212 protein-coding genes, 1 tRNA gene and 1 pseudogene (1 of these 214 cut by a window edge) are annotated in these 230,686 nt (G+C 61.9%); 88 read left to right on the forward strand and 126 right to left on the reverse strand.

Annotated elements, in window-relative coordinates; genetic code table 11:
* Window positions 1-375 precede the first annotated feature (375 nt).
* From AC3YMN_RS09395 to AC3YMN_RS09410, 4 genes are all read left to right on the forward strand, one after another.
* Window positions 376-1,443 (forward strand): HlyD family secretion protein, encoded by a 1,068-nt coding sequence (locus AC3YMN_RS09395; protein ID WP_489889817.1) that lies wholly within the window; start codon window positions 376-378, stop codon window positions 1,441-1,443.
* Window positions 1,440-4,199, forward strand: a complete 2,760-nt coding sequence (gene rbbA / locus AC3YMN_RS09400; protein ID WP_489889818.1) for a ribosome-associated ATPase/putative transporter RbbA — start codon at window positions 1,440-1,442, stop codon at window positions 4,197-4,199. The genes AC3YMN_RS09395 and rbbA overlap by 4 nt, the downstream gene beginning before the upstream one ends.
* Complete coding sequence (locus AC3YMN_RS09405; RefSeq protein ID WP_489889819.1) at window positions 4,196-5,305, forward strand: ABC transporter permease; 1,110 nt, start codon at window positions 4,196-4,198, stop codon at window positions 5,303-5,305. Before rbbA ends, AC3YMN_RS09405 begins: the two co-directional genes overlap by 4 nt.
* 270 nt (window positions 5,306-5,575) lie before the next feature.
* A complete protein-coding gene (locus tag AC3YMN_RS09410) occupies window positions 5,576-6,136 on the forward strand; it encodes a hypothetical protein (RefSeq protein WP_489889820.1) in 561 nt (186 codons plus the stop codon).
* A gap of 160 nt (window positions 6,137-6,296) precedes the next feature.
* Here AC3YMN_RS09410 and argE read toward each other — a convergent pair whose 3' ends face one another.
* The 18 genes from argE to AC3YMN_RS09500 all read right to left on the reverse strand — a co-directional run bounded on the left by argE (window position 6,297) and on the right by AC3YMN_RS09500 (window position 23,413).
* Window positions 6,297-7,460 carry an acetylornithine deacetylase gene (argE, locus tag AC3YMN_RS09415; protein ID WP_489889821.1) on the reverse strand — a complete coding sequence of 388 codons (1,164 nt, stop codon included), beginning with the start codon at window positions 7,458-7,460 and terminating at the stop codon, window positions 6,297-6,299.
* Entirely contained in the window at window positions 7,457-8,401 is a 945-nt protein-coding gene (locus AC3YMN_RS09420; protein ID WP_489889822.1) for a LysR family transcriptional regulator, read from the reverse strand. The genes argE and AC3YMN_RS09420 overlap by 4 nt, the downstream gene beginning before the upstream one ends.
* Before the next feature lie 38 nt (window positions 8,402-8,439).
* Window positions 8,440-9,114, reverse strand: a complete 675-nt coding sequence (locus AC3YMN_RS09425) for a DUF1028 domain-containing protein (RefSeq protein ID WP_489889823.1) — start codon at window positions 9,112-9,114, stop codon at window positions 8,440-8,442.
* 23 nt (window positions 9,115-9,137) lie between these two features.
* Window positions 9,138-9,554, reverse strand: a complete 417-nt coding sequence (locus AC3YMN_RS09430; RefSeq protein ID WP_489889824.1) for a RidA family protein — start codon at window positions 9,552-9,554, stop codon at window positions 9,138-9,140.
* Between the two features lie 49 nt (window positions 9,555-9,603).
* Window positions 9,604-10,206, reverse strand: coding sequence for a glutathione S-transferase family protein (locus AC3YMN_RS09435; RefSeq protein ID WP_489890184.1), 603 nt, complete (start codon window positions 10,204-10,206; stop codon window positions 9,604-9,606).
* Window positions 10,207-10,208: 2 nt separating this feature from the next.
* Window positions 10,209-11,210, reverse strand: coding sequence for an NAD(P)H-quinone oxidoreductase (locus AC3YMN_RS09440; RefSeq protein WP_489889825.1), 1,002 nt, complete (start codon window positions 11,208-11,210; stop codon window positions 10,209-10,211).
* Window positions 11,207-12,334: an ABC transporter ATP-binding protein gene (locus AC3YMN_RS09445; RefSeq protein ID WP_489889826.1), complete on the reverse strand. Its 1,128-nt coding sequence runs from the start codon at window positions 12,332-12,334 to the stop codon at window positions 11,207-11,209. Before AC3YMN_RS09445 ends, AC3YMN_RS09440 begins: the two co-directional genes overlap by 4 nt.
* Window positions 12,324-13,133 (reverse strand): ABC transporter permease, encoded by an 810-nt coding sequence (locus AC3YMN_RS09450; protein WP_489889827.1) that lies wholly within the window; start codon window positions 13,131-13,133, stop codon window positions 12,324-12,326. Before AC3YMN_RS09450 ends, AC3YMN_RS09445 begins: the two co-directional genes overlap by 11 nt.
* Window positions 13,133-13,984, reverse strand: a complete 852-nt coding sequence (locus AC3YMN_RS09455; RefSeq protein ID WP_489889828.1) for an ABC transporter permease — start codon at window positions 13,982-13,984, stop codon at window positions 13,133-13,135. The genes AC3YMN_RS09450 and AC3YMN_RS09455 overlap by 1 nt, the downstream gene beginning before the upstream one ends.
* A 61-nt stretch (window positions 13,985-14,045) precedes the next feature.
* Window positions 14,046-15,071, reverse strand: a complete 1,026-nt coding sequence (locus tag AC3YMN_RS09460) for an ABC transporter substrate-binding protein (protein ID WP_489889829.1) — start codon at window positions 15,069-15,071, stop codon at window positions 14,046-14,048.
* 286 nt (window positions 15,072-15,357) lie between these two features.
* Window positions 15,358-16,293 (reverse strand): 2-hydroxyacid dehydrogenase, encoded by a 936-nt coding sequence (locus tag AC3YMN_RS09465; protein ID WP_489889830.1) that lies wholly within the window; start codon window positions 16,291-16,293, stop codon window positions 15,358-15,360.
* Entirely contained in the window at window positions 16,290-16,736 is a 447-nt protein-coding gene (locus tag AC3YMN_RS09470) for a type II 3-dehydroquinate dehydratase (RefSeq protein WP_489889831.1), read from the reverse strand. The genes AC3YMN_RS09465 and AC3YMN_RS09470 overlap by 4 nt, the downstream gene beginning before the upstream one ends.
* A gap of 86 nt (window positions 16,737-16,822) precedes the next feature.
* Window positions 16,823-18,088 carry a flavin-containing monooxygenase gene (locus tag AC3YMN_RS09475; RefSeq protein ID WP_489889832.1) on the reverse strand — a complete coding sequence of 422 codons (1,266 nt, stop codon included), beginning with the start codon at window positions 18,086-18,088 and terminating at the stop codon, window positions 16,823-16,825.
* Window positions 18,089-18,248: 160 nt separating this feature from the next.
* A complete protein-coding gene (locus AC3YMN_RS09480; protein ID WP_489889833.1) occupies window positions 18,249-19,379 on the reverse strand; it encodes an alpha-hydroxy acid oxidase in 1,131 nt (376 codons plus the stop codon).
* 494 nt (window positions 19,380-19,873) lie between these two features.
* Complete coding sequence (locus AC3YMN_RS09485; protein WP_489889834.1) at window positions 19,874-21,154, reverse strand: TRAP transporter large permease; 1,281 nt, start codon at window positions 21,152-21,154, stop codon at window positions 19,874-19,876.
* A gap of 2 nt (window positions 21,155-21,156) precedes the next feature.
* Window positions 21,157-21,678, reverse strand: a complete 522-nt coding sequence (locus AC3YMN_RS09490; protein WP_489889835.1) for a TRAP transporter small permease — start codon at window positions 21,676-21,678, stop codon at window positions 21,157-21,159.
* Window positions 21,666-22,484 (reverse strand): maleate cis-trans isomerase family protein, encoded by an 819-nt coding sequence (locus AC3YMN_RS09495; RefSeq protein WP_489889836.1) that lies wholly within the window; start codon window positions 22,482-22,484, stop codon window positions 21,666-21,668. The genes AC3YMN_RS09490 and AC3YMN_RS09495 overlap by 13 nt, the downstream gene beginning before the upstream one ends.
* Window positions 22,481-23,413, reverse strand: coding sequence for a TRAP transporter substrate-binding protein (locus AC3YMN_RS09500; protein ID WP_489889837.1), 933 nt, complete (start codon window positions 23,411-23,413; stop codon window positions 22,481-22,483). The genes AC3YMN_RS09495 and AC3YMN_RS09500 overlap by 4 nt, the downstream gene beginning before the upstream one ends.
* Before the next feature lie 250 nt (window positions 23,414-23,663).
* On the opposite strand from AC3YMN_RS09500, the gene AC3YMN_RS09505 reads away from it, so the two are divergent.
* A complete protein-coding gene (locus AC3YMN_RS09505; protein WP_489889838.1) occupies window positions 23,664-24,572 on the forward strand; it encodes a LysR family transcriptional regulator in 909 nt (302 codons plus the stop codon).
* Window positions 24,573-25,103: 531 nt separating this feature from the next.
* On the opposite strand, the gene AC3YMN_RS09510 is transcribed toward AC3YMN_RS09505, so the two are convergent.
* The 9 genes and pseudogenes from AC3YMN_RS09510 to AC3YMN_RS09550 form a co-directional block, all read right to left on the reverse strand.
* Entirely contained in the window at window positions 25,104-26,741 is a 1,638-nt protein-coding gene (locus tag AC3YMN_RS09510; RefSeq protein ID WP_489889839.1) for a hypothetical protein, read from the reverse strand.
* A 38-nt stretch (window positions 26,742-26,779) separates the two neighbouring features.
* Window positions 26,780-28,633: a YobI family P-loop NTPase gene (locus AC3YMN_RS09515; RefSeq protein WP_489889840.1), complete on the reverse strand. Its 1,854-nt coding sequence runs from the start codon at window positions 28,631-28,633 to the stop codon at window positions 26,780-26,782.
* A 187-nt stretch (window positions 28,634-28,820) separates the two neighbouring features.
* Window positions 28,821-30,017 (reverse strand): annotated as a pseudogene (locus AC3YMN_RS09520) (aminotransferase class V-fold PLP-dependent enzyme).
* Window positions 30,018-30,051: 34 nt separating this feature from the next.
* Complete coding sequence (locus AC3YMN_RS09525) at window positions 30,052-31,254, reverse strand: aminotransferase class V-fold PLP-dependent enzyme (RefSeq protein WP_489889841.1); 1,203 nt, start codon at window positions 31,252-31,254, stop codon at window positions 30,052-30,054.
* Window positions 31,255-31,268: 14 nt separating this feature from the next.
* The gene (locus AC3YMN_RS09530; protein WP_489889842.1) at window positions 31,269-31,730 is read right to left on the reverse strand and encodes a RidA family protein; all 462 of its coding nucleotides are present in this window, start codon (window positions 31,728-31,730) and stop codon (window positions 31,269-31,271) included.
* A gap of 20 nt (window positions 31,731-31,750) precedes the next feature.
* On the reverse strand, window positions 31,751-32,530 hold the full coding sequence (locus AC3YMN_RS09535) for an amino acid ABC transporter ATP-binding protein (RefSeq protein WP_489889843.1): 780 nt from the start codon (window positions 32,528-32,530) through the stop codon (window positions 31,751-31,753).
* 4 nt (window positions 32,531-32,534) lie between these two features.
* Entirely contained in the window at window positions 32,535-33,182 is a 648-nt protein-coding gene (locus AC3YMN_RS09540) for an amino acid ABC transporter permease (protein WP_489889844.1), read from the reverse strand.
* A 1-nt stretch (window position 33,183) separates the two neighbouring features.
* The gene (locus AC3YMN_RS09545) at window positions 33,184-33,849 is read right to left on the reverse strand and encodes an amino acid ABC transporter permease (protein ID WP_489889845.1); all 666 of its coding nucleotides are present in this window, start codon (window positions 33,847-33,849) and stop codon (window positions 33,184-33,186) included.
* 80 nt (window positions 33,850-33,929) lie between these two features.
* Complete coding sequence (locus AC3YMN_RS09550) at window positions 33,930-34,808, reverse strand: transporter substrate-binding domain-containing protein (RefSeq protein ID WP_489889846.1); 879 nt, start codon at window positions 34,806-34,808, stop codon at window positions 33,930-33,932.
* A gap of 135 nt (window positions 34,809-34,943) precedes the next feature.
* On the opposite strand from AC3YMN_RS09550, the gene AC3YMN_RS09555 reads away from it, so the two are divergent.
* The gene (locus tag AC3YMN_RS09555; RefSeq protein WP_489889847.1) at window positions 34,944-35,720 is read left to right on the forward strand and encodes an IclR family transcriptional regulator; all 777 of its coding nucleotides are present in this window, start codon (window positions 34,944-34,946) and stop codon (window positions 35,718-35,720) included.
* A gap of 547 nt (window positions 35,721-36,267) precedes the next feature.
* Here the strand turns inward: AC3YMN_RS09555 and AC3YMN_RS09560 are convergent.
* Complete coding sequence (locus AC3YMN_RS09560) at window positions 36,268-36,405, reverse strand: hypothetical protein (protein ID WP_489889848.1); 138 nt, start codon at window positions 36,403-36,405, stop codon at window positions 36,268-36,270.
* 200 nt (window positions 36,406-36,605) lie between these two features.
* Here AC3YMN_RS09560 and AC3YMN_RS09565 point away from each other — a divergent pair, with 200 nt between their 5' ends.
* Window positions 36,606-37,163 (forward strand): hypothetical protein, encoded by a 558-nt coding sequence (locus AC3YMN_RS09565; RefSeq protein ID WP_489889849.1) that lies wholly within the window; start codon window positions 36,606-36,608, stop codon window positions 37,161-37,163.
* Between the two features lie 501 nt (window positions 37,164-37,664).
* Window positions 37,665-38,243, forward strand: a complete 579-nt coding sequence (locus AC3YMN_RS09570; protein WP_489889850.1) for a carboxymuconolactone decarboxylase family protein — start codon at window positions 37,665-37,667, stop codon at window positions 38,241-38,243.
* Between the two features lie 161 nt (window positions 38,244-38,404).
* On the opposite strand, the gene AC3YMN_RS09575 is transcribed toward AC3YMN_RS09570, so the two are convergent.
* Window positions 38,405-38,593 carry a hypothetical protein gene (locus tag AC3YMN_RS09575; RefSeq protein WP_489889851.1) on the reverse strand — a complete coding sequence of 63 codons (189 nt, stop codon included), beginning with the start codon at window positions 38,591-38,593 and terminating at the stop codon, window positions 38,405-38,407.
* Between the two features lie 714 nt (window positions 38,594-39,307).
* On the opposite strand from AC3YMN_RS09575, the gene AC3YMN_RS09580 reads away from it, so the two are divergent.
* From AC3YMN_RS09580 to AC3YMN_RS09620, 9 genes are all read left to right on the forward strand, one after another.
* Window positions 39,308-40,387: an ABC transporter ATP-binding protein gene (locus AC3YMN_RS09580; RefSeq protein ID WP_489889852.1), complete on the forward strand. Its 1,080-nt coding sequence runs from the start codon at window positions 39,308-39,310 to the stop codon at window positions 40,385-40,387.
* Window positions 40,388-40,397: 10 nt separating this feature from the next.
* A complete protein-coding gene (locus AC3YMN_RS09585) occupies window positions 40,398-41,468 on the forward strand; it encodes an ABC transporter ATP-binding protein (RefSeq protein ID WP_127751904.1) in 1,071 nt (356 codons plus the stop codon).
* Window positions 41,469-42,341, forward strand: coding sequence for a carbohydrate ABC transporter permease (locus AC3YMN_RS09590; protein WP_489889853.1), 873 nt, complete (start codon window positions 41,469-41,471; stop codon window positions 42,339-42,341).
* A complete protein-coding gene (locus AC3YMN_RS09595; protein WP_248305219.1) occupies window positions 42,338-43,225 on the forward strand; it encodes a carbohydrate ABC transporter permease in 888 nt (295 codons plus the stop codon). Before AC3YMN_RS09590 ends, AC3YMN_RS09595 begins: the two co-directional genes overlap by 4 nt.
* Before the next feature lie 10 nt (window positions 43,226-43,235).
* A complete protein-coding gene (locus tag AC3YMN_RS09600; RefSeq protein ID WP_127751903.1) occupies window positions 43,236-43,517 on the forward strand; it encodes a DUF2160 domain-containing protein in 282 nt (93 codons plus the stop codon).
* A 76-nt stretch (window positions 43,518-43,593) separates the two neighbouring features.
* Window positions 43,594-45,339: an ABC transporter substrate-binding protein gene (locus AC3YMN_RS09605; protein ID WP_489889854.1), complete on the forward strand. Its 1,746-nt coding sequence runs from the start codon at window positions 43,594-43,596 to the stop codon at window positions 45,337-45,339.
* A gap of 659 nt (window positions 45,340-45,998) precedes the next feature.
* A complete protein-coding gene (locus tag AC3YMN_RS09610; RefSeq protein ID WP_489890185.1) occupies window positions 45,999-48,377 on the forward strand; it encodes a penicillin acylase family protein in 2,379 nt (792 codons plus the stop codon).
* A gap of 224 nt (window positions 48,378-48,601) precedes the next feature.
* Window positions 48,602-50,452 carry a sensor histidine kinase gene (locus tag AC3YMN_RS09615; protein WP_489889855.1) on the forward strand — a complete coding sequence of 617 codons (1,851 nt, stop codon included), beginning with the start codon at window positions 48,602-48,604 and terminating at the stop codon, window positions 50,450-50,452.
* Window positions 50,449-51,798, forward strand: a complete 1,350-nt coding sequence (locus tag AC3YMN_RS09620) for a sigma-54-dependent transcriptional regulator (RefSeq protein ID WP_489889856.1) — start codon at window positions 50,449-50,451, stop codon at window positions 51,796-51,798. The genes AC3YMN_RS09615 and AC3YMN_RS09620 overlap by 4 nt, the downstream gene beginning before the upstream one ends.
* Before the next feature lie 725 nt (window positions 51,799-52,523).
* Here AC3YMN_RS09620 and AC3YMN_RS09625 read toward each other — a convergent pair.
* A complete protein-coding gene (locus tag AC3YMN_RS09625; protein ID WP_489889857.1) occupies window positions 52,524-53,267 on the reverse strand; it encodes a sulfite exporter TauE/SafE family protein in 744 nt (247 codons plus the stop codon).
* Between the two features lie 391 nt (window positions 53,268-53,658).
* On the opposite strand from AC3YMN_RS09625, the gene AC3YMN_RS09630 reads away from it, so the two are divergent.
* The 7 genes from AC3YMN_RS09630 (at window position 53,659) to AC3YMN_RS09660 (ending at window position 58,888) form a co-directional block, all read left to right on the forward strand.
* Complete coding sequence (locus AC3YMN_RS09630; protein ID WP_489889858.1) at window positions 53,659-53,823, forward strand: hypothetical protein; 165 nt, start codon at window positions 53,659-53,661, stop codon at window positions 53,821-53,823.
* A 13-nt stretch (window positions 53,824-53,836) separates the two neighbouring features.
* On the forward strand, window positions 53,837-54,013 hold the full coding sequence (locus AC3YMN_RS09635; protein WP_489889859.1) for a hypothetical protein: 177 nt from the start codon (window positions 53,837-53,839) through the stop codon (window positions 54,011-54,013).
* Complete coding sequence (locus AC3YMN_RS09640) at window positions 53,998-54,225, forward strand: hypothetical protein (protein ID WP_489889860.1); 228 nt, start codon at window positions 53,998-54,000, stop codon at window positions 54,223-54,225. Before AC3YMN_RS09635 ends, AC3YMN_RS09640 begins: the two co-directional genes overlap by 16 nt.
* 81 nt (window positions 54,226-54,306) lie before the next feature.
* Window positions 54,307-55,992, forward strand: coding sequence for an ABC transporter ATP-binding protein (locus tag AC3YMN_RS09645; RefSeq protein WP_489889861.1), 1,686 nt, complete (start codon window positions 54,307-54,309; stop codon window positions 55,990-55,992).
* Window positions 55,993-56,323: 331 nt separating this feature from the next.
* Window positions 56,324-57,307 (forward strand): ABC transporter ATP-binding protein, encoded by a 984-nt coding sequence (locus AC3YMN_RS09650; protein ID WP_489889862.1) that lies wholly within the window; start codon window positions 56,324-56,326, stop codon window positions 57,305-57,307.
* Window positions 57,307-58,095 (forward strand): ABC transporter permease, encoded by a 789-nt coding sequence (locus tag AC3YMN_RS09655; protein WP_489889863.1) that lies wholly within the window; start codon window positions 57,307-57,309, stop codon window positions 58,093-58,095. Before AC3YMN_RS09650 ends, AC3YMN_RS09655 begins: the two co-directional genes overlap by 1 nt.
* Window positions 58,096-58,132: 37 nt before the next feature.
* Entirely contained in the window at window positions 58,133-58,888 is a 756-nt protein-coding gene (locus AC3YMN_RS09660; protein ID WP_489889864.1) for an ABC transporter permease, read from the forward strand.
* Between the two features lie 437 nt (window positions 58,889-59,325).
* Here AC3YMN_RS09660 and AC3YMN_RS09665 read toward each other — a convergent pair whose 3' ends face one another.
* Together AC3YMN_RS09665 and AC3YMN_RS09670 are read right to left on the reverse strand one after the other, a co-directional pair.
* A complete protein-coding gene (locus AC3YMN_RS09665; RefSeq protein ID WP_489889865.1) occupies window positions 59,326-59,646 on the reverse strand; it encodes a hypothetical protein in 321 nt (106 codons plus the stop codon).
* Window positions 59,647-60,065: 419 nt separating this feature from the next.
* Window positions 60,066-60,878: an SDR family NAD(P)-dependent oxidoreductase gene (locus tag AC3YMN_RS09670; protein WP_489889866.1), complete on the reverse strand. Its 813-nt coding sequence runs from the start codon at window positions 60,876-60,878 to the stop codon at window positions 60,066-60,068.
* Between the two features lie 108 nt (window positions 60,879-60,986).
* Between AC3YMN_RS09670 and AC3YMN_RS09675 the strand changes: the two genes are divergently transcribed.
* Window positions 60,987-61,382, forward strand: a complete 396-nt coding sequence (locus AC3YMN_RS09675; RefSeq protein WP_489889867.1) for a winged helix-turn-helix transcriptional regulator — start codon at window positions 60,987-60,989, stop codon at window positions 61,380-61,382.
* A gap of 275 nt (window positions 61,383-61,657) precedes the next feature.
* Here the strand turns inward: AC3YMN_RS09675 and AC3YMN_RS09680 are convergent, their stop codons facing one another.
* Window positions 61,658-62,116 carry an NAD-dependent epimerase/dehydratase family protein gene (locus tag AC3YMN_RS09680; protein ID WP_489889868.1) on the reverse strand — a complete coding sequence of 153 codons (459 nt, stop codon included), beginning with the start codon at window positions 62,114-62,116 and terminating at the stop codon, window positions 61,658-61,660.
* A 329-nt stretch (window positions 62,117-62,445) separates the two neighbouring features.
* Between AC3YMN_RS09680 and AC3YMN_RS09685 the strand changes: the two genes are divergently transcribed.
* The 3 genes from AC3YMN_RS09685 to AC3YMN_RS09695 are packed head-to-tail and all read left to right on the forward strand — an operon-like array spanning window position 62,446 to window position 65,809.
* Complete coding sequence (locus AC3YMN_RS09685; protein WP_489889869.1) at window positions 62,446-63,444, forward strand: ABC-three component system protein; 999 nt, start codon at window positions 62,446-62,448, stop codon at window positions 63,442-63,444.
* Window positions 63,432-63,944, forward strand: a complete 513-nt coding sequence (locus AC3YMN_RS09690; protein ID WP_489889870.1) for an ABC-three component system middle component 2 — start codon at window positions 63,432-63,434, stop codon at window positions 63,942-63,944. The genes AC3YMN_RS09685 and AC3YMN_RS09690 overlap by 13 nt, the downstream gene beginning before the upstream one ends.
* Complete coding sequence (locus AC3YMN_RS09695; protein WP_489889871.1) at window positions 63,941-65,809, forward strand: hypothetical protein; 1,869 nt, start codon at window positions 63,941-63,943, stop codon at window positions 65,807-65,809. The genes AC3YMN_RS09690 and AC3YMN_RS09695 overlap by 4 nt, the downstream gene beginning before the upstream one ends.
* 140 nt (window positions 65,810-65,949) lie before the next feature.
* Here AC3YMN_RS09695 and AC3YMN_RS09700 read toward each other — a convergent pair whose 3' ends face one another.
* From AC3YMN_RS09700 to AC3YMN_RS09765, 14 genes are all read right to left on the reverse strand, one after another.
* The gene (locus tag AC3YMN_RS09700) at window positions 65,950-66,273 is read right to left on the reverse strand and encodes a DUF6634 family protein (protein WP_489889872.1); all 324 of its coding nucleotides are present in this window, start codon (window positions 66,271-66,273) and stop codon (window positions 65,950-65,952) included.
* A gap of 211 nt (window positions 66,274-66,484) precedes the next feature.
* Window positions 66,485-67,396 (reverse strand): AAA family ATPase, encoded by a 912-nt coding sequence (locus AC3YMN_RS09705; protein WP_489890186.1) that lies wholly within the window; start codon window positions 67,394-67,396, stop codon window positions 66,485-66,487.
* 811 nt (window positions 67,397-68,207) lie between these two features.
* A complete protein-coding gene (locus AC3YMN_RS09710) occupies window positions 68,208-69,062 on the reverse strand; it encodes a protein-L-isoaspartate O-methyltransferase family protein (protein WP_489889873.1) in 855 nt (284 codons plus the stop codon).
* Window positions 69,063-69,330: 268 nt separating this feature from the next.
* The gene (locus tag AC3YMN_RS09715) at window positions 69,331-70,182 is read right to left on the reverse strand and encodes a MipA/OmpV family protein (RefSeq protein ID WP_489889874.1); all 852 of its coding nucleotides are present in this window, start codon (window positions 70,180-70,182) and stop codon (window positions 69,331-69,333) included.
* A 114-nt stretch (window positions 70,183-70,296) separates the two neighbouring features.
* The gene (locus AC3YMN_RS09720; RefSeq protein WP_489889875.1) at window positions 70,297-71,697 is read right to left on the reverse strand and encodes an amidase; all 1,401 of its coding nucleotides are present in this window, start codon (window positions 71,695-71,697) and stop codon (window positions 70,297-70,299) included.
* Window positions 71,697-72,272: a nucleoside 2-deoxyribosyltransferase gene (locus AC3YMN_RS09725; protein WP_489889876.1), complete on the reverse strand. Its 576-nt coding sequence runs from the start codon at window positions 72,270-72,272 to the stop codon at window positions 71,697-71,699. The genes AC3YMN_RS09720 and AC3YMN_RS09725 overlap by 1 nt, the downstream gene beginning before the upstream one ends.
* Before the next feature lie 9 nt (window positions 72,273-72,281).
* Window positions 72,282-72,863 (reverse strand): AAA family ATPase, encoded by a 582-nt coding sequence (locus AC3YMN_RS09730; RefSeq protein ID WP_489889877.1) that lies wholly within the window; start codon window positions 72,861-72,863, stop codon window positions 72,282-72,284.
* 11 nt (window positions 72,864-72,874) lie between these two features.
* Entirely contained in the window at window positions 72,875-73,177 is a 303-nt protein-coding gene (locus AC3YMN_RS09735; protein WP_489889878.1) for a cupin domain-containing protein, read from the reverse strand.
* Window positions 73,178-73,182: 5 nt separating this feature from the next.
* On the reverse strand, window positions 73,183-73,956 hold the full coding sequence (locus AC3YMN_RS09740) for an ABC transporter permease (RefSeq protein WP_172123365.1): 774 nt from the start codon (window positions 73,954-73,956) through the stop codon (window positions 73,183-73,185).
* Window positions 73,953-74,711 (reverse strand): ABC transporter permease, encoded by a 759-nt coding sequence (locus tag AC3YMN_RS09745; protein ID WP_489889879.1) that lies wholly within the window; start codon window positions 74,709-74,711, stop codon window positions 73,953-73,955. Before AC3YMN_RS09745 ends, AC3YMN_RS09740 begins: the two co-directional genes overlap by 4 nt.
* Entirely contained in the window at window positions 74,711-75,502 is a 792-nt protein-coding gene (locus AC3YMN_RS09750) for an ABC transporter ATP-binding protein (RefSeq protein WP_489889880.1), read from the reverse strand. Before AC3YMN_RS09750 ends, AC3YMN_RS09745 begins: the two co-directional genes overlap by 1 nt.
* Window positions 75,502-76,911, reverse strand: coding sequence for an amidohydrolase family protein (locus AC3YMN_RS09755; protein WP_489889881.1), 1,410 nt, complete (start codon window positions 76,909-76,911; stop codon window positions 75,502-75,504). Before AC3YMN_RS09755 ends, AC3YMN_RS09750 begins: the two co-directional genes overlap by 1 nt.
* Before the next feature lie 26 nt (window positions 76,912-76,937).
* Window positions 76,938-77,957, reverse strand: coding sequence for an ABC transporter substrate-binding protein (locus AC3YMN_RS09760; RefSeq protein ID WP_489889882.1), 1,020 nt, complete (start codon window positions 77,955-77,957; stop codon window positions 76,938-76,940).
* A gap of 96 nt (window positions 77,958-78,053) precedes the next feature.
* A complete protein-coding gene (locus AC3YMN_RS09765) occupies window positions 78,054-79,088 on the reverse strand; it encodes an ABC transporter substrate-binding protein (RefSeq protein WP_172123360.1) in 1,035 nt (344 codons plus the stop codon).
* Between the two features lie 133 nt (window positions 79,089-79,221).
* Here AC3YMN_RS09765 and AC3YMN_RS09770 point away from each other — a divergent pair, with 133 nt between their 5' ends.
* Window positions 79,222-80,127 carry a MurR/RpiR family transcriptional regulator gene (locus AC3YMN_RS09770; RefSeq protein ID WP_489889883.1) on the forward strand — a complete coding sequence of 302 codons (906 nt, stop codon included), beginning with the start codon at window positions 79,222-79,224 and terminating at the stop codon, window positions 80,125-80,127.
* Here AC3YMN_RS09770 and AC3YMN_RS09775 read toward each other — a convergent pair.
* Complete coding sequence (locus AC3YMN_RS09775) at window positions 80,124-81,080, reverse strand: nucleoside hydrolase (RefSeq protein WP_489889884.1); 957 nt, start codon at window positions 81,078-81,080, stop codon at window positions 80,124-80,126. The two genes, AC3YMN_RS09770 and AC3YMN_RS09775, sit on opposite strands and share 4 nt — an antisense overlap.
* 267 nt (window positions 81,081-81,347) lie before the next feature.
* Between AC3YMN_RS09775 and AC3YMN_RS09780 the strand changes: the two genes are divergently transcribed.
* From AC3YMN_RS09780 to AC3YMN_RS09800, 5 genes are all read left to right on the forward strand, one after another.
* Window positions 81,348-83,333, forward strand: coding sequence for a N,N-dimethylformamidase beta subunit family domain-containing protein (locus AC3YMN_RS09780; protein WP_489889885.1), 1,986 nt, complete (start codon window positions 81,348-81,350; stop codon window positions 83,331-83,333).
* 60 nt (window positions 83,334-83,393) lie between these two features.
* Window positions 83,394-84,359 carry an ABC transporter substrate-binding protein gene (locus AC3YMN_RS09785; protein ID WP_489889886.1) on the forward strand — a complete coding sequence of 322 codons (966 nt, stop codon included), beginning with the start codon at window positions 83,394-83,396 and terminating at the stop codon, window positions 84,357-84,359.
* 54 nt (window positions 84,360-84,413) lie between these two features.
* Window positions 84,414-85,271, forward strand: a complete 858-nt coding sequence (locus tag AC3YMN_RS09790) for an ABC transporter permease (RefSeq protein ID WP_489889887.1) — start codon at window positions 84,414-84,416, stop codon at window positions 85,269-85,271.
* Entirely contained in the window at window positions 85,268-86,068 is an 801-nt protein-coding gene (locus tag AC3YMN_RS09795; RefSeq protein ID WP_489889888.1) for an ABC transporter ATP-binding protein, read from the forward strand. The genes AC3YMN_RS09790 and AC3YMN_RS09795 overlap by 4 nt, the downstream gene beginning before the upstream one ends.
* 75 nt (window positions 86,069-86,143) lie before the next feature.
* Window positions 86,144-86,821 (forward strand): HAD family hydrolase, encoded by a 678-nt coding sequence (locus AC3YMN_RS09800; RefSeq protein ID WP_489889889.1) that lies wholly within the window; start codon window positions 86,144-86,146, stop codon window positions 86,819-86,821.
* Here AC3YMN_RS09800 and AC3YMN_RS09805 read toward each other — a convergent pair.
* From AC3YMN_RS09805 to AC3YMN_RS09825, 5 genes are all read right to left on the reverse strand, one after another.
* On the reverse strand, window positions 86,818-87,867 hold the full coding sequence (locus AC3YMN_RS09805) for an L-idonate 5-dehydrogenase (RefSeq protein WP_489889890.1): 1,050 nt from the start codon (window positions 87,865-87,867) through the stop codon (window positions 86,818-86,820). The genes AC3YMN_RS09800 and AC3YMN_RS09805 overlap by 4 nt on opposite strands.
* On the reverse strand, window positions 87,864-89,270 hold the full coding sequence (locus tag AC3YMN_RS09810) for a TRAP transporter large permease (RefSeq protein WP_127753114.1): 1,407 nt from the start codon (window positions 89,268-89,270) through the stop codon (window positions 87,864-87,866). The genes AC3YMN_RS09805 and AC3YMN_RS09810 overlap by 4 nt, the downstream gene beginning before the upstream one ends.
* A 3-nt stretch (window positions 89,271-89,273) precedes the next feature.
* Complete coding sequence (locus tag AC3YMN_RS09815) at window positions 89,274-89,846, reverse strand: TRAP transporter small permease (protein WP_489889891.1); 573 nt, start codon at window positions 89,844-89,846, stop codon at window positions 89,274-89,276.
* 75 nt (window positions 89,847-89,921) lie between these two features.
* Window positions 89,922-90,896, reverse strand: a complete 975-nt coding sequence (locus tag AC3YMN_RS09820; protein WP_489889892.1) for a sialic acid TRAP transporter substrate-binding protein SiaP — start codon at window positions 90,894-90,896, stop codon at window positions 89,922-89,924.
* Between the two features lie 675 nt (window positions 90,897-91,571).
* Window positions 91,572-93,725, reverse strand: coding sequence for a TonB-dependent siderophore receptor (locus AC3YMN_RS09825; RefSeq protein WP_489889893.1), 2,154 nt, complete (start codon window positions 93,723-93,725; stop codon window positions 91,572-91,574).
* Window positions 93,726-93,954: 229 nt separating this feature from the next.
* Between AC3YMN_RS09825 and AC3YMN_RS09830 the strand changes: the two genes are divergently transcribed.
* Genes AC3YMN_RS09830 through AC3YMN_RS09850 form a run of 5 tightly spaced genes read left to right on the forward strand, consistent with a single transcriptional unit; the run spans window position 93,955 to window position 98,951 of the window.
* The gene (locus AC3YMN_RS09830) at window positions 93,955-94,950 is read left to right on the forward strand and encodes an iron-siderophore ABC transporter substrate-binding protein (protein WP_489890187.1); all 996 of its coding nucleotides are present in this window, start codon (window positions 93,955-93,957) and stop codon (window positions 94,948-94,950) included.
* Window positions 94,947-95,990, forward strand: a complete 1,044-nt coding sequence (locus AC3YMN_RS09835; RefSeq protein WP_489889894.1) for a FecCD family ABC transporter permease — start codon at window positions 94,947-94,949, stop codon at window positions 95,988-95,990. The genes AC3YMN_RS09830 and AC3YMN_RS09835 overlap by 4 nt, the downstream gene beginning before the upstream one ends.
* A gap of 50 nt (window positions 95,991-96,040) precedes the next feature.
* Window positions 96,041-97,027 carry a FecCD family ABC transporter permease gene (locus AC3YMN_RS09840; protein WP_489890188.1) on the forward strand — a complete coding sequence of 329 codons (987 nt, stop codon included), beginning with the start codon at window positions 96,041-96,043 and terminating at the stop codon, window positions 97,025-97,027.
* A complete protein-coding gene (locus AC3YMN_RS09845; RefSeq protein WP_489889895.1) occupies window positions 97,024-97,872 on the forward strand; it encodes an ABC transporter ATP-binding protein in 849 nt (282 codons plus the stop codon). Before AC3YMN_RS09840 ends, AC3YMN_RS09845 begins: the two co-directional genes overlap by 4 nt.
* On the forward strand, window positions 97,869-98,951 hold the full coding sequence (locus AC3YMN_RS09850; RefSeq protein WP_489889896.1) for a DUF2218 domain-containing protein: 1,083 nt from the start codon (window positions 97,869-97,871) through the stop codon (window positions 98,949-98,951). The genes AC3YMN_RS09845 and AC3YMN_RS09850 overlap by 4 nt, the downstream gene beginning before the upstream one ends.
* Here AC3YMN_RS09850 and AC3YMN_RS09855 read toward each other — a convergent pair.
* The 7 genes from AC3YMN_RS09855 to AC3YMN_RS09885 are packed head-to-tail and all read right to left on the reverse strand — an operon-like array spanning window position 98,941 to window position 106,084.
* Entirely contained in the window at window positions 98,941-99,777 is an 837-nt protein-coding gene (locus AC3YMN_RS09855) for an MBL fold metallo-hydrolase (RefSeq protein WP_489889897.1), read from the reverse strand. The two genes, AC3YMN_RS09850 and AC3YMN_RS09855, sit on opposite strands and share 11 nt — an antisense overlap.
* A gap of 3 nt (window positions 99,778-99,780) precedes the next feature.
* On the reverse strand, window positions 99,781-100,560 hold the full coding sequence (locus AC3YMN_RS09860) for a TatD family hydrolase (protein ID WP_489889898.1): 780 nt from the start codon (window positions 100,558-100,560) through the stop codon (window positions 99,781-99,783).
* Between the two features lies 1 nt (window position 100,561).
* Window positions 100,562-102,109, reverse strand: coding sequence for a methionine--tRNA ligase (gene metG / locus AC3YMN_RS09865; RefSeq protein WP_489889899.1), 1,548 nt, complete (start codon window positions 102,107-102,109; stop codon window positions 100,562-100,564).
* Window positions 102,106-103,134 carry an AAA family ATPase gene (locus tag AC3YMN_RS09870; protein ID WP_489889900.1) on the reverse strand — a complete coding sequence of 343 codons (1,029 nt, stop codon included), beginning with the start codon at window positions 103,132-103,134 and terminating at the stop codon, window positions 102,106-102,108. The genes metG and AC3YMN_RS09870 overlap by 4 nt, the downstream gene beginning before the upstream one ends.
* Window positions 103,131-103,817 carry a dTMP kinase gene (gene tmk / locus AC3YMN_RS09875; RefSeq protein WP_489889901.1) on the reverse strand — a complete coding sequence of 229 codons (687 nt, stop codon included), beginning with the start codon at window positions 103,815-103,817 and terminating at the stop codon, window positions 103,131-103,133. The genes AC3YMN_RS09870 and tmk overlap by 4 nt, the downstream gene beginning before the upstream one ends.
* Before the next feature lie 21 nt (window positions 103,818-103,838).
* Window positions 103,839-104,999: a D-alanyl-D-alanine carboxypeptidase family protein gene (locus AC3YMN_RS09880; protein ID WP_489889902.1), complete on the reverse strand. Its 1,161-nt coding sequence runs from the start codon at window positions 104,997-104,999 to the stop codon at window positions 103,839-103,841.
* Between the two features lie 47 nt (window positions 105,000-105,046).
* Window positions 105,047-106,084 (reverse strand): septal ring lytic transglycosylase RlpA family protein, encoded by a 1,038-nt coding sequence (locus AC3YMN_RS09885; protein ID WP_172123341.1) that lies wholly within the window; start codon window positions 106,082-106,084, stop codon window positions 105,047-105,049.
* A 234-nt stretch (window positions 106,085-106,318) separates the two neighbouring features.
* Between AC3YMN_RS09885 and metH the strand changes: the two genes are divergently transcribed.
* Together metH and AC3YMN_RS09895 are read left to right on the forward strand one after the other, a co-directional pair.
* Window positions 106,319-110,089, forward strand: a complete 3,771-nt coding sequence (metH, locus tag AC3YMN_RS09890) for a methionine synthase (protein ID WP_489889903.1) — start codon at window positions 106,319-106,321, stop codon at window positions 110,087-110,089.
* An 89-nt stretch (window positions 110,090-110,178) separates the two neighbouring features.
* The gene (locus tag AC3YMN_RS09895; protein ID WP_172123339.1) at window positions 110,179-110,526 is read left to right on the forward strand and encodes a hypothetical protein; all 348 of its coding nucleotides are present in this window, start codon (window positions 110,179-110,181) and stop codon (window positions 110,524-110,526) included.
* Window positions 110,527-110,742: 216 nt separating this feature from the next.
* Here AC3YMN_RS09895 and AC3YMN_RS09900 read toward each other — a convergent pair whose 3' ends face one another.
* Together AC3YMN_RS09900 and folD are read right to left on the reverse strand one after the other, a co-directional pair.
* A complete protein-coding gene (locus AC3YMN_RS09900; RefSeq protein WP_489889904.1) occupies window positions 110,743-111,285 on the reverse strand; it encodes a DUF1643 domain-containing protein in 543 nt (180 codons plus the stop codon).
* Window positions 111,282-112,184 carry a bifunctional methylenetetrahydrofolate dehydrogenase/methenyltetrahydrofolate cyclohydrolase FolD gene (gene folD / locus AC3YMN_RS09905; RefSeq protein WP_489889905.1) on the reverse strand — a complete coding sequence of 301 codons (903 nt, stop codon included), beginning with the start codon at window positions 112,182-112,184 and terminating at the stop codon, window positions 111,282-111,284. The genes AC3YMN_RS09900 and folD overlap by 4 nt, the downstream gene beginning before the upstream one ends.
* Window positions 112,185-112,563: 379 nt before the next feature.
* On the opposite strand from folD, the gene AC3YMN_RS09910 reads away from it, so the two are divergent.
* Window positions 112,564-114,039 (forward strand): AMP nucleosidase, encoded by a 1,476-nt coding sequence (locus tag AC3YMN_RS09910; protein WP_489889906.1) that lies wholly within the window; start codon window positions 112,564-112,566, stop codon window positions 114,037-114,039.
* A gap of 314 nt (window positions 114,040-114,353) precedes the next feature.
* Here AC3YMN_RS09910 and AC3YMN_RS09915 read toward each other — a convergent pair whose 3' ends face one another.
* From AC3YMN_RS09915 to AC3YMN_RS09925, 3 genes are all read right to left on the reverse strand, one after another.
* Window positions 114,354-115,145 (reverse strand): SDR family NAD(P)-dependent oxidoreductase, encoded by a 792-nt coding sequence (locus AC3YMN_RS09915; protein ID WP_489889907.1) that lies wholly within the window; start codon window positions 115,143-115,145, stop codon window positions 114,354-114,356.
* 107 nt (window positions 115,146-115,252) lie between these two features.
* Complete coding sequence (gene eno / locus AC3YMN_RS09920) at window positions 115,253-116,530, reverse strand: phosphopyruvate hydratase (protein WP_489889908.1); 1,278 nt, start codon at window positions 116,528-116,530, stop codon at window positions 115,253-115,255.
* A gap of 103 nt (window positions 116,531-116,633) precedes the next feature.
* Window positions 116,634-117,695 (reverse strand): Gfo/Idh/MocA family protein, encoded by a 1,062-nt coding sequence (locus tag AC3YMN_RS09925; protein ID WP_489889909.1) that lies wholly within the window; start codon window positions 117,693-117,695, stop codon window positions 116,634-116,636.
* Between the two features lie 201 nt (window positions 117,696-117,896).
* Here AC3YMN_RS09925 and AC3YMN_RS09930 point away from each other — a divergent pair, with 201 nt between their 5' ends.
* On the forward strand, window positions 117,897-118,901 hold the full coding sequence (locus AC3YMN_RS09930; RefSeq protein ID WP_489889910.1) for a serine hydrolase domain-containing protein: 1,005 nt from the start codon (window positions 117,897-117,899) through the stop codon (window positions 118,899-118,901).
* Here AC3YMN_RS09930 and AC3YMN_RS09935 read toward each other — a convergent pair.
* From AC3YMN_RS09935 to tpiA, 4 genes are all read right to left on the reverse strand, one after another.
* Window positions 118,898-119,074, reverse strand: coding sequence for a DUF4169 family protein (locus AC3YMN_RS09935; RefSeq protein WP_489889911.1), 177 nt, complete (start codon window positions 119,072-119,074; stop codon window positions 118,898-118,900). The genes AC3YMN_RS09930 and AC3YMN_RS09935 overlap by 4 nt on opposite strands.
* 11 nt (window positions 119,075-119,085) lie before the next feature.
* Window positions 119,086-120,714, reverse strand: a complete 1,629-nt coding sequence (gene pyrG, locus AC3YMN_RS09940; RefSeq protein ID WP_172123332.1) for a CTP synthase — start codon at window positions 120,712-120,714, stop codon at window positions 119,086-119,088.
* A 108-nt stretch (window positions 120,715-120,822) separates the two neighbouring features.
* Complete coding sequence (gene secG, locus AC3YMN_RS09945) at window positions 120,823-121,329, reverse strand: preprotein translocase subunit SecG (RefSeq protein ID WP_489889912.1); 507 nt, start codon at window positions 121,327-121,329, stop codon at window positions 120,823-120,825.
* Between the two features lie 101 nt (window positions 121,330-121,430).
* Window positions 121,431-122,186, reverse strand: a complete 756-nt coding sequence (gene tpiA / locus AC3YMN_RS09950; RefSeq protein ID WP_489889913.1) for a triose-phosphate isomerase — start codon at window positions 122,184-122,186, stop codon at window positions 121,431-121,433.
* A gap of 124 nt (window positions 122,187-122,310) precedes the next feature.
* Between tpiA and AC3YMN_RS09955 the strand changes: the two genes are divergently transcribed.
* The 9 genes from AC3YMN_RS09955 (at window position 122,311) to AC3YMN_RS09995 (ending at window position 131,160) form a co-directional block, all read left to right on the forward strand.
* Window positions 122,311-124,185: a peptidylprolyl isomerase gene (locus AC3YMN_RS09955; protein WP_489889914.1), complete on the forward strand. Its 1,875-nt coding sequence runs from the start codon at window positions 122,311-122,313 to the stop codon at window positions 124,183-124,185.
* 18 nt (window positions 124,186-124,203) lie between these two features.
* Window positions 124,204-125,715 (forward strand): anthranilate synthase component I, encoded by a 1,512-nt coding sequence (gene trpE / locus AC3YMN_RS09960; protein ID WP_489890189.1) that lies wholly within the window; start codon window positions 124,204-124,206, stop codon window positions 125,713-125,715.
* A 110-nt stretch (window positions 125,716-125,825) separates the two neighbouring features.
* Entirely contained in the window at window positions 125,826-126,422 is a 597-nt protein-coding gene (locus AC3YMN_RS09965; protein ID WP_127753084.1) for an anthranilate synthase component II, read from the forward strand.
* Window positions 126,419-127,441, forward strand: a complete 1,023-nt coding sequence (gene trpD / locus AC3YMN_RS09970; protein ID WP_489890190.1) for an anthranilate phosphoribosyltransferase — start codon at window positions 126,419-126,421, stop codon at window positions 127,439-127,441. Before AC3YMN_RS09965 ends, trpD begins: the two co-directional genes overlap by 4 nt.
* Entirely contained in the window at window positions 127,438-128,253 is an 816-nt protein-coding gene (gene trpC / locus AC3YMN_RS09975; RefSeq protein ID WP_489889915.1) for an indole-3-glycerol phosphate synthase TrpC, read from the forward strand. Before trpD ends, trpC begins: the two co-directional genes overlap by 4 nt.
* Complete coding sequence (gene moaC / locus AC3YMN_RS09980; protein WP_489889916.1) at window positions 128,250-128,732, forward strand: cyclic pyranopterin monophosphate synthase MoaC; 483 nt, start codon at window positions 128,250-128,252, stop codon at window positions 128,730-128,732. The genes trpC and moaC overlap by 4 nt, the downstream gene beginning before the upstream one ends.
* Complete coding sequence (locus AC3YMN_RS09985; RefSeq protein WP_489889917.1) at window positions 128,729-129,931, forward strand: molybdopterin molybdotransferase MoeA; 1,203 nt, start codon at window positions 128,729-128,731, stop codon at window positions 129,929-129,931. The genes moaC and AC3YMN_RS09985 overlap by 4 nt, the downstream gene beginning before the upstream one ends.
* 108 nt (window positions 129,932-130,039) lie before the next feature.
* Window positions 130,040-130,753, forward strand: coding sequence for a transcriptional repressor LexA (gene lexA / locus AC3YMN_RS09990; RefSeq protein WP_127753079.1), 714 nt, complete (start codon window positions 130,040-130,042; stop codon window positions 130,751-130,753).
* A 98-nt stretch (window positions 130,754-130,851) separates the two neighbouring features.
* Window positions 130,852-131,160, forward strand: coding sequence for an NUDIX hydrolase (locus AC3YMN_RS09995; protein WP_489890191.1), 309 nt, complete (start codon window positions 130,852-130,854; stop codon window positions 131,158-131,160).
* A 684-nt stretch (window positions 131,161-131,844) separates the two neighbouring features.
* On the opposite strand, the gene AC3YMN_RS10000 is transcribed toward AC3YMN_RS09995, so the two are convergent.
* Entirely contained in the window at window positions 131,845-133,674 is a 1,830-nt protein-coding gene (locus AC3YMN_RS10000; protein ID WP_489889918.1) for an IlvD/Edd family dehydratase, read from the reverse strand.
* 214 nt (window positions 133,675-133,888) lie between these two features.
* Between AC3YMN_RS10000 and AC3YMN_RS10005 the strand changes: the two genes are divergently transcribed.
* Genes AC3YMN_RS10005 through AC3YMN_RS10015 form a run of 3 tightly spaced genes read left to right on the forward strand, consistent with a single transcriptional unit; the run spans window position 133,889 to window position 136,304 of the window.
* Entirely contained in the window at window positions 133,889-134,809 is a 921-nt protein-coding gene (locus AC3YMN_RS10005; RefSeq protein ID WP_489889919.1) for a 2-dehydro-3-deoxygalactonokinase, read from the forward strand.
* Between the two features lie 11 nt (window positions 134,810-134,820).
* Window positions 134,821-135,432: a 2-dehydro-3-deoxy-6-phosphogalactonate aldolase gene (locus AC3YMN_RS10010; protein WP_489889920.1), complete on the forward strand. Its 612-nt coding sequence runs from the start codon at window positions 134,821-134,823 to the stop codon at window positions 135,430-135,432.
* Window positions 135,429-136,304, forward strand: coding sequence for an SMP-30/gluconolactonase/LRE family protein (locus AC3YMN_RS10015; protein WP_210258540.1), 876 nt, complete (start codon window positions 135,429-135,431; stop codon window positions 136,302-136,304). Before AC3YMN_RS10010 ends, AC3YMN_RS10015 begins: the two co-directional genes overlap by 4 nt.
* Window positions 136,305-136,312: 8 nt before the next feature.
* Here the strand turns inward: AC3YMN_RS10015 and AC3YMN_RS10020 are convergent, their stop codons facing one another.
* Window positions 136,313-138,460: a ComEC/Rec2 family competence protein gene (locus tag AC3YMN_RS10020; RefSeq protein WP_489889921.1), complete on the reverse strand. Its 2,148-nt coding sequence runs from the start codon at window positions 138,458-138,460 to the stop codon at window positions 136,313-136,315.
* 79 nt (window positions 138,461-138,539) lie between these two features.
* On the opposite strand from AC3YMN_RS10020, the gene gltX reads away from it, so the two are divergent.
* Together gltX and gltA are read left to right on the forward strand one after the other, a co-directional pair.
* Complete coding sequence (gene gltX, locus AC3YMN_RS10025) at window positions 138,540-139,958, forward strand: glutamate--tRNA ligase (RefSeq protein WP_489889922.1); 1,419 nt, start codon at window positions 138,540-138,542, stop codon at window positions 139,956-139,958.
* Between the two features lie 144 nt (window positions 139,959-140,102).
* Window positions 140,103-141,392 carry a citrate synthase gene (gltA, locus tag AC3YMN_RS10030; protein ID WP_489889923.1) on the forward strand — a complete coding sequence of 430 codons (1,290 nt, stop codon included), beginning with the start codon at window positions 140,103-140,105 and terminating at the stop codon, window positions 141,390-141,392.
* Here the strand turns inward: gltA and AC3YMN_RS10035 are convergent.
* From AC3YMN_RS10035 to AC3YMN_RS10225, 39 genes are all read right to left on the reverse strand, one after another.
* Window positions 141,389-142,519: a lipid-A-disaccharide synthase gene (locus AC3YMN_RS10035; RefSeq protein WP_489889924.1), complete on the reverse strand. Its 1,131-nt coding sequence runs from the start codon at window positions 142,517-142,519 to the stop codon at window positions 141,389-141,391. The genes gltA and AC3YMN_RS10035 overlap by 4 nt on opposite strands.
* A complete protein-coding gene (lpxI, locus tag AC3YMN_RS10040) occupies window positions 142,512-143,312 on the reverse strand; it encodes a UDP-2,3-diacylglucosamine diphosphatase LpxI domain-containing protein (RefSeq protein WP_489889925.1) in 801 nt (266 codons plus the stop codon). Before lpxI ends, AC3YMN_RS10035 begins: the two co-directional genes overlap by 8 nt.
* 50 nt (window positions 143,313-143,362) lie before the next feature.
* A complete protein-coding gene (gene lpxA / locus AC3YMN_RS10045; RefSeq protein WP_489889926.1) occupies window positions 143,363-144,172 on the reverse strand; it encodes an acyl-ACP--UDP-N-acetylglucosamine O-acyltransferase in 810 nt (269 codons plus the stop codon).
* Window positions 144,169-144,645: a 3-hydroxyacyl-ACP dehydratase FabZ gene (gene fabZ / locus AC3YMN_RS10050; protein ID WP_172123317.1), complete on the reverse strand. Its 477-nt coding sequence runs from the start codon at window positions 144,643-144,645 to the stop codon at window positions 144,169-144,171. Before fabZ ends, lpxA begins: the two co-directional genes overlap by 4 nt.
* Window positions 144,638-145,675, reverse strand: a complete 1,038-nt coding sequence (lpxD, locus tag AC3YMN_RS10055) for a UDP-3-O-(3-hydroxymyristoyl)glucosamine N-acyltransferase (protein ID WP_489889927.1) — start codon at window positions 145,673-145,675, stop codon at window positions 144,638-144,640. Before lpxD ends, fabZ begins: the two co-directional genes overlap by 8 nt.
* Window positions 145,676-145,749: 74 nt before the next feature.
* Window positions 145,750-147,858, reverse strand: coding sequence for an outer membrane protein assembly factor BamA (gene bamA / locus AC3YMN_RS10060; protein ID WP_489889928.1), 2,109 nt, complete (start codon window positions 147,856-147,858; stop codon window positions 145,750-145,752).
* A 181-nt stretch (window positions 147,859-148,039) separates the two neighbouring features.
* A complete protein-coding gene (gene rseP, locus AC3YMN_RS10065; RefSeq protein WP_489889929.1) occupies window positions 148,040-149,176 on the reverse strand; it encodes an RIP metalloprotease RseP in 1,137 nt (378 codons plus the stop codon).
* Between the two features lie 36 nt (window positions 149,177-149,212).
* On the reverse strand, window positions 149,213-150,073 hold the full coding sequence (locus tag AC3YMN_RS10070) for a phosphatidate cytidylyltransferase (protein ID WP_127753063.1): 861 nt from the start codon (window positions 150,071-150,073) through the stop codon (window positions 149,213-149,215).
* Entirely contained in the window at window positions 150,070-150,831 is a 762-nt protein-coding gene (gene uppS / locus AC3YMN_RS10075; RefSeq protein WP_489889930.1) for an undecaprenyl pyrophosphate synthase, read from the reverse strand. The genes AC3YMN_RS10070 and uppS overlap by 4 nt, the downstream gene beginning before the upstream one ends.
* A gap of 29 nt (window positions 150,832-150,860) precedes the next feature.
* Entirely contained in the window at window positions 150,861-151,418 is a 558-nt protein-coding gene (gene frr, locus AC3YMN_RS10080) for a ribosome recycling factor (protein ID WP_127753061.1), read from the reverse strand.
* 18 nt (window positions 151,419-151,436) lie between these two features.
* Window positions 151,437-152,153: a UMP kinase gene (gene pyrH, locus AC3YMN_RS10085; RefSeq protein ID WP_127753060.1), complete on the reverse strand. Its 717-nt coding sequence runs from the start codon at window positions 152,151-152,153 to the stop codon at window positions 151,437-151,439.
* A gap of 160 nt (window positions 152,154-152,313) precedes the next feature.
* Window positions 152,314-153,258, reverse strand: coding sequence for a translation elongation factor Ts (tsf, locus tag AC3YMN_RS10090; RefSeq protein ID WP_127753059.1), 945 nt, complete (start codon window positions 153,256-153,258; stop codon window positions 152,314-152,316).
* Window positions 153,259-153,329: 71 nt separating this feature from the next.
* Window positions 153,330-154,100, reverse strand: coding sequence for a 30S ribosomal protein S2 (gene rpsB / locus AC3YMN_RS10095; RefSeq protein WP_127753058.1), 771 nt, complete (start codon window positions 154,098-154,100; stop codon window positions 153,330-153,332).
* Window positions 154,101-154,308: 208 nt separating this feature from the next.
* The gene (gene dnaE / locus AC3YMN_RS10100) at window positions 154,309-157,764 is read right to left on the reverse strand and encodes a DNA polymerase III subunit alpha (protein WP_489889931.1); all 3,456 of its coding nucleotides are present in this window, start codon (window positions 157,762-157,764) and stop codon (window positions 154,309-154,311) included.
* 445 nt (window positions 157,765-158,209) lie between these two features.
* A complete protein-coding gene (locus AC3YMN_RS10105; protein WP_172123312.1) occupies window positions 158,210-158,896 on the reverse strand; it encodes an ABC transporter ATP-binding protein in 687 nt (228 codons plus the stop codon).
* Entirely contained in the window at window positions 158,889-160,193 is a 1,305-nt protein-coding gene (locus AC3YMN_RS10110) for an ABC transporter permease (protein ID WP_489890192.1), read from the reverse strand. Before AC3YMN_RS10110 ends, AC3YMN_RS10105 begins: the two co-directional genes overlap by 8 nt.
* 59 nt (window positions 160,194-160,252) lie before the next feature.
* Window positions 160,253-161,602, reverse strand: coding sequence for a proline--tRNA ligase (gene proS, locus AC3YMN_RS10115; protein ID WP_172123311.1), 1,350 nt, complete (start codon window positions 161,600-161,602; stop codon window positions 160,253-160,255).
* A gap of 397 nt (window positions 161,603-161,999) precedes the next feature.
* Window positions 162,000-162,248 (reverse strand): DUF1467 family protein, encoded by a 249-nt coding sequence (locus AC3YMN_RS10120; RefSeq protein WP_172123310.1) that lies wholly within the window; start codon window positions 162,246-162,248, stop codon window positions 162,000-162,002.
* 96 nt (window positions 162,249-162,344) lie between these two features.
* Window positions 162,345-164,018 (reverse strand): ribonuclease J, encoded by a 1,674-nt coding sequence (locus AC3YMN_RS10125; RefSeq protein ID WP_127753053.1) that lies wholly within the window; start codon window positions 164,016-164,018, stop codon window positions 162,345-162,347.
* A 73-nt stretch (window positions 164,019-164,091) separates the two neighbouring features.
* Window positions 164,092-164,928 carry a biotin--[acetyl-CoA-carboxylase] ligase gene (locus AC3YMN_RS10130; RefSeq protein WP_127753052.1) on the reverse strand — a complete coding sequence of 279 codons (837 nt, stop codon included), beginning with the start codon at window positions 164,926-164,928 and terminating at the stop codon, window positions 164,092-164,094.
* Window positions 164,929-166,374, reverse strand: a complete 1,446-nt coding sequence (gene nuoN / locus AC3YMN_RS10135) for an NADH-quinone oxidoreductase subunit NuoN (RefSeq protein ID WP_127753051.1) — start codon at window positions 166,372-166,374, stop codon at window positions 164,929-164,931. It abuts the gene before it with no gap.
* Between the two features lie 12 nt (window positions 166,375-166,386).
* Window positions 166,387-167,895: an NADH-quinone oxidoreductase subunit M gene (locus tag AC3YMN_RS10140; RefSeq protein WP_127753050.1), complete on the reverse strand. Its 1,509-nt coding sequence runs from the start codon at window positions 167,893-167,895 to the stop codon at window positions 166,387-166,389.
* The gene (gene nuoL / locus AC3YMN_RS10145) at window positions 167,895-170,006 is read right to left on the reverse strand and encodes an NADH-quinone oxidoreductase subunit L (RefSeq protein WP_489889932.1); all 2,112 of its coding nucleotides are present in this window, start codon (window positions 170,004-170,006) and stop codon (window positions 167,895-167,897) included. Before nuoL ends, AC3YMN_RS10140 begins: the two co-directional genes overlap by 1 nt.
* Before the next feature lie 11 nt (window positions 170,007-170,017).
* A complete protein-coding gene (nuoK, locus tag AC3YMN_RS10150; RefSeq protein ID WP_127755220.1) occupies window positions 170,018-170,326 on the reverse strand; it encodes an NADH-quinone oxidoreductase subunit NuoK in 309 nt (102 codons plus the stop codon).
* A 14-nt stretch (window positions 170,327-170,340) separates the two neighbouring features.
* Window positions 170,341-170,949, reverse strand: coding sequence for an NADH-quinone oxidoreductase subunit J (locus tag AC3YMN_RS10155; protein ID WP_127753048.1), 609 nt, complete (start codon window positions 170,947-170,949; stop codon window positions 170,341-170,343).
* Between the two features lie 11 nt (window positions 170,950-170,960).
* Complete coding sequence (gene nuoI / locus AC3YMN_RS10160; RefSeq protein WP_127753047.1) at window positions 170,961-171,449, reverse strand: NADH-quinone oxidoreductase subunit NuoI; 489 nt, start codon at window positions 171,447-171,449, stop codon at window positions 170,961-170,963.
* Window positions 171,449-172,531 carry an NADH-quinone oxidoreductase subunit NuoH gene (gene nuoH, locus AC3YMN_RS10165; protein ID WP_248305287.1) on the reverse strand — a complete coding sequence of 361 codons (1,083 nt, stop codon included), beginning with the start codon at window positions 172,529-172,531 and terminating at the stop codon, window positions 171,449-171,451. Before nuoH ends, nuoI begins: the two co-directional genes overlap by 1 nt.
* A gap of 21 nt (window positions 172,532-172,552) precedes the next feature.
* On the reverse strand, window positions 172,553-174,619 hold the full coding sequence (gene nuoG, locus AC3YMN_RS10170) for an NADH-quinone oxidoreductase subunit NuoG (RefSeq protein ID WP_489889933.1): 2,067 nt from the start codon (window positions 174,617-174,619) through the stop codon (window positions 172,553-172,555).
* Window positions 174,620-174,625: 6 nt separating this feature from the next.
* A complete protein-coding gene (nuoF, locus tag AC3YMN_RS10175; protein ID WP_127753044.1) occupies window positions 174,626-175,933 on the reverse strand; it encodes an NADH-quinone oxidoreductase subunit NuoF in 1,308 nt (435 codons plus the stop codon).
* A gap of 2 nt (window positions 175,934-175,935) precedes the next feature.
* The gene (gene nuoE, locus AC3YMN_RS10180; protein ID WP_489889934.1) at window positions 175,936-177,117 is read right to left on the reverse strand and encodes an NADH-quinone oxidoreductase subunit NuoE; all 1,182 of its coding nucleotides are present in this window, start codon (window positions 177,115-177,117) and stop codon (window positions 175,936-175,938) included.
* A complete protein-coding gene (locus AC3YMN_RS10185) occupies window positions 177,117-178,313 on the reverse strand; it encodes an NADH-quinone oxidoreductase subunit D (RefSeq protein WP_127753042.1) in 1,197 nt (398 codons plus the stop codon). Before AC3YMN_RS10185 ends, nuoE begins: the two co-directional genes overlap by 1 nt.
* A complete protein-coding gene (locus AC3YMN_RS10190) occupies window positions 178,310-178,927 on the reverse strand; it encodes an NADH-quinone oxidoreductase subunit C (RefSeq protein ID WP_127753041.1) in 618 nt (205 codons plus the stop codon). The genes AC3YMN_RS10185 and AC3YMN_RS10190 overlap by 4 nt, the downstream gene beginning before the upstream one ends.
* Window positions 178,928-178,939: 12 nt before the next feature.
* Window positions 178,940-179,524 (reverse strand): NuoB/complex I 20 kDa subunit family protein, encoded by a 585-nt coding sequence (locus AC3YMN_RS10195; protein WP_127753040.1) that lies wholly within the window; start codon window positions 179,522-179,524, stop codon window positions 178,940-178,942.
* A complete protein-coding gene (locus tag AC3YMN_RS10200; RefSeq protein ID WP_127753039.1) occupies window positions 179,515-179,880 on the reverse strand; it encodes an NADH-quinone oxidoreductase subunit A in 366 nt (121 codons plus the stop codon). Before AC3YMN_RS10200 ends, AC3YMN_RS10195 begins: the two co-directional genes overlap by 10 nt.
* Before the next feature lie 273 nt (window positions 179,881-180,153).
* Complete coding sequence (locus AC3YMN_RS10205; RefSeq protein WP_164854804.1) at window positions 180,154-180,720, reverse strand: outer membrane protein; 567 nt, start codon at window positions 180,718-180,720, stop codon at window positions 180,154-180,156.
* 245 nt (window positions 180,721-180,965) lie between these two features.
* Entirely contained in the window at window positions 180,966-181,523 is a 558-nt protein-coding gene (locus AC3YMN_RS10210; protein ID WP_127753037.1) for an outer membrane protein, read from the reverse strand.
* 281 nt (window positions 181,524-181,804) lie between these two features.
* Window positions 181,805-182,347 (reverse strand): outer membrane protein, encoded by a 543-nt coding sequence (locus tag AC3YMN_RS10215; protein ID WP_489889935.1) that lies wholly within the window; start codon window positions 182,345-182,347, stop codon window positions 181,805-181,807.
* A 71-nt stretch (window positions 182,348-182,418) separates the two neighbouring features.
* Window positions 182,419-183,021, reverse strand: a complete 603-nt coding sequence (gene msrA, locus AC3YMN_RS10220; RefSeq protein WP_489889936.1) for a peptide-methionine (S)-S-oxide reductase MsrA — start codon at window positions 183,019-183,021, stop codon at window positions 182,419-182,421.
* Between the two features lie 229 nt (window positions 183,022-183,250).
* On the reverse strand, window positions 183,251-184,063 hold the full coding sequence (locus tag AC3YMN_RS10225; protein WP_489889937.1) for a DUF1206 domain-containing protein: 813 nt from the start codon (window positions 184,061-184,063) through the stop codon (window positions 183,251-183,253).
* 315 nt (window positions 184,064-184,378) lie between these two features.
* Between AC3YMN_RS10225 and AC3YMN_RS10230 the strand changes: the two genes are divergently transcribed.
* Window positions 184,379-184,840 carry a MucR family transcriptional regulator gene (locus AC3YMN_RS10230; RefSeq protein WP_127753034.1) on the forward strand — a complete coding sequence of 154 codons (462 nt, stop codon included), beginning with the start codon at window positions 184,379-184,381 and terminating at the stop codon, window positions 184,838-184,840.
* A 133-nt stretch (window positions 184,841-184,973) separates the two neighbouring features.
* On the opposite strand, the gene AC3YMN_RS10235 is transcribed toward AC3YMN_RS10230, so the two are convergent.
* A tRNA-Asp gene (locus tag AC3YMN_RS10235) sits at window positions 184,974-185,050 on the reverse strand.
* Between the two features lie 591 nt (window positions 185,051-185,641).
* Window positions 185,642-186,229 (reverse strand): hypothetical protein, encoded by a 588-nt coding sequence (locus AC3YMN_RS10240; protein ID WP_489889938.1) that lies wholly within the window; start codon window positions 186,227-186,229, stop codon window positions 185,642-185,644.
* Between the two features lie 456 nt (window positions 186,230-186,685).
* Between AC3YMN_RS10240 and AC3YMN_RS10245 the strand changes: the two genes are divergently transcribed.
* The 11 genes from AC3YMN_RS10245 (at window position 186,686) to AC3YMN_RS10295 (ending at window position 197,143) form a co-directional block, all read left to right on the forward strand.
* Window positions 186,686-189,631, forward strand: coding sequence for a monovalent cation/H+ antiporter subunit A (locus tag AC3YMN_RS10245; RefSeq protein ID WP_489889939.1), 2,946 nt, complete (start codon window positions 186,686-186,688; stop codon window positions 189,629-189,631).
* Window positions 189,631-189,972: a Na+/H+ antiporter subunit C gene (locus tag AC3YMN_RS10250; protein WP_172123298.1), complete on the forward strand. Its 342-nt coding sequence runs from the start codon at window positions 189,631-189,633 to the stop codon at window positions 189,970-189,972. The genes AC3YMN_RS10245 and AC3YMN_RS10250 overlap by 1 nt, the downstream gene beginning before the upstream one ends.
* A complete protein-coding gene (locus AC3YMN_RS10255) occupies window positions 189,969-191,597 on the forward strand; it encodes a monovalent cation/H+ antiporter subunit D (protein ID WP_489889940.1) in 1,629 nt (542 codons plus the stop codon). Before AC3YMN_RS10250 ends, AC3YMN_RS10255 begins: the two co-directional genes overlap by 4 nt.
* On the forward strand, window positions 191,594-192,082 hold the full coding sequence (locus tag AC3YMN_RS10260) for a Na+/H+ antiporter subunit E (protein WP_489889941.1): 489 nt from the start codon (window positions 191,594-191,596) through the stop codon (window positions 192,080-192,082). Before AC3YMN_RS10255 ends, AC3YMN_RS10260 begins: the two co-directional genes overlap by 4 nt.
* Window positions 192,079-192,360 (forward strand): K+/H+ antiporter subunit F, encoded by a 282-nt coding sequence (locus tag AC3YMN_RS10265; protein WP_127753029.1) that lies wholly within the window; start codon window positions 192,079-192,081, stop codon window positions 192,358-192,360. The genes AC3YMN_RS10260 and AC3YMN_RS10265 overlap by 4 nt, the downstream gene beginning before the upstream one ends.
* Window positions 192,357-192,737, forward strand: coding sequence for a monovalent cation/H(+) antiporter subunit G (gene mnhG / locus AC3YMN_RS10270; protein ID WP_172123295.1), 381 nt, complete (start codon window positions 192,357-192,359; stop codon window positions 192,735-192,737). The genes AC3YMN_RS10265 and mnhG overlap by 4 nt, the downstream gene beginning before the upstream one ends.
* A gap of 281 nt (window positions 192,738-193,018) precedes the next feature.
* Window positions 193,019-193,432: a nucleoside diphosphate kinase regulator gene (rnk, locus tag AC3YMN_RS10275; RefSeq protein WP_172123294.1), complete on the forward strand. Its 414-nt coding sequence runs from the start codon at window positions 193,019-193,021 to the stop codon at window positions 193,430-193,432.
* A gap of 124 nt (window positions 193,433-193,556) precedes the next feature.
* Entirely contained in the window at window positions 193,557-194,087 is a 531-nt protein-coding gene (locus tag AC3YMN_RS10280) for a GreA/GreB family elongation factor (protein WP_489889942.1), read from the forward strand.
* A gap of 44 nt (window positions 194,088-194,131) precedes the next feature.
* On the forward strand, window positions 194,132-194,524 hold the full coding sequence (locus AC3YMN_RS10285) for a GreA/GreB family elongation factor (RefSeq protein WP_489889943.1): 393 nt from the start codon (window positions 194,132-194,134) through the stop codon (window positions 194,522-194,524).
* A gap of 1,075 nt (window positions 194,525-195,599) precedes the next feature.
* Complete coding sequence (locus AC3YMN_RS10290; RefSeq protein ID WP_489889944.1) at window positions 195,600-195,986, forward strand: response regulator transcription factor; 387 nt, start codon at window positions 195,600-195,602, stop codon at window positions 195,984-195,986.
* An 86-nt stretch (window positions 195,987-196,072) separates the two neighbouring features.
* Window positions 196,073-197,143 carry a M42 family metallopeptidase gene (locus tag AC3YMN_RS10295; protein ID WP_489889945.1) on the forward strand — a complete coding sequence of 357 codons (1,071 nt, stop codon included), beginning with the start codon at window positions 196,073-196,075 and terminating at the stop codon, window positions 197,141-197,143.
* Window positions 197,144-197,158: 15 nt separating this feature from the next.
* Here the strand turns inward: AC3YMN_RS10295 and AC3YMN_RS10300 are convergent, their stop codons facing one another.
* Window positions 197,159-197,542 carry a rhodanese-like domain-containing protein gene (locus AC3YMN_RS10300; protein ID WP_489889946.1) on the reverse strand — a complete coding sequence of 128 codons (384 nt, stop codon included), beginning with the start codon at window positions 197,540-197,542 and terminating at the stop codon, window positions 197,159-197,161.
* 158 nt (window positions 197,543-197,700) lie between these two features.
* Between AC3YMN_RS10300 and AC3YMN_RS10305 the strand changes: the two genes are divergently transcribed.
* The 7 genes from AC3YMN_RS10305 (at window position 197,701) to AC3YMN_RS10335 (ending at window position 203,252) form a co-directional block, all read left to right on the forward strand.
* Window positions 197,701-198,171, forward strand: a complete 471-nt coding sequence (locus AC3YMN_RS10305; protein WP_489889947.1) for a GNAT family N-acetyltransferase — start codon at window positions 197,701-197,703, stop codon at window positions 198,169-198,171.
* A 77-nt stretch (window positions 198,172-198,248) separates the two neighbouring features.
* Window positions 198,249-198,755, forward strand: a complete 507-nt coding sequence (locus tag AC3YMN_RS10310) for an SH3 domain-containing protein (protein ID WP_489889948.1) — start codon at window positions 198,249-198,251, stop codon at window positions 198,753-198,755.
* Window positions 198,756-198,907: 152 nt separating this feature from the next.
* Window positions 198,908-199,381 (forward strand): BA14K family protein, encoded by a 474-nt coding sequence (locus tag AC3YMN_RS10315; protein WP_172123276.1) that lies wholly within the window; start codon window positions 198,908-198,910, stop codon window positions 199,379-199,381.
* A gap of 229 nt (window positions 199,382-199,610) precedes the next feature.
* On the forward strand, window positions 199,611-199,847 hold the full coding sequence (locus AC3YMN_RS10320; RefSeq protein WP_489889949.1) for a hypothetical protein: 237 nt from the start codon (window positions 199,611-199,613) through the stop codon (window positions 199,845-199,847).
* Window positions 199,848-199,948: 101 nt separating this feature from the next.
* The gene (locus AC3YMN_RS10325; RefSeq protein ID WP_489889950.1) at window positions 199,949-200,245 is read left to right on the forward strand and encodes a DUF2934 domain-containing protein; all 297 of its coding nucleotides are present in this window, start codon (window positions 199,949-199,951) and stop codon (window positions 200,243-200,245) included.
* Between the two features lie 269 nt (window positions 200,246-200,514).
* Window positions 200,515-202,527 carry an ATP-dependent zinc metalloprotease FtsH gene (gene ftsH, locus AC3YMN_RS10330; protein WP_489889951.1) on the forward strand — a complete coding sequence of 671 codons (2,013 nt, stop codon included), beginning with the start codon at window positions 200,515-200,517 and terminating at the stop codon, window positions 202,525-202,527.
* A 32-nt stretch (window positions 202,528-202,559) separates the two neighbouring features.
* Entirely contained in the window at window positions 202,560-203,252 is a 693-nt protein-coding gene (locus AC3YMN_RS10335; protein ID WP_127753001.1) for a VIT1/CCC1 transporter family protein, read from the forward strand.
* 100 nt (window positions 203,253-203,352) lie between these two features.
* On the opposite strand, the gene clcA is transcribed toward AC3YMN_RS10335, so the two are convergent.
* Window positions 203,353-204,693 (reverse strand): H(+)/Cl(-) exchange transporter ClcA, encoded by a 1,341-nt coding sequence (gene clcA, locus AC3YMN_RS10340; protein ID WP_489889952.1) that lies wholly within the window; start codon window positions 204,691-204,693, stop codon window positions 203,353-203,355.
* A gap of 891 nt (window positions 204,694-205,584) precedes the next feature.
* On the opposite strand from clcA, the gene AC3YMN_RS10345 reads away from it, so the two are divergent.
* The 7 genes from AC3YMN_RS10345 (at window position 205,585) to AC3YMN_RS10375 (ending at window position 213,604) form a co-directional block, all read left to right on the forward strand.
* The gene (locus tag AC3YMN_RS10345; protein WP_489889953.1) at window positions 205,585-206,748 is read left to right on the forward strand and encodes a transporter substrate-binding protein; all 1,164 of its coding nucleotides are present in this window, start codon (window positions 205,585-205,587) and stop codon (window positions 206,746-206,748) included.
* Entirely contained in the window at window positions 206,745-207,353 is a 609-nt protein-coding gene (locus tag AC3YMN_RS10350; protein WP_489889954.1) for an ANTAR domain-containing response regulator, read from the forward strand. Before AC3YMN_RS10345 ends, AC3YMN_RS10350 begins: the two co-directional genes overlap by 4 nt.
* Before the next feature lies 1 nt (window position 207,354).
* Entirely contained in the window at window positions 207,355-208,245 is an 891-nt protein-coding gene (locus AC3YMN_RS10355) for an ABC transporter permease (protein WP_489890193.1), read from the forward strand.
* Complete coding sequence (locus tag AC3YMN_RS10360) at window positions 208,242-209,162, forward strand: ABC transporter permease (protein WP_489889955.1); 921 nt, start codon at window positions 208,242-208,244, stop codon at window positions 209,160-209,162. The genes AC3YMN_RS10355 and AC3YMN_RS10360 overlap by 4 nt, the downstream gene beginning before the upstream one ends.
* A gap of 54 nt (window positions 209,163-209,216) precedes the next feature.
* Window positions 209,217-210,833, forward strand: coding sequence for an ABC transporter substrate-binding protein (locus tag AC3YMN_RS10365; protein ID WP_489889956.1), 1,617 nt, complete (start codon window positions 209,217-209,219; stop codon window positions 210,831-210,833).
* On the forward strand, window positions 210,823-211,767 hold the full coding sequence (locus AC3YMN_RS10370; protein WP_489889957.1) for an acetamidase/formamidase family protein: 945 nt from the start codon (window positions 210,823-210,825) through the stop codon (window positions 211,765-211,767). Before AC3YMN_RS10365 ends, AC3YMN_RS10370 begins: the two co-directional genes overlap by 11 nt.
* 64 nt (window positions 211,768-211,831) lie before the next feature.
* Window positions 211,832-213,604: an ABC transporter ATP-binding protein gene (locus tag AC3YMN_RS10375; RefSeq protein ID WP_489889958.1), complete on the forward strand. Its 1,773-nt coding sequence runs from the start codon at window positions 211,832-211,834 to the stop codon at window positions 213,602-213,604.
* 9 nt (window positions 213,605-213,613) lie between these two features.
* Here AC3YMN_RS10375 and AC3YMN_RS10380 read toward each other — a convergent pair whose 3' ends face one another.
* From AC3YMN_RS10380 to AC3YMN_RS10395, 4 genes are all read right to left on the reverse strand, one after another.
* Window positions 213,614-213,994, reverse strand: coding sequence for a PLDc N-terminal domain-containing protein (locus AC3YMN_RS10380; protein WP_489889959.1), 381 nt, complete (start codon window positions 213,992-213,994; stop codon window positions 213,614-213,616).
* Between the two features lie 130 nt (window positions 213,995-214,124).
* Complete coding sequence (locus tag AC3YMN_RS10385; RefSeq protein WP_489889960.1) at window positions 214,125-215,165, reverse strand: CobW family GTP-binding protein; 1,041 nt, start codon at window positions 215,163-215,165, stop codon at window positions 214,125-214,127.
* Window positions 215,162-215,470: a hypothetical protein gene (locus tag AC3YMN_RS10390; RefSeq protein ID WP_127752992.1), complete on the reverse strand. Its 309-nt coding sequence runs from the start codon at window positions 215,468-215,470 to the stop codon at window positions 215,162-215,164. The genes AC3YMN_RS10385 and AC3YMN_RS10390 overlap by 4 nt, the downstream gene beginning before the upstream one ends.
* 24 nt (window positions 215,471-215,494) lie before the next feature.
* A complete protein-coding gene (locus AC3YMN_RS10395) occupies window positions 215,495-216,394 on the reverse strand; it encodes a polysaccharide deacetylase family protein (RefSeq protein ID WP_127752991.1) in 900 nt (299 codons plus the stop codon).
* A gap of 230 nt (window positions 216,395-216,624) precedes the next feature.
* On the opposite strand from AC3YMN_RS10395, the gene AC3YMN_RS10400 reads away from it, so the two are divergent.
* From AC3YMN_RS10400 to AC3YMN_RS10420, 5 genes are all read left to right on the forward strand, one after another.
* The gene (locus tag AC3YMN_RS10400) at window positions 216,625-217,587 is read left to right on the forward strand and encodes an asparaginase (RefSeq protein WP_489889961.1); all 963 of its coding nucleotides are present in this window, start codon (window positions 216,625-216,627) and stop codon (window positions 217,585-217,587) included.
* A 251-nt stretch (window positions 217,588-217,838) separates the two neighbouring features.
* Window positions 217,839-218,927, forward strand: a complete 1,089-nt coding sequence (locus AC3YMN_RS10405) for an efflux RND transporter periplasmic adaptor subunit (RefSeq protein ID WP_489889962.1) — start codon at window positions 217,839-217,841, stop codon at window positions 218,925-218,927.
* A gap of 4 nt (window positions 218,928-218,931) precedes the next feature.
* The gene (locus AC3YMN_RS10410; RefSeq protein WP_489889963.1) at window positions 218,932-220,137 is read left to right on the forward strand and encodes an ABC transporter permease; all 1,206 of its coding nucleotides are present in this window, start codon (window positions 218,932-218,934) and stop codon (window positions 220,135-220,137) included.
* A complete protein-coding gene (locus AC3YMN_RS10415; RefSeq protein WP_489889964.1) occupies window positions 220,134-220,808 on the forward strand; it encodes an ABC transporter ATP-binding protein in 675 nt (224 codons plus the stop codon). Before AC3YMN_RS10410 ends, AC3YMN_RS10415 begins: the two co-directional genes overlap by 4 nt.
* 206 nt (window positions 220,809-221,014) lie before the next feature.
* Window positions 221,015-223,000: an FUSC family protein gene (locus AC3YMN_RS10420; RefSeq protein ID WP_489889965.1), complete on the forward strand. Its 1,986-nt coding sequence runs from the start codon at window positions 221,015-221,017 to the stop codon at window positions 222,998-223,000.
* A gap of 9 nt (window positions 223,001-223,009) precedes the next feature.
* Here the strand turns inward: AC3YMN_RS10420 and AC3YMN_RS10425 are convergent, their stop codons facing one another.
* The 8 genes from AC3YMN_RS10425 to AC3YMN_RS10460 all read right to left on the reverse strand — a co-directional run.
* Window positions 223,010-224,242 (reverse strand): SLC13 family permease, encoded by a 1,233-nt coding sequence (locus tag AC3YMN_RS10425; protein WP_489889967.1) that lies wholly within the window; start codon window positions 224,240-224,242, stop codon window positions 223,010-223,012.
* 71 nt (window positions 224,243-224,313) lie between these two features.
* The gene (locus AC3YMN_RS10430; RefSeq protein WP_489889968.1) at window positions 224,314-225,549 is read right to left on the reverse strand and encodes an ammonium transporter; all 1,236 of its coding nucleotides are present in this window, start codon (window positions 225,547-225,549) and stop codon (window positions 224,314-224,316) included.
* Window positions 225,550-225,600: 51 nt separating this feature from the next.
* Window positions 225,601-226,587 (reverse strand): urea transporter, encoded by a 987-nt coding sequence (yut, locus tag AC3YMN_RS10435; protein ID WP_172123257.1) that lies wholly within the window; start codon window positions 226,585-226,587, stop codon window positions 225,601-225,603.
* An 18-nt stretch (window positions 226,588-226,605) separates the two neighbouring features.
* Window positions 226,606-227,541, reverse strand: a complete 936-nt coding sequence (locus AC3YMN_RS10440; RefSeq protein ID WP_489889969.1) for an urease accessory protein UreD — start codon at window positions 227,539-227,541, stop codon at window positions 226,606-226,608.
* A 4-nt stretch (window positions 227,542-227,545) separates the two neighbouring features.
* Window positions 227,546-228,190 (reverse strand): urease accessory protein UreG, encoded by a 645-nt coding sequence (ureG, locus tag AC3YMN_RS10445; protein ID WP_173087772.1) that lies wholly within the window; start codon window positions 228,188-228,190, stop codon window positions 227,546-227,548.
* A 23-nt stretch (window positions 228,191-228,213) separates the two neighbouring features.
* The gene (locus tag AC3YMN_RS10450; RefSeq protein WP_489889970.1) at window positions 228,214-228,927 is read right to left on the reverse strand and encodes an urease accessory protein UreF; all 714 of its coding nucleotides are present in this window, start codon (window positions 228,925-228,927) and stop codon (window positions 228,214-228,216) included.
* Window positions 228,924-229,568, reverse strand: coding sequence for an urease accessory protein UreE (locus AC3YMN_RS10455; RefSeq protein ID WP_489889971.1), 645 nt, complete (start codon window positions 229,566-229,568; stop codon window positions 228,924-228,926). Before AC3YMN_RS10455 ends, AC3YMN_RS10450 begins: the two co-directional genes overlap by 4 nt.
* Window positions 229,569-229,607: 39 nt before the next feature.
* A protein-coding gene (locus tag AC3YMN_RS10460; protein WP_489889972.1) for an urease subunit alpha crosses the window boundary here: on the reverse strand, window positions 229,608-230,686 show its 3' portion. Its footprint extends 640 nt past the window's final position; the window shows 1,079 of its 1,719 coding nt (coding positions 641-1,719); its start codon lies off the right edge, out of view; the stop codon is at window positions 229,608-229,610.

Below are 230,686 nucleotides of genomic sequence, written 5' to 3' on the forward strand. Positions count from 1 at the left end.
GGAAATCTAACATTCACCGCCTTCGCCGGCCCCTATGAGAGCAGTCGGCGAAGCGCCCCATTTCGGCCGTTCAACCTATCCCGTCAAGATCCTAAGAGCCGCCATTCCTGGCTCCGCGGATTGTTGCTCTTGCAGCCCGCTTTGGCTGAAGAAGAAACGAAGTGCGTAGCTCACAGAAGATTCTGCAGCCGCAGGAAGGCCCGCTTTCTAAGCCGGCACGTCGCTCGCATGTGCGATCGAAACACCCTCAATAGCTCGATAAATCGTTAAATCGGGCTGCACCCCTATTGGATATCTCTCCCGGGGAAAAGCCGAACTTGAAGAACTTAGAGTTGCGCAAGAACTCGGTCACTCCGTGATTTTAAGGGGGCGCGATTGGCCAAGATCCGATCTTGGTGGGCACTGGCCTTGGTGGTCGTCGTCCTGGGTGCCGTGGGGTTTCTGGCCTGGCATCGACTATCGGCCAAGGACGAGCTCCAGGGCATCGCCTCGGGCAACGGTCGTATCGAGGCGACCGAGATCGATATCTCGGCGCTGTCGGCAGGCAGGATAGACCGCATCGAGGCCGAGGAAGGTCAGTTCGTGCACCAGGGCGATGTTCTGGTGCAGATGGACCTGATGCAGCTCGAGGCCCGCAAGCACCAGGCCGAGGCAGAGCTGCGCCGTGCAACGATTGGCGTGGAAACCGCGAATAACCTCGTCTCGCAGGCCGAGGCCGAGCAACGGGCGGCGGCTGCTGCCGTCGAACAGGCCGAGGCAGCGCGGGCAGCAGCGGCAGCGCGGCTAGCACGTACGGAGGCGCTGGCCGGAAGGGACGTCGCAACGCAACAGTCGCTGGACGATGCGACTGCCCAAAACCAGCAAGCCGAGGCCGCAGTGGCCTCGGCCGAGGCGGCGCTGGCGGCCAGCGCGGCCAAGATCAACACCGCCCGCGCCCAGGTTGTCGACGCAGAAGCGGCGGTCGAGGCGGCGCAGGCTGCGCTTGAAGCTGTGCAGGTCTCCATCGATGACGCCACCCTGAAGTCCCCGCGTGACGGCCGGGTTCAATATCGCATCGCGCAAGATGGAGAGGTGGTTGGAGCGGGCAGCCGCATCCTCAATCTCGTCGATCTCGAGGATGTCTACATGACCTTCTTCCTTCCAACCGCCGTAGTAGGGCAGCTGGATGTCGGGGCTGAAGCCCGGCTGGTTCTGGATGCTGCACCCGAATATGTCATTCCTGCCCGCATCTCCTATGTCGCCGATGTCGCGCAGTTCACCCCCAAGACCATCGAGACAGCCGATGAGCGCGAAAAGCTGATGTTCCGCGTGCGCGCCCAGGTTGATCCGGCGTTGCTTGAAAAATACAGCAACTTTGTCAAGACCGGCATGCCCGGCACGGCCTATGTCCGCATTGATCCCAATGTCGAGTGGCCACAGTCCTTGGACAACCTGCTCCAATGAGCGCCCCGCAACGACACGCAGAGCCGGTCGTTGCCGTCGCCGACGTGTCGCACAGTTTTGGCAAGACCATTGCCCTCGAACAGGTGACGCTGGACATACCTCGGGGCCGAATGGTCGGCCTGATCGGTCCCGACGGCGTCGGCAAGTCCACATTGCTCTCCCTGATCGGCGGTGCACGAACCATCCAGCAAGGAAAGGTGATTTGTTTTGGCGGCGACATGGCGGATGCCCGGCACCGTCGGCGCACCTGCCCGCAGATCGCCTACATGCCTCAGGGACTGGGCAAGAACCTTTATCCGGCGCTGTCGGTTGGCGAGAACCTGGATTTCTTCGGCCGGCTTTTCGGCCATGAACCGGCCGAGCGTGAGCGGCGCATCACCTCATTGCTGGCGGCGACAGACATGTCCCCCTTCCGCGACCGTCCGGCGGGCAAGCTTTCAGGGGGAATGAAGCAGAAGCTGGGTCTCTGCTGCGCGCTGATCCACGACCCCGATCTTCTGATCCTGGACGAGCCCACGACGGGGGTCGACCCGCTGTCGCGCCGGCAGTTCTGGGAGTTGATCAACCGCATCCGCCGCGAGCGCCCGAGCATGAGCGTTATCGTGGCGACCGCCTACCTCGAGGAAGCCGAGAGCTTTGACTGGCTTGTGGCGATGGACGCGGGGCGCATTCTGGCCAGGGGAACTCCTGCCGAACTGCTGGCAAGCACCGGGACCGACAACCTGGACGCTGCTTTCGTCGCCCTGCTGCCCCCAAGCAAGAGCGCGGGCCACGAACCGGTGACAATCGCGCCGCGCCCGCCCAGCCCGGAAGTCGCCATCGAGGCGCAGCACCTGACCAAGCGCTTCGGGGACTTCACCGCCGTGGACGATGTCAGCTTCCGCATCGGCAAAGGCGAGATCTTCGGCTTTTTGGGATCCAACGGCTGCGGCAAGACCACGACCATGAAGCTGCTGACCGGGCTTCTCGAACCTTCGGAGGGCAGTGCCGAGCTTTTCGGAGAGAAGCTGGACTCCGGGGACATGGCTGTCCGCCGCCGGGTCGGCTATATGAGCCAATCCTTTTCGCTATACTCGGAACTGACGGTTCGGCAGAACCTTACCTTGCACGCACGCCTGTTCGACCTTGCGGCGGATACAATTCCCCAAAGGGTGCAGGCAGTCCTCGACCGGTTCGGCCTCAGAGAGGAGGCTGAAGATCTTCCCGGCGATCTTCCCCTGGGAATCCGGCAGCGGCTGTCGCTGGCTGTGGCGATGATGCATGGACCGGAACTGCTGATCCTCGATGAACCGACCTCTGGCGTCGATCCGATCGCCCGAGACGGCTTTTGGCGCATGTTGGGCAGGCTCTCGCGTGAAGATGGGGTCACGATCTTCGTGTCTACCCACTTCATGAACGAAGCGGAGCTTTGCGACCGCATCTCACTGATGCATGCCGGGCGCGTGTTGGTCAGCGATACGGCGGACGCGATCAAGCAAAGCAAAGGGGCCGGCACGCTGGACGAGGCTTACATAGCCTATCTGCAGGAGGCCATGGGTCCACAACTGGATGAAGGAGCCAAGGCGGAAGATGCCGCCCTGCCCTTGCCAGCCGGCGCCGCCCCCCCTGCCCCCGGTTCGAAGTCGCCCGGCTTCAGCCTGCGGCGGCTGTTCAGCTATTCATGGATCGAGGCGTTGCAACTGCGACGCGATCCCATTCGCCTGACCATGGCGGCCATCGGGAGCGTGATCCTGATGTTCGTGATCGGCTATGGCATCAACATGGATGTCAAGGACCTGAACTTTGCCGTCCTCGACCGCGACCAGACTAGCGCCAGCCGCGACTATATCCTCGACATCGCCGGGTCGCCCTATTTCAACGAGACCGAGCCGCTGACGAGTTATGAGGACCTTGATGCCCGGATGAAGACCGGCACCCTAAGCCTTGCTATCGAAATCCCCCCGGGCTTTGCGCGCGACCTGGCTCGTGGCCGTCCGGTCGAGATCGGGGCCTGGATCGACGGGGCCAATCCAAGCCGCGCCCAAACGGTGCAGGGCTATGCGCAGGGGATTCACGCAGACTGGCTGACGCGACAGGCCCGCGCTTTGTACGGGGATGCGGCCGTGCAGGGCGATTTCGCTATCGAGGCACGCTTCCGCTACAATCCCAATGTTGCAAGTATCGTCGCCATCGTCCCGGCCGTCATTCCGCTGCTGCTGCTGGTCATCCCGGCCATCCTGACCACCCTCAGTGTCGTGCGGGAAAAGGAACTTGGCTCCATCATCAATTTCTATGTCACTCCCGTAACCAGGGTCGAGTTCCTGCTGGGCAAGCAGCTTCCCTATGTGATCCTGGCCATGCTGAACTTCCTCACCTTGACGGCTTTGGCCATGCTGGCGATGGGCGTGCCCTTTACCGGCAGCTTCGTTGCCTTTTCGCTGGCTGCCTTGCTGTACGTCATTGCCGCAACAGGGATCGGACTGCTGACCTCGACCTTCCTGCGCAGCCAGGTGGCGGCGCTGTTTGCGACCGCGCTGATCACGATCATCCCGGCCGCCCAGTATTCGGGCATGATCAACCCGGTATCGTCCCTGCAGGGTGCGGGCCGGATCATCGGCGAAGTCTTTCCGACGACCTGGTTCATCATCGCTTCGCGCGGCGTCTTTGCCAAGGGGCTGGGGCTGGACGATCTCGGAATGTCGCTTGTCGCCCTGGCGGCCGCAGTGCCGGTGATCCTGGGATTGAGCGTCCTTTTGCTGCGGAAACAGGACAGATGAGGCTGAGCAACGTTTGGAACCTGGGTGTCAAGGAGTTGCAGGGGCTGTGGCGCGATCCCGCGCTGCTGCTGCTGATCGGTTATGCCTTCTCGCTCTCGATCTATACAGCCGGCCGCGCCTCCCCGGACAATCTGTCGAATGCCACTATCGGCATTGTTGACGAGGACCGCTCGACACTTTCCGATCGCATCGCCACCGCATTCATGCCCCCCCACTTCGTGCCGGAGCAGATCACCACGTCCGAGATGGACAGCCGCATGGACCAGGGCCTCGACACTTTTACGCTCGACATCCCTCCCGATTTCCAACGCGATCTGCTGGCGGGCCATAGACCCGCGATCCAGTTGAACATCGACGCGACCCGGATGAGCCAGGCCTTTACCGGCAGCGGCTATATCCAGCAGATCCTCAATGCGGAAATCGCTGAATTCCTGGCCGGCTACCGCGCGCCGAGCTCCGTGCCGGTGGCACTGGAACTGCGCTCGCGCTACAACCCCGAGCTTGATCCAGGCTGGTTCGGCGCCATTTCCAGCGTGATCAACTCGATCACTATGCTGTCCCTCATCCTGACGGGAGCCGCCCTGATCCGCGAAAAGGAGCATGGCACCGTCGAGCATCTGCTCGTCATGCCCGTAACGGCGGCCGAGATCATGCTGTCCAAGATCTGGTCGATGGGACTGGTTGTGCTTGTGGCATCGGCCTTTGCGATCATCGTCGTGGTGCAGATGCTGCTGCAGGTGCCGGTGGCTGGCTCGTTGCCCCTGTTTATCCTTGCCTCGGTGCTGATGCTCTTTGCCATGACCTCGATGGGCATCTTTCTTGCCACCCTCGCCGGCTCGATGCCGCAGTTCGGCCTGCTGATCATGCTGGTGCTGCTGCCGCTGCAAATCCTGTCGGGCGCCATGACCCCGCGCGAAAGCATGCCCCGGATCATCCAGGACATCATGCTCCTGGCCCCGAACACGCATTTCGTTATTCTGTCGCAAGGCATCCTGTTTCGGGGCGCAGGCCTGAGCGTGGTCTGGCCCAATCTGTTGGGGCTTGCGCTCATTGGAGCCGGACTATTCGCCCTTGCATTGCGTCAGTTCCGCCGCTTCTTGACGTGACCCGCGCCCAGCCGCTTTCAGACAAACTTGACAGTGCGCTATATCTGAAATGCGCTCGTTTGCCGTCGGGCTGAAAGGCGCCCCATTTCAGCCGTTTGAAGCTATTCCGGGAAATCCTGAAAGCTGCCGCTCCGCACGTCATTGAGGTCGGCACCGAAGCAGCGGCTTTGCCTTCCTGCTGGAGTCTTGCGGGAGCTCACCTATGATGCCTTCAGGAGGACAAAGTGGATAGTCATCAAGTAAAGACGGACATCGCCAGGGCGCAGCTCGGTGCCGACCGACATGTTTCTCCGAGACAGGGATCCGATATCCGTTCACGCTCTGGCATGCGGAGCCTGCGAGCTTCTGGAAGGTGTCGGCCAAGTTAAGAATGTCGAGGTGCTCTCTGCACTCGTGTTGAGACTCAATCCAGAGATGAAGCTTGGGAAAGTCGTTCGCCTGCGTAACCAGTACTGGAACGCGATGAAGCACTTTTACGAGCAGGACAAAAAAACTGTTCGCGAGGATGCGGAGCTCCTCGCTGACTTTAGTGATGTACAAAACGACACGGTCATTTGGGAAGGGTGGCATGACTACCAGGCCTTGACCGGTACGCTGCCGGTGGAGGCGCAAGTTCTGCAGGTCTGGTACTTCGCGATCTACGAGGACAAGCTTGCGCCTGAAGTGGACAAAGGTCCCTATCGACAGATCTTCCCAAACATTCAGTCGGATCACAGAACGGAGCAAAAGCGGCGGCTAAAGCGGGCCTGCGAGAAGTTCGGCAAAGATCGGCAAATCATGGCAGATCCGAAAACGGAACACAGGTCTCTGCTAAATCGGCGACCTGGGTAACTCGTGCTCCCGCATCTCCTGTCCAGGCAGTCGCGTTAGCGCCCCATTGCGGTCATTTGGCCGCGGCTGACGACTTCCTCAAAGCTGCCATTCGATCAGAGCTGCCTAGCGAGCAATTCAGGTGATCCGTACAGCATATTGGCGCTTACCAACAGAGAATTCAGTCTTCAGGTAACATCGAGTCCAACACCCTCATCAGAAATTCTCTGCAGCGTTGAAGCTGAGCAATATCGACGAACTCGTTCTTCTTATGCCCCTGGTCCATGTGGCCGGGGCCGCAGATCACGGTGGGGACGGCGAGGCGGTCGTGGAAGAGTCCACCTTCGGTGCCGAATGCCACCTTGATGGGCCGCTCGCCGGACCCTAGCGCAGTGCGTAAAAGATCGACGACCGGGGCGCCCTCGGGCGTATCGAGGCCGGGATAGGCAGAGACTTCCTCGACATCAATACGCGCTTCAGGAAACCGGTCGCGGTACGGCGCCGCAACGGCCTCAGCATCCTCGGCGATATCGGCAAGAATTTCACCGGCGTCGTCTTGGGCGATGTTGCGGATCTCGATATCGAGGTCGCATCGCGCCGGAACGATGTTAAGCGCTGTCCCGCCGGACATCAGGCCGACATGGATCGTCGAATAGGGAATATCGTATGCCGCGTCCCTGGCGCCAGAGAGACGCAAGACCTCCTGGCGATCGGCGAGCCGGCTGACGAGCGCGGCGCCCAGATGAAGGGCGTTGAGCGCCGTGGGCGCAAGAGCGGAGTGTGCTGCCGTGCCGTGGCAACAAGCATGGAGTGCGCGCTTGCCCTTGTGACCGGTAGCGATCCGCATGCCGGTCGGCTCGCCGACAATGCAGAAAGCGGGACGTTGCGGGCGATGTTCGAGGACGTCGAGCATGCCGCGGACGCCTAGGCACCCGATTTCCTCGTCGTAGGAGATGGCCAGTTGCAGCGGTCGCTGAAGCTCGCAGTTGGAGGCATCGAGCAGCGTCTGGATGGCGACGGCCAAGAAGCCTTTCATATCGGCCGTACCGCGGCCATAGAGCCTGCCTCCGCTCTCGCGCAGCTCGAACGGATCGGAGGACCAGTTCTGTTCCGCTACCGGGACGACATCGCAATGACCCGACAGCAGGACCCCGCCTGATACGTCGGGGCCGGTCGTGGCGAGCAGGTTTGCGCGGGTCCCGTCGGCACTGTAAAAGCGCTCAACGCGAATGCCCCGATGATCGAAAAGGCCTTCGACATAGTCCAGCAAGACCAGATTGGACTGGAGAGACAGGGTAGGAAAAGCCACGAGCCGCGCCAGTATCGGGGTGATGTCCTCGGTCATGTGGTACTCTCGGGCCAAGCAGCAAAACCCGGCAGCTTGCCGGCATCGGCAGCCTCGTGACAGTGATCGATGAAGGCCTGGATGGTGCGCGAAACGTGTGCCGCCCGTGACATGGCCAGCCCGAGTTGGAGAGGCGGCACGTCGGTCTTGAGCGGTATGTACTTAACCGGCTTGCCGTCCATCGACAGCTCGGAAATCGTCCGCATGTTCTGGATGCCGAAGCCATACCCGTTGGCGACGAGGCTGCGCTGGATGGAGACGTCGGAAGTGCGCTCGGCGATACGGGGGCGCTGTCCGAAAGGCCGGAACAGCGATAGGAAATAGTCGGAACTATGCGGCAGGTCGAGCATGACCATGTCATGGCCGATGAGGTCCCTCGCGGTGACCGCGTGCCGCCGCGCGAGGGGGTGCGCCGTGTCCACGATCACGTAGGGTGGCAGGGAACGAAGCGGCCTGAAGTCGATCTCGCTGGGCAGTGAAAGGTCGTACGTGAGGGCCAGATCGATGCGGGCCGAACCAAGCGCGTCGAAGATCTGCGCCTGGTCCAGCTCCACCTGCGTGAAATCGACATTCTCGTATTTGTCTTCGAAACTGCGGCGCAGCTGGGGCACCAGCAACTGGACAAAGGTGCGCATGCACCCCACGCGCAGCGAGCCACGCACGCTGCCTGTATAGACATTGGCCATTTCGTTGAGCTTGTCGGAGGCTTCGAGAATGGCACGCGCCTGTTCGATGAACCGTTCGCCGGTCGGGGTCAGGACCGAGCCCTGGGAGTGGCGTCGGGTGAACAATTGCACGCCGAAGCCAGCTTCGAGCTGTGCAATGGCAGAGGACATGGAGGGCGCCGTGACGTTTACCTTCTCGGCAGCAAGCACGATGCTTCCGGCTTCGCCGACGGCAACAAAGTATTCGAGCTGTCGCAAGGTGAACCGAAGTGGCATCGCTGATCTTGATCCTCTGCTCTTTATTGATTGTGGTGCTATTCGTCGCCGGGGACACCGTAGGAGGGCGCCGCCCGCGGATCGAGGGCGCGCTTGACGTAGTCGGCCATCTGCGGCGCGTATACGGCATACGCGGCTTCGAGCGCCGTGACAGGGCAGTCCTCGGTCCAATCGATGCGCAGTTCGGCCAGCGGCCAGCTCTGCGCATCGACGAGGAGGAGACCGGCTGAATGCACCGGGCCGGCTTCTCCGCCTGCATTGAGCCCCGCCCGAAGGGCACAAAGGAGCCTGGCGCCGAGATGCCCTTCCGTGGCGGCAAAGGCCTGGACCATGACCTCGGGCACCCCGGCATCGGCGAGCAGATTGCCGGCAGCCGCGGCATCATGGCGTTCAGCCTCGGACCACATGCCAAGCACCTCGGAGCCCGAATAGATCGCGGTCTCCCCGGTGTGGCCGACTGCGAGCACCTGCCGATACGCCATGTGCGATCCGCTGCGCTCCAGGATGGAAAGAGCTTCGGACGGGGTCGCGCCCCGCGCCATCAGGTCCAGCGCATGCGGTCCTAAACGCGGATCGGTGACGTTCTGCGTGGCGACGGCACCGACCCCCGCCCGTGCGAAACTGCAGCGCGCGGCCACGGCAGGCGAGGACGACGAGATCGCGACACCGAACATGCCGCTCTGCGGACAGTGACCGACAATGGAAAAGGTCATGTGTTCTTCCTTGTACGCGGAGGTCAGTCTGGGATCACGGCCGTGGCGTCGATCTCGACCAGCCATTCTGGCCGGGCGAGTGCCACGACGACGAGCCCAGTGCAGACCGGAAAGACGCCTTTGATGTATTCGCCCATTGTGCGGTAGACCGCCTCCCGGTGGCGAACGTCGGTCAGGTAGACCACGAGCTTGGTGACGTGCTGCATTTCACCGCCGCATTCCTCGATCAGCTGACGGATATTGCTCATGACCTTGTGGGTCTGCTCGACCGGATCGTGGCTGTCAATATTGCGCGCGGTGTCGAGGTCCTGGGGACACTGGCCACGCAGGAAGATGGTAGTGCCGCCCTTGGCCACCACGGCCTGAGCCAGGTCGTTGTCGAGGCTCTGCTCGGGATAAGTGTCCTTGGTGTTGAACTTGCGGTGGCGGAGATGGGCCATGTCGGTGGCTTTCTTTGCTTGGACGATTCGGGACGACGAATGCCTGCCCTTAGGCGGGGCGTGTCGCCATCATGGAGGGGCGAGTTTCAAAGGCGGCGAACCAGGCGGCAAGGGAGGGCCGTTGCTGGCGCCAGTCGAGGTCGGGAAAGCGAAAGCCAAGCCAGCCCAGCGCGCAGGCATAGCCGATGGCGCCGATGTCATGGCAGCCGGGCGCCGGCAGGTCGGCCGCCATGGCATCGAGCGCGTCCGCGACCTTTTCGTACTGCTTGTCGATCCAGTCGGCCCAGCGCAGGGGTCCGGGCCGGACCAAGGTTTCGTAGCGGACAAGAAGTGCGGCATCGAGCGAACCATCGGCGAGCGCTTGCCGCCTTAGCGCCGTCCATCGCTCCGGGCCCGCAGGGGGAAAGAGCATGCCTCCTGCCTGCGCATCGAGATATTCGCAGATCACCCGGCTGTCATAGAGCAGCACGCCGTCCGCCGAACTAGCAGCAGGCACCTTGGCCAGCGGATTGAATTCCTGGATGCGCCTGTCGCGCTCGACCGGGTGGGCCGCGCTGGCCCTGACTTCGATCTGATCGGCCAGACCAAGTTCGTGTGCGACGACCATGACCTTGCGCACGAAGGGCGAGGCCGAGCCCCAGAAGAGTGTCAGCATCATAATAGAAGACTCGAGCAGTCGAGGACGATCTTGCCGAAATTGCCGCCGCTCTCGAGGCGGCGATGCGCCTCAGCCGCCGCACTGAGCGGCAAGACCTCGGAAACGACCGGGCGGACCCTGTCGGCTCCCAGGAGTGGCAGTAGGTGCGAGGTAACGGCAGCGGCGATGGCCGACTTTTCGGCATCGCTTTTGGGTCGCAGCGTCGATGAGCTCAGCCAGAGCCCCTTGCGCATAACAAGGCCGAGATCGAGGGGCGCAATCGCACCGGTCATGAAGGATAGGCCGATATGGCGCCCCTCCGGCGCCATGCAAGCGAGATGCTTGTTGACGGCGTCACCGCCCAGGATGTCGAGCACCACATCGACGCCGCGACCGTCGGTAAGACGCAACACCTCGGCGGTGACATCGGCGTCCCGATAGTCGATGGCGTGGGCACCCATGGCTTGGAGCCGGGCGCACTTCTCCGGGCCGCCTGCGGTTACGATCACGTGGGCGCCGCAGGCCGTAGCCAGCTGTAGAGCCAGGGTGCCAATTCCACTAGCACCGCCCTGGATCAAGAGGCGGTCCCCCGATGCGAGACGGCCCCGGTCGAACAGATTGTGCCAGACGGTGAAGAGGCCTTCCGGGAGAGCCGCCGCATCGGAGAGGCCAAGGCCTGGCGGGATCGGCAGGGTCTGTGCGACCTTGGCGACGGCATATTGGGCATAGCCGCCGCCCTTGAGCAGCGCCATCACCGCTGCGCCGATAAGGGCTGCATCTCCGCCCGGGCCGACCTCGGCGATTTCACCGGCAACTTCGAGGCCCAGAATGTCTGGGGCGTCGGCCGGTACCGGCGAGGCGCCGCTGCGCTGCATGATGTCGGGACGGTTGACGCCTGCCGCAGCAACACGGATCAGCACGTCCTCCGGACCGGGCACCGGGATAGGTCGCTCGACCAGTGCGAGCACGTCGGGGCCGCCCTGTGCCGTTGCGATAACCGCGCCCATCGTCCGGGTCACGCCGCAACACCTTCGAGCGGATAAAGGGCAGCGCCTTCTTTTGGAAGCGCAATGCCGACCCGCGTCCCGACTTTCATTCGTTCCCCCGCAGGCACGCGCAGCATAACGCGCCCGCCGTCGACCGCGTCGGCGCAATCGAGATGCAGCTCCATATGACTACCTTGATAAACCGAGATCGCGACGGTTGCCGGCACGGCATCGGGCTGGTCCGCATCCGTCAGCGCGCACCGTTCGGGCCGGACGACAAGGGTCACGGGGCCCGGCGCGGGCAGTTCCTCCTGATAGGTCACGAGCGGCAGTTGCGCAGATCCGACTTGGAGACTGGCTGTCGTGCCGTCATGGGCGACGAGGGTGGCGGAGAAACGGTTGGCGTCGCCGACGAAGGTGGAAACAAAATGGTTCTGTGGGCGGTCGTAGATTTCGCTGGGTGCGCCGATCTGACGGATGCGCCCGCGCGACATGACCGCTATGCGGTCCGACATGCTCAGGGCCTCGCTTTGGTCATGCGTCACAAAAACGGTGGTAAGCCCAAGTCGAGACTGGATCTCTTTGAGCTCGACCTGCATGGCCGTGCGCAGATTGCGGTCGAGCGCCGAAAAGGGTTCGTCAAGCAGCAGGACCCGCGGCTGAATGACGAGAGCGCGCGCAAGCGCAACGCGCTGCTGCTGTCCGCCTGAAAGCTGGCGGGGGCGACGGCTGTCGAAGTCCTCGAGCTTGACCAGCGCCAGGGCTTCTCGCACTCGTCGGTCGATCTCATCCTTGGGCAGCCGCCGTGTGCGCAGACCATAGGCGACGTTCTGGGCCACGCTCATATGGGGGAAGAGGGCATAGTTCTGAAAGACGATGCCGATCTCGCGCTGGTGCGGCGGGACTTGGGTCACGAGATCGCGCTCGATGAAGAGCTCCCCATTATCGGCTTCGACGAAACCGGCGATGAGGCTGAGGAGCGTGGTCTTGCCACAACCCGATGGGCCAAGCAGCGTCAGGAATTCGCCGCGCCGAATCTTTAGCCAGACCGGCTCGAGCGCGACGGCGCCGTTGAAGGATTTACTGACGCCATCGATCTGAACCGCATGTTCGCTGCGATTGCCGGGCAATGGGGTGGACGTAATCTCACTCGACATTGAGGACCTTTTCGAGGCGGAAGATTTTGTGGACGACCAGCAGCACAAGCGCCACCGTGACGACGTAGATCACCGAGACGGCGGCCAGCGTTGGGTCGGCGTATTCACGGACGTAGTTGTACATGGCTACCGGCAGGGTCTGGGTGCGCTGGTTGACCACGAAGAGCGACGCGGTGAATTCGTTAAATGAAAGGATGGCGGCAAACAGTCCGCCGGAAACGAGCCCAGGCACCAGAAGCGGCAGGGTGATGGTCAGCAGTGTCCGGCGCGGCGACGCACCGAGGCTTTCCGCGGCGGTTTCGTAGGCGCGATTGAAGTTGCGCAGCGAGACATAGACTGAGCGCACCACGAAGGGCAGGACGATGATGACATGCACCGCCACTACCAGCCACATGGTCCGGGGGAGACTGGCGGCGGCGGAAAGGATCAGCAGGCCTAGACCAATGGTGAAGTTAGGGATGATGAGCGGCGACATCAGCACGCCGTTGAGAAAAGGCTTGCTCGGAAATTCGTAGCGATCGAGCACATAGGCGAAGCCGGCGCCCGCGATCATTGCGATCGTAGCACCAAAGGCCGCGATGCGTAGCGAATTGAGCAGGCCGTCACCGAAATCGGAATAGTCGAGGGCATTGGCGTACCAGCGCAGCGACCAGTTTTCCGGCGGGAATGCCAGGATGGCACTGTCGTTGAACGAGGCCAAGGCCACCACAATGAACGGCAGCATGACGAAGCCGACGATGGCCGTGACGAGCAGCCGTCCGCTCCAGTCGAGCAAGTGGTCGAGAAGGGTCCTTTTCATCAGTGCGCTCCGAACCGTTCGAGGCGGCCGATGCCCGCATTGAAGAGGGCGATGACGAGGATGGAGAAGGCCAGACCCGAAAGCGACAGCGAAGCGGCAAGCGGGAAATTGAAGGATGCAAAACCCACTTGGTAAACCAGCGTCGAGATTGTCTGCACCTGTCCGCCGCCAATCATCTGGGGCGTCGCGAAGGCCGAAAAGGTCCAGGCGAAGGCTGTCGAAGCCGCAGCGGAAATCCCTGGCATGGAAAGGGGCAAAGTGACGGTAAAGAAGACGCGAATCCGGCCGGCGCCGAGCGAAACGGCGGCGCGTTCGAGGTTGCGGTCGATATGGGCGAGTGCCGCCGCCAGCATCACCACAACGATAGGCAGGGTGAAATGCACGAGCGCGATGACCACGCCCGTAACGGTGAACATGAGGCTCAAGGGTTCGTCGATGATCCCCGATTGCAGCAGCATGCTGTTGAGGAAGCCCTGGTTGCCCAGTACGATGATCCAAGAGTAGGTGCGGACGATCTCGCCCAGGAAGAGCGGCGTCAGCGAGACGAGGAGAATGGCGCTGCGCAGGCGCGTCGACCTGGCTCGCACCAGCGCGTAGGCGAGTGGATATCCGACAAGAAGGGTGAACAAAGCCGTCCAGACGCAGAGCATGGCCGTGTCGAAGAAAGCTTGGCCATAAACGGTTTTCCAGAGCGTCGTGAAGTTATCAAGTGTGAAGCCCCCGGGGTCGAGCGACCCGGGAATGTAGGCGCGCAGACTATATTGCACGATGGCGAGGAAGGACGCCGAGATCCCGAAGGCGATCAGGACGGAGGGCGAGACAAACCAAGCCAGGAACGGCCGCTTCGACATCGGCTATTATCCGCTATTCTAGAAGGGGGGTGCCCGGCGGCGTGCCTCCGGGCGTTGCGGCTTAGTTGCCGGCGATCATGTTTTCCGAGAACCACTGACGCCATTCGGCAGTCTTTTCAGCGCGCAGTTCGTGCGGGATGATCAGGGCCTCGGCATCCCACTGCTCGGCCGAGGTAAAGATGCCCGGCAGGGAGGCGAGCTCTTCCGGCAGATCGACGTTGGAGACCACCGGAATGCCCTTCTTGATTTCGGCGATCTGGGCCTGAACTTCGGGGTCGAGAGCGGCATTGATGAACTGGTAGGCGAGGTCGACCTTGTCGGTGCCGGCGGTGATGCCCATGGTGTCGACGCCGAGCACGGCACCTTCCTTGGGAATAGCGAGCTGGACGTCGATCCCCTGCGACCGCATGTGATAGGCATTCATCGACAGCAGGATCTGCACGGGCGTCTCCCCCGTCGTCATCAGCTGTTGGGAATTGGCATCGTTGGTGTAGAAGGCGCGGAAATTCGGACGCAGAGCACGGAGCTTGTCGCCCGCCTCTTCCCAGTTTTCAATGTCGACACCTTCAAGCGTGGCCGCAACGGCGATGATGTGCGACGGATCGAAATCGGGTGCAGCAACCATGCCGGCCAGTTCGGGGGACCACAGGTCTTCCCAGCTGTCGAAGACGAACCCTTCGGGCAAGGCATCGGGCAGGTAGCCGATGGTATAGACATAGGCCCAGGCGCCGATATGGGAGGGGCTGATCTTGGCCTGCTCCACGAGGTTGGCCGCGTTTGGAATACGCGACATGTCGAGTTCTTCGAACAGTCCGTCATTGTGGTAGAGCCAGCCGATATGCGAGGTGGTGAAGGTCACATCGCTCTCAGGCGCATCGCGCATCAGCGTGGCCTGGTTCAGGCGGTCGATGGTGCCGCCGGTGATAAATTCTACCTCGACACCGGTTTCCTCGGTGAATTTGGCAGCGATCGTCTGGTCGATCAGATCGCGGAAGCTGCCGCCCCAGCTGCTGACGACAAGGGTTTCGGCATAAGCCGCAGACGACAAAAGCGTCAATCCGGCGGCAGTGATCAAGAAGCGTTTCATCGTTCGTACCCTAGCTCCGATGTAATTTTGGCGTCGCACTGCCTATAGTTTTTTGATCAGCACGAGCGTCCCGGTCTGCCTTGTTGCTGCGCTTCATCCACTCGACTGGCTTGCATTGCACCTCCCGAAGTTGCCCCAACGCTACGCCGACGCATATTTGCAATTTCCATTCCACTAGATAGGTTTCGGTCGGATTTCATACCTAACCTATTGAGACAAAATGAAAAAGGCAGGCTAAACACAGGGACGAATTTCTGCTGCAACGAGAGGCATCCCAAATTTGTGCCTAATAACCGCGCAGCCTCGACACTACATTGGTGAGTTGTCCCCCGCTCTGAACAGCATGGAGGTTGGCGGCAATCTGCGGTGCCGAACTTTTGGGCAGTGCGACCGAAGCCAAATGCGGGGTAATGAGAACGCCCGGAGTGGACCATAGAGGGTGCTCGGGCGGCAGCGGCTCAGACGCGAACACATCGAGCGTTGCGCCCGAAAGCCGACCACATTGCAGCGCCTCAACTAAAGCCGCCTCCTCAAGGACCGCGCCCCGCGAAACGTTGACGAAGGCGGCGCCCGGCTTCATTGCTGCGAAGGCCGCGCTGTCGAGCATGCGTGTCGTTGTCGGGGTGAGCGGCAGCATGCACACCACGATATCAGCACGGGCGAGGAGCGGAGACAGCGCTTCGGCTCCGCAATGGACCGTAACGCCGGGGAGATCGCGCATGCGCGTGGCCCAACCATGCGTCTCAAAACCTTGCCGAGCGACCTCGGTGGCTGCTAATGCCCCAAGTTCTCCCAGGCCGAGAATGGCAACGGTGACATCCTGGGCAGCGCGCGGATGACGGTACGACCATTGCCGCTCCCGTTGCGCCTGTTCGAAGTGAGGAATATCGCGGGCGTGGCGTAACACTGAAAAGAGCACGAAGCCTGCCATCATCCGCGCCATTTCGGGGTCCGACAATCTGGTAATCGGAATATTGGGAAGATCTGGACGAGCGACGAGGCGGTCCACGCCGGCACCGAGGTTGATCACCAGTTCAAGATTGGGAAACCGGTCAAAGAAGCCGATAGGCGGCATCCAGACCAAGGCGAAGCGGACACTTGCGGGATCGGTCACCGCATCAGCGGCCTCGATGCGCACCCCCTCGCCTATCAAAGGCACCAGCGCATCGCGCCAAAGCTCGAACGGATCGAGCGTGCTGTAGAACACGAGCGTGTCGGTCACGATGCATCCTTTGCGAGCAGGGTTTTCATTGCAGCAAGGCCGAGAAGATATCCATCGAGGCCCAGTCCGGCGATGACGCCGGTTGCCGCCTTCGAAATGAAGGAGTGATGCCGGAAGGACTCGCGCTTCCAGATATTGCTCATGTGGCACTCGATGATCGGCCCGGGAAAAGCCAGCAGCGCATCGAGAATAGCAATCGAGGTGTAAGTCAGCCCGGCAGCGTTGATGAGCACGCCGTCATGGTTCTGGCGCGCCTCCTGGATCCAGTCGACGAGGACGCCTTCATGGTTTGATTGGCGGAAGTCGAGCTGAAAGCCCAGCTCGCGCCCCCGCGCCACACAGGCGCTCTGGATCTGCGGGAAGCTTTGCGAGCCATAGGCACCGGATGGGTCGAGGCCGTAGAGATTGGCGTTTGGTCCATTGAGGAAGAGGACGGATTTCATGGGCACTCCCCGTGAGCGGCGTTGAACAGGCGATCGCCCCGTCTGCCGGAGCGAACGAGGCTATAAGGTGTCGGTGTTGGCGGCACCTACCCGACTATTGGGCTGGCAGGACGATAGGCGGCGTAGTTGCGTTGCACGCCAATATGAGTGGCAATGTATTTGGCGTCGTACCAGCAGCCATAGATGAAGGACGAGGCGCGGTTGGTCAGTTCGGGCAGGCCGAGGAAGTAAATGCCCGGCTGGCCGGAAATGCCCCGCTTGTGGAACGGCATGCCGTTCTCGCGGAAGGCATCGACCTGAAGCCAGCTGAAATCGAACTTGAAGCCGGTGGCCCAGATGATGGTCTGGATGCCGGTCTTCTCGAGGTCCAGTTCGAGGATGGGATTGGTCACGCAGTCTGGGTCGGTCTCGATAGCCCAGGCCTCGGGTTCGGGCGGAAGATTGATGCCGTTGCGTGCGAGATAGGCATCGGCCTCCCGCAGTACATCGAGATAGGCTCGGTCGCCCTCAAGCAGGTTGGGACCCAGGTCGTCGGCAATCCGGAGCACGCCGTTTTCATAAGCCGTGGTCATGCCAAGGATCGTCACGCCCATATGGCCCAGGCGCCGGAAGTCCACGGTGCGTCCGCCGTCATAGCCACTGACCGCAAAGGCGACGTGCTTCTTCTTGGCCTCGATGGTGATTTCGTCCCACTTGCCCAAGACGCCGAGCCACCACACATAGTCGCGGCCCCTATACGATCTGGGCGGGCGATAGTGCTCGCCGATCGAGAGATAAACCTTGCGGCCCGAGCGCCGCAATTCCTCGGCAATCTGACAACCCGACGCGCCCCCGCCAACGACCAGCACCGCGCCCGAGGGCAGAACCTCGGGGTTCTTGTAGTCGGAGGAGTGCAGCTGCCTTATGCCTGCATCGTCGGCCACGATCCGCGGGTAGGAAGGCACCTGAAACGGTCCCGTCGCAGCCACGACGCGCTGCGCTTCAATCTCGCCGGACGCGGTCGTAACGATGAAGCCGGGACGACCCTCGCATTTGACCACGCGCTCAACCTTGGTGTTGGTGCGGATCGGCGCCTTGATCAGGTGAGCGTAATCCTCGAAGTAGCGCGCCATGCGCTCCTTGGGCGGAAAGGCGTCCGGCGACACGTCATCGAATTCAAGTCCCGGAAAACGATCGTGCCAGGCGGGACCATTGGCCACCAGCGAGTCCCAGCGTTGCGAGCGCCAGGCCTCGGCAATACGGTTTCGCTCCAGCACAAGATGCGGGATATCCATGTTGGTCAGATGTTCGCTCATGGCGATGCCGGCCTGGCCCGCGCCAACGACAACGGTGTCGGTTCTTTCTACGGTCATTCTCTTCCCCGATGTGGTGGGCCGTCGCCTCCGCCAGCTTGCCCATGAGCGGCGCGGAGGTTCGACGAAGCTGAACAAAAACTGCGTTCGACCGCGTCCGGAAGAAAGAAGTAAATTCCTTGGGTCAGGACAGGATTAGGTAGCGGTCGGCGGTGCCGACCTATCGTGCAGTGATGATTTCCGCGACGCTGCGGCGCCCGGTCAGGGCCAAGGCCGCTTCGAGCTCATTGGCCAGCATATCGAGTACTGCAATCGGGCCGTCCGCCCCCAAGGCCCCCAGTCCATAAAGGAAAGGTCGCCCGACAAAGACGAAATCCGCCCCGGCCTCAAGCGCCTTAAGGATGTCCTCGCCCGAGCGCACGCCACCATCGAACGCTACGGGAAAACCGGCGGGCAGCGCGGCGCGTATCCTGGCAAGCGCGTCCAGCGGCGCGGGGGCGCTGTCGAGCTGGCGGCCACCATGACTGGAAACCTGTATGGCGTCAGCGCCCGCGGCCACCGCTCGCACTGCATCTTCGGGGTCGAGTACGCCCTTAAGCACAAGCTTGCCGCGCCAGCGGTCGCGAATCGCTGCAAAGACGTCCCAGTCCAGGCGTCCCGAACTTTGTGCGGCCATTACCTCAGCCAGCGTGCGCGCACCTGCGCCGGGCGCAGCATAGGGCGCCAGGTTCGCCAAACGCGGTGCTCCATGCCTCAGTGTTGCCAATGACCAGCGTGGATGGCGGGCGAGGTCCCATATTGTCCGGGCGCCGAATCTCAGCGGCAGACTGAATCCATTGCGAAGGTCACGAAGGCGCTTGCCCGGCCGCGGCACATCGGCCGTTACCACGAGCGTCGTGTATTCCGCCCGCTCGGCCCGCATTATCAGGTCCTCGGTGATCTCCAGTGAACTTCCTACATAAAGCTGGAACATGGCAGTGGCCGATCCAATCGCCCCCACTTCTTCCAGCGTCGCGGTGGCCGGTGTCGGGCAGGTGTAGGGTATGCCCCTTGCCTTTGCCGCCCGCGCCAGAGCAAGGTCGGCTCCAGGCCAGACGAGACCCGGCAGGCCGAGCGGTGCAATGCCGAAGGGCAAAGCCCAGGTCTCGTCAAGAAAAGTGGTTGCCAGCTTTGCCGGCGCTGCGGAGTTGACCAGTACAAGCGGCGTGAGACAGGCCTGACGGAACGCCTCGATGCTGCGGGAGAGTGCAGCCTCGCTTCCGGCGCCTCCATCCATGTAGTCGAAGGCGAAACCGGGCAAGCGCCGTCTGGCGCGTTTCCGAAGATCGGATGACGATATAAGGTTCTTCATGGCGCGGCACACCTGAACAGGTTTTTGGATAAACAAGCGCCTAGTCGGCCACGCTAATTGGTTTGCCGATTGGCCTCGCGGCAAATAGTTTGTTCCTTACAAGACCCAAGGATCAGCACCGTACCGCCCCATTTCAGGACTGCTTAGAGGTCGGAAGCCGTCAATCGACAATGCGCCCCGTCTCCGTCGTAGAGCCCCTCCTGCCGTATCAATAAAGCGGACAATCGCAAGGTCAGACAAAGCAGCATATTACCGCGTTGTAGCGGGCACACGAATTCTCGACAGGAGGCGGTGGTACAGAGCCTACCGCCTGCAGCAGCGTAGGACTTGAGGTTGCTGCGAAGCTTGACGAGCCCTACGGTTTCGATCACCCGCATGCCGGCGTCGGGGACGCTAAGGGCACGAAGGCTCGCTTCAGGCGCGGCGATGCGGCCTGGCGTCTAGGAATAGCGCCTGCCGGGGTCAGCTGGCAGGCAATAAGTTTGAAGAGGTCGCTACATCACCAGGTTCGGCAGCCAGGTCACGATCGACGGCACGAAGATCAACAACATCAGGAACAGGAACATCGAGATCAGGAAGGGCGTATTGGCCTTGAAGGTATCGATGACGTCCACCTTGCCTATTCGCGCCGCCACGATCAGGGCGAGCGCCACCGGCGGGGTCACCTGACCGATCACTACGGTCACCACCATCAGGATACCGAAATGCACCAGGTCGATGTCGAGAGCCAGCAGCGACGGCAGCAATACCGGCATGATCATCGGGATCAGTGGATCCAAAATCATGCCGGCGACCAGCGCCAGCAGCAGCATGAGCATGATCTGCGGAATAGTCGATTCGAACGGGAAGATGGTCTGCAGCAGATCGGCGAGCGCCACCGGCACGCGCGCCTCGGACAACGCCCAGCCAAGGGCAACCGAGAAACCCACCACCAGCATCACTTCGCCAGTCAGCACCGTTGCTTCCACCAGAACCTTGCGCAGTTCCTTAAAGCTCAGCGTGCGGTAAACCAACATCGACAGCAGCAGCGCATAGCCCACCGCGAAGGCACCGGCTTCTGATGGCGTGAAGATACCGAACACCAGACCACCCAGGATCAACGTCGGCAGACCCATTGGCAGAATGGCGCGCTTGGCGGTCCGCAATACTTCAGACCAGGCAAAGCCCTGCATAGCCTTCCAGCCATTCTTGCGAGCCAGGAAAGCGACCGTGGCCATCAGCGTTGCCGCCAGCAACAGGCCCGGCACCACACCCGCGAGGAACAGCGCGCCAAGCGAGGTACCAGTCACCGCGGAATAGAGAATCATCGGCGAGCTGGGTGGGATCAGGATGCCGATACCCGACGAAGTGGCCGAGAGAGCCGCCGCGAACGGACCGGGATAGCCGTTCTGCTTCATCTTGGGTATAATGATGGAGGCGCTACCGGCCAGGTCGGCCACCGAAGTGCCGATCATGCCGCCGAACATCACGCTGACGGCGATGTCGACATGGGCCAGGCCTCCTCGCATCCAGCCGAAGATCGAGGCGGCCAGATCGAACAGCCGGTCGGCGATACCGCTGGCATTCATGATGCCACCTGCCAGGATGAACAGCGGCAACGTGATCAGGATGTAATCGCTGATGCCGGTCAGCACCTGCTGGGGTAGCGACAATTCCCAACCGCCACTGAATACCAGAAAGATGACGATCGAAGACGCTAGGGCGACGATTATGGGCATGCCCAGCACCGCTAGGACGCAGAGGGTCAGGATGACTCCAAGTGCGAGAAATAGCATGGCTAGGACTTCCGTTTGAACAGCGGGACCAAAAAGGTGCAGGCCAATCCAAGGAGCGCGGCGAACAGCGCGGCAATGACCATGCCCTTGGGCATGCGCAGCACCGGCGACTTATCCGCGCCAAACACCATCAGGTATTCCCAGGCGAGCCAGGCGCAGTAAAACATCACGGCCGAACCGAGAATGGCGCAGACGCCAGCAACAACGCGCTTGGGGCCCGGAGTCAGCCGGTCGGTGACGATATCGCAGCAGATCAGCGTCTGCCGCATGCCGGCCATCAAGATGCCGATCGCTGTGAGCCAGACCATCAAATTGATTACCACCTCTTCGGTCCAGGGCAGCGGTGCCGAGAAGGCATAGCGACTGGCGGCGTTGAGAAAGACCAGGAAGGCCAAGATTGCCATTACCACCATGGCCAACGATTCCAGCACCCGGTTGAGCGCCGCAACGAATCTGTTCGGGGGGGGGATTTCGTGGTCATGCAGGAGCAGTTCGGCCCTGGTAGTTTCGCTCATCTCGCCCATCCCGAGGTAGGTTCGGCCAGGCGCCGCTTGAACAGCGAGCCATAGCCAGGCTTGGCGCCATTAACGTCGAGGACGTCCAGCGCGTGCCAGAACGAGGCTTGCACCGCCGAAATCACCGGCTTGCCCAGTTCCTTTTCCAGCGCCTCGATCACCGCCACCGACCAGAAATTAGTGCAGGAAATGAAGATGGCACTGGCCTCGGGCGTATCGACGGAGCGCACCAGCTCGTAAACCCGCTCCGGCGGCACTTCGGCCAGCGCCTTGTCGGTATCGATCGACAGATTGCGAGAATTGACCACTTCGTGGCCATTCTCTTCGAGGAAGCGGATGGCTCGGTGATGGATTTCGCCGACATAGGGGGTGGCGAGCGCAACCTGGGCGGCGCCCACTTCCTTGAGCGCGGCCAGCGTCGCGGTAGACGCTGTGTTGATCTTGGGGCCCGGCGCCCAGCGCCTAAGTTTTTCAATAAGCGCATGGTCATAGGAGGTGCCGTGTAGGAAAGAGGCACTAGTGCCCCCGAAGCACAGCAGATCGATCGGAGCCGAGCCCAACAGCTGGGCCGCGCGCTCCAGTTCGGGCGCATTCATCATTTCCTCGATGCCCTCGACGGTCACCTTGGGCAGCTTGATGCGTGTGGTGTGAATGGCGACGCCCTGCGCGGCCATGGCCCACATTTCCGATTCCATGACGATGCTGGAGGCCATGAAGATCAGCCCGATCCGAGCCTTGGTCCCATTGCCGTCATAAGCGAAGCCTGGATAGGCAGAGCGCTGTGCGCTCTGTCTGGTCTGGAGTGTCGATGTCATCTGGCTAGTTCTTCCACTTGGGCCATGAACTCAGGCGTGACGAGTTTGGCAATTTCAGCGCGGATGGGAGCCGACGCTTCCTGAAAGGCGACAAGATCCGGCGTGTTTACCGCAACACCTGCGGCCTCGAACACGGCGACTAGTTCGGCGTCCTTTGCGTCGGAGAGTTCGTGCGTCTTGATAGCCGCCGCCTCGGCGGCGTCGATCACTTTTGCCTTCAACTCGTCCGAAAGCGCGTCGAAAGCCGTACCATTCATCGCCAGCGTGATCGGCGTGTATACGTGGTTGGTCAGCGAAATGTACTTCTGTACTTCGTGCAGCGAGAATTCCTTAATGACCGACATTGGGTTTTCCTGACCATCGATGGCCCCCTGCCGCATGGCGACATAGGCATCGCCGAGCGGCATCGGCGTTGGGGCGGCCCCCAGCATCGTGAAGGCCATGATGCGGGCCGAACTGGATGGCGTGCGCAACTTCAGCCCAACCAGGTCAGCTGGAACCTTAATTGGACGCACATTGTTGGAGATTACCCGAAACCCAAGTTCACCAAATGCAAGCACCTCGAGATTAGAGGCTTCGCGGAACGAGGTTTTCAGCAGATCGCCCAGTTTGCCGTCCAAGGCTTCACGAGCTTTCTGTTTGGTTGCAAACAGGAACGGCGCGTCGAAGATTGCGTACCGCTGATCCAACGCCTCAATGGCGTCTGACCCCAGCGGCACGACCTGCGCCTGGTTGACGCGCAGCATTTCCGGAAGAGCGTTCTCGTCACCGAGCGAACCACCGTCGAAGAATTCAATTGCGAAGGCATCGCCCGTGGTCGCCACGAGTTTATCGCGAAAGGCCGCGAGCATGACATTGGTTGGATCGCCTGACGTGGTCTCCACGGCCAGCCGCAGCTTAATTTGTGCCGCTGCGCTGCCGGTCAGCATGCAGAGTCCGACGATTGCGGCGCATGCGATCTTAAGTGAGTTGGGCCTGCCCATGGAAATGTCCCTAATTTCTAGTGGTGGTTGGTTCCGAAGCCAACGCGCGACTACACGACGTCTGAAGCGAACAGATCAGATTTGGCGCTTTTTTGTGCACTATTAAATGTCGGTGTTTTTTTTGCCAAAGTCATATTGATGACATTCCAAACATCAGTAAAATAATATTCTCCTCTCTTTAGGATCGGATTTTCTGATGCTGTTTTCTCTCCGATCGCTACGCTACATCGTGACTGCTGCCGAGGCGCAAAGCGTCACTGAAGCGGCCCGCCAGCTGGGCATTTCCCAGCCCGCGATCTCGGGCGCCATTGCCGCGGCCGAGGTCGAGCTCGGCACGGAAATCTTTATTCGCCACCACGCTAAGGGCATTTCTCTCACGGCGGCGGGGCAACGCTTCGTGCGTGAGGCACGGCTGCTGCTGAAGCATTCGACGGATTTCGAGCGCTCGGTGGCCTCGCTCGGCTCCTCGATCGGCGGCGAGATCACCGTGGGCTGTTTCGGCACCCTGGCGACGCGTTACATGCCGGCGCTGCTGTCGGAGTTTTCCCGACGCGCGCCCGGCATTACCGTGCGGCTCGAAGAGGGCAACCAGCAGGAAATCGTTGATGGACTGCTCTTGGGCCGCATGGAGATCGCCATCGCCTACGCCTATGCGCTGCCAAGTGAAATCACTGGCGAAGCCTTGGTCGAACTGCCGCCTTATCTGCTGCTCGCCGCCGACCATCCACTGGCGGCCAAGCGCAAGATCAGTCTCAAAGAAATCGCCAGCGAGCCGTTCATCCTGCTCGACTTGCCCCATTCGCGCGAATATTTCCTCAACCTTTTTTCGGCCTGCTCCATAATGCCGCTCATCGTCTATCGGTCGAAATCCTATGAGTTGATCCGGGGCCTGGTCGGGCATGGGCGCGGCTACACCATCCACAATGCGGTGACGGGCACCTCGATCACCTATGACGGCAGCCGGGTGGCGGCGCGCGCCATCGTCGAGCCCCTGACGCCGGTTCATGTGATGAGCCTGCGGCTGCGCCGGCAGACCATGCGCCCGGCGGTCAAGGCCTTCGCCGATTTCCTGCCTGAGGCCTTCGCTCCCGGCGGTCTATTCTGACCGGGCGAGTGCTTAAGCCTCCGCCTTGGAAGTGCCGCCGGCGTATAGATATCGATCAGAACTCCCCCGTTGCGGCTGCGCACCTGCGCCAGCGCTGATCGCCCCACCGTGCCCTGCAATAGCAGCAGCGCCGGAAAATGTTGGCGCCCGAACAGCACGGGATTCCCCACCGCGCCTTGAATAATTGCGCCGCGATGAATTTGTCCGGCACCTCGTTCAGCGCCGACGCTAGCGCCCGAAACTCACGCGGCCGCATGAAAGGTATGCCGACCAGCGCCAAGAAGGCATGGCTGACGCCGGTTGGGCGAAGACCTGGCTATGGGGCGTTGATAAGCGGGCATCAATTCGCGAAGCCTGCGAGCGCGATCAGGGGAGCCGAGCATTCAAAGAGTTCCGATGCGCGTCGAACGACGCCGAGCCGGTGTGGCCGCGGAATTCCGTCCTGACGCCCCGACCAGGCCAGCAGCCCCGGCACCTGACAAGAGCCTCCAGGAAATAGCCTTCTGTAGCGGGACCTCGCGTCCCGCCAGATCACTCCGGCTCCTTCCTGAACGTGTTGATCCGAATCTCTCCGCCAAGAAAAGTTTCCGTGACCGACGAGATCACCTCGCGCTCCTTGAGCCAGCCGGCCAACTGGCGATTGAGCTCGTTGTCTTCAAGCTTCGGCGCCTTGCCGAACGTGGCGATATCTTGATACGGCATCGGCATAGCCCTGAGGACGTCGCGGATCTCGGGCACAGACAGCGCGGGGTGCATCCTGTTGAGAAGGGTCAGCTTGGTCAGGGTGTTCTCGGACCGAAGTACGACTGCCTTGATGAACTCGGCGCCAAAGTCGACGGGTGCCGCAAGCGTCCTGGCGAGCAGTGGTCCGACGACCGCAGCCAAGGATGGCGTACCCGCAACATATGCCTCATCGACATCGGCAAGGACATTGAGCTTCTGCGCATCCGTGGTTGAGGCGTGAAGGAGCTTGCTCCTGAAGTGGTCGTCGATCGCGTATTCCGACTTGGCAGCGGCATAAGCGTCGAAGTTCAGCGCAAGGAACTGGACTCGTAGCTCCACATCTTCGAGGTGCTGGAAATTAGCGGGCGTGAACGCGACCTTTCGTTCCTCGATCAAGATCTTGGTCTTGCTAGCTTCTACCTCCTGGAAAGCGCAGAAGTGCCTTGGAAGCAGGCGAACGTACGTCCGATAGAATTCGTGTCCGAGCGCGTTGTTCCCAACCACAAACTGCCGCAGAACCAGTGCTGGATCGCCGCTGGGAATTGGCTGCCGCGATAGCGTTGCCGCCGCCTTATTGGTCTGAATATACGCCGTGAGGACGCCCGCATCGTAGAATTCCGAGGACATGAACTGCAGGCAATTACCCCAAGTCGCTTCGACATGATGCCCCGTCAGTGCCATCCGTTGAAACTCAGGGGGAACATCGTTCAGACTCGAGAAGGTGACTGTCTGCCTGCTAAGGAAATCTGCACGCACATCGTGCTCGACGTCCTCACGCTCTAGCACCTGCACTATAGCCGAAACCCCCTCCTCGGTGTTCGTCGCCGAGCCTAAGAGGACGTCGCTCACATAGGTAGAGAAATCCGAATCGATGCGCTTTAGCAGCGCCGTGTCGTTCACTTCGTTCAACGTGGAGAGGTGCCGCTTCTCTAGCGCCTCCATCATATCTTCGCCAGAGAGGTGGCGAACTATGCATGCGAGGTTGTCGATTGAGATGCGGTAGAGACCTTCCTGCGCGACGAACGACAGCGCGTCCGGGAACTCCACTAGCTTCTCGACTTGATCAATCTCGACTTCCAAGGAGCGAAGGAGGCTAAGGCTAAAATCCACCCGTTCCGCTAGCACGCGATCTGCATTGGCGGCGAGGAACTTGCTCAGTGCCTCTTTGCTTGTCGGGCGCCGCAACACCTCATCGGATGCGTGGGCAAGAATACGGACGACGTGCGACGGTCCATCACTCTCATCGATAACTGCAGAGGCGAAATTCTGCCACTTGGTCAGAACCGTCCTGACAAGCCTGTCTACGTGGGTGCCTGATACGTAGTAGGTGCGGAAGAAGTCACCGCACGCCTGGAACTTGGTGGAGATGAACCCTACGGCGGCGGCTATGCGTGGCGCATTGGCCGACTCGTCAGAGAACAGATGATCAACGATCGAGCGATTCAACACATACGCTTGACCGAAGTCTCCTGGCCGCATCGAGGCTACGACTCGGCAACGTTGTCCAACGGAAAGTCTGGAGGTGGAGTGTTATAGGCGCGGATCTTGATTAGGAAGCTGTTGTCTTTCGGAGACAAGCGCCCGCTGTGGAACAGTGATATGTACTGGTAGTAGGTATCGTCGATGTAGCCCTCAAGTACCAGGTACTTGAGGAGATCTACGTTCTCAGCAATCTCGGCGAACACCTGATCGATCAGCCTTGGGCTCTCGCGAACGACCTCGTTGAATCTTCGGGTACGTAGAGAGGACACCTTGGTCTCGAGCTCGCTTATCAGCTTCTCGGACTCTCTGCGGAACTTGGCTGACTTGTTCCCAATGTCGGCCTTTCGGTCTTCGAAAAATCGAGTCGGATCCACGGAGGACTCGAGGTCCGCTAGATCCAGAGGTACGCGGCTTGGGTAATAACCTTGCCTCTGGGTGTTCACCGATAGCTTCTTCTTCTGGAGGAGCTCCTCCAGCACGCCGTCTTCCGTGAGCTGGCCCATCCTTACGGCAACATCTTGGATGAAAAGCTGCTGCGCGTTCTCAGGGAGACGCTCGATCACGGCCATCGCGTAGACCTTGCGCAGGTCGGCTTCGTCTCTAAGCTCTTGCTCGTCCCCGGTCGCGATACGCGCTTTGATCTGCGCGATTTCACCACGGATTTTCTGCTCGGCCTTCGCAAGGAACTCATCATGCCGCCTTAGAACCGTGGCCAGCACGCCCTCCTGCCGGTGCAGCGCAGCGAAATCCTTGGGCATGACATTCTTGTAAATGAGGATCGCCAGGAGCTTGTTCGCGTCCAGGCGCCCATCTTCGTCGGCCGTGAGTTTGGCGTCATAGACCACGTACTCATTGACGATGTTCTGAATCAGGCGGAGATCGCTCAGATAGCGGGAAACCTCGCGGAGGAACTGAAGATCCAGGCCTTCCAGGCCGATACGCTGGCTATGTTCGAGGAATTTATCGATCGAGTTCGAATGGTTGATGACCGGAACGATCGGCACGATGAATTCGAAAAACTTGGTCCGATCCGTGTTGACGAATATGTCGTCGCGCAACGCGTACAGGAACCTCACCCGGCGCTTGATACCCTCATTCGCGTTGATGAGCCCGTTGATCTCCCTGAGGGAAACGAAGATATCGGGGTTCTCGAAGCGGTCCAGGTCCTCGATGACGACTAGGTCGTATTTCGTGGACTGGAAGAAGTACAGGATCTCGTCCAGGTGTCTGTTGAGGATGGATTCGTGGTCCGCCGCAGCCGGGGCGATCTGCACGTCCTTCAGGGATATACTCTTCAGAGAGAGTCCGAGACTGTTCGTGTATGCTCCGTGGATCGCCTTCCAGGCAAGAGCGCCGACGGCCAACGCGCTGCAATAATTGAACCATTTGAACGGCTCGAAGAACGTCCCTGCCAGGATCTCGCTCTGTTTGCTGAATAGGTACCAGCCACAGATCAGCCCGACAGTGATGATAAGCGACGTCCCGATCGAGATCCGTTTTGGAACCTTGATCCTCTTGAAGCGGGAGAACGGGAGCTTGTCCGCGTCGACCCCATAGAGGATCTGCTGGAGGATGCTGCGTTCGATCTCCTGCTTCGTCACACCGTCAGCCTCCCCTCCATCCTTCTTCGCACCGTCCGGCACGAACGACGCCAAGGAAAGCTGCAGATACGGAGTCTTGTACTGCGCGAGAAAGGTCTTGATGACGCTGCTCTTGCCGGAACCGTAAGGACCGGTAAGCGCGATGTTGAGCACGTCGTCCTTTAGGATCGCGGCATTGAGCGCATCCAGGTAGATCTCTGCTCCGTCAGAGAGTTCTTTCGGCGCGAGATCGACGAACCTCGCATCCGGCGCCACTGCCGGTCTTGCCTTGCGGAGCTTTGCGCCGGCTCCGGACTTGCCCCCGCGTCAAAGCGGCGGCAAGTCAGTCATTCTGCCGTGGCAAGTAGGCATTGTGAGCTGGCGGCGAGTTTTATTTAGGGGAACGAGCAGACGGCCAAGGCGCAGATTGGCGACAATGCAGCCTTTCTGAACACCTTGATGCTCAATCGGGCCAGGTCAAGATGCCAGCTTCGCGCGCCAGCCAGACCTCTTCAATCGGAGTTTCGGTGATCTCGTTGGACATGGCAGCTTTCCCCAGCTCCTCGATTAAGCGTTCCGCCACCGTGAATTCCTGTCCGGGATGCAAGTTGCAGGGATCGAGGAAGAAGTGGCCATGCTCGATTTCATGACCGCGCACGATGACCGGGCGGTCGCCGCCAGCGAGGCGACTAGCTAGGTCCTACGCGGAGATATGGGCTTCCTGCGGATTAACCTTGACCTTCATTCGGTCAAGAGGATTGTTGGTCGGATCAGGAACGATTGTGGCAGTAATCCCCGGTTTTCCCGTAAGAGCCTGGTTCCACACCTCGAGCGCGGCGCGTTCGCGGGCTCGGATACCTTCGTGATCGCGGGTCTTCCAGGCGGTCATTGCTGACATGACGCCTACAATGCTCTCCTTGCCCACCTTCATGCCACGGCCGATGCCCCGGTTCTGCAGATAAGTCGCACGGACTAGGTCCTTGCGGCCGGCGACAATGCCGGAGGTGGGGCCGCCCAGAAATTTGTGGCCTGACCAGATCACAACATCAGCGCCCATGGCCAGCACCGTAGTTAGGTCATATTCGGATGCCGCATCGACAATCACCGGAATACCCCTGTCGTGGCACACATCGATGAAGGTCTTCAGAGGCACTTGGGCGTAATCGACTACATGATGGGAAATCACGAAAACCGCCGCCGCAGTGTTCGCGGTGATAGAGGCATTCAGCTGGTATGCTGATGCGGAGGTGGCTTGCCCCACCGGCACGACCTTGGCACCCGACAAGCGGATCATCTGCTCAACGGGGGCACCAAAGCTGATCATGTGGCCGGACAGTATGACCACTTCGTTCTTGAGCTCACCGGTGTCCGGTAGGCGCTCGATGGCCAGCAGGTCTGGACCGGTGATGGCAGCTGCCACGGCAAGCGTGATCCCTGAAGCGCAGGACGCCGTAACGAAACCAGCGTCGGCGCCGGTCATCTCGGCGATGACTTTGCTTGCCTGTTTGTGCAAGGCGGTCATTTCAAAGAACTGGCTTAGACTGCGAGACATAGCATCGATAGCTTCGGGCGTTACGATTGAGGCTCCCAGCGCTGTCATGGTGCCCGACACATTGATGACCTGGCACAGCCCCAAATCCTGACGAATATCATTAGGCACGACGGAACCTCCAAATGTGAGGGAGAATAGCGGGCTAGTCGGGCCACTTCAGGATGCCGACAGAGGATTTGACCGGGACCGCCATCGCGTCTGAAGGGCGCGGGGCGTCTAGAAGCTCGCCGAGGCGGATGGCGACGATTTCCGCCTCGCCGGGATGGAGATTGCAGGGATCGAGCCAGAAAATTCCCCGTTCCGCCTGATGGCCCCGAACCATGATCGGGGGCGAACCACTTGCCAGCGCCGACGCCAGCCCGTAGGCGCTAAAGCCGCTGGTGGGCAGGACACGGATTTCCAGCCGGTCCAGCGGATTGCTGGTGGGGTCGGGCGTGAGGCGGGCTTCGATACCGCGCTTACCGGCAAGTGCGGTTAGCCAGCGCTGGAGCGCGGCTTGCTCTGCCGCCCGGATACCGGCGTGGTCCCGCTCTTCCCAAGCTTCAAGCGCGGCCATGACGCCGGCAATGGTTTCCTTGCCCACCTTCATGCCACGTCCAACACCGCGGTTCTGCAGATAACCCGATCGCACCAGGCTCTTGCGTCCAGCAACGATGCCGGATGTCGGCCCGCCTAGAAACTTGTGGCCGCTATAAATGGCGAGGTCAGCCCCTTGAGCGATGAAGCCGCGGAAGTCATATTCGGAGGCGGCATCGACGATCACCGGCACGCCTTTAGCATGGCAGATCGACACAAATTCGGGTAGCGAAAGCATGCCATAAGCAATGGTGGAATGGGCAACTACGTAGATGGCTGCGGCGGTAGAGTCGGTGATGGCGTCCGCCACCTGATACGGCTGGGTTGAACTGACCGTTCCAGCAAAAACCGGTGTGCCTCCGGCGAGGCGGATCGCCTGGTCGATGCTGTTGCCATAGCCCACATCATGACCGAGCTGCAGGATGACTTCGTGCTTGAGCCCGGTTGTGTCGAGCGGCAGGCGCTCGATGCCCAGGAGGTTTTCTCCGGTTATGGCTGCGGCGACGGCCATAACGATGCCGCCAGCAGCCGACGCGGTGATGAAGCCGGCTTCTGCGCCGGTTACACGGGCTACAGTCGCGCTGGCGAGCCGCTGCAGGTCATCGATTTCCACGAACTGGGGCGCAATTTCGACCATCGCGTGGATAGCCTGCGGCACCATGATGGAGGCGCCCAGCGCTGTCATGGTGCCCGAAACATTGATGATAGGGCGCAGGCCAAGCCGCTCACGGATCGGAGTATTGCTGCGGTCGTTGATGATCGACGCCATAGTGGTGACCTTCTCTAGGCGCGCAGCTCGAAAATGGCTTCGATCTCGACCGTGATATTGTTGGGGAGGGAGGCTACTCCGATGGCCGAGCGGGCATGCTGGCCGATATCGCCAAAAACGGCGGTTAGAAGGTCCGAGCAACCGTTGATGACATCAGGGTGGCCGGTGAAGCTGTCGGTCGCGTTGACCAGGCCTAACAGCTTGACTACCTGGCTCACCTCGCTGAGGTCGCCGACGGCATCAGCCAGCACGGAAAGCAGGTTCAGGCCGGTCAGCCTAGCATGCTGGTAAGCCGCCGCCACGGTGACGTCCGCGCCGACCTTGCCGGTATGAAGAGTACCGTCGCGCTCGCGCGGACCTTGACCGGAAATAAAAATCAGCGATCCGGTATGAATGTAGTTCCGGAAGTTGCCGATAGGGGTGGGCACAGGTAGCAATTGCAAGCCAAGCGTTTCAAGGCGCGCCGAGGGGGGCATTGCGTTTCTCTTTCGATCTTTTAGTGGGCAGTGCTGCTGAAGCGCGACAGAAAGTTGCGCAGACGCTCATTGGTCGCGACCTCGGCCATTAGGGCGTCGGGGGCCCCCTCAGCGGAGACAAGTCCATCGGCCATGAAAACGATGCGATGGCTGGCGTCCCGGGCAAAGGCGATCTCGTGGGTCACCATCAGCATAGTCATGCCGTCCTTGGCGAGTTGGCGAACGACATCGAGCACTTCGTTGACCAGTTCCGGATCGAGCGCGGAGGTGATTTCATCAAGCAGCAGGATCTTGGGATCCATAGCCACGGCGCGTGCAATGCCGACGCGTTGTTGCTGGCCGCCGGACAGCTCGGATGGCAATGCCTGCGCCTTGTGCGCTAGCCCGACGCGGGACAACCAGTGGCGCGCTATTTCCTGGGCCTCCCTGAGGGGTTTCTTGCGCACCCGCCTCAGGCCAAGCATGACGTTTTGTTCGGCGGTCAGGTGTGGGAACAAGTTGAAGCTTTGAAACACCATGCCGGTTTCCGCGCGCATGCCAGCGAGGTCTATTTCGCCCCGACGTTTGAGGCCGGCGCTATCGACATATCCCACTTCGCGGCCGTCGATCTGGATTGAGCCGCCATCATAAGCTTCAAGAAAATTGACGCAGCGCAAGAGGGTGGTCTTGCCGCTGCCCGACGGGCCGATGATGCTGACAACCTCGCCGGCAGCGACGTTGAGATCGATGGATTTGAGCACTTGGTTGCTGGCGAAGGACTTGCTTAGCTTACCGATCTGCAAAAGGCTGGTCGCGCTCATGCGGTCACTCCCGAATATATGAATAGCGCCGTTCCAGCACCTTGCTCAGGGTGGACAGGCTGTAGTTGATCGCGAAATACATAAGGGCGCCCAAGATATAGAGCGGTAGCGGCTCATAAGTGCGTCCGATGACCTGGTTGATGGCCTGCATCAGGTCGACCACGCCAAGGAGTGAGACTAGGGCACTGCCCTTGACCGCATCCGTGACGCCATTGAGCCATGGGGGTAGAAAGCGGCGCATAGCCTGAGGGAAGATCACATAGCGCAGGCGCTGCGGAAAAATTAGTCCTATGGCCATGCCGGCTTCCATCTGGCCGCGGGGAATGGACCCTACGGCGCCGCGGACATACTCGATGACATGTGCTGATTTGAACACCGTGAGGGCCAGTACGGCCGCCCAGAATGAGCTCAGATTGAGCCCCAAAGGAGGTAGGCCGTAGTAGACAACGAAGATCAGTACCAGGATCGGGATGCCACGAATGCAGTCGCTGAGCAGCCGGATCAGCCAGCGCAGCGGCCTTGGACCATAGATCAGCCCTATGCCGAGCAGCACGCCGACCACCAACGACAGGGCCACGACGATCCCTGAAACCAGCAAGGTTATGCCCAGGCCGTTCATTAGGTAGGGCAGGGAATAAACGACTGCGTCCATGTCAGCGCTCCACTCTGAAGCGCCGCTCAAGCTGTCTTAGCCCGAACAGTATGAGATAGCCGGTGACGACATACAGCACAGTGGTGACCGCATAGACTTCGACGATTCTGAAGGTCTTGTTGTTGATCCATTGTGCTCCATAGGTGAGTTCGGGCACGGCGATCACCGAAGCGATGGATGTGTCCTTAAACAGTGAGATGAAGGTATTAGACAGCGCCGGCAGCGTGATGCGCGTCATGGTGGGCAGACGCACATACAGCAGGCGCTGCCAAGGCGTCAGGCCAATTGCCTTGCCGGCATCCAGCAGCCCCTTGGGCACGGCTTCCAACCCGGAGCGGAACACTTCCACGAGGTAAGCACCGGAATAAAGCGACAGGGTGGCGACAAACGAGACTGGGGGGCTGTAAGAGATATTGACCGCGGTCGGGAGGCCATAAAAGACGAGATAAACGAGCAGCAACAACGGCACGTTGCGGATAAACTCCACATACCCGGAAATAACGGTGCGCGCGATACGACCGGCCGAGACATACCAGATAGCTAGCACCAGACCGATGACTGCACCGATCAGGATAGAAATGAAGGCGAGCCACAGACTCAGCAGCAGGCCTTCAGCCAGTTTGTCGAAATTGGTCCAGATCTGGTTGAAGCTTAGTTGATATCCCATGCCGCCTGCCATTCACCTATGTGTCCGCAACTCCCGGAAATCGGCAGCCAGCGAGCAAGCCGCTGGCTGGTTGTTGCGGGCTAAATTGTCGGGAAACCGGGAGTGCGTACGGGGGCGTCGAGGCCAAAATACTCCTTGAAGGCGGCATCGTAGAGGGCCGTTTCATGACCGAACATCGCGATTGTGAAAGCAGTGTTGACGAAATTAAGCCAGTCAAGGTCGCCCTGCCGTAGGGCAGCCCCGTAGAGCATAGCGCGCCAAGACTTGCCGCTGTCCACGTACCGGTCGGGATTACGCGCTACTAGCCATTTCACAGTGGACAGATCAACGGCCGCCGCGTCGACTCGGCCCGCTTCGAGCGCTTGAATGACGTTGGCTTGGGTGTCAATTTGCATCACCTGGGCCTCAGGCAGAACCTCGTGCACGCCTTCTTCCGCATCAACATTCTGCAGGATCGAAACGCGGGTGTTGGCACCGCCGGCGAGCAATTCATCAAAGCTCTTCATCGTGCCACGGGGGCTGGTCAGCAGCGAAACACCCTCGACGTAGTAGGGGCGGGCAAAGGCAATGATCTGAGCGCGAGCGCCAGACATGGTCATAAACTGAATCGAGATATCGACCTTGCCGGTGACTACGTTAGGGACGCGTTGCGCCGCATCCTGCAGCACAAACTCAACCTTGGTTTCGTCGTCGAACAACGCCTTGGCGAGTATTTTACCCATGGTGATGTCCATGCCGACCAGTTCGCCAGCTTCGTTCTCGAAGTGCCAGGGCGCATTGGTGCTGCCGGTGCCGACAATAAGGCGGCCACGCTCAATGATGGTGCGCAGCAGGCTGTCACTGGCGGACTGAGCGGCGGCTTGTTGGGCGCTGAGAGCCACCAGCCCCATGCCGCCTGCGAGTGCGGCGCCAGTCATTCCGATCTTCAGAAATTCCCTGCGTCTAGAAACGTCCGTCATCTTCGCCTCCATTGCGATACCATCTCGTCGGAACTTGCCTACACGAGTTTGTCTTGTATATCGGACAGTATTCCGATATTTGAGACGCTAATTACAATATCTGCGGTTTGCAATAGGGATGCTGCAGCACGAGCAATGGGCGAACCGGGGATGATGGATGGCAAGCCGTTGGGAAGCCGCGAGCGCGGCGTCGACCGGGTGCTCAAATTGCTCGCTTTTCTGCATGAATGCGGGCGGCCGTTGCGCTTGGCCGAGCTGCCTAAAGCCCTCGGCGCTCCGCGTTCGACTATTTACGAGCTCGTCCGGGTGCTGACAGAATCCGGAATTCTCGAACTCTCCGGCGAGGATAACAAGGTTTATTTCGGCAAGCTTATGTATCTCTACGGCATCAATTACATGCGGGAAAACGAACTGATCCAGCGCGGCTCTGCCGAGGTTGACGCCTTATCTCGATTAACAGGTGAGACTAGTGAACTTTGCGTGCTGAACCGGAATCGGCAGGCGATCGTTCATACACATCCGGGATCCCGGCCAATGCGCATCAGTTCTCAGGCCGGTGGGCAGATACCGCTCCCTTGGACTGCTTCCGGCCGTCTGTTGCTAGCCCATATGACGCCTGCTGAGATCGAAGCTCTGGTGCTGCCCGAAGATCTGGTCCTTCCTGACAAGCGCATCGTCAGCATGGAGGATTTCGTTGAGGATTGTATCCGTGCCCGCGGCAGCACAATCGTAGCAACGAGCGGGCTGATCAACAGCTTCACCCAATGCCTGGCGTCGCCAATTTTCGGCGTGAACGGGGAGGTGCAAGCCACGATCTGCCTGGTGCTGCCCATGGATATCTCCAATGAACATCGGGCTGAGGTGCAGCGAATGCTAATTTCCAGCAGTCGCAACTTATCCATTGATACTTAGGCCCGTCTGCAAACAAGTAGCGGAGTAAGTTGAGGCCGTTGTGCTTTGCGCTGAAAGCCCTCAGGTTGTGCCTCTGGCAAACTGAACAGATCACTGAGTGATTTTCGCGAACATACTTGGATTCGGGATTACAATGGGGGTCAGCCCATCTTGCAGCCTCAACATCGAACGGCCGCTTTTGATCCCTTGTACCTAGAAGCTGACGGTCTTCTATCGGCCCCTACCCTGCCCTTCGATATAGCCACCTGTAGTCAGTTTCGGAGCCATCACAGCGACCTTGGATCGTTGGTTCTGGATTGCCCCTCCAGTCCAAGCGGCAGCGGGCACTGCGATCTGGGCGTGAATGGCAAAATCATCATCCTCGCCCTAGACAAGCGGCTTCAACACAGCCGCGCCGTCCTCACCAGTTGGATGATCTTGGGAAAAGCCTCTGTGACGACCGGCCAACCGTTCAACGCCGATCACAACCCCGCGTGGACGGCCTGGAGATAGCACCGAGCCCGCAACATTTGGAGGATGCCGCCTTTGAGAATGGAGGCGATTGGGCTCATCCCGGCACGGTGCCTTTGTTGTGCAATCCTGGCCAGCGATCCGCCATGTCATGGGCGATCAACAGATGAAGCCCCTTGTAGATGCCGAGCATTGCGGAGACCCGGGTGACTTGATCCTGGCTGAGGGCTTGCACTTACCCTCCTGCTTCATGCGCTCCCAGGTGCCCCTTTGACACGTCGAGAAGCGCCGCGGCCTGCAGAGCCGTAGGCTTCCATTGTTAAATCAGCCGCTTGAAGGCTTTCAAGCAACCCTCGGCAGCCTCGCGCGATTAAACTCGCTCGAAATTTCTGCCGGTCCATTGCCGCAGGTATTGGAAAAGATCGATCTCGAGCGTTGCACGCCTCGCTCAGTGGCGACCTCTCCACCAAACAACCTCAGGCGCTTCGCAGATATCATTACGGGAATGCTGTTGCCCTCAATCCCCCGCAGGCTTCTGATAAGGTGCCCATGCTCGTGGAACACCCGGCGCTTAGTAGGCAGCTCAGAGTGTCAATAAGGCACATTAATCTTGTTACTTTCTTTTTTCCGAGCGATGCTTCTGCACTAGTATTTTCAGTGAGTGAAGCGATGCCGAAGGACAAACAACTGCCAATCTCCAGATTCGCGCGTCCGAACAAGGCGGTTTGGCTTGATGGCTGCCTGCCGGGCGTCATCCTCAAAGTGGATGGCGAGTTTTGCTTGGTAAGGTCAAAGACAATGAACGAAGAGGGTTTGGAGTCGTGGGGCGAGCCATTTTGGGTGGAAGCCTACACCGGCCCCCTCTTGGGCACTCCACCCCGAGGTGAAGCCGAGATATGGCTGTCCGAAGTCGCTGCCCTCGCGCCAGCGCCTCATCCACCACGGCCGGCCAGCAAAAGAGCTAAAGAAGCGCAGGCCGACATGTTCTGGTAGTCTTTCTTGAGCGCCACGGTATGACGAGAGGTGCTCTTGATTGACATTCCGAGGCCGCGGACTGATCCCGATAGATGCTGCATCGAGTGGGCCACGAACCTGCAGAAGGAAAGAGGAAACCACGGCTACTCTGCCTCCCGGGCGCCGCGGCGTCAGCCTTGCCGCCCTTTGTGCCTCGCGCACCATCATCACGCCCCCGGGGGTAGAGGACATCGGTGCGCAGGGCTGGAGGTGGAGATTCCGCAAGAGGACGCCTTTAACGATGGGCTCGTACTCGACGCTCTGCGTGACAGCTTTATCAAGCGCACCGCATGCTGATCGCGACTACGGCCCTTCTGCTCACCTCTTTGCCCGCCTGCGCTCAGCCGAAACCGGGCCGTCAGCAGCCGGCATCCTACAACGAACAGCTGAGGCAACTTTCGACAACCCCTATGCCACATCGTACCAGGAGAACTCATCCACGAGAGAATGCAGCAGCATACACTAGCCAAGGAGGAGACGATGTTTATACGGACTGTGGGGCCGGACGAGGCCCAGGGCGAAGTGGCATCGATCTATGCGAACGAAGTCGCGTCAACTGGACGTGTCATGCAGGCCACCCAATGTTTGTCAGCCAGACCTGACATTCTGCCGCCGGTTGAGCATTTGCTGCACCAGATCCGGGACGGGTTCTCTCTGGGGCTGATCAACTTCCGCCTTATCACCTTGATAACGGCCAAGCACGTGCCTTCGAGCTATTGCTCTCACGTCTATTTCAAAGCGCTCTCGGCGATGATCGGGCGCGAGCAGACGCTGGCGGTGCATCGCGACTACCGAAACGCCGGGCTGACAGAACAACAAGTAGCCATGCTGGCCTATGCCGAGCAGATCACGATCAATGCTTCGCACATAACCCAAAGCAATATTGACGCGCTGCGCGCCGTCGGTCTGAGCGACCTCAACATCGCCGACATCGCCCTGGCCGCCTCGTTCCGGAACTTCGTAAGCCGCTACTTCGACGCTGTTGGGGCCAAAGCCGAGCCAGAGTTTCTGGACGGGGACTCCAACGTTCGCAACGAGTTGTCGGTCGGCGGTCGCTGACGGAGACGCCTAACCGGCCCGTTGCCGCCGTTCAGCCAGTCCGATCAAGCTCCTGAAAGCGGCTGTTCTGGTTCGGCGCCCCGGAACGGCTTCTTGCTGGGAAAGCGGACTGGCTGCTGGCGGTGCGCAGTCGCGGAAACCGGACACCGCTTTTCTCGCCATTATCTCAGCTGTTCGGCCACCTTTGTCGCAAGCAGTTCAATACCCTTTGTGACCATGCCAAAGGGCTGGCGCCCAATTTCGATCTGGCCGACATAGCGTGAAGCGCCGGTGACTTCAGCGAGCGCCGACCACTTGTCGAGCACCTTTTGAACCGAGCCACCAACGTGAGTGCCTTCGGGCGTGAGCATCTAGGATAGGTGGGGTGGTATCTGCCCCCTCAACATCGGATCCGAGGGCAGAACTTTGCGCGACTCCGGACCAGAACTTTGTGCGACAGATGTCTGCGGTGCAGAAAGCGATCAAAATTCAAAGGGATGCCAGGACCCTAGGGCAGAACTTTGCGACATTCACCAACAATTTTTTTGATCATTGTGGTTTCCTGGACAGTTTCCACATTAGGCCCGCCTGTTTCCGCATCCCGGGTGCACACTTTCAAATCATGAGATGCGCCCAAAGGTTATGAAACGTCCGTTAGTGTTGAACGAAAGGACGCAACAGTTCCGCTCTCAACGTTGAGCGCAAAGTAAAACCCCGGAGAACCGGGGTTTTTTCATTTTGTAAGTTCAGGCATATGGCTGGGGTGAAGCCGACACGGTTTGGCGTGGCGTTGAGCAGGAACGACTACCATGGGGTGGCAAGCGGTCTGTCCGTTTTAAATCGTCGACACCGGAAAACGGACAGCTCGGATCTACCGCTTCCCCAAACTCCAGGTACTTCGCTGACCGTGCTGTTAAGGTGGACGGGTACATCAAATGGATCAGCGCCACTGACTCTGCCTCGGGTATGATTGTCCCTGAAGACCGGAAAACCGGCGTAGGGTACTGGAGGGGTTTGTGGAGATACTCAGCATCAACGAGGCTGATGTTGTGCAGACTTGCCTTATGAAGGCCGGGTGAAGCTTCATGCTAGAGCTGCGCAACATAGGCAAGCTGGCCGGCGCCGAGCAGCATTTGAGCGACATCTCGCTTAAGCTGGAGCGGGGCACACTGAACGTCCTGCTGGGTCCCACCCTTTCGGGCAAGACCAGCCTGATGCGCATAATGGCAGGTCTTGACCGGCCATTATGCGGCACCATTCATTTCGACGGACAAGACGTGACTGGCGTGACGCCGCAGAAGCGCGATGTAGCGATGGTGTTCCAGCAGTTCATCAACTATCCGACGATGACCGTTTACGAGAACATTGCTTCGCCCATGCGGGTGGCAGGCGCCGATCGCAAAGCTATCGACGAGGCAGTGCAGCGCGCTGCGGGCCTGATGAAGCTTACGCCTTATCTCAGCCGCATGCCGCTGAACCTCTCGGGCGGCCAACAGCAGCGCACGGCCCTAGCGCGGGCGATAGTCAAGAATGCCGCCCTTGTGCTGCTGGACGAGCCATTGGCCAATCTCGACTACAAGCTGCGTGAGGAATTGCGCGCCGAGTTGCCGCGCATCTTTGCTGAAAGCGGCACCATTTTTGTTTATGCGACCACCGAGCCGTCCGAGGCCCTGCTGCTGGGGGGCAATACGGCCACGCTTTCGGAAGGCCGGGTCACGCAGTTCGGCCGGACCATCGATGTGTTCCGGCGCCCCAATGACCTCGTGACGGCACGCACTTTTTCCGATCCACCGCTCAATTCCATCCTCGCGCGCAAGATGGATGGGCAGTTCATATTGGGCGAGCAATTAACCCTGCCTGTGCCGGCGGAGCTTGGGCTTGCGGATGGCGAGTACACCATCGCGTTCCAGCCGCACCATCTTTCGCTTGGCCAATCCAGCCCGAACGCTGCGGCGTTGCGCGCCGAGGTTTCAGCGATCGAGATCACCGGATCGGAAAGCTTTGTGCACCTGCGCTTTGGGGATGCACGCTGGATCATGTTGACGCCCGGGGTGCAGAGCTTTGCCGTGGGGCAACCCATCGAGGCCTTTCTCGATCCGCGCCTGCTGATGGTGTTCGACGAGCAGGGCCGGCGGGCCGGCAATATTCAGGCTGAAGCGGCATAGGGGAAGAGACATGGCACGCATCGATCTCGATCATATCCGCCATTCCTATCTCCCCGATCCCCAGACCGATGATGATTTTGCGCTGAAGGAAGTGCACCATGGCTTTGCCGATGGCGGGGCCTATGCCCTGCTGGGTCCATCGGGGTGTGGCAAGACAAGCCTTCTCAATATCATCTCGGGCCTGGTGGCGCCCTCGCGCGGGCGGGTGCTGTTTGGCGGCAAGGACGTGACGGATTTGCCGACCGAGCGGCGCAACATTGCCCAGGTGTTTCAGTTTCCGGTGATCTACGACACCATGACGGTGTTCGAGAACCTAGCCTTTCCCCTGCGCAATCGTGGCGTAGATGAGGCCGATATCAAGCGGCGCGTGTCGGAGACGCTTGAGATCATCGGGCTGGCGGATCGGGCTCACAAGCGCGCCCGCAGGTTGACTGCAGACCAGAAGCAGAAGATTTCGCTTGGCCGCGGGCTCGTGCGCCAGGACGTCAATGCGATCCTCTTCGACGAGCCGTTGACGGTGATCGATCCCCATATGAAATGGATGCTGCGCAGCCAGCTCAAGGAACTGCACCAGCGCTTTGGCTACACTATGGTCTACGTCACCCATGACCAGACCGAAGCCCTGACCTTTGCGGACAGTGTCGTGGTGATGTTCGAGGGCCAGATCGTGCAGATCGGAACGCCGGCGGAATTGTTCGAGCGGCCCAGCCATACTTTCGTCGGCTATTTCATCGGGTCGCCGGGAATGAATGTCCTGCCCATCAAGCTCGAGGGGCAGACAGCGCATCTGGGTTCGCAGCAGATCAGCCTGCCCCGATCAGCACACCCGCAGGGTGGCGCACGCATGGAGCTTGGGATCCGGCCCGAATATGTGCGCGTGGGGGATCAGGGCATTCCGATCCAGGTGCGAACGGTGGAAGACATTGGGCGGCACCGGATCGTGCGCGGCGTGGTGGAAGGGAGCGACATAGCGGCGATCGTGCCGGAACATGACGAGATCCCGGCCGAGCCGCGCGTCATGTTCGATCCCAAGGGGATAAACATCTATGCCGATTCCTGGCGCCAGGCGCTGGAGGGGTAAATGGAAAAAACCTGGAACAACAAGGCCTGGTTTCTGGTGCTCCCCGTTCTGGTGCTGGTGGCGTTCTCGGCCATCATTCCGCTGATGACCGTGGTGAATTACTCGGTCCAGGACACCTTCGGGAACAACGAGTTCTTCTGGGCAGGGCTGGACTGGTTCGACGAGACGCTGCACTCGGACCGTTTCTGGGAAGCCTTGCAGCGCAATCTGCTGTTCTCGGCCATTATCCTGGCCGTTGAAATTCCGCTTGGCATCTTCATAGCCCTCAACATGCCCAAGCGCGGCTGGGGCGTGCCGGTGTGCCTGGTGCTGATGGCATTGCCGCTGCTGATCCCGTGGAACGTGGTGGGCACGATCTGGCAGGTGTTCGGGCGCGTGGATATCGGCCTGCTGGGGCGTGGTCTTTCAGGCCTGGGCGTGGACTACAATTATGTGCAGGACCCATTCGACGCCTGGGCGACAATCATTCTCATGGATGTGTGGCACTGGACCAGCCTTGTGGTGCTGCTGTGCTATGCGGGACTGGTGTCCATTCCCGATGCCTATTACCAGGCCGCGCGCATCGATGGGGCCTCGCACTGGAGTGTTTTTCGCTTCATCCAACTGCCCAAGATGCAGCGGGTGCTGCTGATCGCAGTCCTGCTGCGGTTCATGGACAGCTTCATGATCTACACCGAGCCGTTCGTAGTGACCGGCGGCGGACCGGGCAATGAAACAACGTTCCTGTCGATCGACCTGGTCAAGATGGCGATCGGGCAATTCGACGTGGGCCCGGCGGCGGCCATGTCGTTGATCTACTTCCTGATCGTGCTGCTGCTGAGCTGGGTGTTCTACACCGTGATGACCAATTACGGCCAAGGGAGCGATGCATGACGGACCGCCCGATCACAGCGGAATCCATGACGGTCCAGGCGCGCTCTACCGCCCCAAGTGCCGCGGTCAACCGGCTGCGGCGACCGCTGCGGCTCGGCTGGCTCGTGCCCACGTTTTATATCATCTTCCTCTTGCTGCCGATCTATTGGCTCCTGAACATGAGCTTCAAGACCAACCAGGAGATCACCGGCGCCTTTACCCTCTGGCCGCGCAACTTCACCCTGCGCAATTACAGCGTCATCTTCACGGACCCCAGCTGGTACTCGGGCTACATCAACTCGATCATCTATGTGGTGCTTAACACCATCATCTCGCTCGCGGTGGCGTTGCCGGCCGCCTATGCCTTTTCGCGCTATCGGTTCCTGGGCGACAAGCACCTGTTCTTCTGGCTCCTCACCAATCGCATGGCGCCACCAGCGGTGTTCGCCCTGCCGTTTTTCCAGCTTTATTCGGCATTCGGGCTGATCGACACCCATATCGCCGTGGCGCTGGCCCATTGCCTGTTCAACGTGCCCCTCGCGGTGTGGATCCTGGAAGGCTTCATGAGCGGGGTGCCCAAGGAGATCGATGAAACGGCCTATATCGATGGCCACTCATTTCCGCGGTTCTTTGTGCGCATCTTCATGCCGCTCATCGCTTCGGGGATCGGGGTGGCTGCGTTTTTCTGCTTCATGTTCTCCTGGGTCGAACTGCTGCTGGCGCGCACGCTGACGACAACGGATGCCAAGCCGATTTCGGCCATCATGACCCGCACGGTATCTGCCTCGGGGCTCGACTGGGGCGTGCTGGCGGCCGCCGGGGTGCTGACAATCATTCCGGGCGCGCTCGTCATCTATTTCGTTCGCAACTACATCGCCAAGGGCTTTGCCCTGGGCCGGGTTTGAGGAGAGTGCGATGGACTTTTCCTGGATGGCGTGGACCTGGCCGACAGCCGCCTTCTTCGGGATGATCGCGATGCTGCTGATCGGCACGGGGATCTGGGAGTGGCGTGTTCCGGGCGGCAGTCCGAGGGTCGGCCTCCTGCGCTTTGAAACGACGCGTGGCGATCGCCTGTTCATATCGCTGCTCGGCAGCGCCTTTATCAATCTTGCATGGCTGGGGCTGCTCGGGCCCGAGCTGTGGTGGAGTCTCGCCCTATCGGTGGCCTACGCAGTGTGCGTATTCCGCTTTGTCTAGGGAGAGTTCCGGCCGGAGATAACAGCCAAAAGACTGGTCTGCGGCGCCGCATAGCAATCCAAGGGAGGATGAACGAATGCGTAGGCATCTACTGAAATCAACTGTGGCGGTGATGGCGCTGATCGTGGCCAGCCCCGCCTGGGCGCAAAGCATGGACGAAGGGATCAAGTTCCTCGATGCCGAAATTGCCGACATGTCCACGCTGAGCCGGGAGGAGCAGGAAGCGGAGCTCAAATGGTTCATGGATGCGGCGGCGCCGTTTGCGGGCATGGACATCAAGGTGGTGTCCGAAACCATCACGACCCATGAATATGAATCCAAGGTCTTGGCGCCAGCCTTCACCGCGCTCACCGGTATCCAGGTGACGCATGACCTTATCGGCGAGGGCGACGTCGTCGAAAAGCTGCAAACGCAGATGCAGTCGGGCGAGAACATCTACGACGCCTATGTCAACGATTCCGACCTGATCGGCACACACTGGCGCTACAAGCAGGCACGCAGCCTGACCGACTGGATGGCAGGAGATGGCGCGTCCGTCACCAATCCAAACCTGCATCTGGACGATTTCATCGGGATCGACTTCACGACAGCCCCGGATGGCGAGCTCTACCAACTGCCGGACCAGCAGTTCGCCAATCTTTACTGGTTCCGCTACGACTGGTTCAACGATCCGGCCATCCAGGCCGAGTTCAAGGAGAAATATGGCTACGATCTAGGCGTGCCGGTCAATTGGAGCGCCTATGAAGACATCGCCGAGTTCTTCACCGGCCGTGACATGGGCGAAGGCCCGATCTTCGGCCACATGGACTACGGCAAGAAGGACCCTTCGCTGGGCTGGCGCTTCACCGACGCCTGGCTGTCCATGGCCGGCAACGGCGACAAGGGCATTCCCAACGGACTGCCGGTCGATGAATGGGGCATCAAGGTCGACGAGAACTCGCGCCCAGTCGGCTCCTGCGTGGCGCGCGGTGGCGACACCAACGGACCGGCCTCGGTTTATGCCATCACCAAATATCTGGAATGGCTCAAGGCCTATGCGCCCCCTGAAGCACAGGGCATGACCTTCTCGGAGTCCGGACCGGTGCCGAGCCAGGGCAAGATCGCCCAGCAGATGTTCATGTACACCACGTTCACCGCTGACCTGGTCAAAGACGGCCTGCCGGTGATGAACGAGGATGGGACACCGAAATGGCGCTTTGCCCCCTCCCCGCATGGCGTTTACTGGAAGGACGGCATGAAGCTGGGCTACCAGGACGTGGGCTCATGGACCATCCTAGAGTCAACTCCGATGGATCGCGCCCAGGCGGCTTGGCTTTATGCGCAGTTCGTGTCGTCGCAAACCGTGGACGTCAAGAAATCGCATGTCGGTCTGACCTTTGTGCGTGAATCCACCATCCGGCACGAAAGCTTCACCGAACGCGCACCTAAACTAGGGGGCCTCGTGGAATTCTACCGCTCGCCGGCGCGCGTGCAGTGGTCGCCCACGGGCACCAACGTGCCTGACTATCCTAAGCTCGCACAGCTGTGGTGGCAGGCGATCGGAGATGCGTCCTCGGGGGCCAAGTCACCCCAGGAAGCCATGGACAGCCTTTGCGCCGAACAGGAACGCGTGATGGAGCGCCTGGAGCGTGCGGGCGTGCAGGCCGATATCGGACCCGCACTGGCCCAGGAGCATGACCTGGCCTATTGGAACGCCGATGCCGTCCAGAAGGGCAATCTCGCCCCGCAGCTGGCGATCGAAAACGAAAAGGAAGAGCCGATCACCGTCAATTACGACGAGCTGGTCAAGAGCTGGGCCGACGCTAGCGCCGCATCTAATTAGATAGAAATAGAGGCGGGATCTCAAGATGCCGTCTCTTCATCACTGGTGAAGGGCCCGCTGAACCGCTGAACAGCCGGGCCCGAACGGTGCACAATGACATCACGCCCCCGCACACCTCCTGCTCTTGCTAAGCAGTACATCAACTCAATCATTAGGGTCACAGGCTAGGAATACATAGCGGCGCCTTCCTGGTGAATGGCGGCTTTGGGAACTTGCGAATTCCACTGAACGACAGACATGGGGTCGACTGCTGCCGGGCGGTAGCGGGGTGGGAAGCGGGCCGGCATCATTCAGCAGTTATGCGCGAGATAGCTGCCGGCCTTATCCGCAACGTGAATGTACTTACGGGGGCTTCCAAGCAAATCGATTACCATTACAGCTCCAGAGTGAGATGCGTCCAAAAACTGGCCCGGATCTGCAAACCGAGTTCCTGGGTGGATTTCCACCCACCCAAATACGGCGGACGGGTCGTCTCCTTCCCATTCGGGAAACAAGCGCTTACGAAATCGTACTCCGGGGTTCCCCGCCGGCTTGTTGCGGTGCTCCAAACCCCTTCATTCTCCCTTTGGCAGCTTAACGAAGCGGCCCTTTAGAGGAGGACAAGGATGACTTTGCGAGGGAATGCGTGGCTGAGGCGAGTCGAGCTCGTGGCAGCGTTGATGGTGGGCGTTTCGACACCTGCGCTTGCCGAGTTGTCGACCGCTGTTCGCACGACAAGCCACGATATCGATGGCCTGGAAGCGCCCGCCGAGATCATAGTTGATCACTGGGGCATTTCCCACATCTATGCCGAAAACGAGCGGGATGCTCTTTTTCTCCAAGGCTACAACGCCGCACGCGATCGGCTCTGGCAGATTGATCTGTGGCGGAAACGCGGTCTGGGGCAACTGGCTGAGAGTTTCGGAAAAGAGTATCTCGAACAGGACAAAGCAGCCCGCCTGTTCCTCTACCGGGGTGACATGGACGCCGAATGGGCCGCCTATGGTGACAAGGCCAAAGGCTACACGGAAGCCTTCGTTCAGGGCATCAACGCGTATGTTCAGGAGATACTCGATGGCGAGCGAGAGATGCCCGTCGAGTTTGAAATCTCTGACAGCGCACCGGCATTATGGGCCCCCGAAGACGTGGTTCGCATCAGGAGCCATGGCTTAACACGCAATGTTTCTTCGGAGGTGCGCCGCGCTCAGGTCACTTGCGCTGCAGGGCTGGAAGCAGATGCGCTTCGCAGCAAGCTGGAACCTGAATGGAAGCCGCAAGTCCCCGAAGGGCTCGATCCTTGCTCCATCCCATCCGACGTTCTGAAGCTCTATAGCCTGGCTACGCAGAATGTGAGTTTCCAACCGCGCAGCGGCGGAGTCGCGATGGTGGATCACGACGCCTTCCTGCGCCAGTCGGAAGCGAATACCCACATCATCGGCTCAAACAACTGGGTGGTGTCGCCCGAGCGCACGGAAACGGGTCGCCCACTTCTCGCCAATGACCCCCATAGAGCCCATGGCGCCCCCTCGCTGCGTTACATTGTGCATCTAAACGCCCCCAACATGTCGGTCATTGGCGCAGGCGAGCCCGCTTTGCCCGGGATCTCGATCGGGCACAACGGAACGATCGCTTTCGGGCTCACGATCTTCGCGATCGACCAAGAGGACCTGTACGTTTACGAGCTCAACCCGGACAACCCCAACGAATACCGGTATGGTGACGGTTGGGAGGCGTTCGAGACCATGGAGGAAACGGTTGCTGTAAAGGGCGGTGGCACTGAAACGGTGCAGCTCAAGTTCTCACGCCATGGGCCCCTACTCGACATTGATGAGGAAAACAATCGTGCGTTCGCGATGCGCACGGTGTGGCTTGAGCCCGGCACATCAGCCTATTTCGGTTCTGCCGACTACATGGCTGCAAAGAACTGGGACGAGTTCCTGTCTGCAATGGATCGCTTTCAGACGCCATCTGAGAACCAGGTCTATGCTGACGTGGAAGGCAACACCGGCTGGGTGCCTGCGGGCATGACGCCCAAACGCGATAATTGGGACGGCTTGATGCCGGTACCTGGTGACGGCCGCTACGAATGGGGCTTTTTCACCCGCGCCGACCTGCCTGTCGAATTCAATCCCGAAAAAGGTTGGTTCGCAACAGCGAACGAAATGAACCTTCCGCCGGATTATCCGATTGACGAAAAGCGAATTGGCTTCGAATGGTCCGACCCCTCCCGCGTTCAGCGAATCGCTGAGGTGCTTAGCGCGGACGACAGCTTCTCGCTGGCCGACGCCATGGATCTGCAGACGGATGATACGAGCATGCTTGCTCGGCGGGTCATCTCGCTTGTCCAGGATCTAGAAGTGCCAGAAGGGACGCCGCAGAATGTTATGCAGGCGCTCGAGCTACTTCGTGGTTGGGACGCTGAGCTTGACGCGGATAGCCCGGAGGCCGTTGTTTACGAGATTTGGCTTGGCCGCTACCTAGGCAAGGCCACCGTCGCCGTTGCCTCGCCGGAAGAAGCGCGCGAGATCATTGGGGCGGGAAGCACAGGCGCGGTGCTTGATCTGCTCGAAAACCCCGATGAACGGCTTGGCACAGATTCAGCAGCATCCCGCGACGCCATACTGGTCGAGAGTTTGGCCAGCGCACTTGAAGAGGTTGAGGGCCTACTCGGTCCGGACCAGTCGCAATGGGCATGGGGCAAGCTGCACCAAGCCGAGTTTGTGCACGAGCTGACCCCCTTGGCAGACCAAGCGCTTAAGGACCAGATGCGAGTCGGTCCGCTTGCAATGGGCGGTTCGGGGAGTACCCCACGGGCAGCAAGCTACAACACGGACTTTACCGTGACGGCGGGTGCCTCGTTCCGCATGGTGCTCGATGTAGGCAATTGGGACGCGAGTCGGACGATCAACACGCCCGGTCAATCAGGAAACCCGTTCAGCCCGCACTATCGAGATCTTGCGCCATTGTGGGCGGCTGGTGAGTACGTACCCCTGCTGTATTCTCGCGCACTGGTGGAGCAGAATGCCAGCCAGCTGATGCAGCTCAAGCCGGCCGAATAACGAAGTCTGGTACAAAACGGGCGCCTGAATGATGGGGTGCCCAAGCCAGGCTGCTATCATTCCCTCTCAATATGACTGGGCCCGCCTCACCGGCGGGCCTTTTTTCCTCGGGGTAGAACCCGTCTGAATCTCTCGGCTGGCTACAACGTCTCATACGTCTAGCTTGGATGCTTGGCGGAACCGAGAATCGCCCTATAGTGCGACAAAGACGGGGAGGAACGTGGGTGTGGAAGAGCCTGCGAGGCCGAGCCGCCATCCTGGCGGTGGTGTTGCTCGCCGCACTGCTGAACTGGGTTGTTGTGCAGCGCTATATCTGGCCCGTCTACCTAGACGAGGCCGCTTCACGCGGGCTTTCAGCACTGCGCCTGTCGGTAGCCGGCATGCTTGGCACAGTGCAACAATATGAAAAGCTGCCCGAACTGTTCGCCGATGATCCTTTGCTCAAGCGATTGCTACAGGACCCCGACGACACCTCTATTTTGAACCAGGCCAACCGCGCCCTATTCGACGCTAATGAACTGCTGGGCTCGTCGGACATCTATGTCCTTAACCGCGAAGGGATGACCGTCGCGGCCAGTAACTATGCCAGTGAAACCTCGTTCGTCGGTGAGGATTTCAGCTTTCGACCTTATTTCCGCACGGCGTTGGAAGGCGGGAAAGGAAGCTACTCCGCTCTAGGCGCGGCTTCTTCCAGACGAGGCTACTATTTCTCTTCGCCTATAAGAGAGGGCAATAGCATCAAGGGGGTCGTGGTCTTCAAGGTCAACATCGATGAGATGGAAAGTGCCTGGAGCGGCAGCCGTGAGCAGGAGATCATAGTCACTGATCGTAATGGCATCATCTTCATGTCGAGCGAAAAGGACTGGTTGTTCCGTTCGCTCTCGCAACTCAGCGCCGAGCGAGTGCAGCAGATCGCCGACAGTCGGCAATATGCCGACACTTCAGTGACCGGGCTGCCGATCACTGCACAAGGGACGCAAGCTGGGCACGATGTGATTGCAATCGCCGAACACGGGGAGACCAGGCAGTTCATTGAGGTCACTGAGCCGATGAGCCAGACCCACTGGTCGGTGCACGTCCTGTTCGACACAAAGGGCGCTGTTACTCAAACGTTGATGAGCGCATTGGTACTGGGCTTCGCCCAGGCATTGGCAGCAGGATTGATCGTTGCAATTTATTTCCGTCAGAAGCGACTGGCCCACCAGATAGCGGTGCAGCAGCAAGTTCAATATGACCTGGAGGTGCGCGTCCAGGCGCGAACAGCTGATCTGACGGCGGTGAAATCTGGCCTTGAACGCGAGGTTCAGGAGCGCAAGGAGACGGAAAGAGCGCTTCGCCAAACCCAATCCGATCTCATCCATGCAGGCAAGCTGGCGGCGCTTGGCCAAATGTCTGCGGCGCTGTCTCATGAATTGAACCAGCCGCTCACCGCTATTCGCGCCTATGCTGACAGTGCTTTGGTGCTGCTGGAACTCAAGCGGCCCGATGAGGCAAGTTCAAACCTCACCCGCATCATTGCCATGGCGGACAGGATGGCAGAAATCGGTAAAAGTCTGCGTGTCTTCGCGGGCAAACCAGACAATGTCGGTCCGATAGATCTCGCCATAGTGATCGGGGAGTCAATCGAAGTTGTAGCCCCGCGCTTGAGAGCGGTAGCGGCTGAGCTCAATGTTGATGTGCCGCCAGGGAGCTCGGTCGAAGCTAACTTGGTTCGCTTGACTCAGGTTTTCGCCAACATACTGAGCAATGCCGCGGACGCTGTCGAAGGGCGCGAGAAGCGGCGGATCTCCATTGCCGCAGTGCAGCACGACGATGGCATCGTAATCACCGTGGCAGATACCGGACCTGGCGTGCCGGCGGAGCGGGTCACGCGCATTTTTGACCCGTTCTATACCACCAAGAAGAGTGGAGCCGATGGCGGCATGGGCCTGGGCCTCTCCATCTCCTACAACATAGTGCGAGATTTTGGCGGAGCGCTGAGCGTCGGCAACGGGTCCGAAGGTGGCGCCGTCTTCACTGTTACACTACCTGCAGGTCGCATGAGACGCACAGACATGTTCGTGGCAGCACAATGAACAAAGGCAAAATCATCCTCGTAGATGACGACGAGGACCCGCGTCTGGCGCTGGTGCAAGCACTCAAGCTAGTTGGCTACGAGGTACTTGGATTTGAATTCGCGAGCCAGGCGCTTGAGCACGCAGGCTTTGGGTTCAACGGAATAATCGTCGCCGACATTCGCATGCCAGGTATGGACGGAATGTCGCTGCTGCAGCGCGTTCACGAAATCGATCCCGACTTGCCGGTCATCTTGGTTACCGGCCACGGCGATGTGCAACTGGCGGTCAGGGCGATGCAGGAAGGGGCATATGATTTCGCTGAAAAGCCGTTGTCGGTAGCGGCCCTGACCGCGGTCGTGGCACGCGCGATGAACTGGCGGCGTCTCGTCTTGGAAAACCGGCGCCTTCGCGGCGCCGGGCGAATCACCGAAGACGACCTGGAACTGCGTCTCGTCGGGCGCAGTCAGAAGATGGTTGACCATCGTTACAAGATACGAGCCATTGCGCCCACCGACGCCGACGTGCTGATCATCGGCGAAACCGGCACCGGCAAGGAGGTGACAGCGCGGGCTATCCACGACCTCTCTGCACGTGCAGCCAAGCCGTTCGTCGCGATCAATTGTGCAGCCATGCCGGCCAACTTGATCGAGAGTGAACTATTCGGCCATGAGATGGGTGCCTTTGCTGGGGCTGTGCGAGCTCGCTGTGGCAAGTTCGAGCATGCTCGAGGCGGCACCATCCTGCTCGATGAACTCGGCTCCATGCCGCTCGATGTGCAGGCCAAACTGCTACGGGTCGTGCAAGAGCGTCAAATCACTCGGTTGGGCTCAAACGAGTTCATCGAGCTGGACGTGCGCTTTGTCGCAACGAGTAAGACAGATCTTGAAACCGAGGTCGCCCGAGGTCTCTTCCGCGCGGACCTGTTGTACCGGCTAAACGCCGTGACCTTGCGCACACCACCCCTGAGAGAGCGGCGCACCGACATACCGCTGCTCTTTTTTCACCTGGTTGATCAGGCCGCCCGCCGCTACCGCCGGCCTGGGGTTGAGGTGCCGCCACATGTTACAGTCGCAATAGCCGACCGGGAATGGCCAGGCAATGTGCGCGAACTGCGCAATGCCGCGGAGCGCCACTTGCTCGGCTTAGGTTGGATCGATGACGAAGGGAGTGATCGGGAGCAAGCCGGTGCCACCCTGTCCGAGCGTATGGGCCGGTTTGAGCGCAACACCATTACTGCATTGCTGGCGGCTCATCCTGAAGGGCTCAAACCTGTTTACGAGTCACTCGGCATTTCGCGTAAGACGCTTTACGAGAAGATGCGGCGCTATGGCCTGCACAGCCACGAAAAAAGCAACGAGGAATAGCGGCGATCGTCAATAGAGTGAACAAGGAGAGGGTTAGCGACCGTCGCCTCACTCGGCACGCTCCCTTGTTGACCAAATGAACGCAGCTAGTCGTGGGAACGTCGCTCGTTTTCTGGGCCTCACCACCGGCGGACCACCGTCAGAATGTCTGGAACATACCAGACCCACTTGTTGGAAATTCTATTTTGGACGAAGCACACCCTTTGAATGCGCTTCGGTTGCAAGCTTCGATGGTTCGACTCGCTCTACTCCGGTCATTCAACAGGATCGGCTGGTTTGGTCCACTTCTGGACCCGCATGGCCGGCCTCTGAATGACTGACTAGGGATGGAACTCCGTGGCGAAAGTCAACGAAGGGTCGCAGGCCCGAACGGCCCTTGAGCGGCTTGCTAGTTCTTGTTCCTGGACGGGATGAGGCGGAACCTCAAGCATTCGCCGAGTGTCAGCTTTCGGGCAATTGCCAAAGGCCGGCAATGGCGGAGATGGGGTCGGTTGCTGCCGGGCGGCAACGCGCCCCTACCCTGCCCTCCAACCATCCATCTGATCAGGGTCGAAGCGATCACAACGGCCCTTCGATCATTGGTGCTCGATCGCCCTTCCAAATCATGCGGTAGAAATGCTACCCCCGATCCGGTGTGTTTGTTGAGAGATCAGGGCAGTCTCTGCACCCGGATATCGGGACTGCAGCACGCCAGCGGGTTGAAAGGGAACTCGACTGGTACGGCATCAGTACAGCGATCGAACTGCCATTTCGAGGCCCAGGAGAAGCAAGACGAGGAGAAACACACGGCGGAAAATCGCCGGGTTGATCCACGTCCGGATCACCTGCCCTGCAGCCATGCCAAGAAGCGCCGGCGCGACAGCCAAGATCGAGGTAAGCCAAGTATCACTGGGGATGCCCCCATTCCATGCTAGCCCAAAGGCAAGAGCGATGGTCGACACAGTAAAGGACAGGCCGAGCGCCTGAATCAGTTCGTCCCGCTCAAACTCAAGCGACTGGAGGAACGGAACAGCGGGAATAACAAAGACGCCCGTACCGCCGGTCACCAGTCCTGTAACCCCACCGACAATCACGGAAGTGATCCGCTCGAGCCTTTTGGGCACTCGAAGTGGGCGCGCGAGCAGCGAGTAAGCCGCATAGAGAACAAGAGCGATCCCGAGCGCCGTTGTCGTCGCCTCAGTGTCGCCTCCTGTCAGGAGTGCTGAGCCAAAAATGGTTCCAACGACAATGCTCAGCATCATCGGCCAAAGGCGGACGACCATAGCTCCGAGCGGAGGTCCCGAGAAGATCTGCCAGATGTTTGAAATGAAGGATGGCACCAAAAGAAGGGATGCAGCAGCGAGGGGCGTCAGGAAAGCGCCTAGCACGCCCATTGCCACCGTAGGCAGGCCCATTCCGGTGACGCCCTTCACCAAGCCCGCTGCGAAGAAGGTTGCGCCGATTAGAGCCAAGAGCGGCAGGTTTTCCATCTTGGCAGTCTCACTGCACCAATGACGGATTGGCAAATCGAAAGGAGCGCAACCATCGCTTTGCCACTACTGGAGCGAACCGACGAATGGCGCTTCCGTTCGTGTGAGCGGAGGAAAACCGCCGCGTAGCGATGCACCCCACGTTGCACATCGAGGCCGCTCCGTAGTCGCCTCAAGATATAGTTCGCCTGGCCTGCTGGTAAATCAGCAGAGGTGGCAACTGACCCGCATGCTGTCCGACGATGTGAGCGTGTGTGCGTCAGGTAAAGCGGAGTCGCCGATTAGAGGCCCACGGACGCTGATGTCTTCCGATGAATTGCAGAGGTGAAATCCTGGTCCAGAACTGGAACTTGCCTGCATTCCGGCCTAAGCTTTGCTTGTGGGGGTAGGGATGAAAAACACTATTGTTTACCTCATCGGCCACTATGCCGTGGGCAAGCTGACCATCGGCCGAGCCATTGAAGCAGCTACAGACGCCCGACTGTTCGACAACCATCTTGCTAGCAATGTCATTTTTTTCCCTCGTCCGAGCCGATGGCCGCACCCCGCTTCCTGAGCGCGTATGGGACATGATCGACGTCATCCGCGGCCAGGCCCTGTTAGCAATGGAGGAACTGGCCCCAGTAGACGCCAGCTTTGTTCTGACCAATTGCCTGCTGGAGGGCCACCAAGGAGACCATGCGACCTACGAAAAAGTCGAGCAGCTTGCCCTCGCCGTGGGAGCGTGTTTGTGCCGGTGCTGCTGACAGCATCAGATGCCGCCTATGCCGACCGCATAGCGGCTCCGGAACGGGCGAGCCGGCTCAAGATGACCGATGCGTCTGGGGCTGAGCACAAACGGCGGACCACCGAACTGTTGCGCATCGACCGTCCCAACCTTCTCAGTATCGACACGACCGATCTGCCGCTTTCAGAGATTGCGCATACGATTATTTCACACGCCGGGCGTCTGGCCTGACCTACCTCGCACCGCAATGGCTTTCCCACGGGAGTATAGATGAAGTTGTCTGCCCTGCCATTCAGATCATCGGAAACAGCGGTGAAGATTGACCTGGGCCTGATCTCTCCGCCCCTTACAACAATCCTGTCTCGCTATTTCAGGACCGCTCGTCTGGCGCTCTTGGCTGTGCTGGTGACGACGCTTCTGGGGACATTCGCCTCCATCGGCGCACCCTATCTTTTCTCCCGCCTTATCGACCAACTCACCTCGGCATCGCTTGCGGCGGGTGTGATCTGGGCTTTCATGATTTACGCCCTGCTCATAGGCGCAGCCTACGCCCTGCAGCGGATGGCGAGCTTTCTCACCTTCATGACCTCCGAGAGTCTCAACTTCGTCACCTCGACCTCGTTCTTTGCTCGCCTAGTCGAAAAGACCTCCGCCTTCTTTCTTGATCAAAGCGCCACCGAGATCGAGAGTGCTCAACAAAAGGGCGCGGGTGCCCTTAATATCGTGGTCCAGTTCGCATTGGCTGCCATCCTGCCGAGCATCGTGCAGCTGGTCCTTGCCTTGGGTCTCCTGGGCACTGTGCTCGATCTGGACATTGCTCTGGTCGTGTTTGCCTACGGCATTGTCTATGTAGCTCTGGTCACCCATGCCGCCTCGATCACCCGGCCGCATCTCGATGAAGCCATAGAGCAGTCGCAGGTGAGTTCGCGCTTTGTCGGCAATGCCATCTCGTCCATGGACACCCTGCGCCAGTTCCAGTCCGACCGCTGGATGATCGGCCAATTCACCCTCCGCGAGCGCTCGGTGCTAGAGGCCTTCGGCCGCTATGCCATGACCCAGGTCCGCTATGCATTTATATTCGGCCTGGCGCTAAGCGCCCAGTTCGCAATCACCCTGTGGCTGCTCGTTCCACGAGTAGCATCGGGAGAACTGACTGTGGGCGACCTGGTCCTGTTCAACACGCTTTTGCTGCAGCTCAACATTCCCTTCCAGATGATGGGCCAGGCCATCCAGCAATTTGTCCAATCCTATTCCAACTTCCTGCCTTTTGCCCGCATGTGGCAGGCCGACGATCATGACGACCACCAAGCCAGCGCGGGCTTCGCGATCAGCGAAGGCGTCATCCACTTCGCGAACGTGTCCTATCTTTATGGCAACGGTCGAGGCGTTTCGGGGACGAGCTTTACCGCACGTCGCGGCACCATCACCTACATCACCGGCGATACGGGTTCCGGCAAATCCACCCTGTTCAAGCTGCTTCTTAAGTCGATGCCGCCGACCACCGGCACCATTGAGGTGGGCGGTGTCGATCTCAACGCTGTCTCGCGGGAGGATTGGTTCGCGCGGGTTGCCGCTGTGCCGCAGGATGTCGTGCTCCTCAACGATACGCTTGCGGTCAACATAGTCTTGGGGCGCTCGTTTGACGAAGATCGTCTGCGCCGTGCGGCCGAGCGTGCAGCCATCCTTGCCTTCATCGACGGGCTCGAGGAGGGATTCGACACGGTTGTCGGCGAGCGGGGGCTCAAACTTTCCGGCGGAGAACGCCAGCGGATTGCGATTGCGCGAGCACTCTACGCCGATCCGGCGATCTTGCTTCTGGACGAGGCCAGTTCAGCGCTCGACATCGAAACGGAAAAGGACATCATGAACCAGCTCCGACGGATCCGCGACGATGTCACCATCATCGCCATCACCCACCGACTGAGCGTCATTGCGGAGGATGACAACGTGGTGAGTATCGGCTCTCCGGCGCAGGCAGAACGGCCCCTCAGCCCATGAGGCTCAATGCCAGGTGAGACTTACTGAGGCGAGGATCAAGGGAAAGCAAGGCCAAGTTCCACCTGAGCTGGAGATAAGCACAACCCCCTTCGTGCAAACTAGCCGGCCGACTATGCCCCTTGCGACAGGCCAACAACGGCGTGATGATTACTCCCCCGGGCTGGCGAACCGGCGGCTTGGCGGCTCTTGATCAGCTCAACGGAAGCGACGACCCAGTCCTTTGGGAAACTCGATCCGTGTTGCTATCCACCAGTATGACGAGGACAAGCTTGCCGTGCTTGAGCTGTGGTGATTTCTTCTAGCCAACAGCTTCCCCCGCCCGGATGGTCCCATGGCAGCTATCGTCGCCGAACATGCCAGCAAGACGTTCCAGCAGGTGGTGCGCCGCACCGGTCGGGGTGCCGGCCTGCGTGACTTCCTCCGTCCGCAGCGCAAGGACGTTCCAGCCGTCCAGAACATCAGCTTCAGCATCGAGGCCGGCGAAGCCGTCGGTTATCTCGGCCCTAATGGTGCCGGCAAATCCACCATGATCAAGATGCTGACCGGGATTCTTACACCTTCCAGCGGACGGGTCGACGTTCTTGGCCGTGATCCCGTTTCCCACCGCATTACCAATGCGCTGGAGCTCGGCGTCGTCTTTGGACAGCGCAGCCAACTCTGGTGGGAGCTGCCGGTGCAGGACAGCTTCAATCTGCATGGCCGCATCTACGGAGTCGAGTCAGCACGCCTGCGGGGTAATCAGGACCGCCTCATCGAGATGCTTGAGATTGGCGGTTTCATTGATCGGCCGGTGCGGCAGCTGAGCCTTGGTCAGCGCATGCGTGCCGAACTTGCCTTGGCCCTGCTGCACGATCCCAAGATCCTGTTCCTCGACGAGCCGACTATCGGCCTGGATGTCGTTGCCAAGGAAGTGGTCCGCCGCTTCCTCGCCACGATCAACCGAGAAGCGGGCGTCACCATCATCCTCACCACTCATGACCTCAAGGACATCGAGCGCATCTGCCCTCGCCTCATCATGGTCGATGAGGGGCAACTCCTCTACGACGGCCGCACGGACAAGTTGCGTCAGAGGTTTGGCACCCGTCGGCAGTTGCAACTAACCTTTGCAGCTGACCCTGGAGCGCTGGTTCTGTCCGGCGCAGAGCCGCTGACCAGCACTGGGGCCGTCCGCGACTTTCTCGTGACCGACCCTGATCGTTCGTTGGTTGATTTCGTCACCGGTCTCGGCAGCACCACCGGCCTTGTCGACGCCCATATGCGCGAGCCCGATATTGAAGAGGTCATCCGCACCTATTTCGAAGGGCGACGCCCCTGATGTTTGCCGCCCTCGCCGAAGTTGCCTTCCGCACTCAGCTGACCTTTCGCGTCCAGCTCTGGGCTTTGCTGTTTAGCGGCCTTCTCGACATTGTTGTGCGCACTTCCATTTGGACGGCCGTTTATGGCGATGGACCGGCGGTCAATGGCATCACGCTGCCGCAAATGATCACCTACGGGATCCTCAGCGGCGCCGTCCTGACCGGTTGGGACGCGACGCAGATCGTCCGCGACGTGGGCGCACAGATCAAGAGCGGCGCTATCGCCAGCCACCTCCTGCGCCCCATGCACTACCCCATAGCCCTTCTTGCCGAACAGGTCGGTCGCCGCCTTTATGATCTGTTGCTGATCGGGCTTCCCGGCGGCGCCATTGTCGGCCTCGTCTTCGGCCTGCAGCCGCCCGCCAGCGTCGGCCACTTCCTGGTTTTCCTCGGCCTCGCTGCAGTTTCAATCCTGGTGGTTTTCGCCGTCGGCATCATCTTCGCGCTTTTGAGCTTTTGGGTGCTCGATTTCCATTCGCTGGAATGGTTCATGCGCGGGTTGATGGTGGTGTTCTCGGGCAATCTGGTGCCGCTCTGGTTCTTTCCGGGCTGGCTTGCGGCCATAGCCGGCGCGACACCCTTCGCCTTCGTGACCTACTATCCACTTGCCGTTTATCTTGGCCGGTTCGATCTCAGCGGCGCGGCGCTGGTCCTTCTGGGCGGTCTTTGCTGGGTCGCTGTCCTAGCCGGCATCATCGCCGGATTATGGGCGCTGCTCACCCGCCGGCTCATCATGGCTGGAGGTTAAACTGGTCACCACGCTCCTTCATCTCGCCCGCATGAAGATGCGTGCACGACTTCAGTATCGCGCCAGCCTCGTCATCGCCTGGCTAGCCCAGGCGTTTGGCTATCTTGGCGTGTACAGCGCCATCTGGATCATCGTTTCGCGCTTCGAGCGGCTGGGCGGCTGGACCTGGCCCGAGATCGCACTGATGCTCGGCTTTCATGTGTTTGCCTGTGCGCTCGGCGCTTGCTTTACCTTCGTGCAACTGCGCGACATGGATCAGCTCGTGAGCACGGGCAACTTCGACGCCCTTCTGGTGCGCCCCATTCATCCCTGGCTTTATCTCGTCTTCAGCGGCCTCAACATCGAGTATGGCGGCCACCTGTTGCTCGGCGCCTTCCTTATGCTCTGGGCCCTGCCCGAGCTAGGCGTCGCCTGGACACCTTTGCTGGCCCTGCAGTTCGCAGCCAGCATCGTCAGCGCCGCTTTGATTACCGCGGCCTTGTTCACCGCGATCGGCGCTACCGCGCTCGCCGCAGGCCGCTCGCGCTTTCTCTTCGGCATCTATTTCGATTTCTGGGAGATGGCGCGCTATCCGTTGCCGATCTTCACGCCCCTGCTTCAGGTCACTCTCTTGACCATTATCCCGCTCGGCTTCATGGCCTACGTCCCGGTCGCTGTCCTCCTCGACAAACCTGTGCCATTCCTCGGCCCCTTGGCAAGCCCTGCGGCCATCGTGGCCGGCCCACTCTGCGCCTTGCTTGCCGCCCGCTATTGGCGATGGTGTCAGCGGCGGTACCAGACTGGCCCAAGTTAAGCTAAGGACACTCCTAAGCTCCGAGACTCATCGTTCTAAGCCAGTGCATCACTTGCGGGCCTAAGCACGAGACTTGTTCTGTCCCTGCCGTTGCAGCCGGTTGGCCCGGCAGAGCCAATGGATCAGAGCCCCCATTGCATGTAAGCGGCCGAACGAGATCGTTCCGGATCGGTCTCTCTTAGGTACTTGGCAGCCTGCCGCCAAAGGCGGCTCTCCAACGCGCTACTTTCAGCCGCCATGAAGCGCGCTGCTGCCTCGAATTGTCACGATTGTACCCAGCGGACAGTTAGCCCCAGGGATCCAAAAACCGCCGGTCTGGTTGCCGGCCAAATGTCCCATGCGGGGTGTAAAGGAGACTGGCAGGTTTCGGTTGTGAGGCCAGCCGTACCGAAAGGGGGAATGCTGCTCCGGAACCAAGGATGATGCCAACCCGAATGTCATGCCTTGTGGCGCCAGGCCTTCCAGAATTTCGTCTTCTCTATCACGTAGGCTGACGGAAAAATGGCCACCCAGAAGTAGAAGGCGTTGATGTAAGACGCAATATTGCTCGGACCATCTGCACTCCTGCCCAGTACAGCAGGTAGTAGAAAGGCCGTAACCATTGGCAAAAACGGCAGAAAACTGGCGACGATACCCAGCACAATGCGACGCCGATCCGATCTTTCTGCACGACGAAAAAACGACCAAAGAAGCACGCAGTAAGCTACCACGCCGACCGAAATCCCGATGTAAGTTTCCGCAATCAAATGCTCCGTCATAGCGTAGGGTAGCTCCTGTCCGCACATACTTCTCGCCGGATCTGGTCTCGGCAGGATCGACGGTACCCAGATGATGTGTGCGGACGGTGCTGATGTCCACCTATGTGCTTTGAACTTCGATGCTCACAATGCGCATCTCACCTATCTCAAGTGGCGGCTGAGGTTCCAATGGGCGGGCCGACGCCATCGGCTAGGCTGCTTTCGAGACTGAGTTCGATACCTTCGATCGTCCGGTATGGGGGTCGGGACCGGTTCTTCGGCTCAGTGCCCCTTTTCGGACGTTCAGCCAGTTCGATCTAGATCATGAAAGCTGCCTGTCCGGTTAGGCGCTCCAGAACTGCGTCTATGGGGAGGAAGGTGGCCGGTAGCTATCGGCCCCGGATGTCCAAAAGCTACCTCAGCCCGTACCTGCTGCTCGTCTATCGGCTCAACCCGTACCTGCTGGCCGGCTCGGCATCAAACATGCTCTGAAGGAGTGAGGCAGAGACCGCTTCGAATTCCCAGAATTGAGCTTCGTTGTGGAGAGATGGCGACGTGACGAGTTCCTTCTGATCCAAACCGGCCAGTGCCGCATCTACACAGTCCTCCGCCGTCATGACGACGCTGTCCGGTAGGGGCTCGAGGTCGGCGCCACCGGCAACGTCCCATCCTTCCGAAAGAACTGCACCAGGCAGGACGAGTTGAACATGAACACCGGTGTCCTTGACCTCGCTCTGGAGACTCTGGGTCAACAGGTACACATAGGCTTTTGTCGCGCCATAAATCGGAATACCGGGAAAGGGTGCGAAGCCTGCGCCCGATCCGATATTGACGAGAGATCCGGAGCCTTTGGCTGTGAAGGCCACGAGCGCCGCCTTCGACAGCGCGGTCACGGCCGTGATGTTCAGCGCGATCATGCTGGTGATGACCGTTTCCGGCGTGTCCGCTAGCGGCTTGAATATGGAGAAGCCTGCATTGTTCACCAGCATCGACAGCGCTGGATCGCTGCCCACGCGTTCAACCACGGCAGCGACGCCTGAAGTCGTGGATAGATCCGCAACAAGGACATCTGCTTGGATGGCAAAGCGAGTCTGCAGATCGTCGGCGATTTGGCGCAGGCGGTCGGCTCGACGCGCCACCAGGACAACATCATAGCCGCGAGCAGCAAGACGCTCTGCATAAACCTTGCCGATACCGGACGACGCGCCGGTGATGATGGCGGTGCCTAGGGTTGTGGAGTGGGCTGTAGACACAAAATTCTCCTCCGAAAGTGCAGGCCAATGCCTTCCTCCTCAGGTATATTCTATGTACTAAGTGTCAATTAGGCACTACAACTGTACCAAGTCTAGCGGAGTATACCCATGGCCTACAGCGAAGAAGACGTGATGCGAACGCTGCCCGGCGTACGCCCGGTTCTGGAACAGGTCGCCCATAAGTGGACAATTCTGATCCTCACCTTTCTTTGCGAAGAGCCGAAACGGTTCAACGCGTTAAAACGCCGGCTTGATGGCATCACGCAAAAGGCGCTGACCGACGCACTGCGGCGGCTTGAAAGAAATGGCTTGGTCGAACGGCGCGTAATTTCCAGCTCCCCAGTGGCCGTGGAATATTCCATCACGCCACTGGGACGTGGTCTGCAGGAGCCATTTCTCATGCTCTATGATTGGGCGGTTCAACATCAACAAAACCTGGCGGAGGCGCAGCAAAGCTTCGACAATCGCGAAAACGCACCGGCCGAATCTCCCAGCCAGTCTTGAAGTCACCTGGGCCTAGAGCAAGGCTTGCTCAGACGCCTGGTAGACCGAGCGAATAGTCGGACGAAATCCAAGACTGCGGGCCAGCGATGCATCAATGTGCAGGTGCCATGGATCGGGAAGAGGCTCGGATGAAGGCTGCAGGGGCTTGCCGACAAATTGGGCGAGTTCGTAAATGGTTGTGGGCTCCTCATCGGTGATGTTAACAGTCTGACGGTCCATCGCGCCGGACAGGGCGAGCTCTGTTGCGGTGAAAATGTCCCGATGATGGATGGTGCTTATCCGTTTCGCTGGGTGCCACTGCCCGGTGCGCGCATGGCCGGCAAGGCCTCCAGATGTCCGTCCTTGTCACCATAAACGAACGGAAATCGAAGGATCGTCCAGTTCAGCCCGCTTGCGCGCAGCTCCCGCTCGGCGGCCAGCTTGCTCGCCGGATAAGCCTGTTCGGGCTCGGTTGGATCATCCTCACGCCCCGGATGTTCGCCCGTGGCGTTGTAGACATTGCTGGTGCTGGACATAATGAAGCGGGCGGTGGGCGCATATTGCTTCGCGGCAGCGAGGAGATTGCACGTCCCCTCCAGATTGCTGCGCCAGATGAGGTCGGTATCGGGTGTGCGGAAAACGGCCGCCAGATGAATGTTATCCGTGACTCCGTCCACGGCGGGCCACGGCATGCCTTGCCGTAGTTTCGGTGCAGGCTGAGGCGCCTCAAACGCGATGACACCGGCGTCGAACATCCGCTCGGATCGCTGGAGAAAAGCCGAGATCGGCCTGGATGGGCGGCAATGCCACGCGAACTATCGAGGGATGACGATGAATGCGGCGGCACATGGAGAAGGCGAAGCGGCCCGAGAAGCGGCATTGAAACTCCGTCGACGCCTCGCGGGACGAACCGTGCCATGCGAGGGGACGCCGGAAAGCCTGCCCGAGGCCGCGAGATTGCCGGACGCACGCCTCCGGATTTTACAAACACTTCAGCGCCGACGGCCTACTCGACTAATTACGATCAGCATTGCCGAATCCTTGAGCGCAAAGGATCATGGATAACCCACTTCGGAGGTAGAATGTGCTTCCAAACTACGCCGCCCAGATCAAAGCCCTCCCGGCCGACAGACTCGAAGACTTCGTGAACGACTGGCTCCACTTCCGGGTAAAAGACTACGCCGGCCACGAGTTGTGGCGTGGCGCGGGCGACATGGGCCGCGACGTTACCGGGTACGCGACGACAAGGCGCATGGAAGGCCCATGGGACAACTTCCAGTGCAAACAGCTTAGCAAGAGCCTGACAGAAGCCTCTGCGATGGTGGAACTGGGCAAGATTTTCATGCATGTCGCCGATGGCGCCTTCATCTTGCCAAGGGCCTACACCTTCGTCGCGCCGCGAGGTGTGGGCCGTAGCATTCAGGCTCTGATCGCCCACCCCGAGACGTTCCGACAGGCGTTCCTCGATCGTTGGGACATCGACATCGCCAATCACCTTGTCGATAAGGCCGTCGTACCGCTCCGCCCCGATATCGTGGACGCGATCAAGGGTTTCGACTTCGAGCAAATCCATTGGCTTGATGCTGCAGGGCTGGCGGCCGACAGATACTGCAAGGCAGCTTTGGTGAAGTGGTTCGGAGACGATCCGGGTCGGGCGCCGCGTGGGGAAGTCCCCGCCGATGTACAGGTCGAAGAGTCGGTTTATGTCGACCAGCTGTTGAAGCTCTATCAGGCAAGAGGGCCCGGTACTTACCCGGACGCGATCGCCGCGATGGAAAGCGACTTCGGTGAGCATCTGAGACATCAAAGGACGCGGTTTTTCGACGCCGTGGCGTTTGAGCGCTTCTACCGGGATTCGACGCCGGAAGATTACCTGGTCACTTTCAAGGACGAAATCTACTTTGGGGTCGTCGATGTCCATAGCGAAGCTTATGCCGATGGACTAACACGGGTCGGGCAGGTCATGAAGCATGCGGCGATCTTGCGACCTTCAGGTGTTCTCGGCCGTCACGCCGGCCCGCAGGTCCAACAGGGCGCCTGTCACCAGTTTGCCAACGAAGGCCGTTTGAAATGGCATCCATAGAAGTCGAGAGGGTGGCGCCCCACCCTTTCAACAGTAGCCTCGAAACCGGTATCCGGGCGGTCGTGGTTCTGGATGCTCTGTATCCGCGTCGCTGCGATTTGATGGAGATGACCTGGCTCGATCACCTCGTCGTACACACCGGCGACTTGGACGGCGAGGATGTTCCGGAGAGCCTGCACCCGGATTTGCCAAACCGAGCCGGCGAACTCCTCGTTCGCCGGCAACTGGTCGAGCGCAGTTTGCGCGTCATGCAACAGGTCCATCTGATCGATGTTTTCGAAACCGATGATGGCGTCCTATTCGCGGCGAGCGATGACGCACCCAGTTATCTGGATGCTCTCCAGTCTCCCTACTCTATGGCGCTCAGGGAACGCGCCAACTGGATGGCGCACCGGTTCCAAGGGCTATCGGCCGCGGGAATAAGAGACATCATCGAAGCCAAGATCGGGCGGTGGACCGCAGAGTTCCGCGCTGATGAATCCCCGTCGGGTACACTATGACCGGAATACGCCTCAGGCACCTCGCTTTCACCGGACCCGATATCGAGCCGGCAGAACTCAAATTTGTAGATGGCCTGAACATTATCTACGGCGCTTCGAATACCGGTAAGTCGTTCACCTCAAAGTCCATCCAGTTCATGCTGGGTGCCATTACCGCTTTGCCTGAAACGCAGGAGATTACCGCCTACGATTCGGTGTGGCTGGGCCTTACTTTGGCTGGAGGTCGCGACATAACGCTCTTCCGTCCGGCGCGAGGCGGACACTTCCGACTTTACGAAGGCCTGCATCGCAGCAAGCCAGAGGCTGAAGGAACGCCACTTCAGGGCAACCACGATGGCAGGCGGACTGACACGGTATCGCACACTCTGCTGGAAGCAATCGGCCTTGCTGGAAAAGTCGTCGTCAAGGACGCAAACGCAGCCAAGGAAAACCTGTCGATCCGGCTGTTGGCGCCGTATGCGATCGTGTCCGAAGAAGCGATCATCGCAGAACAAAGTCCGGTTTTGTACTCCGGTCAGCCGACGTTGCGAACCTTCGAGCGCAATCTCTTCAAACTACTGCTCACTGGCATAGACGATGCCGCCGCGGTTACGGTGCAGAAGCCATCCGAGCGAAAGGTCGCCAAAGAAGCAAAGCTCGAACTCGTCGACGAAATGGTGGCCCAAGTCGACGCCGAACTGGGGGACACACCGCCGGTCGAGGCCGAGGTCCGCGAACAGCTGGCTCGCCTGGATGGCAGTGCGGATGGGCTATTCGAGCGAATGCAGGAGGCTCAATCAACGCTGGACCAAGCCGTTGGTCGGCGCCGAGCCAGCATGGACCGCAGGAACGAGCTGCAAGCGCGCGTAGATGAGCTCCGGGTCACTCTGGAGCGATTTGCGAAGCTTCAGGAGGTATACACATCGGACTTGCAGCGCCTGCAGTCCCTCGAGGAGGGCGGATTCATGCTGGTCGCCATGGCCGGGATGGATTGCCCAGTCTGCGGCGCACCACCCGATGCGCAGCGCCACAACCACGCTGCTGAAGAGATTGAATTAGCCCACAGGGCAGCCGCCGCCGAATCCCGTAAAATCGAGATAGAGCTGCGCGAGCTCGGTCAGACGACAGCTTCGCTTGCCGCCGAGGGCAATGGTCTGCTTCGCACGATCCGTCAGCTTGATAGCGAGATCGACGAGCTAGACGACACCATCTCGGATGCTCGGTCAGTCGAAGTGTCCGTTCGCGAGGTCTATCAGAACTACGCCACGACCAGAGCGTCCATCCAAGGCATAGTCGACCTGTTCGATCGCCGGGCGGCGCTGTCGCAACGGCGCCAGGAGCTGGCGGAAGAGCCGACCCGGCGCGAGGGCGATGCGCCGGCCGTGGGACCCGACCCGACCGTGGCATTCAAGTTCGGTGAAGCGGTGAAGAAGGTCCTTACGGCGTGGGGATTCCCGGACGCCGACAAGGTGCAGTTCGACCTTGCGACTAATGACATTTCCGTCGCCGGCAAACCTAGAGCGGCCAACGGCAAAGGCGTCCGAGCCATTCTTCATGCTGCTTTCAACATCGCGCTTGCCGTCTACTGTAGCGAGAACAAGCTTCCACACCCAGGAATTCTGGTTCTAGACACGCCACTCCTTACCTATCGGGCGCCAATGAAATCACAAAAGCATGGCGAGCTGTCAGACGATGAACTCGCGCTTGCGGCAACGGGCCTCGCAGAACTCTTCTACCGTCACCTGGCCTCTCTCAAGAACGAGATTCAGGTCATCGTGGTCGAAAATGCGGATCCCCCGGTCGGTATAGAAGACGTCGCCCATGTCGAGATCTTCACTGGTTTGACCGGGAGCGGACGGTTCGGGCTATTGGCGCCGGCGCGCTGAATGGTCTCCACCAGGCGCCGCCGTTGCAATCTCGGCCCCGGTCTCGTTCCTGCCCTGGCGGTTTGATAGTAAGCGGATGCGCGCCCGAAAGGAGAGTTTGAGGGTCGGCGGCGACATGCGCCGACCCTTCTCAATCGTGCTCACGATCCCTCATCGCTCGTCCGTAGACCCTCAATCAACGGCTGCTCGAGCTTGTATAGCCTGCTGACCGTCCTCGCCCGTTTCAGGTCAGGACCGATGGCCAAAACGGCACTCGTGAAGAACGACCCGTCCCGCAGCCTCGGGTGTCCCACGACGAGGCCAGCGACGCGACATAATCCGGCGGCCAGTGGTGCGAAGGTCCACAACGTCAAGATGGGCGCACTGGCAAGCTCTTCGTCGGAAGGCGGAAAACCAACCCGCAGCCGAGTTGCTGCGCGCAATCCCTCCATCACCGTTTCGTCGCTCAACTTGGCCATGGTCATGCCACCCCTTCGAGTCACCGGAATCGGACATCATGATCGCGTCTCAACTCTTCGAACCGGCGGCGCCGGCTTAGAACCGCTGTCAAATGGCGGAGCAGCGTCCCCTGCTCCAACTCGCAATCCTGTTCCAACGCACTCACGACGTCGACGAGATCGGCGGCGTCCTCGTCGTTTCCGACGCCCGTATTAAACCTCTCCAGTTTGCTCCTTCTCATTCCGCCGCCTCCAGATCTTGAGGGGCGACCTCGATCTCCTCGACGTCGGCAGCCGAAATGTATCCCTCCGCATGGAGACGTGCAGCCACGCGATTGAGGAGAGTGCGGTTCGCTTCCAGGATAGCTGTCGCGCAGGCTTCCGCCTTGTCGAGGCGCGCCTTCACGGCATTGATCAAACCTGGAATGTGCATGAGGTTGCGAGCCATGTCGTTAGGCAGGTAGAGATTGCCCGCGGTGCCTGCTCCTTTCGTCTCCAGCATTTCTGAAAGGACTGTCGCGCGGCCGAGATCGGAATGTTCGTCCATGCCGGACCCGACGGAAAAATCGCCATAGGCCAAACGTTCGGCAGCGCGACCGGCCATCAGCAGACAAATGGCATCCTCGACGTCCTCGGCCGTAGACGACATTGCGATCGCGTCGAGAAACGCCGCCTCGCCGCCGCTTTGGTTGATTGACGCCGCCAGGAACACGCCGGTCTTCAGCGCTCGACCGACCAGAACGTGGCCTGCCTCGTGGGTGGAAACGCGATGGCGCACCTCAGGCGACAAGTCAGGCGCCCCCTGGCGGATTTGCTCGAGAATGTCAGACATAATCATTTCGCGGCGTGCACGGCGGGCCGATGCCTTGGCGCGCTTGACATAGGCCTCGACGTCGGCCCCGGTCTTGCCTGCGGCCGCCAGGGCAAGTGGCATCAAGTCTGCTTCCTGAAGCACCGTTCCTTCCACGTAGCGGCGGAAGATTTTCGCGAAATCATCGGGCCCCGGCAGGGTCAGAGTGATCTGGCGATCAAGGCGACCCGCACGTCGTATGGCGGGATCGATCTTGGCGGCGAAGTTGGTGGTGCCGATCACAACCACCCCCTCGTTGTTGGCGATGCCGCTGAGATGTTCGAGCACATAGTTGACGATCTGCGACCAATACTCGACATAGTCGCCGGTCTAAGGCATCGCTGATCCTCTGCAAGGTGCCGCTGAGGTATGGAGCCGCATTCCATTCCGCGACCGATGTCGCAATGAGGGGAACGCCGGCGGTTTTGGCCACGGCGGCGGCGAACGTCGTCTTGCCGACGGACCATTGATTTAATTTTGACGTTTTCGGCCGCTGCGAGCGCGTCGATGTAAGCGCGTGCAAGCAAATCCGCGGCAGATGCCGCAGGGACTTTGTTTTCGCTCATGGCGTTGTTCCTTCGATAGGCCGGCTAGACCGGCAATGGGAAGGTCACGCGCTGCATACGTGAGCGGAGTTAGATAAGAACAAAACAGGAGCCAGTGTCAACATGCTTTCGCCACCCGACATAGATAGCCGTGCAAGTGCTGGTGTGGCAGCCATGGTGCGGAAAATCCGAGAGCTGGGCTTAAGCAGCCATCCGATTACCGCTCCTCAATTCCCAACCTATGGAATGCGCGCTCCGAGCTTCGTTTTCCGGCATCGAAGGACGGCCCGTTACGAGACTCACATCAGAAATGCTAACTTCATCAGCGACTTATGGTTAATGAAGTGCTGACGACAGCTTCTAGGTGAAGGATACTGAACCTCTGCCAACTTATGGCGTAAGCGGTGACAGATTATGATGTAGAGACGCGCCAAAATCCGGGCGTGTCCGGCATCAGCATGGACATCTTATGATGTGAGGCACAGTCAGCAGTGTCGGCTGGCAGACCCTATCAACAAGCGCCCGTCATCTCGCAATTGCCTTCCGCCCAAGCCCAGCGCAACGCCTCAATAACAAAGCGCCCACCCAGCCCCGACGTGCCAGCACCTGGCCGGGTCCACTTCCTGGTGCCAGGCCAGGCTTCGTACGAGCTCCACGCCACCGTCCTTGAATGCTTGGGCGAGACCGGGGTCTGGCGTGCCGGCCGCGCCTTCCGCGAAGATAAAGCTGACCGGGCTGATAATGCTTGCAGGATGCAACCCGCTTGCCTTTTCGACCCGTAGCGCCACACCTTGAGCAAACCTGGCGCCATTTGGCTTGGCCGGGCTTGCGACCCCGAGCGGGAATACCAGGCGTCCGCCCATCTTGAGGCGGTCGATCCATGGCTCGGCAGGCCGCTCCACCGCGAAGTTGACATAAACGCCTTCAACGTCCTCCCGAGGCCAATCGCCCCCATCACCGGTGATGACCTCGACATTGGGCCGATCAGCGAGGTGGCTGTGCGCTTGCTGGGCGAGGTTGTGATCAAATTCCACGGCAACAACGCGGCCCGTTGCTCCCACCAGTTCAGCAAGGATCGCGCTGTAATAGCCTGTTCCAGCACCGATATGGGCGACGGTGTCGCCAAGCTTGGGAGCCAAGGCGTCGAGCATGCTGGCATGCAAAGACGGGCTACCGTTATTGATGCCTCGCTCTTCGTCGAGGGCAATCAGCACATCCTGATACACATAGACCGGGTCGTTGGCTGGCAGGCGAACAAAGCCCTGAGCCCGTTTGACGATATACCAGGGGTCGCTCCCCAGAAAACGCTCTCGTGGCACAGCGGCAAAAGCCGCTTCGAGCCTCTCGTTGCGGGCGCCCAGAAGCGCTGTTACTTGCCGGGCGTAGCCACGCCGAACGATCTCCAGGTCAGTGGTGCTCAAAATCAGCCCCGCTCCGTTCCGCCTCCGTCTTTCCGAGACTAGAGCGACCGCGGGCAGATGACCAGAACGTACGCCGCAACATGTCTTATGTTGGCACGCCTTACTCCGCTGGTCGGAGCCCAATCAGGCTTTCCTGACGTGGGCTTGATCGGGCGGTAGCGAGCACCCTGCCCTTATGGCGGCACGCGCCCGGATAGGCAGGTCTGATGGACCTAGTGCCTGCTGCGCAGGTGCGAGGGCGACGGATTCCCCAATCTTGGTCTGGCACCTAATAGTTGAACGAAAATCGTCTGGACAGGCCAACGCCAACAACGAACTGGTTTTCGGTACCCAGTTGCACGACTGGAGAGTCGGCAGCATCGGCCACCAGCCTGCTATATTCGGCACTCGCATTGAAAAAAGTATCCGGGATAAATTCGTAGCGCGCGGCCAACTTGACGCCAACCGCCGTTACACCCGCTCGAGGATCATACGCGTCCAAACGCCCGCCACTCGCTATGGCCTCTGGCGCCGTCACGCCGAAATAGGTGTCCACATAGTCCTCGCCCGCCATGCTCGCGTATACGCCGCCCACAACCTCAAGCTGCGGTGTCAGGCGAGCCGTAGCGTCCAGTCCCACTTCCCCGACGAGCCCCTCGGCACCGCCAAAGGCGTAGCGTGCCTGCCCATATAGCTCTGTACTGAGCACGTCGCTGAAGATGAACTCGTAGCCAACTCGGCCGCCCACCTCGTAGGTCGTATCGACGTCGTCCAGTCCCAGGAGCTGCTCGTGGTCTGAACTGATCCGTTCCCCTTGCACTGCAAAGGATGGGCCGAACCGCAAACCGCCGGCGGACTTTTCTCCGCCGATATCGATGAGCCCGGGGATATTGAGACGCTCGACGCGAATGATTGGGTTGACCGTCATGCCGTACTCGGTCGAGCCCGGATAGATTGGAGCAGTGCCGACACCCAGGCCGAACTCGAAAATCAGGTCAGGTTTGCTCGTTTCGATCGCCACGAGCTCGGTTGCGGCCGCACCGAAAGAATCGAAGTCGGCCGCCTGGGCGACTGTTGGCGAAAGAACAAGGGCGCTCAGCAATGCCTTGCGCTTCAAGCGGCTTGTGAAGTCGTGTCGCACTTGTTCCACCTTGTCTAGGATCCTGCCTTCATCGCACCGGCGAATCAATGCCTTGCTTGAAGCTCGAGCACCATACTGCTCCTATCTTGCATCAACCTTTCACAAACGCGGTTTTTACCGACATTGCGCGACGTCCAGCAGTCCTGCGATGGCGATCGTGGTGCGATCTTCCAAATAAGGCCCGATGATCTGGATGCCGGTGGGCCGGCCGTCGCGCATGCGCCCTATCGGCATCACCGTGGCCGGCAGCGCCGCCCCATTTCCCAGGGCGGTCCAGGCCACGCTGTCGCCCCGCTCCATGGCAACGCCATCCACCAACACGCTCGGCGCCGCGGCTTCCGCTTCCCCCAGCGCCGCCACCGACATAGGCGGGCAGATCAGCGCATCCCAATCGCGAAACACCTCCTGCCAGGCCCAGCGCAGCTTCACCCGCGCTTCATTGGCCTCGATCCACTCGGCATGGCTCGCCACCATGCCGCCGATGCGCCACGCCGCCATACTCCCAGGATCGAGCCCCCGGAGTTCTTCGTGTGCCGCCGCCAGCTGGTCCGCCGTCTGCCCCAGCGCCACCGCGCCCCCAAGCAGCCGCAGATAAATCCGCGTCGCCTCCTCCACATCGGGCATCACGCCCTCCGCGCGCCGCACCTTCGCCCCTGCCCGCCCGAGCAGTGCCGCCGCCAGCGCCACCCCTGCCCGCACTTCGGGGTCGGTGGGCACCATCGGATGCTCCTCCAGCACCAGGACCCGCAACTCGCTCAGTTTCTCCACCCTCGGCGGCGGCAGCGTCAGCGTATATCCCACTGCCTCATCGGCATCGGGCCCCGCCATGACCGTGAGCCCCAACTCAAGATCCCGCGCGCTCCGGGCCAGCGGCCCGGGGCAGGACAGGTCGAACCGCGCCTTGCGCCCAGCCAGCGCATGGCCGCGCAAGGGGATCAGCCCCATGCTCGCCACATGCCCCCAAATGCCGCAAAACTGCGCCGGCCCGCGGATGGAGCCCCCCAGATCAGAGCCGATATCGAGCGGCACATAACCCGCCGACACCGCCGCCGCTGCCCCCGAAGACGAACCGCCCGGCGACAACCCTGCCCGCACCGGATTGCCCGTCCGGCCATAAACCGGGTTATCGGCATTCCAGCCATCCAAGCCCTGGGACACGTTGGTTTTTCCGAGGATCACCGCGCCGGCGGCGCGCAGCCGGGCCACCGCTACCGCGTCCTCGCGCGCCACCGCGCCGCGAAAAGCCTCCAGCCCCCAGCTGGTGGGCAGCCCCTCCACATCAAAGCTTTCCTTGATGGTGATCGGCACGCCCAGCAGCGGCAGCCGCTCGCCCGCTGCGAGGCACCGGTCGGCCTGCTCAGCCGCGGCCCGCGCCGGCTCGAAGTCGCGCACCACCACGGCATTGAGCACGCCATCGCCAGCCTTGATGGCGGCAATGCTCTGCTCCACCAACTCCACCGCCGATACCCGACCTGTGGCCAGCTCCGCGCTCAACGCCGTGGCATCAGGCGCCATCAGCTAGCCGTCCCGAAAAAGCGCTTGGCGGCCGCCAGGCACGCCTCAAACACGCTGAGATTGCCAAAGGGCAGCACCGTGCCTGCCGGCGGCCGCGCCACTAGCCCGCCGCGCAAATGCATGCCCCCATCCAGCATCAGATTGTCGGACATGGCATGGTCTTCCACCATCTGCCCGTCCGGCCCGCGGGTCACGCCCTTGGCATCCGGCGCCACCTTGCCGCCGTAGAAATCTTCGGCGGCGCGCTGCCCATAAAACCTGCCATCATTGGTGTAGCCAAAGGCGGGCTTGCCTTGCGCGCACATGAAGCCGATTTCATAGGCCGTGCCCACATCGGCGCTGATGCCCCGGAACGGGGTCATGTTGGCGATAATGAAGTCGCTGTCGCTCATCACCGCTTCATTGCCCCGAGCGATGAACACACCGATCTCGAACTTGTCGCTGGGCCAGTCCCGCTCCTCGTTCCAGATTTGGGGCACAAAGCCATAGCTGCGGGTCAGCTCGCGTTTGGCCGCGGTGATTGCTGCCCCGTCCGGAAAAAACACCTCGGGGCCGGCTAGGTAAACCGTTTTCATGTCGCGCCCTCAGGACAGCTCGCCCGCCGCAATGGCCGCCATGATGCGGTCGCGATAGGAGGTGTCGCCGGTTTCGATCCGGTTCTCGACGCGCGACGCTTCGGTCATGAAATGCTCGTAGCCGCGCCCCATTTCCCAGCCTCGCTTGGTATGCATGTCGATGGCGAAGTCGGGCACTTCGGGCGCCTTGTTGCGCACGACGTTTTCCAGCCGCGCGAAATTGACCATGTCGTCGGTGGTACGGTCCTTGGGGCTGTCGGCAATCAGCCGGATGGCGTGCGCCGCGAACAGGAAGCGGTCCCCGATCGGACGCGGATAGCGTTGATGGGTGCGATAAAGCGTATCCACCAGCACCGGCAGGTTCAGATTGCCCGCCCCCACATCCTCCACTGCGATCACGCACAAGCGCGACCACAGCATTTCCTCCATTTCGGGGCTGGTCACATACATCTCATAGGCCAGCAGGAGCGCGGTCTCGGCCATGCCGCGCCGGAGGCATTTTTGCAGGCCCGAGATCACCTCATCGGCAGGGATGCCGTGCTGGGTCTTGACGTTCTGCCAGGGATCGGGTGGCAAGGTGACTTTGGACATCGGCAAACAACCTACTTCAGCTCGATTTCAACAAATTCGACGGGGCTGTCAGAAAGGTTGACCACATTGTGCTCGGCCCCCAGCACTCGCCCATAGCTTTCCCCCACCAGGTAGGCGACCTCTCGTCGGCTACCATCGAGTTCAACAATGGTCAGCGTTCCAGCCAGTGTGGGCACAACAACATAGTCATGGCCATGCTTGTGCCAGCCGGTCTCCGATCCCGGCGCAAAGTGGTAGCGGGTGGCCCTGACGCGCTCATTGTCCACCTGCACCGTGGCGATGGCGGGGATGAGATGTTCGAGATCTTCGTTCATTGCGCTCACTTCCATCTGTTGTTGACGCGCCGCTCTGCCCCAAGGGCCGCGGTAAAGCACAGCACCGAGATCACGGTGGCCACGACACTGGTGCCAAAGGCCCGCTCCGTCTGGAAATCACTGGCCGCCGAGCGGAACAGGTAGCCAAGCCCGCTCGAGCCCATCAGGAATTCGGCTACCATGGCCGACAGCACTGCTGGGGGCGCGGCCAGACGCAGCGCGATCATCCAGTTGGGCACGGCCGAAGGCAGCACCAGGTGGAAAAACCGCGTCAGACGCGAAGCCCCGAGGACCTTGAACAGATCATCGCTCCCGGGCGGCAGTGCCTTGAGCCCGGCCGAGGTGAACACAAAGGCCGGGAAAAACGAGATGATCACCACAATGGCGAGCACGGTTTTGAGGTCATAGCCGAGGAGGCGCGCCAGCACCGGGATCAGCGCCACTACGGGCACCGAAGAAAAGATCAGCCCCAATGGCACGAGGATCCCGTTCAGCAGCCGCGAGGTCCAGGCCAGCACCGCAACAATCGTGCCCAGGAGCATGCCCAGCACCAGCCCCAGGGCGGCAAGTATCAGGGTTTGCCCGCCATTGGTGATGTACACCATCGGATTGGTGACCAGATCCGTCAGCACATTGATGGGCTGGGGCATGACAATGGCGTTGACGCCCGAGATCGACACCCAGGCCTGCCAAGCCAACAACACCGCCAGGACGCCCCAGTAGCGCGACACGGCGGTACGCAGGGTAGAGCCAAAGCTTCGTTTTGCCGATGTGCTCATGCGTATCGCCCATAAACAAAGCGCTCGAGCAGGCTCATCGCTCCAAAAGCCAGAAGCGAAGCCGCCGAGGCGATAAACACCGCGCTCCACAGCAGCGGGATCTGGAAGTTCTGCATCGCGCTGACCATGAGCAGCCCCAGCCCGCGCGAGGAGCCAAACCATTCGCCGAGGATCGCGCCGATGAAAGCGGCAGGAATGGCAAATTTCAGCCCACTCACCATAGCCGGCAGTGCGGCCGGCAAATCGAGGCGCAAGAGGCGCGTCAATGGCGAGGAGCCCAGCACCTGGAAGAGGTCCCGGTGCGTCACCGTGGAATTGGCCAGTCCCGATGTGGTCGCGACATAAAGCACAAAGAACACATTGAGCGTTGCGATCGCCATCCCGGTCAATTCCCGGTCGAGCAGCACGATAAACAAGGGAGCCAGCGCAATGGCGGGAATGGCGTGGATCACCCCGGCGAGCCGGTCGAGACCCGGCCGCAACACCGGCACCACATGCACGAGCCCTGCGGTCACAACGCCGATCAGCGTCCCTAGCGCATAGCCCGCCGCCACCATGGAAAAGCTCGCCCCCATGGCGCGCAAAAACAGCGCTTGGCGCGAGGGATCAAACATGAACACGAGGACCGTACTCAGCGGCGGCCAAGTCAGCCCTGCCAACCGGTTAACCCCGATTACTTCCCAGAGGCTCAGAAACAGCAGGATGCCGATGGCCCCCAGCACCCCCGCCTGCGCCTTGTCGCTCGCGATGCGCATCAATGCAGCCCCTCGGGTTCCAGTGCCAGCGTCAGCTCATCGGCCAAGTGATGGAATTCGGCCGTGCGTTGCACATCGGGACTGCGCGGCCGCGCGAATGGCACGTCGATGGATTTGATCACCCGCCCCGGCCGCCCACTCATCACGATCACGCGGTCGGCGAGAAACAGCGCTTCCTCAACCGAATGGGTGACGAGGAGGGTCGTGATCTTGGCTTCGCTCCAGATCCGCTGCAGTTCCACATTCATGTGCCGGCGCGTCACCGCGTCGAGTGCGCCGAAGGGCTCGTCAAGCAGCAGCACATCGGGCCGCAGCACCAGCGCCCGCGCAATGGACACACGCTGGCGCATGCCGCCGGACAACTGCTTGGGCCGCGCCTTCTCGAACCCCGTCAGCCCCACCAGCGCGAGCAGTTCCGCCACCCGCGCCTCATCGACCTTCCGTCCCGCTACTTTGAAGGGCAGCGCGATATTGTCGTGAATGGTGAGCCAGGGCAAAAGCGCATGATCCTGGAACGCCACGCCCAGCCGGTGCGCGCGCGAGAGCTCCAGCGGATCACGTCCTTCCACGCTCACCCGGCCATGGGTGGCCGCGTCCAACGCCGCCACCAGCCGCAAGACTGTGCTCTTGCCACAGCCAGAAGGTCCGAGCAGGGCGACGAATTCGCCCTTGCCAATCTTGAGGTCCACCTCCTCGATGGCCACCAACTCCTTGCCGTCGTCGAGCTTGAAACTCTTGCGCACGCGGTCGACATTGATCGACCAGTCCTGGGACACCGTTGGGCTGCTCATCACGCCACCAGCCGCTCGAACCGTTCGGAAATCACGGGCAGGCGCTCCTTGAGCTTGGCGCGGATCGCTTCCTGGTCGATCCCCTGCATGGCGCGATCCTGCATCACCACCTTGCCATCCACGATCACGGTTTCCACGTCCCGGCCGACCAGGATCGAAGCCGCAACAAACAGCGGGTCGTAGATCGGCGCATGATCCATGTGCGAGGTGTCGCAAAGCAGGAGGTCGGCCTTCTTGCCCACTTCCAGACTCCCCACCTGGTCAAAAATCCCCAGCGCCCGTGCCCCGCCATGGGTCGCGATCCGCAGCAGTTCTTCGGAGGAAATCGGCTCGCGCTGGTGGAACACGGCTGAATTGACCGCCTGCTGCCCCACGCGCGCCACATGCGCCACCTGGAACAGATCGAGCGTTCCCGCCGACCCCGGGCCGTCCGTACCCAGCCCGATGGCAATGCCGCGCTTCCACATTTCGATCAGCCGGGGATGGCCGATGGAATAATTGTTGAAGCCGCAATGACAGGCCGAGAGCTGGTACTTCTCGTAAAGATCCACTTCCTTGGGCGAGAGCAGCACCGAATGGGCGCAATGCAGGTTGTGGTCCAGCACATCCATGGTCTCGAGCCACTCGGTCGGCCGCAGCCCGAATTTCTCGAGCGTATAGTCGATCTCGTAGCTGCCCTCACACAAATGGGTATGGATCTTCACCGCCAGGTCCCGCGAAGCTTGCGAGATATCGCGGATCAGCTCGGGCGAGCACACGATCACCTGCCGTAGGCTCAGCCACGCCTTGACCCGCTCATTGCTCTGCCAGCGCTCTACCAGCGCCACATTGCGCTCGAGCGCCTGGTCATGCGTCATCAGCATATTGGCCGGCACTTCCGCGCCAATATTTTCGCTCTGATCAACGGTCGAGAGCGACACGAACCCCCGAATGCCTACATCCATGGCCGCCCGTCCCATCTCGTCGGGGTGTGGTCCGCCGGCTTCCGCGAAACAGGTGGTGCCGACCTGGATCATGTTGGTGTAGGCGACGAGCCCCGACAAATACACATCCTCGGGCTCGAGGCAGCTCTCGAACGGGATCAGGTAGTTCTTCCACACCGGCAGCTTGAGTGGGCGCTTCCTGGCTATCGCCTGCAGCTTTCCTCGCAGCAATTGCTGCCCGGTATGGAAATGCGCATCGATCAGCCCGGGCATAGCGATCCGCCCCCGTGCATCGATGGTGGTGCGCCCCCGATAGGCTCGCCCCCCTTCCCCCTCACCCAAAAAGACGATCCGCCCCCCATCCACTGCGATCGTGCCATCGCTGATCACCCGATTTTCGGCATCGAGGGTCACGATCTCGGCGCCGGTCACCACCACATCCACCAGCTGCGGCTCGCCCTTGGTGGTGAAGTTGTCTGGGGTCATGGGGTGATCTCCTTGGGATAAACAGGTCAGAGCGAAGCCAGCGCTTCCTGGGCGAGGCTGGTGTCGACGATATCGTCAATGGGGGGGAGTTCGGTGCGCCCGGTTGCGCGTGCCGCGTCATACATCGGGCCCGCCATCTTGGCCTTGTCGAGCCCGTAGATCGGATAAGCCGGATCTCCGCCCGGTCGCATGAAGGGAAGCTGCAGCTCGTTCTGTCGGGTCTGCTGGGCCAATTCGAGCCCGAAATCGGCGCCGTATTTCTCCACCGCCAGCTGGGGCGCCAGCGTCAGATCCGCCTCATTGACCTGGAACGCCTGCATCAATGCAGCGAGATAGGCCACGATCGCCGGCCGGTTGACCTCGAGAAATGCCCGCGACACAAAGCCCAGCCCCGCATAGGAGGGAAAGCCCAGTTGATCAAAGGAGCGGAAAAAGAAGTCCTTTTCTGGCACCAGGCCCATGTTTTCGAGCGTAATGGTCTGGTTCACCGCAAAGGCGGTGTAACCCTCGCCATCCCCGGCCACCAGCGGCTCGGGCGAAAACCCGGCCGGCACCATGGTCCAGCTCTCTGGGTCGAGCCCCGCCAAGCCCAGCGTCGCCTGGATGGCGGTTTCTTCCGCCGGGCCCTGCGCCAGGATCCGCGAACCCACAATGTCTTGGGGCGTCAAGATCGGCTTGGCCGCCAGCGAAATGATGCCCAAGGGCGACGTCTGCTGGCGCGCCGTGATCAGCACGAAATCATTGCCGCGCCCAACGGCATCCAGAAATGGCAGCCAGCTGGTGTAACCGATCTCGGCATTGCCCGCCGCAATCAGGGTCAAGGGATCGGGTGCATTGGGCCCGCCCGGGCTCACCGTCACATCCAGCCCCGCCCCGCTGAACAACCCATTTTCCAGCGCAATCCAGTGGTCGCCATATTCCACATTGGCGATCCAGCCGAGTTGCACGCGCAACGGCGTGCTCGCCTGCGCCATGGCAAAGCGCGGCAACAAGGCCGAGGCCAACAGACCCCCGGCAGCGGATGCAAGCAATTGGCGTCTCAGCATATCGGCACACTCCAAAGGGCTGCGCATGGGCGCGTTGAACCAGCCACCCCGCCACGGCGCGGGATGGAACCACAGGATAGGGAGGCTCTCTAAAACTCAGAGCGTCGCGTGCGCTTCCTCGAGCACGCTTAGGTCCACAAGCTCGGCAAGGGGCGGCACTTTGCGGCCCGCCGCCACTGCTGCATCCGTCATCGCCCCCTCGATCACGGCGGGGTCGAACCAGAACAGCTTGCCCTCGCCTTCCGGCTTGATCAGCGGAATCTGCAGCTCCATCTGGCGCTGCTGCTGGGCGAGGTCGAGCCCCAGATCGGCGCCATATTTGTCCACTACGATCTGTGGCGCATATTGGGGATTGGCAAAGGCATAATCCCAGCCGCGGATCAGCGCCCTGATATAGCCCACCATCGCCGGCCGGTTTTCGGCGAGGAACGATTTCTTGGTCACCATCAGCGCCTGCTTGACCTGGTAGCCTAGGTCATCCATCAGCGTCACGAAAAAGTCGGTGCCCTGCACCAGGCCCAGATTTTCCAGCGTGATCGGCTGATTGGTCGCAAAGGCGAAATACACATCGCCATCGCCCGACAGAAGCGGCTCGGGCGAGAACCCGGTCGGCATGATCTCGTAGTCGAGCGGCAGTCCGGCATTGCCCAGAATGGCGTCGATGATCAGCTTGTCCGTGGGGTTCTGCGCGAGGATCCGCGCCCCCACCAGATCCTTGGCCTCGCGCACGGGCTTGGCTGCCAGCGATATCAGTGCCGCGGGGCTCTTTTGCCACATGGCGCCCAGCACCACGAAGTCATTGCCTTTTTCGATAGCATCGAGCACCGGCAGCCAGTTGGCATTGCTGATCTGGGCGCTGTCAGCTGCGAGCGATACGAGCACATCGGGGGCATTGGGGCCGCCAGCCAGGAAGTCCGCCTCGATCCCTTCCTCGGCGAAATAGCCCTGCTCAAGTGCCGTCCAGAAGCCGGCATATTCCACATTGGAGATCCAGCCGAAGGCTTGGGTGATTGCGGTCTTACCCGCTTCCTGCGCCCAGGCCCCTCGCGGCAGCAGGCTCAATCCCAGACCGGCACTCCCCGCCAGCAACACCTGCCGCCGGCTCGGTTGAAAATAGCGCGAAAACCCCATCGGCACGGCTCCTTGCTGCTGTCCACACATGCGAAGCTTGGCGTTTACGGCCGCAAAAGCGCTGGCTGTAATCGGTTGTTACAACTACGCTAGCATATGTAATTTTGATTACAATAGCATTCGGAGGCAAAAATTGAACCTGCCTAAAACTTCATCATTTGGCTATTTGCCTGCCGATTCCGAAGTCGCCCAGCGCATCGCCAAGGCCTATCCGGAGTTATCGCCAGCCTTGCGTTCCTTCGCCGATTTCGTGCTCTCCGAGCCGATGCAGGTGGCGCAGATGAGCATCAACGATACCGTCACCGCCTCTGGCGTTTCCGTCGCTACCGCCAATCGCTTTGCCCGTTCCTTGGGCTTTGAAGGCTATGCGCAGTTTCGCGCCGAGGTGGTGCAAGGCTTTGAATCGGTGTTTGCCCCGGTGGAGCGCCTGCGCACCAAGCTCTCGGAAAAGTCGAGTCTGCGCGATGTAATCGCCGCCTCCATCGAGCAGGACATCGACAATCTCACCCAGACAATCCGCAATCTCGATACCGCCAGCGCCGAGCAGGCCGTGGAGATGATCCTCGGGGCCGAGAACATTTTCATCCTCGCCTTCGACAATGCCGCCGCCCTCGGCAATGTCTTTGCCCATCGCCTGGAACTCGCCGACCGGCCGGTGCGCATGATCGATAATGGCGGGGGCACGCTTTCGGCGGCCCGCAATCTTTCGCGTTTCACCAAAAAGGACCTCGTGGTCTCGATCGCCTTCCCGCGCTATATGCGCGACACCGTGGAAATCACCCGCACCGTGCAGCGCCGCGGCATCCCCATTCTCGCCATCACCGATCAGCAGACTTCGCCCCTGGCGAGCCTTGGCACGCTGACGCTTTATGTGCGCGCCACCCGCTCCTTCAGCTCCACGTCCGATACCGCGATCCTGGCCCTGCTCGAAGCCCTTGCTGCCGGGGTCGCCTCCCGCTCCCCCGACGCGACGCAAGCCGCCGAAAAATTCGCCGACTTCGCCTATCCCTGGCTCATCGCCCCCGAACGCAGCCGCTAGGCGCCCGCCACCATCGTCTCCACGAACAGCCCCTCGAAGCGCTCGCTGTCCACCGCCACGGCCACGCCGGCATTGGGCACCGTCGTGCCGGTTCGGCGGCGATCGGGAATAACCTGGCCGCGCGTCAGCTCGCCAACGCATTCCACATCGATCTGCATCGGCTCGATGGTCACCACCGATGGGTCCTGCGCCACCGCCACCGCCAGCGGGTCATGCAGCGCGCAATAAGTGATGTCCGGATACTGCGCCTGATAAGCTGCGAGGTAGAACCGCGCCGCCTGCATCGTGATCCCGGCTGCCTTGCCGCCGCGCGCGGCGATATCGTCCATCATCGGTGCCGTCAGCTTGGTTTTCATGGTCACATCCATGCCCACCAATGTGATCGGCGCGCCCGATTGCAACACGATCCGCGCTGCCTCCGGATCGTTGAAGAAATTGGCGTCGGCGACGGGTGACGGGATGCCGGGCACGCCCGGATGCCAGACCGTGCCGCCCATCAGCACCAGACCTTTGAGCTTTTCGGCAATGTCAGGCGCCTTCATCAAGGCCTGCGCCACATTGGTCATCGGCCCCACCGGCACCAGCGTCAACTCGCCCGGATTGGCCCGCACCAGCTCAATGATCAGGTCTGGCCCCCAGATCGGCCGCGCTTGGCTTGTGGGCAGCGGCAGTTCCACTTCGCCCAACCCATTGGAGCCATGGATGCGGCTGCCGCGCTTGTGAAACGGCCGCGTCAGCGCCCGCGAACACCCCGCCGCCACCGGAATATCGGTCCGTCCCGCCGCTTCCAGCAGCTGCAGCGTGTTGCGCGTGGCGGAAGCCACATCGATATTGCCGTAGGTTGTGGTCAGCGCTTCCAGCTGAATGCCGGGATGATTGAGCGCAAACACCACGGCCATGGCATCGTCGATGCCGGTATCAACGTCGAGGATCATGCGGCAGGTCGAGGTCACTTGCGGGTCCTTGAGGAGGCTGGAGGGAGGCACCAAGCCTAGCGCTGAAAAAATCCTTAGCAAGTCCTCTTTGTGCTGAAATTATCCATACACCGCCCCCGCCCTGTTGGATGGCTGTCTCATCGGCTCCGCCCTGCCGCGAGCCTGCTGGGCCCAAGCTTGTTTCCGGCTTCACCAAGCTTCCTGGGTCAGACGGATGGCAAGACAGGACTTTGCGTCGCGTCTTGGGTGCTCTAGAAGCCAAGCTCTTCTGCGAGACTTCAACCGATGCGGCGCACTATTGATCACGCGGCCATGGCCGTGACCGGCTATGTCGAACCCTGGACCGGCGATGCCGCTCGGGAGCGCCTGGTTTCCTGTTCCAGCCGCAGCCCGGTCGCAGCGGTCCGTATCCGTGCTCTTGATCGCGACGATCTGCCGGAGCTGGACTGGCCGGTCAAGCGTCTGCAGGAGGTCAAGCATTGCAGCTTCTCGCAAGGCTCCTGGCTGAGCATCGAGGCGCCGGCCGCAGTCACCGCGCTCTCGTTCGAGCTCCTGCTCACCCGGAATTCCGGTCGGCGCGTGCTGCTCGATACCGGCAGCTTCGCGCTCCTCGTCGAGGACAATGACCGGCTGATCTACCAGGCTGCAGGCGCCGAAACCCTGATCGGCACCCTGCCCACCAACCAATGGCTGAAGGTCGAGCTCGCGGCTGGCACCCTCGCGATCACTGCCCTACATCGCTTCAGCCCTTTCACGCTGTCCTGCGAGCTTGCAGCTCAGACACCTCAAAGGCTGGTCTTCTGCTCGGATGCAGGCGAAGCACTCCCGACCCTCAACTGTCGCCTCGGCAACATCGCCGTCACCACCGAGAGGGGCCGGGCCAACTGGACGTTTCCGACGCTATTCACCACGGAGCCACTTCCCGCGGGCGACCTGCAGTTGACGCTGCATAACAACCCAACCTTTTGCGTCCGCTCCGCCCGTTGGGACGGCTCGAGCCTTGATCCGCGGCTGACACCCAGCCATTACGACGCCATCCATTTTCACGACACGGACATGGCTGGCCTTGAGTGGTCCGCAAACTTCGCCATCGACATTCCCGCCGATGCACGATCGGGCGTCTACGCGGTTGAACTGGTGACTGCAGGCGGCGAGATCGAGCGGCTGCCGTTCTTTGTTTCTGCTCAACAGGCCCAATCTCGGCTGCTCTTTGTGGCACCCACCGCCGCCTATCTCGCCTATGCCGATGAATTCCTGCCGCCGCATCTCTACGAATGGATCGGCACCGATCGTGGTCATGCGTTCGCCCGCGCCAACAATCTACGTTCACTCTACGACTATCACTCGGACACGAGTGGTGTTTCCCTTGCATCCACCCGGCGGCCAAAGGCCACCCTGCGCGACGATTACCTTTACCCGCTTTGCGGCGCGCCCCATCTGCTGCCCGTCGATCTGCATTTCCTGCGCTTTGCCGCCCGCAACGGCATCGCCCTCGACCTCACCACCGATCATGATCTGCATCGGGAAGGCGCTGACCTGCTGGCGCGCTACAAGGGCGTTGTCACCGGCAGCCACCCCGAATATCTCTCGGTCGCCATGGAAGAAGCCTACCGCACCTATGTCGCCGGTGGCGGGCGCCTGGCCTATATGGGGGGCAATGGCTTTGCCGCCGCAGTCGCCTTCAAGGACGATTTGATGGAGCTGCGCCGTGGCCCCACCCAGCCGGGCCGCACCTGGGACGGCCCGCTCGCCGAGATGCCGCTCGCCCTCACCAACGAGCCAGGCGGCTATTTGCGCGACCGGGGCCGGGGCGAGTTCAGCCTGACCGGCGTCGGCATTGCCTTGATGGGGTTCAGCAAGGCCCTGCCCTTCACCCGCGCGCCGGCCAGCCATGACGAGGGGTTCGCCTGGCTGTTCGATGGCGTGATCGGAGAGAACTTTGGCGATACCGGCATGGTTCTCGGCGGAGCCGCTGGCTACGAGGTCGACAACACCAACCGGCTCCTCGGCACCCCGGACGGGATCGTGGTTCTCGCCACCGCTTCGGGCTTTCCCGAGAACTATGTCGACGATCCCGGCCGATGGTATGAAGGTGGCTCGCCGGAGCGGGAAGCTCGTCGCCTCGCCGAGATGACCTATCTGCTCCATCCATCAGGCGGGGCCGTCTTTTCCGCTAGTTCCGTATGTTTCCTTGGCGCCCTGCCTGGCCCCGATGATCAAAACGATGTGGGCAGAATCACCACGAACCTGCTCTTGCACTTTGCAAGCTGATCTAATCCGTTCATGTATGCGGCCGATTGCTCACCGGCGTGCCACCAAAGGAAATTGCCCATGAAAATTGCATCCATTGCCTTCGCGAGCCTGGCGCTGACGGCGCTCGCCCTTCCTGCTCATGCTGAGGCCATCAAGATCGGCGTGCAGCCCTGGCTTGGCTATGGCCCGCTCTGGATTGCCGATCAAAAGGGCTTTTTCGAAGAGAACGGCGTCGAAGTTGACCTTATCAACTTCACCTGGGACCAGGACATGGCGGCAGCGCTTGCCAGCGGCAATATCCAGGTCATCTCGGCTGCCACCAACACCGTGATCCTCAACATCAACAACGGCGTGGACCTCAAGGGCTTCATGATCATGGACGGCTCGACGACGGCTGACGCCGTGTTGGCCGGCAACAACATCGCGTCGATCGCCGAGCTCAAGGGCAAGAAGGTCGCCTATGAGATCGGCTCCACCAGCGATCTGCTGATCAACTACGCGCTTAACTCCAACGGCCTTACCATTGCCGATGTGGAAGCTGTCCCGTTGGCGGCCGCTGATGCGGGCCTGGCGCTGATCGCTGGCCGCGTGGACATTGCCGTCACCTATGAGCCCTATATCTCCGCTGCCCTGGCGCAGGGTCCGGACTTCAAGGTGCTCTATACGGCTGGCGAAAAGCCGGGCCTGATCAGTGACGTCCTGGCCGCCGAAGCAAGCTTCATTGCCGAAAACCAGGACGCCCTGGTGGGCATCATCAAGGCCTGGGACCAGGCGGTGACCTTCATGCGCGACAACCCGGAAGAAGGCGGCAAGATCATTGCCGACGCCGTCGGCAGCCCCATCGAGGAATTCAACACCGCCTTTGCCGGCGTGCACCTCTATGACCTCGCTGAAAATGCCGCAGCCCTTGGCGGCGAGTTCCAGGCCACCGTCGAAGAGATCGGCGGTATCATGCAGCAGGCCAATCCGAACGACGTCAAGACCGTGCCGACCGGGGAAGACTTCCTCGACCTCGGGGCGGTCAACGCGGCCGCCGGCCGCTAATCCTTGGCCGGCGCTCCCGGGCGCCGGCTTTCACTCCGGATCACAAGAACCAGCATGCCCAAGAGTTCGAGCATCGCCCAAGCCGCCGCTGCAGGCCGGACCGATCGCCGCAAGAGCCGCAGCCGAGCCGGCCTGTTGCGGCTGCGCCAATCCATTCCAGACAGCGTTTTCAACAGCGCAGGCTTTGTGGTTCCGGTCGCGCTGGTGCTGGTGTGGTGGGCGGTCACGGCGCTGGGCCTCGTCAAACCCCTCTTTCTTCCCAGCCCCTACGCCATCCTCGAAGAAGCCTGGCGGCAGATCAGCACGGGCATTCTCCTTCAGGACGCCAGTGTCAGCGTCTACCGCATCCTTGTGGGCTGGCTGAGTGCGGCGCTGCTGGCCATTCCGATCGGCATCCTCATGGGCAATTTTCGCCTGTTCGAAGGCGCCCTTGAGCCGCTGATCTCGACCATTCGCTACATGCCCGTCGTGGCGCTGATCCCGCTGACCATCCTATGGGCCGGCATCGGGGACGAGCAGAAGATCCTGATCCTTTTCCTCGGGACCTTTTTCCAGATGGCCCTGATGGTGATGGACAATGTCAAGACCATCGACATCAACCTCATTCGTGCCGGCCAGACCTTGGGCTTTTCCAATACCGAGATCCTGTGGCGCATCATCCTGCCCGCCGCCCTGCCCGCCATCTGGGACACGTGCCGCATCACCATTGGCTGGACCTGGACCTATCTCGTGGTTGCAGAATTGGTTGCCGCCCAAACCGGCCTTGGCCGCCGCATCATGGACGCCCAGCGCTATCTTGCCACCGACACCATCATCTTCGGCACGCTGTTTATCGGCCTGCTCGGCTTGCTGACGGACTACGCCTTCAAACGCACGGGCCGCTCCCTATTCCGCTGGACGGGTAATCGATGAGCGCCGTATCCACTCCCAAGATCGTCGTTGATGCGGTCGGCAAGATTTTTGGCGAGGGCGATGACGAGTTCCTGGCCATCGACCGCATCGATCTGACCGTCGCGCCCAACGAATTCGTTTCCATCGTCGGCACCTCGGGCTGTGGCAAGTCTACGCTCCTCAACATGGTTGGCGGCCTGACCGAGCCGACCTTTGGCGATGTCCTTATCGATGGCAAATCGGTGACCGGCCCCGGCCGGGACCGTGGCTTCGTGTTCCAGGGCTATAGCCTCTTCGAGTGGATGACCGTTGAGGGCAACATCCTCTTTGCGCTCGAAAAGAGCCGCATGGGCAAGGCCGAAAAAGCTGAACTGGTGCGCCAGTTCATCGCCGAAGTGGGGCTCGCCGGCTTCGAGCAGGCCTATCCGCGCCAGCTCTCGGGCGGCATGCGCCAGCGTGTCGCCATTGCGCGCGCCCTCGTTTACAAGCCCTCCCTGCTCCTGATGGACGAGCCGTTCGGAGCCCTCGATGCCCAGACCCGCGGCATGATGCAGGAGTTGCTGCTCAAAGTATGGGAAGACCACAAGGTCACCGTGCTGTTCGTCACCCATGACGTGGAGGAAGCCATCTTCCTGGCTGACCGGGTGGTTGTTCTGGCGTCGCGGCCCGGCCGGCTCAAGCGGGAACTCAAGGTCGATCTGGAGCGCCCCCGCCGCTACGACATCGTCACCAGCCCCGAGTTCTCCACCCTCAAGCGGGACGTTCTCGCCGACATCCGCGAGGAAACGCTTAAAGTCATGTCCATGGAGCATCGCTAGGCATCCCACAGCAGGCTCACGGCCGAAGGCTCGAGCCGCCGACGATTAACCCCGCGCTGGAACCGCAAGATCAAAATGGCCCTTAAACCTCGCTCCGGACTGCTTTTCGACATCGACGGCACCTTGGTTGAAAGCGATCCGCTGCACCTCAAGGCCTTCAACCAGGCCTTTGCTCCTTATGGGCATCAGTTCGATAAAGAGCGTTTCGGGCGTGAATTGCAGGGCATGGCCAACGAAGCCATCGGCGCGCGGTTTTTCCCCGGCGAGACGCCCGCAGTCCAATGGGACATCATGATGCGCAAGGAAGCGCTGTTCCGTGACCTGGCTGCCGCGGGCGTCGAGTCCGTGCACGGCCTGTTCGCCTTGCTCGACTGGGCCGATGCGCAAGGCCTGCCCGCCATCGCGGTGACCAACGCCCCCCGTCCCAACGCCGAATTGCTGCTCGACAGCATCGGGGTGCGCGGGCGCTTCAAGGACGTCGTCATTGGCGACGAACTCGCTCATGGCAAGCCGCACCCCCTGCCCTATCTCGAGGGCCTGCGCATCCTTGGCGCCGATCCGGCCAACTGCGTGGCCTTCGAGGATTCGCGCACCGGCATCATGTCGGCCACCGCCGCCGGCATCACCACGATTGGCATTGCCACCGGGCTTGAACCTGAGCAACTCGTTGCCGCAGGAGCGAGTATGGCTGCCAGGGATTTCGCCGACGAGAAGCTGCTCGCCCTGATGGCTGCGAAGGTTCTCTCCGCCTAGTCCGCCGTGAGCATGACCTTGACGCTGCGCGAGCGGTCGGCGGCAAGCTGAAACGCATCATTTGCCGCGGCCAGGGATCGTTCCGCAGTCACCAGCTTGAGCACATCGATCTCCCCGGCGGAAATCAGCTCGACGGCATGGTTGAACTCGGTCCCGAAGCGGAAAGTGCCCTTGAGGTCGATTTCCTTGCTCATCACCGCATTGGCCGGCACCGGAATCTTGCCGCCCGGCAGATTGCCGATCTGCACCACCGCGCCACCGCGCCGAACACTGGCAACGGCGGCAGCAAGCCCGGCTGCAGTGCCGGAAACCTCAAAGGCAATGTCGAATGAGCTTTCGGCCGCCAGCGCGGTCAACTCCGCCTCTCCATGGGACAGGTCGATGGTGCGGTCCGCTCCAAGCCGGTCGGCAAAAGCCAGCGGCGCCTGGGCGATGTCAGCCACCGTTATCTGGCCGCAGCCCCTGAGGCGCGCCGCGAGCATCACCAGCAGGCCGATAGGGCCGGCGCCGAAGATGATCGCGTTCTTGCCCCCGATCTCCCCGGCTCGCGCCACGGCGTGCAAACTGACTGCGAGCGGCTCGGCCAGTGCTGCTGCCTGGAAGGAAACGTCTTCCCCAACCCGCACGCATTGCGCCGGCGTCGCGTCAAAGATGGTGGCAAAGCCGCCCTGCATGTGGGGAGTCTTTGAGGCCGAGCCCATGAAGTAGATGTTTTCGCATAGATTGGCCCGACCCTCCCGGCAGCGGGCGCAATGGCCACACCAGCGGGAAGGATTAACCGCTACGCGGTCGCCGACGCTGAGCCCAGGCGCCGCCCCATTGATCTCGACGACCTCGCCCGCCACTTCGTGGCCAAGGATCAGCGGCGCATTGACCACGAAATCGCCAGTGCGCGCGTGGCGGAAATAATGCAGGTCCGAGCCGCAGATCCCGCCGGCACCAAAGCGCACCCGGACCATGCCGGGCGCCAGTGGCCCGAGCGGGTGCTCGATGACGCGAAGATCTTCGGCGCCGAACAGCGTCGCGGCAATGGGCTCATTGGTCATCGGATCAGTCCCATTTGCGTCGGCAGCCAAAGGCTGATGGCGGGGATGAAGGTGATCAGGATCAAGGCCACCAAGAGGGGAACCAGCCAGGGCAGGATCGCCATGGTCGTGCGCTCCACCGAAAGTTTGGCGATGCGCGACAGCACGAATAACACCATGCCGAGCGGCGGATGCAGCAGCCCGATCATCAGGTTCAGCGTCATGATGAGGCCGAAATGCACCGGGTCGATGCCATACAACAGGGTAATCGGCAGCAGGATTGGCACGAGGATGGTGATCGCCGCGATCGTGTCGAGAAAACACCCGATCACCAGCATCAGTATGTTGACCAGGATCAGGAACACCCATTTGTTGTCGGTCAGCGAGGTGATGAAGCTCGAGAACACCTGTGCTGCCTGGCTGACGGTCAAAAGCCAGGCAAAGATCGACGCTGCCGTTACGATAAACAGCACCGATGCCGTGGTCTCGATCGTGTCAAAGCTCGCCTTGGCCAGGCTTGCCAGCGTCATCGTCCGGTAGCGCACCAGTCCCAAAAACAGCGACCAGACCACCGCCGCCATGGCGGCCTCGGTGGGGGTGAACCAGCCCATGGTCATGCCCCCGATCAGGATAACCGGGGTCATCAGCGCCATCACGGCCGAAAAATCGAAATACCAGTCGCAGACAATGAGGACCAGTAGCGCCAGCCCTACGGCCAGGTTAAGGGATAGCCCCGCCCAGGTCAGCAGGTAGACGAACAAGGGAAAGGCGGCGACCACCAATATTTCAACCGAGGCCGCACCCAGCTTGCGCCACTGAAACGGCGTGTCCGAGCCCCAGCCCCGGCGATACGCAAAGATGGCGACCGTGACCATCATTAGCAGGGTCATGACGACGCCGGGCAGAATACCGGCCATGAACAGCGCCCCGATCGAAACATTGGCCATCATGCCGTAGATCACGAAGGGGAGCGACGGCGGAAAGATCGGGCCCAGCGTCGCCGAGGCCGCAGTCACCCCCACCGCCGCCTCGACCGGATAACCGTGCTCGCGCATGGCCTTGATCTCGATGGTGCCGATGCCCGCAGCATCAGCGAGCGCCGCTCCGGACATTCCCGAGAAGATCACCGAGCCGATGATGTTCACCTGCGCGAGGCCACCCTTCATCCAGCCCACCAGGGCCAGGGCAAAGGTGTAAATGCGCCCGGTGACGCCGGCTATGTTCATGAGATTGCCGGCGAAAATGAAGAACGGTACGGCGAGCAGCGGGAAACTCTCGACGCCCGCGATCATGCGCTGGGCGGCGATGATGTCGGGCGCCACCCCATAAACCAGCAGGTAAAGCAGCGAGGAGCCCGCCATCGATACTGCGACGGGCACGCCGATAAGCATCAGGGCGAGAAAGGCGCCGATCAGGAGCAGCATGGTTTATTCCCCCAGCCCGTCAAAGGCGGTTGGTCGCTCCAGCACTGAATAACCCCGCCGAAAATTGCCGACGAACACCTGGACGGCGCGCACCGTCATCAAGGCAAAACCCGCCAGAACGGCGTAGAACACCACATTGCGCGGCAGGTCGATGGTCACCATGCGCTCGTCATGGACGATTCCGACATAGCGCCAGAACAGCCAGGTCATGTAGGCAAAAAAAGCGATGGTGATCAGGTTGACCGCAAGCGCCAGCCAGCGCCCAACCCCCGCAGGCAGATAGTGATAGATCACATCCACATGGATGTGCCGGGTCATTCGGGTGCACATCACTGCGCCCAGAAACACAACCACAACCAGGCAGTTGATCGCGATCTCTTCGGTCCAGGCGAAACTGTTGTTCATCACATAGCGGGTGAAGAACTGCAGGAAAACGCAAAGGGACATGCCCCAGAACACGGCGAGGGTGATCCAATCTTCCCAGGCATATTGTTTGAGATCGATCGGCGCAGTGTCTTCCTGGAAAGCGCTGGAGAGTTCTTCGGCGGAAATCTGGGTGTGGGTTTCTTGGCTCATTCGCCGCAGCTCCGAAAGCAAGGGGGCGGAAAAGCAGGCCGCGGTTTGTGCTGCCGGGCCTGCCTTGTTCGCGAACTACTGGATGGCGCGGATCGCCTCCCAATCGGCCTGGCGATAGCCGAACTCCTCGAAAGTCACTTTCTGCATGACATTGGCTTCGAAATCGGCGCGATCCACCTCGGTGACCGTCAGGCCACGCTCGGTAAAGGTTTGCACAAGCTCGGCTTCGCGCTCGACGACGATGTTGGTGGCCCGCTCTGCGGCTTCCTGCATGACCTCGGTGAAGATCGCCTTGTCTTCGTCGGAGAGCTGCGCCCAGCGCGACTGCGACACGATCGTATTGAGATGGTCAACGATGTGCCCGGTCAGGATGATGTGCTTTTGCACTTCGTAGAACTTCTTGGCGTCGATGGTGGTCAGGGGATTTTCCTGCGCTTCCACCGTTCCCTGCTGCAGGGCCAGATAGACTTCGGCAAAGGCAATGGGTGCCGTGTTGGCGCCGCAAGCACGGGGCATGGCCAGATAAGCGGGCACATCGGGAACCCGGATCTTGAGCCCCTGCATGTCCGCGCATTTCTCGATCGGCCGATTGGATGTGGTGTGCCGCGTGCCGTAATAGGTGGTGGCCGTGATGTGGTGACCCGACGCCTCTTCGTAACCGGCCGTCAGTTCCTTGTACTTATCGCTTTGTGTATAGGCGAGCAGATGGTTGGCATCGCGGAAGATGAAGGGGAAATAGGTCACCCCGATGGGCGAAAACTCCCGGGCGGCAAAGCTCGAGCCGGAAATGATGATATCAACCGTACCAAGGGTAAGCCCCTGATTGATGTCGGTTTCCTTGCCCAGCTGCGAGGCCGGAAACACATCGATGGTGTAGCGGCCATCGGTGCGTTTCTCGATCTCTTCCGCCGCCCACACCGATTCCGTGTGAAAAGGCTCGGAGGTTTCGTAGACATGGGCCCATTTCAGCGCAGTTTGGGCCGAAGCTGACGCGATTGGCAGCGCGACTGCAGCAATGGTGCCCAGTAGAACGGCGTATTTTTTCAACACAGTGAACCTCCCTTTTGTTCTTGGTCTGACTTCTTGCGCCAAGTCTCCTCCCGGCGCGTGACTAGCCCCTGCCCCTTCGCTGAGGTAATTTACCCGAAGTTTTCCGAGCATCGGGTTTCCGACAGCAGCGGAGACCTTTGCGTCGGTGTTGCGGGTCTGGAATCCTGGGCGGGAATGGGTTGCACGAACGCCGCACTTCAGCTGCAGGCGTAAGCAGCGCCGCCCAGACGCTGGCGCGCCACATGCCAAGCCAACCATAGCGATACCGCAACCGTTCGCTCGCCAGGAAGTCCCTGGCGTCTATCCGTTGGCGTGGCTGATCTGCGATCTGCCGATAAAGCCGGCGTGGTTCGACGGCCTGACTTGGCATCGCCGCTATATCCTCCTCGCCATGACCGCCTGCCTCCCAGGAAGCGGTCTGACCTTTACCGGAAGGCTGTCGCGTTCGCCCTGCAGTGTCAAGGAGGTATTCTGCTGCGGGCAAAAGTTGTGTGTGGACAACACTATAGCAATTTGGGCCGCAGCCGAGATTGCTGAACTTGCTATCTCCTGCCAGCCGAACAATTTCGAGCCGCTTCGAGCGGTTATCGTCTGGTGGGGCTCCCGCTAAGGTCAACGCATCAAGAAACGGGCCGTGCCCACCCGCTCAGAAAGCGGGTGGGCGTGAGTTAAAGCTTACCAGGTTTGCTTGAGGGTCGCGCTGATGGTGCGGCCGGGATTGTAGAAAGTGGCGCCAAAGCCGCCGACATATTTCTGGGCGGCATGCTTTTCGTCGAAGATGTTGCTGACATTGAGCTGCAGGGTGGTGTTTTCCTGGATCTCATAGTTCAGGGCAGCATCGAAGATTATGGCCGCATCGGCCTTGGTTGTGTTGGCGTCGTCGATGTAATAGGCGCCGGTATAGCGCGCGCCGGCGCCAAGAGTGATCTCACCCAGGCTGCCGATGCTGGGGATGGTGTAGTCCACCCAAAGCGAAGCGAGGTGATTGGGCACGCGGGAAAGCTCGTTGCCGGCATTGCCCGTGGCGCCATCCTCCACGATCTCCGACATCATGTAGCTATAGGCGGCGGTGACCGTCAGGTTTTCCATCAGCTCGGCCTTGGCTTCAAGGTCGATGCCATTGACGCGCACTTCGCCCAGGGTTTCCTGGGTCGGCGGGGTTCCCGGTACCGTGACGGTGATGTTGTCCTTGGACAGGCTGAAGAGCGAAGCGGTAAACAGCGCCGGATAAGCCTCAGGCTGGTATTTGACGCCCACTTCCCATTGCTGTCCGCGCTCGGGCGCAAGGGTGGTGACGGGCGTGCCATAAGGCGCTGCCGGAACCGCTGACTCGGCATAGCTGACAAAGCCCGATACTTCCGGGGTGAACTTGTAGACCAGGCCGGCGCGCTTGGTGAACTCGCTGAAGTCACCGCCAAAGGTGGTGCCGCTGAGATTGTCGGTTTGCTCCAGATCGAGCCAATCATTGCGGACGCCGACTGTGGCGATCAGGCTATCGGAGAAGGTCAATTCCTGCTGCAGATAGATCGCGTTGCCCTTAGTGTTGTAGGCCGCATCGGCATAGATCGGCAGCACTTTGGGCGCCCCGGTATAAACCGGGTCCGTCCAATCAATGCCGGGAGCAGCGCCGTAAAAGCCCTTGCTCGTGGAGTTATCGTCGTTGTGCTCGACGCCGACCAGTGTGCGGGAATCGACATCGCCGAGGCTAGCCTCGTATTGCAGGCGCCCATCTATGATGAAGTGTTCGCGGCTGCCTTCGCTGGCCACGAAGTCGCGGGCCGCCACGGTGCCGGTGGTTGGGCCCGAGATATAGGCGTAGCCATAGTCACTGGCTGAGTTGGAATAGCGCGCGTTGGAGCTGAAAGTGAGGCCCGACCCGAAATCGTGGTCGAACATCAGGCTCACGGTGTCACGGTCAAGCGTGGCGTAGTTGAAGTCGGGTTCGCCAAAAAACACGTCGCGGTCAAAGTCGGTGCCCACCGGATGGCCGCCGCTATTGGGCGAATTCCGCTTGCGGAGGTGGTCGTAGACAACGGTCAACTTGGTGGCGTCGCTTGGGCGCCAGGTGACGCCGCCCATTGCAAAGGCCTCGTCGTCATTGGAATAGTCATATTCGTCCCCGGCCAGGCGCAGTTTGCCGGTGACACGGTAGGAGAGCGTCTCATCGGGGGTGATATTGTCGCCGAAATCAGCGCCGATCTCGCCCCGGCCGAACGAACCTCCGGTCACAAAGACCTCGCCGAACTTCTCGCTTCTGGGGGTCTTGCTGACATAGTTCACCGAGCCGCCGGGGTCGCCGAGGCCGAATGCGGTGGAGTTGGCGCCCTTGACCACTTCCACCCGCTCAAAGGCATAAGGCTCCTCGCGCACGCCCAGGAACGGCCGGCCGATTCCAAGGCCATCCCGATAGGCATAAGCATCGAGCCCGCGGATCTTGAAGTAATCGAAGCGACCATCCGAACCATAGAAGTCGGTGACCACGCCGGGCGTATATTGCAGGATCTCTTCGGCCGTTTCGGCGTCGCGGCGCTCGATTTCCTTGGCCGTGATCACCGAAACCGTGGCGGGAGTGTCGAGGATCGGGGTCGCAAGTTTGGAGCCGCTGGTGGTGGTACGCGCAACGATCGAGGCGCGGTCATCGTCGCTATTCTGGGCCTGGCCCTCGATGGTAATGGCAGGCAGGACCAGGGTTGAGCCGGCGCCGGCGGTGTCCTGCGCAAAAACGAGGCTGGGCACCATGCCCGCCAGGGCCGTGCAGCCCAGCAGCATGGGGATCCCCAAATGCCCCCGCTTGCGCTTGCTCGTTTCGCCGTATCCCTCAATGCCCATAGTCGTACCCAATTCAATCCGGATGATACTGGTTCAACAGCGATCCGGCCGGTTTCGGTGGCTCGCTGGTAAGCTGACTGCTATGCTCCGGTTTTAGCAAAGCCGACCAATGCGTGGCAATTCACCGGCAATTTCAAAATCTTGCTGGTGGTGCGATTTCGCCGGTTGACGCCGCACCGTCAAACCTGACATGCACAGTCCGCTTTGTACCTGAAGGACTTTGCCGATGCTGCGGCTGCCTCGTTTTGCTGCGATCCTCATTATGGCGTGGAGCGCTACTGGCGCTGCCGGCGGCGTCATGGCGCAGGAAAGCGCCAGCTTTCCTCTCACCATCGAGCATGCCCTGGGCACCACGGTGATTCCCGCCAAGCCAGTGCGCGTTGCGACGGTCGCTTGGGCCAATCACGAGGTGCCGCTGGCGCTTGGCATTGTGCCCGTGGGCTTTGCCCGTGCCGATTTTGGCGATGACAATGCTGATGGCGTGCTGCCCTGGGTGGCCGACAAGCTCGAGGAACTCGGCGCGCAAACGCCGGTGCTGTTCGACGAGGGCGACGGGGTCGACTTCGAGGCTGTGGCCGCAACCGATCCCGACGTGATCCTGGCCGCCTATTCCGGGCTCAGCCAGCAGGACTATGACATGCTGAGCCAAATCGCTCCCGTGGTCGCCTATCCCGATGCGCCATGGTCGACCGAGTGGCGCGAGATGATCCGCCTCAACAGCCGGGCGCTCGGCCTGGGCGCCGAAGGGGAAGCGCTGGTCACCGGCATTGAGGCCGAGATCGCCGAGGCAGCCGCCGCTCACCCCGACCTGCGCGGCAAGCGGGCCATGTTCGTGACCCATCTCAATGCCTTTGACCTCAGCACCATCAATTTCTACACGGCCAACGACACGCGGGTGAAATTCTTCGCGGATTTGGGGCTGCAATCCCCTCAAAGCGTCACCAATGCCTCCCTTCCCGGGAAGTACTCGGGCTCCGTGAGTGCTGAGCAGATCGACATGTTCAACGACGTCGATATCCTCGTCACCTATGGCGATCAGCAGCTGGTGGATGCCGTTAAAGCCAATTCCTTGATCTCCAAGATGCCGGCGGCTGCGCGGGGTGCACTGGTTGTTCTGGGCTCCGATCCCGCGGGAACTGCGGCCAATCCGACCCCGCTTTCGATCTCCTTTATTCTCGACGACTACCTGGCGCTGCTGTCGGATGCGGCGGAAAAGCTGCAATGACAGTGTCCGGCGCGTCAACGACCGCTCCCCCCAAGCTGTTTGGCCCATCGGGTGCCCAACGCAGCCTGTGGCTGGCCGCCGGTGTTGCACTCGTGGCGCTGCTTTGCGTACTTTCGATCACCGTGGGCTCGCGCGAGGTTTCCTGGGCGGACATCACCGCAGCCCTGCTCGGGCATGAAGACACGATCGGACAGGCCTCGGTTTCGCTGCGCATCCCCCGGACCGTGCTCGGCTTGCTGAGCGGCGCCGCCCTTGGCCTTGCCGGTACCGTGATGCAGGGCATCACCCGCAATCCCCTGGCCGATCCGGGTATTCTGGGGGTCAATACCGGGGCTGCGCTGGCGGTGGTGCTTGGCATTGCCTGGTTCAACATCAGCTCGACCCAGGCCTTTGTTTGGGCGGCAATCGGCGGCGCGGGTGGCACCGCCCTCTTGGTCTACACCATCGGCTCGCTGGGCCGCGGTGGTGCGACCCCGCTCAAGCTGGTGCTGGCTGGTGCCGCGACCTCGATTGCCTTTTCCTCGCTGGTGACAGCCGTGGTGCTGCCGCGCAACGACATCGCCGGCGGCATCCGCTCCTGGCAGATCGGCGGGGTCGGCGGCGCTGACTTCGAGCGCATCCTCGTTGTGCTCCCCTTCCTCGCTGTCGGGCTCATTGTCAGCCTGCTTTGTGCCAAAAAGCTCAACGCGCTGGCTCTGGGCGATGACCTGGCTGCAGGCCTGGGAGAGCACGTTGCCTTGATCCGGGCGGTGGGGGCGTTCGGGGCCATCCTGCTCTGCGGCGCCACCACGGCGGCGTGCGGTCCGATCGGCTTTGTCGGCCTTGTCGTGCCGCTTTTGTGCCGCCTGCTGTTTGGCTCCGATTATCGCTGGCTGCTGCCGCTTTCGGCCATTGGCGGCGCAGGCCTGCTGGTCCTGGCCGATATTGTCGGGCGCATTGTCGCCCGTCCGGCCGAGCTCGATGTCGGCATCATCACGGCCCTGGTCGGCGCACCCTTTTTCATCTGGGTGGTTCGCCGCCAACGTATCCGGGAGCTGTGACCGTGCTCGCCGCCGCTCCGTTCAGCTTCGCCGCCAGCCGGCGCAACCGCATGGCCCGCCAGGCGACTGTCACGGCCGGGTTGCTTGCGCTCCTCGGGGCTCTTTTCGCGCTGACCCTCACATTAGGCCAATCCTTCACGCCACCGGCCGATGTGCTGCGGGTGCTGCTCGGCGAGGATGTGGCTGGCGCCAGCTTTGCCGTCGGACAGTTGCGCCTGCCCCGGGGTGTACTGGCAATCTTGTCCGGCCTGAGCTTTGGCATGGCGGGCGCGGCCTTTCAGATCATGCTGCGCAATCCCCTGGCCAGCCCCGACATCATCGGCATCAGTTCGGGCGCGAGTGCTGCCGCCGTGTTCGCCATTGTCGTGCTCTCGCTCAAGGGAACCGTCGTATCCCTCTTCGCCGTCGGCGCGGGCCTTTCGGTCGCGCTCCTCGTTTACGGGCTGTCCTTTCGCAACGGGGTCGCGGGCACCCGGCTGATCCTCGTGGGCATCGGCGTTTCCGCCATGCTGGAAAGCATGGTTGCCTATCTCCTCACGCAGGCCCCGGACTGGAATTTGCAGGAGGCCCTGCGTTGGCTCTCTGGCAGCCTCAACGGCGTCCAGCTGGTTCAGGCCGTTCCGGTGCTAGGAGCCCTCGCCTTGTTTGGTGGCGTGCTGCTCCTCCTCACCCGCGAGCTTGATCTGCTGCGGCTGGGTGACGACACGGCCTCGGCCCTTGGCATACACGTTTCGCAGACGCGGGTGCTGGTGATCATTTCGGCCGTGGGCCTGATCGCGACTGCCACCGCAGTCACCGGCCCAATCGCCTTCGTGGCCTTCCTGTCCGGACCTATTGCGGCCCGGATCGTGGGCCCGCGCCAGTTGCTGCTCGTTCCGGCGGCGCTGGTGGGGGCATTGCTGGTGCTGGGTGCTGATTATGCCGGGCAATTCCTGCTGCCCGCCCGCTATCCTGTCGGTGTGGTCACCGGAGCCTTGGGCGCGCCTTACCTGATTTACCTCATCGTGCGGACCAACCGCACCGGAGGCACGTTGTGACGCGCCATTCCCTGACGGTCGACAAGCTTCGCGCTCGCTATGGCGAGACGGAGATCCTCCATGGCCTCGATCTGCAGGTGCCAATGGGGCAGATCACGGTGATCGTGGGCGCCAATGCCTGTGGCAAGTCCACACTGCTACGCGCCATGTCCCGCCTCCTCGTTCCCCATAGCGGGCAAGTGGTGCTGGACGGCAAGACGATCCACCAGACCCCGCCGCGCCAGCTGGCCCGAACACTTGGCTTGCTGCCCCAGTCGCCCATTGCGCCTGAAGGCATAGCCGTGGCCGATCTGGTGAGCCGCGGCCGGCATCCGCACCAGGGGCTGTTCGCGCGCTGGACCCGGCAGGACGACGAAGCGGTCGAGAACGCCCTCCTTGCCACCCGGACCACTGATTTGGCGGAGCGCCCGATCGAAGAGCTGTCCGGCGGACAGCGCCAGCGCGTCTGGATTGCCATGGCGCTGGCGCAGCAAACCGACATTTTGCTCCTCGATGAGCCAACCACCTTTCTCGACATCAGTCACCAGATCGAAGTGCTTGACCTCCTGACCGACCTCAACCGCTCGCGCGGCACCACCATTGTCATGGTGCTGCACGACATCAACCTGGCCGCTCGCTATGCTGACTGCCTTGTGGCGATGGCCGGCGGGCAAGTGCAGGTGATCGGCCATCCCGATCAGGTGGTGACACCAGCCACCATCCAGCAGGTGTTCGGCATCGCGAGCCAGGTCATCACCGACCCAGTTTCGGGGCGCCCCATCATGCTGCCCATCGGCCGGCACGGCACGCTCCCGCCCCCAACCCATTCCAACCCCCACCACCGCTTCAAGGAGACCTCCCCATGATCGCTTTGCAGGAATACAAGCTTTCAGGCGTGGCGCTTCCGAGCGATGCGATCTGGATGCTGGAGGAAATCTGCGAGCATTTCGTCGAGCACGCCGAAGTGCAGCGTCTGGATAATTTCGCGCTGTTGCGCAATGAAGCCGGCCTGGCCAGCATCCGGGCCGATGCCGGCAAACTGTTGATCGAACTGACCGCGCCCACGCCCCTGGCGCTGGAAATGAGCCGCACAGATCTGGCGGAGCATCTGTTCTATTTCGCCGGCAAGGAGCCATTCGCGCTGGAATGGTCCGAGCCAGCCCAGCCCCTGACCCTACCGAACCTGCACCATGTCACGGTGGCGGGCGCCGAGGACATCACCCCCCGCATGCGGCGCGTGAAATTCAGCTGCGCCGACGTTAGCCCATTCGTTGGCGGAGAAATGCATGTGCAACTCCTGGTGCCGCCACAGAACCGCCCGCCGGTTTGGCCCAGCTATCGCCGCGATGGCCGGGTGAACTGGCCTGAGGGTGATGATGCGCTGCTTGTTCGCGCCTATACGATCAGGGCGGTCGACACCGAGCGCGGCGAACTCTGGATCGATTTCCTGCAGCACCCCGCACCAGGCGTCGAAACGCCGGGCGCGGACTTCGCGCGCGATGCAGTGCCCGGTATGCAAGTGGCTCTCTTGGGCCCATCCAGCGGCAAGTTGCCGGAGGGCGCTTCGATCTTCCTTGCCGGGGACGAAGCGGCTTTGCCAGCCATTGCACGCATCGCGGAGGAAGCGCCGGCGGGAACGCGCCTGCAAGCCCTGATCGAGGTTTGGGACGAGAGCGAAGAGCAAGAACTCCGTTCCGCCGCCGCGCTCGATATCCGCTGGCTGCACCGCAAGACCTATCCCGATGCAAGCCAGGGCACCTTCGCTGGCGAAATCAAGCAAGCCCTCGGCGCGGTTGACAGCCAGACCTATGTGTGGGTGGCCTGCGAGAAGCAGGATGTCCGCGCCGTGCGCTCATTCCTCAAGAGCCGCGGCCACGATCGCAAGGCCATGTATGTCGCGTGGTATTGGGAACGCGAGGCGCCTGCAGGCTCAGTCAGCGATTGAGCACTTCGCCGCTCAGCATGTCGATCTGCATGCCATCGAAAGCTGGCGTGACATTGTCGGGTGTGCCTGCTTCGGTGGCGCGGTAGTCCAGGTCGATATGCAGATTGGTCAGTACCGCCTGGCTTGGCGCGAAGCGCTCGATCAGTTCGAGCGTTTCGGGCAGGCTCAAATGGCTGGGATGCGGCGCCGGACGCAGCGCGTCGATCACCCAGGACGTCAGCCCTGACACCGCCGCAAAGGACTGGCCTGGGATGCCCGAAAGATCGCAGGAATAAGCGAAGTCAGCGACGCGGAAGCCGAGCGAGCGGATATTGCCGTGCTCCTGCTCGAAGCCGGTAATGTCGATGCTCCCACCCGGACCGTCAATGGTCAGCCCTTCCCCGGGCTCGATCTCATGGGCGTTGAGGATTGGCGGATAATCCCCACCCTTGGGCGTGGCAAAGCAATAGCCGAAGGCCTCGCGCAACCGCTGCCCGCACTCAGGGGTGAAGAACACATCCACCCGCCGGCGGTTCTGCAGCGCCAGTACGCGCAGATCATCGATGCCGTGTGTGTGGTCGGCATGCTCGTGGGTATAGAACACGGCGTCCAGCCGCCCAACTTGCGCCTCGAGCAGTTGTTCGCGCAGATCGGCGCCGGTGTCGATGAGAATGCGCGTCGGCTCCGTGCTGCCCTCGCTCCAGCCTTCGATCAGCAGCGAACAGCGACGACGCCGGTTGCGCGGCTCGCTGGGGTCGCAATCGCCCCAATTATTGCCCACGCGCGGCACGCCGCCCGAGGAGCCGCAGCCCAGGATCGTCGCAACGAGCTTGGTCGCGGCTGCCATCGCTCAAACCAGCCCGGTCTTGCTGAACAGCCGCGCAAAATTCGCGGTGGTCTGCGCGCCAAGGGTTTCCAGATCGATGCCGCGCACTTCGGCGAGTTTTTTGGCGGTGTGGCGCACAAAGGCCGGCTCATTGGATTGGCCGCGATGCGGAATGGGCGCGAGATAGGGCGCGTCGGTTTCCACGAGATAACGGTCGGCCGGCACAAAGCTCGCGACTTCCCGGATCTCCTCGGCATTCTTGAAGGTGATGATCCCGGAGAACGAGATATAGCCACCCAGCGCCAGGGCCCGTCGCGCCAGTTCCGGTCCCGCCGTGAAGCAGTGCAGAACAAAGTGGAATGCGCCCTGCCCGGCCTCTTCTTCAAGGATGGCAGCCATGTCTTCGTCCGCTTGGCGGCTGTGGATAACCAGTGGAAGACCGGTGATGCGGGCAGCCGCGATGTGGCGGCGCAAGCCTGTGGCCTGCGCTTCGCGGGGCGCATTGTCGTAGAAGTAATCCAGCCCCGCCTCGCCAATGGCAACGCAGCGCGGATGGGCACTTAGCCGCACGAGTTCATCTGCCGTGACATGCAGCTCCTCATGCGCGTTGTGCGGATGGGTGCCGATCGAGCACCAGACGTTCTCGTATCGTTCCGCCAGGTCCGTATAGGTCGAAAAGTTTTCCACACGTGTGGAAATCGTCACCATTCCGGTGACCCCGGCGGCCTTGGCCCGGCTCATCACGCCGTCCAGATCGGCGGACAGCGCCTCGAAATCGAGATGGCAGTGGCTATCGATCAGCATCTTACTCTGCCGGCTTGTCCAGACGCGCGAAAACGCCCTGCGGCACGGGCAGTTCCGTGCCGGGAACGAGGCGGTCTCGCACCAGCGCCAAGGGCAGCAGCCGGTCGGTTTCGGGCACCGCCAGCTGGTCGAGCAGCTTGGCGGCCGAGCCCGGCACAAAGGCCAGCATCGGGATGGCCAGGCGCCGCACGGTGTCGGCAGTGCGATACAGCACGGTGCCCATGCGCTCGGGATCGGTTTTCTTGAGGGCCCAAGGCTCCTGGGCCGCGAAGTAATTGTTCGCCGAGCTCAGCGCGGCCATGATCGCGCCGGTGGCTTCGTGCACCAACTGCTCGTCCATGGCCTTTTGCGCAGCCTGGATGGCCTCGCCAACCTCGCGCTCCAGGGCCTCGTCGGCCGCCGTGGCGTGACCCACTGCAGGCACCTTGCCGTCGCAGTTCTTGTTGATCATCGACAGCGAGCGCTGCGCCAGGTTGCCCAGATTATTCGCCAGGTCGGCATTGACCCGGTTCACCAGCTTTTCATTGCTGTAGTCGCCGTCATTGCCGAACGAGACTTCACGCAAAAAGAAATAGCGCAGGGCGTCAGCGCCGAAGGTCTCAACCAGATGGAACGGGTCGATGACATTGCCGAGCGACTTGCTCATCTTCTGCCCGTCGACGGTCAGGAAGCCGTGCGCAAAGACGCGGTGCTGCACCGGCAGCCCGGCGCTCATCAGGAAGGCGGGCCAGTACACGGTGTGGAAGCGGATGATGTCCTTGCCGATCACATGCAAATCGGCCGGCCAGAACTTCTTGAACAGCTCGTTCTGCTCGTCGGGAAAGCCAAGACCGGTGATGTAATTGGTCAGCGCGTCGACCCAGACATACATCACATGTCCCGGCGCATCGGGCACCGGAATGCCCCAGTCGAAGGTCGTGCGCGAGATCGACAGATCTTGCAGACCGCCTTTGACGAAGGAGATGATCTCGTTGCGCCGCTCCTTGGGCGCGATGAAATCCGGGTTGGCCTCGTAGAGGTCGAGCAGCTTTTGCTGGTAGGCCGAGAGGCGGAAGAAGTAGGTGGGCTCTTCCACCCAGTTCACCTCGGCGCCCGTGGGCGCAAAGCGCTTGCCGTCCTTTTCGGTGAGTTCGTCCTCATCGAAATAGGCCTCGTCCCGCACCGAATACCAGCCCTTGTAGGTGGATTGGAAAATGTCGCCATTGCTGCTGTCGGCCATGCGCTTCCAGATGGCCTGGCTCGCTTCATGGTGGCGCGGCTCGGTGGTGCGGATGAAATCGTCGTTGGAAAGCTCGAGCGCTTCGGCCAGGCGCCGAAACTCACCCGAATTACGATCTGCCAGCTCGCGCACCGGAATGCCCTGGGCCTGGGCGGTCTGCACCATCTTGATGCCGTGCTCGTCGGTACCCGTGAGGAAATACACCTCGCGCCCCTCGAGCCGCTTCCAGCGGGCGATGGCGTCGGTCGCGATCATCTCGTAGGCGTGCCCGATATGGGGCGCGCCGTTGGGATAGGAGATGGCGGTGGTGATGTAAAAGCTGTCGGTCATGAGTACTCGGTCGGGGCGGCAGCGGTCCGGTCGAGGTGCCTGCGAATGGCATCGAAGATAATGACCAGGGTCTGCTTGGTGTCCAGATTGATGCTCTCGGCGTCCTCGAGCAATGCGTGTGCCTTGTCCCATAGCTCGTTTGCCGAGGCAAGCCGCAACCGGTTGGATGGCTCAATCGCCGCCCGCCGCGCTTCGTCGGCCATCCAGTTGTCGAGCATTTCCTTGGCAAAGGACATCTCCGCCCCCTGCGGGTCGGCGCCCAGTGCATCGGCAAGGGTCAGGTGCACGCTGGCGGGCTGGCGCGTTGGCGCCTGCAGCCAGGCACTGAGGGCACCAAGCGCCGAGTCTTCGCCCAGCGCCAGGGTTTCAAAGGCCCGGCGTGGCCGCCCGCCGGCGAGCGCTACGGCCCGATCGAGCTCGGCGACGGAAAGATCGGGTTTTTCCCCTGCCACCACGGCCCGCAGCTCGGCGTCGGCGAGCGGGCGCAGCCCCAGCACATGGCAGCGCGACTTGATGGTGGGCAACAAGCGACCGGGCCGGTGCGAGATCAGCAGGAACGTCGTATCTGGTGGTGGCTCTTCGAGCGTCTTGAGCAAGGCATTGGCGGCGGAAGGGTTGGCATCATCGATCGGGTCGATAATGGCAACGCGATGCCCCGATCGCCCGCGCGTGCGGTGCATGCTGTCGCGCAGGTCACGCACATCTTCGACCCGGATCACGGTGTAAAAGCCCTTGGCGTCCTTGGGGCGCCGCCGCAGCACGAAGAGATTGGGATGCGACATGGCCGCAACCTGCTCGGCAACACGATGGGCATCCTCGTCGCCCGTCGCCGCCAGGATGGCACTCGCCAGTTCAAAGGCCAGCGTAGCCTTGCCGATGCCCTGCGGGCCGTGCAGCAGAATGCCACCGGGCAGCCGCCCCGCCGCCAGACGCTCCAAGATGGTGGCGCGGGCATTATCATGCCCCTGGGCGCGCTGGCGCCGCTCGGGCGCGGGCAGATCGGCAAGCGCGTCAGGATCGCTCACGCCTGGGTGCCTTCGAGCAGTTCGGGAAAGCGCGCCTGCACCGCGTCCCAGATTTCCGCTTCCAGCGCGTCTTCGTCCTGGTCGGCGGACAGCACGACGCAGCGGCCGGGATTGGCCGCGGCAATGGCTAGAAATCCCTCGCGCAGCCGCCGGTGCCAGTCGAGCTCTTCCTTTTCGAACCGATCGCCCGTTTGCGCCAGCCCATCCTCGAGGTCGCGTTGCGCAACGCGCCGAAACGCCAGTTCGGGGTCCATGTCGAGCACGATGGTGAGGTCCGGCGTGTGGCCGTCCAGCGCCAGAACTTCGAGCGCCTCGATCAGCTTGTCGTCAACGCCCCCGGTCAGCCCCTGATAAGCGCGAGTGCTGTCGTGGAAACGGTCCGAGATCACCCAGGTCCCTTGGCTCAGATTTGGCGCGATCAACTGCGTCACGTGATCGTGGCGCGCCGCCGCAAACAGGATGGCTTCGGCTCCCGGCCCCCAGCTTTCCGAACGTCCCTGCAGGATAAAGGAGCGGATGGCCTCGGCTCGCGGCGTACCACCAGGCTCGCGGGTGCGCACGGCCTGGATCGAGAAATTGTTGAGATTGGCGAGCAGACGCTTGACCTGGGTCGACTTGCCGACCCCCTCGCCCCCTTCGAAGGTCAGGAAGCGCGCGGGGCGAGGAATGGGAGCCTGAAGCATAAGATGGGGCCTATGTTCTGCCTACATCCAGCCCAAGGCCAGCTGCTTCAAAGCATCGGTTGCCTTGCGCACCAAATCGCCTTCTTCCACCGTTTCGGCGGCATAAAGGGGCGCAGCCTGCACCAGCTGGTTGTCACAGAATACGCGCAACTCGGCGATCTGGTCGCCCGCCTGCACCGGCGGCATCAGTGGGCTGGTATAGACAACTTCGCCCTTGAGGCATTTGCGCGAGCCGCGCGGCAGGTAGAGCGAAACCTCGCCGTCGCCCACAAGGCCAACGCTGCCGCTGCTGCCGCCATAAACATTGGCATAGGCGACAACCTTGCCCGCGGGATAAGCGGCAATGCGCTCAAACGCCCGCGTGCCCCAGGTGATGAGCTTGCGCCCCTCTTCGGTGCGCTGCGCCATCGAGGTCAATCCATGCACGACCCCAATCAGGCGGCGGCCGCCGTCGTCGGTAGAGATCACCGAGCCATAACCGGACGCTTCCGTGTGGCCCGTCTTGAGGCCATCGACGCCGATGCCCATTTCCACCAGCGAGTTGCGGTTGGGCTGGCGGATGCCGTTCCATTCCATCTCGGGTTCCGAGAAGTAGTGGTAGTATTCAGGATATTCGCGGATCAAATGGCGGGCCAGGTTCGCGAGGTCGCGCGCCGTCACATGCATCTCGGGATCAGGCAGTCCCGTGGAATTGGTGAAGTGCGAACCGCGCAGCCCGATATCCTCGGCCAGCTCGTTCATCATCGCGGCAAAGCTGCCTTCCGAACCGGCAATGCCCTCGGCCAGCACAATTGCCGCGTCGTTACCCGACTGGATGATCACCGAGCGGACGAGATCCTCGACCTTGATCTTGCTGTTGAGGTCGGCAAACATCGTCGAGCCACCCGAGGATGCACCCCCGGTGCGCCAGGCATGCTCGGATACAAAGAACTCGTCGGTCAGGCTGACCCGCCCGGCACGCACTTCATTGAATACCACGGCCACGGTCATGAGCTTGGCCATGCTGGCCGGCTCCATTGGCACATCGCCATCCTTTTGGAAGATGACGGTTCCCGATTCCTCATCCATCAGGACGGCGAACTTGGCTTTAGTGTCGAAATTGGCTTGCGCAAAGGCAGGAACCGACAGCGCCAGCAGCGCTGCCAGACAGACAAGAAAGCGGTTCACGATCGACAATCCCATGGCTTGAGTCTCCGGAAAGGAGCCGGGCACAAAGTGCCCTTCGCCGATTAATAGAGGACTATGTCGTTGAGGCCAAGTTCTCGCGCAAGTTCGAGTACATCAGTGCGTGATACGCCGGGCTTGAGTTTGGTGAGCACCAGCTGGGTTGCCGCGCGGCCATTGACGCTCACCGGCTTCTCGTCCACTGCGCCGAGGACGGCGAAGCGCTGCGCCAGCGCAATGGCATTATCGCTGTCGCTGAACACGCCCAGTGCCAGCTTGATGTCTCGGGCGTCGGCATCCACCGCCTCCACCCAATCCTTGAGCTGGGGCGCGCGGGTTGCCATCGCCGTGGCGGCAGCATGGGCGGTATCGATATTGAGGTCCTGCGCCTCGGGCGTGGTATCGGCATAGGCAAACAGGCCGCCGACCATGTCGAACAAGCTGTTATTGCCACTATCGGCAAAGCGCGTATTGCCGCTGTTGATCGGCGGGCCCGAATAGCTGGCGAGCAGCATGCGGGTATCGTCCCCTTCCAGCGGCGCCGGCGCGACATATTCGACGCTCACCTGCGCATGGCCATTATTCACATAGCCCAGCAGCTCGGCGGCACGATGGGACAGATCCATCACCCGGCCGGGCATATAAGGGCCACGATCATTGACCCGCACCACAACCGAACGGCCATTGGCCTGGTTGGTCACGCGCACATAGGAGGGCAGCGGCAGGGTGGGATGGGCGCCGGTGATGGCATTGGCTGAAAAGATTTCACCATTGGCGGTGCGGCGGCCGTGGAAGTCAGAACCATACCAGGACGCCTCACCGGCAGCCCGGTAGTTCGGATCGTGCTGGGGTACATACACCTTGCCCCGAACCTTATAGGGCTTGCCAAGCTGATAGCGCCCGCCACCCTTGGGTGGGTTGGGATGATTGGTGACGCGCGGCGAAGCGCTTACGCCGAATTCTTTGGAGGTAAATGCATCGCGCTTGACGGTGGCGCCTAGCCCGCCACCGCCGCATGCGGCGATCACAGGTGCAATGAGGGCCGCGAGGGCAAGGGCGCGAACGGCGGACTGCCTGGAGGTCTTCACTTTATACAAACTCATGTAACCACGCTGCTGAGCACAGACTGAAGCCCGGTGCTGGCCTGCTTGGCGCCTATGGAACGGGAATCTGGTTGAAGTGAAGTTAAGGCGAACGAAATGTGAGCGACAAAGCTCGCCTTTATCCGCAATTAGCGGCAATAGGCGCGACGCAGCCCACCCTTGCGGCGCAGGTCATATAAAGATATCTTTATGTCTCGCGCGATCCGACGAACCGAAGTTTAAGATAGGACGGCTATGACTCAGCCCGTTGCCCAGCCAGATCAGCCCGCCCTGCCCGATTGGACCGAGGTTCGCCAGGCCATCACTGCGGCAGCGCGTGAGCGCATCCTGATTCTGGATGGTGCCATGGGCACCATGATCCAGCGGCTCAAGCTGTCCGAAGAAAACTTCCGCGGCGAGCGCTTCCGCGATTGGACCTTGCCGCTCCAGGGCAACAACGACCTTCTGGTGCTGACCGAGCCGCAGCAAATCGAGGATATCCACTTCGCCTATTTCATGGCCGGGGCCGATATCGCCGAAACCAACACCTTCTCGGCGACCTCCGTGGCGCAGGCCGATTACGGCACGGAGTCTGCCGTCTACGACATCAACTATCAGGGCGTGGTTGTCGCCCGTCGCGCCGCATTGCGCGCCGAGGCCGCTGATGGCCGCCGCCGCTTTGTTGCGGGGGCGCTTGGGCCCACCAACAAGACCTCGTCCATGTCGACGGACGTCAACAGCCCCGGTCACCGTGCCATCACCTTTGACGAGCTGGTGGCCGCCTATGGCGAGGCCATTCGCGGGCTGGTGGACGCCGGCGCGGATCTCCTGCTGTTTGAAACCATCACCGATACGCTCAACACCAAGGCCGGCATCTTTGCCGCGCAGCGCTTGTTCGAAGAACGCGGCATCGATGTGCCGGTCATGATCTCGGGCACCATCACCGATCTCAGCGGCCGCACCCTTTCGGGGCAAACGCCTTCGGCGTTCTGGTACTCGGTGCGCCACGCCAATCCCATCACCATCGGGCTTAACTGCGCTCTGGGCGCCAATGCCATGCGGGCTCATCTGGGCGAATTGAGCGATGTCGCCGATACGCTGATCTGCGCTTATCCCAATGCCGGCCTGCCCAATGCCTTCGGGCAATATGACGAGTCGCCCGAATTCATGGCCGAGCAGATCGCCGGTTTCGCCGAGTCCGGCTACCTCAACATCGTGGGCGGCTGCTGCGGCTCGACGCCCGACCATATCCGCGCCATTGCCGATGCTGTGTCCCGCTTTCAGCCCCGGGCAATCCCGACCCAGGAGCCCCTCCTGCGCCTTGCCGGCCTTGAGCCCTTTACGCTGACGGAGGACATTCCCTTCGTTAATGTGGGCGAGCGTACCAATGTCACCGGCTCGGCTCGCTTCCGGAAGCTGATCACCGCCGGCGACTACACGGCCGCTCTGGAAGTGGCACGCGACCAGGTCGCCAATGGCGCCCAGATCATCGACATCAACATGGATGAGGGCCTGATCGACTCCAAGCGGGTGATGATCGAGTTCCTTAACCTGCTCGCCGCCGAGCCCGATATCGCCAAAGTGCCGCTGATGATCGACTCCTCCAAATGGGAAGTGATCGAGGCGGGCCTCAAATGCGTGCAGGGCAAGGCGCTGGTCAATTCCATCTCGATGAAGGAGGGCGTTGAATCATTCCTGCACCAGGCCCGCCTGGTTCGCGCCTATGGCGCTGCCGTGGTGGTGATGGCCTTTGACGAGCAGGGCCAGGCCGACACCCTCGAGCGCAAGGTCGAGATCTGCACGCGCGCCTACAAGCTCCTCACCGAGGAAGTCGGCTTTCCGCCCGAAGACATCGTCTTTGATCCCAATGTCTTCGCCGTGGCTACCGGCATCGAGGAACACAATAACTATGGCGTGGCCTTCCTCGAGGCCACCAAACAGATCACCGACACCCTGCCCCATGTCCATATATCGGGCGGCATCTCCAATCTCAGCTTCTCGTTCCGCGGCAATGAACCGGTGCGCGAGGCCATGCATGCGGTGTTCCTCTACTATGCCATCCAGAACGGCATGGACATGGGCATCGTCAATGCCGGCCAACTCGCCGTTTACGAGTCCATTGACCCCGAGCTGCGCGATGCCTGCGAGGACGTGATCCTCAACCGCCGCCCGGACGCCACCGACCGCCTGCTGTCCCTCGCCGAGCGCTATCGCGGCACCGCTGGCAAGGAAGCCGCGGCCAAGGACTTGAGCTGGCGCGACAAGCCCGTCGAAGAGCGCATCGCCCATGCGCTGGTCAACGGCATCACCGAATATATCGACGCCGATACGGACGAAGCCCGCCGCAATGCGGAACGCCCCCTCCATGTCATCGAAGGCCCGTTGATGGCTGGTATGAGCATTGTTGGCGACCTCTTCGGCTCGGGCAAGATGTTCCTGCCACAGGTGGTGAAATCCGCCCGGGTGATGAAGCAGGCCGTGGCGCTTCTGCTCCCCTATATGGAAGCCGAAAAGAACGCCGACGGCAACGCCACCGGCCGCAAAAGCGCGGGCAAGGTGTTGATGGCCACCGTCAAAGGCGACGTGCACGACATCGGCAAGAACATCGTCGGGGTCGTGCTCTCCTGCAACAATTACGAGATCATCGATCTGGGCGTTATGGTGCCCACCGCCAAGATCCTGCAGACCGCTCGCGACGAGAAGGTCGATATCATCGGCCTATCCGGCCTCATCACCCCCTCGCTCGACGAGATGGTGCATGTGGCGGCCGAAATGGAGCGCGAGGGCTTTGACATTCCCTTGCTGATCGGGGGCGCCACCACCAGCCGCGTCCACACCGCCGTCAAGATCCACCCGCGCTACGAACGCGGCCAGACCGTCCATGTCAACGACGCCAGCCGCGCCGTCGGCGTCGTCGGCAATCTCTTGTCGCCCGACAACAAGGTGTCGTTCATCGCCGATATCCGCGCCGAATACGCCAAGGCCGCCGCCGCCCATGAACGTGCGGAATCGGAAAAGCAGCGCTTGTCGCTGGAAAAAGCCCGGGCCAACCGTTTCGCGCCGGATTGGTCGAGCTACACCCCGCCGGTTCCCGCCTTCCTTGGCACCCGCATCTTTGCCGATTGGGACCTGGCCGAACTAGCCCGCTATATCGATTGGACCCCGTTCTTTCAGACCTGGGAACTCAAGGGCCGCTATCCCGCGATCCTCCAGGATGAGCGCCAAGGGGAAGCGGCGCGCCAGCTTTGGGATGATGCCCAAAAAATGCTGGCCCAGATCATCGATGAAAAGTGGTTCAAGCCCAAGGCCGTGGTCGGCTTCTGGCCCGCAGCTTCCGTCGGCGACGATATCCGCTTGTGGAGCGACGAGAACCGCAGCGAGGAACTCGCCACGCTTTTCACCCTGCGCCAGCAGCTGACCAAGCGCGACGGCAAGCCCAACATGGCGCTGGCCGATTTCGTGGCGCCGGTCGACAGCGGCAAGCCCGATTACATCGGCGCCTTCGTGGTCACGGCCGGGCTCGAGGAAGTGGCGATCGCCGAGCGCTTCGAGCAGCAAAATGACGATTACTCGGCCATTCTGGTCAAGGCGCTGGCCGACCGCTTCGCCGAAGCCATGGCCGAAGCCATGCATGAACGGGTGCGCAAGGAGTTCTGGGGCTATGGCGCGAACGAAACCTACGCACCCGAAGAGCTGATTGCCGAGCCCTATCGCGGCATCCGCCCGGCGCCCGGCTATCCCGCCCAACCCGACCATACGGAAAAAACTACGCTGTTCCGGCTGCTCGATGCGGAAAACGCCGCCGGCGTCACCCTAACCGAAAGCTATGCCATGTGGCCCGGCTCATCGGTTTCAGGCGTGTATTTCAGCCATCCCGACGCCTACTATTTCGGCGTAGCCAAGGTGGAACGCGACCAGGTGCTCGATTACTCCAGGCGCAAGAATATGAGCGTGGCGGAAGTGGAGCGCTGGCTCGGCCCGATCCTCAACTACATCCCCGGCCCGGCCATCGTGGCCGCCGAGTGATGCTGAACCCGCGTGCCCCAACTGGGGCACGCCTCCTATATTCCGTCCCACCTTCGGCCACCCGGCCGGGGCCAGCGGCGAGGTCAGCGATGCCCCATAATCGCATTCCGGTGACACTGGTGAGCGCCCCTCGCTTTCTTGCGGCCCTCGACCCGGAAACCGCCCTGCTCCGTCTCCCCGCCAATACTGGGCACGGTCACGCCGATGGTGAGCAGTGCCCCGCCTGCGCCGCCCAGCTCGACATTCGTGCCCAGCTCTTCAATTTGCTGGAAGAAGCGCGCCAGGGCCTGCGCCCGCCCTTTTCCAAGGTCGTCGTGGATGCCAGTGCCGTCCAGGATCAGGCCCGGCTGGTGGCCGCGCTCCAGGGCAAGCTCCCGGCCCAGGCCCTGCGCGACCACGCCGTCGCCCGCGCCTTCTACCTCGCCAGCGAGGCCTAACGCTAAGACGACTGAATTCGTCGTCCCTGCACCCCCCCGGCCCACCCCCGATGTCACCGCGGCCTTGCGCCGGGGCCCATCCCGAGATTTCTCCCCCAGGCGAGATCGCCTCCTAACGCCTGACATCCCGGCTCAGGCCCAGGAGGGCACATCAAGGCTATCGGCAGCCGCAGCGACTTCCGGCAGCCGCAGCGACTTCCGGCAGCCGCGAAAACGCTAAAAGAAACGCACCAGGGGCGTATCGAGCCGCAAATACAGCGGATGCTTGGGCGAGCCATCGGCGTTGACCCCGAAGCACCACAGCTCCACGCCGTCGGCGCGCAGCGCCTCCACCAGTTCCCGCCCGGCCGGTGCCAGTGCCTTGTTGAGCTTGCCGTGGCAAAGCACCACTCGGTCAGCCCCGGCCGCTGCAGCGCGCAGCGAAGGCAAATTGGCCGGCGAGGACACCACGACGCCCGGCACCAGCAGCGCCTTGGGGACGGTGGCGCGATAATCGCCCACATTGCCCTTGGCCATGGCCGCGTAGCCTTCTCGGCGGGCGAAAGTCCATTCGCGCGCGCAGGTGGGATCGTTGACAGTGGCATCGGCCGTCGAGGGGTTCATGCCGATGAACATGATGTAGTGTTCGGGGAAGCTGTCGCCCATCCAGCGCCGCATCAGTTGGCGATGTTCATGGTCGCTGAACTGCGCATCCCCGCGTACGCCCGGCGGCAAGGCCAGGCGTACCCGACCGCCCGGATCATGGTCGTCTCCGATCATGCGGTCAGATCGCTTGTGGGCACCAGCCCATTGATCAGCGAAGCTGTTGTCACCGTATTGGCCAGCAGGCACGCAATGGTCATCGGCCCCACTCCGCCTGGCACCGGGGTGATCGCCCCCGCCACTGCCGCCGCCGAATGGTAATCCACATCCCCCAGCAGCCGCGATTTGCCAGGGCCGCGCTCGGGTGCATCAACCCGGTTGATACCGACATCGATCACGGTCGCGCCCGGCTTGATCCAGTCGCCCTTGATCATTTCAGGCCGACCAACCGCCGCGATCACGATATCGGCCTGGCTAACAATACCCGGCAGGTCGCGGGTGCGCGAATGGGCCATGGTGACCGTGCAGTTTTCCCGCAGCAGCAGTTGCGCCATCGGCTTGCCCACCAGATTGGAGCGGCCAACCACCACGGCATGCAGGCCCGAAAGGTCCCCCAGCGTGTCGCGCAGCAGCATGAGGCAGCCCAGCGGCGTGCAGGAAACTGGTCCCGGCAGGCCGATCACGAGCTTGCCGACGCTTTCGGGCGTGAAGCAGTCCACGTCCTTGGCCGGTGAAATGGTTTCGATCACCTTCTTGGCGTCGATCTGGGCGGGCAACGGCAATTGCACCAGAATGCCGTGGATGGCCGGGTCGGCGTTGAGCCGCTCGACCAGCGCCAGCACCTCGGCTTCATCAGTGGTTTCCGGCAGTTCGTATTTTTCGGAGTGCATGCCCACTTCAACCGTCTGCCGCGCCTTTTGGGCGACATAGACCTGGCTGCCCGGATCACTGCCGACGATGACCACGGCCAATCCGGGCGTGATGCCGTGCTCGGCCCTGAGGCGCGCGACATGAGCGGCAATGCGCCCGCGCAGACCTTCGGCAAAGCCTTTTCCGTCGATTATCCTGGCAGTCATTGGGCACTCTCCTTGACCAAAGCCGATGGGGTTCCCTTAAGCCAAGGATAGCGCCGCCGTCCACTGCGGCACGCCTAAAAAGGCGAGGGCCGCAACAGCGTCAGCCATTGCAGCCCTCGGGGGACCAGCCCCACCGCACTGTTGAGGGCTTGGGGACAAGCAGCGGAACATGGTCCCGATTCACCAGCTGCATGGGTCGCTTGCCTTGCCAGTGAACAGGGACCAAGATGAAGGGCAATTGCGGCGCAAAATCAGCAGCACACGGCCTTGTGAAACCAAGCCGCGTCACCGGTGTTTTGTTGGCGTCGCAAGGCTGCCACGACTTGATGGTAGCTGTGCCTCAGCCCTCTCCCCACCGCGCCGGTCAACGAGAAAAACAATGACGACGATCAGCCCGCCTCATATCGCCACCAGGTCCTTCACCGATCCACAGGAAGCCTGGGAGTTTCTGGCCGAGATCTACCACCGCAACACCAGCTTCATCCGCGAGCATCTGGATGGGCTGGCGCATGGGGTGATCCCGGGCGGAAGGGTGCGGGCCTGCTATCCGCAGGTCGAGGTGCGCTCAACCAGCTTCGGGCGCGGGCGCTCCACCCTGCCCTATGGCTATCTGCATACGCCCGGCCTTTACCGCACCACCGTGACCGCGCCGGACCTGTTCCGCACCTATTTCCAGGAACAGTTCTCCGTCATCCTCAACAATCACGGCGGCACCATCGATATCGGGGAATCCGACACGCCCATCCCGCTGCATTTTGCCATGCCGCCCAATGCCCGGGTCGATGGCGAAGCGCTCAACGCCCTCGATATCCCCCTACGCGACGTGTTCGACGCCCCCGATCTGGCCAATGCCGATGACGAGATCGCCAATGGCACCTTTATTCCCCCCAAGGGCGGACCCTACCCGCTGGCCGCCTTCACCGCGCCGCGGGTCGACTATTCCTTGTTCCGGCTCAGCCACTACACCGGCACCGATGCGCAGCATTTCCAGAACTTCGTGATTTTCACCAATTACCAGTTCTACATCGATGAGTTTTGCCGGGTCGCCAAGGAGTATATGTCCTCCGGGCATGCCCAATATGATAGCTTCATCGAGCCGGGCAATTTCATCACCAACAATGTCCGGCTTGGCGGCGAAGTTTCGGGCACCCCGGTCGCTCGCGCCCCGCAGATGCCCGCTTACCATCTGACCACGGGCAGCAGCCGCGGCATCACCATGGTCAATATCGGCGTTGGCCCATCCAACGCCAAAACCATCACCGACCACATCGCCGTCTTGCGCCCCCATGCCTGGATCATGCTCGGCCACTGTGCGGGCCTGCGCAACTCGCAGGAACTCGGCGACTATGTTCTCGCCCATGCCTATGTGCGCGAAGACCATGTGCTCGATGCCGACCTGCCGCTCTCGGTCCCCATTCCGGCCCTTGCCGAAGTGCAGGTCGCTCTGGAACGGGCCGTGGAGGAAATCACCCAGCTGGAGGGGCTCGAAACCAAGCGCATCATGCGCACCGGCACTGTTGCAACCTTTGACAATCGCAACTGGGAGTTGCGCGACCAAGCCGAAATTACCCAGCGCCTCAGCCAGTCCCGCGCTGTCGCCCTCGATATGGAATCGGCCACCATCGCCGCGAACGGCTTCCGCTTCCGCGTCCCCTATGGCACGCTGCTTTGCGTGTCCGACAAGCCACTCCATGGCGAGCTGAAACTGCCCGGCATGGCTTCGGACTTCTACCGCACCCAAGTCAACCGCCACCTGCTGATCGGCCTGCGCGCCATGGAAATCCTGCGTGACCAGCCCGCCGAGCGCCTCCACTCCCGCAAACTGCGCAGCTTCGTGGAAACGGCGTTTCAGTAGAAGGACTCTTGCGCCACTAAAGTGAACACCAGATGCGGCTTGCATCTCCCTCCCCCTTGAGGGGAGGGACCGAGGGAGGGGGTCCCCGTGGAACCCACCTGCCCCCCAAAAGCCCGATTGTCACCCCGGCCCTGAGCCGGGGCCCACCTCAGGATGACCCCCGGCTCAACACCGGGGTGACACCTGTGGTAGGACGAGATTCACATTGAACCACCACAACTCGCCCCATCGCCTCCCTCCCCCTTGAGGGGAGGGATCGAGGGTGGGGGTGCAGGCGGTTCCGCAATCGCATAGCGCGGAAGACGCCCGAAACCCTACTGCTTGCCCGTGCCCGGCTCGGCCATCTGCCGGTGCCGTTCGGCCAGCGCACCCTGGGGCAGCACATTGCTCATCAGCGCCTGCATCTTGTTGGCAAAGCCCGACACTTCATGCCCGTCGCCGCGCATCATCGCGTCATACCCGGCCTTGGCCACCATTACCGGATCGTCCTTCTTGTCGGTGGCGACCTTGGTGTCCAGCATGTCGGCCACTTCAAAGAAGTTGGTGTCCGTCGGCCCCGGCATCAGGAGGGTGATCGTGACATCGGTGTCCTTGAGTTCGTTGCGCAGCGCATAGGCGAATGAATCCACATAGGCCTTGGTCGCGTTGTACACCGCCTGGAAGCTGCCGGGCAGCAAACCCCCGATCGAGCCGGTGATCAGCACTTTCCCCGCATTGCGGTCGCGCATGTCGCGCACGAACTTGTGCAGCAGATAGGTCGTGCCGATGACATTGACGTCGATCACCTGCTGGATGTCGGCGAAGTCCTGGTCAAGGAATGCCTTGCCGAGCCCCCGGCCGGCATTGGCCATCAGCACATCAACCGGTCGCCCGAGCGCGGCCACAGCGGCATAGAGCTCATCGACCCCTTCATAGGTCGAAAGGTCCGCCTGCACCCCCTCGACGCTGCCACCGAACTGGCGCAGCGTTTCGGCGGCGTCGTCGATGTCGGATCCGTCTGCGGCGATAACAAGATTATAGCCCTGCTCGGCGCAGTGCTTGGCGAGTTCGAAACCGATGCCAGAAGAGGCGCCGGTGACGACGGCGAGTTTGTCAAATTCGGCCATGTTGAACTCCGGTGTTGTTTCGGGGATCAACGATGGCCGAACTCGGCTGTTCCGCATTCTTAACGTTGCGTCAGGACCCGTTCAGGATCCGTTCATCATTGTGGCGATTAGCGGCCCTTGACCACCGAGAAGCCGGCATATTTGGCCGAAGTGCCCAGCTGCTCCTCGATGCGGATCAGCTGGTTGTACTTGGCGAGACGGTCCGAGCGCGACAGCGATCCCGTCTTGATCTGCCCGCAATTGAGCGCCACGGCAAGATCGGCAATGGTCGAATCCTCGGTCTCGCCGGAGCGGTGCGACATCACCGAAGTGTAACCTGCACGATGGGCAGTATCGACGGCGTTGAGAGTCTCGGAGAGCGAGCCGATCTGGTTGACCTTGACCAGGACGGAATTGGCGACACCCATCTTGATGCCCGACACGAGGCGCTCAGTATTGGTGACGAACAGATCATCGCCCACCAGCTGTACCTTCTTGCCAATGGCTTCAGTCAGCGCCTTCCAGCCATCCCAGTCATCCTCGGCCATGCCGTCTTCGATGGAGATGATCGGATAGCGATTGGCCAGATCTTCCAGGAACCGCACATTCTCCTCCGAAGACAAAGTGCGACCTTCACCTTCCATCGCATATTGACCGTTCTTGAAATACTCGGTCGCGGCGCAATCCAGGCCAAGGAATACATCCTCACCCGGCTTGTAACCCGCCTTTTCGATGGACTTCATAATAAAGCCCAGCGCTTCATCTGCCGATTTCAGGTTCGGCGCAAAGCCACCCTCATCGCCCACCGCCGTGTTATGCCCCTCGGCCGAAAGACCTTTCTTGAGGGTATGGAAAATCTCGGCCCCAATCCGCACGGCGTCGGACAGGCTCTCCGCACCCACCGGCAGGATCATGAATTCCTGCATATCGATAGGGTTATCAGCATGTTGACCGCCATTGATGATATTCATCATCGGCACGGGCAGCACATGCGCGTTCGGGCCACCGATATAGCGATAGAACGGCAGCTCGCTCGACTCCGCCGCCGCCTTCGCCACAGCCAGCGACACACCCAGAATGGCATTGGCGCCCAGCCGGCCCTTGTTGTGGGTGCCATCGAGCTCGATCATCGCCTGGTCGACGGCGATCTGGTCGAGCGCATCCATGCCCTGGATCTCGTCAAAGATCGCGGTGTTGACGTTCTCGACCGCCTGCGTCACGCCCTTGCCCAAGTAGAGCTGCCCGCCGTCGCGCAGCTCGACTGCCTCATGAGCGCCCGTCGAAGCGCCCGAGGGTACCGCTGCACGGCCAAAGGAGCCGTCATCAAGCACCACATCGACCTCTACCGTGGGATTGCCACGGCTATCATAGATCTGGCGGCCGGTTACGTGGATGATCGAAGACATGGAAAGCCCTTCCCTCGGCGGTTTTACTTGCTGGCCCTGTTCCTAGACGTCGGGTGTGACAAGGAAAAGGGCCCGGAGTAAAAAAAGCCGATGGGTGGTCGCTCTAGGCCGACTTGACCGGCCCGGCCACATGTTCGGTGCGATCGCGCTCCGTGGTCGTCGCCATGTCCAACACCTTCTGCAGATTGGCGGCGTGGCGGAACGAGGGCTCCTGGTTGGCGCCATCGCGCACCGCTTCGGCGAACCGCCGGTAGTTGGTCGGCACCGGGTCGACCTCGATCTCGCGCCAGGTGGCGGTTTCGGCGTCATCGCCCAGGCATGCCATCAGCTTGGGATGATGATTGAGGTCGGAGATATCGAGCCCACCCTTGTCGCCATAGATGCGCAGCCGCAGGTCATTGAGGTGCCCGGTAGCCCAGCGTGTGGCGTGGATCACGCCCATCGCACCGTCCTGCATTTCAGCCGTCATGACAAAGGTGTCGTTGGCATCGAGCACATATTCGCCGATCTGGTTGTCCTTGGCCTTGCCAAAGGTTTGCAGGCGGAAAAACACGTCAGCGAAATCGCTGCCGACGACAAAGCTCGCAAAATCAAGGATGTGGATCCCGATGTCGCCAAGAACGCCGTTGGAGCCATGTCTGCTCGACAGGCGCCACAGCCAGGTCGGCGAAGTCCGCCAGTCGCCCCAAGCTTTGGACACGAGCCAACTCTGTAGATAGCTCGCTTCAAAGTGCTTGACCTGGCCGATGGCGCCGGCCGCCACCATCCGCTGCGCCGCTTGGATCTGGGGTACGTTGCGATAGGTAAGATTGACCATGTTGACGAGGCCCAGCCGCTCGGCTGTTTCCGTCATCTCAAGGGCCTTCGCATAGTTGGTGGACAGCGGCTTTTCGCAGAACACATGCTTGCCCGCGGTCAGCGCCGCCATGGTCGTCGGGTAATGCACGCTGTCGGGTGTGATGTTGGAGATAGCGTCGAACTCGCCCCATTCAAGCGCCGCGTCGAGCGAAGCAAAGCCCCGCGGAATATCGTGCGTTTCCCTGAATGCCTGCAGCCGGTTCGGGTCGGTATCGACCGCGCCTACCAGGTCCACACCTTCGACCTCGCGGAACCCTTTGACGTGGAGCCTGGCCATGCCGCCGGTTCCGAGAAGCAATAAACGCATGGAAACACCTTTGTTGTGCGCAGATTGTTGCCTTGCCCCAACCCTTCGGCGCCCGGAAGGGTTGCGATCAAATGCAGCCACAAAGGACGACAACCGCCTGCGCCGGTCAACTGGACGAAATGCCATTCTCTGCGGCTTTTTACGTTTTTGTACCGGGCTCACCGCCCTTGATTTGCCGCGCTTTGGATGAAGGCTCCACCCATGATCCGAACCATGCTTTTTGCGGCCTTTGCCGCCTTCAGTTTTCCCGCCGCGGCGCAGGAAGATCTTGCCCAGATACTCACCACGGCCGAGCAGCTGGAGCCGCTCGAGACTGTAATCGTCGCCCAGCATGGCGAGGTTCTTGCCGAGCGTGGCTATCGTGGCCACAGCGTGACGGATCCGACCAACATCAAGTCGGCGTCAAAGACGATCCTCGCGACGCTGGTCGGCATTGCCATCGAGCGTGGCGTGCTGGAGGGCGTTGATCAGCCCATCGCCACCATCCTCGATGAAGAGCTGCCCGACGATCCAGATCCTCGCCTCGAGCGGGTCACGATCGGCAATCTGCTGTCCATGCAGGCGGGGCTGCAACCCACATCGGGGCCGAACTACGGTCGCTGGATCGCGAGCCGCAACTGGGTGCGCGCAGCGCTTGATCAACCTTTTGCCGACGAGCCCGGCGGCCGCATGCTCTACTCCACCGGCTCGAGCCATCTTCTATCAGCGGCGCTAACCGAGGCCACGGGAGAAACGACACTCGCGCTGGCCCGCGACTGGCTCGGCGGGATCGAGGGTTTCTCGATCGCCGGGTGGGAACGTGACCCGCAAGGCATCTATCTCGGTGGCAACGAGATGGCGATGAGCCCGCGCTCGTTGCTGGCCTTTGGCGAGATGATCCAGCGCGGCGGCGTCACCGCGGATGGCGAGCGCATTGTGCCTCAGGGCTGGATCGAGCAGTCCTGGGTGCAACGAACCACGTCAAGGTTCAACTCGGATGGCTATGGCTATGGCTGGTTCCTCACCCGCATTGCGGACGAGGATGTGCGCTATGCCTGGGGCTATGGCGGGCAGATGCTTTATCTGGTGCCGGCGCTGGGCCTCACCGTGGTCATGACCTCGGATGCGAGCCTGCCTGCCGCGAGCACCGGGCACCGGGATGATCTCAAAGCGCTGCTAGCCCAGATTATCGCCGCCGTACGCCCGGCTTCGCCAGGCACGCCCTAGTCCTCGAGCTTGTGACCCTCGAGGCGCCGGGCAGCGAGTTCCGCTTCGGCCTTGCTCTTGTTCTTTTCGGCCTTGGTGCGGCCGAAAAGAATTCGGTTCTGCTCCGCCTTGACGGCGTCATCCTCGCGCGCCTTGCGCTTGCGGGCCGTACGAAGATTGACGATCTCGGCCATCCGCTAGGCTCCTACACCAGGCGGCTTTGATCGATGGCTGCCGCGATGAAGCTGGCGAACAGGGGATGGGGCTCGAAGGGCTTGCTCTTGAGCTCGGGATGGAACTGCACGCCGATAAACCAGGGGTGATCGGTGCGCTCCACGATTTCTGGCAGCTTGCCATCGGGCGATACGCCCGAGAACAAGAGGCCGTTCTTTTCCAGCAGCTTGCGGTAGTCCATGTTCACTTCATAGCGGTGACGGTGCCGCTCGGAAATGTGCGTGGTGCCATAGATATCAGCCACACGGCTGCCGCGAGTCAGCTGCGCGGGATAGGCACCCAGCCGCATCGTGCCGCCCAAGTCGGTGTCGCTTCCGCGCACTTCCTTGTTATTCTCGCGCGTCCATTCAGTCATCATACCAACGATCGGCTCCTTGGTCGGGCCGAATTCGGTGGAGGACGCATTCTTGATGCCGGCAGTGTTGCGCGCCGCCTCGACGCAGGCCATCTGCATGCCAAAGCAAATGCCGAAATAGGGCACATCCTTGACGCGGGCAAAGCGGGCCGCCTCGATCTTGCCGGCCGAGCCGCGCTCACCAAAGCCGCCCGGCACCAGGATGCCGTGCACATGTTCCAGGTAAGGCGCGGGGTCATCGCGCTCGAACACTTCCGAATCGATCCACTGCAGGTTGACCTTCACCCGGTTGGCAATGCCACCGTGATTGAGAGCTTCCGAGAGCGACTTATAAGCGTCCTTCAGGCCGGTATATTTGCCGACGATGGCGATGTTGACCTCGCCCTCAGGATTGTGGAGGCGCTTGGAAACCTCTTCCCAGGCCTTGAGGTCCGGCGCGGGCGCATCGGCGATGCCGAAGGCAGCGAGCACTTCGCGGTCCAGACCCTCGTGGTGATAGGCCAGCGGCACGTCGTAGATCGAACCGACATCGAGACCCTGGATCACCGCCGATTCGCGCACATTGCAGAACAGCGCGAGCTTGCGCTTGTCGCTATCGGGAATGGGGCGATCGCAGCGCACCAGGAGCACATCGGGCATGATGCCGATGGAGCGCAATTCGGCCACCGAGTGCTGGGTCGGTTTGGTCTTGAGCTCTCCCGCCGAGGGGATATAGGGCATCAAGGTCAGGTGCAGATAGCAGGTATCGCCACGTGGCAGGTCGTTGCCGAGCTGTCGGATCGCCTCGAAAAACGGCAGCCCCTCGATATCGCCCACGGTGCCGCCGATCTCGACGAGGACGAAGTCGAAGTCCTCATTGCCATCGAGGACGAATTCCTTGATGGCGTCGGTCACGTGAGGGATGACCTGGACGGTGGCGCCCAGGTAATCGCCGCGCCGCTCCTTGGCGAGAATGTCCGAATAAATCCGGCCGGTGGTGATGTTGTCGCGCTTGTTGGCCGAACGGCCAGTGAAGCGCTCATAGTGCCCCAGATCCAGGTCGGTTTCCGCCCCGTCATCGGTCACGAACACTTCGCCATGCTGGGTGGGCGACATCGTGCCCGGGTCCACATTGAGGTAAGGATCGAGCTTGCGCAGCCGCACTTTGTAGCCACGCGCCTGCAGCACAGCGCCCAAAGCCGCTGATGCCAGACCTTTACCCAAAGAGGAGACCACGCCTCCGGTGATGAATACGTACCGAGCCATGGGCGTTCACCTTACTCAAACAGCGATTCGAATCAAAGAGCGCCTTTGCGCTCTCCACAAAAGAAGAAGGGGATGTTGCCATCCCCCTGTTCGGTTCTGCCTTGCGGCTTAGTTGGCGGGCGGGGCCGCCGGGGCCGTTGCCGGTGCCTCGGGCACTGGCAGGTCCGTAGCGGGAGCCGCTGGGGCCGAATTGTTCTGGGGCGCTGCCGGAGCGGGCGCGGTTACCGGATCGGAGCCAGCCGGCGCAGCCGGATCGTTTGCAGGTGCTGCGGGCACAGGCAGGTCGGATGGGGTCGAGCTTTGCAGCGAATTGAGCGCATCCAGCACGCTGGTGGGCGCGGTGCCGTCCGGGGTCTGCGCCGCACGCTCGAGAATGCCCGAGCTGCCGCGATCCACTTCGTTGAGAATGGTCAGGCCAATGGCGGTGGCGAAAAACAGTGCGGCGAGAATCGCCGTGGTGCGGGTCAGCAGATTGGCCGAGCCGCGGGCCGTCATGAAGCCGCCGCCACTGCCCCCGCCGATTCCGAGCGCGCCCCCCTCGGAGCGCTGCAGCAGGATCACCGCAATAAGCGCCAACACGATCAGGAGGTAAGCAACAATGAGGACGTTCGCCATCGATCTCAGTTTCGGTCAAGCAAAAGATGGGGCGTTCTACACGCCCCCTCGCGCAAATGCCAGACGCTTGCGCCGCTTTTCAGCGCAGCATCCGGATCGGCTCATACCGCCGAGATAATGGTGTAGAAGTCCTTTGCCAAGAGGCTCGCGCCACCGACCAGCCCGCCATTCACATTCTCGATGGCCAAAATCTCGCGCGCATTCTGCGGCTTCATCGATCCACCATAGAGAATCCGGACGGTCTGACCGTCCTCACCGAACCGCTCCACCAGCAACTGGCGGATGCGGTTATGCATGGCAGCGATCTCTTCATTGCGCGGGGTGCGGCCCGTCCCGATGGCCCAGACCGGCTCATAGGCGATGACGCTGCCGTGCTCGGCGCCAGCATCGGGGACCGAGGCGGCCAGCTGCGCTGCAACGACGCTCTCGGCCTCGCCGCTGTCTCGCTGAGCTTCGGTTTCGCCGACACAGATGATGGGCTTGAGGCCCGCCGCGATCGCCGCCTCGGCCTTGGCGCGAACCAGGTCGTCGCTTTCCCCGTGATCGGCCCGCCGCTCGGAATGCCCGACAATCACATATTGCGCGCCGGCATCGGCGAGCATCGCGGCCGACAAATCCCCTGTATGCGCGCCCGACGCGGCCTGGTGGCAATCCTGCCCGCCGGCCATGATGCCGCTGGTCGCGCCCCGGTTGGCAACGGCGTGAAGAATGGTCGCAGGCGGGCAAATCACCACCATGGCACGGGGGGCATCGCCCGAGGTCATCAGACTGGCCAGCTCTCCCAACTGGTCGATCGTGGAGCGAAGCCCGTTCATTTTCCAGTTGCCAGCGATCAGGGGGGTGATGGTGCGGGTCACTCTTGTATACTCCTGCCTCTTGCACCGGAGCGGGCTTTGCCCTAACCCCGGCAGTCACTAACTCTAGTAGTACCCCGCCTTGCCAGCGGTAAAGCCCTGTATCTCGTGTAGCGGAACGCCCCACATGCTCGATAGTTTGCGTTTGTTTGCAAAATCCTGGATGGGCAAGATCCTAGGGGCCTTCCTCCTGGTGGGGCTTGCGGGCTTTGGCATCAACAATGTCATCACCGACCTGGGCGGCAGTACCGTTGCTCGCGTTGGCGATGAAGAGATCAGCTCGCGCGACTTCCTGCGCGCTTATCGCGGCCAGCTTAACCAGATCGCCCAGCAGATCGGCTCGATGCCCACGCTCGAACAAGCCGAGAGCTTCGGCGTTCCGAGCCTGGTGCTGCAGTCCCTTGCGCAAGAGGCGGCCCTTGATGGTCTTGCCCACCGCATGGGGCTTGGTGTTTCCGAGCAGAAGCTGAGCGAAGTCTTGCGGGAAGACCCCAATTTCAGCGGCACGCTGGGTACTTTCGATCCCGCGGTCTTCCAGCAGGTGCTGCAGCAAAATGGCATGTCGGAGTCCGAGTATTTCGAGGATCAGGCCGATTCGGCGCGCCGCCAGCAGCTGGCGCTGTCGCTCTTCGGCGACACCATCCTGCCCCCGACCGCTGCCCAGATGCTCAACCGCTACATTGCCGATCAGCGCACCGTCGATTTCTTCGTGATCAGCGACACCAATGTGCCAACGCCCCCGGTGCCAACCGAGGAAGAATTGGCCGCCTATCTCGCAGAACACCAGGCCGAGTACCGCACCGTTGAAACGCGCCAGGTGCAGATCCTTGCGCTGTCGCCTGCCTCGCTCGCCGCAACCAAGACGATTTCAGACGAGGCGGTTGCCGCTGAATATGAGCGCACCAAGGATAGCCTGACCACGATCGAGCGCCGCAACATTCAGCAGGCCGTTCTGGCTTCGCCCGAACAAGCCGCGCTGTTTGAAGCGGGTGCCGCCTCGGGCCGCCCCTTTGCCGATGTGGTGGCGGAAGCCGGCCTCACCGTCACCGATCTTGGCACTCGAGGGCAGGCCGAAATCACTGACGCCACGCTGGCCGAAGCCGCCTTTAGCCTGCCGGCCGGCGGTTACCGAGTGATCAGTGGCGTGGCGGGCCCACGTGTCGTGCATGTGCAGACCATCGAAGCGGGCGGTCAGACCAGCCTGGAAGAAGCACGTGAACAGATTCGCGAGAATCTCGCCCTGGCCGAAGCACGCAAGGAAATCGCCGAAGTGCTCGACCAGGTCGAGGAACTGCGCGCCGCCTTCCGGCCGCTCAGCGAAATCGCCGAGCGCTTTGGTCTTGAGCTCTATCAGGTAGGCGTTACCCAAAGCGGGGCAGAACTCGCCGTTATCGCGAGCTTGCCCGAAAGCGAGCGTCCGCGCGTGGTCCAGTCGATCTTTGCCGCCCAGGAAGGCAATCTCACCCCCGCCATCTCGCTGGGCGCCAATAACAATATCTGGTTCGACCTGGAAGCCATCGGGCCAGCGCGCGACCAGACCCTTGATGAAGTGCGCGATGCGGTCGTCGCCGCGATCACCGCCGAGCGGATCAACGCGGCGATCGCCACCGAAGCCGAGGCTGCGGTTGATCGCCTCAGTGCCGGCGAGCCCCTGGCCGATGTTGCCGCTTCGCTCTCCGTGTTCCCGCAGTTGAGCCCGCCCTTTAACCGCGGTGGCGCCGAGGGCACGTCCGTGGATGGCCTCGTTGCGGCGGCCGCCTTTGACGGCGGCCCCGATCATCATGGCGTGGCCATCAATCAGGCTGGTGAGACCGTGGTGTTCCAGGTGGTTGAAGCAGTTCCTGCCGAAGGCCCACTCAATCCGCAAACCAGCGCCAGCCTCGAGAACGAAGTGCGCGTCGGCTTGTTCGGTGATTTCGTCTCCGCCGTGCGAGATGAAGCGGGGCTGCGGGTCAATGAGCAGGCGCTCCAGCAGGCGCTGACCCTCTCCACGGCGCAGTAAGCTCTTTCGGGAAACACGATAGTGGCCAGCGACTTCACCCAGCAGTTTGCAGATCGCTATGATGGGGGTGAGTCCCAGATCGTCTGGCGCCGCATCGTGGCCGATCTCGAAACGCCGATCGGCACCTATCTCAAGCTGGCTCAGGATCGCCGCAACACGTTCCTGCTGGAATCGGTGCAGGATGGTTCGACCCGCGGCCGGTACTCCATCATCGGCCTGCTGCCAGATGTGATCCTCAAGGTTGAACAAGGCACCGCCTCGATCAACCGACAGGCCCAGCTTGACGCCACCGCCTTCGAGCCCCTGCCCGACCAGCCGCTCGACGCCCTGCGGCACCTCGTGGCCGACTCCCAGATCTCGGTACCCGAAGGCCTGCCGCCCCAGTCGGCCGGCATCTATGGCTTTCTGGGCTATGAGATGGTCCGCTATATGGAAGTGCTGCCCGACAGCAACCCGGACGATCTGCAACTGCCCGAAGCCATGCTGATGCGGCCCTCGCTGCTGGCGGTGTTCGATACGGTCAAGGACGAGCTCTATCTCACCGCGCCCGTTTACGTCCGCCAGGGGGTGACCGCCCGCCAGGCGCATGAAGCCGCGACGGCTCGGATCGATGACGCTATCGCCCGCCTCGGGCGGGCGCTGCCAACGACGCCGGCCGTACCCGACCTGCAGCATATTGCCGTCCAGAGCAACACCACGCGCGACGAGTATTTCGCCATGGTCGCCCGGGCGCAGGACTACATCGCCGCCGGCGATATCTTCCAGGTCGTGCTCAGCCAGCGTTTCGAGGCCGAGTTCACCCTGCCGCCGACCGCCTTGTATCGGGCGCTGCGCCGCACCAATCCCAGCCCCTATATGTATTTCCTCGATTTCGGGGATTTTGCCGTGGCGGGCTCCAGCCCCGAGATCCTGGTGCGCGTCCGCGAAGGCGAGGTCACCATCCGGCCCATCGCTGGCACCCGCAAGCGCGGCTCGACGCCGACCCGCGACCAGGAACTGGCGGCCGAACTACTGGCCGACCCCAAGGAGCGCTCCGAGCATCTGATGCTGCTCGACCTCGGGCGCAACGATGTCGGGCGCGTCGCCAAGACCGGGACCGTGCGGGTCACCGACAAGTTCTTCCTCGAATACTACAGCCACGTCATGCACATCGTCTCCAACGTGGTTGGCGTGCTCGATCCGCAATACGACTTTGTCGATGCGCTCGCCGCCGGCTTTCCGGCCGGGACGGTCTCAGGTGCCCCAAAGGTGCGCGCCATGGAGATCATCGACGAGCTCGAAAAGTCGCGCCGCGGCATCTATGGCGGCTGCGTCGGCTATTTCGGAGCCGATGGCACCATGGACACCTGCATTGTCTTGCGCACCGCCGTGCACAAGGACGGCAAGCTTTATGTGCAGTCCGGCGCCGGCATTGTGGCCGATAGCCAGCCCGCGCTCGAGCAGATGGAATGCGAAAACAAGGCGCGCGCCCTTTTCAGCGCTGCCGAGGAAGCGCTACGCTATGCCGGCGAGGCGAGGATCGGGCAATGAGCGGCAGCAAGACCAGCGTGGACCTCACGATGAGGTCGAACAATTATCGATGGCGGGGCTGGTTCTGATCTCTGAACCCTCATTCCCTATAGCTGCGCTGGAGCAGACCCATGACCCGCACGCTCGTTATCGATAACTACGACAGCTTCACCTACAACCTCGTCCACTATCTGGGCGAACTTGGCGCCGAACTCACCGTGGTGCGCAACGACAAGATCACCCCCGACGAGATCGAAACCATGGCCCCCCAGGCTATCGTCCTGTCTCCCGGGCCCTGCACCCCCAACGAAGCCGGCGTGTGCCTGGCGGTGATCGACCGCTTCAAGGCGCAGATCCCCATTCTGGGCGTATGCCTTGGTCATCAGGCCATCGGGCAGGCCATGGGCGGCGACGTCGTGCGTGCGCCCGAACTGGTGCATGGCAAGACCAGCGCCATCAACCACACGGGCGAAGGCCTGTTCCGCGGTCTCAACTCACGCTTTGAAGCCACGCGCTACCACTCGCTTGTGGTTGAACCGACCACCCTGCCCGCTACCCTCAAGGTCACCGCCACCACCGATGATGGCCTGATCATGGGCATGCAGCACGAAAGCCTGCCGGTACATGGCGTGCAGTTTCACCCGGAAAGCATCGCCTCCGAGAACGGGCACGCGCTGTTGCAGAACTTCCTCAACCTCGCTCGCGACTTCAACGGAAAGACCGCCTGATGGACATCAAGCAGGCGCTGGCCAAGATTGCTGACCGCCGCAATCTCACTGGCGAGGAAATGCGCTCGGTGATGCGCACCATCATGGCCGGTGAAGCCACGCCCTCGCAACTTGGCGCTTTCCTCATGGGCATGCGCCTCAAGGGCGAGTCGGTAGGTGAGATCGCCGCCGCCGTGTCGATCCTGCGCGAGCAGATGGTGACGGTCGACGCCCCCGAACACGCCATCGACATTGTCGGCACCGGCGGTGATGGTGTTGGCACGCTCAACATTTCGACAGCCAGCGCCATCGTTGTTGCCGCCGCCGGCGTTCCCGTCGCCAAGCACGGCAACCGCGCCTTGTCGTCCAAATCGGGCTCCTCCCAAGCCCTTGAAGCCCTCGGCGTCAAGCTCGACCTCACCCCTGCCGAAATCTCGCGCTGCATCAACGAGGCCGGGATCGGCTTCATGTTCGCGCCGTCCCATCATCCGGCCATGCGCCATGTCGGCCCCTCGCGCGCCGAAATGGGCGTGCGCACCATGTTCAACCTGCTCGGACCGCAGTCCAACCCAGCTGGCGTACGGCGCTATATGCTCGGCGTTTATTCCCCGGAATGGGTGGAGCCGGTCGCCGCCGCGCTTCTCGCCAACCGGGCGATCAAGGCTTGGGTGGTGCATGGTCGCGATGGGCTGGACGAGCTTACGGTCACTGGCCCCTCCTATGTGGCCGAGATCGCTGACGGCAACCTTCACAGCTTCGAAGTCACCCCCGAAGATGCGGGCCTGTCGCGCCATGATCCCAATGACCTCCTGGGCGGCGAACCCGAATATAATGCCCTCGCCATCCACGCGCTCTTTGACGGCGCGCCCGGCGCTTATCGCGACATCGTTCTCCTCAACGCCGCGGCCTCGCTGATCGTGGCCGATGTGGTGAGCGATCTGCGCAGCGGCGCCGCCATGGCCGCCGAAATGATCGACAGCGGCAAGGCCCGGGAAACCCTCGAGCGCCTCGTCGCCATCTCCAATGGAACACCCCCATGAGCGATATTCTCAAGCAGATCGAAGCCTATAAGCGCGAGGAAATCGCCGCGGCCAAGGCCCTGCGCCCTTGGGACGAAGTGGTTGCCGCCGCCCATGACCAGCCCCCACCACGCGGCTTTCTCACCGCCATCAAGGCCAAGCGCGCCCGCGGCGAATACGCCTTGATCGCCGAGGTCAAGAAAGCCAGCCCCTCCAAGGGCCTGATCAGGCCCGATTTCAACCCGGCAGAGATCGCGCGCGCCTATGAAGAGGCCGGCGCGACGTGCCTGTCGGTCCTCACCGATCAGCCCTCGTTCCAGGGCTCGCCGGCGTTTTTGCGGGAGGCGCGCGACGCCACCGCCTTGCCGGTCCTGCGCAAGGATTTCCTCTTCGAAACCTACCAGGTCGCCGAAGCGCGCGCTTGGGGGGCCGACTGCATCCTCATCATCCTTGCCGCTGTTGGCGACGATGTGGCCCGCTATCTGCTCGATAGCGCCCGCGAGTGGGGCATGGATGCGCTGGTGGAAGTGCACGACCAGCTCGAGCTCGACCGGGCGCTGGCGCTCGACGCCGAGTTCATCGGCATCAACAACCGCAATCTGCGCACGTTCGAGACCCGACTCGATACCTCGGTCAACCTTGCTGGCGGCGTGCCCGCGGGCAAGGTGCTGGTCAGCGAAAGCGGCATCAACGGCCACGAACACCTGCAGCATCTCGACCGCACCGCCGGCATCGGCACCTTCCTTGTCGGCGAATCGCTGATGCGCCAGGCCGATGTGGTCGCCGCCACCCGCGCCCTCCTGCAGGGTACTCTCCAGGCCGCCCATCCATGAGCGAGCCGCAGCTGACCCATCTCAACGAGCGCGGGGAAGCCCATATCGTTGATATCGGCGACAAGGCAGTCACCCGCCGCCGCGCCCTCGCCCAGGCGGTGATCAGCGGTCGGCCCGAAACCATTGCCGCCATCATGGGTGGCGCCCTCAAGAAGGGCGACGCCCTGGCCGTCGCGCGCGTCGCGGGCATCATGGCAGCCAAAAAGACCGCCGAGCTCATCCCTCTTTGCCACCCCATCCCGCTCACCAAGGTCAGCGTCGAGATGGAGGCGCGCGAGCCCGGCGCCATCACCATTCTTGCGACTGCCGAAACCACCGGCCAGACCGGGGTGGAAATGGAAGCCCTCGTGGCGGCCTCCACCGCCGCGCTCACGCTTTATGACATGGCCAAGGGCATTGACCGCGAGATGGTTATCTCCGCGATCTGCCTGCTCGAGAAATCGGGCGGCAAGTCCGGCGATTTTCAGCGGGCGCCATGAGCCTGCTCCCGGTTGAAGACGCCCTCACGGCCATTTTCGCCCGCGTGCCGCCCGCCCGCACCGAGTCGGTGCCGCTGGAAGCTGCCGCCGGCCGGGTGTTGACCGAGCCCCTGCTTGCCCGTCATGACCAGCCGCCCTTCCCTGCCAGCGCTATGGACGGCTATGCCGTGCGCGCCGCCGATATCGTGCCGGGCGCGAGCCTTGCGGTCGTGGGTACCGCCCAAGCCGGCGCCGGTTTTGGCGCGGAAGTCGCCCCGGGCACCTGCGTGCGCATTTTTACCGGGGCGCCCGTGCCCCCCCGCGCGGATGCCGTGATCATGCAGGAGGAAGCGACCCGCACCGGCGACCGCGTCAGCTTTGCCGCCCAGCCTCCCATCGGGCGTAGCATTCGCCCGCTTGGCGACGATTTCCGCCAAGGCCAAGAGCTGATTCCGAGAGGCTCTCGCCTCACTCCCATGCAACTGGCCGTCGCGGCCGCCGCTAATTGCGCGACGCTGCCCGTCGCCGTGCAGCCGCGCATAGCGCTCCTTGCCACCGGGGACGAACTGGTGCTGCCCGGCGCCACGCTCGGACCGGGCCAGATCGTCGCCTCCAACAGCTTTGGTTTGCGGCCGCTGCTTGCGCCTTACGCCGCCGAGATCCGCGACTACGGCATCGCTCCCGACAACCGCGCGGCGCTTGCCGAGCGCCTCGCCGCCATCTTTGCCGAAGCGCCCGATTTCGTCATCACCACGGGCGGCGCCAGTGTTGGCGACCATGACATCGTGCAGGAAATCCTGCTGAGTCTCGGCGTCCAGCTCGATTTCTGGCGCATCAATATGCGCCCGGGCAAGCCGCTTATGTTCGGCACAATGGCCAAAACCCTGGTGTTTGGCCTGCCTGGCAATCCGGTTTCGGCCATGGTGACCGCCGCCGTCTTCATCAAGCCGGCGCTCCGCCGCTGGCTCGGCGTCGCCGAACCCGCCCGCTGGCACCTGCCGCTTCTTGCGCCCACGCCGCCCAATACCGCCCGGCGCCACTTCATGCGTGCCCAAATGGTGCATTCAAGCCAAGGTGCGGGCTTGCTCCCGATCAGCGAAACCGATAGCGGTCATACCTCCTCGCTGGCCCGTGCCGATATGCTGCTGGTGCAGCCGGAGTACGATCCCGGACAACCCGCCGGCACCCTAGCTGCGGCCATTCCGCTGGACGGGTTCTAAGCAGAGCCAAAGAATTTTCTCCTGCGCCCTTGAGCGTTATTGCAGAACATAACTGGAACACCTATGCTCGTTCAGTCTTTGTTCCGATTCTGCGATTGAAGGGCTCCGATGCTGACGCGCAAGCAACATGAACTGCTGATGTTCATCCATGAGCGGATGAAGGAAAGCGGCATTCCCCCTTCGTTTGACGAGATGAAGGACGCGTTGGATCTGGCCTCCAAGTCGGGCATTCACCGCCTGATCACGGCGCTTGAGGAGCGCGGCTTCATCCGCCGCCTGCCCAATCGCGCGCGGGCACTGGAAGTGCTCAAACTCCCCGATTCGATGAACCCCGCGCTCGGCGGCCGCAAGGCCCGCTTCGAGCCCAGCGTCATCGAAGGCAATCTGGGCCGTGTTGCCGCTCCGCCGCCACGCTCGGGCTGGAGCGATGATTATGTGCGCCCCGTCGCGGTCCCGGTCATGGGCCGGATCGCCGCCGGTACCCCCATCGAGGCCATCCAGAGCCACTCCCACACGATCTCGGTGCCGCCCGAGATGCTTGGCCCGGGCGAGCACTATGCTCTGGAAGTGCGCGGCGATTCGATGATCGATGCGGGCATTTTCGATGGCGACACTGTGCTGATTCGTCGCCAGGATGTTGCCGGGACCGGCGAGATCATCGTTGCGCTGGTGGATGACGAGGAAGCCACCCTCAAGCGGCTGCGCCGCAAGGGCAACACCATCGCGCTTGAAGCGGCCAATCCCGCCTACGAAACCCGCATCTTCCCGCCCGACCGCGTCAAGGTTCAGGGCCGCCTCGTGGGCCTGCTGCGTAAATATTGACCCCGAGGGTCGAAAAACTCTGTCCCGTTCTGCTGCGGGTGGTGGCGCAAGAACGCCAGTGCTTGGCGTTCAGGCATCCTTTGGCTGGCTTGCAGCTGGTGAAAGGAACGCGGGAAGGCTCCGAGCCGATGGAAGTCGGTGCTCTGCGCGAACTCGCAGAGGAGTCAGGCCTCCAGGCAGAGGCTTTGCGCACGCTGCCATCCAGCAATTCCATTGCAGAGCAACAGCTTTGGCACTTCGTTGTGGTGAGTGCCGCCGCTCCCGTCCCCGAACACTGGTGTTACTTTACGCAAGATGATGTTGGTCATTGGTTCGAGTTCTTCTGGTGGCCACTCGAGCGCCAACCCGGACCCGAATGGCACCCCATGTTTCAGCGCGCCCTCGCCCATATAGGTCGCCACGCCTGAGCCCTGAGTTGGCCAGGAACAAGCGTCTTCAACGGAGCTCGTTGACGCCCAATAGTCCTCATGAGCCGCACCAGACCAGCGCCTTTGTGCCCCCTCCTTCACCCTCCCCCTTGAGGGGAGGGCCGGGGTGGGGGTTCAGTCCCCTCCTCCGCGAGTGACGTTAGACCCGGCTGGCCACCTCCAGCGTGCAATCCGCTCAAGCCCCATGCCCCCCGACAATAACTTATCCCCGCCCCCGCCGATCGCCCGCATAGTCTCCTCATCCGCGCACCCAAGCGAGATCATGACGAGTGGTTGGTGCGTGGAGGCTGGAGGATCGTGGGTCGCCGCGATCCGGCCGGTGTCCGCAAGAGCCGTGGACCTCTATCGTCCGGTGGTCTTGGGTGAAGAATCGCGATGGCAGCTGCACTGGCCATCGGAACCCTGATGTGGCGCAGGCAGCGGTGCCCGCCAGGGTTTAGTTCAACATCCGCGGAATCTGGCATGCGCCGCAGGAGGGAGCGGGCATCGGCACCCAGTCGCTGTTGGCGAGGCGGAGCTTCCGTTTTGCGCAACGTTTTTTGAGGCAATGCCTCGCCAACGCCGCTCCCAACCGGAGGCCTCGTGCCGACCGGAGTTTCGCCGTGCCTTGGAAACAAAAATCCCCGCCGAAGCGGGGATCTCGAAGTCGTTGGGGCTCAAGCCCTAGTGGTTGTCGCGCGGCACGCCATAGGTCTGGGCAATGCGCTGGTAAGCCACTGCTGGCTTGAGTACGGCGCCATTGCCAAGCTGGTCGACCAGCCCGCGCTGGATTTCCTGCCAGGGCGTCTGGTGCGCGGGGTACTTGTAGCCGCCCGCTTCCGCCAGTTCTTGCCGGCGCGTCGCAATCTCGGCGTCCGAGATCAGGATATCGGCGGTGCCATTGTTGAGGTCGATACGCACCCGGTCACCCGTGCGTAGGATGGCCAGGTTGCCGCCCGCTGCCGCTTCAGGCGAAGCGTTGAGGATCGAGGGCGAGCCCGACGTGCCGGATTGGCGCCCGTCGCCGATACAGGCCAGCGCGTGGACGCCCTTCTTGATGAGGTAGGCAGGGGGCCGCATATTGACGACTTCAGCCGCCCCCGGATAGCCGATCGGGCCCGCGCCGCGCATGAACAGCAGCGTGTGCTCGTCGATATCGAGGGAGGGATCATCGATCCGGTGGTGATAGTCCTCAGGACCATCGAACACCACGGCCTTGCCCTCGAACATGCCGGGATGCTCGGGATTGGCAAGGTAGCGCTCGCGGAACTCGGGCGAGATCACGCTGGTCTTCATGATCGCGTTGTCGAAGAGATTGCCGCGCAGCACCAGGAACCCGGCTTCTTCCTTGAGCGGCTGCTCGAACGGGCGGATCACCTTCTCGTCCTGGATGGGGGTGTTGCGGCAGTTCTCGCCGATGGTCTTGCCGTTGACGGTGGGTGCATTCTCACGGATCAGCCCCTGCTTCATCAGCTCGTTGACCACCGCCGGCACGCCGCCCGCATGGTAGTAATCCTCGCCGAGATATTCGCCGGCCGGCTGCAGGTTCACCAGCAGCGGCACCTTGTGCCCATAGGTCTGGAAGTCCTGCAGGTCGAGCTCGACACCGATATGCTTGGCGATCGCCTGGATGTGGATCGGGGCGTTGGTCGACCCGCCAATCGCGGAATTGACCACGATGGTGTTGATGAAATTGTCCTTGGTCATGATGTCGGAGGGCTTGAGGTCCTCATGCACCATGTCGACGATGCGCTTGCCCGTGCGATAGGCCATTTCCTGGCGATCGCGATAAGGCGCGGGAATTGCCGCCGAACCCGGCAGCTGCATGCCCAGCGACTCAGCCAGCGAGTTCATCGTGGTTGCCGTGCCCATCGTGTTGCAGAAGCCGGTGGACGGCGCCGAAGACGCCACCAGCTCGATGAACTGCGCATAATCGATCTCGCCGGCCGCCATCATCTGGCGCGCCTTCCACACAATGGTGCCTGAGCCGGTGCGCTCGCCCTTGTGCCAGCCATTGAGCATGGGGCCGACGGACAGCGCGATGGCGGGGATATTGACCGTCGCCGCACCCATCAGCATGGCCGGGGTGGTCTTGTCGCAACCAATGGTCAGCACCACGCCATCGAGCGGATAGCCATAGAGCACTTCCACCAGCCCGAGATAGGCCAGGTTCCGGTCGAGACCAGCGGTCGGGCGCTTGCCGGTTTCCTGGATCGGATGCACGGGAAATTCGATGGCAATGCCGCCCGCTTCCCGGATGCCTTCGCGCACGCGTTCAGCCAGAACGATATGATGGCGGTTGCAGGGGGAAAGGTCAGAACCGGTCTGCGCGATGCCGATGATGGGCTTGTTGCCCTGCAATTCCTCGCGCGATACGCCGAAATTCATGTAGCGCTCAAGATAAAGCGCGGTCATGTCCGGGTTCTCCGGATTGTCGAACCAGGCGCGCGAGCGCAGCTTCTTGGGCGCGCTGCCCTGCCCATTGGGGGAAGAGAAGCTGTTGTCTGCCGTCATTACCTTATTCCTCAATAGTTCCGCCGAGGCGAATACAGGCTGCTGTTTGCTACAGTTCTAGCATGTTAGTTGCAGGAGTGAACGCCAATCCTGTTGGATTTCGTCGCCCCTTGCGCTCGCAGGGCAACCGGGCGGCGTCGAATCGGCTAGGCGCAGGCCAGCGCAGCGACTAGGTTTGCCCGAAAGTGCGGGGCGGACTGCAAGAGGGGCAAGCATGAGTGAATTTGTGGATTGGGTCGGGGTTGATTGGGGCACCTCCAACCTGCGGGCTTGGGGCCTGAGTGCCGACGGCACGGTGATCGTTGCGCGCAAATCCGATCAAGGCATGGGCAAGCTGACGCGCGACCAGTATCCAGGCGTGCTCGAAACCTTGCTCGATGGTCTAGTCGGCAACAACGGCGGTGCGCTCGACGTATTGATCTGCGGCATGGCCGGCGCGCGCCAGGGCTGGTTCGAAGCGCCTTATTTGGAAGCGCCAACCGATTTGCGCGGCCTGATTGACGGCGCAGTGCGCCCGCCCATGCCCAACAATCACCTGGCCCCGGCAATTCTGCCCGGTGTGTGCCAGAAGGCCGGCGGCGACAATGTGATGCGCGGCGAGGAAACCCAGCTACTGGGCCTCGCGACCCTGCGCCCCAATGCCCATGGCGTGGTATGCATGCCCGGCACCCATTCCAAATGGGTCAGCATGAATGGCACCCGCATTGAGCATTTCTCCACCGCAATGACGGGCGAGCTCTTCGATCTGCTGCGCCATCATTCGGTGCTGCGCTATTCGCTGACTGAAGACAGCAATGGGCCCGAGCGCGCCGAAGGCTTTGCCGCGGGTGCAGAGGTCGGCCTCGAGCGGCCCGAACAGCTCACCAGCGAGCTCTTTGCGGTCCGCGCCAGTTCGCTCCTGTCCGGCCGTCAGCCCGGTTGGTGCACCGGCTATCTTTCGGGCCTCCTGATCGGCACCGAAATTGGCAGCCGCCGTGCGCTGATCGGCGAACAAACCGTTCCCTTGATCGGCGCCCCCGCGCTCTGCGCCCTTTATGCCGAGGTGCTCGGCATGATCGGGGCACAAGGCGAAGCCGTGGATGGAACCGAAGTGGTGCTCGCCGGCCTTAAAGCTGCACGTGCCTTTATCGTCTGATTGGAGACCCCATGCCCCACCGCCACCTCATCGCGATTCTGCGCGGCATTACCCCGCCCGAAACGCTGGATGTGTGCCACGCCCTTGTTGCGGCCGGCATCACCATGATCGAAGTGCCCCTCAATTCCCCCGACGCCCTGACCAGCATTGCGCTGGCGGCCGAGGCGCTCGGGGATGACGTGATGGTGGGTGCGGGCACCGTTCTGAACAAAAAGCAGGTTTGGGCCGTCGCCGATGCCGGCGGCACCTTTATTGTATCCCCGGATACCAACCGGTCGGTTATAGAAGAAACGGTGCGCATTCAGCTGGGCTCCTATCCCGGCGTGTTCACTCCCAGTGATGCGTTCAAGGCGATCAAGGCGGGCGCCACCGGGCTCAAGTTTTTCCCCGCTGAAGTTCTGGGCCCGCGCGGCATCAAGGCGATGAAGGCGGTCTTGCCGCCCGAGCTGCCGCTTTACGCGGTGGGCGGCGCCAAGCCGGACAACTTCGGCGAATATTTCGCCGCCGGTTGCAGCGGTTTTGGCCTGGGCACCTTTTTATACAAGCCCGGCAGCACCCCCGCCGAAGTCGGCCAGCGCGCCGCCGAGGCGGTATTGGCTTATGATGGAAGGACTACAGCGTGACGCAAACGGCGAGCCTGCTGATCGACAGCAAATGCGCATTGGGCGAGGGCCCATTCTGGCACCCGGACCGCCAGCAGCTGTTTTTCCTTGATATCAACAATCAAAAGCTCTTCGCCACCTCAGCTCGGGGCAATGTCGAAGTGAGCTGGAGCTTTGACGAGAACGTCGCCGCGGCTGGCATCATCGATGCCGACAACCTGGCACTGGTCACCGAAACCGGGCTCAAGCGCTTCAATCTACAGACGGATGAGCAAAGCCTCATCATTCCGCTCGAAGCAGACGATCCGCTGACGCGCGGCAATGACAGTCGGGTGCATCCCTCGGGCGCCTTCTGGATTGGAACCATGCGCAAGGAGGAAGAAGCGCCGGGCGGCAAGCTCTATCATTACCGCGCGGGTCAACTGAGCGTGCTGCGTTCCAACGCCTCGATCCCCAACGCCACCTGCTTCACGGCCGATGGGCGCACCGCTTACTGGACCGATACCCCCACCAAAAAGATTCTCAGGGTACAGACCGATCCGGCCACCGGCATGCCGGTCGGGGAATGGTCGCTCTTCGCCGATGTCTCGGACGGCCGCGGCTTCCCCGACGGCGCGGTGGTTGATAGCGAAGGCTATCTGTGGAATGCGAAATGGGGCGGCGGCTGCGTCGTGCGGCATGCGCCGGATGGCTCGATCGACCGGATCATCGAAGTGCCGGTCTCGCAGGTCACCTGTCCTGCCTTCGGCGGCCCCGATCTCAAGACCCTCTTCATCACCACCGCCGCCAAGAATCTAAGCGCTGAACAGCTGGCTGCCGAAAAGGTGGCCGGCGGGGTCTTCTCGATCCAGGTGGATGTGCCCGGCATCCCGGAGGCGCGCATCGTCCTCTAGCCTGCCCCTTATTGTGACCTCACGCGCCAGGGGCGCGTGAGGTTGGGCACGGCAGTCCGCACGACAAAGCGCTGCTCTCCATCCTCCCATTTTAACCAGTGCACGCCGCCCCTTGCGAGATCGTCGCGGTCGATCACCTGGGCCTGCGCCCGGCAGGCAATCGGCGCCCGCAACCGCGTCACCACCAGATCGTGGCGGGCGCAATCTTCGGCGAAGGCGCCGACATCACGCACCACCGCCACCCCAAATTGCTCCGTCGCGACCACGCAACCGAGGCTGTCGCAGCGAGCCGCGTCGATGACGGGCGCAATTTCTTCCTGGTAATGTTGACCCCAGACGTCAACGGCAAAGCTGCCTGCCCGGCCGGTAAGCAGCCCCAGCCCGGTCTCGCTGCGCACCGCGACGGCTTGGGTCGTATCGGCAACCAGCACATCGGGGCGCTGATCGAGACCAAACAGCAAGATTAATGGGATCGCCGCCACCGGAGCAAGGAAGCGCCACCGGCTGGGAAAGAACGCAAACCAGGCGAGCGCCGCTAACCCCAGCAGCAAGGCGGTTGAGGTCAGCAGCGGATTGCCGGTGAGCCCCTCGCTCCAACCCGCCACGAGGACCGCGCCGTCCACCATGCGATCGATGCCCCAGCCCATCACCGCAACAAACGGCGCTTCCAGCCCGAGCGGCATCAGCAATACCGAGAGGACGCCAAAGGGCATGATGACGAGGCTGACCACTGGCAACACCAGCACATTGCCGATCACCCCCAGGGGTGCGGTCTGCTGGAAATGATAGGCCGAGAACAGCAAGGTGGCGGTGCCGGCGATGACGCTGGTCAGGGCGGCGGTCCCCACCGAGACGATGAGACGGGCAATACCCGCCCGGTGCACCGAGGGGGTTCTTCGGGGCAACTCATAAATGCCGATCAGCGCCACCACGGCTGCAAAGGACAGCTGGAAACTGGCCCGAAACACACTGGCGGGATCGAGCAGGATCACCACCAGCGCCGCAATGGCAACATTGCGCATGGTCAACGCCCGCCGCCCCGCCAGCACCGCGCCAAAGATCAGGGCCAGCATGATAGTCGAGCGGAGTGCCGGCACATTGGCCAGCCCGCCCGCCAGCAGCAAATAGCTGAAAGCCGCAGCAATTCCGGCCACCGCCGCGAGCTTCTTGACCGGCCAGCGCACGGCCAAACCGGGAAGGCTCGCCAGCAACAGCCGCACCAACCAGAACACGCCGCCCGCGACGATCGACAGGTGCAGCCCGGAAATCGAATAGATATGCGCAAGGCCCGAAGCTGCCATCACGTCACGCGTTTCGTCGGTAATCGCGCTCTGATCCCCCACCACCATAGCGCGGGCAATGGCGGCCGAGGCGCCTTCCATCTGTTCGTCCAGCCGGGCGCCGATCGCACGTCGCAGATCCTCGACCGAACGGCCCAGATTGAAGTCCGTCGCCTCAGCGACACGCGTAATCGCACCAGTTGCATTGCCATAGGCGCCGATCCCCGCAAAATAGGCGTGAAACTGCCCGTCAAATGCGCCGGGCAGCACTGGCCCCGGCACTGGCGCCAACCGCAACTGCCCCCGAACGGTGTCACCCGGTTGCAGCGGCGGCTCGGCCGGGATCAGCAATCGCGCCTTGTTGATCGGCGCCGATGGCGCTTCTCCCAACGGCCGCAAGGCTGAAACCACGACGCGGCGATCCTCTTGCGTCGCCGAAAGGATCTCGTCGATGACTGCCTCGTATTGCCCGTAAAGGGGGAACGGCAGCATGCCCGTTCCCCACAGCGCGCCATGAACCGGGAGAAGGCAAAAACCGCCCCAGAAGGCCGCAAACAACACCGCCAGCCGCAAGGCCGCCAGATTGCGCAGCGCCAGGCACGCCCCTAGGCAAGCGGCCGCGCCGACCGCCCCGAGTGCCGAGCCCGCCGGTTCAAACGGCACGCCCGCATAGCTGACCAGCCCGGCAATGGCAGCAAAAGGCAGGAGCACAAACACCCGTCGACCCGCCAGGGCCGCCTCCAGGGCGCGGACAAATAATAGACGTTTGGTTGCTACGACGGCGGGCAATAGCTTGGGCGAGGGAAGGATCGGGCCAGCCTGCACCGGCACCGGCGCAAGCTCCCGCGTCTGCTCCAGCGCCCCCGTGCCCTGCACCGCGGCGTCCCCTCTACTTGCGCTCGTGCTACCCTATGCTACACACGCTACCAAACCTCGTCCAACCGTTCCGGTATTCATGTCTAAAGTCGTTACCCGCTTCGCGCCTTCCCCCACGGGCTTCCTCCATATCGGCGGTGCGCGCACGGCGCTGTTCAACTGGGCCTTTGCCCGCAAGCACGGCGGCACCATGCTGCTGCGCATCGAGGACACCGACCGCGAACGCTCCACCCAGGCCGCTGTCGAGGCGATCAAGGATGGGCTGTCCTGGCTTGGGCTGCACTGGGATGGCGAAGCCATTTCCCAGTTCGAGCGTGCTGGCCGCCACGCCGAGATCGCTCATGAGCTGATCGCCAAGGGCCATGCCTATAAGTGCTATTGCTCCCCGGCCGAACTCGACCAGATGCGCGAGGAAGCCCGCGCTGCCGGGAAGCCGCCGCGCTATAACGGCTATTGGCGCGACCGGGACCCGAGCGAAGCCCCTGAAGGCATTGCCCCCGTAGTGCGCATCAAGGCGCCGCTCTCGGGCGACATCGTGGTCAATGACCATGTGCAGGGCAAGGTCGTGTTCAAGACCGAGAACCTCGATGATTTCATCATCCTGCGCTCGGATGGCACCCCGACCTATATGCATGCCGTGGTGGTGGACGATCACGACATGGGCGTCACCCACATCATCCGTGGCGACGATCACCTCACCAATGCCGCCCGCCAGATCATTATCTACAATGCGATGGGCTGGACCGTGCCGGAGATGGCCCACATCCCGCTGATCCACGGCCCGGATGGCGCCAAGCTCAGCAAGCGGCACGGCGCGCTGGGCGTAGATGCCTATCGCCAGATGGGGTATCTGCCCGAAGCTCTGCGCAACTATCTCGCGCGTCTCGGCTGGAGCCATGAGGACGACGAGATCTTCTCGACCGAACAAATGATCGAGTGGTTCAGCCTTGAAGGGCTCAACAAGGGCGCCGCGCGCTTTGACTTCGTCAAACTCGAAAACATCAACGGCCACTATATTCGCGAGGCCGCGCCCGACTATCTTTATGATGTCATGATCGCCACGGCCAAGGAAGTTGGTCGCACCGTCGACCTTGAGGGCCTCACCGCCAACAAGGACACCGTGCTGGCTGCCTTGCCCGAGCTGCAGCCGCGCGCCAAGACGGTCCTTGAGCTGATCGACCTGGCGCAGTTCATCTATGCCACCCGCCCGCTCGCCATCGACGCTGCAGCTTCGGCGCTGCTCACCCCCGACTCACGTGCGGTGCTGGCCGATATGGCGAGCACGCTCGAAGGTCTTGATGACTGGTCGGTGCCGGCCATCGACGCCGCCATGCGTGCTCTGGCTGAAACAAAGGGGCTCAAGCTCGGCAAGCTCGCGCAGCCCTTGCGCGCAGCGCTCACCGGCCGCACAGTTTCCCCGGGAATCTTCGAGGTGATGGTGCTGATCGGGCGCGAAGAAACCATGGCGCGGCTGGGCGACCAGGCTGCTCAAAGATAACAAACCAATCGGGTAAGTACTGCTTACCCTTAGTTGCGGCGACCGGGGCGAACTGCTACCCCACACTACAACTGAACAGGCAATAGCCGGCCCCCTCTGCGGTGTTTTCTGCACTCCAGGCCGCGGGCCATCGAGGAGAGTTAAATGACCGATCCAGTCGCCAAGCTCACTATCGGGGACCAGACTTTCGAGTTCCCGGTACTGTCAGGAACCGTCGGCCCCGATGTGATCGATATCCGGTCGCTGTATTCCAAGACGGGCATGTTCACCTACGATCCCGGCTTCACCTCCACGGCCGCCTGTGACAGCGCCATCACCTATATCGATGGCGACAAGGGCCAGTTGCTCTATCGCGGCTACCCGATCGACCAGCTTGCCGAAGGCAGCAACTATCTCGAGGTCTGCTACCTCCTGCTCTACGGCGAACTGCCGAGCAAGACCGAACTCAATGACTTCGAAACGCTCGTGACCCGCCACACCATGGTGCATGAGCAGATGCACTATTTCTACCGCGGCTTCCGGCGCGATGCCCACCCGATGGCGATCATGACGGGCGTCGTTGGCGCCATGGCCGCGTTCTACCACGACTCGACCGACATCAACGATCCGCAGCAGCGCGAGATCGCCTCGATCCGCATGATCGCCAAGATGCCGACCATTGCGGCCATGGCCTACAAGTACTCGGTGGGCCAGCCCTTCGTTTACCCGCGCAACGATCTCGATTACGCGTCGAACTTCCTGCATATGTGCTTCTCGGTTCCCGCCGAGGAATACAAGGTCGATCCCGAGATCGCCCGCGCCATGGACCTGATCTTCACGCTCCATGCCGACCACGAGCAGAACGCCTCGACCTCGACCGTGCGCCTGTCGGGTTCGTCCGACGCCAATCCATTCGCCTGTATCGCTGCCGGCGTTGCTTGCCTTTGGGGCCCCGCTCACGGCGGCGCCAATGAAGCGGCGCTCAACATGCTGCGCGAAATCGGCACGGTCGACCGCATTCCGGAATATATCGCGCGCGCCAAGGACAAGAGCGATCCGTTCCGCCTGATGGGCTTTGGCCACCGCGTCTACAAGAACTTCGATCCGCGCGCGACCGTGATGCAGGAAACTGCCAAGCGCGTGCTCGCCATCCTCGGCGTCGAGAACAACCCGACCCTGCAGGTCGCCCAGGAACTGGAGCGCATTGCGCTTGAGGACCCCTATTTCGTCGATCGCAAGCTCTACCCCAATGTGGACTTCTATTCGGGCGTGATCCTCGACGCGATCGGGTTCCCCACCTCCATGTTCACCGTGCTCTTTGCCGTGGCTCGCACCGTCGGCTGGATTGCGCAGTGGAAGGAAATGATCGGCGACCCGCAGAAAAAGATCGGCCGTCCACGCCAGCTCTATGATGGCGCCCCTATGCGGGACTATGTCTCGATCGAAGGCCGCTAACCGGCGCTGAGATGAGCCAGGATCCGGTCAGCTGGATCCTGGCGCGCTATGCCGGGGACGCCCTCGGTCATCAGCTTGCGAAGCTCGCCGAAAGCCACTTGCTGGGCCTGGCGGGCTTCTTTGCTGTCGAGCAGCGCTGTGGCGTGATTTACCAGCATTTGGGGTGATGGTTCGGTCATCACCAGCTCGTCGAGCACCGCACGCCCAAGGATGATATTGGGCAGCGAGATCATTGGTCGGCCCAGCTTGCCGAACACCCGCGACTGATGCTTGTCCATCACATAGGTAACGACCATGGGCACGTTCGAGAGCGCCAGCTCCAGCGTCGCCGTACCCGCCACCGACAGCGCCAGCACCGAGCGGCCATAAAGCTCCACCCGCTCCGCCCGGTCGCTCGTCACCGTTACCGGCACCGACCAGTCGGCGACTTCATCAACGAGGCGCGGCTTGAGCGTAGCCAGCGTAGGAATTGTTATCCCCGTCACCGCCGGATGCTGCGATAATTGCTCCACTGCCGTTTTGAACAAGGGCAAGTGCCGGCGCAGTTCACCGTCGCGGCTACCGGGCAGCAGGATAAGTTCGCCGCGCTCCGCAGGAGCTCTAACCGGCCGACCTTCGGCCAGTGCGGGGTGCCCCACATAAGCGGTAGGTGGGCCACCGAGCCGCGCCATCACTTCGGGCTCGAAGGGCAGCACTGCGAGCACTTCATCGAACAAGGGCTTGAGCTTGGCGGCGCGATGCGGCGCGCGGGCCCATACCGAGGGCGCAACATAAAGGATCAGCGGTTTGCGATACCCCATTGCGCGCAGCCGCCGCGCCACAAGAGCCGAAAAGTCCTGCGCGTCCACCAGAACAGTCACATCAGGCGCCGCAGCGCGAATTGCCCGCGCTGTCTGCTCCACCCGCCACAGCAGCAGCGGCAGCCGCTTGAGCACATCCGTAATGCCCATCACCGCCAGATCGCTCATCGGAAACATCGAGCGCAACCCAAGCGCCGTCAGTTCGTCGCCCCCGACGCCACTGAGGTCGAGCGGCCCCCGCGCCTGCAAGCGCCGCACCAGGTCGGCGGCGATGCGGTCTCCCGAAGGCTCGCCGGCCAGCATGAAGAGCTTGAGCGGCTTACGCATCGGCCAGCTTGATGCCGATAACGCTTACCCCGTGGCGCGCCGCCGCCTCGACAAGCGCCGCCCGCTGCAGCACAAGACTGCGGCCGGCCTCCACGGCAATCACCGAGATGCCCGCCGCTGCACAATTGTTCACCGTATCCGGCCCGATCGCCGGCAGATCGGCGAAGGCGGGCTGCTGCGGCTTCATCGCCTTGGCCAGCACCATGGGCGTACTGCCGTCCCCCGCCAGCCCAGTGCGCCGCAGTTCGCCAATTCGAGCGATAAGCGCATCGGTGCCGCCGATATCCTCTACCGCAATAACCCGACGCCCCGAGGCCACGGCCGCTTGCCCGATATCGAGGCCGCCGATCGCGCGAGCGACGCCCAGCGTGTAACTTGCGGCCAGAACAGCCTCATCTGCAATCCCCGGCCCGGCAATACTGCCTTCCGGGGCCAACAGGTCGGGGGCCAGTTCATGCACACCGATCAAATCGGCACCTGTCATCTTCTTGAGTACGGATCCAATCGCCGCCAGTTCGGCGTCACCGACCGGCCCCGCCTCACCACTTGGCGAGGGCGCACCATTGCCATTGGCAAATCGGATCAGGCCTTCCCGTGCCTTGTCGGGCAAGTGAATCCCGCCGGCAAAGGCGATATGGGTCGTACGAAATACCTTGAGCGACCAGATGATCCCTAGGGGATTATCGAGCTTGGCCTCCACCATCTTGATCTTGGCCAGATCGGGCCGCGGGGTCAGCGCCAGCAACTGCACCTTGTATCCGACTTCAAGTGCGGCCTGCACGACATGGGGCACCAGATCTCCGGAACCCGCAAAGATCGACAATCGCCGCGCCGAACGCCACATCACTCGGCCGAGTGGCCGTTCCGCGGCATCAGGATCGGCCGATCCGAGGCTGCGCCGATAAAGGTCACGACGTCCTGCACCAGCTTGTCGTCCTTGAACAACTCGGCGGCGTCCTCGACGCGCTCGCGCAACGTACCCTCGTTGGAAAAGATCATGCGGTAAGCCGCGCGCAAGCGGTGGATCGCCTCCCGATCGAACTTGCGGCGCTTCAGACCCACGAGATTGAGCCCCGCCAGCGATGCGCGGTTGCCGACCGCCATGCCATAGGGGATCACATCACCATCGATCATCGACTGGGCGCCGATAAACGCATGGTTGCCGATCCGGGTGAACTGATGCACCACGCAGATGCCACCGAAGATTACATTGTCTCCGACATGGCAGTGCCCAGCGATACCAACATAGTTGGCCATGATGACATTGTTGCCGATGATGCAGTCATGGGCGACATGGGCATTGGCCATGATCAGGCAGTCATTGCCGATCTGTGTCAGCATGCCGCCATTCTCGGTGCCGGGATTGAGCGTCACCGCCTCACGGATGGTGCAGCGCTCCCCGATCACGAGGCGCGATGCCTCGCCGTGATATTTCAGATCCTGGGGCACGTGCCCCACGGAAGCGAAGGGAAAAACGCGGGTGTCAGCCCCGATTTCGGTGTGGCCATCGACCGACACATGCGAGATCAGCTCGACATTGTCGTGCAGCACCACGAACTCGCCGACAATGCAGTAGGGACCGATCTTGACCCCCTGCCCCAGTTGCGCGCTGGGTGCGACGATGGCGGTGGGATGCACAAAGGCTTGAGTCACGAAGTGGCCTCGACAATCATTGCAGTAATCTCGGCTTCGGCGATGACCGTGCCATCGACAATCGCCCGCGCCTCGTAGCGGCCGACATTGCGGCGGCGCTGGATCTTGGCGATGTGAAACTCGATCTTGTCGCCTGGAATCGCCGGCTTGCGGAACTTGGCCTTGTCCACGCCCAGCATCAGCACGATGTTCTTCCGGCCCGTGCCGGAGTCATGCTTGATCACGATGGCGCCGGCGGTCTGCGCCATGCCTTCGATGATGAGCACGCCCGGGAAAATCGGGTTCTCAGGAAAATGACCCTGGAAGATGGGCTCGTTGAAGGTGACGTTCTTGATGCCCACGGCCGTTTCGTCGCCGTCGATGTCGATGATCCGGTCGATCATCAGCATGGGGTAGCGATGCGGCAGGCTCTTGAGGATTTCAGCCAAGCTCATGGCCCCGAGCTCGGTTGCAGTAGTCACGTCCTCAGTCATGCCGTCTGTCCCCCTTGGTCAATTTACGCATGGTGGCGATCTCGCGCCAAAAGTCTCGAATGTCCTGCGCCGGCGCCCCGGCGAGCTTGGAGCCTGCGGGCCAGTCCTTGGTGACCGCAGCGCGGCCATGTACGACCGAGCCGGCGCCAATGGTCAAGTGACCCGAAGTGCCTACCCCGCCGCCCATCAATACGCCGTCCTCGACCACCGTCGAGCCGGACAATCCGGACATCGCGGCGATGAGGCAGTTGCGGCCGATCCGGCAATTATGCCCGATCTGCACCAGGTTATCGATCTTCGTGCCCTCGCCCAGGCAGGTGTCGCCAAGGGCCCCGCGATCCACGGTGGAATTGGCGCCGATCTCGACGCGATCCTGGATCAGCACGCGCCCGAGTTGCGGCAATTTGCGGTTCGTCTGGCCGAAGTCAAGCCAGCCAAAACCTTCGGTGCCGATGCGTACGCCCGAATGCAGCACCACGTCATTGCCGATATGGGCGCAATCAATAGTGCAGTTGGCCGCGATGGCACAATTGCGCCCGATCGTCACCCCGGCCCCAATAACGGTGTTGGCGCCAATCGTGGTGCCCCGCCCTATCTCGACCCCGTAGCCGATCACGACATTGGAGCCAATCGACACCTCGAGCTCGAACACCGGCGCCCCCAGATCGGCCCGTTCCGCGGCCATCACGCCCCGTGTGCTTGCGGGATAGAGGTAATCCAGGAAATCGGCAAAGAGGTGGTGCGGCTTGGGGGCCGTTATCGCTATGACGCCCTCCGGTACGGCGTCGCGCAGTTCGGCCGAAACAATGACCGCCCCGGCGCTAGTGCCGCGTAGCTGCTCCAGATACGAGCTGTGCGCCGCCAGTGCAACATCCCCGGGGCCGGCGAGCTCCAGCTCGCTTGCACCGGTTACGATATGACCGGCGGCTTCTTCGGATAGACCGGCAAGCAGGTCGGTCCGGCCAAGGCTGGACAGAATGGTGCCGATGGAGGCGGGACCGGAAAAACGGTGAAAGCGGGTGTCGACCATTATGTCACTTAAAAAAGCAAAGAGCCGCGGCGCTACCGCCCCGCGGCTCTTAGAACTGTTTCACGCCCGGGCGACTAGAGCAAGGTCGACAGGGTCAGCTGGAACACCTGGGTGCGATCGGCCTCGGACTTGCTGAGCACGTGGGAGAAATCGCCACGCAGCGGACCAAATGGCGAGTCCCAGATCAGCGACGCACCGATGGAGGTCCGCAGCGGCTCGTTCTCGCTGCCCGGGTCCACAGGGTTGCCCTGCGCATCGGGGATACCATCCACCCATGCAGCGTCAGCCCAGACGGCGCCGCTCACACCATAGCTCTCCGGCAGAACCGGGATCGGGAACTGAACTTCGGCAGAAAGACCGGCATACATGGTCGCACCGAGATATTCGCCGCTTTCCAGGCGCGGCCCAAGGCCACGACCTTCGAACCCACGGATCAGCTGCGAACCGGGCATGAACGCCTCAAGCGGGCTGACTTCGCCATCGCCCAGAGCGTGGACGATACCGGCCTGGCCCTTGACGCTGGCCACGATCCCGCTGTCATCGAGCAGCGGCACAAAGTAGCGCCCACGAGCCTCGGTCTTCACCAGGTTGTAGTCCCAGCCGATATATTGCTGGGTGAAGGTCGCATAAAGGCCCTCGGTCGGCTTCTTGACGCTATCAACACCGTTCCAGGTGAGGGTGTAGCCGATAAAGGCCTTGTAGAATTCCTCACCATCATCGAACAGCGCCGAGTTGTCGGGATCTTCGTCCACGACGACCTTCTGTTCGATACCGGTAAACACTGTACCCGAGAGGTTGCCAAGGATCGGGGCGCCGAAACGCACCTGGCCGCCGGTAGAGGTAAAGCCGTAGAAGTTCCGATCGGTCTCATCGACGATGCGGTGATAGGCATCAACGCCCGCCGACACCTGCAGACCCATGAAACGGGGCTCGGTGAAGGAGAAGTCGAAGGTCTTGCCCGATTCCGAGGCACCAACAGCGGCACGCAGATACTGGCCACGACCAAGGAAGTTACGCTCGGTCAGCGAGACCTCGCCCAGGATACCTTCGGTGGTGGAGTAACCGGCCGTGGCACCGTACTCACCCGTGGAGCTCTCGGTCACAGCGATATTGACGATGACCTTGTCGGCGGAAGAGCCGGGCTGGGTCGTCACTTCAACAGCTGAGAAGTAACCCAGATCCTGGATTTCCTTGCGACCGCGAACCAGCAGTGCACGGTTGAAGGGGTCGCCTTCAGCGAACTCCAACTCACGACGGATCACGAAGTCACGCGTCTTCTCGTTGCCGGTGATGTTGACGCGCTCGACATAAACGCGAGCACCCTCATCCACCAGGTAGGTAACGTTGAACCGGCCATTTGTGACGTCACGATCCATACGGGCGCGGACGTCAGCAAAGGAATAGCCCTGCGCCGTGGCTTCATAAGCCATGTCTTCGATGGTGCGCTGCAGATCCGTAATGGAGTAGCGACCACCCTCGTTCGTACGCACAGTGCTGGTCAAAGCCTGCGTATTGAGCCCCTCGATGCTGGTCTCGATGCCAACATTGGCGAACTCGTAGCGCTGACCTTCATTGACGGTAAAGTTGATGAAGTAGGCATTACGGGCAGCATCATACTCGCCGACCGAAGTAACCTGCGCATCGGGATAACCGCGATTGGCGTAGTACAGGCGGATCAACTCACGGTCGACGGCAATCCGGCGATCATCGTAGGAGTCATCCTTGAGCAACCAGCTCAGGAAGCCCGTTTCCTTGGTCGTGATGGCGCCCTTGAGGTTGCCCGTGCTGAATGCATTGTTGCCAGTGAAGTTGACGGCGGCGATGCCAGCACGCTCCCCTTCATTGATCACGAAGGTAACCCGCACCCGGCCATCGGCGATGGTTTCAGTCCGCGCTGTCACACCGACCGACATGAAGCCGTCGGCGTCATAAGCCTGACGGATGCTTTCAATGTCGGAAGCAAGACGCTGCTGGGTGAAAACACCGGAGGCGGACACATCCACCATGGCCAGCAACTGAGCGTCCGAGAAGCGGCGATTACCTTCGAACAACACCGAGCCGACCAGTTGCTCCTGAGCCTGCGCCGCGACTGCGCCGATAAGCGGAACACCAGACCCGATAACAGGAGCTGCAGCACTCAGGATTGCGAGCGCCACGCCGCGCATAAGCTTCGATTGAGTCATATTAATTTGCCTTCTGCGACCGGCTCGGGGACTCGCCATGCACAGCAATCCCCCCAGCCCACTCCATTGAACCGTTTTACCGGTTATTTAACCAAGGACAAGGCTAAAGCCGCGACGCGGTTAGCAAATGCTTGGATGCCTTGTATTCGTGCAACACCTTGAGAACCAAGGTTAAGAAGCATTAACCCAGCGTCCGCAAATAGGCGAAGAGCGTATCGTTAAACAGCGTGAAGACCATTAACGCCACCACCAATGCGAAGCCGAATCGGAAGCCTATTTCCTGAACTTTAATGCTTAGTGGTCGTCCCCGCACTGCCTCAACGAGGTAATATAACAGGTGTCCACCATCGAGCATGGGAATCGGCAGCAGGTTGAAGACGCCGATGTTCAGCGACAGTAGCGCCATAAGGTTAATCAGAGGGATGATGCCGAGTGTGGCCACCTCCCCCGAAACCTTGGCGACTTTTACGGGTCCGCCGAGTTGCTCGACATCGCCCCGCCCGACAAAGAAGTCCCCCAGGAACGCGCCCGTGCGCTGGATGATGAAGCGGATTTCCTCAAAGGTCATCCCGATCGCTTCCACCGGACCGGGCCGGTAAAGCGTCACCTCGGTTTGCTCGACATCACGGCTGACGCCGATGCGGCCGATGCGCTGGTTGTTGCCGAAGCGGTCCTGCACATCCACGGCCTCGGGAACGAGGACAAGGCTTTGCGGCGCGCCGTTGCGTTCGATCTCGAGGGTCACCTGGCGCTCGGGGCTGGTGGCGACGAAGCGTTGGAAATCCTCGAAACCGCGCACGGCATAGCCATCAACACTGGTGATCACATCGCCAGCCTGCAGTCCTGCCGACTCGGCGACCGACCCGGCAATCACCTCGGTGATCACTGGCGGAATGGTATAGCGTCCATAGCCCAGCAGCAGGGCATAAAGGATCAGGAAGGTCAGCAGTATATTGGCGATCGGCCCCGCAGCGACCACGGCAATGCGTTGCCAAACATTCTTGTTCTGAAATAAATGAGGCGCCAGCGCCGGGTCAACCTGTGCGAGGGCCTCCGGATCCGGAACGCTTGCAACATTCATGTCGCCGGTGAACTTCACATAGCCGCCCAACGGAATGGCCGAGATCCGCCAGCGCGTCCCCGCCCGGTCGTTCCAGCCGATCAGCTCCGGGCCAAAGCCGATGGAAAATGCATCCACGGCCACACCATTCCAGCGCGCGACCAGGTAGTGGCCCATCTCATGAACGAACACGATCACGGTCAGAACGACCAAAAACGGAATCACATAGGACAACGGCCAGGCCACAAAATCGAGCATTGAATACCTTGTTCCGGCGGCGGCGTCTGGTTCAACCTACCAGTAGAGGAGCCCTTCGGCTACCGCGCCCCAACCCGCATGCATTGCGCCAATCGCAACAACCAGCAGCACACTCAATGTCAGGCTGTCCAGGCGATCCATCAAGCCCCCGTGCCCGGGAATAATGTCGCCGCTGTCCTTTACCCGGAAGTGCCGCTTGACGGCGCTTTCGCACAGATCGCCCAATTGCCCAAGAACGCTGATTGCGGCTGATAGCAGCAGGCCGATCCACCATGGTGAGTCCGAGACCAAAATCCAGACCACGAGCCCGGCTGTTGTGCCGAGTGCCAGGCCGCCCAGAGCGCCGGACCAGGTCTTGGACGGCGAAATATCGGGCGCAAGCTTCTCGCCACCGATCTGGCGACCGGTGAAAAAGGCGGCGGAATCGGTCATCCACACAACGGTGCCGAGGTAAAGGCCAGCCCAGACACCAGAGAAACTCGTCCCCCTGAGTGCCTGGGCGGCAATGATGACGGCGCCAAACAGCACCAGCCCTGCAACTCGCCACCACATGCCCTCACCTCGGGCCAGCAAGGCAAGCACGCAGGCAAGGGCAATGATAGCAATCGACGCCGAAATTCCAGCGAAGGGATAAACCAGACCCGACAATGCCACAGCCGCAATGAGCATCCAGCCGAAAGGCGTCAGCGGCGCCCGGGAAACCATGGTTTCCCATTCGCGATAAGCTCCGGCAAACACAAGGCTAACAACAAGGGCAAAGAAGGCGCCCCCGATGTAAAGGGCAGATGCCGTCAAGGCGATCAACACCACGGCAGACCCAATGCGGGGCCCCAGATCAGCCCAGACCCGACGGCGCGGCGGCGAAGGCTGTCCCAAAGGGGCGTCCGGCATAGTCATGGCCCAGCAGATCCGATCCCACCGAAACGCCGATCGCGCAGCGAGAAAGTTTGGAGAACTTTCAGGAAACTCTCTTCCCCAAAGTCGGGCCAGTATTCGTCCACAAAGACGAACTCCGAGTAGGCGGCCTGCCACAACAGGAAGTTGGAAATGCGCTGCTCGCCGCTGGTGCGGATGATCAAGTCAGGGTCCGGAATGCCGGCGGTGTAAAGTGCACCGGCAATGGTTTCCTCGGTAATGTCCTCCGGCGACAAGCGTCCCGCGGCGACTTCCCTGGCGATCCGGCGCGTCGCATTGGCGATCTCTGCCTTGCCGCCATAGTTGAACGCCACAATCAGGACGAGGCCAGTGTTGTCGCGCGTCTTGGCTTCGGCATCGTCAATCAACCGAACCAGCGATGGCTCCAGCCCTGCCCGGTCGCCAATGATGCGTACCTGCACATTGTTGCGGATCAGGCGCTGCAAGTCAGAGGCAACGAAGCGCCGGAGCAGGTTGAAGATAAAGGCGACTTCTTCCTTGGGGCGGGTCCAGTTCTCGGACGAAAAGCTGAACACCGTCAGGTGCGGCACGCCATAGTTGATGCACAGCTCAACCAGGTTGCGCAGCGACTTGACGCCTTCGATATGCCCCTCGGTGCGCAGCTTGCCACGCGCCTTGGCCCAACGGCCATTGCCATCCATGATGACGCCGAGATGCACAGGGATGCGCAGGCGCGTTCGAGGCGCGAGTTCGGCGGTGATAGCGGGTTCGCTGGACATCTACGCCCTCCCGGCGCAGTGCAAGACCGTCAGACCTGCATGATTTCCTGTTCTTTGGTCGCGACGACGGCATCGATCTCCGCCACGGCGGCATCGGTAGCCTTCTGCACCAGGTCGGATTGCGTGCGAGCATCGTCCTGGCTCATGTCACCGTCCTTTTCGGCCTTCTTGAGAATGTCCATGCCATCACGACGGATGTGACGCACGGCCACGCGGGCCTGTTCGGCATAATTGTGGGCAACCTTGGTCAGCTCGCGCCGACGCTCTTCATTGAGCTCTGGTAGCGGAACGCGGATCACCTGGCCTTCCCCGATGGGGTTCAGGCCCAGGCCGCTGTCCCGGATAGCCTTCTCGACGGCGTTAGCCATCGAGCGATCCCAGACCTGGACGCTCAGCATGCGGGGCTCGGGCACGGTCACGGTGGCAACCTGGTTCAGCGGCATCCGCGAGCCATAGGCTTCCACCGACACCGGCTCCAACAAACTGGCGCTAGCGCGACCCGTGCGCAATCCGGCAAGTTCCTCACGCAGGGACGTGATGGACTTCTGCATCCGGTTCTTGAGATCACTGAGGGAGTAAGTGGCCATGATGTGCGTCCTTATAGGCTATTTAGCTTTACCGACTCGTGTACTGCGAGCCGTGCCAGCTAGAACGCCGGACAGACCTTCCTGGTCGTCCAGCGCATAAACGATTATTGGCAATGCATTGTCACGCGCAAGCGCGAAGGCGGCGGTGTCCATGACTTTGAGGTTGCGGCTGATCACTTCGTCATAGCTCACGCTTTCATAGCGCGTGGCCAGGGGATTCTTCTTGGGGTCCTCGGAATAAACCCCATCAACCTTGGTACCCTTGAGCAGCACGTCGCAATCAAGCTCGATCGCCTTGAGCGCAGCAGCGGTGTCCGTGGTAAAGAACGGATTGCCGGTGCCACCGGCGCAGACCACCACATAACCCTCATCCAAAGCAGCCTTGGCGGCGCGTGCGGTGAAGTTATCGGCGACCGATGGCATGGTGAGGGCCGAAAACACCTTTGACTTCACGCCCTGGCGGGAAATGGCATTGGAGAGCGCGAGGGAATTGATCACCGTGCCGAGCATGCCCATCAGGTCAGCGGTGACGCGATCCGTCCCATCGGCAGCCACGGCCATGCCACGGAAGATGTTACCGGCGCCAATGACAATGGCGATCTCCGTCCCGCCCTTGGCGGCATCGGCAATCTGGCTGGCCACGGAATGGAGAAATTCAGGCTCGATGCCGAAGGACTGATCGCCAGCTAACACTTCGCCCGAGACCTTGAGCAAAATGCGTTTGTAGCCGGTCATCGGCAATTCCTTCTGCAAAAAACAAGGGAGCCGAAGCAGCCTGCTACCCTATTGCACAGCTGTGAGCGGCGGGGAAGCGGGCGTGATGCGGATTTGAGCGTGTCGGCATACGCGAAAGAACGGAGGCAGGCCCCTACGAGGGCCCGCCTTCGCCCGGTTATTACTGAGCAGGCTGCTCGTTCTTGATGCCAGCGGTAGCGGCAACTTCGGCAGCGAAGTCGGACTCGACCTTCTCGATGCCTTCACCCAAAGCGTAGCGGATGAACTTGGTCAGCTTGATCGGCGCGCCGACAGCCTTTTCCGCGTTCTTGATCGCATCGCCAACCTTGGTTTCGCCGTCGATCACGAAGGTCTGCGCCAGCAGCGTGACTTCCTCGTAATACTTGCGCACGCGGCCTTCGACCATCTTCTCGATGATCTCGGCTGGCTTGCCGCTTTCGCGGGCCTGCTCGGCAAAAATCGTGCGCTCGCGCGCCACGACATCCTGATCAAGGTCGTCGGGCGAGATCGAGAGCGGGTTGGTGGCGGCAATATGCATGGCGAGCTGCTTGCCCAGCGTTGCCAAGGCAGCCTTGTCACCGGTGGACTCAAGGCCAACCAGAATGCCGATCTTGCCCATGCCAGGCTTGACGGCGGAGTGCACATAGCTTTCCACCACGCCATCGGAGACCGCCAGGGTTTCCGTGCGGCGCAGATTCATGTTCTCGCCGATCTTGGAGATCGCTTCGGTCAGTTCAGCCGAAACCGAATGCCCCGAGCCGGGGAACGGCATTTCGCCGAGCTTGACCACGTCGCCGTCCGCATCGAGTGCGAGCTTGGCGATATTGCCAACGATGTTCTGGAACTGCTCGTTGCGAGCCACAAAGTCGGTCTCGGAATTGACTTCGACCACAGCGGCCTTGTTGCCGCTGGTGGCGACGCCGACGAGACCTTCAGCGGCGACCCGATCAGCCTTCTTGGCAGCCTTGGCGAGGCCGCGCGTGCGCAGCCAATCGATCGCGGCTTCCATGTCGCCATTGGTCTCGGCCAATGCCTTTTTACAGTCCATCATGCCCACGCCAGTCGCCTCGCGGAGCTGCTTGACCATGCCTGCAGTGATTTCCATAGGGTTCACCCTTTGGCGGCCTCACTGGGAGGCCGCGTTCTTTGGTTCAAGATGAAATCCAGCGCGCTGGATCAGTTGGCGGCGGCGGTCTCTTCGGGGAGATCTTCGGCCGGAGCCTGGTCGGCTGCACCAAGATCTGCACCCAGAGCGCTTGAAGAGCGGCCGATGCCGTCGATCGCAGCCTTGGACACGAGCGACACATAAAGCTCCAGCGCACGGCTGGCGTCGTCATTGCCCGGAATCGGGAAATCGACGGTGTCGGGATCACTGTTGGTGTCGACGATAGCGATCACCGGGATGCCCAGGCGGCGAGCTTCCTTGATGGCGTTCGCTTCCTTGTTGGTGTCGATGACGAACAACAGGCTCGGAACATTGCCCATGTCCTTGATGCCGCCAAGGTCACGCTCCAGGCGCTCCTTTTCGCGGCTCATCATCAGGCGCTCTTTCTTGGTGCGCAGCGCAAGCTCGTCTTCGCTCATCGCCTCAAGTTCGCGCAGACGCGAGATCGAGTTCGAAATGGTCTGCCAGTTGGTCAGGGTACCACCGAGCCAACGCGAGTTGACGTAGTACTGCGCCGACTGCTTGGCCGCATCGGCGACCAGCGGGGCGGCCTGACGCTTGGTGCCCACGAACAGAACACGGCCGCCGTCAGCAACGGTGTCGCTTATCAGCTGCAGGGCGCGGCTGAGAGCCGGAACAGTCTGGCTCAGGTCGAGAATGTGGATGTCGTTGCGAACACCAAAGATGAAGCGCTCCATCTTGGGGTTCCAGCGGTGCTTCTGGTGGCCGAAGTGGACGCCTGCTTCGAGCAATTGACGCATGGAGAAATCGGGCAAAGCCATGATGGCTGCTCCTTGTTTACCGGTTGATGCCGCCACGAGATCTTGCGGCGGGTTGCCCCGCCACCGGATGGCCTTCCAGAGGAAAGCCGGCCTCGTGTGTGAAATCGCGCTGGCCGCAGCCAGACACATGCGCGGATATAGGGGAGGATAGCCGCAAAGGCAAGCACCAGTCTGTGCCGTGGGCCCCATGCGGCACCATGGCTCGGGCCTAATGCAGCCTTACATCCGCGACCCCCTCGAGCGCCTTGATGCCAATGGCGATCTCGGTGTTGAGGCGGTAGCCCCCTGGCAGTTCGATCTCGTATTCGCGTTCGCCCCCACCGCGGACGACGACAAAGTTGACCGAGCCTTCCCCGCCCCGCTTGAGCTGGGCGCTGATTGGCCCGAGGCATCTCGCGTCGTCAGCGAAGACGGTGAGGCGCCGATCCACTTTTTCCGCAACCCCTTCGATCGCCTCGGCGGACAACAACCTGAGGCTTACACCGTCGGCTCGCTCGTCGGCGCCGACCTGCAGGATCACGGATTTGCCGGGCTGCAGCACGCCGCCAAACTCGTTGATCTGTTCGGAAAAAGCGATGCACTCAAAGGTGCCGGTCTGGTCCGACAGGGTCAGGATCATCATCGGCGTGCCCTTGCGGGTTCGGCGATCCTGGCGGCTCGCGATAGTACCCGCGAGGCGTCCCGCCGACGCCCCATCCTTGACTGCACGCTCGAAATCGCTCCAGCGCTGCACACGAAGCTTTTCGAAGAGGTCCGAATAGGCGTCCAGCGGATGAGCCGAAAGGTGAAACCCGATCGCGGATAGTTCACGGTCGGCGCGCTCGGTGGAGTTCCACGCCGGGATCCCCGTGGGCAGTCGGAACGGTTCGGGGCCCGCAGAATCGAACATGTTCCACTGCCCTTCATTGCGCTCACTCGCCAGCGCCTGGGCGGTGCCGATCACAGCATCCATGGCGGCGAAGGCAACTTCGCGGCGCGGCACCAATTCATCGAAGGCGCCGGCATTGACCAGCGTTTCCAGCGTGCGCTTGTTGAGCACCCGCGGGTCGACCCGTCGGGCAAAGTCGCCCAGGTCCTTGAAGGGCTGGTCGCCGCGAACTTCCACAATATGCTCGGCCATGGCCCTGCCGACGCCTTTAACGGCGGACAGACCATAATGGATGCGATCGTCCTTCACCGCGAAGACCACTTCCGACTTGTTCACGCAAGGTGCCACGACTTCTATGCGCTTCTTGCCCGCCTCGCGGCGGAAGTCGGACAGCTTGTCGGTCTGCGCCATGTCGAGGGTCATGGAGGCGGCATAGAACTCGTGCGGATAATGCTCCTTTAGGTAAGCCGTCTGGTAGGACACCCAGGCGTAAGCGGCGGCGTGGCTCTTGTTGAAGCCGTAATTGGCGAACTTGGCCAACAGATCAAAGATCTGATCGGCGAGCGCTTCGCTGACGCCCTGCGGGCCCGAGCCTTCGCGGAAGCGGATGCGCTGGTTATCCATCTCCGCCTTGATCTTCTTGCCCATGGCCCGGCGCAGCATGTCAGCTTCGCCCAGCGAATAACCCGACAAGAGCTGGGCGATCTGCATCACCTGCTCCTGGTAGACGATGATGCCATAGGTTTCGTCGAGCACTTCGCTGAGCTTGGGATGGGGGTATTCGACCTCCTCGCGGCCGTGCTTGCGGTCGATGAAGCTCGGAATATTGTCCATCGGACCGGGCCGATAAAGCGCGTTCATCGCGATCAGGTCTTCAATGCGGTCGGGCTTGAGGTCCATCAAGGCGCGGCGCATGCCGGGCGATTCAAACTGGAAGATGCCGTAGGTGTCGCCGCGGGAATAAAGCTTATAGGTCGCCTTGTCGTCGATCGGGATGGCGTCGATGTCGAGCTCGACCCCGCGCTTCTTGACCATGTCCACGGCATAACGGATCGTGGTCAGGGTCTTGAGACCCAGGAAGTCGAACTTCACCAAACCCGCCGGTTCAACCCATTTGAGGTTGTATTGCGTCACCGGCATCGCCGAGCGCGGATCGCGGTAAAGCGGCAGCAGTTCTTGCAGCGGCCGATCCCCGATCACGATGCCGGCGGCGTGGGTCGAGGCATGGCGGAACAGACCTTCAAGCGACTTGGCGATCTCGACGAGTTGGCCAACCGTCTCGTCGTCCTCCGCCATCTGCTTGAACTGCGGCACCTCATTCATGGTGCGCTCGATGGACCACGGGTCGGCCGGATTAGCTGGCACGAGCTTGCAGATGCGGTCCACCTGGCCATAGGGCATCTGCAGCACGCGACCGACATCGCGCAGCACGGCGCGGGCCTGGAGCGTACCGAAGGTAATGATCTGAGCGACTTGGCTGGCGCCATACTTGCGCTGCACGTAGTCGATGACCTCTTCGCGCCGATCCTGGCAGAAATCGATATCGAAGTCGGGCATGGAAACGCGTTCCGGATTGAGGAAGCGTTCAAACAGCAGATTGTAGCGAAGCGGATCGAGATCGGTAATGGTGGTGGCATAGGCAACCAAGGAACCGGCGCCCGAGCCGCGGCCTGGGCCGACGGGGATGTCGTGGGCTTTCGACCATTGGATAAAATCGGCCACGATCAGGAAGTAGCCGGGGAACTTCATCTTCTCGATGATGCTGAGCTCGAAATCGAGCCGCTCGCGATATTCGGTTTCGCTCTTGCCAGGGGCAATGCCGGTAGTCGCAATGCGCTTGTCCAGCCCCTCAACGGCGATGCGGCGCAACTCCGCCGCTTCCGCTGCCACAACTTCGTCTTCGGTGGCGTGCGAACCGGCGGCAAATTTTGGCAGGATGGGCCCACGCGTGCGCGGCCGATAGGCGACCCGGCGAGCGATCTCGATGGTCGAATCGAGTGCTTCGGGCAGATCGGAAAACAGCTCCGCCATTTCGGCGCGGGTCTTGAAATAATATTGGTCGTTGAGCTTGCGGCGCTCTGTTTGCGCCAGCACCGTGCCGCCGGCAATCGCCAGCAGCGCGTCATGGGCCTCGTACTCCTTGGCCGATTTGAAGAAGGGCTCGTTGGTTGCAACCAGTGGTATGCCATGGCGGTAGGCATAATCGATGAGTCGCGGCTCGACCGACGCCTCCACCGCCCTGCCATGGCGCTGCAGCTCGATATAGAAGCGATCACCGAATAGGTTGGAAAGTCGATCTAGTCGAGCGAGCGCATTGTTGTCCTGGCCCATGGCGAAGGGCATGTCGATGGCTCCTTCGGGCCCGCCTGATAGGCAGATCACCCCTTCGAGCCCTTCGGGGCTGAGCCAGTCGAGGCGCGCGCTGGCATTGCCGCCCTCCCCTTCCAGGTAGGCACGCGACACCAGTCGCGACAGATTGGCATAGCCAGTTTCGCTGGTGGCCATCAGCACAACGCTGGATTTGCCGGCCCAAGCCACATGGCCGCGTTCGCTCACGCGCTCTTCGGCCGCTGCGAAATCGAATGGGAGCTCCACCCCGATCAGGGGCTGAATGCCCTTCTTGCTGGCCTTCTCGGAGAATTCCAGGGCGCCGAACAGATTGCTGGTATCAGCAATCCCCAATGCGGGCTGGTGGTCCTCCTTGGCCAGCTTGAGAATGGTCTCAAGCTGCAGCGCGCCTTCCAGCAGCGAAAAGGCAGAATGGACGTGAAGGTGAATGAAACCGGGGCCGCTCATGCTCGTCTCCTAGGCCGTCTTTGTGACAGCCTGCGGGCAGCGGCGGAACCCATTGCGGTGCCGTTGCCCACAACAAGCCTCACACGAGTCGGCTGACGATATCCATCCAGGTGAGCGAGCCAATGGTGAAGGCGCCGAGAGTGACGAACGCGGCCAAATCCTTGATGAAGGTGATCATGTCGGTGTCTCCGTTGAATGCCCTCCTTGTATGTTCTTGTTTTGTTCTTGTCGAGATTGAACTCCGTGAACAGCGTGGATTGCCGCTGATTGGTTAGCTGATCGTTAAGGGATGAACGGGCGAGCGAGGTCCCCGCCGGTTGTTAAGGCGGGAGAAGAAGCTGCGCGTAACCATTCAGGCGGCCGCCAAATGGCAGAGGTTCAGAAGGCAAACGCCCCCTCCCCGGCCTGGCCGAGGAGAAGGAGCATCAAGCGTCGGCGGCCGAGGCTAAAGCGTGTGTTCGACGACCAGACCGCCACGCAAGGTGACAATGCGGTCGGCCCTGCGAGCAAGGTCATGATTGTGGGTGGCGATCAAGGCCGCGGCGCCTTCGTTGCGGATGAGGGAGCGCAACGCTTCGAACACCAGATCGCTGGTGTCCGGATCGAGATTGCCCGTCGGCTCATCGGCAAGGATGACCTTGGGGTGGTTGGCTGCGGCTCGGGCAATCGCGATGCGCTGCTGTTCGCCGCCCGAGAGTTCGGCCGGCCGATGGGTCGCCCGTGGCTTTACGCCAAGCAAGTCGAGCAGTTCCATCGAGCGGGCCTGTGCCTCCGCGCTCGTCTTGCCCGCGATCAGCTGGGGCATGGAGACATTCTCCAGCGCCGTAAACTCGGGCAGCAGATGATGGAACTGGTAGACATAGCCAACTGTCGATCGCCGCAATTGCGTGCGGCCACGATCACCAAGCTTGCTGGTGCGGATGCCGGTGATCTCCACCTCGCCGCTTTGCGGCGACTCCAGCAGCCCGGACAAGTGCAGCAATGTGGATTTACCCGCACCCGAGGGCGCGACGAGGGCAACCAGCTCGCCGCTCTCCACCGTCAGATTGGCGGCTTCGAGCACGCGAACAGTCGCGTCGCCCTGGCCATAATGGCGGTGAACATCGGTCAGGACGAGGTGCGGTCTACTCATAGCGAAGCGCCTCTACCGGATCGTATTGGGCTGCCCGCCAAGCGGGATAAAGGGTGGCCAAGAAGCTCAGCGCGAGCGCAAGGCTTACCACGATGGTGACTTCCAGCGGATCGGTCTTGGACGGCAAGGACGACAGAAAGAACACCTCAGGTGGGAAAATCGCCACTCCGAGCGTATTGGAAATAAACGCTCGCAGCGGCTCGGCATTGGCAGCAATGATAAGCCCCAGAACGGTTCCGACCACCGTTCCGATCACCCCGATCGTCGTGCCTGTGATGGAAAAGACCCGCATGATGGCGCCCCGCGTCGCGCCCATGGTGCGCAGCACCGCGATATCGGCGCTCTTGTCCTTCACCAGCATGATCAGGCTCGAGATAATGTTGAAGGCCGCAACCACGATGATCATCGAGAGGATGGTGAACATCACCACGCGTTCGACCTGAAGGGCCGAGAAAAAGGTCTCGTTGCGCTGCTGCCAGTCGGTCAATACCAATGGACGACGGTCCGGATCAGAAAGCCGCTCGCGCATCAGCGTGACGTCATCGGGATTATCGATGAAGATCTCGGCGGCCGTTACGCGCGGCACCCGCTCAAAGGCGGCATCGATTTCCGCATCAGTGGCCATGGGTCCGAGCGGGGGCTGTCCGGGCTTGAGCACCTCGTCTACGAGCTTGAAGTAATCCTGCGCGGGCTCCAGCGGCATATACATGAACAGCGAGTCGAACTCGATCATGCCCAGATCAAAGATGACGCTCACCGGGTAGGAGCGGATCTGGGGCGTGCTGCCAAATGGCGTCATCGCCCCATCCGGATTGATGATGGTTACCTGGTCTCCCAACGACAAGCCAAGCGTTTGGGCCAGGCGGTAGCCAATGGCAACGCCACGGCCCTCATCCCAGCCATCCCAGCCGCCTTGCTCGGCGGCCTGATACAACAGGTCCAGCTTCTGGATGTTCTCCAGGTCCATGCCGCGAACGCTGACCCCGGTGGAATTGCCGCGCCCGGATGCCAGCACCTGCCCTTCCACGAAGTAAACCGCGAAGTTCACCCCTTCGACCTCTTCAAGATCCGCGATGGCAGATTTGTAGTCGGTGAACTCACGCTCGATCGGGAAAGCCGTGAAGTGGCCATTCAGCCCCAGGATCTTGGTCAGCAGTTCCTCGCGAAAGCCGTTCATCACCGACATGACCACGATCAGCGTCGCAACGCCGATGGCGACGCCAACCATGGTCAGGCTGGCGATCACGGAGATGAATGCTTCCTTGCGGCGGGCGCGAAGATAGCGGCCGGCAATCATCCATTCGAAGCGGGAGAACGGGCGCGTGCCGGCGCTCACGGCGGGCTGGACCTGATCGGTCAAATGTCAGTCTTTCTTTGCGGTTCAATCAGCGAGCGGAGCCGCTCGACGGCGGCGGCGATAGGCAGCGTCTCGCGCTCGCCGGTCTTGCGATGCTTGATCTCGGCCTCACCCGATTTAAGCCCGCGGGGCCCAAGGATGATCTGGTAAGGAATGCCGACCAGATCGGCGGTAGCAAACTTACCGCCCGCTGGCTGATCGCGATCGTCATAGAGCATGTCGAGACCCGCTGCCTGCAACTCGCCATAAAGGGCGTCGCAGGCTGCATCGCATGCCGCATCGCCGGCCTTGAGGTTGATCAGCACGGCCTCGAAGGGCGCGACGCTGACGGGCCAGATGATGCCGGCATCGTCATGGCTGGCTTCAATGATCGCGGGCAGCAGACGGGTCAGGCCAATGCCATACGAACCCATATGCACGATGGTTTCCTTGCCGTCGGGTCCGGTGACGCTCGCCTTCATTGGCTCGGAATACTTGGTGCCGAAGTAGAAAATATGGCCGACCTCGATGCCACGCGCGGAAATGCGCTTGTCCTCGGGCACCTGGGCCTCGTAATCGCCCATGTCCACCATCTCCTCGGTGGCAGCGTAGAGCGAAGTCCAGTCGTCGACGATGGGGTTGAGGTCGCCGCGGAAGTCGGTGTCCTTGGCCGGAATCGGCTTGTCCAGCAGGTCGCGGTGGCAGAACACCTGGCTTTCGCCGGTTTCGGCCAGGATGATGAACTCATGGCTGAGATCGCCGCCAATCGGGCCGGTATCGGCGCGCATCGGAATTGCGGTGAGCCCCATCCGGGCATAGGTGCGCAGATAGGCGACGAACATGCGCTGGTAAGCCCGTACGGCGTCTTCCTTGGTCAGGTCGAAGCTATAAGCGTCCTTCATCAGGAATTCGCGCGAACGCATGGTGCCGAAGCGCGGGCGCACCTCGTCGCGGAACTTCCACTGAATGTGGTAGAGGTTGAGCGGCAGATCCTTGTAGGACTTCACATAGGCCCGGAAGATGTCGGTGATCATCTCCTCGTTGGTGGGGCCATACAGGAATTCGCGCTCATGCCGGTCCTGGATGCGTAGCATTTCCTTGCCGTAAGCATCATAGCGGCCGGATTCCCGCCACAGATCGGCGGACTGGATCGTGGGCATTAGCAGCTCCACGGCGCCGGAGCGGTTCTGCTCCTCTTCGATGATGCGCTGCACCTTCATCAGTGCCTTGTAGCCAAAGGGCAACCAGCTATAGAGGCCCGAAGCCTGCTGGCGGATCATGCCGGCGCGCAGCATCAAACGATGCGAGACGATCTCGGCTTCCTTGGGAACGTCACGGAGCACTGGCAGGAAATAGCGAGACAGGCGCATAGCGACTCCGAAACATTAAAGCGAGGCAAGGGCTTGCTTGATGCCTATTGAAGGGCCGCGCGTCCATTCAATTCAAGCATAGAAGGCATGCAGAATCTGCGTGACAGTCCTACAACAACTTGTTAGGTTCCCTGTCAATAAAGCAAAGGCGGTTCACACCGCTAGACGTCGGCAGCGTCAGGGAGGAGCGTTGGCAGCCGCTTTCGAGCGAGCCTAAGACCAGCGTATGTCGTCAAACTCAAACAAGCAGGGCCATGTGCCCTGCTTTTTTGATTCAGTCTCCTAATCGCGCTACCCGCAAGACTAGGGTGGTGGAACTGCTTGCCGGCGCCAGTTCCGGTCATCGGCTCATCTCATCACCATTCAGTATTAATGTCCCTCGATCGAACCGGCGCACTCAGCGGTTCCAGTAGTCGTGCAAGATACCGTTGTTGACACCCCAGAGCAGCAAGGGCGTTACCACTGCAGCAAGGAGGGTCGCCACGATTACCTTGCGCAACAAGCGCGGCACTGCCGGCGCACCTGGCTCGGTGCCAGGCGTCACATTGCCAATCTCATGCTGGCTTTGTGTGCCGATGGGCAGCACTGCGACAAAGCAGAGCCACCAGACGACAAAGAAGACAGCGAGGATCGAGCCGATCGGCATGGCAATGCTTCTTTCCTGTTGGCCAACGAGACATGCGCGCGGCCGGTACTAAAGTCGAGGGGGCAGAATGCCGCCCTCAAGCTTCAGTTCGGACGATCATACCCGGTGCACGAACACCGACACATTGGGCTTGCGGCCCCAATAAAGGTTCACCTCGTTGCGGATCGCCTTGAATATCGCCGAGTTGAGCACTTCGGCATCGCTGCGCCGCTTGGGGGGCATGCTTTTCAACACGCCGGCAATCGTGTCCTCGACCAGATCGGTCAGGGATTCGTCCTCGGTCTCGGGCAAACCTTCAACAACCAGGTCAGGACCCGAAACGATCTGGCCATTGCTGCTGACGCAGAGGCTGACCACCACATGGCCGCCAAAGGACAGGCGGCGCCGACCCTTGACGCCGGATTCCTCAGGCGTGCACAGCACCAGACCGTCGAGATAAAGCTCGCCGGTGCGCACTTCGGCCGGAAAGGCCAGCGGCTCGGGGAACAAGCGCACCATGTCGCCATTGCGCGCATCGATCACATTGGGAATACCTGACTCCCGACCAAGCTTGGCATGCGCCTGCAGATGCGCCGCCTCGCCATGCACTGGCACCAGCACCTCGGGCTTGACCCAGGAATATAGCTTTTGCAGCTCGCCACGGCGAGGATGGCCCGTCACATGGACCAGGCCATTGTTCTGCGTGATCAGCTCCACGCCCTTGTCGATGAGGAGGTTCTGGATATCGATCACTTCGCGCTCGTTGCCGGGAATGGCCCAGGACGAGAAGATCATGCGATCGCCCGCATTAAGCTCAATGACCGGGTGCTCGCCCCGGGCAATGCGAGCAATGGCCGCGCGCGCTTCGCCCTGCGAGCCGGTGCAGATCAAAACGACCTTGTCGCGCGGCAGGCCACGATAAGCATCCTGGTCCAGCAAGGGCGGCAGACCTTCGAGCATGCCCAGCTCGCGGGCAATGCCCATGATCCGGTGCAGCGAACGACCCGACAGCACGACCTGACGCCCCGCCTTTTCAGCGGCGCGTACGATTGAAACAACCCGGCCGACATTGGACGCAAAAGTCGTGACCGCGACGCGATTTGGTGCATTGGCGATCAGCGCTTCGAGGTTGATCGCGACCTCGGCTTCGCTCGGGCTTTCGCCCTCCTTCATTGCGTTGGTCGAATCGCAGACCAAAGCAAGCGGCGTCGAGGTATCCTCGCCAATAGCCTGCAGGCGGGCAAAATCGGTCGGCTTGTTGATCACCGGCGTAGGGTCGAGCTTCCAGTCACCCGTGTGCAGCACGCGACCGATGGGAGTCGAGATCAGCAGCGCATTGCTTTCCGGGATCGAGTGCGCGACGTTGATGGCCTCTATGGTGAACGGGCCGACATTGAACGGCTTGCCCGGCTGCATGATGGTGACATCGACATTTTCTACAATGCCATCCCCTGCCCGCTTGGCGGCCAGCATAGCGGCAGTAAAGGGCGTGCAGTAAACCGGCTTTTCAAAACCCGGCCACAGATCCAGCACAGCGCCGTAGTGATCTTCGTGGCTGTGCGTCAGGATCAGTCCAAGCACGTCATCAGCGCGTTCTTCGAGAAATTCGGGATTGGCCATGATCAGCTCGATCCCCGGCAGATCGGGACCGCCGAAGCTGACGCCGCAATCAACAACGATCCACTTGCGTGAGCGCTCAGGGCCAAAGCCATAGGCGCCCATATTCATCCCGATTTCGCCGACGCCGCCGAGCGGCACAAAAACGAGTTCGTCCCTTTGGTTTTGAGCCATGGGCTATTCAGTCCTTTCTTGGCGCGGCGCGCGGCGAACTTTGGCCACCGGTCGTCAACGCATATATTTGCGGTCAGCTCTGGGCGCTGGCCGTTGCCCCAAAGTGTACGTCGCCAGCCGTGATGGCGATGCGACGATCGTCAGGCGCGCGCACAATCAGGCGTCCGCTGCCATCGATGGTTTCGAAAACGCCCCGCAGGACCTCTCCGTTCTGATTTATTGCCACCGGAGCCCCAATCCCGGCAGCGGCGGAACGCCACTCCTCAAGGATTGCTTCAACGCCGCGGCCGTCATCCCACAGCCTGAACGCTTCAACCCACGAATCGCTCAAGGCCGCAAAGACCCGCTCAGCCGACTCGGGCGCGCCAAGTTCCAGCAGGCTCGTGGCGGGATAAGGCAGCCCGGTCGGCGCGGCAACCACATTGACGCCGAAGCCGATCACGACCGCCTGCCGCCCGTCGGGCGCCTTACGACCCTCCAGCAAAATGCCGGCGAGCTTAGCACCATCGGCCAGCACGTCATTGGGCCATTTCAGTGCTATCCGCGCGGGCGCACCACTTGCAGTGCCATCGGCACCATCGAGGCCGATCCGCAATCTGCCGGCCGGCAGCAATTGAGCAAGTGCGCGGTTCATTGCCACCCCGGCTACGAAGCCGAGTGTTGCAGCCAAAGTGGGGTCGGCTTCGGGCACGATCAAGAGCGTGGCGGCCAGATTACCAGCCGGGGACTCCCAATGCCGTCCACGGCGCCCCCTGCCTGCTGTTTGCTGACGGGCAGCGAACCATAACCCACCGGGATCGCCCGCCCCCGCGGCGGCGAGCGCCTCAGTATTGGTTGAGCCGATCGAGTCAAATCCGCGCAGGCGATACCCTGCCGCCCGCGCGGAGCCACCAAGAACGAACGACGTCACCTAGAACAAGCTTCCAGCCGCAGCATTAGCGGCAGAGGCAAGCGAATTGCCCAGCGTGAAGTAGTAAGTCACGACAAGGAAACCGCTTGCCGCCATGATCACGGTCAGCTCACGCGGCGCCGCTACAAACTGGCGCGTCGGTTCGTCGAAATACATGGTCTTGATCACGCGCAGGTAATAATAGGCGCTCACGGCTGAAGCCAGCACGCCGATCACGGCCAGCACGAAGAGCTGCGCCTCGATGGCCGCAAGGAACACATACCACTTGGCGAAGAACCCGGCCAACGGTGGTAGGCCGATCAGCGAGAACATCAGGATCGCAAAAATGGCCGCCACAAAGGGCCGAGACTGTGCCGCACCGGCAAGGTCATCGATGTTTTCGACGTAACCGGCTTCGGTGCGCAGCGACAACAGGCAAGCGAACAGCCCTACAGTCATGGCCAAATAGATTGCCATGTAGATCGCGACGCCTTCCACCCCAACCTGCGTGCCGGAGGAAAGCCCCACAAGCGCAAAGCCGACATGGCCAATGGATGAATAGGCCATCAGGCGCTTCAGCGACTTCTGGCCAATGGCGGCAAAGGATGCCAGCACCATGGAGGCAATCGACAAGAAGATCACGATCTGCTGCCAGTCGCGGGTGATGGGCTCAAAGCTGTCCATCACCAAGCGAACCATCAGCGCCATGGCGGCGACCTTGGGCGCACCGGCCATGAAGGCGGTAACCGGGGTCGGCGCACCTTCATAAACGTCTGGCGTCCACATATGGAACGGCACGGCAGACATCTTGAACGCGACGCCCGCGAGCAGGAACACCAGGCCGAAGATCAGCCCGATCGAGCGACCTTCGTTGGCGATCGCGGCAACAATACCCTGCAGATTGGTTTGGCCGGTGAAGCCATAGATCAGCGAGGCGCCGTAGAGCAGCATGCCCGAGGAGAGGGCACCCAGCACGAAGTACTTGATGCCCGCCTCGGTGGCGCGGCTATCGTCGCGCTTGATCGCAGCGAGCACATAAACCGCCAGCGACTGCAACTCGATGCCAATATACAGGCTCATCAAATCGTTGGCCGACACCATCACCATCATGCCCAAAGTGGCGAGCAGGATCAGAATGGAATACTCGAACTTGTGCGTGCCGTTCTCGTCAGCGTGCGGCCACGACATCATCAGCGCGAATGCCGAACCAACCAGCACCAGTGCCTTCATGAATCGGGCAAAACCGTCCTGGATGAAGACGCCATTGAACAGCACGCCTTCAGCAGGCTGGAACACGACGAGCGCCGCCGTTGCCACCAGCAATACAACGCCCAGCATGCTGACCAGTGAAGAACGTTCTTTGTTGAGGATGACACCGACAAGCAGCAGCACAATTACGCCGACTGCCATCAGCATCTCAGGATAAGCGGGAGCCAGGCTCGCGAAATCGATGACGTCTGAGTTCACGGGGTTCCCCTCCTAGTGGGCAACAGCCACTTCGGCCGGCGCAGCAGCGCCGATCGAGGCGGAATAGTGGGCAACCAGATTGTCGACCGCGGCCGCGGTAGTATCGAGAATGGGTGCCGGATAGAAGCCGAAGAAGATGATCAGCGCGATCAATGGGTAAAGCGTCAGTTTTTCGCGCAGGTTGAGGTCGAGCATACCCCGCAGCGTTTCCTTGGTGAAGGCGCCAAAGATCACACGTCGATACAGCCACAGCGCGTAGCAAGCCGACAGGATAATGCCGAAGGCCGCGAAGAACGCCACCCAGGTATTGACCTGGAAAGCACCCATCATGGTCAGAAACTCGCCGACAAAGCCGGACGTGCCGGGAAGGCCGACATTGGCCATGGTGAAGACCATGAACGCCACGGCATAGCGCGGCATGGGCGTAACCAGCCCACCATAAGCGGCAATGTCGCGCGTATGCAGCCGGTCATAAATGACGCCAACCGACAGGAACAAGGCACCCGAGACCACGCCGTGCGAGAGCATCTGGAAGATGCCACCCTGGATGCCGAACTGGTTGCCGGCAAAAATACCCATCGTCACAAAGCCCATATGGGCCACAGACGAATAGGCGATCAGCTTCTTGATGTCCTGCTGCACGAGGGCGATCAGCGAAGTGATGATGATCGCCGCCACCGACAGCACGAAGATGACATTGGCAAACTGTGCCGAAGCATCGGGGAACATGGGCAGCGAGAAGCGCAGGAAGCCGTAGCCACCCAGCTTGAGCAGGATTGCCGCAAGGATCACCGAGCCAGCGGTCGGCGCTTCGACGTGCGCTTCGGGCAGCCAGCGGTGAAACGGCCACATCGGCATCTTGACCGCGAGCGAAGCGAAGAACGCCCACCACAGCCAGGGCTGCATCTCGATGGGGAAATCATGGGTCAACAGGCGCGCGATATTGGTGGTGCCGGCACTCCAATACATGGCCATCATGGCCAGCAGCATCAGCACCGAGCCGACAAAGGTGTAAAAGAAGAACTTGTAGCTGGCCTGGATCCGGCGCTTGCCGCCCCAAATGCCGATGATCAGGAACATCGGCAGCAAGGTGCCTTCGAAGAACACATAGAACATGGCCAGATCGAGCGTGGTGAAAACGCCGATCATCAGCATCTCGAGCACGAGGAAGATGCTCATATATTCCTTCACCCGGAAGGAAATCGACTCCCAGCTGGCCAGGATGCAGAACGGCATCAACAATGCCGAGAGCACCACAAACAGCACCGAGATGCCGTCCACGCCTACGCGGTAACCGATATTATCGCCAATCCAAGGGCGGTCGACGACGAACTGGAAACCGGGATTTGCCGGGTCGAACATCGACCACATCCACAGCGACAGCACGAAGGTCACCACCGTGGTCGCCAATGCGGTCCAGCGGATCGCGTCGAACGCCGTCCTGGGCATGAAGAGGATCGCCACTGCGCCAAAAAGCGGCAGGAAAGTCAGGATCGTCAGGATAGTGTTGGCGAAGGTCATCAGATCAGTCCCCCGGCCGCAATGGCCCAGGTCAAAAGCGCCGCAATGCCGATCAGCATCACAAAGGCGTAGTGGTAGAGATAGCCGGACTGGAGCTTGACGACCCATGAGGTGACGTTGTTGACCCGCCGTCCAACACCTTCGGTCAGCTTGGCATCGATCAACCAGTCATCAAAGCCATGCCAAAGCGCGCGGCCGATCCACAAGGCAGGACGCACGAAGATCGTGTTGTAGAGCTCGTCGAAGTACCACTTGTTGAGCAGGAACTTGTAGAGGCCAGGATTGGTCTCAGCGAGCCGGCGTGGGGTTTCAGGCGAGCGGATATACATATACCAGGCCGTCACAAACCCAATGATCATCGCGAAAGTGGCTGACCACTTCACCCACAATGGCACATGGTGCGCAGCCTCGATGATCTCAGGCTCAATAACGACCGAGCCGGCGAAGAAGTGTTCGATATGGCCCACGTCATGGAAGAACATGCCGTAGAACACCGCACCCGAGAACACTGCGCCAACTGCGAGCACATATAGCGGCACCAGCATGACATTGGGCGCCTCGTGGGCGTTGTCATAAGCACTGCCGTGATGACCATGAGCATGATCGTCATGGGCAGCATGCGCATCGCTGGCCGTCGCCGGCTCATGATGGGTTTCGGGGTCGCTATGCTCTGGCTCGGGATGAGCCGTCAGCGCATGCTGGGCATCGCGGGGCGAGCCGTGGAAGGTCAGGTGAATGAGGCGCCACGAGTAAAAGCTCGTGAACACGGCCGCGATCACCAGCAGCCAGAAGGCCATCGAGCCCACATTGCCGCCATAGGCGTAAGCCGCCTCGATGATGGAGTCCTTGGAGAAGAACCCGGCAAAGCCGATGAACTCGGTGCCCGGAATACCCACACCCGTCAGCGCCAGGGTGCCGATCAGCATCATGGCATAGGTGATCGGGATCTTCTTGGCGAGGCCACCCATGTTGCGCATGTCCTGCTCGTGATGCATGGCGTGGATCACGGCGCCCGCACCCAGGAACAGCAATGCCTTGAAGAAGGCGTGCGTGAAGAGGTGGAACACGCCGGCCGTATAAGCCCCAGTCCCCAGCGCCACGAACATGTAGCCCAGCTGCGAACAGGTGGAATAAGCGATCACGCGCTTGATGTCGTTCTGCACCAGACCGACCGTCGCGGCAAAGAACGCGGTGATCGCGCCGATGACGATGATGAAGGTCAGTGCCGTCGGCGAGGTTTCGAATAGCGGCGACAGCCGTGCAACCATGAACACGCCGGCCGTCACCATGGTCGCGGCATGGATCAGCGCAGACACGGGCGTTGGGCCTTCCATGGCGTCGGGCAGCCAGGTGTGTAGCAGGAACTGCGCCGACTTGCCCATGGCACCCATGAACAACAACAGGCAGATCACCGTCATCGCATGCAGGTCCCAGTTCAGGAACCGCATGCTCGCTTCGGCTGCCTCTGGGGCAGCATGGAACGCGCTGTCAAAGTCGAGATGGCCGAGCACCATGAAGGCGCCAAAGATGCCGAGCATGAAGCCAAAGTCGCCTACGCGGTTGACGATGAAAGCCTTCATGGCGGCAGCATTGGCCGACGGACGGGTGTACCAGAAGCCGATCAGCAGATAGGAGGCGAGGCCCACGCCTTCCCAACCGAAGAACATCTGGAGGAAGTTGTCGGCGGTCACCAGCATCAGCATGGCGAAGGTAAAGAGCGACAGATAGGCGAAGAAGCGCGAGCGATGCGGATCCTCGGCCATGTAACCAATCGAATAAACGTGCACGAGGCTGGAAACGGTGGTGACGACCACCAACATGATAGCCGTGAGCGTGTCGACGCGCAGCGTCCAGTGCATGTTCATGCTGCCGACCTGAATCCAGCGCATCAGGTCGACCTTGAGCACCGCGGCGTGGCTGCCTTCGGCAATCTCGGCTCCAACCAGCCCGCCGCCAAAGGCGATGGGCAGGAAGACGATCCAGCTCAGCACTGCGGCAATGATCAGCAAGCCGGTGGTGATGAATTCGCTCGGCCGATGGCCGATAATACGGCCCAGCAGGCCGGCAATGAGGGCGCCCGCGAGGGGCAGGAAAACAATCGCTTGGATCATAGCGGTGCTGCTTAGCCCTTCATCTGGTTGACGTCTTCAACCGCAATCGAGCCGAGATTGCGGTAGAAAATTACGAGAATGGCGAGGCCAATGGCCGCCTCGGCAGCCGCCACCGTCAGGATCAGCAGCGCAAATACCTGCCCCTGCAGGTCGCCCAGATGCGCGCTGAAGGCCACGAGGTTGAGGTTGACCGCCAGGAGGATCAACTCGATCGACATCAGAATAACGATGATGTTGCGGCGGTTAAGGAAAATGCCAAACACGCCCAGCGTGAACAGGATTGCCGCGACGGTCAGGTAGTGACCGAGGCCGATTGCCAAGCCCATGATTACTCCTACAGCCCTTGACCGCTTTTGACTTTGACGACTTCCAGCGTGTCTGCCGGCTGCCGATTGACCTGCACCGACGGATCCTGGCGCTTGATGCCGGGCTTGTGGCGCAACGTCAGCACAATCGCACCGATCATTGCCACCAGCAGAATCGCGGCCGCGCCCTGGAACAGGAACACGTAGCGCGTATAAAGCACCTGCCCTAATGCGCGCGTATTTTCAACGCCCGCGTCGATCGGCAAGGCGCCAATTCCACCTGCTTCTGGTGCGATCCAGGAGCTGCCGGCCACGAGCAGGAGCTCGAGCAGCAATACGATCCCCACAAGGACGCCGATCGGTGCATATTGCAGCGAGCCGCGGCGCAGGTCCTTGAAGTCAACGTCCAGCATCATGACGACAAACAGGAACAGCACTGCCACAGCGCCGACATAAACCACGATCAGGATCAGGGCGAGGAACTCGGCGCCGGCCAGCATGAAGAGGCCTGCAGCGTTGACGAACACCACGATCAAAAACAGCACGGCGTGCACGGGATTGCGCGAGGACACGACCATGAACGCCGAAGCGATCGCCACGACCGAGAAGAGATAGAAAAAGAACAGGGGAAGGCTCATCCGGTCTTCCTTCAGCGATATGGTGCGTCGGTGGCGATGTTGTGAGCGATTTCGCGCTCCCAGCGGTCGCCATTGGCCAGCAGACGCTCCTTAGAGAAGTAAAGCTCCTCACGCGTTTCGGTGGCGAACTCGAAATTGGGGCCTTCAACGATCGCATCTACCGGGCAGGCTTCCTGGCAGAAGCCGCAATAGATGCACTTCACCATGTCGATGTCGTAGCGCACCGTGCGCCGGGTGCCGTCATTCTGGCGGGGGCCAGCTTCGATGGTAATGGCCTGTGCAGGACACACCGCTTCACACAGCTTGCAGGCAATGCAGCGCTCTTCCCCATTGGGGTAGCGGCGCAGGGCATGCTCGCCACGGAAGCGCGGACTTACGGGGTTCTTTTCGAATGGGTAGTTCACCGTCGGCTTGGGCGTGAAGAAGTAGCGCATGGCAAGGAAGAACCCCGTCACGAACTCCTTGAGCAGCAGCGAATTTACAAATCTCAGGGCGTGCATCAGGCAACCCCTCCATGCCAGCCCCAGCCAGTCAGCTGCAGGACGAATGCGAGAACAATGACCGAAACCAACGAAAGCGGCAGGAAGATCTTCCAGCCCAGCCGCATCAACTGGTCATAGCGATAGCGCGGCACGATGGATTTGGTCATGGCGTAAAAGAAGAAGAAGAAACACACCTTAAGCACGAACCACACCGCACCCGGGATCCAGGTGAAGGGCGGCAGGTCGATCGGCGATGTCCAGCCGCCCATGAACATGATGGTCATCAGCGCGCACATCAGGATGATGGCGATATACTCGCCCAGCATGAACAACAGGTAAGGCGTAGAGGAATATTCCACCATGAACCCGGCCACCAGTTCCGACTCTGCTTCGGGCAGGTCAAATGGCGGGCGGTTGGTTTCGGCTAGAGCCGAAATCATGAACACGATGAACATCGGGAACAGCGGCAGCCAGAACCAGTTGAGGAAGGTCAGCCAGGGCAGCCCGATCATGTGCGCCAGGCCCATCTCATACTGCGCCTGCACGATATCGGTCAGGTTGAGCGAGCCCACGCAGAGCAGCACCGTGATGATCACGAGGCCGATCGAGACTTCGTAGCTGACCATCTGCGCCGCCGAACGCAGCGCGCCCAGGAACGGGTACTTCGAGTTCGAGGCCCAGCCGCCGATGATCACGCCGTAAACGCCGAGCGAGGAGATCGCGAGCACGTAAAGAATGCCCACATTGATGTCGGCAATCGCCCAGCCGGGGCTGATGGGAATAACCACCCAGGCCGAAAGCGACAGGGTCGCAGTGATCAGCGGCGCCAAAAGGAACATGAGCTTGTCCGACCCAGCGGGCAGGATAGGTTCCTTGAACACGAATTTGAGTAGGTCGGCAAAGCTCTGCAGCAGGCCAAACGGGCCCACGACATTGGGGCCACGGCGGATCTGCACGGCCGCCCAGATCTTGCGGTCGGCGAGCAGGATGAAGGCGGTGAAAATCAGCAGCGTAACGAGGAGCAGCAGCCCCTTATACACGAAGCCGACCTGGGTCCCCCCGAGGAAGGGCACGCCAAGCAGGTAGTCAAGAACGGCCATAACAGAGTCCATAGCGCTCCCCTACTCCGCTGCCTGACGCAGGCCGGCGGCCATGGCAGCGCATTCGCCCATGGTTGCCGATGCGCGCGCGATCGGGTTGCTGAGATAAAAATCACTGACCGGAGAAGCAAAGCTGAGCTTCTTGCCGCGGGTCGAGCCCTTGGCCAGCTTGGTGATGTCGGCCAGCTTGGTGGGCGCAACATCATCGATCCGGGCCAGATGCGGGTATTCAGCATAAAGCGCGGCGCGCAGCTGCGGCAGCGAATTGAACGGCAGGGTCACGCCGGCAACCGCCGAAAGCGCCCGCAGGATGGCCCAGTCTTCCTTGGCCTCACCTGGGGGGAACACGGCGCGGTTGGTGACCTGCACCCGCCCTTCCGTGTTGACATAGGTCGCGCTCTTTTCGGTATAGGCGGCGCCGGGCAGGATGACGTCGGCGCGGTGAGCGCCATTGTCGCCGTGGGTGCCCAGATACACCACCATGGTGTCGCCAAGACCGGTCAAATCGTGTTCGTCGGCGCCCAGCAGGAACAACACGTCAACGCCGCCCGCCAGCATGGCCGCCGTATCCGCAGCGCCCTTGGCGGGCACGAAGCCGATATCGAGAGCGCCAACGCGAGCCGCTGCATTGTGGAGCACGGCAAAGCCGTTCCAGCCCTCGGCCAGTTCCGGATTGCCGGTGGCCAGCTGCGCGGCCGCAGCCAGAACATCGGTGGTCGCAGCGCCTTCGCCCACGATCACGAGCGGCCGCTTGGCTTGCTTCCAGGTATCGGCAAAGGAGCCGAGGCCCGCAGCCAGGTCCAGCAGCGTGTTGTTGCCCGAACCGAGATGCTCGTAGGTATAGGTCAGGTCAGCGGCTTCCCCGATCACGCCAATCGGCAGGCCGGTGGCACGCCACACCTTGCGGATGCGGGCATTGAGCACAGCCGCTTCACGGCGGGGATTGGTGCCGACGAGGAGAATGGCGTCAGCCTGCTCGATCCCGGCAACGGTGGGATTGAACACATAGCTGGCGCGACCGCCGGCAGGGCTCAGGGCCGAGCCAACCGGGCGCGCATCGATATTGCTCGAGCCCAGCGAGGCCAGCAGCGTCTTGAGCGCAAACATCTCCTCGACGCCGGCAAGGTCGCCGGCAATGGCGCCGATGCGCACGCCCGGCTTCTTGACGGCCTTGGCAACGGTCGCGAACGCGTCTTCCCAAGTGGTCGGCGCGAGCTTGCGGTTGCGCCGGACATAGGGGCGGTCAAGGCGCTGGGACTTGAGCCCATCCCACACATAGCGGGTCTTGTCGGAAATCCACTCTTCGTTGATCGCCTCGTTGACGCGCGGCAGGATGCGCATCACTTCGCGACCACGGCTATCGACGCGGATGGCCGAACCGAGCGCATCCATGACATCGATGCTCTCGGTCTTGCTCAATTCCCATGGACGGAACGAGAAGGCATAGGGCTTGGAGGTCAGTGCGCCTACCGGGCACAGGTCAACCACATTGCCCTGCAACTCGCTCGACAGCGCCTTTTCCAGATAGGAGGTGATCTCCGCGTCCTCACCGCGACCCAGCAGGCCCATCTCGGCAATGCCGGCCACTTCGGTGGTGAAGCGGACGCAGCGCGTGCAATGGATGCAGCGGTTCATCGAGGTCTTGACCAGCGGCCCAAGATACTTGTCCTCGACCGCGCGCTTGTTTTCGGCAAAGCGGTTCTTGTCGACGCCATAAGCCATGGCCTGGTCCTGCAGATCGCATTCACCGCCCTGGTCGCAGATCGGGCAATCGAGCGGATGGTTGATCAGCAGGAATTCCATCACGCCTTCGCGGGCCTTCTTGACCATTGGCGTGTTGGTGAACATTTCGGGCGGCTCGCCATTGGGGCCGGGCCGCAGGTCCTTCACCGCCATGGCGCAAGAGGCCTGGGGCTTGGGGGGGCCGCCCTTCACCTCGACCAGGCACATGCGGCAGTTGCCGGCCACCGACAGGCGCTCATGGTAACAAAAGCGCGGAATTTCTGCGCCGGCCGCTTCGGCAGCCTGCATCAGGGTGAAGTGATCGGGAACTTCGACGAGCTGGCCGTCAACCTTGATATTTGCCATCGAGCCCTACTCCGCCGCGATCGACGGCACGGCGCCGTCAGAGGTGGATGAATATGTGTACTGGTCGATCCGCTCTTCGATCACATGGCGGAAGTTGCGGATCAGGCCCTGGATCGGCCAAGCCGCGGCGTCGCCAAGCGCGCAGATGGTGTGGCCCTCGATCTGCTTGGTCACTTCAAACAGCATGTCGATCTCGCGCTTCTGGGCGCGACCTTCAACCATGCGATCCATGACGCGCATCATCCAGCCCGTGCCTTCGCGGCAGGGCGTGCACTGGCCGCAGCTTTCGTGCTTGTAGAAAGCGGCAAGGCGCCAGATGGCCTTGATGATATCCGTCGACTTGTCCATCACGATGATGCCGGCGGTGCCGAGCGAGCCGCCCACTTCACGCAGGCCATCGAAGTCATAGATGGCGTGGCGGATCTTTTCGCCGGGCACGCAGGGCACGGACGAGCCGCCGGGGATCACGGCGAGCAGATTGTCCCAGCCGCCACGAATGCCGCCGCAATGCTTTTCGATGATTTCTTCGAAGGTGCAGCCAAGGGCTTCCTCGAAGGTCGCGGGCTTGTTGACGTGGCCCGAAACGCACATCAGCTTGGTGCCGGTATTGTTGGCGCGGCCGATAGAAGCGAACCAAGCGCCCGAACGACGCAGGATTTCGGGCACAACGGCGATGGACTCGACATTGTTGACCGTGGTCGGGTTGCCGTAAACGCCCATGCCGGCGGGGAATGGCGGCTTGAGCCGGGGCTGGCCCTTCTTGCCTTCCAGCGATTCCATCAGCGCAGTTTCTTCGCCGCAGATATAGGCGCCCGCGCCGTGATGGACGATGATGTCCAGGTCCCAGCCATGAATGTTGTTCTTGCCGATCAGCTTGGCGTCATAGGCCTCCTGAACGGCCTGCTCCAGGTGCTGCCGCTCGCGGATGAATTCGCCGCGCACATAGATAAAGGCCAGGTGCGCATCCATGGCGCGGGCCGCCAGAAGGCACCCCTCCACCAGATGGTGCGGATCATGGCGCAGAATATCGCGGTCCTTGCAGGTGCCGGGCTCGGATTCATCGGCATTGACCAAGAGGTAATGTGGGCGCCCGTCAGACACCTTGGGCATGAAGGTCCACTTCAGCGCCGTCGGGAACCCAGCCCCGCCGCGGCCGCGCAAGCCAGAAGCCTTGACCTCGTTGGTGATCCAGTCGCGGCCAGCATCGATGAACTCGCGGGTGCCTTCCCAGGCACCGCGCGAGCGCGCACCGGCCAGTGTCCAGTCGCCCTGACCATAGAGATTGGTGAAAATGCGATCTTTGTCAGCGAGCACGATTATGACTCCGACTTGTCGTCGTTGGAGATGTCGCCGCCATGTTCCACGGTCGGCTTCAAATCCTCGGTTTTGGGCTTGCGGCGCCGGACGGGCTTTTTGGCCGCAGCATCAACGGCTGCCGCGTCTTCCCCGCTCAACTCCTTGCTGTCGACCACCGTGCTGCCGGAGGTCGATTCTGCTTCTTGGGCATCTGGCTGCGTACCGCCGCCGGCGGCGCCGTCGCTGCTGCCCGAGCGGCTTTCCTTGCCTGGAGCCTTGCCACCGTCGATCTTGCTGGCGTCGCTTTCCGCGCCAGTGGCGTCAGGCCGCATCGCCTTGTTGGGCTCGCCATCGGCATTGGCTTCGCGGTCGAATTCCTTGCGCTCGGCTTCGGCATGGGCCTGTGAAACCTTGCCCTGGGGCGCCGGTCCCTTGAAGGCAGGTGCAGAGTCTTCGTTGACATCACGCGGCTTGGCCGCAGTGGTCGGCGCCTGGGGCGCTGCCGGCTTGGGTGCAGCAGGCGCGGCACCTGCCGGTGCGGCAGCGTCGGCCGGAGGCGCTGGCGGCACGAACTTTTCGCGCTTCGCGGTCGGTGGCTCGTTGAGCGTCGTGCGTCCGCCTTCGGCCGCGGAATTCAGCCGCTCGATCTGGGTGCCCGTCTTGATGCTGGCGCCCTGCCCCGCCGCAAAGGCATCGACGATCTCTTCGAAGCGCTCTGGGCTCAGGTCTTCGTAGGTGTCGTGGAAGATGGCGACCATGGGAGCATTGACGCAGGCGCCCAGGCACTCGACCTCTTCCCAGGACATGGTGCCATCCGCATTGGTATGGCGCTGTTCAGGATGGATCTTGCTTTTGCACACCTCAATCAGCGCTTCCGAACCGCGCAGCATGCAGGGCGTCGTGCCGCAAACCTGAATATGGGCGCGGGTGCCGACAGGTGCCAGTTGGAACTGCGTATAAAAAGTCGCAACTTCCAGCACCCGGATATAGGCCATGCCAAGCATATCCGCGATCGTCTCGATCGTGGCCCGGGTGACCCAGCCATCCTGATCCTGTGCCCGCATCAGCAGCGGAATCACTGCCGATTGCTGGCGTCCTTCGGGATAAAGGCCAATGGTGCGTTCCGCCCAGCGGGCGTTTTCCGAATTGAACGCGAAAGAAGCCGGTTGAACCGACTCGTCTGCAAGGCGACGCGCAACCATCAGCGATCAACCTCTCCGAACACGATGTCTAGTGAGCCCAGGATCGCCGAAACGTCCGCCAGCATGTGGCCGCGACACAGGAAATCCATGGCTTGAAGATGGGCAAAGCCGGGAGCCCGGACCTTGCAGCGATACGGCTTGTTGGTGCCATCCGAGACCAGATAGACGCCGAACTCGCCCTTGGGCGCTTCCACGGCGGCATAGACCTCGCCGGCGGGCACCTTGAAGCCCTCGGTGTAGAGCTTGAAGTGATGAATCAGCGCTTCCATCGACCGCTTCATCTCACTGCGCTTGGGCGGCACGACCTTGCCGTCGAGCGCAGCGATCGGACCCTTGCCTTCGGGGGCATTAAGGCGATCGATGCACTGCTTCATCAGCGAGGTCGACTGGCGCATTTCTTCCATGCGGATCAGGTAGCGATCATAGCAATCGCCATTCTTGCCGATCGGAATGTCGAACTCGAGCTCTTCGTAGCACTCGTAGGGCTGGCTCTTGCGCAGGTCCCAGGCAGCCCCGGCGCTGCGCACCATGATCCCCGAGAAACCCCAGTTCCAGGCATCCTCGAGCGACACGACACCGATATCGACATTGCGCTGCTTGAAGATACGGCTGTCCGTCAACAGCGTGCCGATATCCTCGAGCGCTGAAGGGAAGGTCTTGGTGGCAAAAGCCTCGATATCGTCGATCAGGTCCTGCGGCAGGTCCTGGTGCACGCCACCAGGGCGGAAATAAGCGGCGTGCAGGCGACTACCCGACGCGCGCTCATAAAACATCATCAGCTGTTCGCGCTGCTCGAACCCCCAAAGCGGCGGGGTAAGTGCGCCGACGTCCATGGCCTGGGTGGTCACGTTCATCAGGTGCGACAGCAGACGGCTGATTTCGCAGAACAAGACGCGGATCAGTTGCGCGCGGCGCGGCACTTCGATGCCGAGCAGCTTTTCCACTGCAAGGCAGAAGGCGTGCTCCTGGCTCATCGGCGCCACATAGTCGAGGCGATCGAAATAGGGCACGGCCTGCAGATAGGTCTTGTGCTCGATCAGCTTTTCGGTGCCGCGATGCAAGAGGCCAACATGTGGGTCCACGCGTTCGATGATTTCGCCATCAAGCTCAAGGATGAGGCGCAGCACGCCGTGCGCCGAAGGGTGCACGGGACCGAAATTGAGGGTGAAATTGCGGACTTCGGCTTCTAAAGTCATTGCTTCGCCTTCTCGTCGCCCGGCAGCACGTAATCGGTGCCTTCCCAGGGCGACAGGTAATCGAATGAGCGGAATTCCTGGTGCAGCCGGACCGGCTCATAGACCACCCGCTTGCGCTCCTCATCGTAGCGAACTTCGATGAAGCCCGTGAGCGGGAAGTCCTTGCGCAGGGGATGACCGTCAAAGCCGTAGTCAGTCAGCAGTCGGCGCAGGTCCGGATGGCCCGAGAACAGCACGCCGTAAAGATCATAGGCTTCACGCTCGAACCAGTCGGCGCCCTTGAACACGCCCGTGATACTGGGCACCGGCACGATGTCGTCGGCGGCCAGCTTCACCCGGATGCGCAAATTCGTATAGGGGCTGAGGAAGTGGTACACCACCTCGAAGCGTTCCTCACGCTCGGGGTAGTCGGCGCCGCAAATGTCGATGATGCTGACCATCCGGCATTGCGGGTCGGTGCGCAAGAATTCAGCTACCGCCACAATCGAGTCGCGCTCGACCATAACCGTCAGTTCGCCAAAAGCGATAGCGGTCTCCAGCACGGCGCTGCCAAGCGAGCGCGCTACATGCTCGCCCAGGGCGGCGAGTGGATCGACCTGGATTGCCTCGTCCATACCCAAAAGACCTTATCGCTCGATGGTACCAGTGCGGCGGATCTTCTTTTGCAGCAGCAGAATGCCGTAAAGAAGCGCCTCCGCGGTTGGGGGGCAGCCAGGAACATAGATGTCGACCGGCAGGATGCGATCGCAGCCACGCACCACCGAATAGGAATAGTGGTAGTAGCCGCCGCCATTGGCACAGGAGCCCATGGAGATCACATAGCGCGGCTCCGGCATCTGGTCATAGACCTTGCGCAGGGCCGGAGCCATCTTGTTGGTCAGCGTGCCGGCGACGATCAACACGTCGGACTGGCGTGGAGACGCGCGCGGGGCGGTACCGAACCGCTCCACGTCGTAGCGCGGCATTGACATCTGCATCATCTCGACGGCGCAGCAGGCCAGGCCCGTCTGCATCCACATCAGCGAGCCGGTACGTGCCCAGTTGATCAACTGGGAAACGCTGGAAACCAGGAAGCCCTTGTCGGCCAGCTCGTCGGTCACATCCGTGAAGAACGGATCGTCGGCACCGGCCGGCTTGTTGGTGCGCGGGTCGATCAGGCCGCTGGGACGAGGCGTCACCAGCGTGCCGTTGTTTTGTTCACTCAATCCCATTCAAGTGCACCTTTCCGCCATTCATAGAGGAAGCCGACGGTCAACACGCCCAGGAAGATCATCATCGACCAGAAGCCGAACCAACCCACATCCCGGAAAGCCACGGCCCAAGGGAACAGGAACGCAACTTCAAGATCGAAGATGATGAAGAGAATCGAGACGAGATAGAATCGCACATCGAACTTCATGCGGGCGTCGTCAAAGGCATCGAAGCCCGCCTCAAAGGCCGACACTTTTTCCGGATCGGGACGCTTCACTGCAATCAGGAAGGGCGCGATCAGCAGTGACATGGCGATCAAGCCAGCCAGACCGACAAAAAGCACGATGGGCAGGTAGTTGCTGAGCAATTCAGTCATGCGGCAGCCTGTGTTCTAGACCCGACCGGGCGGTCGGTTTGCGCGCCGGCAGCGCAAGCAATTGGGGCGAGCGGCGCGGGGCGAAATTGATGCCTCCGCTTAGACCTTCCTCAGGGTTGTTTCAAGGGAAAGAAAATGTGAGGAAGCAGATCATGTATAGAGCGAACAAAACGCCTCGGCGTTTGCCGTCCTTATCTAGTCAGCCATAGGCAAAAGAAAAGGCCCCGCAATGCGGGGCCTCAACACTAGACCGTCATCAGACAGTCGGCATTCTTAGAAGTGGTAGAACACACCAACGGTGGCCTTGCCAGCAGCGAAGAAGTCGTCGTTGCCGTCGATGTCATCGTCGTCGTCCAGGTTGCCCAGGCCGAGAACTTCACCACGGAGCGACACGGAGTCGGTCAGGGCAACTTCAACGCCAGCGCCGAGAGCGTAGACGCCCTGTTCGTCGTCGCCACCAACGGTGGAGCCGAGACCACCAGCTGCGTAGATCAGGACCGAGTCGGTCAGCAGGGCGCCAACGCGACCAAGGGCCAGGATCAGGCCAGCATCATCGTCGCCGTCCAGGAACAGGTAATCAGCCTGCAGCTCGATACCGACAACGATCGGATCGGCAACGGTGAAGTTCACACCGATGATACCGCCGACCAGGCCGGTGGTGTCAACGTCGTCGGCAAAGATGCCGCCGGCTTCGATACCAGCATAGAGGCCATCCCAGCTGAAGCCGGCAGCTTCATAGATTGGCTCTGGGGTGGTTGGGATGATGAGATCGGCAGCCTGCGCGCCGACCGAAGCAACAACGGCGATGGAAGCGCCAAGGAGAAGAGAACGAATGGCCATTAAAGCCCCCATATCAAGGAAGAATACGAGAGTAGTGGGGCAAGTACAGATTCGCCGCAAGGGCGATTGTGGCCTTCCGGGCGGGTCAGGCAACGCTTGTTGGCAGCTGTTGCACTAAGGCCGCACTGTGGCAGATCGTGTTAACACCTTGTTAAAACCAAAACGGCGAACCGCGGTGCGGTTCGCCGAATTGGGTTTGCAAGTTTGTGCTGGCAGGGCGTCACCGCCCTGCCCGCTTGCAGATCTTAGAAGTGGTAGAACACGCCAACGGTTGCCTTGGCAGCGTTGAAGAAGTCGTCGTTGGAATCGTCGTCGTCGTCGAGCGAGCCGAGACCAAGAACTTCACCGCGCAGCGACACGGAGTCGGTCAGAGCAACTTCAACGCCACCGCCGAGAGCGAAGACGCCTTCTTCGTCGTCACCGCCAACGGTGGTGCCAACGCCGCCAGCTGCGTAGACCAGGACCGAGTCGGTCACAACGGCGCCAACGCGGCCGAGAGCCAGGATCAGGCCGGCGTCATCGCCGTCCAGGAACAGGTAGTCAGCCTGCAGCTCGATACCGACAACGATCGGATCGGCAACAGTGAAGTTCACACCAACGATACCACCGACCAGGCCGGTCGTGTCGACGTCGTCGGCAAAGATGCCGCCGGCTTCGATACCAGCATAGAGGCCATCCCAGCTGAAGCCAGCAGCTTCATAGATTGGCTCTGGAGCGGTTGGGATGATGAGGTCGGCAGCCGAAGCGCCAGAAACGAGGAGCGCCGTAGCGGCGACACCGAGGGTAAGCGAACGTACAAACATAATCTTGCACTCCCATAGAGTTAACCGTAGTCGACGGCTTAGATGCCTCACTACAATGCGCGAGGCAACCCTATGGTGACCCAAAAATGGCACCGCAGCTAACACCTGGTGACCATTCGGGGGTCGGTGTTGCCAGAATACCGCGCTTTTGGCTCAGTTTGATACAACTGGGCAGGCGGCAGCAAGAATTCTGGCGGCAATGTGTCACAACCGAGGCAGCTTGGCGACTCAAATTGTGAAGAATGCAGGCAGATTCGCGCGCTCACCAGCAAATGGGGCACTCAGAAGTGGAATCGCGCCCCGAGGGTGACCTGATCGCTTGATTCCTCTCCTGCGATCGGGAACCCATGCAGATACTGCGCCTCGACCGTTACGCTGTCGCTTACCGCGAATTCGAGGCCTCCACCCAGCAGCACCTCTTCCTGTTCGGGCGCGCCCAAGTCGATCCCATAGCCTCCGGCGGCATAAACCAGCACGTCATCGGCGACGATCAGGCCGGCGCGGCCCAGGATCTGCCCGTAGCTGGTTCCCCCCACATCCCCGGAAAGCCCCTGCACGGAGACTTCCGCCCCCACGAGATAGAAGTCGAACTGGAGATTGACGCCAGCCTGGATGCCAAGCATGGCCTGGGTGTCCGAACCGGTGGCGCGCGCGCCACCATAGATGCCAGCGTAAAAGCCGCTCCAATCGAATGGAGCCTCTTCATATAAGGGCAAGGCGGCCGGGGTGCTGGTTTCCACGAGGATCGGATCAGCCGCATGCGCTGCGCTCACCCCGAGAAGGGTCAGCAGCACCGGTACAATCAGCTTTCCCGTTCTGGCCATGGCGTGCGTCCTTGCCTGGCCAACCAACGTGGCGGCCACGCAGCAGTTCCTCTGCCCGGCAAATGTGCTCTTTATAGGGTACCCACGAGTACGGGCTCCTCGCGGAACCGCTCGGGAAAGAGTGCCTTTAGCGCGGTGATCTTGGGCAGGTCATGCACCGCAATGTAGGGCCAGGTTGGATTGAGCGTCAGAAAGTCCTGGTGATATTGCTCGGCCGGGTAGAACGCCATCAGGGGCTCCAGCGTCGTGACGATCGGGCCTTCGAACAGTTCGGCACCATCAAGCTGCTTGATATAGGCAGCCGCGATTCGCTCCTGCTCAGGGTCTTGCACGAAGATGGTCGAGCGATACTGGGTGCCGTGATCGGGACCCTGGTAGTTCAGCTGCGTGGGATTATGGGCAACCGAGAAATACACCTGGAGCAGATCGCCATAGCTCACCACGGAAGGGTCATAGGTCACTTCAACCGCTTCGGCGTGCCCCGTGGTCCCGCTGCTGGTCAGATCATAGGTCGCGGTTTCGGCCGCGCCACCGGAATATCCCGATACAGCCTTGGTAACGCCCTCCAGGTGCTGGAACACCCCCTGCACACCCCAAAAGCAGCCGCCAGCAAAGACTGCCACGGCGGTGTTGCCGGTTTGGGTCAAGTCGACCGCAGGTGGGGGAATCTCCACTGCCTTTTCCTGCGCCATCAGCGGGGCGCAGAACCAGGCTAGGGCTAGCAGGGGCAATATAAAGAGAGTGGCCCAAAATCCGGTTGAGCCAGAGGCACGCAAGGCAGCAGCGGAACGGTTCGATGGCACGGGATGATCCTCTCGGGCGGCTGGGCCGCATTGCCCAACAATATGGAGCCAGCCACGCCAGAGTTCACGGGGCTCACCACAAGGTGAAATTGCCGCCCGGCTAGGTCAAGGCCGCGGCCGCCTGGCGAAGATCGGGCGCGTCAATGCGCCGGTAGCGCGCCTGCACCAGACCGTAAAGCCCGAACGCCACGAGGCCCAGCGCAGCAAGACCATAGAGAATGCGGCCGAACGGCAGGTGGCGGATATAATCGAGTGCTTCGGTTGTGCTTCCAGCTTGCTGCGGATCGACCGCCAGCGCGGCAAACACGAACAATACGCCCACCACTGCAAACAGGACGCCCCGCGCTGCTAGGCCGAACAGGCTCACTGCATGGATCTTGCCGGCATGTTCGGCCGGAATGGAAAGGCGGTCTTGGTACTTCTGGGAGTAACCGCGCCAAATCTGGAACAAGCCGCCACCAATGATGGCGATCCCCACCGCGCCGACCAGCCAGCGGCCGAAAGGTTGTCCCATCAACCAGGCGGTCATGCTGTCTTCGCCGTTGGAGCCGCCCTGCCCACCCGCTCCCAGGGCGAGGCTTGCTGCGGCGATCGCCAATGTAGCGTTACCCGCCGCGCTGATCAGGCTGGCGGCCCTGGCGCCCAGACCCTTGGCATCGCTGCCGTGGTGATCGGCATCGAGAAAGGCCTGCGCCAGCCGCCACGCCACATAGCCAAACAGGCCCACCGCCACTGCGCTCAGCAGCACTCGCCCAAAGGGCGCGCCCAGGAGGTTCCCCAAAGCATTCTCGTTACTGGCTTGCTGGCCTGCGCCATAGAACGCGCTGGCGAGCGCCAAGCCGCCGAGCAGGACATAAACAATCCCGCGCGCCGCATATCCCCACCGCGCCAATAACTCGAACTTGTTCTTCATGCCGCTCTCCAAATCAGGCCTGAGGAACTGCCTGCACGCGAGCAGGTTCCCTTCGCCGATCTCGGGGAGCGCACTGGCTGCATCAAAGGGACTTCTACCCATTGAACGCCTGGCAAAGCCCGAGGTGATGCTCTGCGAGCAGTACCGCTGCTGATTGGCCACCTGGGGTGACGATCGGCGACAACCTCAAGAACACCGCCTAGCGCGCCGGACCCAAGCTCCCTCGCCTCAGCTATGCTGGCTAATCACCTAATGACTTTTGTGGAGTGGGTGAGCGCGGAAAAAACGCCAATTCTGGGCCGGTGAACTCACCGAATGAACATGACTGAACCGCTCACCAAAGCTCAGGTCTTTCAAGCCGCCGCGACCGTTGCCAGTGGCTATTTCGCTGGCAGTCCCACCGCTTTGGCGGAGGTTGGGCCGGCCTTTGCCAAAATTCTCCAGATCGTGGCTGCGGCCGGCGGTCCGGGTGGCAATATCTCGGGCCTCGAGCCCGCGGTCCCGTTCGATCAATCCATCAAGCGCGACTTCATCATCTGCATGGTCTGCGGAAAAAAGCTGCGCAGCCTCAAGCACCATCTGCGCTCGCTCCACAGCCTCACCCCCGAGCACTACCGCTCGATGTGGAACCTGCCCGACAACTATCCGATGGTCGCCGAAGAACTGTCACTGGTGCGCTCCGACATTTCGCGCAAGACCCAGGCCGACTTCAAGGCCGCGCACGGCATGTCCCTGCCCCGCGCCAAGCCACCGCGACGCCGGCAACGCAGCGCCTAGGCAGGCACCACAGCCCAAAAAGACAAATTCTAGGCGTCGCAGAAGCCCGAGAATATCTGTAATGAAGGGGATCGGGCCACCTGCCCGCACAACGCGCCCCCTTCCAAATTCTCGACAAGATCAAGAAGAAGGGTGGCGCGAGAGACGGGGCTCGAACCCGCGACCTCCGGCGTGACAGGCCGGCGCTCTAACCAACTGAGCTACTCCCGCAGCGGCAAACTGTCTGTCTGCGCAACGTGTGGTGGATGTACCCAGCGCCCCCTGCCAAGTCAAGCAGCCAAAACCGTTTCGGCGAGAAATTTCGCTTGGCCTGCAGCGCTGTGGATAACTTTGCGCTCGCGCTACCCGAGCCTCGCCGGCCTTCTGTCACCCCTCTGCAAAAGGCGCCGCAGATCAGCCCCGGATGTCTCAAAACAAATCTTCCCGCGGCTTGGCGCGAGCGACGGCGCCGGCATGAACTGCCCAAACAAAGTGCTGGCTTGCACACGTCCGCGCCAAACAAGCCGCCGGCCGTTTTCTTGGACCGTATCAGACAGCCCTAGCCGTAGCGCTGCTTTCCAGGCGCTGCAGTCGGCAAAATTGCTTGCCGCAACACGCCCGCACCCTCACGCCAATGGCCTCAGCTCACCTCGGGCGGTGGGACACAAAAAGAACCGGTCCGCCGATCCGGGATCGACATTTCCGTCAGGAAAGCCCGATTTTTCCGTCGCCGTGCCATCCAACGCAGCGAATCTGCGCGGAATCAGCCGCGCTGCCCCCGACTCGCACCGCGTCGGCTCAATCGGTCGCCCGGCCAAGAGGCTAAAGCTTGAAGCGCAGGCCTAGCGTCGCCGCGTTGGACCCGTCGATCTCGGCGATCACTCCATACCCTCCGGAGCGGTGATGAATGCGGGCAAACATTTCGAGGTCCGGGAAGTCGGCATGCGACACGGCAATTTCCGGGCCCATATAAAAGAGCACCGGTACGTTCCGGTCTATCCAGTCGGCCCGCTCCTTTTCAACGCCGATAGTGTCGGACACCATCGAGATGCCGCCGGTGATCGCTGGCGAGATGGTGACATCGCCGATGGTCACGCCATCGTTCTTGAGCACCACCCCCGTCCAGATCTCGGCTGATGCTTCCTGCCCCACCCGCATCCCCACCCCAAGCTCGAGGCCAAAGTGAAAATTGGCCGGCAGGTCGGCAACAAAGGTCTGGTAGCCTGCCCCCACGAAATAGTTGTCTTCATAATGGGGCCGCCAGAACGCGGCAGTTTCCCAGACCCACTCGTCCTGAAAGCGTCCCCCGAAAATAAAGACGTTTGAGCCATCGGTAATTGGTCCGGCATAGCTCGGCGCTGCTGACAATGCAGCCACGGCAATGCAGGCCCCGATTTTGGCACGGTACATATGCAATACTCCGCATGCCCCCCGCCCAACCGTACCGGCTACGCCGGCCATGGGCAATAAATCTCCCGGTGATTGTGAACGCATAAGGTAAAGCTGGCGTTCTGCCTTGGGGACTGGCGCCACTGCCACGAGCGCAGCCCACTGCTTGATCACCATTTCGGGGGAACAGTGTCTGGGAAAACGGCGCCACAGCGAAAATGCCGCCCGCTGCTCCTGGCCGTATTTCGGATGCGGTCCATCCCTGCCGCTGGGGGAGATAATCGCCCCGCCAGGGTCATGATCTCGGGTTGGAGCGGGGCGGCCGGGCCCAAGGACTGGTCGGGGTGCCAACAAGTTGCAGGGCAGGACAAGCGCTTCCGCGACAATGTTTCGGGTTGCGCTGAGCTGCTACTCCAGTAACAAGCATCTGGTATCCCAGCCTCCCCCCAAAACCACTCAAAGGTGCCCGCCCGGACAATGACCCCGTCTGTTTTGCTGATCGCGGTTCTGCTCTTGCCCTTCATGGCTGCTATTGTCGCAGCGGTGTTGCCCTCAAATGCGCGGAACGCGGAAGCGTGGCTGGCGGGTGCCGTGGCGGCACTGGGCTTTGCCGCCATGGTCTGGCTGTTTCCCCAGATCGGCGATGGCGATGTGATCCGCCACGAGATCAGCTGGGTGCCGGCACTCAATCTCAATCTCGTGCTGCGGCTGGATGGGTTTTCCTGGCTCTTCGGGGTTCTGGTCACCGGCGTCGGGTTCCTGGTGGTGCTTTATGCCCGCTATTACATGTCGCCCAATGACGCGGTGCCGCGCTTTTTCGCGTTCTTTCTGGCCTTTATGGGCTCGATGCTGGGCCTGGTGCTCTCGGGCAACATCATCCAGATGGCAGTGTTCTGGGAGCTGACTTCGATCACCTCGTTCCTGCTGATCGGGTACTGGTTCCATCTCGGGCAGGCGCGCGACGGCGCCCGCATGGCCCTCACCGTCACCGGACTGGGCGGCCTGTGCCTGCTCGTCGGCATGCTGCTGATCGGCCATATCGTGGGCAGCTATGACCTTGATGTGGTGCTGGCTTCGGGCGATACGATTCGCAATCACCCGCTTTACCTGCCTACCTTGCTGCTGGTGCTGATGGGGGCGCTGACCAAATCGGCCCAGTTCCCGTTCCATTTCTGGCTGCCCCACGCCATGGCGGCCCCCACCCCCGTTTCGGCCTATCTGCACTCGGCGACCATGGTGAAGGCGGGCGTGTTCCTTCTTGTCCGCTTCTGGCCAGTTCTGGCCGGCACCGACCAATGGTTCTGGATTGTTACCTCCGCCGGACTGATCACCTTGGTCTTTGGGGCCTTCGTCGCCATCTTCCAGACCGATCTCAAGGGCCTGCTGGCTTATTCAACCATCAGCCATCTCGGCCTGATCACCGCCCTTTTGGGCATGTCGACCCCGCTCGCGACCGTGGCAGCGATCTTCCACATCGCCAACCACGCGACCTTCAAGGCTTCGCTGTTCATGGCGGCCGGCATCATCGACCATGAAACCGGCACCCGCGACATCCGCAAGCTGAGCGGCTTGTTCCGCTACATGCCCTTTACCGCCACCCTTGCGATGGTCGCCAGCGCCGCCATGGCCGGAGTGCCGCTGCTCAACGGCTTTTTGTCCAAGGAGATGTTCTTCGCCGAAACGGCGCAGCGCGACGCCAATCCCTTTGTCAACATTGCCCTGCCTGCTGCCGCCATTCTCGGCAGCCTCTTTGCCGTGACCTATTCGTTGCGCTTCGTGCTGGGCGTCTTCTTCGGTCCCCCGCCGCAGGGCTTGACCAAAGTGCCGCACGAGCCGCCGGCGCTGATGCGCCGGCCCATCGAAATTCTCGTTCTGCTTTGCCTTATCGTGGGCGTAGTTCCCGGCATCACTATCGGCCCCTATCTGGCTGCGGCCGTGGTTTCGGTCACCGGCCCCGACACCCCTTATTACAGCCTCTCGGTCTGGCATGGCTGGAACTTTGCTCTGTTCATGAGCCTGATCGCCCTGGTCGGCGGCGCCCTGCTGTATTGGGCGCTCCATGCTTATCTGCAAAAGGGCATCGAAGGTCCCCCGCTGCTGCGCCGGCTCAAGGGCAAGCGCATCTTCGAGCGCATCATGCTTACCGTCACCTCCAAATGGGCCCGACGGCTGGAAAGCTTGTTCGGCACGCGTCGGCTGCAGCCGCAATTGTTTCTGCTGTTTTTCGCCGCCACGGCAGCTGCAGCCGTCATCCTCACCGGCCGCTTGGGACGGCTCGAACTGCGGCTCGATGGGTTCGATCCGGTGTTCGCCCTGCTTTGGCTCATCGGCATCGTTTGCGCCGTTACCGCCGCGCAGCAGGCCAAGTTCCACCGGTTGGTGTCGCTGGTTCTGCTGGGCGGCACTGGCCTTGTCACGTGCATGACCTTTGTTTGGTTCTCCGCGCCCGACCTTGCCGTCACCCAGCTCCTCGTCGAGATCGTCACCACCGTGCTGATCCTCCTCGGCCTGCGCTGGCTGCCCAAGCGGGTCGAGGACATGCGCGACGTGGTGGTCCTGCGCCGAGCCCGCTTCCGCCGCTATCGCGATCTCGCCCTGTCGCTGGTGGCAGGCCTCGGCCTGGGGTTGCTTTCCTATGCGGTGATGACGCGCCAGCTCCCCAACGGCATTTCCGAGTTCTTCCTCGGAAACGCCTACAAGCTTGGCGGCGGCACCAATGTGGTCAATGTCATGCTGGTGGACTTCCGCGCCTTTGATACGCTGGGCGAAATTACCGTCCTGGGCATTGTAGCCGTCACGGTCTTTGCCATTCTGCGCCGCTTCCGACCTGCGGCCGACTCGATCGACAAGCCCGAGCAACAGTTGATCCAGAATGCCTTCGATGACCGGGCGCCCGAGCGCAGCCCGGGCGACACAGTCAATGAATACCTGCTGATCCCCGCCGTGATCATGCAGTGGATGTTCCCCGTCATCATCGTTCTGGCCCTGCACCTGTTCCTGCGCGGCCATGATCAGCCCGGCGGCGGCTTTGCGGCTGGCATCGTCATGTCGATCGGCTTCATCCTGCAATATATGGCAGGGGGCACGCGCTGGGTGGAGGACCGCCTTCGCATCTTGCCCGTCCGCTGGATCGGCAGCGGCCTGCTGCTGGCGCTGCTGGTGGGCATGGCTTCCTTCGTCTTTGGCTATCCCTTCATGACCACGGCATTCCAATATGCCGACCTGCCGCTGATAGGCCGAGTGCCCTTGGCAAGCGCGCTGTTGTTTGACCTGGGGGTCTTCAGCCTCGTGATCGGCGCCACCGTGCTGATCCTGATCGCCCTTGCTCACCAGTCAATTCGTTCGCCCAAGCCCGCGCGGCGCCCCGTGCCGCCGGTGCCCGAAGCGGAAGTGTCGGCCGATGCACCGGTGGAGGCGCGCTGATGGAACTCGTTCTTGCAATCAGTATTGGCGTCTTGGCCAGCTGCGGCGTTTACCTGATGCTGCGCCCGCGCACCTTCCAGGTCATCATTGGCCTGTCGCTCCTGTCCTATGCGGTGAATCTCTTCATCTTCGCCATGGGCCGCCTCAAGATGAACGGCGCCCCCGTTCTGGGCAAAGATGGCGTGGTCGACCCCAGCCTTTATGCCGACCCGGTCCCACAAGCTTTGGTGCTGACGGCCATCGTGATCGGCTTTGCCATGACGGCGCTGTTTCTTGTGGTGCTGCTGGCCGCGCGCGGCTTGACCGGAACCGACCATGTCGACGGGAGGGAGCGGCGGTGACCGGCTTTATCGATAACCTGATCATCCTGCCCATCCTGTTGCCCATGGCAACCGGTGCGCTGCTGCTGATGTTCGATGATCGCCTGCGCAATGCGCGGGCGCTGGTCAGCCTCGCCTCGACAGTCATGCTGCTGGTGGGCTCGGTCCTGCTCGTGATGCAGGCCAATGCCCAACCCACCGGCGCGCTCGCCGTTTACGAGCTTGGCAACTGGCCGGCCCCCTTTGGCATCGTCCTTGTAGCCGATCGCCTTTCGGCCATGATGGTGCTGGTGACCGCGATCCTTGGCATCTCGGCGCTGGTGTATTCCCTTGCCCGCTGGCACTCCGTGGGCAGCAGCTTCCACAGCTTGTTCCAGTTCCTCTTGATGGGCGTCAACGGCGCCTTTCTCACCGGCGACGTCTTCAACCTCTTTGTGTTCTTCGAGGTGATGCTGGCCGCCTCCTATGGTCTGGCCCTGCACGGCCAGGGCGCCGCGCGCGTCAAGGCCTCGCTGCACTATATCGCCGTCAATCTGGCTGCCTCCTTTCTGTTCCTGATCGGGGCGGCGCTGATCTATGGCGTCACCGGCACCCTCAACATGGCCGATCTTGCGAGCAAGGTCGCCAACATCGCCGAAACGGATCGGGGCCTGCTCGAAACCGGCGCGGCCATTCTGGGCGTAGCCTTCCTGATCAAAGCCGGCATGTGGCCCCTGGGCTTCTGGTTGCCCACCTCGTATGCCGCAGCCGCCGCACCCGTGGCGGCGGTGTTTGCGATCATGACCAAGGTCGGCGTTTACGCCGTGTTGCGGATCTCAACCCTCGCCTTCGGGGCCGAAGCGGGGGTTTCCGCTGGCTTCGGAAACACCGTTCTCTTGGTGGGCGGCCTTGCCACTCTCGCCTTTGGGACCATTGGCGTGCTGGCCGCCCAGACGACGTCCCGGCTCGCCGGTTACAGCGTCCTTGTCTCTTCGGGCACCCTGCTCGCTACCATGGGCATGGGCAATGCAGGCGCCACCAGTGGCGCGCTCTTTTACCTCGTCGTCTCGACCCTCGCCATCTCGGCCTTCTTCATGCTGGTGGAACTGCTCGACCGGGTGCGGATTGAAGGCGCTGATGTGCTCGCCGTCACCATGGAAGCCTATGGCGATGACGAGGAAGGTGATGAAGAAGACGAAATCGGCGTCGCCATTCCCGCGACCCTCGCCGTACTCAGCATCAGCTTTGGCCTTTGTATCCTGCTGATCGCCGGCCTGCCGCCGCTGGCCGGTTTTGTGGCCAAGGTCGCGATCATCTCCGCCATCTTCAACCCCGATGGCCTTACTCAAACCGCGCCCATTCCACCCTCCGCCTGGTGGCTCACCGCCTTGCTGATCTTTTCCGGTTTTGCGGCGCTTGTGGCGCTGACCCGCACCTGGATCAACACCTTCTGGGCCACCATGTCCGAACGCCCAGCGCCGGTCCGGGTGATCGAGATCGCCCCGGTGCTCCTGCTCCTCTGCCTCACTGTCGCGACCACCATCCTGGCGGGACCTGCCCTTAGCTACACCCAGGCCATCGCCGACCAGCTCTACACCCCCGCGCCGGTGATCGAGGAAGTGCTGGAGCCACCGGCGCCCGGTCAGCTGGTGGAGGTGGTGCCATGAGAAAGCTGCTGCCCTACCCCATCCTGTCGCTCAGCCTTTTGGTGCTGTGGCTGCTTCTGCAGCAGTCCCTTGGCCTCGGACAAATCCTGCTTGGCGGCGTTATCGGCGTGCTGGCCGCCCGTGCCTTTGCGGCGCTTGAGCCGCAACAGCCCCGCGCCCGTAAGCTCGGCAGAATTTTCCGGCTCGCCGCCTATGTGGTGGTTGATGTGATGCGCTCCAACCTTGCCGTCGCCAGCATCGTGCTGCGCGATCGGCACCACCAGCAAACCGCTGGCTTCGTCGTCATGCCGCTGACGCTGCGCGACCGCTCAGGCCTTGCCATTCTCGCCTGCATCATCACCGCGACGCCTGGCAGTGCCTGGCTCGAATATGACGCTGTGCATGCCACCGTGCTGATCCATGTGCTTGACCTCGTTGATGAAGCGACCTGGATCGATACCATCAAGAACCGCTATGAGCGTTTGCTGCTGGAGATTTTCCAATGAGCGCAGCCATTCTCCATTGGTGCCTGTTGCTGTCGCAATTGCTGGTCGGCCTCGCCTTGATCCTTGCCACCTACCGGATGATCCGCGGGCCCCGCGCGCAGGACCGCATTCTTGCGCTCGATGCCTTTTACGTCGCCGCCATGCTCATGCTGGTGCTGTTCGGCATCCGCATTGGCTCCAACATTTATTTCGAAGTGGCTCTGCTGATCGGGGCCCTGAGCTTTGTCGGCACCGTCGCCCTGGCCAAGTTCCTCATGCGCGGCGAGGTCATTGAATGAGCGAAATTCCTGTTTGGCTCGCGGTCCTGGTTGGCGGCCTGTCCATTCTGGGCGCCGCCTTCACCCTCCTGGGCTGCATCGGCTTGGCTCGCTTTGACAGCTTTTACGCCCGCATCCACGCGCCGACCCTGGGCACGAGCCTTGGCAGCATCGCGATTCTCCTCGCCTCGATAGTCTACTTCACCGTGTCGGCCCAGCGCCCGGCCGTGCATGAAGTGCTGATCCTGGTGTTCGTGTCGATCACGACGCCCGTTACCCTGATGCTGCTGGCCCGCGCCGCGCTGTACCGCGACCGCGCCGAACGCAGCGGCGACGTTCCGCCGCAATGGGGCCAGGATATTGTGGTGGAACGCACCGACGCCCCGACCGAGGGCTGAGTTCCCTTCGCTCTGCGCCGCTGCCCTCCTGAGCGGCACGGCGTCCCACACTGGCTTGACTTTAGTTCTGTTGCGCCTACCTTGGGCGTATGAACCCTTGTTTCAACATCCTCCACGCGTTTGCTCGCCGGGCCACTCCGGTCGAAGGATAGTTGCCCTAAGCCTGGCGCTTCGTCGCAAGGTTTAGGGATAGGGATTTTCCACAAGTCATTGTTATAGCTTGCTGCGCAGGGTCTTTTCAGATCTGGCGCTGCTTGCTGCTATTTACGCGGAGAAGCGTCATGCGCACCCACAATCTACGGCCTGCTCTCACGGTGGCTCAAACCGAACATCGTCAACTGCTGGCCCTCGCCGCTTCAGGCGGCGGCTCGCTAAGCGCTGCGGCCGAACGTCTCCTCGAGGAGATGGAGCGGGCCCGCGTCGTGCCCGACGCCAAGCTGCCCAAGGACATCGTGCGCATGGGCTCCACGGTTCAGTACCGCACCGACCAGGACGAGGTTGTCGAGGTCACCCTCGTCTACCCCGCCAAGGCCGATATCTCGCAGGGCCGCATTTCCGTGCTGACCCCCGTGGGCGCGGCGCTTATCGGCTTGCGCACCGGTCAGTCCATCACCTGGGAAACCCGCGACGGACGCAAGCATGTGCTCACCGTCATGTCCGTCATCCAGCCCGTCGATGAACCTGCGGAGGCCTAGATGCGCCCGTCTTTCCCAGCGGTACGGCACACCCAAGCAAGACCTTTTCCCCTGATCCGCTAGGCATCGTCCTCCGGGTCAGGGGTCTCGTCTGCTGCCAATCCCCCTTGTTCTGGAGTTTCTCATGTCCGACCAGCTCGCGTCCGACCAACCCGAAATCATTTTGACCGCCAAGGATTTTGCCCTGCTGCAAAGCCTGTTGCACGAATATGGCGAACCCTTTGCGGGTGCGGCGGAAATTATCCGCCATAAGCTCGGCGTCGCTCAGGTCATGTTCCCGGCCGATATCCCGGGCGATGTGGTCACCCTCAATAGCCGGGTGCGCTTTCGCGTCGGCACCGCGCCCACCCAGGATCGCTCCCTCGTCGCGGGGCCCAGCGAAGAAGTCTATGGCCTCACCGTGCTCCTGACCGTGCCACGCGGCCTTGCCCTTTTGGGTGCAAGGGCGGGGCAAACGGTGCAGGCCCGTCGCCGCGACGGCTCGGTGGAAAATCTCGTGATCGAAGCCGTGCTGTTCCAGCCCGAGCGCCGGCGCTCTTCGCCACCCTTGCAGGTCGTCGCTCGCAACGAGGCCACACCCTCCCCGCTCGCCCCCCGCAGCCCGTCCTCGCGCTTCGTGCCTGCGGGCGATGATCCCGGCCCGAGCGCTGCCTGATCGCCCAAGAGGCACAACCACACTTCAATCATCTGGAGGATGACATGGGTATTTTCGGATCCGATCTTCCCCCTATCGTGGTGGGTGAAGCCGATCGTCACGATCTGCTGGTTCTGGTCATGGGCGGCATCGGCCACAGCCCCGACCAGGCCGACGACCTGCTCTACGAACTCGGCCGCGCCAAGCTCGTCGCCGACAAGCGCCTCCCGCCCGATGTGGTGCGCATGGGTTCGCGCGTGGTGGTCAGCTTCAACGGCGCGCCCCCGCAAAGCGGTGTGCTCTCCTATCCCCGCCAAGAAGGGCGCGAGCGCATCTCGATCTTCTCACCCCTCGGCACCGCCCTAATCGGCCTGCGCGCCGGCCAATCCATGCGCTGGACCGACCGCACCGGCCAGCAACACGAAATCCGGCTTTATTCGGTCAGCAATCCTGGCTAACCCGCTCGGGGGCGGCACCCCGCCCCGGGTACCTTGGCTGTGATAGCCGCCCTCGCCCTTCGAGGCCGCTACGCGGCACCTCAGGATGAGGGCTCATCGAGGTCCCGCAACCGACCAGATCTATCCGAAGCCCTCATGGTGAGGTGCGTAGCGTAGCGTAGCCTCGAACCACGAGGGCGGCCATCACCAGTCCCTGCGGCGCCACCCCCCACAAACTTATCCCCGCCCCCGAAAACCTCAGGCACAATCCCCCTTGTTCCCGGGCAAGCTGCGCGGTCGCGACGAACGGTCGGTGCGGGAATATCGGATGGGTTTGGGGTCGCCCAAATTCCTTCGGGACGAGGATGATCCGGGACCGATTTCATCCCCCGGTCCATGAAGCCCCAGGGCTTCTGGCGTTTGGCACGGGTCTAGCCACGGACGGTCCTCACCGAAGAGTCTCCGATAGAGCATGGGGCGAAGCTTGCTTCACCTTCTACCTTCCGCCGGACGACCGGCACCGAGGCGAACTTCGCCCCATGTCGCAGCATCGCTGCGCACCCGCCTGCCCCATACCCGCACGGCCCAAGGCCGGTGCGGCTTTAGCTGCACCGGCCCGGTTTCGCCGGCTGGCAGCAGGCACCAAGAAGTCGCCTGCTGCCCTGCTGCCCTGCCGCGCCGACTACCAGGGGCGCTCTTCCAGTGCCACGGTCTTGTCCATGGGCATGCCCAGCTTTTCATAAAAGGCCCGGCGCATGCGACGGTCCTTGTCCTGCACTCTCCAGGCCCGCTTGGCGACTTCCTCGCCGTCTTCGTGCGGTCTATCTGATCGAGCACCATCGCGAACTGCTCGCGGCAGTGGTTGCCCGAGATGCCGACAGCGCTGATCAGTTGCTGATGCACCATTTCGAAATCGGTTCCGAATTCCAGCGGCGTGCCGGCGCTCGTTGATGCTGCCGGCCATCACGCGGGCCGCCGACGGCCAAGTCAGACATAGGTTAACGCGTTCATTTAACCTAGGTAGTAGAACGGTCAAGTTGTTGATTGATCTTGGTTAGTCCGGCAACTCCGCCTGCCGGCGGTCCGTTGATCGGACATGAATACGACTATCGCCGAACCCTGCCGTAAAGCCTTCCTGATCGTCGATGATGAGCCACTTGTTCGGCTCGAGCTTGGAGACATTGTCCGCGATTGCGGCTTGGAGGCCTGGGAGGCCGCCAACACCGCCGAAGCTTTGGCCCTGCTCGAAGCGGACGCGTCCAAGGTGATCGGGTTGATCACCGACATCAACATGCCAGGCACCCGCAGTGGGATTGCTCTGGCCAACCATGTCGGCTGCATCTGGCCCCATATCAACATCATCGTCGTGTCGGCGGTTCGCCGGCCACTGCCGGGTGAATTGCCGTTTCTGGCGAAATATCTCGCCAAGCCGGTGCCAACCACCAAGCTCGTATCGACCATACACGAACTGGTCCCGCACTGAGCCGATGGGCGTGACCGACAGCCAGCCGTTCTATCGCGCCCAGCCGGTGCCCGGGCGCGACCTCACCCTTTGTTGGAAACCAAGCCATGCGGGATCAGTCCCTCCAGTTTTTACGCGATCTGGTGCAAACGCCTTCCCCGAGCGGTTATGAGCAGCGCGTTGCCCAGCGCTACCGCAGCTATGTCGAGCCGCTTGCGGACGCGGTGTCCGTTGACCTGCATGGCAACGTCATTGCCGCTCTCAACCCGGCCGCATCTACCAAGATCATGCTGGCCGGCCACATGGATGAGATCGGCTTCATCCTACACTATATCGGCGAGGAGGGGCTGCTGTATTTCAGCGCCATCGGCGGGCATGACAGCGTCATCCCGGTTGGCCAGACGATGTGGGTCCACGGCCGCAACGGACGCGTTGCCGGCGTTGTTGGTCGTAAGGCCATTCACCTGATGGATCCGGACGAGCTCAAGGAGAAGCCCAAGCTCAAGGAGCTCTGGATCGACATCGGCGCCGGCTCGCGGGCCGAGGCGCAGGCGGTGGTCGCGCTTGGCGACGTGGTCACCTACCAGCAGGAGTTTCAGCCATTGCTGGGCGACCGGGCGGTCGGCCGCGCTTTTGACAACAAGGCGGGCCTGTTTATCGTGGCTGAAGCCCTCCGGCTGCTGGCGGAGAACGGTGGCCTCCACCCCGAGGTCGGCGTTTATGCGGTGGGCACCGTGCAAGAGGAGATCGGTTCGCGCGGCGCTCGCACCGCCGCCTTCGCCATTGGGGCGCAAAGCGGGATTGCCGTGGATATGGAACATGCCATTGATTACCCTGGGGTGAGCCCGTCCCAGCACGGGCAACTCGAGCTGGGCAAGGGCCCAACAGTGTCCCTCGGCGCCAACACCAATCGCGTCCTGTTCGACCTGGTGACGCAGGCCGCCGAACGGGAAGCTATTCCCTACCAGGTGCAGGTCGTGCCGGGCGCCACCCCGACCGACGCCAACGCTTTGCAGCTCAACCAGGCCGGCATGGCCACGGGCCTACTCGGCGTGCCATTGCGCTACATGCATACGCCGGGCGAGGTGGTCAGCCTCACCGATGTCGAGCATTGCGCGCGCTTGGTTGCCGCTTATTGCCGGATGGTCACGCCGGAAACCGACTTCACCCCGCGCTAAACGGGGGGATCCCGGCTAGGAAAGCTTTTCGACCTCGCCGCCATCCTCGACCCAGTCCTTGAAGCCACCAAGGTTAAACACTTGCTGATAGCCCATATCCTTGAGGGTCTTGCCGGCAAGGGCCGAGCGGCCGCCGGAGGCACAATGCAGGATCACCGGGCGGTCCTTGGCTAGGTTGGCGTCATGATATTGCGTCGCCTCGTCGGCTCGAAACTCGAGCATCCCACGCGGGATGTGGACGGATCCCGGGATTTTGCCGCTGGCCTGCAGCTCGGGCATGTCGCGCACATCCACGATCACCGCATGCTCTTCGGCAACCATCCGGCGCGCGTCCTCGGGCGATATCCGTGGGACTTCTGCATTGGCCGCCGACAAAAGCTCTTTCACATTGGTCGTCATCGCGTCCTCCTCTTGATCGATCAGGCGCAGCCTACGCCTCTGCGCCATGCGAGGCCAGTCACCCCGTCGGGAAGCCCACCCGCCCGGCCACCACTGCCACCTCCTCGGGGAACCTGCCGCATTGACCCGCCAGGAGCGAAGGGCCTATTGCTCGCATCATGTCCCGACCAGCCGTAACGATCCGCCAGGCACGGCTTGAAGACCGGCCGCTGCTGAACCAGGTGATGCTCAATGCTTCGCTTGCCGTTGAAACGGGCGAGGTGCTGCGCCGCCTGACCGAAGCGCCAGGGCATTTCCGGATCGACGAAGATTTGCTCCGTCACGGCCAGATCGTCGTAGCCGAAGCCAATGGGGCGCCGGTAGGCTTTGCCGCCTTCAGCATCGGGGGCAGCGAGTTTGCCGAGCTGGCCGGCATGTTCGTTGATCCACCTTATTGGCGCCGCGGCATTGGCCGGCAGATCCTCGAGGCGGTTGAGCGCGAGCTGCTGATGCGGCAAGCCACCGGCATCCGGGTTGTGGCCGGCACCACAGCAGTGCCGTTCTACCAGGCACAAGGTTTCACCGTGGTCGGCAAAGAAAAAACCCCGCTTGGCCCCGTGGTGCCGGTGATGACCAAATCCATCGGCTAGCGCCACAACGGTTTCCCGCTCCGTTCAGGCGCGGTTCACCTCACCCCTTCTAGTGTCGGCGCAAAGAGGAGGTAGCCATGTCCAAGATCAAGCTTTTGCTTATTGCCGGCGCGACCGCGCTGTCGGCCTTGCTGGGCTCGGGCGTCACCGCGCAGGCTCAGGTGGTGCAAGGGGAGGAACATTGCGTCGTCAACATCCCCGCCACTGATGCGCTCAACGTCCGCTCCCGCCCGGGTACCAGCAGCCGGGTCGTGACCACCCTGCCCTATGGCAGTTGCGGGGTCATGGTCATGGCGGCATGCCAGGGTTCATGGTGCCCCATCGAGGACGGGCATTATTCCGGCTGGGTCAACCGCCGCTATATATCCATGGTATCGCCGGCAATCTATTGCGTCACTGGCGTTGCGCGGAATGACGTCCTCAACCTGCGCGCTTATCCCTCCCCAAGCTCGCGCATCCTGGCGGGCCTTAGCCCACGGCAATGCGATATCGCCTTCCTGCCCTATGCTGTTGGCAGCTGGCAGAAGGTGCGGGCCGCTGGCTGGGAAGGCTGGGCTAACCGCCGCTATTTGTCAGGCCAGTGAGGAACACTGGGGCATCTCCTCGCCCGCGGCTTTATCGCCCGTTTGATGTAGATGCTCTCGACCTGTTGAACTTAATTTTCGTTCATACCCGAACGATTTATCCCCCGCGGCATTCCCTAATCATCGCGGTGGGCGAACAAGGAGCAAAAAACATGAAAAAGATTATGGCGGGCGCCTGCGCCGCTCTTATGGCAATCACCAGCTTTGGCGCAGCAAGCGTCCCGGCAGCAGCACAGCCGCTGCAAATCACTTCCGAAGCGCAGTTCCTCACTGTCCAGAACCGTGGATGGGATCGCGGTCGTGACCGTGACCACCGCCGTGGTGGCTTCGAGCGCCGTGGCAACTATGGCTACTATAATGGTCACCGTGGCTCGCGGGAACGCCGCTCGGGCTGGCGTCAGCACAACGGCTACTGGTTCCCACCGGCGGCCTTCATCGCTGGTGCCATCATCGGTGGTGCGATTTCCAACCAGAACAACAACAACAGCAATTCGGGCCCGGTCCGCATCACCCGCGAGCATCTGCGCTGGTGCGAAAGCCAGTACCGCTCGTACCGCGCTTCGGACAACACCTTCCAGCCCTTTAACGGGCCGCGCCAGCAGTGCGTATCCCCCTATATGCGCTAAGCGCGTCTAAAATCCTCCAGCAAGGCGGCTCTTCGGAGCCGCCTTTTTTGTTTTGGCGGAGCTTACCGCGTCACCTGAACACTGGCGATCCGGAACCAAAACTGCCGGTCCGCCGCCGATTGATCCTTCCGGTGTGCATGTCGGTGCGTGCGGGCGATCAGCCCTAGACGGCGCAGCACCGGTGTTAAAAACTTGCCCCTCCGTGCTAGACTGCAGCTTTGGAGTGAGCATGAGTACCAGCGAGCAGCACGAATATCGGGTGGAATCCTACAACACCGATCCTGAGGGGCGCGCCCAGCAGTCGGAGGTGAGCACGGTATTTGCCTCCACCCCCGAAGCGGCCGCAATGAAAGTGCTGCACGAAGAACTGCACACCATCGGCGATATCACCCGCCTGCGCGCCCGGGTGACGCAACTCAACCAACCAAGCCCGGATCGGGTAACGACGCTTTACAGCAAGGCGTGATCGCTAGTCCGCGTCCGGGAAACATCGGGCGCTAACCTGGGCAGCAATGGCCGAACCCTCCCTTTTTGTCGCGCATTTTGGCCGCTAAGGAGGAGATCCAAATGCCGACACTCGACGACGAAGACATCAAGCGCCGCGCGCACCAGATCTGGGAACGGGAAGGCCGCCCCGAAGGACGTGAGTTCCAGAATTACATGGATGCCGTCGCGGAAATGACGGCGGAAGACGAGAACAGCTCGGATCGCCCGACCCAGGCGCCGTCCGGCCTCAGCACCAATCTGCAGCCCGGCGGCATTGCGCCGGTCGGCGGGGCTCCCAACGTGGGTAGCATTGGCACCGGTGGCGGCCAAACCGCTGGCAACGCCACCGGCACTGCGCGGGGTGAAAATTCCGAATAGCGGCAGGGTGCCCTTCTCGCGGCGGCCGCGCCAGGGCGCCTAGCCCGCGCCCCTTGCCCGCTCCGTTTCGCCGCGGAGCGAGCGAGGCACAATCCTTAAGGATAAGTCCCGCCTTGCCCAGGTAGGAGCGGAACCAATGGTTTTCGCCCTCCGTTTGCCTGCATTGAGCCGAGGCGCACCACGCCCTGCCATTCCTTCAATCATCCAGTGATGACCCGTAGCGCATCGACGTAGACTTCGTTGTCCAGCTTAGCTTCAAGGTGGGATGAATGTCAGGAAACCAGGCCAGCACACCGCCCGAGCGCAAACCGCCCGAGCGCACGCCGACGGGCACCAAGCCGCAGCCGACAATGCCATCCAGACGCACTTGGCTGTGGTTCCTGGCGCTGCTGGCAATCAACTATCTCGTCGTCAGTTTGTTGTTTCCGGCGCCCGGAGCCCCCGAGCCGATCTCCTACACGACCTTCCGTGCGGAACTGGCGCGCGACAATGTGGAAGCCATCCATACCCAGGGCGACCGGGTCGAAGGCAGGTTCAAGGCGCCCATCGAATGGGCGCCGCCCGCCACGGAGGGGCAACCCGCCGGCACCCCGCGCACCATTCAGGATTTTACCACCATCCTGCCCATGTTCGTCGACCCAGGGCTCGATACCGAGCTGATCGAGCATGGCGTGGATATCCGCGCCACCCCGCTCCAGACCGAACCCAATCTGTTTGTCACCCTGCTTTACGCCTTCGGGCCGGCCCTGATCATCATCGGGCTTTATGTCTGGCTGTTCCGCCGCGCCGCCAAGCAAGGGGGTGGCATGTTGGGCGGCATGGCCGGTATATCGGGGATCGGCAAAAGCCGGGCCAAACGCTTCGACAAGGAAACCGACAGCAAGGTCACCTTCAACGATGTTGCGGGCATCGAGGAAGCCAAGAACGAACTGGTGGAAATCGTTGATTTCCTGCGCAATCCCGCCAAATACACCCGCCTCGGCGGCACTGCGCCCAAGGGCGTTCTGCTCGTTGGCGCGCCCGGCACCGGCAAGACACTGCTCGCTCGCGCCGTGGCCGGAGAAGCCGATGTGCCGTTCTTTTCCATGAGTGGTTCGGAGTTCGTGGAAATGATCGTGGGCGTTGGCGCCGCCCGCGTGCGCGACCTGTTTCAGGATGCCCGCAAACATGCACCGGCCATCATCTTCATCGACGAGATCGACTCCATCGGTCGCGCCCGCGGCCAGGCGGTGCTCGGCGGCGCCAGCGAACAGGAGCAGACCCTCAACCAGATCCTGACCGAAATGGACGGTTTTTCCAGCCGCGAGGGCATCATCGTGCTCGCCGCCACCAACCAGCCCGACGTGCTGGACCGCGCCCTGCTCCGCCCCGGCCGCTTCGACCGCCGTGTCGTGGTCAATCTTCCCGACAGCAATGGCCGCGAAGCGATCTTCAAGGTGCATACCCGCAAGATCCCCTTGGCGGCTGATGTGGATCTTGCCCATCTCGCCAAAACCACGCCCGGTCTGTCGGGCGCCGATATTCGCAACCTCGTCAACGAAGCCGCGCTCCTCGCCGCTCGCCGCGAAGAAGAAGAAGTGCATCAAAAGGACTTCATCGATGCGCTTGAAAAGATCATCCTGGGTCCCGAACGCCCCATCATCCTGAGCGAAGCCGACAAGGAGCGCGTCGCTTATCACGAAGGCGGCCACGCCATTCTGGGCCTCGTAGTCCCAGGCGCCGACCCGGTGCAGCGCGTCACCATCGTGCCCCGCGGGCAGGCGCTGGGCGTGACTTATCAGCGCCCGCTCACGGACCGCTACAACTACCCAGAGAGCTATCTCCTGGCCAAGATCGTGGGGATGCTGGGCGGGCGGGCCGCCGAAGAAATCGTTTATGGCACCCGCACCACGGGCGCGGAAAACGATATCGAGCAGGCCACCCAATTGGCCCGCCAGATGGTCACCCGCTGGGGCATGAGCGACAAGCTCGGCATGGTGCAACTGGCCCCGCGCCAGAACGCCTGGACTGGCCAGGGCATGCTGGGCAATGACAAGCCCTATAGCGAGGAAACCGCGCGGCTGGTGGACTCCGAAGTGCTTCGGATCATCAATGAGTGCCATGAGCAAGCCAAAGCCCTGTTGCGCGAACATCGCGGCAAGCTCGATGCCCTTGCCCACGCCCTCCTGGACCGGGAAACGCTTGACGAGCACGAGATTCTGGCCGTCACCGGCCTTTCCGGGGAAACCAACCAGCCAGACCAGCCGCCCCAGGAAGCGCTGACACCCGCTGGCGCCGACTAGATGGGGCTGCAGCCCCGCGCAAAGGAACCCTCATGGCGGCGCATCGGGAAGACCATGTTACCAATCGGATCGGCTGGCTGCGTGCCGCAGTTCTGGGCGCCAATGACGGACTGCTTTCAACGGCTAGCCTCGTTGCCGGTGTGGCCGCCGGCTCGGGCGACAGGACCGCTATCCTCCTCGCCGGACTGGCCGGGGCGATCTCGGGCGCTTTGTCGATGGCGGCAGGCGAATATGTTTCGGTCAGTTCGCAACGCGACGCCGAGCGCTCGGACCTTGCCCGCGAAACCCAGGAACTCCAAGCCGACCCCGAAGGTGAACTCAACGAGCTCACTGCCATCTATGCGTCGCGCGGGCTTGATGAAGCCCTGGCCCGCACCGTCGCCACGCAGATGATGCAACACGACGCGCTGGCCGTGCATGCCCGCGAGGAACTCGGCATCGATCAGGGCACCCTGGCTCGCCCGGTGCAGGCCGCCGCTGCTTCTGCCGCCAGTTTTGCCGCCGGCGCCATCATCCCCGTTGCCACAGCCTATTTCGCCGCTGCCGGTCAAACCCTGCTGCCGCTTTATGCGGTAACGCTGGCAGGGCTCGCTCTTCTGGGAGGGCTTGGTGCCTGGGCCGGCAAAACCCCGATCTTCATGCCCATGGTGCGGGTGGTCGGCTGGGGGGCGCTCGCGATGGTGATCACCTCGGCTGCCGGCTGGCTCTTCGGCGTCGCCCTTTAGCTGCCGGCGGCCCCGGGGCCACAATGCAGAGCCGGTAATCAGCCCGGCAAAAGCGCTTTTCGGCAAGCCCTTGCGCCGGGCCATCACCCCGGCGTCGCCGTTATCCATCATTGGCCGGCTTTGCCGGTGCCTTGATGCCGGCCAGCGTGAGCGTGCGCTCCAGCAACTGCTCGTAGATCGGTCGGCCGCCCAACCACTGCGCAGCCAGATTGGCTGCAAGGCAGGTGGTCAGCAGCGGCACCGTCGACTCGTAGGCACCGGTGAGTTCGAGCGTCAGCACCACCCCCACCATCGGCGCGCGGACCGAGGCGGTGAAAAGTCCGCCCATTGCGGCAATGGCAAAGGCCGCCGGCACCACGCCGGCATCGGGCATTGCAGCACTGGCAAGGGCGGCGAAGGCCAGCCCAACGCATCCCGCCAGCGACAGGATCGGCGCGAAGATCCCACCCGGCACGCCCGTTGAATAGCTACCGACCGTGGTGCAGAACCGCGCGGCCGCCAGGGCCAGCAGCACCACCACGCCGGGCTGCTCACGCACCAGTGCCGGGATCAGCGCTTCTCCGCCCGTCACCGTTTGTGGAAACAGGGCCAGCAGCGCCCCCACCAGCAGCCCGACCACGGCCGGGTATAGATAGGGCGCCCGTTCCTGCGCTGCTCCGGCAAAAGCCAGGGCCTTGAGGATGCAAGCGTTGAGCGCGACGCCCACACCACCAAGCACACAGCCGAGCAGCACGAACAAGGGCAGCATGGGCAACGGCACTTCCGGCGCAGCGAGCGCAAGGTCCGGAACAGCACCGCCGATCCATTGGGTCACTACGGTGGCGAGCAGCGCGGCAATGATCACGCCCATATAGGTGCTATAGCGATAGGGAAATTGCCGCCGCGTTTCCTCGATCACGAACAAAACCGCGGCAATCGGCGAATTGAAGGCACAAGCCAAGCCCGCGGCCGCGCCCGCCGCCAGCAAGCCGCTGCGCTCCGTGGCCGTCAGCTGGAAGCGCGCCGAGAGCATCGCCGCCACCGACGCGCCGATATGGATGGTCGGCCCTTCGCGTCCCAGCACCAGCCCCGAGCCGATCGCCGCCGCACCGGCGAAAAACTTGATCGGCAGCACTCGCGTCCAGTGGATCTCGCGCAGGCCATCCATCGCCCCTTCCACTTCCTGGACACCGCTGCCGCTGGCCTCGGGCGCCCAATGGCGCACGAGCGCCACAGCTGCCACCGTCACTGTCATGGTGATCAGCGCTGCCGCGAGTACCAGCAGCGGCCCGTCCACAATTTGGCGCAGCTGCGCGGGCCATTGCAGCAGGGCATTGATCGCGAGGTGGAACATCGACCCGATCGTCCCCGCGATGATCCCCACCATCACGGCCAGGGCGAGATACCGCCGCTGCGCCCGGCGCTCGTCGGGTCTGGATCGTGCTGGAGCAGGATAGTCCATGCGTCCACCCCTCCGGGCCAACACTGCGGCGGCCCGCAGCTTCAAAGGCTGGCCAGCTCTGAAGGGTTACGCGCGAGGGCGGGAAACGAACCCCCTGCCGCGACAAGTTTGTTTAACCATGGTTTCCACTTCCATTCGCGCAGCCAGCATCCGCGCGCCGCCCTCCGGAATTCGAGGCTCCGCTGTGCACCCCACCACAAGGGCTCCGGAGGTCCAAAATGCGCGGAACTGCGCGGGAGCCCTCATGGTGAGGTGCGAAGCGTAGCGCGGCCTCGAACCACGAGGGCGGCCATCACCACCCCCAAAAACTTATCCCCGCCCCCGAAAACCTCAGGCACAATCCCCTTGTTCCCGGGCAAGCTGCGCGGTCGCGACGAACGGTCGGTGCGGGAATATCGGATGGGTTTGGGGTCGCCCAAATTCCTTCGGGACGAGGATGATCCGGGACCGATTTCATCCCCCGGTCCATGAAGCCCCAGGGCTTCTGGCGTTTGGCACGGGTCTAGCCACGGACGGTCCTCACCGAAGAGTCTCCGATAGAACATGGGGCGAAGCTTGCTTCACCTTTTATTTCCCGCCGGACGACCGGCACCGAGGCGAACTTCGCCCCATGTCGCAGTTCTTGCTGCGATGCCCGCCTGCCCCATACCCGCACGGCCCAAGGCCGGTGCGGCTTTTAGTGCAGGCGCGTCAGCTCGCTGCCGCCACAATGTGAGCACTCTGCCCAATGGTTCGGCACCGCAACTTCTTGCTCAACCCGAAGGCCGATTCTGATTGACTTGGCTCCAAGCCGGTGCTGCACTGCCAAGAACATAAGCCTTGCGGGCATTTGCGCCCCATTCGGACGACCATCTGGCCGCCGGGTGGGGCTTTTTTGTTTTGGAGCCTGGTTTGTCCGTTCTCGAACAAACTGTGACAGTTGGCCTACTGTTCTCCACCACCGGCGCCTATGCGGCGCTCGGGCGCGAAGGCCTTGCCGGGGCGCAGCTCGCCGTCCAGGCGCTTAATGCCAGCGGCACCCTGCCCTTCCGCATTCTGGCCGAGCATCGCGATCCGCATGGCATCACCGAGCGCTATGCCGGCATGGCGGCGGAGATCATTGCAACCGGCGCCCGCCATATCATTGGTTGCACCACCTCATGGAGCCGCAAGGAAGTTATCCCCGTGCTCGAAAAGCACGACGCAACCCTCTGGTACCCCTGCCCTTACGAGGGCTTTGAGTGCAACGAGCAGGTGGTCTATCTCGGCGCCTGCCCCAACCAGCACATCCTGCCGCTGCTGCAGCACATCCTGCCCCGCTTCGGCAGCAACGGCTATCTTGTGGGCTCCAATTATATCTGGGGCTGGGAAACCAACCGCATCGCCCGGGACATCATCGAGCAATCCGGCGGCTCCGTTGCGGGTGAACGCTATGCTCCCCTCGGCGACGCCGATCTCGGCCATATCCTGCGGGACATCCGTCTCAAGCGCCCTGACTTCGTGCTCAATACGCTGATCGGTCCATCTTCCTATTCGTTCCTCGAGGCGTATCATGCCCTGGGTGAGGCCGATCCCGATTTCTCCATGGAGAAGCGCCCGGTGGTGAGCTGCAATCTGGCCGAAGGGGAAGCGGCGCTGCTCGGCCACAAGGCCGCGGGGCTCTACACGATCGCCCCCTACTTCCAGGCCCTGCCGACATCAGCCAACCAGCATTTCCTCGGTAAGCTTGACGCCACCAGCCAGCCGGTCTCGGCCTTCTTCGCCCAGGCCTATAGCGCCGTGCAGCTCCTAGTCGCCGGCCTCGTTGCGGCGGGCGAGGAGGACGGCAAATCCGTGCTCGCGTCGCTTAGCCAGGCCACGCCCTCCACCCCCCTGGGGCCGCTGCAAATCATGGCTGCCAACAACCACGCCGTTCTCACCCCTCACATGGCCCGGGTCACCGCCAGCGGCGCGCTCGCCATCATCGAGCAGCGCGACGAGCCGATCGCACCCGACCCCTATCTCGCCCATACCAGCCTCGTCGTTCCCGCCGCGGACCGGGTGCGCGCCGGCAGCAATTTGCGGGTGGTGAAATGAGAACGGCCGATCTCACCCCCAATTTCGTCGGCCAGCGCGCCGCGATCCTGCACCGCCCGCACGCCGTGGTCGACGCCATTGTGCGCCAGCTCGAACAGCTGGGCATCCGCCCAACCGTGTGCTGGCCCGAACTGGCGCCCGACGCCGCCAGTGCCCCCATCGACCTGCTGTTTTTCGACGCCGACATGGGCCATGACGGGCAGTTCCCCTGGCCGGCCGGCACCGCGCCCATGCCCACCATTGCCCTCATTGGCTCGGAAGCGCCGGGACGGCTCGCCTGGGCCCTCCGGCAAGGCGCCGATGCGCATCTGCTCAAGCCGGTGGGCAGCGGCGGCATCTATGCGGCACTCGTGATCGCCACATCGGCCTTCCGGCAGCGCACCGCGCTCCAGGCCGAACTGGCCGGACTACGCGACCAGCTCGCCGGCCGTCAGGTGGTAGCCGAAGCCACTGCCCAGCTGATGGTCGCAGGCGCGGGCACGGCCAGTGCGGCCTACGACATCCTGCGCCAGATGGCGATGAGCCAGCGCGTCACCATCGAGATCATGGCTGCCCGCTTGGTGCACCAGGAAGGGGAGCACAGTGACCGACGTTCTCGCGCCTGAACTGGCAACCGGAGGCGTTCCCGCCGCGCCGGTCAAGCCCGCTTCGGTGCTGTCCCAATTGCTCCATCGCCCGCTCGCCGTGATCGGCCTCCTCATCATCACCCTCGTCGTCGCGGCCGCGGTCTTTGCCCCATTTGTCGCCCCCTATGATCCGGGCGAGCAGTTCTTCGAGGGCCTCACCATCGAAGGCGCCCCGCTGCCGCCCAATGCGCAGTTCTGGTTCGGCACCGATCTCCTCGGCCGAGATCTCCTCAGCCGGCTCATCTATGGCGCCCAGACTTCGCTCACTATCGGGGTGGTCGCCAACGGCATTGCCGTGACCATCGGCGCCCTAGTCGGGATCACCGCCGGCTATTTCCGCGGCATCATCGGCACCGTCCTCATGCGCTTCACCGATCTGATGATGAGCTTTCCCGCCCTGCTCCTCGCCATCGTGCTCGCGGCGATCTTCCGCCCGAGCCTCTGGATCGTCGCCATCGTCATCGCCATGGTCAACTGGGTGCAGGTGGCGCGCGTCCTTTACGCCGAAACCAGCTCACTGGCCGAGCGCGACTTCATCACCGCCGAACGCTCGCTGGGTGCCGGCTCGGCCCTCATCCTCTTCCGCCACATCCTGCCCCATCTCGTGTCCACCATCATCGTCTGGGCGACGCTGGGGATCTCCACCACCGTGCTGCTGGAAGCAACGCTGAGCTTTCTTGGCGTCGGGGTGCGGCCGCCCACCCCCTCCTGGGGCAACATCATCTTCGAGAACCAGAGCTATTTCGCCTCCGCGCCCTGGCTCGTTTTCATCCCGGGCTTTGCCATCATCCTCCTGGCCCTGGGCTTCAACCTTGTCGGCGACGCCCTGCGCGACATTCTCGATCCCACCTCGCGGGGGCGCCAGCCATGACGCTGTATGTGCTTCGGCGGTTGCTGCAGGCCGTGCTGATCCTCTTTGGCATCAGCCTCATCACCTATGCCCTGCTTTATCTCCTCCCCGCCGATCCCGTGCGCCAGATCGCCGGCCGCAGCGCCACCGCCGAAACGGTGGAAAGCATTCGCCAGCAATTGGGCCTCGACCGGCCCGTTTACGAGCAATACTGGCGCTATCTCACCGGCCTGCTGCAGGGCGACCTCGGCCGCTCCTATCTGCAGCGCACCGAAGTCGCTGATCTCATCGCGTCGCGCTTGCCGGCAAGCCTTCTGCTGATGGCCGGCGGCATTGTCTGCGAACTGGTGATCGGCCTCACGCTGGGCGTGCTGGCCGCGGTGCGCCGCGGCTCGGCCTTCGACAACACCCTGATGGTTGCCTCATTTGTGGGCGTATCAGCACCCCAGTTCGTCGCCGGCATCCTGCTGCTTTATGTGTTTGCCGTGCAGCTGGGCTGGTTCCCCATCGGCGGCTACGGCACCTTCCAGCATCTGGTGCTGCCGTCCCTGACCCTCGGGCTGCTCGGCGCCGGCTGGTATGCGCGGATGATGCGCTCCTCCATGATCGAGGTGCTGCGCCAGGATTTCATCCGCACCGCCGAAGCCAAGGGCATCAAGCGCCACCAGGTGCTGCTGCGCCACGCCGTCCCTAACGCCATCCTGCCGATCCTCGCGATGATCGGCATCGATATCGGCATCTTCATGTCCGGCATCGTCGTGGTGGAAAGCGTCTTTAGCTGGCCCGGCATCGGCCAGCTCGCCTGGCAGGCGATCCAGCGCGTCGATATCCCCATCATCATGGGTGTGACGCTGGTTTCCGCCTGCGCCATCGTCATCGGCAATCTGCTCGCCGACCTTGCCGCCCCCTTCATCGATCCCCGCATCAAGCTGCGCTGAGCGAGGATCCAAGTGCCTGTTCAAACAAACGCCGTTCCAGGGAGAAACCACAAGATGCGCAAATCACTGCTGGCGGGGGTTGCCTTCGCCGTCCTTCTCGCCGCCTCACCCACAATGGCGCAGGACGCCAAGCAGGGTGGCGCCATGATCGTCACCTATCAAAACGACGTGGCGACCCTAGATCCCGCCATCGGCTATGACTGGCAGAACTGGTCCATGATCAAGTCGCTCTTTGATGGCCTAATGGATTACGAGCCGGGCACTTCGACCCTGAGCCAGGGCCTCGCGGAAAGCTATGAACTGTCCCCGGACCAGCTGACCTATACCTTCAAGCTGCGCCCCGGTGTCAAATTCCACAACGGCCGCGACATGACCGCGGATGACGTGAAATACTCGTTCGAGCGCGTTACGAACCCGGCAACGCAAAGCCCGGGCGCCGGCTTCTTCGCCTCCATCGAGGGCTTTGATGCCATGGCGGCCGGCGAAGCGACCGAGCTTGCGGGCGTAACGGTGGTTGATCCGCTCACGGTCTCGGTCAAGCTCACCCGCCCCGATGCCACGTTCCTGCATGTCATGGCGCTCAACTTCGCCTCCATCGTCCCCAAGGAAGCCGTCGAGGAATGGGGCGCCGATTTCGCCACCCACCCCGTCGGCACCGGCGCCTTCAAGCTGGCGGAATGGACGCTGGGCCAGCGCCTCGTTTTCGAGCGCAACACCGATTACTGGGAGCCGGGTCTGCCCAAGCTCGACCAGATCACCTTCGAGGTCGGCGTCGAGCCCAGCGTCGCGCTGCTCCGCTTCCAGAACGGCGAGATCGACATGCCCGGCGACGGCATTCCGCCCGCCCAGTTCGTCCAGGTCAGCCAGAACCCCGATTATGAAGGCCTCATCGTTGAAGGCGGCCAGCTTCACACCGGCTATATCACCCTAAACGTCACCCAGCCGCCCTTTGACGACCTCAAGGTGCGCCAGGCCGTCAACATGGCGATCAACAAGGATCGCATTGTTCGTGTGATCAATGGCCGGGCCGTTCCCGCCAACCAGCCCCTGCCCCCGACCATGCCTGGCTATGCGCCGGACTATGAGGGCTATGCCTATGATCTGGAAGCGGCCAAGGCGCTGCTGGCCGAAGCCGGTCATCCCGATGGATTTGCCACAGAGCTCTTTGTCTACAACACCGATCCCAATCCGCGCATTGCCCAGGCCATCCAGCAGGATCTGGCCGCCATCGGCATCACGGCCGAGATCAGCTCCCTCGCCCAGGCCAATGTGATCGAAGCCGGCGGCAACGGCTCGGCCCCGATAATCTGGTCGGGCGGCATGGCCTGGATCGCCGACTTCCCCGATCCCTCCAACTTCTATGGCCCGATCCTGGGCTGCGCTGGCGCCGTTGAAGGCGGCTGGAACTGGTCCAAATACTGCAATGAGGACCTCGACGCCCAGGCCGTCGCCGCTGACTCCGTGACCGATCCGGCCAAGCAGGCCGAGCGCGAGCAGATGTGGCGTGACGTCTTTCTCGGCGTGATGGAGGACGCCCCCTGGGTGCCCATCTTCAACGAGCAGCGTTTCACCCTCCGCTCCGAACGCCTGGGCGGTCCCGACGCCATTTTCGTCGACCCCGTCCATATCCCCGTCCACTACGATCACGTGTTTGCCAAAGATGTGCAGTAACTGCGACTACACCATTCACCGCGCGCATCATCATTTCGGGTGGGATCGTTCGATCCCGCCCGTGCAAACGGTGGCGCCCGGTTCAACTGTTCTGTTCGAGTGCCATGACAGCGGCTCGGGTCATTTTACCGCCGACAGCACCGTGGCCGATGTCTCCACGCTTGACTTCTCGAAGGTCAATCCCGTCACCGGCCCCATCCTGGTCGATGGCGCCCAGCCCGGCGATGCGCTCAAGATCACCATTGATGGCTTCCAGCCCTCGGGCTTTGGCTGGACGGCCAATATCCCCGGATTTGGGCTCCTCGCCGATCAGTTCACCGATCCGGCGCTACTGCTCTGGAAGTATGATGCGGCATCCATGGCGCCCACCCTTTATTCCGACAAGGGCAAGGTGCCGCTCAAGGCGTTCCCGGGCACGATCGGGGTGGCGCCGGCCGAGGCGGGCACCCATTCGGTCGTGCCGCCGCGCCGCGTCGGTGGCAATCTCGACATCCGCGATCTCAGCACTGGCACCGTTCTCTACCTGCCGGTCGAGGTGGAAGGCGCGCTGTTCTCGGTGGGCGACACCCATGCCGCCCAGGGCGATGGCGAAGTTTGCGGCACCGCGATCGAGAGCCAGATGAACATCTCGCTCAAGTTCGAGCTGATCAAGGGCGCAAACCTAACCTTCCCGCGCTTCACGACGCCGGGCCCGGTCACCAACCATCTCGACATCAAGGGCTATGAGGTCACCACCGGCATCGGACCCGACTTGATGGCCGGGGCTCGTGCCGCCGTTGGCAACATGGTCGACCTGCTCGGCAAGCTGCACGGGATCAGCGCGGAAGACGCCTATATGCTCTGCTCGGTATGTGGGGATCTGCGCATTTCCGAGATCGTCGACATGCCCAACTGGGTCGTTTCCTTCTACTTCCCCAGGATCGTCTTTGAGTGACACCCTGCCCAGCCATCGTGGCAACCCGCACGCCCGCTCTCCCCTTCCCGGGGAGAGCCTAGCCATGGCCGCGCCGCTGCTCGCCCTGTCCGATCTGGTGATTGAAACCGCGGGGCCGCACCCGACGCGGCTGGTGGATGGGCTCTCGTTCACCCTCGAGCGCGGCAAGACCCTCTGCATTGCCGGGGAAAGCGGCTCGGGCAAGTCGCTGACGGCATTATCGCTGATGCGCCTGCTCGGCCCCGGCCTGCGAGTCAGCAGCGGCACCGCTCTCCTCGACGGCCAGGATCTGCTTAAACTAACACCTGAACAGATCCGGCAGGTCCGCGGCCGGCGCCTCGGCATGATCTTTCAGGAGCCCATGACCTCGCTCAACCCGATCCAGACGGTCGGGCAGCAGTTGGGCGAGGCCATAAATGCTCATCAGCGCCTGAGCGCCGCCGACACCGCCCGCCGGGCCCGCGAACTGCTCGACCAGGTGCAGATCCCCGAACCCGCCCGCCGGCTCAAGCAGCATCCGTTCGAGCTCTCCGGCGGCATGCGCCAGCGCGTGATGATCGCCATGGCGCTGGCCCAAAGCCCCGACCTCATCATCGCCGACGAGCCCACCACCGCCCTCGACGTCACTGTCCAGGCGCAAATCCTTGCCCTCTTGCGCAAGCTGCAGGCCGACACCGGCACGGCCATCATCCTCATCACCCACGATATGGGCGTGGTCGCCGAAATGGCAGACGACGTGCTGGTGATGCGCAAGGGCGTCATGGTGGAAAGCGGCACAGTGCGCCAGATGTTCTCGTCGCCCCAGGCGGACTATACCCGCGCCCTGCTTGCCGCCGTGCCGCGCCTTGGCGAGATGACCGGCACCACCGCCCCCAAGCGCGCCTCGGCTCCGGCGCCAGCTGAGAAAATGATTCAACCGGCTGGCAGAGTCGTTGAGGTAAAGGACCTAACCGTCCGCTTTGACATTCGTTCTGGCCTCTTTGGTCGCGCCGGGCAACGCGTCCACGCCGTTGAAGGCATCTCATTCGGGCTCGATGCGGGGGAAACCCTGTCCCTTGTCGGGGAAAGCGGTTGCGGCAAGTCCACCACCGGCAAGGCCTTGGCCAATCTCGTGCCCTTCCGCGGCGATGTCGTCGTCAATGGCTCCAATCTCAAAGGGCTGTCTGCTCGCGCGATGAAGCCGGTGCGCCGCGACATCCAGATGATCTTTCAGGATCCCTATGCCTCGCTCGATCCCCGCATGCGGGTCGGTGACCTCGTGATCGAGCCGCTCCATATCCATGGGTTGGCGCAAGGCAGCGAACTCCAGGACCGCGCCGCCGAGCTTTTTGACCAGGTCGGCCTGCCGCGCGACGCCCTGCGCCGCTATCCGCATGAATTTTCGGGCGGCCAGCGCCAGCGCATCTGCATTGCCCGCGCCCTGTCGCTGCAGCCCAAGGTGATCATTGCCGACGAAAGCGTTTCCGCGCTTGATGTTTCGGTGCAGGCGCAGGTGCTCGATCTGCTGCAGGATCTGCAAAGCCGGTTCGGCATCGCCTATCTTTTCATCTCGCACGACATGGCCGTCGTCGAGCAGATCAGCCACCGCGTTGCGGTGATGTATCTGGGCCGGTTCGTCGAGATCGGCACGCGGGCGCAGATCTTCGAGAACCCCCAGCACCCCTATACCAGGCGCCTGCTGTCGGCGGTGCCGATCCCCGACCCCGCCCGCGAGCGGCGGCTGTATCTGCCCTTTGGCGATCTGCCCAGTCCTGTCCGCCCCCTTGGCTACGAGCCGCCGCCGGTCAACTGGCGCGATCTGGGGCACGGCCATCTTGTTGCCGAGGAAGCGGCATGATCTGCCGGACTAGGCCAGCGCCTTGGACTTGATGCGGCTGAACTCGTCTTCCGAGATGACGCCCGCTTCGCGCAGGGCATGGGCGTCGGCAATTTCGGTGGCCGGCGAACGGCCAGCAACCGAGCGGATATAGTTCTCCGTCTCGTCGCTCATGCGCTGCAGGTCCTGGTTGCGGCGGCTCGTCATCCCGCTGCCGCGCACCACCAGGTAAACCAGCGCCGTCAGTACTGGAAAGATCAGCAGCGCGATGATCCAGACGGCCTTGGCAAAGCCGCTGAGGTCACGGTCCCGGAAGATATCGGCGATGATCTGGAACAGCACCATCAGGTACGAGATCAGGAAAAAGCTCCAGAGGATCAGCCACAGGAACTCCCAAAAATCGGAAGACATTTGCTACCTCGCAAACACTGGTTTGGTCTCTCACCATTCCATTGCCGGGCTCTAGCGTCTTGCTCCAAAGCTGATCGTGCCTATTGGCGCGTTAGTGGGAACAAGCAAAGAAGCGTCGATTTCTTCGATGCTACTGCGCCGCCTGTTCCGGCTGCGCCTCTTGCCCTGGCAAGCAGAACGCCGCGAGGGAACGCTGCATGACGTTGCGATCCAGGCCCTCCCCGATCACGACAATCCGGGTTCGCCTGACACCATCGGGCCAGTCGGGCAGATGCAGCGGCTTGTGGATGAGGTGCTGCACGCCATGGACGACAACCGGCGTTTCCGCCCCCTCGATGTCGATCAGCCCCTTGAGCCGCAGGATCTTGCGCCCATGGCTATGGATCAACATGGAGAGCCACAGGGCGAACCGCGGCCAGGCGATCGCCTGATCGGCTTCCAGCACAAAGGTGCCGATAGTGCCGTGCTGGCTCGCCGCGTGTCCGTGATCCTGCCCTCCATCAACGCCGAGCCAGGGCGCTACAGCTGCCACCCGGCTGGCGGGGTCGTTGAGCGTATCGAGCAGCAAAGCTTGAGCTGGCTCCCCCATCTCGTCGAGCACCATGACATTGGCGGCCCCATTGATACGGGCCAACTGCTGCCGCAGAACCGTCAATGCCGCCGCGTCCGCCAGGTCACCCTTGCTGATGATGATATGGTCCGCTACCGCCACCTGGCGCCGGGACTCCGCAAAGCCCGCAAGGTTGGCCGCCCCATTGGGCACATCCACCACGGTTATGACATTGCCCAGCCGCAGATGATATTTCAGCATCAGGTCGGCGCTGAGCGTCGCGATGATCGGCGCAGGATCGGCCAGTCCCGTGGTCTCGATCACGAGCCGGCTGAACGGCGGGATCTCCCCCCGCCGCACCCGCTCGAACAAGGACAAGATCGTGTTCTTGAGATCGACCCGGATAGTGCAACAGATGCAGCCGCTTTTGAGCAGCACCACACCATCATCAACCGACTGCACCAGCAGATGATCGATCCCCACTGCGCCGAACTCGTTGATGATGACGGCGGTGTCGGCCAGCGCCGGTTGCGCCAGCAGCCGGTTGAGCAGCGACGTCTTCCCTGCCCCCAGAAAGCCAGTGATGAGATTGGCGACCACCGGCTCCCGAACGCCGCTCATCGGCCCCTCGCCTCTAGTTGCGCCAGCACCGCCGGGTCGAGCGGATCGCAGGGCCGCCCGATCAACTTCTCCGCCTCTACCCAGACGGCGCCGAGATTGTCGACCACCGCCATCTTGCCGGTTCGGCTGCGCAGCGTATAGCGCCCCGCCCAGCTCTCGAGCTTGAGGCCGAACAGTGCCAGCACGTCGTTGGCCGCCACCGCCCGCAGGTGCCGATCCGCTGCGGGCCGGGTTGCACCCGAGGCTTCACCGGGCCCGCTGGTCCAGTGGTCGGCATGATTGAGAACGCCGCATAACCCGCACATGCCGCCTCTCCTTTTTCCCGCCGATCAGGATTGCGGCCGCGCCGTGCCGCTCTTGGGGTAGCGCTGGGCGAAATCGGCCGCAATCTCCTCCATGGGCACGAACTTCACGCCCTCAAAGCCCTTCATGTAGTTGAACAACCGCTCATGCATCTTGAGCACATGCGGCTTGCCCGACACATCGGGATGGATGGTCAGCGGAAACACCGCATAATCATAGTTCTCGTAGACCCAGTCGAACTGGTCGCGCCACATCTCCTCGATATCGCGCGGGTTCACAAAGCCATGGCTGTTGGGCGAAGCCTTGATGAACATCATGGGCGGCAGGTCGTCCAGATACCAGGAGGCCGGGATCTCGATGAGGTCGGTCTCTTCGCCTTGCGTATAGGGCTTCATCCAGGTCGAGGGATGCTGGGAATAGTCGATCTTGGTCCACTGGTCCCCAACCGTCACATAATAGGGGTGGTGGTCGTTGTGCATCAGGGAGTGGTCGTAAAGAATGCCCTTCTGTTTGAGCAGCTCGTTGGTTTTGGAGCCGAACTCCCACCACGGCGCCACATAACCGCGGGGCGGCTTGCCCGTCAGTTCGGTGATGAGAGCGACGCATTTGTCGAAGATCGCTTCCTCCTGCTCGGGGGTCATGGCGATGGGGTTCTCATGGCTATAGCCATGCATGCCCACTTCATGGCCCGCATCGGCCACGGCCTTCATCTCCGCCCGGAAGGACTCGATGGAGTGGCCGGGAATGAACCAGGTGGTCTTGATGCCCCATTTCTCGAACATGCGCAGCAGGCGGGGTGCCCCGACATGACCGGCAAAGGCGCCGCGCGAAATATCGCAAGGGCTATCTTCGCCGCCATACGAGCCGAGCCAACCTGCAACGGCATCCACGTCGATCCCATAGGAAACGAAGATTTCCTTAGCCATGTCCTATCCTTCCCAGATGCAGTTCCAAGTGCTTCAACGGTCCAGTTGGGATTGAGTATACAGGCCAGTCTTTCCGGGGAAACAGCAAGATCGCTATGAAATCGGGCAAAGCGTCACAAAGTGTAGGCTTTGGCAGCCGGCAAACATTAATGCCCGGCCAGTGACAACGGTGTATATGTTGGCTCGGCTATTTGGTGCGGAGAAGTGTTTGCCCGATGAGTGCGGTTTGCTTGATCACCACCGGAGGCACGATCGCCTCGCGCCGCAACGAGACCACCGGTAGTGTAAACGCAAGCATTGGTGCCGCCGATTTGCGCGCCACCCTGCGTGATCCGCTCGACGGCATAGATCTGCAGGTCGACGAATTTTGCAATGTCGGCAGCTACGCCTTTGATCTTCCGCTCGCCTTAGCGCTCGCCCAGCGCATCAATGAGCGCTTGGCCGACCCGGCCTGTGACGGCGTTGTCGTGACCCACGGCACCGACACGATGGAAGAAAGCGCTTACATGGCCGACCTGCTGCTCGCCTCGGACAAGCCGGTAGTGTTCACCGGCGCCCAGCGCGCGGCCGACCAGCCCGACACCGATGGTCCACGCAACATCGCCGACGCCGTCCGGCTTGCCGCTTCACGGACTGCCCGGGGTCTTGGCGCCACCATCTGCTTTGAGGGGGAATTCCACGCCGCGCGGGACGTCACCAAGACCCACACTTCACGCGTTGACACTTTCATGTCGGGCGAACATGGCAAGCTGGGCGAAGTCGATGGTCAACACGTCGTGGTGCAACGGCGGCCAACGCTGCGCCGCTCCTATGCACCCACTTCGGTTGAGCCCGATATTGAGCTGATCAAGCTCACCATGGGGGCGACAGACCGATATATCCGCTATGCCGCCGACAGTGGTTGCAAGGCCATCATCCTCGAAGGCTTTGGTGTCGGCAATGCGACCCCCGCCATCGCCCAGGCCGCCGCGCAGATCGTTGCAGGAGGAACACCGGTGATCCTTACCTCGCGGTGTCCCCGCGGACGGGTGAAGCCGGTTTACGGCAATGGCGGGGGCAAGGATTTGTTTGATGCCGGCGTGATCTTTGCAGGCGACCTCAACGGCGTCAAAGCCCGCATCCTCGCCTCGGTCCTGCTCGGCGCCGGAGCAGACGTCGATCTGCGCACCGAGATGGAGTTCCTCGGCGGCTAGCTGGGACGCACGGGTGCCGGACCGGTGTGATCCCGGGCGCTCGTGATCCGCTCCGCTTGACGCATCGCATCACCGGTACGAGCGCCGGCAGACTCGCCCGCCAATGCAACTAACTGATGGCGGGCACCGTAGCTCTGCAAGCCTCGTGTGATCTCAGGTCGGGGCTTTCCGTCCAGGTTGCGCCTGCCTAATTCGCCGCCGCAGAACGATGTGGTAACGCATTGGACTTCCAATATCAGTTGAGACCATAAATGGCTGCCCCGACCCCAGCAGACAAGCCTGATCGCAAGCGCCGCTGGTCCTGGTGGCAGGTGCTCCTCGTCGTCGCGGTGCTCGCAGTTGGCCTCTATGCGGCTCTCGCGCGTCCCTGGGAGCCAAAGCCCGCCCCAGTCGCGGTAGAAAACCTCGCCATGGGGCCGTTCTCCCAGGTGCTCGCCGTCAATGGGCGTGTCGTGGCGCGCGAAACGGTCACCGTGCGCTCGGCAGTGTCTGCCTTGGCGGTTGAGGTTCTGGCCAGCGAAGGCGATCTGGTGGCGGCCGGCGATGTCTTGGTGCAACTCGAGACCAGCCAGCCCCAAACCCTTGTGGGCCAGGCGCAGGCGGCGCTTGATGCGGGGATGGTCAGCCAGGCCCAAGCCAAAGCCAATGCAGATCGGGCGATTGCCTTGGGCGAAAATGCCACCCGCTCGGCCCGGGAGGACGCCGAACTGGCGCTTTCGGCCGCGACCAATGAGGTCGCCCGCCTGCAGGCCGCGCTGGAACAGGCGCAAAGTCAGCTCAAGCAATACACGATCGTGGCGCCGCTAACGGGCACGGTGCTGGATCGCAATGTGGATCGGGGCCAATTGGTTGATCCGCAAACCGAGCTGTTCATCATCGCCGATATCGCCGACTTGCAGGTCGAAACCGATATCGACGAGCTCTACTCCTCTCGGATCAGAAGCGGGCTCAAGGCACTGCTCAAACCCGTCGGCGATACCGTGCCCCAGCATGGCAGTGTCGTTTTTGCCTCCCCAACCGTTGACCCGGCGACCGGCGGCCGTCCAATCAAGCTCGCATTCGACCAACCGGTGGAGTTGCCGGTGGGCCTGACCATCAACGCCAATATCATCGTGTCGGAAACCGATGCCGCCCTGACCGTTCCCCGCGGCGCCATTGTGACCGAAGGCACCGACAGCCATGTGCTGGTGTTGGAAGATGGCGTCGCAATGGTGCGCCCGATCGAGTTTTCCGATTGGCCTGCCCAACGGGTCATCGTCACCGCCGGTCTCGATGAAGGGGATCAGGTGATCCTCGACCCCACTGCGGTGCAACCCGGTCAAAGCGTAATCGCGGAGTAGTGCGATGCTTTATGGCCTCAAGATCGCCCTGCGCTACCTGACGGCCAGCAAGGCGCAAACCAGCCTCTTGATTGCCGGCGTTGCGGTCGGGGTCTTTGTCTTCATTTTCATGAGCGCCCTGATTGGCGGGCTCGCTGTCTTTCTGGTGCAGCGCACTGTCGGTGACATCGCCCATGTCACCATCGAAGCGCCCGACAGGAACCCGGCCGTGCTGGTTCCCGAGGTCGCCGGGCCATTGGTGGTGGAGCAGCGTGCCACCAGCCAGCGCGCGCAATTGCGCACCGCCGACGCGTTCCTGCCCACCATCGAGGCTATGCCCGGCATCACCGCGACATCCCAACAGATCGTAGGCAACGGCTTCCTTGTGCGCGGCCTCGTCACCGCTCCTGTCAGCGTGGTCGGGGTCGAAGCCAACAAGGTTTCGGCAATTGCCGATATCGGGGGCGCGCTGATCGAGGGCAGCACCGATCTGACCAATACTGGCATCATCATCGGCAGCATGCTGGCCGATGATCTCGGCATCGGCATCGGCCAGGTGGTGCGGCTTGAATCCGAGCGCGGCGTCGAGCGGCCGCTGGTGATCAGCGGTATTTTCGAGCTGGGCGTCGAAAGCCTCGATCGCCGAACAGCCATTGTTGGCCTTTCCACCGCCCGGACCCTCTTTGCGCTGCCGCAAGGGGTATCACGCATCGAAATCAAGCTCGACGATCTCAACCAGGCCAATGCCTATGCTGCCCGGATCGCCGCTGAAACGGGCCTAAAGGCGACCCCTTGGACGCAAGGCAATGCTCAATTGCTCGACGGGCTTCGGGCGCAATCCAGTTCGGGCAATCTCATCAAGGCTTTCGCCTTGATCACCATCGTTATTGGCGTGGCCAGCGCACTGCTGCTCTCGACTTATCGGCGCCGGCCCGAGATCGGCATCATGCGGGCGATGGGTGCCAGCCGAGGTTTCGTCATCTTCGTCTTCGTCACCCAGGGCGCGCTGATCGGCATACTGGGCGGTTTAATTGGAGCGGGGCTTGGCTATGCCGTGCTGTCGCCCTTCCCCGTGCCTGAACTCGCGCCTCCCGGCGGTTTGCCGGTGGATGTGCGCCAGGGTGCCTATGGCCTTGCGATTGCCCTGACCGCCATTGGCGCCATCGTCGCTTCGATCCTGCCAGCCCGCGCCGCCGCCCGGGTCGATCCCGTCTCGGTGATCGGCCAATGAGTGCGCTCTTGCAAGTTCGGGATCTGGTCAAGACGTATGGCGAAGGCGAGGCCGCAACCCGGGTGCTCAAGGGTGTCAATTTGCAACTGGAAACCGGCGAGTTGTCGGCGCTGCTCGGCCCATCCGGCTCCGGCAAGAGCACGCTCCTCACCATCCTTGGCACCCTGATGCAGCCCACTTCCGGGCAACACGAAATGCTCGGTGAGGATCTCACCAGCGCCGGCGATCGGGACCTCACCGAGTTCCGCAATCGCCATATAGGTTTTGTCTTCCAGTTCCACCATCTGCTGCCCGATTTCACCGCGCTCGAGAACGTCATCTTCCCCGCGGCCGTGCATGCCGGGCGCGAAACGGCCGCTGCGCGTCAGCGCGGCCGTGAACTCCTTGTCCGTGTCGGCCTGGAAAGCCGCATGGATTTTCTCGCGACCAAGCTCTCGGGCGGGCAAAAGCAGCGGGTCGCCATCGCCCGCGCCCTCATGAACCAGCCCGAACTGGTTTTGGCCGATGAACCCACCGGCAATCTCGACCGGGAATCCGCCATGCAGGTCATGGAGTTGATCCGCGAAATCAACGAAAAGGAGCAGACCACCTTCCTGATTTCCACCCATGACGAAAACATCGCCGAGCTCTGCAAGCGGCGCATCCGCGTGTTGGACGGACGAGTGGAATAGCCGCCGGTTGGCTCAAACTTGAATCGAGCTTCTCGCCAATCACGCCGCTGATTACCCGCACACCATAAGTGTCTATTGAGCCCAGTAGGGAAGACTCCGTTCGATCTCGGCTGCCTGCTTGCCAACAAATAGACCCGGAGCATAATTAGCCGCACGACTGGCAGAACCGGATAACTGCTCGTGACCGGTGGCGCGTCCGAACCGGTATGGTGCCGCCCCCCGGTTCACCATCGATCAACGGGTGGCTCCTTACCTGGATCGGCACCAATGCCATGGACCCGCTTGCCAAGCTGAAATTGTATCTCGTTTCGTCGGATCCCGGGCATGTGGGACTTCGCATGGGCGTGCGCGTCATGCTGACCGTCGCTGCAGTCTGCCTCGCCCTTTTCGTTTTGGGTCGCTGGGTCCCCATGAACGCGCCCTCCTATGTGCTTGGCATGATCACGGCGATCCAGGGGGCCGCCCAAATCAATGATCCCACAATTGGGGAACGTGCCGTAACCCGGGTCTATGCTGCGCTGGGCGGTTTCATCGCCATTGCCGGCATATCGCTGGTCGAGAGCTCCTTGGTTCTGGTCGACCTCTGGCTCCTGATCGTCATCTTCGTTGCCACCTATTCGCGCCGCTTTGGTCCCCGCTGGCAGGCGGTTGGCGTGTTTACCTTCATGTGCGGGGTGGTCGGCGCATTCCTGAGGGCTCCGGAACGCGATCTGGTGGAGATCGCCCTTGCCCTGCTTGTTTCCGGCGTGGTTGCGCATCTCGTGCGCAACTATGTCGTGCCGGAAAGGCCATCGCGTGACTTCCGCCGCGTCGTTGCTGGTACCCTTTCGCTATCTCAGCAGCTGCGGCAGCTAATCGGGGCGGTCAGCGCTACACAGAAGGACATGCGCTGGAACGATGCCCTGCTGATCGCGGGTTGGCTGCGCAGCGACATTCGCATGTGCCAGAACTACTTGCCCTTGAAGATGGAAGGGCCCCACTCCGAGCGGAACTCGGACATCGTGCTGCGGCTGTTGGATTTGCAGCTGGCGACCGAGACGGCGCTGGACGCCTCCTCGGCCAGCGCCTTGCGCCGACCGGAAGCGGATTTGGGGAGTGTCAAGCGCGAGCTGGACGAGATGCAGGAGGCCGAGCGGCGGTTGCAGGACGCCGTTGCCCAGTTGCCGGCCTCCTTCCCCCAGGGCGCGAGTTCGGTTCCGCGCATGCCCCCGGCCAAACCGCTGCCGGCCCGGGGCGAATGGCTCAACGACCCGCAGTTTCGCCTCGCCATCCAGGTGACGCTAGCCTGTGCGATCGCCATGGTCGGCGGACGAATAATCTCCTCGGACCGCTGGTTCTGGGCAGTCATGGCCGCATTCCTGATCTTCATGAACACCCAGTCGGCGGGCGCCGTGGCAGTCCGGGGCATCAGCCGGGCCATGGGCACTCTCGCCGGCATAGTTCTGGGTATCGGCCTCGCTACGCTCGTCCGTGGCGATCTCTACCTGACCATTCCCCTGGTCGGCATCTCCATTTTCGGTGCGTTCTATCTGGCGCGGATCTCCTATGTGGGGATGAACATCTGCATCAACGTGGCGATTTCGCTCATCTACGGCCTGGTGGGCATCTTCAGGCCCGAACTCCTCGTTCTTCGTTTGGAAGAAACTGCGATCGGCGCGGCTGCGGGGATTTTTGCGGCGCTGGCTGTGCTGCCGGTCCGAACGGCCAGTACGGCGGATCGAGCGATGAACCGCCTTTATCTGTCCCTCAAGCAGCTCACGGCGGCGATCATCAACATAGGGGCGGACCAGCAAAATCAGTCCATGACCGCCGCCGCCGGCGCCGTCGACAAAGCCTTCGCCGATGTGGTGAAAGCCTATGATCCCATGCGCAGTTTCTGGGCCATGGGCACGGCTGAAGCCAAGACCCACAATCCTTTGAGGCGAGCCTATCTTCTCGCGCATGCGGCGCATCTGCTCGAGCACAGCTTCCGCCAAACCCGACCCACTGACACAGAACTCCAGGAGCTTGCGGCGATACAGGACCGCTTGGCGATCATTGCGGGCGAAGGCACCGCCGCCGATCTGCCCGCCTCGGCCGCTGACGATAGCCTCAAGGAGCACGAGACCGAGCTCGCCATTGCTGACGAGCCAGTCAGGTATGCCCTCGAGATCATGTCCGAGATCCTGCGCCAGGTCGAAGCTGGCGAGTGATAAGGTCCGTCAAACAATCAACAGCCAAGCCGCGGCCATGGCCATGGTCAGCACGGTGACGATCGCACCCGCCTTGGAAAACTCGGCAAAGGAAATCGTGAAGCCATAATCCTTGGCGCGCTCCACCATGATGATGCCGGCGAGGCTCCCGAACACCACGAGATTGCTCGAGAAGTGCGTGCCCAACGACAGCGCGGCCCCGTATTGTGCGTTCCCCTCTGAATGCAGGTAAGGCACCAGCATCATCACGGCTGGGTTGTTTCCCACAATGTTGCTGACGATGCTGCTGACCCAGAACAGGGTGAAAGGCTGGTCAAGATCGATGCCGCCATGAGCCAGCTGCGCGAGCAATCTCTGGGGGAGCCCGGTGGCCGAAACCGCGGCATTGACGACAAACAAGCCCATGATCAGCAAGAGCAGGTCGCCATCGACCTCCTTGAGCATGTCCCGGGAGGAAACGCGCCGGCTCAGCAGGAGCAAACCGGCAGCGGTTAACGCGATCAGTTCGCGTGGCCATGGACTGAAGATGAAGGCGATCACCACGGCCAGCGCCACCAACACGGCCTTCGCCGTTTCTCCCACCGAGAACGGCGTGCTGGCAAGCTCGTCCACCGGCCGCTTCTTGTCGGCGGACTGAGTGAGTTGCCAGCGGCCGCGATACAGCCAACTCACCACGATCCAGATGATCGGCAATGACAAGAGCGCAGGGACCGCAGTGATCTCAGACACGCCGGCGAATGACAGGTTCAGCTTCTGGGCGGCGATCATGTTCTGGGGGCTGCCAATGATCGTGCCGGACGCGCCAGCATTGGCCGCAAAACAGAAGCCCAGCAGAAAGGGTATCGGATTAAGCTTGCGGTTGAGGGTGATGGAAATCAGCAGCGGTGTCATGGCGACGGCCACCACGTCATTGGTCAGGAATGCCGCCAACAGCCCTCCCACCACGATGAGGATCGCCAGCAAGGCCCCCGGCGACACAGACGCGCCCGCCACTTTCCGCGCCGTCCAGCCATAAAAGCCCGACACCACGAAGGCGGCGGAAACCACCATAAGGCCAAAGAGCATCCCAATGCTGGAATAATCGATGGAGTCCCACGCGTCCTTGGGGTCAATACTGCCCGCGGTCATCATGGCCAGCGCGCCGATGATAGCCGCGCCAGTGCGATCCACCTTGAGGCCCGGCAGGCCCCCTAGTGCCATGGCCAGGTAGACCAGAAGAAAGATCAGGATCGTGAGGTCCATGGCGGTCTGGGTCCATCTAACCGGAGTTGAGCTTGCTGCCGGAGCGACTGCCCGGCAGCGCTTGGCGCCGCCTAGTTGTCCGTGCCCGATTTGATGTTCCACAGGCTGTAAGCCTGCTCGCCGTAGAGCTGTTCATCCAGCCCTTGCCGTTGCACCTCTTCTGGCACACGCAGCTTGCCGAAGCGGTCGATCAGGCGGAGGATGATGCTGGTGACCACGGCCGCATAGATCACGACAATCAGGATGCCCAAGGCCTGAACCAGCAGTTGGCGCGGTCCGGCCGAAACGGCATTGATGTGAGGGCTCGCGAGCAGCCCGATCAGAAGCGAGCCGGTGATGCCGCCCACGCCATGCGCCCGGAAAACTTCCAGTGTGTCGTCGACCTTGAGCCAGGACTGGATGTATTTGGCGAAGTAGCAGGCGGTGGCGCCTACGGCGCCGATCAGCAGGGCGGCCATGGGCTCCACATAGCCCGAGGCAGGCGTGATCGTTGCCAGACCGGTGACGGCACCAACGAGGAGGCCCGAGAAGGTCGGGTGCCCGGTTTCGCGCCATTCCCAGAACATCCACACCAGCATGGCGACTGAGCCGGCCAGCATGGTGTTGGTGAAGGCATAGGCCGCGAGCGCGTCGGCGCCATAGGCTCCTCCGGCATTGAAGCCGAACCAGCCAAACCAGAGGAGACCGGCACCAAGGGCAACGAGCGGCAGGTTGGCCGGAGCTGATTCTCCCCCCGCAGTGGCGCGCCTGCCCAGATAGCGGGCTGTGACCAGCGCCGATACGCCGGCCGAGGCATGGATCACGATACCGCCGGCAAAGTCGACGACACCCAGGCGGGACAGGAACCCGCCGCCCCAAATCCAATGCGCAACCGGGAGATAGACGATGATGGTCCACAGCGCGATAAACCAGAGATAGGCGCCGAACCGGATCCGTCCGACAAAGGCCCCTGTCATCAAAGCTGGCGTGATGATGGCAAACATCATCTGGTAGCCAAAGACCAGGATGAATGGCACATCGCCGGCATAGTTGGCGTTGGGCTCCACCCCCACATTGAACATGCCGAAAAAGCTGCCGATATTGCCGATCATTCCCCCAAGGGAAGGCCCGAAAGCGAGGCTGAAGCCGCCAAACACCCAGATGATCCCCACGACCCCGATGCAGATGAAGTTCTGGATCATGATGGAGAGAACGTCGCGTTCCCGCACCAGCCCGCCGTAAAACAGTGCCAGGGCCGGCGTCATCATCATGACAAGGGCAGTGCAGATGAGCACAAAGGCGGTATCACCCGGGTTGATGGCACTCATGGCTGTCTCCGCCCTCGCATTGATCGTTATGAACTAGCACCCCCCCGATGCTCACGACTTGTCATCTATCAAGAAGTGCGCTTGCACGGGCTTGTGCGGATGCGGCGTTGCGCGGCTTCTGGGCGCAATGAACAGATAAAGGGCGAGGACATAGGGTGCCGTGTAGGACGGCAACCCGGTAGGCGCCATGATGACGTCGAAGGCGGCCTGCAAGAACACAGTGGCGATCGTCGCGAGGACCGCATAGGCCGCCACCGGACCCGAGGGCTTGAGGAACACCGTGCCAATGGCAATGGCGGTCAGCACCGGGCTGAAACCATAAAGCCCCTGCGACACCACCGACGGGTCCGCTCGCATCATGATGGCGGTGGCGAGCGCGATCAGCGACCCGGCAATAGCCGCGATCCCGGCAGGTCGCGAGGCAATGAAAATCCCGACCAGGATAATGACGCCGCTCACCCAGCTGCCGAGCAGATAAACCTGCCCAATATTGCGGAAGAAGATCTCGCCGAACTCGAGGGCGCCGGGGATGGCGGCGGCGCCCGAGGCATAATCGGTCGCAAGCTTTGGCGTCTCCCCCACCACGTGAAGCGAGCCGAAACTATAGGCTCCAGCGAGCAACAGCCACGCCGTCAGCACGAACGGACCCGTCGAGCCTGGAATGCCCCAGCTCCTCGTGAGCGTGGCGCTGAAGGCACTGGTCACCACGGTGCTGATTGCGGCACCGACAATGATGTAGAACCAGAGTTCTGGTGACACAGCGATAAAGGTTGGCAGCGCCACGCCGACCAGGATGCCGTTGAAGCCGAACAAGCCCGAGCGGTAAGAATCGGGGTCCGCCTCGAGCACCTTCGCCATGGCGGTCGCAACAACCACGCCCAGAACGGCGCCCGCCGTGATTGCCCATTGCCCCGTGTCGTAAGAGGCGTACGCGATCGCTATGAAGAACAGCGCTCCGGTGAGGGCATTCTCCATGAAGAACACCTGGCCCGCCCCTTTGAGGCAGACCAAGCCGAAATTATCCTTGCTGATGCTCATGGCCGAAGCCCTCCACCCTCACCGCCACAGGAACTGTTCAGGTAGGGTGCGGCCGCGCGCCTCCTCTCGGACGACGCGCCAGAACCTCCGGACCTCTGCCCTCACGTCGTAGCTTTCCACGCCAACTGCTCGAAACATCAGGCCGGCCGCATTGGGCAGCATGGAAACGCCGGACATGGCCCGGGGGCCATCGGCTGTGGCATTCACCTCCACCCGCTCCCGAATCCGGGCTGCCGTTTCCCTTGGCGTAAGGCACACCACATTGGCAAAGGCGTCATAGCCGGCGCTTACGGCGGCAAGATCGAGGGTGTCGTTGTCTTTCTCGATCAGAAGCTTCTCGGTGAAGATCAGCTTGCCGCCGGGCCGCCTGGCGCAGACCTGCATGGAGAGCAGGTCGAGACCGAACCGCTCGGAGGCATGGTGATGCTTGCGCCCGCTCATCAGCATCTCGCCATAGAGCAGCGTCGCGCTCTCATCGATGACGATGTCGGTCTGGTTGATGTAGCGGGAGTCCCGGTAGGGAATGGTGAAATCGGGCAGGTATTCCAGATAACTGCCCGCAGCCAGCGTGAGATGCTGGTGTTGCGAGGCATAGTTGGCGTCCATCCGGTGGATGCGGTTGGCCCCCTGCGAGGTGACATGGGCGCAGGCGCCCTCCCCCACATCGATGCTGATCCGGTAGCGATCGCCCTGGAGCACGCCACCGCCGATCGAAATGATCGAGCAGATCGGCAGCTCCGGCATGGCTTCGTCCCAGTAAAGGGCCTGCTGCACGAGGAGCGGCGTCACGCGATAAAGATCGTGCAGGATCGAGCGCCCGTTCCGGAGCGAAAAGCCCAGCCGCAGCTCCCCTATCTTGCCCGGCCCCGCAGCGCGCATCTGCGCCGGCTCGGTGTGGAACCCGTTGAGCTCGCGCGCCGCATCCAGCCGCAACAATGACTCGTGCAGGCCCATAGCCCTACCCCGCCGCAGCCATTGGCGTCGGTTTGACGTCGAACAGGGCCATGTCCATGATCAGATCCATGAGCCCGTCCACCCCTTCCCCGGTCTTGCAGTTGGTGAAGACGAAGGGCTTGCTTCCCCGCATCAGCTTGGAGTCGCGGTCCATGACCTCAAGGCTCGCACCCACATAGGGGGCGAGATCGGTCTTGTTGATCACGAGGATGTCGGACTGGCACACGCCGGCGCCGTTTTTGCGCGGGATCTTGTCGCCCGCCGCCACGTCGATGACATAGATGTAGAAGTCAGCCAGCGCCGGGCTGAAAGTCAGGGTCAGGTTGTCGCCGCCCGATTCAATCAGCACGACATCGCTGTCGGGATAACGCTGCTCGAGCTCCTCTACCGCGGCGATGTTCATCGAGGGGTCTTCGCGCACCGCCGTATGGGGGCAGGCACCAGTCTCGACCCCGACGATCTTTTCCTCGACGAGGATGCCGTTGAGCGTGCGCCGGACCTGCTTGGCGTCCTCAGTCGTCACCACGTCGTTGGTGATGATGAGGGGCCGCACGCCCATCTCGATGAGCCGGGGCGTGATGGTTTCGATGACCGCCGTCTTGCCCGAACCAACCGGGCCGCCAATGCCGATGCGCGTGATCTTCTTCATATCCTGCTCCTTGGTCGGCCGTTTCAGTTCATGAACAGCCGCAGATGAGTTCTGGTGTGATGGGCCACGACGACGTCGTAGACCGGGGCAAAGCTCGACATTTCCTCGAGCTCGAGCGTGTTGATGGCCTGGTAGTGCCGCTCCACTGATCCCTGGGCGTCAAAGAGAATGCCCTGCGTCGTCAGATGATCGATCCGCATCAGCCGCAGCGCAGCGTTGAGGATCATCGACGACAGCCCGTATTGATGCAGGGTGAAGGCTTCGGCCTCGTTGACGCCCATTCCGGCAAGGCCGATAGCCTGAGCCACGGGAAAGCACCCTGGGGTCTGCTTGCTGTTGATGTCGTCGAGCCAGCGCTGCAGCAGGGGCACATGCGTGATCGCCAGCGCCAATTCGGCAAACTTCTTGCCCATCCGCGAGAGCATCAATTGCTGCTCTTCGCCGATCCGGCGGATCCATAGGGCGTCATCGGCCTCGAGGAGCCTGTCATAATCTCCGGCACTCGCCGCCCGATGCGCATGCAGCAGCGCGACCCCATCGCTATGGGCTGCCTGGCGCAAGATGACCTCCAGATAGTCCTTGAGGCTCTGGGGATCGGTGACGATCTCCAGCTGCACCGCCGATTCAAGCCCCTGCGAAAACGCAAAAGCCCCGACCGGCAGCGTGGAGTCGGCAAACTGCAGCAGTCGCGCCAGCCGACCCATATCCGAGGCAAACCAGTTAGCTCCCGCGTTCATAGAAGCACGCCGTGGTCATGCCGGTGGCCGTGGTGATGGTTGTGATCATGGTGGTGGTCATGGCCATGCCCGTGATCTTGGTCATGGCCGTTGGCCTCTTGGTCATAATGTTTGTGCGGTGACGCGTCCGCCCCAGCGAACAACAGACGCGCTTCGCTGGGATCGAGGCGCTCGGCGACTACCTCGCCCGGCTCGAAATGCATGGTGGCGTGCCGGAAGGCATGGGTGCGCATCACCGAGGACATCACCTTCCGATCCACCGAAACAGGCACATAGATCGTCGTGCCCTTGATCACTGCGGGCCAATGCTGGTTGCCCAGCCCGTGGCCTAGTTCGAAGCCGATGCTGAGGATCTCGGCGGCCGAGATGCCTTCGAAGTCCTCCATTTCGATGACCATCACCTCGCGCATGGCAATGGTCGCCACCACGATCCGGCGCGCGACGGGGTCGTGATAGAGCACGTCCCCGTCATGCAGATGTTCTGAGCGCGGCAAGGAGATCGCCAGTTCCAGCCCACTCTCGGTGCGCTTGCGCAGCCGGCTCTTGGGCGCTTCCCATTGTTCGAGCACCAGTTGCTCGACCTCGGCACCCTCCCAGTTCCGGTCCTTGATATTGCCAAGCGTTTTCTCGATCAGGATCATCGTTCCCTCCACTTCATCCCCAAACAACCCGTCGCTGCGTCAGCTGAAGAAGTGCAGCTGCGCCAGCGGCAGGCTCGTGGCGGGCTCGATGGTCGCGTGCACGCCATCCACCGTCACCGCATAGGTTTCCGGGTTCACCTCGATCACGGGCAAAGCACTGTTGCGAACCATGTGCGCCTTGCCGATGGTCCGGGTGGCGTAGACCGGCACAACGTTGGACTTGAGCTCGTAGCGATCCACGATCCCGTCGTTGAAAGCCGCGTTGGAGGTGAAGGTGACGCGGGATTTCGGCAGCGCCGATCCTTGCCCGCCAAACATGGGTCGGTAGCTCACCGGCTGGGGCGTGGGCAGTGAGGCATTGGGATCACCCATTAGCCCCCAGGAGATGAAGCCGCCCTTGATCACCATCTTGGGCTTGGCGCCAAAGAAGGCTGGCTCCCACAGCACCAGGTCCGCCATCTTGCCCACCTCAACCGAGCCGATCACCTGGCTGACGCCCTGCGCGATCGCGGGATTGATGGTGACCTTGGCGACGAACCGCAGCACGCGCTCGTTGTCGTTGTTGGAGCTGTCGCCCGAATAAGGGCCACGCCGCTGCTTCATCAGATGGGCGGTTTGGACCGTGCGCATCCAGCACTCGCCAACGCGGCCCATGGCCTGGCTGTCGCTCGAGATGATGGAGATGGCGCCAAGATCATGCAGCACGTTTTCCGCCGCGATGGTCTCGGGCCGTACCCGGCTTTCGGCGAAGGCCACATCCGTCGGGATCTTCGCACTGAGATTGTGGCAGATCATCGTCATATCAAACAGTTCCGCCTGCGAGTTGATCCCGTATGGCAGGGTCGGATTGGTGGAACTGGGCAACACATTGGGCTGCCCGGCGACGCGGATGATGTCGGGGGCGTGGCCGCCGCCGGCGCCTTCGGTGTGATAGGTGTGGATCGTGCGCCCTTCGAACGCGGCGATCGTGTTCTCGACGAACCCGCCTTCGTTGAGCGTATCGGTATGGATGCAAACCTGCACGTCCATCCGGTCGGCAACCGTCAGCGCCATCCGGATCGCGGCGGCCGTACTGCCCCAGTCCTCGTGGATCTTAAAGCCCATGGCTCCGGCCCGGA

The organism is Devosia sp. Z11_6 (assembly GCF_058133665.1).

Bases quoted from the DNA above. Each gene is read 5' to 3' on its own strand.
- rbbA (WP_489889818.1), top strand. From the start codon at position 1,440: ATGAGCGCCCCGCAACGACACGCAGAGCCGGTCGTTGCCGTCGCCGAC.
- AC3YMN_RS09405 (WP_489889819.1), top strand. From the start codon at position 4,196: ATGAGGCTGAGCAACGTTTGGAACCTGGGTGTCAAGGAGTTGCAGGGG.
- argE (WP_489889821.1), bottom strand. From the start codon at position 7,460: ATGACCGAGGACATCACCCCGATACTGGCGCGGCTCGTGGCTTTTCCT.
- AC3YMN_RS09420 (WP_489889822.1), bottom strand. From the start codon at position 8,401: ATGCCACTTCGGTTCACCTTGCGACAGCTCGAATACTTTGTTGCCGTC.
- AC3YMN_RS09425 (WP_489889823.1), bottom strand. From the start codon at position 9,114: ATGACCTTTTCCATTGTCGGTCACTGTCCGCAGAGCGGCATGTTCGGT.
- AC3YMN_RS09430 (WP_489889824.1), bottom strand. From the start codon at position 9,554: ATGGCCCATCTCCGCCACCGCAAGTTCAACACCAAGGACACTTATCCC.
- AC3YMN_RS09445 (WP_489889826.1), bottom strand. From the start codon at position 12,334: ATGTCGAGTGAGATTACGTCCACCCCATTGCCCGGCAATCGCAGCGAA.
- AC3YMN_RS09450 (WP_489889827.1), bottom strand. From the start codon at position 13,133: ATGAAAAGGACCCTTCTCGACCACTTGCTCGACTGGAGCGGACGGCTG.
- AC3YMN_RS09455 (WP_489889828.1), bottom strand. From the start codon at position 13,984: ATGTCGAAGCGGCCGTTCCTGGCTTGGTTTGTCTCGCCCTCCGTCCTG.
- AC3YMN_RS09460 (WP_489889829.1), bottom strand. From the start codon at position 15,071: ATGAAACGCTTCTTGATCACTGCCGCCGGATTGACGCTTTTGTCGTCT.
- AC3YMN_RS09470 (WP_489889831.1), bottom strand. From the start codon at position 16,736: ATGAAATCCGTCCTCTTCCTCAATGGACCAAACGCCAATCTCTACGGC.
- AC3YMN_RS09475 (WP_489889832.1), bottom strand. From the start codon at position 18,088: ATGACCGTAGAAAGAACCGACACCGTTGTCGTTGGCGCGGGCCAGGCC.
- AC3YMN_RS09480 (WP_489889833.1), bottom strand. From the start codon at position 19,379: ATGAAGAACCTTATATCGTCATCCGATCTTCGGAAACGCGCCAGACGG.
- AC3YMN_RS09485 (WP_489889834.1), bottom strand. From the start codon at position 21,154: ATGCTATTTCTCGCACTTGGAGTCATCCTGACCCTCTGCGTCCTAGCG.
- AC3YMN_RS09490 (WP_489889835.1), bottom strand. From the start codon at position 21,678: ATGGGCGAGATGAGCGAAACTACCAGGGCCGAACTGCTCCTGCATGAC.
- AC3YMN_RS09495 (WP_489889836.1), bottom strand. From the start codon at position 22,484: ATGACATCGACACTCCAGACCAGACAGAGCGCACAGCGCTCTGCCTAT.
- AC3YMN_RS09500 (WP_489889837.1), bottom strand. From the start codon at position 23,413: ATGCTGACCGGCAGCGCAGCGGCACAAATTAAGCTGCGGCTGGCCGTG.
- AC3YMN_RS09505 (WP_489889838.1), top strand. From the start codon at position 23,664: ATGCTGTTTTCTCTCCGATCGCTACGCTACATCGTGACTGCTGCCGAG.
- AC3YMN_RS09525 (WP_489889841.1), bottom strand. From the start codon at position 31,254: ATGGCGTCGATCATCAACGACCGCAGCAATACTCCGATCCGTGAGCGG.
- AC3YMN_RS09530 (WP_489889842.1), bottom strand. From the start codon at position 31,730: ATGCCCCCCTCGGCGCGCCTTGAAACGCTTGGCTTGCAATTGCTACCT.
- AC3YMN_RS09535 (WP_489889843.1), bottom strand. From the start codon at position 32,530: ATGAGCGCGACCAGCCTTTTGCAGATCGGTAAGCTAAGCAAGTCCTTC.
- AC3YMN_RS09540 (WP_489889844.1), bottom strand. From the start codon at position 33,182: ATGGACGCAGTCGTTTATTCCCTGCCCTACCTAATGAACGGCCTGGGC.
- AC3YMN_RS09545 (WP_489889845.1), bottom strand. From the start codon at position 33,849: ATGGGATATCAACTAAGCTTCAACCAGATCTGGACCAATTTCGACAAA.
- AC3YMN_RS09550 (WP_489889846.1), bottom strand. From the start codon at position 34,808: ATGACGGACGTTTCTAGACGCAGGGAATTTCTGAAGATCGGAATGACT.
- AC3YMN_RS09555 (WP_489889847.1), top strand. From the start codon at position 34,944: ATGGGCGAACCGGGGATGATGGATGGCAAGCCGTTGGGAAGCCGCGAG.
- AC3YMN_RS09570 (WP_489889850.1), top strand. From the start codon at position 37,665: ATGTTTATACGGACTGTGGGGCCGGACGAGGCCCAGGGCGAAGTGGCA.
- AC3YMN_RS09575 (WP_489889851.1), bottom strand. From the start codon at position 38,593: ATGCTCACGCCCGAAGGCACTCACGTTGGTGGCTCGGTTCAAAAGGTG.
- AC3YMN_RS09580 (WP_489889852.1), top strand. From the start codon at position 39,308: ATGCTAGAGCTGCGCAACATAGGCAAGCTGGCCGGCGCCGAGCAGCAT.
- AC3YMN_RS09585 (WP_127751904.1), top strand. From the start codon at position 40,398: ATGGCACGCATCGATCTCGATCATATCCGCCATTCCTATCTCCCCGAT.
- AC3YMN_RS09590 (WP_489889853.1), top strand. From the start codon at position 41,469: ATGGAAAAAACCTGGAACAACAAGGCCTGGTTTCTGGTGCTCCCCGTT.
- AC3YMN_RS09595 (WP_248305219.1), top strand. From the start codon at position 42,338: ATGACGGACCGCCCGATCACAGCGGAATCCATGACGGTCCAGGCGCGC.
- AC3YMN_RS09600 (WP_127751903.1), top strand. From the start codon at position 43,236: ATGGACTTTTCCTGGATGGCGTGGACCTGGCCGACAGCCGCCTTCTTC.
- AC3YMN_RS09605 (WP_489889854.1), top strand. From the start codon at position 43,594: ATGCGTAGGCATCTACTGAAATCAACTGTGGCGGTGATGGCGCTGATC.
- AC3YMN_RS09610 (WP_489890185.1), top strand. From the start codon at position 45,999: ATGGTGGGCGTTTCGACACCTGCGCTTGCCGAGTTGTCGACCGCTGTT.
- AC3YMN_RS09620 (WP_489889856.1), top strand. From the start codon at position 50,449: ATGAACAAAGGCAAAATCATCCTCGTAGATGACGACGAGGACCCGCGT.
- AC3YMN_RS09625 (WP_489889857.1), bottom strand. From the start codon at position 53,267: ATGGAAAACCTGCCGCTCTTGGCTCTAATCGGCGCAACCTTCTTCGCA.
- AC3YMN_RS09630 (WP_489889858.1), top strand. From the start codon at position 53,659: ATGAAAAACACTATTGTTTACCTCATCGGCCACTATGCCGTGGGCAAG.
- AC3YMN_RS09635 (WP_489889859.1), top strand. From the start codon at position 53,837: ATGATCGACGTCATCCGCGGCCAGGCCCTGTTAGCAATGGAGGAACTG.
- AC3YMN_RS09650 (WP_489889862.1), top strand. From the start codon at position 56,324: ATGGCAGCTATCGTCGCCGAACATGCCAGCAAGACGTTCCAGCAGGTG.
- AC3YMN_RS09655 (WP_489889863.1), top strand. From the start codon at position 57,307: ATGTTTGCCGCCCTCGCCGAAGTTGCCTTCCGCACTCAGCTGACCTTT.
- AC3YMN_RS09660 (WP_489889864.1), top strand. From the start codon at position 58,133: ATGCGTGCACGACTTCAGTATCGCGCCAGCCTCGTCATCGCCTGGCTA.
- AC3YMN_RS09665 (WP_489889865.1), bottom strand. From the start codon at position 59,646: ATGACGGAGCATTTGATTGCGGAAACTTACATCGGGATTTCGGTCGGC.
- AC3YMN_RS09675 (WP_489889867.1), top strand. From the start codon at position 60,987: ATGGCCTACAGCGAAGAAGACGTGATGCGAACGCTGCCCGGCGTACGC.
- AC3YMN_RS09680 (WP_489889868.1), bottom strand. From the start codon at position 62,116: ATGTTCGACGCCGGTGTCATCGCGTTTGAGGCGCCTCAGCCTGCACCG.
- AC3YMN_RS09690 (WP_489889870.1), top strand. From the start codon at position 63,432: ATGGCATCCATAGAAGTCGAGAGGGTGGCGCCCCACCCTTTCAACAGT.
- AC3YMN_RS09695 (WP_489889871.1), top strand. From the start codon at position 63,941: ATGACCGGAATACGCCTCAGGCACCTCGCTTTCACCGGACCCGATATC.
- AC3YMN_RS09700 (WP_489889872.1), bottom strand. From the start codon at position 66,273: ATGACCATGGCCAAGTTGAGCGACGAAACGGTGATGGAGGGATTGCGC.
- AC3YMN_RS09720 (WP_489889875.1), bottom strand. From the start codon at position 71,697: ATGGCGCCTGATGCCACGGCGTTGAGCGCGGAGCTGGCCACAGGTCGG.
- AC3YMN_RS09725 (WP_489889876.1), bottom strand. From the start codon at position 72,272: ATGAAAACGGTTTACCTAGCCGGCCCCGAGGTGTTTTTTCCGGACGGG.
- AC3YMN_RS09730 (WP_489889877.1), bottom strand. From the start codon at position 72,863: ATGTCCAAAGTCACCTTGCCACCCGATCCCTGGCAGAACGTCAAGACC.
- AC3YMN_RS09735 (WP_489889878.1), bottom strand. From the start codon at position 73,177: ATGAACGAAGATCTCGAACATCTCATCCCCGCCATCGCCACGGTGCAG.
- AC3YMN_RS09740 (WP_172123365.1), bottom strand. From the start codon at position 73,956: ATGAGCACATCGGCAAAACGAAGCTTTGGCTCTACCCTGCGTACCGCC.
- AC3YMN_RS09745 (WP_489889879.1), bottom strand. From the start codon at position 74,711: ATGCGCATCGCGAGCGACAAGGCGCAGGCGGGGGTGCTGGGGGCCATC.
- AC3YMN_RS09750 (WP_489889880.1), bottom strand. From the start codon at position 75,502: ATGAGCAGCCCAACGGTGTCCCAGGACTGGTCGATCAATGTCGACCGC.
- AC3YMN_RS09755 (WP_489889881.1), bottom strand. From the start codon at position 76,911: ATGACCCCAGACAACTTCACCACCAAGGGCGAGCCGCAGCTGGTGGAT.
- AC3YMN_RS09760 (WP_489889882.1), bottom strand. From the start codon at position 77,957: ATGCTGAGACGCCAATTGCTTGCATCCGCTGCCGGGGGTCTGTTGGCC.
- AC3YMN_RS09765 (WP_172123360.1), bottom strand. From the start codon at position 79,088: ATGGGGTTTTCGCGCTATTTTCAACCGAGCCGGCGGCAGGTGTTGCTG.
- AC3YMN_RS09780 (WP_489889885.1), top strand. From the start codon at position 81,348: ATGCGGCGCACTATTGATCACGCGGCCATGGCCGTGACCGGCTATGTC.
- AC3YMN_RS09785 (WP_489889886.1), top strand. From the start codon at position 83,394: ATGAAAATTGCATCCATTGCCTTCGCGAGCCTGGCGCTGACGGCGCTC.
- AC3YMN_RS09790 (WP_489889887.1), top strand. From the start codon at position 84,414: ATGCCCAAGAGTTCGAGCATCGCCCAAGCCGCCGCTGCAGGCCGGACC.
- AC3YMN_RS09795 (WP_489889888.1), top strand. From the start codon at position 85,268: ATGAGCGCCGTATCCACTCCCAAGATCGTCGTTGATGCGGTCGGCAAG.
- AC3YMN_RS09800 (WP_489889889.1), top strand. From the start codon at position 86,144: ATGGCCCTTAAACCTCGCTCCGGACTGCTTTTCGACATCGACGGCACC.
- AC3YMN_RS09805 (WP_489889890.1), bottom strand. From the start codon at position 87,867: ATGACCAATGAGCCCATTGCCGCGACGCTGTTCGGCGCCGAAGATCTT.
- AC3YMN_RS09810 (WP_127753114.1), bottom strand. From the start codon at position 89,270: ATGCTGCTCCTGATCGGCGCCTTTCTCGCCCTGATGCTTATCGGCGTG.
- AC3YMN_RS09815 (WP_489889891.1), bottom strand. From the start codon at position 89,846: ATGAGCCAAGAAACCCACACCCAGATTTCCGCCGAAGAACTCTCCAGC.
- AC3YMN_RS09825 (WP_489889893.1), bottom strand. From the start codon at position 93,725: ATGGGCATTGAGGGATACGGCGAAACGAGCAAGCGCAAGCGGGGGCAT.
- AC3YMN_RS09835 (WP_489889894.1), top strand. From the start codon at position 94,947: ATGACAGTGTCCGGCGCGTCAACGACCGCTCCCCCCAAGCTGTTTGGC.
- AC3YMN_RS09840 (WP_489890188.1), top strand. From the start codon at position 96,041: ATGGCCCGCCAGGCGACTGTCACGGCCGGGTTGCTTGCGCTCCTCGGG.
- AC3YMN_RS09850 (WP_489889896.1), top strand. From the start codon at position 97,869: ATGATCGCTTTGCAGGAATACAAGCTTTCAGGCGTGGCGCTTCCGAGC.
- AC3YMN_RS09855 (WP_489889897.1), bottom strand. From the start codon at position 99,777: ATGGCAGCCGCGACCAAGCTCGTTGCGACGATCCTGGGCTGCGGCTCC.
- AC3YMN_RS09860 (WP_489889898.1), bottom strand. From the start codon at position 100,560: ATGCTGATCGATAGCCACTGCCATCTCGATTTCGAGGCGCTGTCCGCC.
- metG (WP_489889899.1), bottom strand. From the start codon at position 102,109: ATGACCGACAGCTTTTACATCACCACCGCCATCTCCTATCCCAACGGC.
- tmk (WP_489889901.1), bottom strand. From the start codon at position 103,817: ATGCTTCAGGCTCCCATTCCTCGCCCCGCGCGCTTCCTGACCTTCGAA.
- AC3YMN_RS09880 (WP_489889902.1), bottom strand. From the start codon at position 104,999: ATGGGATTGTCGATCGTGAACCGCTTTCTTGTCTGTCTGGCAGCGCTG.
- AC3YMN_RS09885 (WP_172123341.1), bottom strand. From the start codon at position 106,084: ATGAGTTTGTATAAAGTGAAGACCTCCAGGCAGTCCGCCGTTCGCGCC.
- metH (WP_489889903.1), top strand. From the start codon at position 106,319: ATGACTCAGCCCGTTGCCCAGCCAGATCAGCCCGCCCTGCCCGATTGG.
- AC3YMN_RS09895 (WP_172123339.1), top strand. From the start codon at position 110,179: ATGCCCCATAATCGCATTCCGGTGACACTGGTGAGCGCCCCTCGCTTT.
- AC3YMN_RS09900 (WP_489889904.1), bottom strand. From the start codon at position 111,285: ATGATCGGAGACGACCATGATCCGGGCGGTCGGGTACGCCTGGCCTTG.
- folD (WP_489889905.1), bottom strand. From the start codon at position 112,184: ATGACTGCCAGGATAATCGACGGAAAAGGCTTTGCCGAAGGTCTGCGC.
- AC3YMN_RS09910 (WP_489889906.1), top strand. From the start codon at position 112,564: ATGACGACGATCAGCCCGCCTCATATCGCCACCAGGTCCTTCACCGAT.
- AC3YMN_RS09915 (WP_489889907.1), bottom strand. From the start codon at position 115,145: ATGGCCGAATTTGACAAACTCGCCGTCGTCACCGGCGCCTCTTCTGGC.
- eno (WP_489889908.1), bottom strand. From the start codon at position 116,530: ATGTCTTCGATCATCCACGTAACCGGCCGCCAGATCTATGATAGCCGT.
- AC3YMN_RS09925 (WP_489889909.1), bottom strand. From the start codon at position 117,695: ATGCGTTTATTGCTTCTCGGAACCGGCGGCATGGCCAGGCTCCACGTC.
- AC3YMN_RS09930 (WP_489889910.1), top strand. From the start codon at position 117,897: ATGATCCGAACCATGCTTTTTGCGGCCTTTGCCGCCTTCAGTTTTCCC.
- AC3YMN_RS09935 (WP_489889911.1), bottom strand. From the start codon at position 119,074: ATGGCCGAGATCGTCAATCTTCGTACGGCCCGCAAGCGCAAGGCGCGC.
- pyrG (WP_172123332.1), bottom strand. From the start codon at position 120,714: ATGGCTCGGTACGTATTCATCACCGGAGGCGTGGTCTCCTCTTTGGGT.
- secG (WP_489889912.1), bottom strand. From the start codon at position 121,329: ATGGCGAACGTCCTCATTGTTGCTTACCTCCTGATCGTGTTGGCGCTT.
- AC3YMN_RS09955 (WP_489889914.1), top strand. From the start codon at position 122,311: ATGCTCGATAGTTTGCGTTTGTTTGCAAAATCCTGGATGGGCAAGATC.
- AC3YMN_RS09965 (WP_127753084.1), top strand. From the start codon at position 125,826: ATGACCCGCACGCTCGTTATCGATAACTACGACAGCTTCACCTACAAC.
- trpC (WP_489889915.1), top strand. From the start codon at position 127,438: ATGAGCGATATTCTCAAGCAGATCGAAGCCTATAAGCGCGAGGAAATC.
- moaC (WP_489889916.1), top strand. From the start codon at position 128,250: ATGAGCGAGCCGCAGCTGACCCATCTCAACGAGCGCGGGGAAGCCCAT.
- AC3YMN_RS09985 (WP_489889917.1), top strand. From the start codon at position 128,729: ATGAGCCTGCTCCCGGTTGAAGACGCCCTCACGGCCATTTTCGCCCGC.
- lexA (WP_127753079.1), top strand. From the start codon at position 130,040: ATGCTGACGCGCAAGCAACATGAACTGCTGATGTTCATCCATGAGCGG.
- AC3YMN_RS10000 (WP_489889918.1), bottom strand. From the start codon at position 133,674: ATGACGGCAGACAACAGCTTCTCTTCCCCCAATGGGCAGGGCAGCGCG.
- AC3YMN_RS10005 (WP_489889919.1), top strand. From the start codon at position 133,889: ATGAGTGAATTTGTGGATTGGGTCGGGGTTGATTGGGGCACCTCCAAC.
- AC3YMN_RS10010 (WP_489889920.1), top strand. From the start codon at position 134,821: ATGCCCCACCGCCACCTCATCGCGATTCTGCGCGGCATTACCCCGCCC.
- gltX (WP_489889922.1), top strand. From the start codon at position 138,540: ATGTCTAAAGTCGTTACCCGCTTCGCGCCTTCCCCCACGGGCTTCCTC.
- gltA (WP_489889923.1), top strand. From the start codon at position 140,103: ATGACCGATCCAGTCGCCAAGCTCACTATCGGGGACCAGACTTTCGAG.
- AC3YMN_RS10035 (WP_489889924.1), bottom strand. From the start codon at position 142,519: ATGCGTAAGCCGCTCAAGCTCTTCATGCTGGCCGGCGAGCCTTCGGGA.
- fabZ (WP_172123317.1), bottom strand. From the start codon at position 144,645: ATGACTGAGGACGTGACTACTGCAACCGAGCTCGGGGCCATGAGCTTG.
- lpxD (WP_489889927.1), bottom strand. From the start codon at position 145,675: ATGGTCGACACCCGCTTTCACCGTTTTTCCGGTCCCGCCTCCATCGGC.
- bamA (WP_489889928.1), bottom strand. From the start codon at position 147,858: ATGACTCAATCGAAGCTTATGCGCGGCGTGGCGCTCGCAATCCTGAGT.
- rseP (WP_489889929.1), bottom strand. From the start codon at position 149,176: ATGCTCGATTTTGTGGCCTGGCCGTTGTCCTATGTGATTCCGTTTTTG.
- AC3YMN_RS10070 (WP_127753063.1), bottom strand. From the start codon at position 150,073: ATGACTATGCCGGACGCCCCTTTGGGACAGCCTTCGCCGCCGCGCCGT.
- uppS (WP_489889930.1), bottom strand. From the start codon at position 150,831: ATGTCCAGCGAACCCGCTATCACCGCCGAACTCGCGCCTCGAACGCGC.
- frr (WP_127753061.1), bottom strand. From the start codon at position 151,418: ATGGCCACTTACTCCCTCAGTGATCTCAAGAACCGGATGCAGAAGTCC.
- pyrH (WP_127753060.1), bottom strand. From the start codon at position 152,153: ATGACCGGCTACAAACGCATTTTGCTCAAGGTCTCGGGCGAAGTGTTA.
- tsf (WP_127753059.1), bottom strand. From the start codon at position 153,258: ATGGAAATCACTGCAGGCATGGTCAAGCAGCTCCGCGAGGCGACTGGC.
- rpsB (WP_127753058.1), bottom strand. From the start codon at position 154,100: ATGGCTTTGCCCGATTTCTCCATGCGTCAATTGCTCGAAGCAGGCGTC.
- dnaE (WP_489889931.1), bottom strand. From the start codon at position 157,764: ATGAGCGGCCCCGGTTTCATTCACCTTCACGTCCATTCTGCCTTTTCG.
- AC3YMN_RS10105 (WP_172123312.1), bottom strand. From the start codon at position 158,896: ATGAGTAGACCGCACCTCGTCCTGACCGATGTTCACCGCCATTATGGC.
- AC3YMN_RS10110 (WP_489890192.1), bottom strand. From the start codon at position 160,193: ATGATTGCCGGCCGCTATCTTCGCGCCCGCCGCAAGGAAGCATTCATC.
- proS (WP_172123311.1), bottom strand. From the start codon at position 161,602: ATGCGCCTGTCTCGCTATTTCCTGCCAGTGCTCCGTGACGTTCCCAAG.
- AC3YMN_RS10120 (WP_172123310.1), bottom strand. From the start codon at position 162,248: ATGCCGATCGGCTCGATCCTCGCTGTCTTCTTTGTCGTCTGGTGGCTC.
- AC3YMN_RS10125 (WP_127753053.1), bottom strand. From the start codon at position 164,018: ATGGCTCAAAACCAAAGGGACGAACTCGTTTTTGTGCCGCTCGGCGGC.
- AC3YMN_RS10140 (WP_127753050.1), bottom strand. From the start codon at position 167,895: ATGACCTTCGCCAACACTATCCTGACGATCCTGACTTTCCTGCCGCTT.
- nuoL (WP_489889932.1), bottom strand. From the start codon at position 170,006: ATGATCCAAGCGATTGTTTTCCTGCCCCTCGCGGGCGCCCTCATTGCC.
- AC3YMN_RS10155 (WP_127753048.1), bottom strand. From the start codon at position 170,949: ATGAGCCTTCCCCTGTTCTTTTTCTATCTCTTCTCGGTCGTGGCGATC.
- nuoI (WP_127753047.1), bottom strand. From the start codon at position 171,449: ATGCACGCCCTGAGATTTGTAAATTCGCTGCTGCTCAAGGAGTTCGTG.
- nuoH (WP_248305287.1), bottom strand. From the start codon at position 172,531: ATGGCCGTTCTTGACTACCTGCTTGGCGTGCCCTTCCTCGGGGGGACC.
- nuoG (WP_489889933.1), bottom strand. From the start codon at position 174,619: ATGGCAAATATCAAGGTTGACGGCCAGCTCGTCGAAGTTCCCGATCAC.
- nuoE (WP_489889934.1), bottom strand. From the start codon at position 177,117: ATGGTTGCGCGTCGCCTTGCAGACGAGTCGGTTCAACCGGCTTCTTTC.
- AC3YMN_RS10185 (WP_127753042.1), bottom strand. From the start codon at position 178,313: ATGACTTTAGAAGCCGAAGTCCGCAATTTCACCCTCAATTTCGGTCCC.
- AC3YMN_RS10190 (WP_127753041.1), bottom strand. From the start codon at position 178,927: ATGGACGAGGCAATCCAGGTCGATCCACTCGCCGCCCTGGGCGAGCAT.
- AC3YMN_RS10195 (WP_127753040.1), bottom strand. From the start codon at position 179,524: ATGGGATTGAGTGAACAAAACAACGGCACGCTGGTGACGCCTCGTCCC.
- AC3YMN_RS10200 (WP_127753039.1), bottom strand. From the start codon at position 179,880: ATGACTGAATTGCTCAGCAACTACCTGCCCATCGTGCTTTTTGTCGGT.
- AC3YMN_RS10205 (WP_164854804.1), bottom strand. From the start codon at position 180,720: ATGGCCATTCGTTCTCTTCTCCTTGGCGCTTCCATCGCCGTTGTTGCT.
- AC3YMN_RS10210 (WP_127753037.1), bottom strand. From the start codon at position 181,523: ATGTTTGTACGTTCGCTTACCCTCGGTGTCGCCGCTACGGCGCTCCTC.
- AC3YMN_RS10215 (WP_489889935.1), bottom strand. From the start codon at position 182,347: ATGGCCAGAACGGGAAAGCTGATTGTACCGGTGCTGCTGACCCTTCTC.
- AC3YMN_RS10225 (WP_489889937.1), bottom strand. From the start codon at position 184,063: ATGAAGAACAAGTTCGAGTTATTGGCGCGGTGGGGATATGCGGCGCGC.
- AC3YMN_RS10230 (WP_127753034.1), top strand. From the start codon at position 184,379: ATGAACATGACTGAACCGCTCACCAAAGCTCAGGTCTTTCAAGCCGCC.
- AC3YMN_RS10240 (WP_489889938.1), bottom strand. From the start codon at position 186,229: ATGTACCGTGCCAAAATCGGGGCCTGCATTGCCGTGGCTGCATTGTCA.
- AC3YMN_RS10245 (WP_489889939.1), top strand. From the start codon at position 186,686: ATGACCCCGTCTGTTTTGCTGATCGCGGTTCTGCTCTTGCCCTTCATG.
- AC3YMN_RS10250 (WP_172123298.1), top strand. From the start codon at position 189,631: ATGGAACTCGTTCTTGCAATCAGTATTGGCGTCTTGGCCAGCTGCGGC.
- AC3YMN_RS10260 (WP_489889941.1), top strand. From the start codon at position 191,594: ATGAGAAAGCTGCTGCCCTACCCCATCCTGTCGCTCAGCCTTTTGGTG.
- AC3YMN_RS10265 (WP_127753029.1), top strand. From the start codon at position 192,079: ATGAGCGCAGCCATTCTCCATTGGTGCCTGTTGCTGTCGCAATTGCTG.
- mnhG (WP_172123295.1), top strand. From the start codon at position 192,357: ATGAGCGAAATTCCTGTTTGGCTCGCGGTCCTGGTTGGCGGCCTGTCC.
- rnk (WP_172123294.1), top strand. From the start codon at position 193,019: ATGCGCACCCACAATCTACGGCCTGCTCTCACGGTGGCTCAAACCGAA.
- AC3YMN_RS10280 (WP_489889942.1), top strand. From the start codon at position 193,557: ATGTCCGACCAGCTCGCGTCCGACCAACCCGAAATCATTTTGACCGCC.
- AC3YMN_RS10285 (WP_489889943.1), top strand. From the start codon at position 194,132: ATGGGTATTTTCGGATCCGATCTTCCCCCTATCGTGGTGGGTGAAGCC.
- AC3YMN_RS10290 (WP_489889944.1), top strand. From the start codon at position 195,600: ATGAATACGACTATCGCCGAACCCTGCCGTAAAGCCTTCCTGATCGTC.
- AC3YMN_RS10295 (WP_489889945.1), top strand. From the start codon at position 196,073: ATGCGGGATCAGTCCCTCCAGTTTTTACGCGATCTGGTGCAAACGCCT.
- AC3YMN_RS10300 (WP_489889946.1), bottom strand. From the start codon at position 197,542: ATGACGACCAATGTGAAAGAGCTTTTGTCGGCGGCCAATGCAGAAGTC.
- AC3YMN_RS10305 (WP_489889947.1), top strand. From the start codon at position 197,701: ATGTCCCGACCAGCCGTAACGATCCGCCAGGCACGGCTTGAAGACCGG.
- AC3YMN_RS10310 (WP_489889948.1), top strand. From the start codon at position 198,249: ATGTCCAAGATCAAGCTTTTGCTTATTGCCGGCGCGACCGCGCTGTCG.
- AC3YMN_RS10315 (WP_172123276.1), top strand. From the start codon at position 198,908: ATGAAAAAGATTATGGCGGGCGCCTGCGCCGCTCTTATGGCAATCACC.
- AC3YMN_RS10320 (WP_489889949.1), top strand. From the start codon at position 199,611: ATGAGTACCAGCGAGCAGCACGAATATCGGGTGGAATCCTACAACACC.
- AC3YMN_RS10325 (WP_489889950.1), top strand. From the start codon at position 199,949: ATGCCGACACTCGACGACGAAGACATCAAGCGCCGCGCGCACCAGATC.
- ftsH (WP_489889951.1), top strand. From the start codon at position 200,515: ATGTCAGGAAACCAGGCCAGCACACCGCCCGAGCGCAAACCGCCCGAG.
- AC3YMN_RS10335 (WP_127753001.1), top strand. From the start codon at position 202,560: ATGGCGGCGCATCGGGAAGACCATGTTACCAATCGGATCGGCTGGCTG.
- clcA (WP_489889952.1), bottom strand. From the start codon at position 204,693: ATGGACTATCCTGCTCCAGCACGATCCAGACCCGACGAGCGCCGGGCG.
- AC3YMN_RS10350 (WP_489889954.1), top strand. From the start codon at position 206,745: ATGAGAACGGCCGATCTCACCCCCAATTTCGTCGGCCAGCGCGCCGCG.
- AC3YMN_RS10360 (WP_489889955.1), top strand. From the start codon at position 208,242: ATGACGCTGTATGTGCTTCGGCGGTTGCTGCAGGCCGTGCTGATCCTC.
- AC3YMN_RS10365 (WP_489889956.1), top strand. From the start codon at position 209,217: ATGCGCAAATCACTGCTGGCGGGGGTTGCCTTCGCCGTCCTTCTCGCC.
- AC3YMN_RS10370 (WP_489889957.1), top strand. From the start codon at position 210,823: ATGTGCAGTAACTGCGACTACACCATTCACCGCGCGCATCATCATTTC.
- AC3YMN_RS10375 (WP_489889958.1), top strand. From the start codon at position 211,832: ATGGCCGCGCCGCTGCTCGCCCTGTCCGATCTGGTGATTGAAACCGCG.
- AC3YMN_RS10380 (WP_489889959.1), bottom strand. From the start codon at position 213,994: ATGTCTTCCGATTTTTGGGAGTTCCTGTGGCTGATCCTCTGGAGCTTT.
- AC3YMN_RS10385 (WP_489889960.1), bottom strand. From the start codon at position 215,165: ATGAGCGGCGTTCGGGAGCCGGTGGTCGCCAATCTCATCACTGGCTTT.
- AC3YMN_RS10390 (WP_127752992.1), bottom strand. From the start codon at position 215,470: ATGTGCGGGTTATGCGGCGTTCTCAATCATGCCGACCACTGGACCAGC.
- AC3YMN_RS10395 (WP_127752991.1), bottom strand. From the start codon at position 216,394: ATGGCTAAGGAAATCTTCGTTTCCTATGGGATCGACGTGGATGCCGTT.
- AC3YMN_RS10405 (WP_489889962.1), top strand. From the start codon at position 217,839: ATGGCTGCCCCGACCCCAGCAGACAAGCCTGATCGCAAGCGCCGCTGG.
- AC3YMN_RS10410 (WP_489889963.1), top strand. From the start codon at position 218,932: ATGCTTTATGGCCTCAAGATCGCCCTGCGCTACCTGACGGCCAGCAAG.
- AC3YMN_RS10415 (WP_489889964.1), top strand. From the start codon at position 220,134: ATGAGTGCGCTCTTGCAAGTTCGGGATCTGGTCAAGACGTATGGCGAA.
- AC3YMN_RS10420 (WP_489889965.1), top strand. From the start codon at position 221,015: ATGGTGCCGCCCCCCGGTTCACCATCGATCAACGGGTGGCTCCTTACC.
- AC3YMN_RS10425 (WP_489889967.1), bottom strand. From the start codon at position 224,242: ATGGACCTCACGATCCTGATCTTTCTTCTGGTCTACCTGGCCATGGCA.
- AC3YMN_RS10430 (WP_489889968.1), bottom strand. From the start codon at position 225,549: ATGAGTGCCATCAACCCGGGTGATACCGCCTTTGTGCTCATCTGCACT.
- yut (WP_172123257.1), bottom strand. From the start codon at position 226,587: ATGAGCATCAGCAAGGATAATTTCGGCTTGGTCTGCCTCAAAGGGGCG.
- AC3YMN_RS10440 (WP_489889969.1), bottom strand. From the start codon at position 227,541: ATGGGCCTGCACGAGTCATTGTTGCGGCTGGATGCGGCGCGCGAGCTC.
- ureG (WP_173087772.1), bottom strand. From the start codon at position 228,190: ATGAAGAAGATCACGCGCATCGGCATTGGCGGCCCGGTTGGTTCGGGC.
- AC3YMN_RS10450 (WP_489889970.1), bottom strand. From the start codon at position 228,927: ATGAACGCGGGAGCTAACTGGTTTGCCTCGGATATGGGTCGGCTGGCG.
- AC3YMN_RS10455 (WP_489889971.1), bottom strand. From the start codon at position 229,568: ATGATCCTGATCGAGAAAACGCTTGGCAATATCAAGGACCGGAACTGG.